Annotated in this window: 207 protein-coding genes, 10 tRNA genes, 1 other RNA gene, 1 pseudogene and 1 riboswitch (2 of these 220 only partly in view); of the genes and pseudogenes, 93 read left to right on the forward strand and 126 right to left on the reverse strand. The window is 65.1% G+C overall.

Annotated elements, in window-relative coordinates; genetic code table 11:
* Positions 1-320, forward strand: the end of a protein-coding gene (locus P5W98_RS09520) for a 23S rRNA (adenine(2030)-N(6))-methyltransferase RlmJ (protein ID WP_421024324.1). 526 nt of this gene lie to the left of the window's left edge; only the last 320 of its 846 coding nucleotides appear in the window; its start codon lies off the left edge, out of view; it ends in the stop codon at positions 318-320.
* Positions 321-376: 56 nt separating this feature from the next.
* Here the strand turns inward: P5W98_RS09520 and P5W98_RS09525 are convergent, their stop codons facing one another.
* The 3 genes from P5W98_RS09525 to cueR all read right to left on the reverse strand — a co-directional run bounded on the left by P5W98_RS09525 (position 377) and on the right by cueR (position 1842).
* On the reverse strand, positions 377-664 hold the full coding sequence (locus P5W98_RS09525) for a hypothetical protein (RefSeq protein ID WP_421024325.1): 288 nt from the start codon (positions 662-664) through the stop codon (positions 377-379).
* 240 nt (positions 665-904) lie between these two features.
* Positions 905-1051: a DUF3563 family protein gene (locus tag P5W98_RS09530; RefSeq protein ID WP_129562385.1), complete on the reverse strand. Its 147-nt coding sequence runs from the start codon at positions 1049-1051 to the stop codon at positions 905-907.
* A 374-nt stretch (positions 1052-1425) separates the two neighbouring features.
* Positions 1426-1842 (reverse strand): Cu(I)-responsive transcriptional regulator, encoded by a 417-nt coding sequence (cueR, locus tag P5W98_RS09535; protein ID WP_421024326.1) that lies wholly within the window; start codon positions 1840-1842, stop codon positions 1426-1428.
* A 159-nt stretch (positions 1843-2001) separates the two neighbouring features.
* Between cueR and P5W98_RS09540 the strand changes: the two genes are divergently transcribed.
* Both P5W98_RS09540 and P5W98_RS09545 read left to right on the forward strand, forming a co-directional pair.
* Positions 2002-2208 (forward strand): heavy-metal-associated domain-containing protein, encoded by a 207-nt coding sequence (locus tag P5W98_RS09540; protein ID WP_421024327.1) that lies wholly within the window; start codon positions 2002-2004, stop codon positions 2206-2208.
* A 13-nt stretch (positions 2209-2221) separates the two neighbouring features.
* On the forward strand, positions 2222-3166 hold the full coding sequence (locus P5W98_RS09545; protein WP_421024328.1) for a dTDP-4-dehydrorhamnose reductase family protein: 945 nt from the start codon (positions 2222-2224) through the stop codon (positions 3164-3166).
* A gap of 61 nt (positions 3167-3227) precedes the next feature.
* On the opposite strand, the gene P5W98_RS09550 is transcribed toward P5W98_RS09545, so the two are convergent.
* The 3 genes from P5W98_RS09550 to imuA are packed head-to-tail and all read right to left on the reverse strand — an operon-like array spanning position 3228 to position 9156.
* Positions 3228-6758 (reverse strand): error-prone DNA polymerase, encoded by a 3531-nt coding sequence (locus tag P5W98_RS09550; RefSeq protein ID WP_421024329.1) that lies wholly within the window; start codon positions 6756-6758, stop codon positions 3228-3230.
* A gap of 21 nt (positions 6759-6779) precedes the next feature.
* Positions 6780-8417, reverse strand: a complete 1638-nt coding sequence (locus tag P5W98_RS09555) for a Y-family DNA polymerase (protein WP_421024330.1) — start codon at positions 8415-8417, stop codon at positions 6780-6782.
* Positions 8302-9156: a translesion DNA synthesis-associated protein ImuA gene (gene imuA / locus P5W98_RS09560; RefSeq protein ID WP_421024331.1), complete on the reverse strand. Its 855-nt coding sequence runs from the start codon at positions 9154-9156 to the stop codon at positions 8302-8304. Before imuA ends, P5W98_RS09555 begins: the two co-directional genes overlap by 116 nt.
* Positions 9157-9734: 578 nt before the next feature.
* Between imuA and P5W98_RS09565 the strand changes: the two genes are divergently transcribed.
* Positions 9735-10124 carry a response regulator transcription factor gene (locus P5W98_RS09565; RefSeq protein WP_421024332.1) on the forward strand — a complete coding sequence of 130 codons (390 nt, stop codon included), beginning with the start codon at positions 9735-9737 and terminating at the stop codon, positions 10122-10124.
* Positions 10125-10193: 69 nt separating this feature from the next.
* On the opposite strand, the gene P5W98_RS09570 is transcribed toward P5W98_RS09565, so the two are convergent.
* A tRNA-Pro gene (locus P5W98_RS09570) sits at positions 10194-10270 on the reverse strand.
* A 155-nt stretch (positions 10271-10425) separates the two neighbouring features.
* On the opposite strand from P5W98_RS09570, the gene sixA reads away from it, so the two are divergent.
* Entirely contained in the window at positions 10426-10890 is a 465-nt protein-coding gene (gene sixA / locus P5W98_RS09575) for a phosphohistidine phosphatase SixA (protein WP_421024333.1), read from the forward strand.
* A 145-nt stretch (positions 10891-11035) separates the two neighbouring features.
* Positions 11036-11854 carry a GNAT family N-acetyltransferase gene (locus P5W98_RS09580; RefSeq protein WP_421024334.1) on the forward strand — a complete coding sequence of 273 codons (819 nt, stop codon included), beginning with the start codon at positions 11036-11038 and terminating at the stop codon, positions 11852-11854.
* Between the two features lie 129 nt (positions 11855-11983).
* Here the strand turns inward: P5W98_RS09580 and ppx are convergent, their stop codons facing one another.
* Positions 11984-13573 carry an exopolyphosphatase gene (gene ppx / locus P5W98_RS09585; protein ID WP_421024335.1) on the reverse strand — a complete coding sequence of 530 codons (1590 nt, stop codon included), beginning with the start codon at positions 13571-13573 and terminating at the stop codon, positions 11984-11986.
* Positions 13574-13801: 228 nt separating this feature from the next.
* Here ppx and ppk1 point away from each other — a divergent pair, with 228 nt between their 5' ends.
* Positions 13802-15865 (forward strand): polyphosphate kinase 1, encoded by a 2064-nt coding sequence (gene ppk1 / locus P5W98_RS09590; RefSeq protein ID WP_421024336.1) that lies wholly within the window; start codon positions 13802-13804, stop codon positions 15863-15865.
* 114 nt (positions 15866-15979) lie between these two features.
* Here the strand turns inward: ppk1 and phoR are convergent, their stop codons facing one another.
* From phoR to P5W98_RS09645, 11 genes are all read right to left on the reverse strand, one after another.
* Positions 15980-17293 (reverse strand): phosphate regulon sensor histidine kinase PhoR, encoded by a 1314-nt coding sequence (gene phoR / locus P5W98_RS09595; protein WP_421024337.1) that lies wholly within the window; start codon positions 17291-17293, stop codon positions 15980-15982.
* Between the two features lie 162 nt (positions 17294-17455).
* The gene (phoB, locus tag P5W98_RS09600) at positions 17456-18157 is read right to left on the reverse strand and encodes a phosphate regulon transcriptional regulator PhoB (protein WP_035522777.1); all 702 of its coding nucleotides are present in this window, start codon (positions 18155-18157) and stop codon (positions 17456-17458) included.
* Between the two features lie 72 nt (positions 18158-18229).
* Positions 18230-18934 (reverse strand): phosphate signaling complex protein PhoU, encoded by a 705-nt coding sequence (gene phoU / locus P5W98_RS09605; RefSeq protein ID WP_421024338.1) that lies wholly within the window; start codon positions 18932-18934, stop codon positions 18230-18232.
* Positions 18935-18960: 26 nt separating this feature from the next.
* Entirely contained in the window at positions 18961-19797 is an 837-nt protein-coding gene (gene pstB / locus P5W98_RS09610) for a phosphate ABC transporter ATP-binding protein PstB (protein WP_421024339.1), read from the reverse strand.
* Between the two features lie 15 nt (positions 19798-19812).
* Entirely contained in the window at positions 19813-20697 is an 885-nt protein-coding gene (gene pstA / locus P5W98_RS09615) for a phosphate ABC transporter permease PstA (protein ID WP_421025236.1), read from the reverse strand.
* A gap of 8 nt (positions 20698-20705) precedes the next feature.
* Positions 20706-21692: a phosphate ABC transporter permease PstC gene (pstC, locus tag P5W98_RS09620; RefSeq protein ID WP_421024340.1), complete on the reverse strand. Its 987-nt coding sequence runs from the start codon at positions 21690-21692 to the stop codon at positions 20706-20708.
* A gap of 267 nt (positions 21693-21959) precedes the next feature.
* Complete coding sequence (gene pstS, locus P5W98_RS09625; RefSeq protein ID WP_421024341.1) at positions 21960-22991, reverse strand: phosphate ABC transporter substrate-binding protein PstS; 1032 nt, start codon at positions 22989-22991, stop codon at positions 21960-21962.
* Positions 22992-23368: 377 nt separating this feature from the next.
* Positions 23369-24721: a phosphoglucosamine mutase gene (gene glmM, locus P5W98_RS09630; RefSeq protein WP_421024342.1), complete on the reverse strand. Its 1353-nt coding sequence runs from the start codon at positions 24719-24721 to the stop codon at positions 23369-23371.
* A gap of 62 nt (positions 24722-24783) precedes the next feature.
* A complete protein-coding gene (folP, locus tag P5W98_RS09635) occupies positions 24784-25605 on the reverse strand; it encodes a dihydropteroate synthase (RefSeq protein ID WP_421025237.1) in 822 nt (273 codons plus the stop codon).
* A 253-nt stretch (positions 25606-25858) separates the two neighbouring features.
* The gene (gene ftsH, locus P5W98_RS09640; RefSeq protein WP_421024343.1) at positions 25859-27748 is read right to left on the reverse strand and encodes an ATP-dependent zinc metalloprotease FtsH; all 1890 of its coding nucleotides are present in this window, start codon (positions 27746-27748) and stop codon (positions 25859-25861) included.
* A 228-nt stretch (positions 27749-27976) separates the two neighbouring features.
* Positions 27977-28639 carry an RlmE family RNA methyltransferase gene (locus P5W98_RS09645; protein ID WP_421025238.1) on the reverse strand — a complete coding sequence of 221 codons (663 nt, stop codon included), beginning with the start codon at positions 28637-28639 and terminating at the stop codon, positions 27977-27979.
* A 265-nt stretch (positions 28640-28904) separates the two neighbouring features.
* Here P5W98_RS09645 and yhbY point away from each other — a divergent pair, with 265 nt between their 5' ends.
* Positions 28905-29447, forward strand: a complete 543-nt coding sequence (gene yhbY, locus P5W98_RS09650; RefSeq protein WP_421024344.1) for a ribosome assembly RNA-binding protein YhbY — start codon at positions 28905-28907, stop codon at positions 29445-29447.
* An 86-nt stretch (positions 29448-29533) separates the two neighbouring features.
* Here the strand turns inward: yhbY and P5W98_RS09655 are convergent, their stop codons facing one another.
* From P5W98_RS09655 to gloB, 6 genes are all read right to left on the reverse strand, one after another.
* Positions 29534-30007 carry a DUF4149 domain-containing protein gene (locus P5W98_RS09655; protein WP_421025239.1) on the reverse strand — a complete coding sequence of 158 codons (474 nt, stop codon included), beginning with the start codon at positions 30005-30007 and terminating at the stop codon, positions 29534-29536.
* Between the two features lie 69 nt (positions 30008-30076).
* Positions 30077-30553, reverse strand: a complete 477-nt coding sequence (gene greA / locus P5W98_RS09660) for a transcription elongation factor GreA (protein WP_421024345.1) — start codon at positions 30551-30553, stop codon at positions 30077-30079.
* Positions 30554-30773: 220 nt separating this feature from the next.
* A complete protein-coding gene (gene carB / locus P5W98_RS09665) occupies positions 30774-34028 on the reverse strand; it encodes a carbamoyl-phosphate synthase large subunit (RefSeq protein WP_421024346.1) in 3255 nt (1084 codons plus the stop codon).
* A 140-nt stretch (positions 34029-34168) separates the two neighbouring features.
* Positions 34169-35305: a glutamine-hydrolyzing carbamoyl-phosphate synthase small subunit gene (gene carA / locus P5W98_RS09670; protein ID WP_421024347.1), complete on the reverse strand. Its 1137-nt coding sequence runs from the start codon at positions 35303-35305 to the stop codon at positions 34169-34171.
* 599 nt (positions 35306-35904) lie between these two features.
* Positions 35905-37548, reverse strand: a complete 1644-nt coding sequence (locus P5W98_RS09675; RefSeq protein ID WP_421024348.1) for a transglycosylase SLT domain-containing protein — start codon at positions 37546-37548, stop codon at positions 35905-35907.
* A 154-nt stretch (positions 37549-37702) separates the two neighbouring features.
* Positions 37703-38548, reverse strand: coding sequence for a hydroxyacylglutathione hydrolase (gloB, locus tag P5W98_RS09680; RefSeq protein ID WP_421024349.1), 846 nt, complete (start codon positions 38546-38548; stop codon positions 37703-37705).
* Between the two features lie 19 nt (positions 38549-38567).
* On the opposite strand from gloB, the gene P5W98_RS09685 reads away from it, so the two are divergent.
* From P5W98_RS09685 to P5W98_RS09700, 4 genes are all read left to right on the forward strand, one after another.
* Positions 38568-39401, forward strand: a complete 834-nt coding sequence (locus P5W98_RS09685; RefSeq protein ID WP_421024350.1) for a class I SAM-dependent methyltransferase — start codon at positions 38568-38570, stop codon at positions 39399-39401.
* Positions 39398-39847 carry a ribonuclease HI gene (rnhA, locus tag P5W98_RS09690; protein ID WP_129562423.1) on the forward strand — a complete coding sequence of 150 codons (450 nt, stop codon included), beginning with the start codon at positions 39398-39400 and terminating at the stop codon, positions 39845-39847. Before P5W98_RS09685 ends, rnhA begins: the two co-directional genes overlap by 4 nt.
* A 77-nt stretch (positions 39848-39924) precedes the next feature.
* Positions 39925-40671, forward strand: coding sequence for a DNA polymerase III subunit epsilon (gene dnaQ, locus P5W98_RS09695; RefSeq protein ID WP_421024351.1), 747 nt, complete (start codon positions 39925-39927; stop codon positions 40669-40671).
* 49 nt (positions 40672-40720) lie between these two features.
* Positions 40721-40795, forward strand: a tRNA-Val gene (locus tag P5W98_RS09700).
* 154 nt (positions 40796-40949) lie between these two features.
* On the opposite strand, the gene P5W98_RS09705 is transcribed toward P5W98_RS09700, so the two are convergent.
* The 3 genes from P5W98_RS09705 to P5W98_RS09715 form a co-directional block, all read right to left on the reverse strand.
* Positions 40950-41414 carry a DUF2214 family protein gene (locus P5W98_RS09705; protein WP_421024352.1) on the reverse strand — a complete coding sequence of 155 codons (465 nt, stop codon included), beginning with the start codon at positions 41412-41414 and terminating at the stop codon, positions 40950-40952.
* Positions 41415-41518: 104 nt separating this feature from the next.
* Complete coding sequence (locus tag P5W98_RS09710; protein WP_421024353.1) at positions 41519-42355, reverse strand: hypothetical protein; 837 nt, start codon at positions 42353-42355, stop codon at positions 41519-41521.
* 291 nt (positions 42356-42646) lie between these two features.
* Positions 42647-43711, reverse strand: coding sequence for a glycosyltransferase family 4 protein (locus tag P5W98_RS09715; protein ID WP_421024354.1), 1065 nt, complete (start codon positions 43709-43711; stop codon positions 42647-42649).
* A 743-nt stretch (positions 43712-44454) separates the two neighbouring features.
* Between P5W98_RS09715 and P5W98_RS09720 the strand changes: the two genes are divergently transcribed.
* The gene (locus P5W98_RS09720; RefSeq protein WP_421025240.1) at positions 44455-46302 is read left to right on the forward strand and encodes an ABC transporter ATP-binding protein; all 1848 of its coding nucleotides are present in this window, start codon (positions 44455-44457) and stop codon (positions 46300-46302) included.
* A 127-nt stretch (positions 46303-46429) separates the two neighbouring features.
* Here P5W98_RS09720 and otsA read toward each other — a convergent pair whose 3' ends face one another.
* On the reverse strand, positions 46430-47863 hold the full coding sequence (gene otsA, locus P5W98_RS09725; RefSeq protein ID WP_421024355.1) for an alpha,alpha-trehalose-phosphate synthase (UDP-forming): 1434 nt from the start codon (positions 47861-47863) through the stop codon (positions 46430-46432).
* 77 nt (positions 47864-47940) lie between these two features.
* Positions 47941-48690, reverse strand: coding sequence for a trehalose-phosphatase (otsB, locus tag P5W98_RS09730; protein ID WP_421024356.1), 750 nt, complete (start codon positions 48688-48690; stop codon positions 47941-47943).
* 455 nt (positions 48691-49145) lie between these two features.
* Here otsB and P5W98_RS09735 point away from each other — a divergent pair, with 455 nt between their 5' ends.
* The 3 genes from P5W98_RS09735 to P5W98_RS09745 all read left to right on the forward strand — a co-directional run bounded on the left by P5W98_RS09735 (position 49146) and on the right by P5W98_RS09745 (position 51229).
* Positions 49146-49766 carry an SCO family protein gene (locus tag P5W98_RS09735; protein ID WP_421025241.1) on the forward strand — a complete coding sequence of 207 codons (621 nt, stop codon included), beginning with the start codon at positions 49146-49148 and terminating at the stop codon, positions 49764-49766.
* 89 nt (positions 49767-49855) lie between these two features.
* Positions 49856-50314: a copper chaperone PCu(A)C gene (locus P5W98_RS09740; RefSeq protein ID WP_421025242.1), complete on the forward strand. Its 459-nt coding sequence runs from the start codon at positions 49856-49858 to the stop codon at positions 50312-50314.
* Between the two features lie 45 nt (positions 50315-50359).
* Positions 50360-51229 carry a cytochrome c oxidase assembly protein gene (locus P5W98_RS09745; protein WP_421024357.1) on the forward strand — a complete coding sequence of 290 codons (870 nt, stop codon included), beginning with the start codon at positions 50360-50362 and terminating at the stop codon, positions 51227-51229.
* 51 nt (positions 51230-51280) lie between these two features.
* Here the strand turns inward: P5W98_RS09745 and P5W98_RS09750 are convergent, their stop codons facing one another.
* From P5W98_RS09750 to uvrC, 7 genes are all read right to left on the reverse strand, one after another.
* The gene (locus P5W98_RS09750; protein WP_421024358.1) at positions 51281-51781 is read right to left on the reverse strand and encodes a GNAT family N-acetyltransferase; all 501 of its coding nucleotides are present in this window, start codon (positions 51779-51781) and stop codon (positions 51281-51283) included.
* A 93-nt stretch (positions 51782-51874) separates the two neighbouring features.
* On the reverse strand, positions 51875-52147 hold the full coding sequence (locus tag P5W98_RS09755) for a DUF2164 domain-containing protein (RefSeq protein WP_421024359.1): 273 nt from the start codon (positions 52145-52147) through the stop codon (positions 51875-51877).
* Between the two features lie 132 nt (positions 52148-52279).
* A tRNA-Cys gene (locus P5W98_RS09760) sits at positions 52280-52353 on the reverse strand.
* Between the two features lie 133 nt (positions 52354-52486).
* Positions 52487-52562, reverse strand: a tRNA-Gly gene (locus P5W98_RS09765).
* Positions 52563-52647: 85 nt separating this feature from the next.
* Positions 52648-52723: transfer RNA gene (locus P5W98_RS09770), tRNA-Gly, on the reverse strand.
* Positions 52724-52900: 177 nt separating this feature from the next.
* Positions 52901-53491 carry a CDP-diacylglycerol--glycerol-3-phosphate 3-phosphatidyltransferase gene (gene pgsA, locus P5W98_RS09775; protein WP_421024360.1) on the reverse strand — a complete coding sequence of 197 codons (591 nt, stop codon included), beginning with the start codon at positions 53489-53491 and terminating at the stop codon, positions 52901-52903.
* Between the two features lie 153 nt (positions 53492-53644).
* The gene (uvrC, locus tag P5W98_RS09780) at positions 53645-55912 is read right to left on the reverse strand and encodes an excinuclease ABC subunit UvrC (RefSeq protein WP_421024361.1); all 2268 of its coding nucleotides are present in this window, start codon (positions 55910-55912) and stop codon (positions 53645-53647) included.
* A gap of 193 nt (positions 55913-56105) precedes the next feature.
* On the opposite strand from uvrC, the gene earP reads away from it, so the two are divergent.
* The 3 genes from earP to P5W98_RS09795 all read left to right on the forward strand — a co-directional run bounded on the left by earP (position 56106) and on the right by P5W98_RS09795 (position 60249).
* Positions 56106-57410, forward strand: a complete 1305-nt coding sequence (gene earP, locus P5W98_RS09785; RefSeq protein ID WP_421024362.1) for an elongation factor P maturation arginine rhamnosyltransferase EarP — start codon at positions 56106-56108, stop codon at positions 57408-57410.
* Positions 57411-57552: 142 nt separating this feature from the next.
* The gene (efp, locus tag P5W98_RS09790; protein WP_421024363.1) at positions 57553-58110 is read left to right on the forward strand and encodes an elongation factor P; all 558 of its coding nucleotides are present in this window, start codon (positions 57553-57555) and stop codon (positions 58108-58110) included.
* 753 nt (positions 58111-58863) lie between these two features.
* Positions 58864-60249, forward strand: coding sequence for a sigma-54-dependent transcriptional regulator (locus P5W98_RS09795; protein WP_421024365.1), 1386 nt, complete (start codon positions 58864-58866; stop codon positions 60247-60249).
* A 146-nt stretch (positions 60250-60395) separates the two neighbouring features.
* Here P5W98_RS09795 and nagZ read toward each other — a convergent pair whose 3' ends face one another.
* The 22 genes from nagZ to P5W98_RS09905 form a co-directional block, all read right to left on the reverse strand.
* A complete protein-coding gene (gene nagZ, locus P5W98_RS09800; RefSeq protein WP_421024366.1) occupies positions 60396-61436 on the reverse strand; it encodes a beta-N-acetylhexosaminidase in 1041 nt (346 codons plus the stop codon).
* A 71-nt stretch (positions 61437-61507) separates the two neighbouring features.
* Positions 61508-61927: a holo-ACP synthase gene (acpS, locus tag P5W98_RS09805; protein WP_421024367.1), complete on the reverse strand. Its 420-nt coding sequence runs from the start codon at positions 61925-61927 to the stop codon at positions 61508-61510.
* A 49-nt stretch (positions 61928-61976) separates the two neighbouring features.
* The gene (gene pdxJ, locus P5W98_RS09810; RefSeq protein WP_421024368.1) at positions 61977-62744 is read right to left on the reverse strand and encodes a pyridoxine 5'-phosphate synthase; all 768 of its coding nucleotides are present in this window, start codon (positions 62742-62744) and stop codon (positions 61977-61979) included.
* Positions 62741-63727: a DNA repair protein RecO gene (gene recO / locus P5W98_RS09815; protein ID WP_421024369.1), complete on the reverse strand. Its 987-nt coding sequence runs from the start codon at positions 63725-63727 to the stop codon at positions 62741-62743. The genes pdxJ and recO overlap by 4 nt, the downstream gene beginning before the upstream one ends.
* A 31-nt stretch (positions 63728-63758) precedes the next feature.
* The gene (gene era / locus P5W98_RS09820) at positions 63759-64664 is read right to left on the reverse strand and encodes a GTPase Era (protein ID WP_035523058.1); all 906 of its coding nucleotides are present in this window, start codon (positions 64662-64664) and stop codon (positions 63759-63761) included.
* Positions 64665-64745: 81 nt separating this feature from the next.
* Positions 64746-65981, reverse strand: coding sequence for a ribonuclease III (rnc, locus tag P5W98_RS09825; RefSeq protein ID WP_421024370.1), 1236 nt, complete (start codon positions 65979-65981; stop codon positions 64746-64748).
* A gap of 170 nt (positions 65982-66151) precedes the next feature.
* Positions 66152-67045 (reverse strand): signal peptidase I, encoded by an 894-nt coding sequence (lepB, locus tag P5W98_RS09830; RefSeq protein ID WP_421024371.1) that lies wholly within the window; start codon positions 67043-67045, stop codon positions 66152-66154.
* 33 nt (positions 67046-67078) lie between these two features.
* Positions 67079-68872 (reverse strand): translation elongation factor 4, encoded by a 1794-nt coding sequence (gene lepA, locus P5W98_RS09835; protein ID WP_421024372.1) that lies wholly within the window; start codon positions 68870-68872, stop codon positions 67079-67081.
* 129 nt (positions 68873-69001) lie between these two features.
* Positions 69002-69328, reverse strand: a complete 327-nt coding sequence (locus P5W98_RS09840) for a glutaredoxin family protein (protein WP_421024373.1) — start codon at positions 69326-69328, stop codon at positions 69002-69004.
* A gap of 3 nt (positions 69329-69331) precedes the next feature.
* Entirely contained in the window at positions 69332-70843 is a 1512-nt protein-coding gene (locus P5W98_RS09845; RefSeq protein ID WP_421024374.1) for a DegQ family serine endoprotease, read from the reverse strand.
* A 20-nt stretch (positions 70844-70863) separates the two neighbouring features.
* Positions 70864-71934, reverse strand: coding sequence for a MucB/RseB C-terminal domain-containing protein (locus tag P5W98_RS09850; protein ID WP_421024375.1), 1071 nt, complete (start codon positions 71932-71934; stop codon positions 70864-70866).
* A gap of 6 nt (positions 71935-71940) precedes the next feature.
* Positions 71941-72594, reverse strand: a complete 654-nt coding sequence (locus P5W98_RS09855; RefSeq protein WP_421024376.1) for a sigma-E factor negative regulatory protein — start codon at positions 72592-72594, stop codon at positions 71941-71943.
* An 87-nt stretch (positions 72595-72681) separates the two neighbouring features.
* A complete protein-coding gene (gene rpoE / locus P5W98_RS09860; RefSeq protein WP_035522669.1) occupies positions 72682-73281 on the reverse strand; it encodes an RNA polymerase sigma factor RpoE in 600 nt (199 codons plus the stop codon).
* Positions 73282-73517: 236 nt separating this feature from the next.
* Positions 73518-74021: a protein YgfX gene (locus tag P5W98_RS09865; RefSeq protein WP_421024377.1), complete on the reverse strand. Its 504-nt coding sequence runs from the start codon at positions 74019-74021 to the stop codon at positions 73518-73520.
* A gap of 31 nt (positions 74022-74052) precedes the next feature.
* On the reverse strand, positions 74053-75294 hold the full coding sequence (fabF, locus tag P5W98_RS09870) for a beta-ketoacyl-ACP synthase II (RefSeq protein ID WP_421024378.1): 1242 nt from the start codon (positions 75292-75294) through the stop codon (positions 74053-74055).
* A 198-nt stretch (positions 75295-75492) separates the two neighbouring features.
* Positions 75493-75732 (reverse strand): acyl carrier protein, encoded by a 240-nt coding sequence (gene acpP, locus P5W98_RS09875; RefSeq protein WP_004197638.1) that lies wholly within the window; start codon positions 75730-75732, stop codon positions 75493-75495.
* Between the two features lie 168 nt (positions 75733-75900).
* Positions 75901-76650, reverse strand: coding sequence for a 3-oxoacyl-ACP reductase FabG (fabG, locus tag P5W98_RS09880; RefSeq protein ID WP_129562453.1), 750 nt, complete (start codon positions 76648-76650; stop codon positions 75901-75903).
* A gap of 41 nt (positions 76651-76691) precedes the next feature.
* Positions 76692-77630 carry an ACP S-malonyltransferase gene (gene fabD / locus P5W98_RS09885; protein ID WP_421024379.1) on the reverse strand — a complete coding sequence of 313 codons (939 nt, stop codon included), beginning with the start codon at positions 77628-77630 and terminating at the stop codon, positions 76692-76694.
* A 110-nt stretch (positions 77631-77740) separates the two neighbouring features.
* Positions 77741-78730 (reverse strand): beta-ketoacyl-ACP synthase III, encoded by a 990-nt coding sequence (locus P5W98_RS09890; RefSeq protein ID WP_421024380.1) that lies wholly within the window; start codon positions 78728-78730, stop codon positions 77741-77743.
* Positions 78730-79887: a phosphate acyltransferase PlsX gene (gene plsX, locus P5W98_RS09895; RefSeq protein WP_421024381.1), complete on the reverse strand. Its 1158-nt coding sequence runs from the start codon at positions 79885-79887 to the stop codon at positions 78730-78732. Before plsX ends, P5W98_RS09890 begins: the two co-directional genes overlap by 1 nt.
* Before the next feature lie 144 nt (positions 79888-80031).
* The gene (gene rpmF / locus P5W98_RS09900) at positions 80032-80211 is read right to left on the reverse strand and encodes a 50S ribosomal protein L32 (protein WP_018441573.1); all 180 of its coding nucleotides are present in this window, start codon (positions 80209-80211) and stop codon (positions 80032-80034) included.
* A 130-nt stretch (positions 80212-80341) separates the two neighbouring features.
* Positions 80342-81019 carry a DUF177 domain-containing protein gene (locus P5W98_RS09905; protein ID WP_421024382.1) on the reverse strand — a complete coding sequence of 226 codons (678 nt, stop codon included), beginning with the start codon at positions 81017-81019 and terminating at the stop codon, positions 80342-80344.
* A 361-nt stretch (positions 81020-81380) separates the two neighbouring features.
* On the opposite strand from P5W98_RS09905, the gene P5W98_RS09910 reads away from it, so the two are divergent.
* Both P5W98_RS09910 and P5W98_RS09915 read left to right on the forward strand, forming a co-directional pair.
* Positions 81381-82040 carry a Maf-like protein gene (locus P5W98_RS09910; RefSeq protein ID WP_421024383.1) on the forward strand — a complete coding sequence of 220 codons (660 nt, stop codon included), beginning with the start codon at positions 81381-81383 and terminating at the stop codon, positions 82038-82040.
* A complete protein-coding gene (locus P5W98_RS09915; RefSeq protein WP_421024384.1) occupies positions 82037-82759 on the forward strand; it encodes an SAM-dependent methyltransferase in 723 nt (240 codons plus the stop codon). The genes P5W98_RS09910 and P5W98_RS09915 overlap by 4 nt, the downstream gene beginning before the upstream one ends.
* 95 nt (positions 82760-82854) lie before the next feature.
* On the opposite strand, the gene P5W98_RS09920 is transcribed toward P5W98_RS09915, so the two are convergent.
* From P5W98_RS09920 to P5W98_RS09935, 4 genes are all read right to left on the reverse strand, one after another.
* Complete coding sequence (locus tag P5W98_RS09920; RefSeq protein ID WP_421024385.1) at positions 82855-83829, reverse strand: S49 family peptidase; 975 nt, start codon at positions 83827-83829, stop codon at positions 82855-82857.
* Positions 83830-83842: 13 nt separating this feature from the next.
* Positions 83843-84262: a Rieske (2Fe-2S) protein gene (locus P5W98_RS09925; protein WP_421024386.1), complete on the reverse strand. Its 420-nt coding sequence runs from the start codon at positions 84260-84262 to the stop codon at positions 83843-83845.
* The gene (locus P5W98_RS09930) at positions 84259-84918 is read right to left on the reverse strand and encodes an HAD-IIIA family hydrolase (protein ID WP_421024387.1); all 660 of its coding nucleotides are present in this window, start codon (positions 84916-84918) and stop codon (positions 84259-84261) included. The genes P5W98_RS09925 and P5W98_RS09930 overlap by 4 nt, the downstream gene beginning before the upstream one ends.
* Positions 84919-84998: 80 nt before the next feature.
* Positions 84999-86036 (reverse strand): RluA family pseudouridine synthase, encoded by a 1038-nt coding sequence (locus P5W98_RS09935; protein WP_421024388.1) that lies wholly within the window; start codon positions 86034-86036, stop codon positions 84999-85001.
* Between the two features lie 930 nt (positions 86037-86966).
* Between P5W98_RS09935 and P5W98_RS09940 the strand changes: the two genes are divergently transcribed.
* The 6 genes from P5W98_RS09940 to P5W98_RS09965 all read left to right on the forward strand — a co-directional run bounded on the left by P5W98_RS09940 (position 86967) and on the right by P5W98_RS09965 (position 94470).
* On the forward strand, positions 86967-90203 hold the full coding sequence (locus P5W98_RS09940; protein WP_421024389.1) for an Rne/Rng family ribonuclease: 3237 nt from the start codon (positions 86967-86969) through the stop codon (positions 90201-90203).
* 189 nt (positions 90204-90392) lie between these two features.
* A complete protein-coding gene (moaA, locus tag P5W98_RS09945; protein ID WP_421024390.1) occupies positions 90393-91505 on the forward strand; it encodes a GTP 3',8-cyclase MoaA in 1113 nt (370 codons plus the stop codon).
* 15 nt (positions 91506-91520) lie between these two features.
* Positions 91521-92150 (forward strand): molybdenum cofactor guanylyltransferase MobA, encoded by a 630-nt coding sequence (gene mobA / locus P5W98_RS09950; protein WP_421024391.1) that lies wholly within the window; start codon positions 91521-91523, stop codon positions 92148-92150.
* A gap of 103 nt (positions 92151-92253) precedes the next feature.
* Positions 92254-93612, forward strand: coding sequence for a molybdopterin molybdotransferase MoeA (moeA, locus tag P5W98_RS09955; protein WP_421024392.1), 1359 nt, complete (start codon positions 92254-92256; stop codon positions 93610-93612).
* Between the two features lie 85 nt (positions 93613-93697).
* A complete protein-coding gene (locus P5W98_RS09960; RefSeq protein ID WP_035522630.1) occupies positions 93698-93973 on the forward strand; it encodes a hypothetical protein in 276 nt (91 codons plus the stop codon).
* Positions 93973-94470, forward strand: a complete 498-nt coding sequence (locus tag P5W98_RS09965) for a GNAT family N-acetyltransferase (RefSeq protein WP_421024393.1) — start codon at positions 93973-93975, stop codon at positions 94468-94470. The genes P5W98_RS09960 and P5W98_RS09965 overlap by 1 nt, the downstream gene beginning before the upstream one ends.
* A gap of 95 nt (positions 94471-94565) precedes the next feature.
* On the opposite strand, the gene P5W98_RS09970 is transcribed toward P5W98_RS09965, so the two are convergent.
* The 5 genes from P5W98_RS09970 to pncB form a co-directional block, all read right to left on the reverse strand.
* On the reverse strand, positions 94566-96071 hold the full coding sequence (locus P5W98_RS09970; protein WP_421024394.1) for a DNA recombination protein RmuC: 1506 nt from the start codon (positions 96069-96071) through the stop codon (positions 94566-94568).
* Positions 96068-97057, reverse strand: a complete 990-nt coding sequence (locus tag P5W98_RS09975) for a 2-hydroxyacid dehydrogenase (RefSeq protein WP_421024395.1) — start codon at positions 97055-97057, stop codon at positions 96068-96070. Before P5W98_RS09975 ends, P5W98_RS09970 begins: the two co-directional genes overlap by 4 nt.
* Before the next feature lie 63 nt (positions 97058-97120).
* Positions 97121-98488 (reverse strand): sodium:proton antiporter, encoded by a 1368-nt coding sequence (locus tag P5W98_RS09980; protein ID WP_421024396.1) that lies wholly within the window; start codon positions 98486-98488, stop codon positions 97121-97123.
* Positions 98485-99159: a LutC/YkgG family protein gene (locus P5W98_RS09985; RefSeq protein ID WP_421024397.1), complete on the reverse strand. Its 675-nt coding sequence runs from the start codon at positions 99157-99159 to the stop codon at positions 98485-98487. Before P5W98_RS09985 ends, P5W98_RS09980 begins: the two co-directional genes overlap by 4 nt.
* Before the next feature lie 80 nt (positions 99160-99239).
* The gene (pncB, locus tag P5W98_RS09990; RefSeq protein ID WP_421025243.1) at positions 99240-100442 is read right to left on the reverse strand and encodes a nicotinate phosphoribosyltransferase; all 1203 of its coding nucleotides are present in this window, start codon (positions 100440-100442) and stop codon (positions 99240-99242) included.
* Positions 100443-100722: 280 nt separating this feature from the next.
* Between pncB and fdxA the strand changes: the two genes are divergently transcribed.
* The 8 genes from fdxA (at position 100723) to P5W98_RS10030 (ending at position 105151) form a co-directional block, all read left to right on the forward strand.
* Positions 100723-101046, forward strand: coding sequence for a ferredoxin FdxA (gene fdxA / locus P5W98_RS09995; RefSeq protein WP_035522616.1), 324 nt, complete (start codon positions 100723-100725; stop codon positions 101044-101046).
* Positions 101047-101180: 134 nt separating this feature from the next.
* Positions 101181-101256: transfer RNA gene (locus P5W98_RS10000), tRNA-Asn, on the forward strand.
* A gap of 69 nt (positions 101257-101325) precedes the next feature.
* Positions 101326-101401 (forward strand) — tRNA-Asn (locus P5W98_RS10005).
* Between the two features lie 188 nt (positions 101402-101589).
* Positions 101590-102081, forward strand: coding sequence for a CreA family protein (locus P5W98_RS10010; protein WP_421024398.1), 492 nt, complete (start codon positions 101590-101592; stop codon positions 102079-102081).
* A gap of 26 nt (positions 102082-102107) precedes the next feature.
* The gene (locus tag P5W98_RS10015) at positions 102108-103010 is read left to right on the forward strand and encodes an AraC family transcriptional regulator (RefSeq protein WP_421024399.1); all 903 of its coding nucleotides are present in this window, start codon (positions 102108-102110) and stop codon (positions 103008-103010) included.
* Between the two features lie 190 nt (positions 103011-103200).
* On the forward strand, positions 103201-103893 hold the full coding sequence (locus P5W98_RS10020) for an AzlC family ABC transporter permease (RefSeq protein ID WP_421025244.1): 693 nt from the start codon (positions 103201-103203) through the stop codon (positions 103891-103893).
* Positions 103890-104213: an AzlD domain-containing protein gene (locus tag P5W98_RS10025; protein ID WP_421024400.1), complete on the forward strand. Its 324-nt coding sequence runs from the start codon at positions 103890-103892 to the stop codon at positions 104211-104213. Before P5W98_RS10020 ends, P5W98_RS10025 begins: the two co-directional genes overlap by 4 nt.
* 185 nt (positions 104214-104398) lie before the next feature.
* Positions 104399-105151, forward strand: coding sequence for a DUF4088 family protein (locus tag P5W98_RS10030; RefSeq protein ID WP_421024401.1), 753 nt, complete (start codon positions 104399-104401; stop codon positions 105149-105151).
* 15 nt (positions 105152-105166) lie between these two features.
* Here P5W98_RS10030 and P5W98_RS10035 read toward each other — a convergent pair whose 3' ends face one another.
* Positions 105167-107407: an ATP-dependent helicase gene (locus P5W98_RS10035; protein WP_421024402.1), complete on the reverse strand. Its 2241-nt coding sequence runs from the start codon at positions 107405-107407 to the stop codon at positions 105167-105169.
* A 176-nt stretch (positions 107408-107583) separates the two neighbouring features.
* Here P5W98_RS10035 and P5W98_RS10040 point away from each other — a divergent pair, with 176 nt between their 5' ends.
* The 5 genes and pseudogenes from P5W98_RS10040 to fumC all read left to right on the forward strand — a co-directional run bounded on the left by P5W98_RS10040 (position 107584) and on the right by fumC (position 114010).
* Complete coding sequence (locus P5W98_RS10040; protein ID WP_028215955.1) at positions 107584-107805, forward strand: RNA-binding S4 domain-containing protein; 222 nt, start codon at positions 107584-107586, stop codon at positions 107803-107805.
* 170 nt (positions 107806-107975) lie between these two features.
* Positions 107976-109388: an MATE family efflux transporter gene (locus P5W98_RS10045; RefSeq protein WP_421024403.1), complete on the forward strand. Its 1413-nt coding sequence runs from the start codon at positions 107976-107978 to the stop codon at positions 109386-109388.
* Positions 109389-109587: 199 nt separating this feature from the next.
* Positions 109588-110566: pseudogene (gene panS / locus P5W98_RS10050) on the forward strand (ketopantoate/pantoate/pantothenate transporter PanS).
* 307 nt (positions 110567-110873) lie between these two features.
* On the forward strand, positions 110874-112511 hold the full coding sequence (locus P5W98_RS10055; RefSeq protein ID WP_421025245.1) for a phospholipase D family protein: 1638 nt from the start codon (positions 110874-110876) through the stop codon (positions 112509-112511).
* Positions 112512-112600: 89 nt separating this feature from the next.
* A complete protein-coding gene (gene fumC, locus P5W98_RS10060; protein ID WP_421024404.1) occupies positions 112601-114010 on the forward strand; it encodes a class II fumarate hydratase in 1410 nt (469 codons plus the stop codon).
* Between the two features lie 10 nt (positions 114011-114020).
* On the opposite strand, the gene P5W98_RS10065 is transcribed toward fumC, so the two are convergent.
* From P5W98_RS10065 to P5W98_RS10075, 3 genes are all read right to left on the reverse strand, one after another.
* Positions 114021-114524 (reverse strand): acyl-CoA thioesterase, encoded by a 504-nt coding sequence (locus P5W98_RS10065; protein WP_421024405.1) that lies wholly within the window; start codon positions 114522-114524, stop codon positions 114021-114023.
* A gap of 147 nt (positions 114525-114671) precedes the next feature.
* On the reverse strand, positions 114672-115712 hold the full coding sequence (locus P5W98_RS10070; protein WP_421024406.1) for a GlxA family transcriptional regulator: 1041 nt from the start codon (positions 115710-115712) through the stop codon (positions 114672-114674).
* Between the two features lie 130 nt (positions 115713-115842).
* Entirely contained in the window at positions 115843-115977 is a 135-nt protein-coding gene (locus P5W98_RS10075) for a hypothetical protein (RefSeq protein ID WP_421024407.1), read from the reverse strand.
* A gap of 241 nt (positions 115978-116218) precedes the next feature.
* On the opposite strand from P5W98_RS10075, the gene P5W98_RS10080 reads away from it, so the two are divergent.
* Together P5W98_RS10080 and P5W98_RS10085 are read left to right on the forward strand one after the other, a co-directional pair.
* Positions 116219-116932, forward strand: coding sequence for an ArsR/SmtB family transcription factor (locus P5W98_RS10080; protein ID WP_421024408.1), 714 nt, complete (start codon positions 116219-116221; stop codon positions 116930-116932).
* A gap of 195 nt (positions 116933-117127) precedes the next feature.
* Complete coding sequence (locus P5W98_RS10085; protein WP_421024409.1) at positions 117128-119896, forward strand: DUF6600 domain-containing protein; 2769 nt, start codon at positions 117128-117130, stop codon at positions 119894-119896.
* A 113-nt stretch (positions 119897-120009) separates the two neighbouring features.
* Here the strand turns inward: P5W98_RS10085 and P5W98_RS10090 are convergent, their stop codons facing one another.
* Positions 120010-120981, reverse strand: coding sequence for a thymidylate synthase (locus P5W98_RS10090; RefSeq protein ID WP_421024410.1), 972 nt, complete (start codon positions 120979-120981; stop codon positions 120010-120012).
* Between the two features lie 606 nt (positions 120982-121587).
* Entirely contained in the window at positions 121588-122979 is a 1392-nt protein-coding gene (locus P5W98_RS10095; protein ID WP_421024411.1) for a sigma-54 dependent transcriptional regulator, read from the reverse strand.
* Positions 122980-123553: 574 nt separating this feature from the next.
* Between P5W98_RS10095 and P5W98_RS10100 the strand changes: the two genes are divergently transcribed.
* From P5W98_RS10100 to P5W98_RS10140, 9 genes are all read left to right on the forward strand, one after another.
* Positions 123554-124081 (forward strand): hypothetical protein, encoded by a 528-nt coding sequence (locus P5W98_RS10100; protein WP_421024412.1) that lies wholly within the window; start codon positions 123554-123556, stop codon positions 124079-124081.
* Between the two features lie 116 nt (positions 124082-124197).
* Positions 124198-124707, forward strand: a complete 510-nt coding sequence (locus P5W98_RS10105) for a hypothetical protein (protein WP_421024413.1) — start codon at positions 124198-124200, stop codon at positions 124705-124707.
* A complete protein-coding gene (locus P5W98_RS10110) occupies positions 124704-125333 on the forward strand; it encodes a hypothetical protein (RefSeq protein ID WP_421024414.1) in 630 nt (209 codons plus the stop codon). The genes P5W98_RS10105 and P5W98_RS10110 overlap by 4 nt, the downstream gene beginning before the upstream one ends.
* A gap of 25 nt (positions 125334-125358) precedes the next feature.
* A complete protein-coding gene (locus tag P5W98_RS10115; protein ID WP_421024415.1) occupies positions 125359-126942 on the forward strand; it encodes a hypothetical protein in 1584 nt (527 codons plus the stop codon).
* A 116-nt stretch (positions 126943-127058) separates the two neighbouring features.
* Positions 127059-127778, forward strand: coding sequence for a C39 family peptidase (locus P5W98_RS10120; protein ID WP_421024416.1), 720 nt, complete (start codon positions 127059-127061; stop codon positions 127776-127778).
* Positions 127779-127792: 14 nt separating this feature from the next.
* Positions 127793-128635 (forward strand): peptidase C39, encoded by an 843-nt coding sequence (locus P5W98_RS10125; protein WP_421024417.1) that lies wholly within the window; start codon positions 127793-127795, stop codon positions 128633-128635.
* Between the two features lie 191 nt (positions 128636-128826).
* Complete coding sequence (locus P5W98_RS10130; protein WP_421024418.1) at positions 128827-130326, forward strand: hypothetical protein; 1500 nt, start codon at positions 128827-128829, stop codon at positions 130324-130326.
* An 83-nt stretch (positions 130327-130409) separates the two neighbouring features.
* Positions 130410-131939, forward strand: a complete 1530-nt coding sequence (locus tag P5W98_RS10135; protein WP_434662546.1) for a sigma 54-interacting transcriptional regulator — start codon at positions 130410-130412, stop codon at positions 131937-131939.
* Positions 131940-132022: 83 nt separating this feature from the next.
* On the forward strand, positions 132023-132526 hold the full coding sequence (locus tag P5W98_RS10140; RefSeq protein ID WP_421024420.1) for a dihydrofolate reductase: 504 nt from the start codon (positions 132023-132025) through the stop codon (positions 132524-132526).
* Between the two features lie 84 nt (positions 132527-132610).
* On the opposite strand, the gene pmbA is transcribed toward P5W98_RS10140, so the two are convergent.
* A complete protein-coding gene (pmbA, locus tag P5W98_RS10145) occupies positions 132611-133981 on the reverse strand; it encodes a metalloprotease PmbA (RefSeq protein ID WP_421024421.1) in 1371 nt (456 codons plus the stop codon).
* Positions 133982-134193: 212 nt separating this feature from the next.
* On the opposite strand from pmbA, the gene yjgA reads away from it, so the two are divergent.
* Positions 134194-134811, forward strand: coding sequence for a ribosome biogenesis factor YjgA (yjgA, locus tag P5W98_RS10150; protein WP_421024422.1), 618 nt, complete (start codon positions 134194-134196; stop codon positions 134809-134811).
* Entirely contained in the window at positions 134798-135433 is a 636-nt protein-coding gene (mog, locus tag P5W98_RS10155; protein WP_421024423.1) for a molybdopterin adenylyltransferase, read from the forward strand. Before yjgA ends, mog begins: the two co-directional genes overlap by 14 nt.
* Before the next feature lie 67 nt (positions 135434-135500).
* Here mog and orn read toward each other — a convergent pair whose 3' ends face one another.
* Positions 135501-136115 carry an oligoribonuclease gene (orn, locus tag P5W98_RS10160; RefSeq protein WP_421024424.1) on the reverse strand — a complete coding sequence of 205 codons (615 nt, stop codon included), beginning with the start codon at positions 136113-136115 and terminating at the stop codon, positions 135501-135503.
* Between the two features lie 167 nt (positions 136116-136282).
* Between orn and P5W98_RS10165 the strand changes: the two genes are divergently transcribed.
* Genes P5W98_RS10165 through P5W98_RS10175 form a run of 3 tightly spaced genes read left to right on the forward strand, consistent with a single transcriptional unit; the run spans position 136283 to position 138863 of the window.
* Complete coding sequence (locus P5W98_RS10165; RefSeq protein ID WP_421024425.1) at positions 136283-137566, forward strand: M48 family metallopeptidase; 1284 nt, start codon at positions 136283-136285, stop codon at positions 137564-137566.
* Positions 137563-138519: a ribosome small subunit-dependent GTPase A gene (rsgA, locus tag P5W98_RS10170; RefSeq protein ID WP_421024426.1), complete on the forward strand. Its 957-nt coding sequence runs from the start codon at positions 137563-137565 to the stop codon at positions 138517-138519. The genes P5W98_RS10165 and rsgA overlap by 4 nt, the downstream gene beginning before the upstream one ends.
* 23 nt (positions 138520-138542) lie before the next feature.
* Positions 138543-138863 carry a DUF2007 domain-containing protein gene (locus P5W98_RS10175; protein WP_421025246.1) on the forward strand — a complete coding sequence of 107 codons (321 nt, stop codon included), beginning with the start codon at positions 138543-138545 and terminating at the stop codon, positions 138861-138863.
* A gap of 81 nt (positions 138864-138944) precedes the next feature.
* Here the strand turns inward: P5W98_RS10175 and P5W98_RS10180 are convergent, their stop codons facing one another.
* From P5W98_RS10180 to rpsP, 6 genes are all read right to left on the reverse strand, one after another.
* Positions 138945-139883 carry a CobD/CbiB family protein gene (locus P5W98_RS10180; protein WP_421024427.1) on the reverse strand — a complete coding sequence of 313 codons (939 nt, stop codon included), beginning with the start codon at positions 139881-139883 and terminating at the stop codon, positions 138945-138947.
* A 192-nt stretch (positions 139884-140075) separates the two neighbouring features.
* On the reverse strand, positions 140076-140762 hold the full coding sequence (locus P5W98_RS10185; protein WP_421024428.1) for a CoA pyrophosphatase: 687 nt from the start codon (positions 140760-140762) through the stop codon (positions 140076-140078).
* An 85-nt stretch (positions 140763-140847) separates the two neighbouring features.
* Positions 140848-141243, reverse strand: a complete 396-nt coding sequence (gene rplS / locus P5W98_RS10190) for a 50S ribosomal protein L19 (RefSeq protein WP_035522529.1) — start codon at positions 141241-141243, stop codon at positions 140848-140850.
* 150 nt (positions 141244-141393) lie between these two features.
* Positions 141394-142161: a tRNA (guanosine(37)-N1)-methyltransferase TrmD gene (trmD, locus tag P5W98_RS10195; RefSeq protein ID WP_421024429.1), complete on the reverse strand. Its 768-nt coding sequence runs from the start codon at positions 142159-142161 to the stop codon at positions 141394-141396.
* A gap of 34 nt (positions 142162-142195) precedes the next feature.
* Positions 142196-142915, reverse strand: a complete 720-nt coding sequence (rimM, locus tag P5W98_RS10200; RefSeq protein ID WP_421024430.1) for a ribosome maturation factor RimM — start codon at positions 142913-142915, stop codon at positions 142196-142198.
* A gap of 76 nt (positions 142916-142991) precedes the next feature.
* Entirely contained in the window at positions 142992-143255 is a 264-nt protein-coding gene (gene rpsP, locus P5W98_RS10205; RefSeq protein ID WP_035522523.1) for a 30S ribosomal protein S16, read from the reverse strand.
* A 443-nt stretch (positions 143256-143698) separates the two neighbouring features.
* Between rpsP and P5W98_RS10210 the strand changes: the two genes are divergently transcribed.
* Positions 143699-144772 carry a PQQ-dependent sugar dehydrogenase gene (locus tag P5W98_RS10210; protein WP_421024431.1) on the forward strand — a complete coding sequence of 358 codons (1074 nt, stop codon included), beginning with the start codon at positions 143699-143701 and terminating at the stop codon, positions 144770-144772.
* Between the two features lie 188 nt (positions 144773-144960).
* Entirely contained in the window at positions 144961-145431 is a 471-nt protein-coding gene (locus P5W98_RS10215; protein ID WP_421024432.1) for an NINE protein, read from the forward strand.
* 30 nt (positions 145432-145461) lie between these two features.
* On the opposite strand, the gene P5W98_RS10220 is transcribed toward P5W98_RS10215, so the two are convergent.
* Together P5W98_RS10220 and P5W98_RS10225 are read right to left on the reverse strand one after the other, a co-directional pair.
* Positions 145462-146607 (reverse strand): PA0069 family radical SAM protein, encoded by a 1146-nt coding sequence (locus P5W98_RS10220; RefSeq protein ID WP_421025247.1) that lies wholly within the window; start codon positions 146605-146607, stop codon positions 145462-145464.
* 111 nt (positions 146608-146718) lie between these two features.
* On the reverse strand, positions 146719-147207 hold the full coding sequence (locus P5W98_RS10225) for an Lrp/AsnC ligand binding domain-containing protein (protein ID WP_028215922.1): 489 nt from the start codon (positions 147205-147207) through the stop codon (positions 146719-146721).
* 178 nt (positions 147208-147385) lie between these two features.
* Between P5W98_RS10225 and P5W98_RS10230 the strand changes: the two genes are divergently transcribed.
* Positions 147386-148672 carry a D-amino acid dehydrogenase gene (locus P5W98_RS10230; protein ID WP_421024433.1) on the forward strand — a complete coding sequence of 429 codons (1287 nt, stop codon included), beginning with the start codon at positions 147386-147388 and terminating at the stop codon, positions 148670-148672.
* 77 nt (positions 148673-148749) lie between these two features.
* Here P5W98_RS10230 and P5W98_RS10235 read toward each other — a convergent pair whose 3' ends face one another.
* The 5 genes from P5W98_RS10235 to P5W98_RS10255 form a co-directional block, all read right to left on the reverse strand.
* Complete coding sequence (locus tag P5W98_RS10235; RefSeq protein ID WP_421024434.1) at positions 148750-149685, reverse strand: electron transfer flavoprotein subunit alpha/FixB family protein; 936 nt, start codon at positions 149683-149685, stop codon at positions 148750-148752.
* Positions 149686-149699: 14 nt separating this feature from the next.
* Complete coding sequence (locus P5W98_RS10240; RefSeq protein WP_421024435.1) at positions 149700-150449, reverse strand: electron transfer flavoprotein subunit beta/FixA family protein; 750 nt, start codon at positions 150447-150449, stop codon at positions 149700-149702.
* A 290-nt stretch (positions 150450-150739) separates the two neighbouring features.
* Positions 150740-151549 carry a MetQ/NlpA family ABC transporter substrate-binding protein gene (locus P5W98_RS10245; RefSeq protein WP_421024436.1) on the reverse strand — a complete coding sequence of 270 codons (810 nt, stop codon included), beginning with the start codon at positions 151547-151549 and terminating at the stop codon, positions 150740-150742.
* A 41-nt stretch (positions 151550-151590) separates the two neighbouring features.
* The gene (locus tag P5W98_RS10250) at positions 151591-152244 is read right to left on the reverse strand and encodes a methionine ABC transporter permease (RefSeq protein ID WP_421024437.1); all 654 of its coding nucleotides are present in this window, start codon (positions 152242-152244) and stop codon (positions 151591-151593) included.
* Positions 152234-153268: a methionine ABC transporter ATP-binding protein gene (locus P5W98_RS10255; protein ID WP_421024438.1), complete on the reverse strand. Its 1035-nt coding sequence runs from the start codon at positions 153266-153268 to the stop codon at positions 152234-152236. Before P5W98_RS10255 ends, P5W98_RS10250 begins: the two co-directional genes overlap by 11 nt.
* Between P5W98_RS10255 and P5W98_RS10260 the strand changes: the two genes are divergently transcribed.
* Both P5W98_RS10260 and P5W98_RS10265 read left to right on the forward strand, forming a co-directional pair.
* The gene (locus P5W98_RS10260) at positions 153267-153464 is read left to right on the forward strand and encodes a hypothetical protein (protein ID WP_421024439.1); all 198 of its coding nucleotides are present in this window, start codon (positions 153267-153269) and stop codon (positions 153462-153464) included. The genes P5W98_RS10255 and P5W98_RS10260 overlap by 2 nt on opposite strands.
* 101 nt (positions 153465-153565) lie before the next feature.
* On the forward strand, positions 153566-154480 hold the full coding sequence (locus P5W98_RS10265) for an alpha/beta hydrolase (protein ID WP_421024440.1): 915 nt from the start codon (positions 153566-153568) through the stop codon (positions 154478-154480).
* A 43-nt stretch (positions 154481-154523) separates the two neighbouring features.
* On the opposite strand, the gene P5W98_RS10270 is transcribed toward P5W98_RS10265, so the two are convergent.
* Entirely contained in the window at positions 154524-155342 is an 819-nt protein-coding gene (locus tag P5W98_RS10270) for an enoyl-CoA hydratase (protein ID WP_421024441.1), read from the reverse strand.
* A 76-nt stretch (positions 155343-155418) separates the two neighbouring features.
* A complete protein-coding gene (locus tag P5W98_RS10275) occupies positions 155419-156345 on the reverse strand; it encodes a histone deacetylase family protein (protein ID WP_421025248.1) in 927 nt (308 codons plus the stop codon).
* 263 nt (positions 156346-156608) lie between these two features.
* Between P5W98_RS10275 and mltB the strand changes: the two genes are divergently transcribed.
* Positions 156609-157874: a lytic murein transglycosylase B gene (gene mltB / locus P5W98_RS10280; RefSeq protein WP_421024442.1), complete on the forward strand. Its 1266-nt coding sequence runs from the start codon at positions 156609-156611 to the stop codon at positions 157872-157874.
* Positions 157875-157985: 111 nt separating this feature from the next.
* Here the strand turns inward: mltB and cysM are convergent, their stop codons facing one another.
* The 17 genes from cysM to gyrA all read right to left on the reverse strand — a co-directional run bounded on the left by cysM (position 157986) and on the right by gyrA (position 177355).
* A complete protein-coding gene (gene cysM, locus P5W98_RS10285) occupies positions 157986-158888 on the reverse strand; it encodes a cysteine synthase CysM (protein ID WP_213293901.1) in 903 nt (300 codons plus the stop codon).
* 218 nt (positions 158889-159106) lie between these two features.
* On the reverse strand, positions 159107-159478 hold the full coding sequence (locus P5W98_RS10290; protein ID WP_421024443.1) for a ComEA family DNA-binding protein: 372 nt from the start codon (positions 159476-159478) through the stop codon (positions 159107-159109).
* A 77-nt stretch (positions 159479-159555) separates the two neighbouring features.
* A complete protein-coding gene (rfaD, locus tag P5W98_RS10295; RefSeq protein ID WP_421024444.1) occupies positions 159556-160548 on the reverse strand; it encodes an ADP-glyceromanno-heptose 6-epimerase in 993 nt (330 codons plus the stop codon).
* 119 nt (positions 160549-160667) lie between these two features.
* On the reverse strand, positions 160668-161654 hold the full coding sequence (rfaE1, locus tag P5W98_RS10300) for a D-glycero-beta-D-manno-heptose-7-phosphate kinase (RefSeq protein WP_421024445.1): 987 nt from the start codon (positions 161652-161654) through the stop codon (positions 160668-160670).
* On the reverse strand, positions 161623-163023 hold the full coding sequence (locus tag P5W98_RS10305; RefSeq protein ID WP_421024446.1) for a UDP-glucose dehydrogenase family protein: 1401 nt from the start codon (positions 163021-163023) through the stop codon (positions 161623-161625). The genes rfaE1 and P5W98_RS10305 overlap by 32 nt, the downstream gene beginning before the upstream one ends.
* Positions 163024-163078: 55 nt before the next feature.
* Positions 163079-164254 carry a lipopolysaccharide assembly protein LapB gene (lapB, locus tag P5W98_RS10310; protein WP_421024447.1) on the reverse strand — a complete coding sequence of 392 codons (1176 nt, stop codon included), beginning with the start codon at positions 164252-164254 and terminating at the stop codon, positions 163079-163081.
* A gap of 105 nt (positions 164255-164359) precedes the next feature.
* Positions 164360-164653 carry a lipopolysaccharide assembly protein LapA domain-containing protein gene (locus tag P5W98_RS10315; RefSeq protein ID WP_421024448.1) on the reverse strand — a complete coding sequence of 98 codons (294 nt, stop codon included), beginning with the start codon at positions 164651-164653 and terminating at the stop codon, positions 164360-164362.
* 262 nt (positions 164654-164915) lie between these two features.
* A complete protein-coding gene (locus P5W98_RS10320) occupies positions 164916-165239 on the reverse strand; it encodes an integration host factor subunit beta (RefSeq protein WP_035522478.1) in 324 nt (107 codons plus the stop codon).
* A gap of 25 nt (positions 165240-165264) precedes the next feature.
* Positions 165265-166995 (reverse strand): 30S ribosomal protein S1, encoded by a 1731-nt coding sequence (gene rpsA / locus P5W98_RS10325; protein WP_213293869.1) that lies wholly within the window; start codon positions 166993-166995, stop codon positions 165265-165267.
* A gap of 138 nt (positions 166996-167133) precedes the next feature.
* Positions 167134-167868, reverse strand: a complete 735-nt coding sequence (gene cmk / locus P5W98_RS10330) for a (d)CMP kinase (protein WP_421024449.1) — start codon at positions 167866-167868, stop codon at positions 167134-167136.
* 27 nt (positions 167869-167895) lie between these two features.
* The gene (gene aroA, locus P5W98_RS10335) at positions 167896-169200 is read right to left on the reverse strand and encodes a 3-phosphoshikimate 1-carboxyvinyltransferase (protein ID WP_421024450.1); all 1305 of its coding nucleotides are present in this window, start codon (positions 169198-169200) and stop codon (positions 167896-167898) included.
* 81 nt (positions 169201-169281) lie between these two features.
* The gene (locus P5W98_RS10340) at positions 169282-170286 is read right to left on the reverse strand and encodes a prephenate dehydrogenase (RefSeq protein ID WP_421024451.1); all 1005 of its coding nucleotides are present in this window, start codon (positions 170284-170286) and stop codon (positions 169282-169284) included.
* 36 nt (positions 170287-170322) lie between these two features.
* The gene (hisC, locus tag P5W98_RS10345) at positions 170323-171429 is read right to left on the reverse strand and encodes a histidinol-phosphate transaminase (protein ID WP_421024452.1); all 1107 of its coding nucleotides are present in this window, start codon (positions 171427-171429) and stop codon (positions 170323-170325) included.
* Positions 171430-171555: 126 nt separating this feature from the next.
* A complete protein-coding gene (gene pheA, locus P5W98_RS10350) occupies positions 171556-172638 on the reverse strand; it encodes a prephenate dehydratase (protein WP_421024453.1) in 1083 nt (360 codons plus the stop codon).
* Positions 172639-172700: 62 nt separating this feature from the next.
* Entirely contained in the window at positions 172701-173783 is a 1083-nt protein-coding gene (gene serC / locus P5W98_RS10355) for a 3-phosphoserine/phosphohydroxythreonine transaminase (protein ID WP_421024454.1), read from the reverse strand.
* 152 nt (positions 173784-173935) lie between these two features.
* Positions 173936-174544, reverse strand: coding sequence for a DUF2059 domain-containing protein (locus tag P5W98_RS10360; RefSeq protein ID WP_421025249.1), 609 nt, complete (start codon positions 174542-174544; stop codon positions 173936-173938).
* A 207-nt stretch (positions 174545-174751) separates the two neighbouring features.
* Complete coding sequence (gene gyrA, locus P5W98_RS10365; RefSeq protein ID WP_421024455.1) at positions 174752-177355, reverse strand: DNA gyrase subunit A; 2604 nt, start codon at positions 177353-177355, stop codon at positions 174752-174754.
* Between the two features lie 586 nt (positions 177356-177941).
* On the opposite strand from gyrA, the gene ompA reads away from it, so the two are divergent.
* The 4 genes from ompA (at position 177942) to ssrA (ending at position 180659) form a co-directional block, all read left to right on the forward strand.
* Positions 177942-178586 (forward strand): outer membrane protein OmpA, encoded by a 645-nt coding sequence (gene ompA, locus P5W98_RS10370; RefSeq protein ID WP_213293794.1) that lies wholly within the window; start codon positions 177942-177944, stop codon positions 178584-178586.
* A 181-nt stretch (positions 178587-178767) separates the two neighbouring features.
* Positions 178768-179466 (forward strand): bifunctional 2-polyprenyl-6-hydroxyphenol methylase/3-demethylubiquinol 3-O-methyltransferase UbiG, encoded by a 699-nt coding sequence (gene ubiG / locus P5W98_RS10375; RefSeq protein ID WP_238467477.1) that lies wholly within the window; start codon positions 178768-178770, stop codon positions 179464-179466.
* A 24-nt stretch (positions 179467-179490) separates the two neighbouring features.
* Complete coding sequence (locus tag P5W98_RS10380) at positions 179491-180213, forward strand: HAD-IA family hydrolase (protein ID WP_421024456.1); 723 nt, start codon at positions 179491-179493, stop codon at positions 180211-180213.
* Positions 180214-180289: 76 nt separating this feature from the next.
* Positions 180290-180659, forward strand: a transfer-messenger RNA (tmRNA) gene (gene ssrA / locus P5W98_RS10385).
* Positions 180660-180792: 133 nt separating this feature from the next.
* Here the strand turns inward: ssrA and P5W98_RS10390 are convergent.
* Together P5W98_RS10390 and P5W98_RS10395 are read right to left on the reverse strand one after the other, a co-directional pair.
* Positions 180793-181059 carry a hypothetical protein gene (locus P5W98_RS10390; protein ID WP_421024457.1) on the reverse strand — a complete coding sequence of 89 codons (267 nt, stop codon included), beginning with the start codon at positions 181057-181059 and terminating at the stop codon, positions 180793-180795.
* A gap of 125 nt (positions 181060-181184) precedes the next feature.
* A complete protein-coding gene (locus P5W98_RS10395; protein WP_421024458.1) occupies positions 181185-182264 on the reverse strand; it encodes a substrate-binding domain-containing protein in 1080 nt (359 codons plus the stop codon).
* Positions 182265-182395: 131 nt separating this feature from the next.
* On the opposite strand from P5W98_RS10395, the gene P5W98_RS10400 reads away from it, so the two are divergent.
* The 4 genes from P5W98_RS10400 to P5W98_RS10415 are packed head-to-tail and all read left to right on the forward strand — an operon-like array spanning position 182396 to position 187694.
* On the forward strand, positions 182396-182917 hold the full coding sequence (locus P5W98_RS10400) for an NAD(P)H-dependent oxidoreductase subunit E (protein ID WP_421024459.1): 522 nt from the start codon (positions 182396-182398) through the stop codon (positions 182915-182917).
* On the forward strand, positions 182914-184479 hold the full coding sequence (locus P5W98_RS10405; RefSeq protein WP_421024460.1) for a formate dehydrogenase beta subunit: 1566 nt from the start codon (positions 182914-182916) through the stop codon (positions 184477-184479). Before P5W98_RS10400 ends, P5W98_RS10405 begins: the two co-directional genes overlap by 4 nt.
* Positions 184480-184495: 16 nt before the next feature.
* Positions 184496-187432: a formate dehydrogenase subunit alpha gene (gene fdhF / locus P5W98_RS10410; RefSeq protein WP_421024461.1), complete on the forward strand. Its 2937-nt coding sequence runs from the start codon at positions 184496-184498 to the stop codon at positions 187430-187432.
* A gap of 4 nt (positions 187433-187436) precedes the next feature.
* Entirely contained in the window at positions 187437-187694 is a 258-nt protein-coding gene (locus P5W98_RS10415) for a formate dehydrogenase subunit delta (RefSeq protein WP_421024462.1), read from the forward strand.
* 93 nt (positions 187695-187787) lie between these two features.
* Here the strand turns inward: P5W98_RS10415 and P5W98_RS10420 are convergent, their stop codons facing one another.
* The 3 genes from P5W98_RS10420 to P5W98_RS10430 all read right to left on the reverse strand — a co-directional run bounded on the left by P5W98_RS10420 (position 187788) and on the right by P5W98_RS10430 (position 190999).
* Complete coding sequence (locus tag P5W98_RS10420; protein WP_421024463.1) at positions 187788-189530, reverse strand: FAD-dependent monooxygenase; 1743 nt, start codon at positions 189528-189530, stop codon at positions 187788-187790.
* Between the two features lie 114 nt (positions 189531-189644).
* The gene (locus P5W98_RS10425; protein WP_421024464.1) at positions 189645-190682 is read right to left on the reverse strand and encodes a cation diffusion facilitator family transporter; all 1038 of its coding nucleotides are present in this window, start codon (positions 190680-190682) and stop codon (positions 189645-189647) included.
* The gene (locus P5W98_RS10430; protein ID WP_421024465.1) at positions 190679-190999 is read right to left on the reverse strand and encodes an ArsR/SmtB family transcription factor; all 321 of its coding nucleotides are present in this window, start codon (positions 190997-190999) and stop codon (positions 190679-190681) included. Before P5W98_RS10430 ends, P5W98_RS10425 begins: the two co-directional genes overlap by 4 nt.
* 158 nt (positions 191000-191157) lie before the next feature.
* Between P5W98_RS10430 and P5W98_RS10435 the strand changes: the two genes are divergently transcribed.
* From P5W98_RS10435 to P5W98_RS10445, 3 genes are all read left to right on the forward strand, one after another.
* On the forward strand, positions 191158-193110 hold the full coding sequence (locus P5W98_RS10435; protein WP_421024466.1) for a tetratricopeptide repeat protein: 1953 nt from the start codon (positions 191158-191160) through the stop codon (positions 193108-193110).
* A gap of 29 nt (positions 193111-193139) precedes the next feature.
* Entirely contained in the window at positions 193140-193682 is a 543-nt protein-coding gene (locus P5W98_RS10440) for a GNAT family N-acetyltransferase (RefSeq protein WP_421025250.1), read from the forward strand.
* 315 nt (positions 193683-193997) lie between these two features.
* A complete protein-coding gene (locus P5W98_RS10445) occupies positions 193998-195104 on the forward strand; it encodes a hypothetical protein (RefSeq protein ID WP_421024467.1) in 1107 nt (368 codons plus the stop codon).
* Positions 195105-195251: 147 nt separating this feature from the next.
* Here the strand turns inward: P5W98_RS10445 and P5W98_RS10450 are convergent, their stop codons facing one another.
* The 3 genes from P5W98_RS10450 to P5W98_RS10460 all read right to left on the reverse strand — a co-directional run bounded on the left by P5W98_RS10450 (position 195252) and on the right by P5W98_RS10460 (position 199397).
* Complete coding sequence (locus P5W98_RS10450) at positions 195252-195992, reverse strand: DUF2968 domain-containing protein (RefSeq protein ID WP_421024468.1); 741 nt, start codon at positions 195990-195992, stop codon at positions 195252-195254.
* Between the two features lie 219 nt (positions 195993-196211).
* Entirely contained in the window at positions 196212-197492 is a 1281-nt protein-coding gene (locus P5W98_RS10455; protein WP_421024469.1) for a gamma-glutamyl-gamma-aminobutyrate hydrolase family protein, read from the reverse strand.
* A 138-nt stretch (positions 197493-197630) separates the two neighbouring features.
* On the reverse strand, positions 197631-199397 hold the full coding sequence (locus tag P5W98_RS10460; protein ID WP_421024470.1) for a cation:proton antiporter: 1767 nt from the start codon (positions 199395-199397) through the stop codon (positions 197631-197633).
* A gap of 193 nt (positions 199398-199590) precedes the next feature.
* Here P5W98_RS10460 and P5W98_RS10465 point away from each other — a divergent pair, with 193 nt between their 5' ends.
* The 8 genes from P5W98_RS10465 (at position 199591) to P5W98_RS10500 (ending at position 210616) form a co-directional block, all read left to right on the forward strand.
* Positions 199591-200979, forward strand: coding sequence for an amidase (locus P5W98_RS10465; protein WP_421024471.1), 1389 nt, complete (start codon positions 199591-199593; stop codon positions 200977-200979).
* Positions 200980-201167: 188 nt separating this feature from the next.
* A complete protein-coding gene (locus P5W98_RS10470) occupies positions 201168-201698 on the forward strand; it encodes a disulfide bond formation protein B (protein ID WP_213293727.1) in 531 nt (176 codons plus the stop codon).
* Between the two features lie 331 nt (positions 201699-202029).
* Complete coding sequence (xdhA, locus tag P5W98_RS10475) at positions 202030-203604, forward strand: xanthine dehydrogenase small subunit (RefSeq protein ID WP_421024472.1); 1575 nt, start codon at positions 202030-202032, stop codon at positions 203602-203604.
* Positions 203601-206018, forward strand: a complete 2418-nt coding sequence (gene xdhB / locus P5W98_RS10480; RefSeq protein WP_421024473.1) for a xanthine dehydrogenase molybdopterin binding subunit — start codon at positions 203601-203603, stop codon at positions 206016-206018. Before xdhA ends, xdhB begins: the two co-directional genes overlap by 4 nt.
* 12 nt (positions 206019-206030) lie before the next feature.
* Positions 206031-207188, forward strand: a complete 1158-nt coding sequence (xdhC, locus tag P5W98_RS10485; protein WP_421024474.1) for a xanthine dehydrogenase accessory protein XdhC — start codon at positions 206031-206033, stop codon at positions 207186-207188.
* Between the two features lie 34 nt (positions 207189-207222).
* Positions 207223-208275, forward strand: a complete 1053-nt coding sequence (locus P5W98_RS10490; protein WP_421024475.1) for an adenosine deaminase — start codon at positions 207223-207225, stop codon at positions 208273-208275.
* Positions 208276-208425: 150 nt separating this feature from the next.
* Positions 208426-209733, forward strand: a complete 1308-nt coding sequence (guaD, locus tag P5W98_RS10495) for a guanine deaminase (RefSeq protein WP_421024476.1) — start codon at positions 208426-208428, stop codon at positions 209731-209733.
* A 71-nt stretch (positions 209734-209804) separates the two neighbouring features.
* Positions 209805-209952: riboswitch (yybP-ykoY riboswitch) on the forward strand.
* A 91-nt stretch (positions 209953-210043) separates the two neighbouring features.
* Positions 210044-210616: a TMEM165/GDT1 family protein gene (locus P5W98_RS10500; protein WP_421024477.1), complete on the forward strand. Its 573-nt coding sequence runs from the start codon at positions 210044-210046 to the stop codon at positions 210614-210616.
* 40 nt (positions 210617-210656) lie between these two features.
* Here P5W98_RS10500 and P5W98_RS10505 read toward each other — a convergent pair whose 3' ends face one another.
* A complete protein-coding gene (locus tag P5W98_RS10505; protein WP_421024478.1) occupies positions 210657-211340 on the reverse strand; it encodes a DUF4136 domain-containing protein in 684 nt (227 codons plus the stop codon).
* 259 nt (positions 211341-211599) lie between these two features.
* Between P5W98_RS10505 and pepN the strand changes: the two genes are divergently transcribed.
* From pepN to P5W98_RS10520, 3 genes are all read left to right on the forward strand, one after another.
* Positions 211600-214299: an aminopeptidase N gene (pepN, locus tag P5W98_RS10510; RefSeq protein WP_421024479.1), complete on the forward strand. Its 2700-nt coding sequence runs from the start codon at positions 211600-211602 to the stop codon at positions 214297-214299.
* Positions 214300-214554: 255 nt separating this feature from the next.
* The gene (locus P5W98_RS10515) at positions 214555-215571 is read left to right on the forward strand and encodes a class 1 fructose-bisphosphatase (protein WP_421024480.1); all 1017 of its coding nucleotides are present in this window, start codon (positions 214555-214557) and stop codon (positions 215569-215571) included.
* Between the two features lie 67 nt (positions 215572-215638).
* Positions 215639-215714, forward strand: a tRNA-Thr gene (locus P5W98_RS10520).
* A gap of 73 nt (positions 215715-215787) precedes the next feature.
* On the opposite strand, the gene P5W98_RS10525 is transcribed toward P5W98_RS10520, so the two are convergent.
* A complete protein-coding gene (locus tag P5W98_RS10525) occupies positions 215788-217605 on the reverse strand; it encodes a hypothetical protein (protein ID WP_421024481.1) in 1818 nt (605 codons plus the stop codon).
* 690 nt (positions 217606-218295) lie between these two features.
* On the opposite strand from P5W98_RS10525, the gene P5W98_RS10530 reads away from it, so the two are divergent.
* Both P5W98_RS10530 and P5W98_RS10535 read left to right on the forward strand, forming a co-directional pair.
* Positions 218296-218445: a hypothetical protein gene (locus P5W98_RS10530; protein WP_027795377.1), complete on the forward strand. Its 150-nt coding sequence runs from the start codon at positions 218296-218298 to the stop codon at positions 218443-218445.
* A 333-nt stretch (positions 218446-218778) separates the two neighbouring features.
* Positions 218779-219369, forward strand: a complete 591-nt coding sequence (locus tag P5W98_RS10535; protein ID WP_421024482.1) for a chorismate mutase — start codon at positions 218779-218781, stop codon at positions 219367-219369.
* Between the two features lie 27 nt (positions 219370-219396).
* Here P5W98_RS10535 and P5W98_RS10540 read toward each other — a convergent pair whose 3' ends face one another.
* Complete coding sequence (locus P5W98_RS10540) at positions 219397-220560, reverse strand: exonuclease domain-containing protein (RefSeq protein WP_421024483.1); 1164 nt, start codon at positions 220558-220560, stop codon at positions 219397-219399.
* Here P5W98_RS10540 and P5W98_RS10545 point away from each other — a divergent pair.
* Positions 220559-220756: a hypothetical protein gene (locus P5W98_RS10545; protein WP_421024484.1), complete on the forward strand. Its 198-nt coding sequence runs from the start codon at positions 220559-220561 to the stop codon at positions 220754-220756. The genes P5W98_RS10540 and P5W98_RS10545 overlap by 2 nt on opposite strands.
* 69 nt (positions 220757-220825) lie before the next feature.
* Here P5W98_RS10545 and P5W98_RS10550 read toward each other — a convergent pair whose 3' ends face one another.
* Positions 220826-221029, reverse strand: a complete 204-nt coding sequence (locus tag P5W98_RS10550; protein ID WP_035522383.1) for a cold-shock protein — start codon at positions 221027-221029, stop codon at positions 220826-220828.
* Positions 221030-221428: 399 nt separating this feature from the next.
* Here P5W98_RS10550 and P5W98_RS10555 point away from each other — a divergent pair, with 399 nt between their 5' ends.
* Both P5W98_RS10555 and P5W98_RS10560 read left to right on the forward strand, forming a co-directional pair.
* On the forward strand, positions 221429-221638 hold the full coding sequence (locus P5W98_RS10555; RefSeq protein WP_421024485.1) for a hypothetical protein: 210 nt from the start codon (positions 221429-221431) through the stop codon (positions 221636-221638).
* Positions 221639-222183: 545 nt separating this feature from the next.
* Entirely contained in the window at positions 222184-223332 is a 1149-nt protein-coding gene (locus P5W98_RS10560) for a porin (protein WP_421024486.1), read from the forward strand.
* A gap of 84 nt (positions 223333-223416) precedes the next feature.
* Here the strand turns inward: P5W98_RS10560 and greB are convergent, their stop codons facing one another.
* Entirely contained in the window at positions 223417-223980 is a 564-nt protein-coding gene (gene greB / locus P5W98_RS10565; protein ID WP_421024487.1) for a transcription elongation factor GreB, read from the reverse strand.
* A gap of 175 nt (positions 223981-224155) precedes the next feature.
* On the opposite strand from greB, the gene P5W98_RS10570 reads away from it, so the two are divergent.
* Together P5W98_RS10570 and P5W98_RS10575 are read left to right on the forward strand one after the other, a co-directional pair.
* Positions 224156-224232 (forward strand) — tRNA-Arg (locus P5W98_RS10570).
* A gap of 78 nt (positions 224233-224310) precedes the next feature.
* Positions 224311-224387: transfer RNA gene (locus P5W98_RS10575), tRNA-Arg, on the forward strand.
* Between the two features lie 84 nt (positions 224388-224471).
* On the opposite strand, the gene P5W98_RS10580 is transcribed toward P5W98_RS10575, so the two are convergent.
* The 5 genes from P5W98_RS10580 to P5W98_RS10600 form a co-directional block, all read right to left on the reverse strand.
* Positions 224472-224975 carry a phage protein NinX family protein gene (locus tag P5W98_RS10580; protein WP_421024488.1) on the reverse strand — a complete coding sequence of 168 codons (504 nt, stop codon included), beginning with the start codon at positions 224973-224975 and terminating at the stop codon, positions 224472-224474.
* A 101-nt stretch (positions 224976-225076) separates the two neighbouring features.
* A complete protein-coding gene (locus P5W98_RS10585; protein ID WP_421024489.1) occupies positions 225077-227443 on the reverse strand; it encodes a RelA/SpoT family protein in 2367 nt (788 codons plus the stop codon).
* 121 nt (positions 227444-227564) lie between these two features.
* Entirely contained in the window at positions 227565-227768 is a 204-nt protein-coding gene (gene rpoZ / locus P5W98_RS10590) for a DNA-directed RNA polymerase subunit omega (protein ID WP_006400783.1), read from the reverse strand.
* 39 nt (positions 227769-227807) lie between these two features.
* Positions 227808-228521 carry a guanylate kinase gene (gmk, locus tag P5W98_RS10595; protein WP_421024490.1) on the reverse strand — a complete coding sequence of 238 codons (714 nt, stop codon included), beginning with the start codon at positions 228519-228521 and terminating at the stop codon, positions 227808-227810.
* An 82-nt stretch (positions 228522-228603) separates the two neighbouring features.
* Entirely contained in the window at positions 228604-229542 is a 939-nt protein-coding gene (locus tag P5W98_RS10600; RefSeq protein ID WP_035522364.1) for a YicC/YloC family endoribonuclease, read from the reverse strand.
* 274 nt (positions 229543-229816) lie between these two features.
* On the opposite strand from P5W98_RS10600, the gene rph reads away from it, so the two are divergent.
* Both rph and rdgB read left to right on the forward strand, forming a co-directional pair.
* On the forward strand, positions 229817-230557 hold the full coding sequence (rph, locus tag P5W98_RS10605; RefSeq protein ID WP_421024491.1) for a ribonuclease PH: 741 nt from the start codon (positions 229817-229819) through the stop codon (positions 230555-230557).
* Positions 230550-230686, forward strand: the 5' portion of a protein-coding gene (gene rdgB, locus P5W98_RS10610; RefSeq protein ID WP_421024492.1) for an RdgB/HAM1 family non-canonical purine NTP pyrophosphatase. 505 nt of this gene lie beyond the right edge of the window; the window shows 137 of its 642 coding nt (coding positions 1-137); its start codon is at positions 230550-230552; its stop codon lies off the right edge, out of view. The genes rph and rdgB overlap by 8 nt, the downstream gene beginning before the upstream one ends.

Here is a 230686-nt window from a genome sequence, read left to right on the forward strand (position 1 = left end):
GCACCATCGCGTGTGTGGAGGAAGGGCTTCAACGCTTTGCCACCGGCACTTACGCGGTCTGGTATCCACAGGTCACGCGGCCGGAGTCGCAGCGCTTTCCCGAGCAACTGAAGCGCATCCAGGAAAAGAACTGGCTGCACGTCACGCTGTCGGTCAGCCGTCCGCCTGAAGACGGTTTCGGCCTGTACGGCAGCGGCATGTTCATCCTGAATCCGCCCTACACGCTCGCGGCCACGCTCAAGGAAACCATGCCGTGGCTGGTCAAGGCGCTCGGCATGGACGAGGGTGCGCAATTCAAGATCGAATCGCGCGGCGACTGAAATTCACGCGCCCCGCACGGCACTGGCTGCGCGGCGCTGCCCGATGCGCGCCGGCATCATTGCGGCGCGGGTCTTGGCATAGGCCGAGGCGGCCGTCCTCTGCCACCCGGCACCTCCACATAGGGCGCGACGATGATCGGCACCTGCGAGCCGTCCGCCCCCGTCCCGTTCAGTGTGGGCAACGACGGGGTCTGCACCATCGGCTGAGACGAAAGCGGCGCGTTCTGCAGCACCACGCCCGACTGGCCATCGCTGATGCCTTGCTGCGTATCCAGAATCAATGGCTTGCCGGCTGCGAGCGCGCCGGCACTCATCAGCCCTGTCGCCAGAACGGCGCTCGCCATGAGCGCGTGGCTCGTCCACCTGCGACCAGAACGATTTGACTTCATGAACATCCCCCGATCAATGCGCGGCTGGTTCTATACAAGACGCTATATCGGCCCTTCGCAAAAAGACTTTACCTTGCCACTGCGGCAAGGTTCAGTCTGCATCGCGTGAGCACCGGGGGATACCGAAGCGGGTCCAGAAATGACAAAACCCCGCCAGATGCGGGGCTTGTGGCAGTGCGGAATTCTGCTGACTGCTTAGCGCGTGTAGCCGTGCATTTCGATCAAACGGATGCGCTGCTCGAGTTGCACGAGGTCGGCGGACGTCGAGAGATACGCTTCGCGGCGACGGCGCTCTGCAGTTTCAAACCAGTTGCTCAGCTTTTCAAGAAGGTATGCAAACATGATGTGTTCTCCAAGGATCGGTGTATCCCCGGTGGATTTGCATCAGGGATTACCCTCGTAAGGGATAACCCGCATTATAACGATTGCAACCGGCTTTGCTAGTGAATTGATCGAATACGGTGCATTCCATTCTGGAATGGTGCATCCGGGGAATTTGTGCAACATCCTGTTTTATCGACTAATTTCCCACAACCCCGGCAAACCCTCGCGCATCATGCGACGAAATGCACCCGAATTGTGCAATGCATCGCGAAAGTTGCGACAATTTGCCAACGAGGTTGCACCTTCGGGCCTCGATTCGGGCCTCGATTCGGGCCTCGATTCGGGCCTCGATTCGGGCCTCGATTCGCTCCCCGTTCGACTTGCCGGCAGGTTCAAGCCGTGGCGTCGGGCGCCACCGGTTCCGCGGCGGCAAGCCGCTCGATGATCGGGCAGTCCGGCCGCTCGTCGCCGTGGCAATGGGCCGCCAGATGCTTGAGCGTATCGCGCATCTGCGTGAGTTCGGCAATACGCTGGTCGAGTTCGGACACATGTTCGAGCGCGATTGCCTTGACCTCGGCGCTCGCGCGCGAGCGGTCATGCCAGAGCGCGAGCAGGCGGCGGATATCTTCGACGAGAAAACCCAGACGCCGCGCCTGGCGGATGAAGCGCAGGGCGTGCACCTCTTCCATGCCGTAGACGCGGTAGCCAGACTCAGTGCGCCCCTTCGGCGCGAGCAGCCCAACGCTCTCGTAGTAGCGGATCATTTTTGCCGTGACGCCCGATGCGCGCGCCGCTTCGCCGATGTTCATGCTGCGCCCCTGAATTTTCGATGATTCGATGCTACACCTTCCCACGATGGGAAGGTGTAGCATCCTCGCAGCCTTGTCACTAGCAAAGTCCGTCACTGGCAAAATCCGTCCATGGCCCTATTTGCTCCTCTATCCGTTCTCTTTAAGAAGGAAACCATCATGATCCAGTTCAACGTCGAAGGCATGAGCTGCCAACACTGCGTCGGCGCCGTCACGCGCGCGATCCACGAACACGATGCCGCCGCGAAGGTCGAGATCGATCTGGCCACGGGCCGTGTGAGCGTCGAGTCGAAGCAAAGCGCCGAGGTGCTCAAGGCCGCCATCGACGAGGCGGGCTACACCGTCACGGGCACGGCCGGCGCGTGATGCGAGGCGCGCCATGTTCAAGGTTGCCGTAGCAGGGGCTTCCGGGCTGCTCGGGCGCGCGCTCGTGCGCGAGCTTGCAGCGGGGACGGACTGGCAGGTCGTGTCCACCGCATTCAGCCGCGTGGGCGCGGGGCAAGTGGCGCTCGACGTGCGTGACGCTCGCGCGGTCGACGCATTCGTCGCCGAAGAGGCGCCCGACGCCATCGTGATTGCCGCCGCCGAGCGCCGCCCCGATGTGTGCGAGCACGATCCGGCGGCAGCGCGCGCACTCAATGTCGATGCCGTGCGCAGCATTGCGTCGGCCGCGCGGCGGCGCGGCGCGTGGGTGCTGTCGATCTCCACCGACTACGTGTTCGACGGGGCACACCCGCCCTATCGCCCCGATGCGGAGCCGAATCCGCTCAACGCCTATGGCCGCAGCAAGCTCGAAGGCGAGCGCGCGCTGCTCGACACCGCCGACGACGCGCTCGTGCTGCGTTTGCCGCTGCTGTACGGCCCGATCGTCGACTGGCAGGAATCGGCGGTCACGAGCCTCGTACCGGCGATTCGCGCTTCTGCGCAGGCTGGCGCCGCGCCCGCCGTGATGGACGCCTGGGCCACTCGCTATCCGACCTTCACGCCCGACGTCGCGTTCGTGATTCGCGAGTTGCTCACGCGCTGCGCGGACGGCAGCGCGGTGCGCGGCATCGCGCAATGGTCCGGCGACGAGCCGATGACCAAATACGACATCGCGCAGCGCATCGCGCGCGCGCTGGGCATCGAGGCGCAGCTCGTCGCGCAGACAGCGGCCATGGACGCGACGCCGCGTCCGCGCGACTGCCACCTCGACTCGGGGCGGCTCGAAGCGCTGGGGATCGGCCGGCGCACGCCCTTCGACGCGGGCATTCGCGCGGTGCTCGACGCTTTCGTGCGCAATCCGGTGCGCAATCCGGCGCGCGACCTTGGCCAAGCCCGGTAAGCGCCGGGCGGTCCGCAATCGTCGGGCGGGCACCCCGTGTCATGCCCGGCGCTCTTCCCCTTCAATGAAAATCGCGGCTCTGGGTGGCGAGCCGCCCGAGCAATCGGCTGTGATCCTCCAGCCGGTGCGCGACCAGATGCACGACCTCGCCCTCGCGCTGCACGACGCCCGCCACCGCCAGCAACGACGCCCCGAGCAGCTCCCTGCGCTGCGACTCCACGAGCGTCGCGTGCACGATCACGTTGACCGAGCCGGTTTCGTCCTCGAGCGAGACGAAGATCGTGCCGTTCGCCGTGCCGGGCCGCTGCCGCACCGTGACGATGCCACACACGCGCGCGAGCATGCCGTGACGGCACTGCGCCAGTTGCGCCGCGCTGCGAAAGCGCTGCTTAGCCAGCCCCGGCCGCAGCAGTTCGAGCGGATGACGGTTGAGCGTGAGGCGCAGGCTCGCGTAATCGGCGACGATCTCCGCACCCTCCGAAGCGCGCGGCAAGGCGAGCCGCGCTTCGGCCACGGGCGCATCGCGCAGTAGCGCGGGCACCGCGTGCTGCGCGGTCACGGCCCACCACGCCTCGCGCCGATGCCCCGCAATGCTCGCAAGCGCATTGGCCGCCGCGAGCGCCTCGAGCTCCCGACGCGTGAGCGCGGCGCGGCGCGCGAGATCGTCGACGTCGACGAACGGCGCACGCGCACGCGCGGCCATCACGCGCTGCGCGGCATCCTCCGAAAACCCCTTGATGAGGCTGAAGCCCAGGCGCACCGCCGGGCCTCTGCGCCCGTAATGCCGGGGTGGCAGCGCAAGATCCGCGCGCACGATGCGCCTGAGACCGTGCATGAACGGGCGGCGCCGTTTTCGCCTGCCATCACGGCCGTGCACACCGTCATGCTCCCGGCCACGCCCGCCTCCATTTCCCGCGCCTGCGCCTGCCGCGCCCATCGCGTCCTTGTGCACGAGCGCGGCGGCACTCAACAACGCGCGATAATGCGCCACCTCGACACAGCGGGCGGATGCACCATCGGCACCAAGCCGCACGCCCGGCTGGTCGCGCACCTCCAGCACGGACGCCCAGTCGCTCAGCGCAATATCGGGCGCGCGCACCTGCACGCCGTGACGCTTCGCATCCTGCACGAGCTGAGACGGCGAATAGAACCCAAGCGGCTGACTATTCAGCAGTCCGACCAGAAACGCGGCGGGCTCGTAGCGTTTGAGCCATGAACTCGTGTAGACGAGCAGTGCAAAGCTCGCCGCGTGGCTCTCCGGAAAACCGTAGTCGCCGAAGCCCTCAATCTGCTTGCAGATGCGCTCGGCAAATTCCTCCGTATAGCCCTTCGCCTTCATCCGGCGCTTGAGGTCGTCCTGATACGGCCGCAGATCGCCGTCGCGCCGCCACGCGGCCATCGCGCGGCGCAGCTTGTCGGCTTCCTCGCCGGTGTAGCCGGCGGCGACCATCGCGAGATGCATTACCTGCTCCTGGAAAATCGGCACGCCCAGCGTGCGCGCGAGCACCGGGCGCAGATCCTCCTTCGCGTACTCGACCTTTTCGTCGCCATGCCTGCGCTTCAGATACGGATGCACCATGTCGCCCTGTATCGGCCCGGGCCGCACGATCGCCACCTGGATCACGAGGTCGTAATACTCGCGCGGCCGCAAACGCGGCAGCATGCTCTGCTGCGCGCGCGACTCGATCTGAAACACGCCGACGGTGTCCGCGTGACAGCACATCTCGTAGACCGCCCGATCCTCGGACGGAATGTCTTGCACACGAAACTCCGGCAGCCCGCGCCGCAACGCGACGCATTCGAGCGAGCGCCGGATCGCCGAAAGCATGCCGAGCGCGAGCACGTCCACCTTCAGCAGACGCAGCGCATCGATATCGTCCTTGTCCCATTCGATCACATAGCGGTCCTTCATCGCCGCGTTCTCGATGGGCACGAGACGCGAGAGCTTGTCCTTCGCGATCACGAAGCCGCCCACGTGCTGCGAGAGATGGCGCGGAAAGCCGCGCAGCTCGCGCGTGAGACGAATCAGTTGCTGCGTGACGTGCGAGTCGGGCGAGAAGCCCGCTTCCTCCAGATGGCTCGCGATCGAATCGGGCCCGTCCCACCACTGATGCGCGCCCGAGAGCTTTTCGAGGAGCGCGTTGTCGAGACCGAGCGCCCTGCCCACGTCGCGCAGCGCGCTGCGCGAACGGTACGTGATGAGCGTTGCGGCCAGCGCGGCGCGGCGTGTGCCGTACTTGCGATAGATGTACTGAATGACCTCTTCGCGCCGCTGATGCTCGAAGTCGACGTCGATGTCGGGCGGCTCGTTGCGAGCTCGGGACAAAAAGCGCGCGACGAGCATGTTCATGCGCACCGGATCGATCTCCGTGATGCCGAGGCAGTAGCAGACCACCGAGTTCGCCGCCGAGCCGCGCCCCTGGCACAGAATGTTCTGCGAGCGTGCAAAGCGGACGATGTCGTGCACCGTGAGAAAGTATTTTTCGTACTTCAGCTCGGTAATCAGCTTGAGCTCTTCCCCGATCTGCTTGCTGCGCTTCTCGTTCAGACCGTCGGACCAGCGTTCGGCGGCGCCTTTCATCACGAGCTTTTCGAGCCATGAGGCGGGCGTCTCGCCCGCAGGCACGAGCTCCTCGGGATACTCGTAGGCCAGCTCGCTCAGGCAAAACGTGCAGCGGCGCGCGACTTCGAGCGTCGCATCGAGCGCATCGCGCGGATACAGCGCGCCGAGCCGCACGCGCGAGCGCAGATGACGTTCGGCATTCGGTTCCAGCGCGCGGCCGCACGACGCGAGCGGCTTGCCGATGCGCACCGCGCTCAGCGTGTCCTGCAATGGCTTGCGCGAGCGCGCGTGCATCAGCACACCGCCCGCCGCCACGAGCGGCAAGCCGCTTTCCTGCGAGACGTGGCGCAGCACTTCGATCTGCGTGTCGTCGCCCCCCGTTTGCCAGAGTTCGAGCGCGAGCCATGCGCGCTCGGCCGCGAAGCCCGCGAGCCAGTGCGCGGCGCGCAGCGTCTGCGCGAGCGTGGCCGCTCGCTGCGGCACGAGCAGCAACACGCAGTCGCGCAGATGCTTCAGATGCGCGAAGTCCGGCTCGGGATCGGTGAAGTCGGACGGATGCACGCGGTAGTGGCCTTTTTCCGCGCGCGAGCGCGCGAGCGTGATCAGCTCGCACAGGTTGCCGTAGCCCTCGCGATTCATCGCGATTGCAACGAGCGTGCAGAACGGCGCGCCGTTTTCATCGACGAGATTCAGCTCGCTGCCGATCAGCAGATGCAGCGACGGCACGAACGGGCCAGGCGCCGGCACGGCACCGGCCGCCGCGGCATTGTCATGCGCCTTTTTGCGCGCTTCGTCGTATTCGTTGAGCGCGCTATACGCACGCACGATGCCGGCGAACGAGCACTCGTCGGTAATCGCAAGCGCGCGATAGCCGTGACGGATAGCCTGCTCGACCAGTTCGCCCGGGCGCGACGCGCCGCGCAGGAACGTGAAGTTGCTCAGGCAGTGCAGCTCCGCATAATCGGGCAGCGCCGGCCCCTGCGAAGAAAGTTGTGCAGGCAACGATGCGCCCGCTCCACGGTTCGACATGATGCGGAAGATGAAACGGCGTTAGCCAAAAAGCCCTTGCAGATACCACTGCCCGCCAATGCGCTCGCGGTACAGCCAGAACATGCGCCCCTGGTCGTCGGCGGCGACGTAGTAGTCGCGCCCGACGCCCTCGCCGTTCCACCAGCCCGCCTCGATGCGCTCGGTGCGCGTGAGCGTCTTGAGCGGGCGCCGATAAACCGGCCGGTCTCCGCGCATCGCGAGCTTGAGCGGCTTTTCGAGCAGCCATGCCGGGCGTGGCTGCGACGGCAGCGGCACCTCGGGCAGATCGAAGGCCGTCTGCACGGGCACGGCTTCTTGCTGCGCGTCGGAGCGAGCCTCCGACTTGCGTGAATCGCGCGGCTTGCGCGCGGTCCGGCGCGCAGGCGCACCGCGGCTCGTCCGCCAGGTTCGCGCCGACATCGCCAGCTCGGGCCGATGATCGTCCTCGACGAACAACTGCAGCACGTTCTGCTCGCCGATGCGCGCGCCAATGCGCTCGAACAGTTGCGAGAGCGACGCGTCCGACGCCTCGGGTGAGGGAAACAGCGTGTCGGTGGGCGGTGCATAAGCGCTCACCTGATCGGCGACGAGCGCAAGGCCGATCACGGGCGCGGTCAGCGCGGTCTGATTGAGCTTCTCGCGCAACAGCCATAGCAGATGCTCGGCATCGCGCGAAGGCGCGGCCCACGATAGCGCAAGGCTCGACGTGCGCGGCGCGTGGCGCGACGCCAGCTCGTGCTCGAGACGCAGCTCGAAGCCGCTCAACGCGCCATGCTGGACGGCCAGCCAGCCGGCCAGCTGCATCACGAGACGACGCGCGGCAAACAGCAGCGCCTCGGCGCTCTCCACGCGCGCCTGCAATTCGAGCGAAGCATGAAACGAGGGCGGCGCCGCGAACCAGGCACGCGGATCGGGCGCCTCGCCGCGCGCCTGCGCGAGCCAGGCGAGCACGCCGTCGCCAAAGCGCCGCACGACGCCATCGCGCGGCAGCCGTCGCAAATCGCCGAGCGTCGCGCAGCCGATCTGCGTGAGCGCCTGCTCGTGCTGCGCGGCGAACGGCGCGAGCGCGACCGGCAACGCGTCGAGCGCGCGCACGAGCGTGGCCTCCTTGAGCACGCGAAAGCGCCGCGCCGCATGCGCCCCGGCGCTCGCGCGCGCCTGTGCGAGCACCCACGCGCCCCAGGCGGTGGGCGCGCAGGCGATGCGCGCGGCGTGGCCGCAACTGGCCACCGTGGCCGCCACCTTGGTCAGCAACGCGCGCACGCCACCAAAAAGACGCAATCCGGACCCGACTTCGAGCAGGAGCGTATGCGACTGCGCGAGCGACACCTTCGGCGTGTAGACGAGCAGCGCAAGCGCGAGCGCCTCGAACGCACGCGTCTCACGCGCCGCATCGGGCTCGAGCAGCACGAGCCCCGGCGCGAGCGCAAGCGCATGAGCGCGCGTGCTTCCCGGCTGCACGCCGAGGCGCAACGCATCGAGATCGGCCATCAGGATGCGCGCGTGATCGGCGAGCACACAGCAGCGCTGCCCCGTAGCCTCGTCAGGTCGACTGGCCCGCAGTGACTCCAGTGCTGGCGACGTGAGTGACATGAGCGGCACGGGCGGCCTCACGGCCTCCAGCGGCAACAACGGCAAGGTGACGGCGATCCACAACATGATTGATCCCGGGCCACGGCGCGGCCGGCCATGCGCCCGGCTGGGGCAGCACCGACTCCTGCAGCGGCAAAGTGATGACGAGTGGCTGGGCGGGCGGCGGCCCGCGGCGCTTGAAAATATCGACGGACACAGCGGTGAGCTGCATCCGTTCACGGCGGTTCAGGCGCGCATCCTCGGGCGGCGGCACCGGTGTGCAGACCATGCGCAGCGGCGCCGGCGAGGACTGGCTGCGCGCAGCGGGCGGACGCATCAGAAACGCCAGCGACTGCGAGTCCTGCGCGGCGACCTGCAAACGCCTCAGGGCATCGGCGCGCGCCTTCGGCTGCCAGAGCAGCACGGCGCCAATGCCATCCTGCTTGAGCGCCTGCTCGACGGCCCACGGCGCCTCGCTCTCGCTCGCGCGCACCCAGATCAGACGCTCGAGCGCGATTCCCCACGCCTTGAGTGCGCACGCGTAAGGCCGCCACGGCGGCGCGACGAGCAGCACGTACCGTCCCGCCCGAGCAGTGAGCGTGCGCAGCACGGGCGCGACGAGCCGCATCTCGCCGATGCCGCCCTGCTCGACGAGCAGCTCGGTCAGGCTGCCCGCAGGCCAACCCGCACCGGGCAACTGGGCGTCGAGCGCGGCATGACCGCTCGCCACCGTGCGCTCGCCCACGTGCGCGAGCTGATTGCCCTGCCAGACCCGGCTTTGCAGCCCGGGCGGCAGGTGCGTTGCCGCAAACTGGAGTGCTGCCATGATTGCGCTCTGGAAAAAGGGAATAGAACGCCCTGCCCAATCCGAAACGGGGCATCACAGGATTGCCGGCACGGCATGAAAGCCTCGTCGGAACCTGTATATTTATACAGTATTTGGCGGGGTTGGGGAAGCGGATGCGTTCCTCCCCTCAAACTTCGATCTGTCTTGCAGCAGCGCAGGTTGCGCACCGTTGGCTGGAGCCCCCTCGCAAAACCCGCATGATTAAATCCCTCCCGTTCGATGCCGCCTGCATCTCGCCCGGCATCGCCTCATGAAAGCGACGATATTTTCGAAAAATTCCTCCTCAAAAGTAATTACACAATCACAAGCAATGTTTACCAGGCATAAAAATAAATCCGCGTAGAAATAATCTTATTTATTGATTCCACGATATTTGACAGAGTCTCCATGGCCGCTTTCATTTAACGAAGAAATTTCGCTTTTTCAGGAAATCGATGTGATCAGAAGACAAAAAGAGATGCACAGATTTACGCGATCAAGTCGCAAATAACCCGAAATGTAAACATTAATGGAGTGCTAATTTTTAATCATCACGAAAATCCCGTTGATACTCCACGATGACAACAAGCATCAGCACAATCAGAGAACTAATACACGCACGCGTCGCCGGCATTGTCACCAAAGACGAGTCGCTGAGCGAACTCATCAAGGTCTGTCAGTATGCGCAGTCCGGCAGCAAAATCGCCGTCTCCGATATGGTCGCACGCAGGCTTTCGGTATCCGCCCCACCCGCAGAGATCAAGCACAAATTTGCGCTTTCGCGCAAGGAACGCGAAATCGTCCAGTTAATCGCACGCGGCATGTCACTCACCGAAATTGCCCGCCGCTCCGGCCGCACGACTTCCACAATCGGCACTCAGAAAATGGCGGCGATGCGCAAACTGCACCTGACTTCCAACGCGGAGCTGATTCAGTACGCAATGCTTCACGGGCTGACCAGTTCTTGAGACACCCGCGCCGCGCCCGCGCAAAAAGAAAAAGGGCTTAGCACATGCATGCTAAGCCCTTGAATATCGTGGTCGGAGCGATAGGATTCGAACCTACGACCCTCTGATCCCAAATCAGATGCGCTACCAGGCTGCGCTACGCTCCGACGAATCGCTGATTATATCGCCCTCTTCCAGAGATCGTCAAACCCACATCGCTCAAGGCAGATACCTTGCCGCCGCCTCACCCCGCGTGCACCATGCAGGAAACCCGCGTGGAAAACGACCTCTACACACGCCCCTCTTCCAAGGGAACCGCCAAATGAACCTCATCCTCTGGCGCCATGCCGAAGCCGAAGACATCGCCGCGAGCGATCTCGCCCGCCAGCTCACCACGCGCGGGCGCAAGCAGGCGCAGAACGTCGCGCGCTGGCTGCGCGCGCGCCTGCCCGATGACGCGGTGATCCTCGCGAGCCCCGCCGCGCGCACGATACAAACCGCCGAAGCGCTCACCGATCAGTACCGCGTCGTGCGCGAGATTGCACCGAACGCCAGCGTCGACGCCGTGCTCGCGGCCGCCGGCTGGCCGGAAGGCATCGCCTCCACGGTCGTCGTGATCGGCCATCAGCCGACGCTCGGCGAAGTGGCCGCACGCCTCTTGTCGAACGAAAACACCCGCCGCAGTTGGGCGATGAAAAAAGCCGGCGTCTTCTGGATCAAAAGCCGCGAGCGCAACGGCGACGGCGAAGCGGTCCTGTTCGCCGCCATCACGCCCGACCTCGTCTAGCGCCGTGCGGCACGGGCGTCATCCCCTGCCTTTCCCAGCGTGGCCTTACAGCGCGTCATCGAATCGTCATTGCGTCTTCATGGAAACGTAACCGCGTCTTACTAAATTGCCGGAAAAGTTCTCTTACTTCCGACCAGGACGCCCTATGCGAGATCTGCCGACGCCTTCCCTGCCGTTCGCTGCGAGCCTCTTCGAGTCGAATCGGCGCCTGCCGCGCGCCGAGGAAACGGTTACCGCGCAGCATCGCCTGCAGGTGGCCTGGGCGCGCAGCGACGAAGAGCTGCGCGAAGCGCAGCGCCTGCGCTACCGCGTGTTCGCCGAGGAAATGGGCGCGCGCCTCGCGGGCCCGGCGGGCCTCGACGTCGACGCCTTCGACAGCTGGTGCGATCACCTGCTCGTGCGCGATCTCGACACGCTCAAGGTCGTCGGCACCTACCGCGTGCTGCCGCCGCACCAGGCCGCGCGCATCGGGCGTCTCTACGCCGAGAGCGAATTCGATCTGTCGCGCCTCGCACACCTGCGCCCCAAGATGGTCGAGGTGGGCCGCTCGTGCGTGCATCCGGACTACCGCAGCGGCTCGGTCATCATGTCGTTGTGGGGCGGCCTTGGCGCCTACATGACGCACAACGGCTATGAGACGATGCTCGGCTGCGCGAGCGTCGCGATGGCCGACGGCGGCCACTACGCCGCCAATCTCTACACCTCGCTCGAAGCGAACGCGCTCACGGCGCCCGAGTACCGCGCGTTCCCGCACACGCCGCTGCCCGTCGAGGAACTGCGCACGGGCGCGTCCGCCATGCCGCCGCCGCTCATCAAGGGCTATCTGCGCCTTGGCGCGAAGATCTGCGGTGCGCCGGCATGGGACCCAGACTTCAACTGCGCCGACTTCCTCACGCTGTTCCGTCTCTCGGATATCAACGAGCGCTACGCGCGCCATTTCCTCGGCGACGCCGCCGCGCGCTGAGCGTCCATAACAGGCCAGCCCAGACAAGCGCCAGGCAGCGCCACAAAGCACAACGCCCGGCTCGCAGGCCGGGCGTTGTGCTTTGTGGCGCGACTCGCCGTCGCGCATCAGCGTCTGAATCGCCGTGCCTCAGTCGTCCGAGTACACCACGCGATACGGAATCCCGAGCTTGCCCCACTCGGCCGCTTCCTGAACGAGGTTGTAATCGGTGAGCGGATTGTTCTGCACCCACGTGTTCGGCAGCAGCACTTCGTAGCCGTTGCCCTCCTGGATCACCTTGATCTCCGGCAGGCCGACATCGGCGCGACGGCGGCTCAAGAGGCCCGCCAGGCGCAGGCAGAACAGCAGCGGCCATTCCACGTCGCGCGTTTGTGAGAGCTTGCCGAGCTTGCCCACGTGGCCGAGCACGAGCGTGGCGAGGCGCGCCTGGTCGGTGCGCGAGAAGCCGGGCATGTCGGCGTTGCTGGCGATATAGGCCGAGTGCTTGTGATACGCGCTGTGCGAAATCGACAGCCCGATCTCATGCAGCGACGCCGCCCAGCCTATGAACATGCGGTTTTCCTCGCGGCGCTCGTCGTCGGGCTCGTCGAACTGGTCGTAGAAGCTAACCGCCAGTTCGCCGATGCGAGCCGCCTGCGCGCGGTCCACGCCATAGCGGCGCATGAAGCCTTCCACGGTGACGGTGCGCATGTCCTCGTGCTGCGAGCGCCCGAGCAGGTCGTACAGCACGCCCAGGCGCAGCGCGCCGTCGGTGGTGTCGACGTAATCGATACCCAGTTCGTCGAACACGGCGATCATGATCGAGAGGCCGCCCGCGAGCACCGGAATGCGGTCGGGCTTGAGCGCGACGAGCTTCAGGCGGTTGACGTTCTCGGCCTTGATGAGCGCACGCTTGAGGCGCTCGAGGCCGCCGCGCGAGATGCCGTGCGTGATGCCCGGGTCGTTGAAGCCGTTGGCTTCCACAAGCTCGGCGAGCGCGCGCGCCGTGCCCGAGGAGCCGATCGCCTGGTCCCAGCCGGTCTTGCGATAGTCGGAGGAAATGATCTGGATCTCACGCGTGGCGGCCAGTTCGGCCTGGCGCATGGTGTATTCGTCGACGTTGCCGGCCGGGAAGAACTGGCGGCTATGGCTCACGCAGCCGATATAGAGGCTTTCCATGCGGATCGGCGTGTAGTGCGCGCCGATGATGAACTCGGTCGAGCCGCCGCCGATGTCCACCACGAAGCGCTTGCCCGCGCTCGCCGGCACCGAATGGGCCGCGCCCGCGTAGATGAGGCGCGCCTCTTCGCGGCCCGCGATTACCTCGATCGGGAAGCCCAGCGCTTTTTCCGCCTCGGCGAGAAATTCGCGCGCGTTTTTCGCCACGCGCAGCGTGTTGGTGGCCACCGCGCGCACGTGGTCCGGATGGAAGTCGCGCAGACGCTCGCCAAAACGCTTGAGTGCGTCCCAGCCGCGTACCTGCGAGGCGCGGTCGAGCATCTTTTCCTTCGAGAGGCCAGCGGCAAGACGCACCGGCTCGCGCAGGGCATCGACGGGATAGATCTGGCTGCCGGCGTCGGTTTCCTCGACCCGGCCGACGATCAGACGAAAGCTGTTCGAGCCGAGATCGACGGCGGCTAGCAGTTGCGGATTGGTGACCATCGAGGGGGCGAGCTCCATGCGTGAGAGCACGGCCATCCGGTCTCGCTGGGCGGCCGCCGCACTGTCCAAATATGCCATTTTAAGCGTACCCGACTTCCCCATGTCATCCCTCGCACCGGTTGCGGCCCGCAGCGCCCCGCGAGGGACGCCCTGACCCACCCTGCATCTTTGCCGCGAGACGTGTCGAATACGTGAAAATGGAGCGTAGAATTTATGACACACCAAATTTCATAATAACGTCACGAAACTGTGAGAATTTCCGAGCGTCCGTTCGAATCATCCCCTGGAATTCCGCTTTCGATACCAATGTCCATCCGCTATCCCTTACTCAATCGCGAACTGGGCATTCTGGGATTCAACGAGCGTGTCCTTGCACAGGCCGCCGACCCATCCGTTCCCTTGCTGGAGCGCCTGCGCTTCATCTGCATCACCAGCAGCAATCTCGACGAATTCTTCGAAGTCCGCATGGCCGGGCTTCAGGAGCAGATGCGCGACAATCCGGGCGCGCTCACGCCCGACGGCATGTCGCTGCAGCACGTCTATGAGCTCGTGGTGGAGCGCGCGCAGCGCCTCGTGCATCGTCAGTACCGCATGCTGCACGACACCGTGCTGCCGGCGCTCGAAGAAGAAGGCATCTACTTCCACGGCACCGATGCCTGGAACGAGGCGCAAACCACGTGGGCCCGCAAGTATTTCATCGACGAACTGCTGCCCGTGCTCACGCCGATCGGGCTCGACCCCGCGCACCCGTTCCCGCGCGTGCTCAACAAAAGCCTGAATTTCGTGGTCGAGCTCGAAGGCAAGGACGCCTTCGGCCGCCAGGCGGTCATGGGCATCGTGCAGGCGCCGCGTGCGCTGCCGCGCCTCGTGCGCATGCCGCAAGAGCTTTCGGGCTTCCAGCACGGCTTCGTGCTGCTCGGCTCGCTCTTGCAGCGCTTCGTGGGCGAGTTGTTCCCGAGCCTCGTCGTGCGCAGCTGCAATCAGTTCCGCATTACGCGCAACAGCGAGCTGTTCGTCGATGAGGACGAAATCACGAACCTGCGCGTGGCGTTGCAGGGCGAGTTGCCCGCGCGCCATCTGGGCAACGCGGTGCGGCTCGAGGTCTCGGCGGAGACGCCGGTGCATCTCGTGAAGCGTCTGCTCGATGAAAGCGGATTGAATGAGAAGGACTGCTATTACGTCGATGGCCCCGTCAATCTCGTGCGCCTGATGCAGTTGCCCGAGAAGGTCGATCGTCCCGATCTGAAGTTCGTGCCGCACGTACCCGCGATCCCGCAACGCATCGCCGCGAACACCAATCTGTTCGACGTGATCGATCAGGGCGACGTGCTGCTGCATCACCCGTACGAGAGCTTCCAGCCGGTGCTCGAGCTGCTGCTGCAGGCCGCCAACGATCCGAACGTGATGGCGATCAAGCAGACCATCTACCGCACCGGCACCGACTCGCCGCTCATGGATGCGCTCATGCAGGCCGCGCGCAACGGCAAGGAGGTGACGGTCGTGGTGGAGCTGCTCGCGCGCTTCGACGAGGAAACCAACATCAACTGGGCCGCGCAGCTCGAGGCCGTGGGCGCGCACGTGGTCTACGGCGTGGTCGGCCACAAGTGCCACGCCAAGATGATGCTGATCGTGCGCCGTGTGGCCGTGAATGGCCGCATGGCGCTGCGCCGCTACGTGCACCTCGGCACCGGCAACTACCATCCGCGCACGGCGCGCCTCTACACCGACTTCGGCCTCATGACCTCCGAGCCGAAAATATGCGAGGACGTCCACCACGTGTTCCAGCAGCTCACGGGCATCGGCGGCGAGCTGCAACTGCACGAGATGTGGCAGTCGCCGTTCACGCTGCATCCGCGCCTCGTCGAGTCGATCCGCGCCGAAGCCGACGCCGCGCGCGCCGGCAAGAAGGCTCGCATTGTCGCGAAGATGAACGCGCTGCTCGAACCCACGGTGATCGACGAGCTCTATGAAGCCTCGCAGGCCGGCGTGAAGATCGATCTGATCGTTCGCGGCGTGTGCTCGCTGCAGCCGGGCGTGCCGGGGCTTTCGGAAAACATCACGGTGCGCTCGATTGTCGGGCGCTTCCTCGAGCATCACCGCATCTACTACTTCTACGCGGGCGGCGCGGAGCACGTCTATCTGTCGAGCGCCGACTGGATGGACCGCAACCTGTTCCGCCGCGTCGAGGTGGCGTTCCCGATCCACGACCGGCGCATGAAGCGCCGCGTGATCGCCGAAGGCCTGTCGATGTTCCTCGGCGACAATCAGTGCGCGTGGCTCATGCAGAGCGATGGCCATTACCGGCGCCGCCGCGCCGGCAAGTCCGTGCGCAATGCGCAAATGAGCCTGCTGGCGAAGTTTTGTTCTTGACGCCTGTGCTGCAGTGACGGCACGCAAGCCACGATGCAAAAATGCCGCTTCGACGAAGCGGCATTTTTTATTCTGCAAGCCTGAGCCAGATGCCTGGCGCGCAGGGTGCGCGCCTCACACTGGCGCCGGCTGCCGGCGCGCCGTGCGCGCGGTCGGGAAGCGCACCGTGAAGGTGCTGCCCCGCCCTTCCTCGCTCTTCACTTCGAGCGCTGCATCATGGCGCTGCAGCACGTGCTTGACGATCGCGAGACCCAGTCCCGTACCGCCCGTGTCGCGCGAGCGGCTGCGGTCCACGCGATAGAAGCGCTCGGTCAGGCGCGGAATGTCGCTCGCGGGAATGCCATAGCCGCTATCGGTGACCGAGAACACCGCCTGCCCGCCTTCCGCCCGCCACGACAACTGCACCGAGCCTCCGTCCGGCGTGTAGCGCACCGCATTCGTGGCGAGATTGCCGAGCGCGCTCAATATTTCGGTCTCCGATCCAGTCAGGCTCAAGCTGTCGTCGAATTCAGCCGTGATCCGATGATGTCCGCCCGAGAGGCTTTCCGCGTCCTCGCGCACGTGGCCGAGCACCGCGCGCATGTCGATCATCTGCTCGCCGGGCTCGCGCCCCTCGCCTTCGAGCTTCGCCAGCACCAGCAGGTCGGTCACGATATGGCGCATGCGCGAGGCCTGCTGCTCCATCAGATCGAAATAGCGCTCGCGCTCTTCCTCCGAAAGCGGCAGTTCGCGCATCGTCTCCAGAAAGCCCGACAGCACGGTGAGCGGCGTTTTCAGTTCATGCGAAACGTTGGCGACGAAATCGCGCCGCATGGCATCGGTGCGTTCGAGCTCGGTGATGTCCTGCGACAGCACGAGCTTGCGATTCTCGCCGTACGGAAACACCTGCACCGAAATCACGTTCTGGCGCTTCGCGCCCATGCCGCGCATGATCAGCATGTCCTGGTACTCGTGCGAATTGAGATAGCGCACGAAGTCGGGCTGGCGCACGAGATGAGTGATGTGCTGGCGCAGATCGCGCTTCGCATCGAGGCCGAAATGCACCTCGGAGATGGCGTTGCACCATTCGATCTGGTCGTGGTCGTCGAGCATGGCCACGCCGTTGGGCGATGCCTGGATCGCCTGAATGAAGCGCGAATGCTGCTGTTCCACCTGGCGCACCTGGGCGTGCCAGCGCTTGGCGAGCTTGTGCAGGCGGTAATAGATTTCGCCCCAGACGCCGGGGGCGCTCGGCACTTCGCCGTAGACGGGCGCGTCGAGCAGGCGCCAAAGGCGCTGCTTGTGGAAGGTGCCGAAGAGCATCTGGCCGATCAGGACGACAACGGCCACCGCCAGCGCGACTTTGACGCCGAAGAGCGCACCGAGGCCCACGCACACGAGCGCAAGCAGCAGGATCGATACAAGGGCGCGCGCCCAGATGATGTTCATGTTCCTGCGTTCGAAGAGAATGACGGTCCGGACCGGGGCGCTGCGGATTCGGAGCACCGGCGCCGCGTGAAACGCCGCGCCAGCGTACGGCTGCCGTGATTCAGGCAGGCTTGATGCGAATCACCCGTCAACTACAGGTGAATTTCAGGCCAGGCGCAAACTTCAGGCGCCTTTCGCGAGACGGTAGCCGCTGCCGCGCACTGTTTCGATCATAGCATCGCACCCCGCCGGCTTGAGCGCCGCACGCAAACGCTTGATATGCACGTCCACGGTACGCTCTTCCACGAACACATGATCGCCCCACACCTGATCGAGCAATTGCGTGCGGCTGTGCACACGCTCGGGGTGCGTCATGAAGAAGTGCAGCAGGCGGAATTCGGTCGGGCCGAGATCAAGCTTGATCTCGGAGCCTTCCGCATGAGCGGCGACGCGGTGCGTGGCCGGATCGAGCTTCAGTCCGTTGATCGCGACCACGTCTTCGGTGAGCTGCGGCGCACGGCGGCGCAGAACTGCCTTGATGCGTGCCATCAACTCCTTCGGCGAGAACGGCTTCGTCACGTAGTCGTCGGCGCCGATCTCGAGCCCGAGCACCTTGTCCTGCTCGTCGCCGCGCGCGGTCAGCATGATGATCGGAATATGCTTCGTGCGCTCGTTGTTGCGCAGATCGCGCGCGAAATTCACACCCGACTTGCCCGGCAGCATCCAGTCGAGCAGGATGAGATCGGGCAGCACGTCGCTGATCAGGCTCTGCGCCTGCTCCGCGTTGTAAGCACGGATCGGGCAATGACCCGCGTGCTGCAGATTCACGGAAATCAGCTCGGAAATTGCGGGCTCATCTTCGATGACGAGAATGCTGCTGGGCATCGGCACCTCTTGACCTTAGGACCTGTTGAAACGGTTGAAACCGCGCGCTTGAGTACGCGCCAGAATGCGCTTTTAGCTGAGCGCTTCGCGTTCGAGCGCGTCGCGCGACTTGTGCCGCACGTCGGTGCCCTTCACGATGTAGATGATGAACTCGGCGATGTTCTTCGCGTGGTCACCAATGCGCTCGATCGCCTTGGCGATGAACAGATAGTCGAGGCCCACGGAAATCGTGCGCGGGTCTTCCATCATGTAGCTCACGAGCTTGCGCACGAAGGCGCGGAATTCCTCGTCGATGGCCTTGTCGTCGCGCACGATCTGCGCGGCGGCCACCGTGTCCAGACGCGCGAACGCATCGAGCGCGCGGCGCAGGATCGAGACGGCCATCTCGCCCGAGACCTTGATCTCGGCAATGTTGACCGTACGCGACGCGCCGTCTTCCATCAGGCGTCGAGTGCGCTTGGCGATCTTCTCGGCCTCGTCGCCGGCGCGCTCGAGGTTCGTGATGGTCTTCGAAATCGCGAGCACGAGGCGCAAGTCGCGCGCGGCCGGTTGACGGCGCGCGATGATGTTGCTGCACTCCTCGTCGATCTCGACTTCCATCGTGTTGAGACGGTCTTCGGCGGCGATCACGCGCGCGGCGGCTTCGCCGTCGAACTCGTTCAGGGCCTGCATCGCGGTGATGATCTGCGATTCCACGAGGCCGCCCATTTCGAGGACCTTCGATGAAATCAGGTTCAGGTCGGCATCGAACTGGCTGGACAGATGCTTGTCGGACATGTTGTTCTCCTTCCCGGCTCGCCGGATCAGCCGAAGCGGCCGGTGATGTAGTCTTCCGTTTCCTTGCGGACCGGCTTGATGAAGATCTTCTCGGTGTCGCCGAATTCGATCAGCTCGCCGAGGTACATGTAGGCAGTGTAGTCCGAGCAGCGCGCGGCCTGCTGCATGTTATGGGTCACGATCACCACCGTGTAATCGCTCTTCAGTTCCGCGATCAACTCTTCGATGCGGCCTGTCGAAATCGGGTCGAGCGCCGAGCACGGCTCGTCGAGGAGCAGCACTTCGGGACGGATCGCAATGCCGCGCGCGATGCACAGACGCTGCTGCTGGCCGCCCGAAAGACCATAGCCGCTCTGACCGAGCTTGTCCTTCACCTCGTTCCAGAGCGCGGCCTTGGTAAGCGCCCACTCGACGCGGTCGTCCATCTCGGGGCGCGAGAGCTTCTCGAACATCTTCACGCCGAACGCGATGTTGTCGTAAATCGACATCGGGAACGGCGTCGGCTTCTGGAACACCATGCCCACGCGCGCGCGCAGCAGCGAAATATCGCGGTTGTAGGTGAGCAGGTTCTCGCCGTCCATCAGGATCTCGCCCTCGGCGCGCTGCTCCGGATAGAGCGCGTACATCTTGTTGAACGTGCGCAAGAGCGTGGACTTGCCGCAGCCCGACGGGCCGATGAACGCGGTCACCTTGCCTTCGGGAATCTGCAGGTTGATGTTCTTGAGCGCGTGATACTTGCCGTAGAAGAAGTTCAGGTCCTTGACTTCGATCTTCGGCTTGGCCGACATGAGGCCGCGGTTGCCCTGGGCGGGGTCGAAGCCGGACGGCGCCGTAGTGTTGAGGTGACTCTCTGCCATATTCATCGGATGACTCCGCCCTTACTTTTTCGAAAAGATGGTGCGCGCGAGGATATTCAGACCCAGCACGCCCAGCGTGATCAGGAAAACGCCGGCCCAGGCAAGCGACTGCCATTGCGCGAACGGGCTCATCGCAAACTTGTAGATCGTGACCGGCAGGTTCGCCATCGGCTGATTCATGTCGGCGCTGAAGAACTGATTGGACAGCGCCGTGAAAAGCAGCGGCGCGGTCTCGCCGGCAATGCGCGCGATCGCGAGCAGCACGCCCGTCACGATGCCGGCGATCGACGCCTTGAGCGTGATCGAGAGCACCATCTTCCACTTCGGCGTGCCGAGCGCGAAAGCCGCTTCGCGCAGGTTGTTCGGCACCAGCTTGAGCATGTTTTCGGTGGTGCGGATCACGATCGGAATCTGCAGGAGTGCGAGCGAAATCGCCCCCGCCCAGCCGCTGAAATGGCCCATCTTCGCGACCACGAGCGCATAGACGAACAGGCCCACGACGATCGACGGCGCCGACAGCAAAATGTCGTTGATGAAGCGCGTCACGCTCGCGAGCCAGCTTTTCTGGCCGTACTCGGCGAGATACACGCCCGCGAGAATGCCGATCGGCGTGCCCACGAGCGTCGCAACGCCCACCAGCATCAGGCTGCCGATGATCGCGTTGGCAAGACCGCCGCCATCGGTGTTCGGCGGCGGCGTCGACTGCGTGAACAGTTGCACCGAAAGGCCGCCAACGCCGAGCGAGAGCGTCGTGTAGAGAATCCACACGAGCCAGATAATGCCGAAGGCCATCGCAGCGAGCGAAAGCGTCAGGGCAATCGCGTTGGTCACTTTGCGGCGGCTTTGCAGCCTCGAGCGCATGCGCTCCAGCTCAGGGCCGTAGGTCGCGCCGGGAATCTTCATCATCGGCTCGCTCATCGTGCGCCCTCCGACTTTTCGAGGCGCAGCAGCAGCAGCTTCGAGATCGCAAGCACGATGAACGTGATCACGAACAGAATGAGGCCGAGCTCCATTAGCGCGGCGGTATGCAGGCCGGGGCTCGCTTCGGCGAACTCGTTGGCGAGCGCCGAGGTAATGCTGTTGCCCGGAGAAAACAGCGACACGTTGTCGAGCAGGTTAGTATTGCCGATCACGAACGTGACGGCCATGGTCTCGCCGAGCGCGCGGCCAAGGCCGAGCATCACGCCGCCGATCACGCCGGTCTTGGTGAACGGCAGCACGATCTTCCACATGACTTCCCAGGTCGTGCAGCCGATGCCATAGGCCGACTCCTTGAGCAGCACGGGCGTGACTTCGAACACGTCGCGCATCACGGAGGCAATGTACGGGATGATCATGATCGCGAGAATCACGCCCGCACACAGCATGCCGATACCGATGGGCGCGCCCTGAAACAGCGCGCCGATGATCGGCATGCCGCCGAGCACCTTGCCGATCGGCTTCTCGAAGTACTGCGCGAAGATCGGCGCAAACACGAGCAGGCCCCACATACCGTAGACGATCGACGGGATCGCGGCGAGCAATTCAATGGCGATGCCGAGCGGGCGGCGCAGCCACGCGGGCGAGAGCTCGGTGAGAAAGAGCGCGATGCCGAAGCTCACGGGCACGGCAATGATGAGCGCGATCAGCGAGGTGGCGATCGTGCCATAAATGGGCACGAGCGCGCCGAACTGGTCGCTAGGGGGATCCCATTCGGCAGTCCAGAGGAATGAAAGACCGAACTTGTGGATCGTCGGCAGCGAAGCGACGATCAGAGAAACGATGATGCCGCCGAGCAGCAACAGCGTGACGATGGCGGCGCCGCGTGCGAGGCCGCCGAAAATGATGTCCCCTGCCGGGCTGGGCGCTTGCTGCTGCGCGGCGCTGCCAGGCGGGTTCGAGACGAGCGGGACGTCGGACATGATGAGCTGTTTCCAGTGGCCGCGAGCATCAGGCTCGCGACGTTGATGCGGTTCCGGAACCGCCGGCCGCCCGGTGACAGATCGGACGGCACATCGTAGCGGGTGTATTACGTGCTTTGCGTTTATTACGTGCGGTATGGCGTACCGCGTGGCTGCGATGACCACTTCGGCCTGCATGCATCACCGACCAGCAAGCAGAATGGGCCGCGCGCGGCGTGCGCGGCGGCCCTTGCTTTGGCCCTGCCATTTCAGCGAGGCCAGTCCGCCTTACTCGGCAATCGCCTTACCGCTGGCGTCCTTCACCTTCTCCTTCAACTGCGACTCGATTTCGCTCACGACCGACTGCGGCAGCGAGATGTAGTCGAGGCTGTCGGCAGCCGGCGTGCCGTTCTTGAAAGCCCACTGGAAGAACTTGAGCGTTTCCTTGCCCTGCTCCGGCTTGTCCTGCGCCGTGTGCAGCAGCACGAAGGTCGCGCCGACGACCGGCCATGCTTCCTTGCCCGGCTCGTTCGTGAGGATCTGGTAGAACGACTTCTTCCAGTCCGCGCCGGCCGCTGCGGCCTTGAACGTTTCGGTGGCCGGCTGAACGACCGCGCCCGATTCATTCTTCATGGCAGTGTAGACCATGTGATTTTGCTTGGCGTACGCCCACTCGACGTAGCCGATCGCGCCCGGCAGACGCTGCACGAAGGCCGCGACGCCGTCGTTGCCCTTGCCGCCCGTGCCGGTCGGCCAGTTCACGGTCGTGCCTTCGCCGACCTTGGTCTTCCACTCGGGGTTGACCTTCGAAAGGTAGTTCGTCCAGATGAAGCTGGTGCCCGAACCGTCGGCGCGGCGAACCACGGCGATGTCCAGATCAGGCAGCTTGACCTTCGGGTTCAGCGCAGCGATAGCCGGATCGTTCCACTTCTTGATCTTGCCGAGGTAGATGTCGCCGAGCACCAGGCCCGACAGCGTGATTTCGCCTGCCTTGATGCCCGGCACGTTGATCGCCGGCACGACGCCGCCCACCACCGTCGGGAACTGGAACAGGCCGTCCTTGGCAAGTTGATCGTCCTTCAGCGGGGCATCCGAGCCCGCGAAGTCAACGGTCTTTGCCTGAATCTGCTTGATGCCGCCCGACGAGCCAATGCCCTGGTAGTTGACCTTGCCGCCACCCGACTTCTGATAGGCGTCCGCCCACTTCGTGTAGATCGGTGCTGCGAAGGTGCTGCCCGCGCCGGTGATGTCAGCAGCTTGCGCTGCGATCGCGAAAAGCGCGCCAGCAACGCCAGCGAGCGCGGTTTGCATCAGTTTCATGTGGCCTCCAGGTGTGTGAGCGGATAAACGACACCGCGAAGCATAGGGGCTCTTTGTGACAGTAACGTGACGGTTCATGAAGCAGCCGTGACAGGACGATTACCGGCTGAAAGCCAGGCGCATCGCCCTGGATGCGCCGGCTGGAAAGGCGTGCGCGCCCCATCGACTGGGCGCTCGCGGGCGGCGGACATGCAGGAGGCATCGATCGTGCAGCCGGGGGTCGGATGCGAAAAATGCCTCAGGCATGGGCAAGAGCAGGCTGACGCAAAAGTGAAACGTTTGCGTCAGCCGAAATGCATGCAGAAAGCGGTGTCATGCCAGTTGCATGACACCGCTTTCGATCGGTGATAGTGCCGGGTCGCGCCGGCTTCGCTGCGTCAGGCGATGGTGCGCTTGACCGTTTCGGCGATCGATTCCGCGTACTGCACCGTATCGACCTCGTCGCGCGCTTCCACCATCACGCGCAGCACAGGCTCCGTGCCCGAAGCGCGGATCAGCACGCGGCCTTTGCCCTTGAGCTGGGTTTGCGCGTCGGCGATCGCCTTCTGGATCTCGGCGTTGCCTTTCCAGTCGGCGCCTTGCGCGATGCGCACGTTGATGAGCTTCTGCGGAAACAGCGTCACGCCGTCGAGCAGTTCTGCCAGGGTCTGGCCGCTGCGCTTCATCGCAGCGAGCACCAGCAGCGCCGAAACGATGCCATCGCCAGTCGTGTGGCGGTCGAGCGACAGAATATGCCCCGACCCCTCCGCGCCGATCAGCCAGCCACGTTCGCGCAGCTGCTCCAGCACATAGCGGTCGCCCACATTGGCGCGCACGAACGGCACGCCGATGCGCTCGAGCGCCTGCTCGACCGCGAGGTTCGTCATCAGGGTGCCAACGGCGCCATCAATCTTGCCATCGGTTGCCATGCGGTCTTTCACGAGCACATAGAGGAGCTCGTCCCCGTTGTAGAGGCGGCCCTGCGCATCCACGATCTGCAGCCGATCCGCGTCGCCATCGAGCGCGATGCCGAGGTCGGCATGATTCGCGCGCACTGCGCGCACGAGCGCGTCGGGCGCGGTGGCGCCCACGCCGTCGTTGATGTTGAAACCATTCGGCGAGACGCCGATGGGAATCACATCCGCGCCCAGCTCATGAAACACATGAGGCGCGATGTCGTAGGCCGCGCCGTTCGCGCAGTCGACCACGAGCTTAAGCCCGCGCAGGTTGAACGCCTGCGGGAAAGTGCTCTTGCAGAACTCGATATAGCGGCCGCCCGCGTCGTCCAGGCGGCGTGCGCGGCCGAGCTGCTCGGACGGCGCGCAATCGAGCGGCAATTCGAGTTGCGCCTCGATCTGCGCTTCGACTTCGTCGGGCAGCTTGTTGCCATCGGCGGAAAAGAACTTGATGCCGTTGTCGTAGTACGGATTGTGCGAAGCGCTGATCACCACACCCGCCGAAAGACGCAGCGCACGCGTGAGATAGGCGATGCCGGGCGTCGTCATTGGGCCCGCGAGCATCACGTCGATGCCGGCAGCCGAAAGCCCCGCCTCGAGCGACGCCTCCAGCATGTAGCCCGAAATGCGAGTGTCCTTGCCGATCAGCACGGACGGACGCGAATGCGACGCCCCCGCCACGCCAGCCAGCACCTTGCCCGCCGCGTAACCCAGACGCAGCACAAAATCAGGCGTGATCGGCACTTCGCCGACCTTGCCGCGAACCCCATCGGTTCCAAAATAGCGACGACCCATGATTCGAACCTCACGTTGGCATTGTTTTGCGGCGCATTCGTGCGCCATGTTCCTGGAACCCGTTATTCGCGTGAACAGGCCTGATGACGCGCGGCGTCGCGCATGGCGCCCCAGACCTTAAGCGCATCGACCGTCGGCGCGACGTCGTGCACGCGGATAATGGCCGCGCCCTGCTGGGCCGCGCACACCGCCGCCGCCACGCTGGCCGCCACGCGCTCCGGTGCGGGTCGGTTCACCAGCGCGCCGAGCATCGACTTGCGCGACATGCCCGCAAGAATCGGATACGGCGCGCCGCCAGCCGCAACGGGCGCCGTCTCGCGCAGATACGCGAGCAGGGTGTAATTGTGTTCGACCACCGATTTGCCGAAGCCAAAACCCGGGTCGACGCTAATACGCGCCTTGGCCACGCCCGCCGCCTCGAGTTTGGTGCAGCGCCCCTGCAGAAACTCGCGCACCTCGCGCACGACATCTACATAATCGGGCTCGCCGAGTTGCATGGTCCGCGGCTCGCCGAGCATATGCATCACGCACAGCCCGCAATTGCTCCCCCGCACCGCATCGATCGCGCCCGGCATGCGAAAGCCCCAGACGTCGTTGATCAGATCCGCGCCCGCCGCCAGCGCATGGCGCATCACTTCAGGCTTGTATGTGTCGATCGAAAGCGGCACGTTCGCGTCCTTCAGACGCTCGACCAGCGGAATCACCCGTTCGAGCTCTTCGTCGAGCGCAACGGGCGGCGCGCCCGGACGCGTCGACTCGCCGCCGATGTCGATCATGTCCACGCCGTCCGACAACATTTGTTCGGCGCGTCGCAATGCATCGTCGAAGGCAAGATACCGGCCACCGTCCGAAAACGAATCCGGCGTGGCGTTGAGTATTCCCATGACGAGCGGACGCTCGAAAGTCAGTGTGAAGCGGCCGCAGACAAGCGGTTCAGGCACAGCCGCGTTGGGGAGCGCATCAAGCAGCGCGTTAGGCAGATTACCCTGCGAGGTCAGATTGGGCACGTCAATAAACGTCAGATATGTAACTTAATGTGGCCGCTGAAAGCGGCAACAAACCACCCAGAAATGCAAGACGGGCCGATGTGAGCATCACACCGGCCCGCAACTTCAGTCGACTTGGCGCCGTGTCCGGTCAGGCCGGGGCGGTGGCGTTGCCGGGCTTGACCTCGCTGCCCGTGCTGCCGCCCGACGAAGGCGCATCACCCGGTGACGGGGTGTTCTTCGGCGAGCGCGGCGGACGGCCTGCCATGATGTCGTTGATCTGATCGGCGTCGATCGTTTCCCACTCCATCAACGCGGCGGTCATGGCTTCCACCTTGTCGCGGTTCTCATCGAGCAGGCGCTTCGCGAGGCCGTACTGCTCGTCGAGCACGCGGCGGATTTCCGCGTCGACCTTCTGCTGCGTGGCTTCCGAAATCGCGCGCGTGAAGCCCTTGCCGAACGCGCCGCCGTCGTTGTCGTCGTCGGCGTAGACCATCGGTCCGAGCGCGTCGGTCATGCCGAAGCGCGTGACCATCGCGCGGGCCGTCTGGGTGGCCTTGTTGAAGTCGTCGGAGGCACCTGTGCTGATCAGATTCATGAACAGCTCTTCCGCCACGCGGCCGCCGAACAGGATCGCCAGGCGGTCGAGCAGATAGTCCTTCGAATAGGTCTCGTTGTCGTGCTCCGGCAACTGCCACGTCACACCCAAGGCACGGCCACGCGGAATGATCGTGACCTTGTGCACCGGGTCGGCCTTCGGCAGCAGCTTCGCAATCACCGCGTGACCCGACTCGTGATACGCCGTTGCGCGCTTCGCCTCTTCGCGAATGACCGCCGACTTGCGCTCCGGACCCATGAAGATCTTGTCCTTGGCGTCCTCGAAGTCCTGCATCTCGACGATGCGCTTGCCACGGCGCGCAGCGAACAATGCCGCCTCGTTCACGAGGTTCGCGAGATCGGCGCCCGAGAAGCCCGGCGTGCCGCGCGCGATGACCGCTGCGTCGACGTCGTTGGCGATCGGCACCTTGCGCAGGTGCACCTTCATGATTTGCTCGCGGCCGCGAATGTCGGGCAGGCCGACATAAACCTGGCGGTCGAAGCGGCCCGGACGCAGCAGCGCCTTGTCGAGCACGTCCGAACGGTTGGTTGCCGCGATCACGATAACGCCCGAGTTCGCCTCGAAGCCGTCCATCTCGACCAGCATCTGGTTCAGCGTCTGCTCGCGCTCGTCGTTGCCGCCGCCCATGCCGGCGCCGCGATGGCGGCCGACCGCGTCGATTTCGTCGATGAACACGATACACGGCGCATGCTTCTTGGCCTGTTCGAACATGTCGCGCACGCGGGCCGCGCCCACGCCGACGAACATTTCAACGAAGTCCGAGCCCGAGATGCTGAAGAACGGCACCTTCGCCTCGCCGGCGATGGCGCGCGCGAGCAGCGTCTTACCGGTGCCCGGAGGGCCGACCAGCAGCACGCCACGCGGGATGCGCCCGCCCAGCTTCTGGAATTTTTGCGGATCGCGCAGGAAGTCGACGAGTTCGGACACTTCTTCCTTGGCTTCGTCGCAGCCCGCGACGTCGGAGAAGTTGACCGCGTTGTTGTTCTCGTCGATCAGACGGGCGCGCGATTTACCAAAGGAAAACGCCCCGCCTTTGCCGCCCCCCTGCATCTGTCTCATCATGTAGAACCAGAACACGATGATCAGAATCGTCGGTCCAAGGTAATACAACGCTGAAACAAGCGCATTGGGCTCTTCGTCAGCCTTGCCGCTCACCTGCACGCCGTATTTCATCAGGTCGCCGACCATCCAGATGTCTCCCGGGGAGACGATCTGATACTTCTGGCCGTCGGCCGGAGTGACCGTGAGGTTCCGCCCCTGCACCACGACGCTCTTGACCTTGCCGGCCTTCGCATCGTCCATGAACTGCGAGTACGAAACGCCTTCCTGGACACGGGGCTTGTCGAACTGCTTGAACACCGTAAACAGCACCAGTGCGATTACCAGCCACACCGCTGCCTTCGAAAACATGTTGTTGTTCAAAGCACCACTCCTTCACTCATAGACGGGCGCCTACATTTGCCTTGCGACACCACCAAAGCATTCTAATCCAGTACGCAGGGGCTCGCCATAACGTTTCGCTAAGACGGAAATAGCCTGAGCGCCTTGTCGGGACTGCGTCTCGAAGCCGATTCGAGGCGATCTGCACAGTTCCTGCAACACGCGTTGCGCACGGGAGCCGATCTTTGGCCTACCCTGCCGATCGAAAAATTAGCGGGGTCGCTTCAGATGTTTGCCCAATATAAACGTTTCGGACGATTTATCGCGCGAAGCCTTCGGTTTGCGCGCGGCCACGACCTTGAACTGATGCTTGAACTTCTCGACGATCTGGCTGTAACCACTACCGTGGAAGCATTTTACTAAAAGGGCACCATCAGATTTCAAATGATTCTGCGAAAACTCGAGCGCGAGATCGCAGACGTGTTCGATACGCGCGGCATCGGCTGACGCCACCCCTGACAGATTGGGCGCCATGTCGGAAATTACAAGGTCCACCGGCCGGCCACCCACCACTTCTTCCAATTGTGCGAGCACCGCGTCCTCGCGGAAGTCGCCCTGCAGAAATTGCACGTCGGCGATCGGCTCCATCGGCAGGATGTCGAGCGCAATGATCGTGCCGTCGATCCCGCCCTGGCGCTGGTCGTCGCGCTTCGAACTTTGCACCAGCTTGTTGCGCACATATTGGCTCCAGCTGCCCGGCGCCGCGCCGAGATCCACGATCACCATGCCAGGGCGGATCAGCTTGTCCTGCTCGTCGATTTCCTTGAGCTTGTACGCAGCGCGGGCGCGATAGCCCTCCCGTTGCGCCAGCTTCACGTACGGATCGTTAATATGGTCGTGCAGCCACGACGTGTTGAAGCGGTTTTTTGCCATTAAAGATGAACTCTTGGTGCGTGATGTCGCGCTTTTAGCGGATAATACGCGTTTAATTCGTGCGGTCGTCGCGGCCCGTCTGCTCGCAGGCGCGTGGTTCCCACCGCCTCGCTCGCTGGCATCTGCCCGCGCTACGCCGTTCTCCACGGTTTTTCATTGTTTCGACGCGCTCGCCGCCGGGCGGCCCCTCGTTGTGTGGCCTGTCCTGCCGGTGTTTCACGCTGACTGGCGGGCGCCGTCATTTTAGTCGAGTCTGCCACATCCCATGCCCGCCCTCACTCTTACTGCCGAACAGCGCTCCGAACTACGCTCCGCCGCTCACGCGCTCAAACCGGTCGTGCTCATCGGCGCCGAGGGACTAACCGACGCCGTCCTCAAGGAAATCGAGGTCCATCTGGACGCGCACCAGCTCATTAAGGTGCGCGTGTTCGGCGACGAGCGCGAGGAGCGCATCGCAATCTACGAAGAAATCTGCGACCGCCTGAACTCGGCGCCCATCCAGCACATCGGCAAGCTGCTCGTGATCTACAAGCCCGAGCAAAACAAGCCGAAAACAACCACGGCCCGCGCCGGCGCGCGCGGCACCGTCAAGCGCCCAGCCGGCGACGTGCCGAGTGCGCGCGAAGCGGGCAAGCACGGCGCACCTCGCACTGTGAAGGTCGTCAAGCCGTCGGACAACCCGATGCGCAAACCGAAGTCGCAAAAGGTCGTCGTCAAGGGCAATGAGCGCGTCACCCAGGGCGGCAACGTCAAGCGCGCCAAGAAGCGCCAGACCAGCTCGAAGCGAGCCCATCAAGGCTCGAAGTAAGTGAAGCGCGGCTAATGTGCCGCGCTTTTTTGCCTTCTTACCGGAGCGTGCTGAATAACACGCGAGCGGTGCCCGATTGAACGGTCTCAGCGCCGCGCCTGCGCACCGCGCGCGGACGGCAGCAGCCAGACGAGCCACGCGCCCAGCACACTCTGGACCAGATAGAACGCGCTCGAAACGCCGTGGAGCATGCCAAAGCGGCTCGCCCAGGCCGAATGCGCGATGTCGACACCCGCCTGCATCGCATTCATGCGCATGGCGTTCATGAACGGCTGCAGCGCGTAATAACCGATCAGCACGCACAGCAGCATGCCGATCAGCAGCCAGCGCAGCCGCCGATAGCCGGCCTCGCCCCGACGGATCAGCACGTTCGCAAGCCCGAGCAGCAACACGCCGTTCACGGCGCCCACCATGCCCTCGATGCGAAAAAGCTGCGCGGCCAGCGAGCCCGCCACGGTGCGATCGAGCGAAGTAAACAGCACGGGCGCAACCGCATAGCCGATCGTCACCTGGCTGCCCACCCACAACATGGCGAGCAGCGCGAACACACGGTGCGCCACGAGCGGCGAAGCCGGGCTGTTAGCCGAATTCGTCGATGTATTCACCGAGGCATTCACGTTCCTGTTGCGTCAGATATAGCGGACGTCGATGATTTCGTACTCGCGCACGCCACTGGGGGCCTGCACTTCCGCAACGTCGCCTTCGGACTTGCCGATCAGTGCGCGCGCAATGGGCGAGCTCACGGAAATCAGGCCGTGCTCGAGATCGGCTTCGTCGTCGCCGACGATTTGATAGGTGACCGTTTTGCCCGAGTCGAGGTCTTCGAGGTCGATGGTCGAGCCGAACACCACGCGGCCATCGGCTTCTAGCGACGTCGGGTCGATGATCTGCGCTGCCGCCAGCTTCGATTCGATTTCCGCGATGCGGCCCTCGATAAAGCCCTGCTTTTCCTTCGCGGCGTCGTATTCCGCGTTTTCCGACAGATCGCCTTGCGCGCGCGCTTCGGCAATCGCATTGATGACCGCCGGACGCTCGACGGATTTCAGGCGCTGCAGTTCTTCGCGAAGCTGGTCTGCGCCGCGCCGGGTCAAGGGAATCGTGCTCATAAAACAACTCGTTCAGCCATTTGGGGCCGTATTGATGCCGCACCAACAATCGTTGCGGCCATAAAAAAAATCACCGCGGTCAAGTGCATCCCGCGAGGGCGGCGGCGCGCACTGGCGCAGCCTGAAAAACCCTGTTGGGACGCCGCTTAACCGCGGCACATTCAGCCTTGTATTCAGCCTGTTGTCTGCCGTGTTCAATATTCGACAGACAATCGAAGCCTTAGTTTAGGCGAGCATGGAGGCCTTGTAAATCATAGACTTCCAGGTTCTTCAGGTAACGCAAACCCTCGACCGCAGCGCGTGCGCCCGACATCGTGGTGTAGTACGTGACCTTGTTCGCCTGGGCGCTCATGCGGATCGAACGCGAATCGGCAATCGCCGCTCGGGTCTCGTCGACGGTCGTGAAAACGAGCGAAATTTCGCCGTTCTTGATCATGTCGACCACGTGCGGACGGCCATCCTTCACCTTGTTCACGACCTTCACCGGCACGCCGGCCGCCTCGATCGCGGCAGCCGTGCCGCGCGTCGCGACCAGCGGGTAGCCGAGCTCATGCAGCATGCGCGCGACTTCGACGGCCTTGGGCTTGTCCGCATCCATCACGGTGATGAAAACCGTGCCCGATTCCGGCAGGCGCGAGCCGGCCGCGAGCTGCGACTTGAAAAGCGCCTCGCCGAAGGTCTTGCCCACGCCCATCACTTCGCCGGTCGAACGCATTTCGGGTCCGAGCACCGGATCGACGGTCGGGAACTTCACGAACGGGAACACCGCTTCCTTCACGCTGAAGTACGGCGGCACGACTTCCTTCGTCACGCCCTGCTGAGCGAGCTTCTGGCCGACCATCGCACGCGCCGCGATCTTCGCGAGCGGCAGGCTTGTGGCCTTCGACACGTACGGCACGGTCCGCGAAGCGCGCGGGTTCACTTCCAGCACGTAGATGATGTCCTTCTTCGAACCGTCATCCTGCGGCACTTGCTGGATCGCGAACTGCACGTTCATCAGGCCGACCACGTTGAGCGCCTTGGCCATCGCGGCCGTCTGGCGCTTGAGTTCGTTGACCGTTTCCTGCGACAGCGAGTACGGCGGCAGCGAGCACGCCGAGTCGCCCGAGTGCACGCCCGCCTGCTCGATGTGTTCCATCACGCCGCCAATGAACACGGCGTCGCCATCGGAGATGCAGTCCACGTCGCATTCGATTGCGTCGTTCAGGAAGCGGTCGAGCAGCACCGGCGAGTCATTCGACACCTTCACGGCCTCGCGCATGTAGCGCTCGAGGTCGCGCGGCTCATGGACGATTTCCATGGCGCGGCCGCCCAGCACGTACGACGGACGCACGACGAGCGGGTAACCGATTTCGTCGGCGAGCTTGAGCGCTTCGTCTTCGGCGCGCGCGGTGCGGTTCGGCGGCTGGCGCAGGTTCAGGTCCTGCAGCAGCTTCTGGAAGCGCTCGCGGTCTTCGGCCGCGTCGATCATGTCCGGCGAGGTGCCGACGATGGGCACGCCGTTCGCTTCGAGATCGAGCGCGAGCTTCAGCGGCGTCTGGCCGCCGTACTGCACGATCACGCCAACGGGCTTCTCCAGGTCCACGACCTCGAGCACGTCTTCGAGGGTGAGCGGCTCGAAGTACAGACGGTCAGATGTGTCGTAGTCGGTCGAAACGGTCTCGGGGTTGCAGTTGACCATGATCGTTTCGTAGCCGTCTTCGCGCATCGCGAGCGCGGCATGCACGCAACAGTAGTCGAACTCGATACCCTGGCCGATCCGGTTCGGGCCGCCGCCCAGCACCATGATCTTCTTGTTGGTGGTCGGATTGGCTTCGCACTCTTCCTCATAGGTCGAGTACATGTAGGCGGTCTTGGTGGCGAACTCGGCCGCGCAGGTGTCCACGCGCTTGTAGACCGGACGCACGTTCAGCTCGATACGGCGCTTGCGCACGTCGGCGGCAGTCGCGCCGAGCAGCTTCGCAAGACGGCGATCCGAGAAGCCGCTTTGCTTGAGGAAGCGCAGCTCGTCCTTCGAGAGGCTTGCGAGCGTGCGGCCCTTGACGGCCTCTTCCTTCCTGATGATTTCTTCGATCTGCGCGAGGAACCACGGGTCGATCGCGGTTTCTTCGAAGATCTCTTCACGCGTCATGCCCACGCGGAACGCGTCGCCCACGTACCAGATGCGGTCCGGGCCGGCTTCGCCGATCTCGCGGATGACTTCGTCGCGGCTGGTGGTCTTCTCGTCGAGACCGTCCACGCCCACTTCGAGGCCGCGCAGCGCCTTCTGGAACGACTCCTGGAACGTGCGGCCGATCGCCATCACTTCGCCCACCGACTTCATCTGGGTGGTCAGGCGCGGGTCGGCTTCGCGGAACTTCTCGAACGCGAAACGCGGAATCTTCGTGACGACGTAGTCGATGGTCGGCTCGAACGAGGCCGGCGTCTGGCCGCCCGTGATTTCGTTGCGCAGCTCGTCGAGCGTGTAGCCGACAGCCAGCTTCGCCGCAACCTTGGCGATCGGGAAGCCCGTGGCCTTCGAGGCCAGCGCCGACGAACGCGACACGCGCGGGTTCATTTCGATCACGATCATGCGGCCGTCGCGCGGGTTGATCGAGAACTGCACGTTCGAGCCGCCCGTGTCCACGCCGATCTCGCGCAGCACCGCGAGCGAGGCGTCGCGCAGGATCTGGTATTCCTTGTCGGTGAGCGTTTGCGCCGGCGCGACCGTGATCGAGTCGCCGGTGTGGATGCCCATCGGGTCGAGGTTTTCGATCGAGCAGACGATGATGCAGTTATCCGCCTTGTCGCGGACCACTTCCATCTCGTATTCCTTCCAGCCGAGCAGCGACTCTTCGATCAGCAGCTCGCGCGTGGGCGAAAGGTCGAGACCGCGCTTGCAGATCTCTTCGAACTCTTCGCGGTTGTAGGCGATGCCGCCGCCCGAGCCGCCGAGCGTGAAGGACGGGCGAATCACGATCGGGTAGCCGCTCGTGCCGGTGGACGCGGCGATCTCGGCGTGAACCTTGATTGCCTCTTCCATCGAGTGGGCCACGCCCGACTTCGCCGAGCCAAGGCCGATCTTCGTCATCGCGTCCTTGAACTTCTGGCGGTCTTCGGCCTTGTCGATCGCTTCGGGCGATGCACCGATCAGCTCGACGTTGTACTTCTTGAGCACGCCGTGGTGGTGCAAGTCAAGCGCGCAGTTCAGCGCGGTCTGGCCGCCCATCGTCGGCAGGATCGCGTCGGGGCGCTCCTTCTCGATGATGCGCTCCACCACTTCCCACGTGATCGGCTCGATGTAGGTGACGTCGGCCGTGTTCGGGTCCGTCATGATCGTCGCCGGATTGCTGTTGACGAGAATGACCTTGTAGCCTTCCTCACGCAGCGCCTTGCACGCCTGCGCGCCCGAGTAGTCGAACTCGCAGGCCTGGCCGATGATGATCGGCCCCGCGCCGATGATGAGAATGCTCTTGATGTCTGTCCGCTTGGGCATAACGCTCTCGCTAAATATTCCTGTGTCTTTTACGTCTTGCGGCTTGCTGTTCGCCGCTGGGTACGCGCGTGGGCCGTTTTGACTTCGGCTCGCTGCGCACCCCTGCTCTGCTCGTTCCTGCTGGCTCGCTCGATGAGCGCTTACGCCTTCGCCTTGTCCATCAGCGCGGTGAAGCGATCGAACAGATAGCCGATGTCGTGCGGCCCCGGCGATGCTTCAGGGTGGCCCTGGAAGCAGAACGCGGGCTTGTCGGTGAGTTCGAAGCCTTGCAGCGTGCCGTCGAAGAGCGAGACATGCGTGACGCGCGTGTTCGCCGGCAGCGAGTCGGCATCCACCGCAAAGCCGTGGTTCTGAGACGTGATGACGACGCGGCCGTCGCCAAGATCCTTCACCGGATGATTCGCACCATGGTGGCCCGTCTTCATCTTGATGGTCTTCGCGCCGAGCGCGAGACCCATGATCTGGTGGCCAAGGCAAATGCCGAAGGTCGGGATGCCGCGCGCGATGAATTCCTGCGTGGCCTCGATCGCGTAGTCGCACGGCTCCGGATCGCCAGGGCCGTTCGAGAGGAACACGCCGTCCGGGTTGAGCGCGAGCGCGTCGGCCGCGCTGGCCTGCGCCGGCAGCACCGTGACATGGCAGCCGCGCTCGGCCAGCATGCGCAGGATGTTCTGCTTCACGCCGAAGTCGAACGCCACGACCTTGTATTTCGGTGCGGACTGCGTGCGATAGCCTTCGCCCAGACGCCATTCGGTCGTCGTCCACTCATACGGCTTGTCGGTCGAGACGACCTTGGCGAGGTCCATGCCCGCGAGGCCCGGGAACGAGCGCGCGAGTTCGATGGCCTTGGCTTCGTCGTCGGAACCCGCGAGGATCGCGCCGTTCTGCGCGCCCTTTTCGCGCAGGATGCGCGTGAGCTTGCGCGTGTCGATGCCGGCGATCGCCACCACACCCTCGTCCTTCAGATAGTCGCCGAGCGTGCGCTCCATGCGGAAGTTCGAGGCAAGCGCAGGCAGGTCGCGAATGATCAGACCGGCGGCATGGACTTTCGTAGCTTCGACGTCTTCGGCGTTGACGCCGACGTTGCCGATATGCGGATACGTAAGGGTGACGATCTGGCGAGCGTAGCTCGGGTCGGTCAGGATTTCCTGATAACCGGTGATGGCCGTGTTGAACACGACTTCACCGATCGTATGGCCCGGCGCGCCGATCGAGTAACCACGAAAGACCGTGCCGTCGGCGAGCGCGAGCAGAGCGGGAGAGAATGACGGCAACACGGGAGACTCCTTGGGGGAGCACCCTGTGCCGACCTGTTATCCGACGTTGCGTGTCTTGCGACCCGGGAACGGCTGCGGCGTCGGCGCCCCGATCATGAGGATCAGGACGCGCGCGCGGCTCGCTCCGCAGTCTGCTTACGCGACTTATCCGTGTTTGACCGTGTGTCGGGCGCCGGGCCGCGAAGGTGCGTTTGTGACGCTCGATCGGGCGGCAGCCAGCCAGTAGAAACGGAAAAGCGCGGGCGGCGGATGAACGAATGGGGGAGGTAGGCGCTAGGGTGCGGGTTGATAAGCTCAAACCTTAAAATTATAGCGCGAAAACGCCCTTTCTTTCAAATTTCGGGATGACGCCCATCGGGCGGCGCGCCGCTGCAAGCTGGCACAGCGCCCTTTCCACTATAGGGGTCGAGAAGCACGCGGCAAGGACAGCGCCGCTTATTTGCAACCGGCCGAACCTACGGTCGCCCCCTTTTTGTCCCACAAATGAAAACGCCGTCACCCGGCAGGGTGACGGCGCGAGCACCAAGTGGCAAAAGTGATCGGAGCGAAACACCGTGCACTGCCCCCGCAGTGCACGGCTGAGCATCCTTCGCCAGCCGCTATTTGGATTTTTGCTTCTGCGCGTGGGTCCCGGCCTTCGGGCGGCTTGCCGTACCCTTCGACGCCTTGCTGGGCGCTGCGCTGGAGGCTTTCCCCTTGACCGGCTCGGAAACCTTGACGACCTCGGTGCGCGCGCGACCGTGTTTCTTATCGTAGCGCGACTTGGAACCCGTGTCTGCAACACGGGTCCCGATGCGCTGCACGCCACCGCCGGAAACATTCGTCGCCAGGCGCTCCGGCCCCGGCTCGCTCGGCATCGCCTTGCCGACCGGCACGTGCAGCACCAGCACTTGCCCGGGGCTCACTGCGTCGCGGCGCGTCTTGTTCCAGGCCTTGAGCTGACCGACCGAGACGCCATAGCGTCCCGCCACCGCTTCCATCGACTGCTTGCGACGCACGCGAATCAGCATCTTGCGCGTGTCGGGCACGTCCGGCTCCATGGCCAGCACAGCGCTTTCGGCCACGTCTGCACTGATGTCCTCGTCGTCGCCATCGTCGGTGCGCGGCACCACGAGCGTCGAACCGGCCTTCAGGCGCATGCCCGCCGGAATCTTGTTGACCGACATGAGCGTATCGGCGTCCACGCCGATCTTCTGCGCAATGGCCGCGGGCGTGGCGCGCGAATCGGTCGTGTAGGTGGTCCAGGACGAAAGCTGGCCCGAATACGACTTCAGGTTGCGCTCGAACGCACCGGCGTTATCGAACGGCAAGAGGATCTGCGGATCGCTTGATCCGAGAATGACCGGCTTCTTGAACGACGGATTGAGCGAGCGGAACTCGTCGGGCGTCATGTTTGCAAGCTTGGCCGCGACGTCCACGTCGATGTCGTGCGACGTGGTGACCGTGACGAAATACGGGTGATTGGGAATGGACTGCAGCACAAGCCCGTATTGCTGGGGGTTCATCACGATATTCTTGACTGCCTGCAGCTTGGGCACGTAGTTGCGCGTCTCATTGGGCATGCGCAGGCTTGCGTAGTCGGTCGGCAGGCCAGCCGCCTGGTTGCGCGCGATGGCGCGCTGCACGTTGCCCTCGCCCCAGTTGTAGGCGGCGAGCGCGAGATACCAGTCGCCGAACATGTCGTGCAGGCGCGTGAGGTAGTCGAGCGCCGCACTGGTGGAAGCGAGCACGTCGCGGCGCTCGTCCTGCCACATGTTCTGCTTCAGGTTGTAGGTGCGGCCCGTGCCGGGCACGAACTGCCACATGCCCGCCGCCTTCGCGACGGAAAGCGCCTGCGGGTTATACGCGGATTCGATGAACGGCAGCAGCGCGAGCTCGGTCGGCATGTGCCGGGCCTCGAGCTCCTCGACGATGTGGTAGAGATATTTCTGCGAACGCTCGGTCATGCGCGCGACGTAGTCGGGGCGCTGCGCATACCACTGCGCGTTCATGTCGACCAGGTCGCTCTGCAGGTCGGGCATCTGGAAGCCGCGGCGAATACGTGCCCACAGGTCGGCGTCGGGACTCGTGAGCTGGTCGACCGAACCCTTGTCGACATTGATCGTTTCTTTCGCTGCGGAGGTCTTGCGGATGGCGTCGGCACGCGCTTGGGGATCGGCTGGGGAAAGCGAATTCGCAGTCGGTCCCCCGCTCGCACAGGCTGCGAGCATGAGAACCAACAGCGCGCTTAGGATAAATCGCATGAACGTCTACTTGCTAATGGCGGGAATTTGCAGCCGATAGTACGGAACGCACACGTTTCCGTCAATCGGAATAATTGGAGAAATCCCAAGTAAATCCGCAGCTTGCACGATGTTCCATACTTTTGGGATGAGGATGCCCTCGCGCGCGGTCAGGTCAGCGGAACCGGTTCTTCCATTCCCGCATCAGCGTAAAGGCCGCCAGCCGGTCCGGCACCGCCTCGTGCAGCGACTCGGCAAGCGTCGCCTGCACGGCCGGATCGCCAGCGCGCAAGAATGGATTCACGGCACGCTCGTGTGCGATCGTGGTCGGCAAGGTCGGCTCGCCGCGCTCGCGCAGCGCCGCCGCTGCGCGGCTCCAGTCGCGCAAATCGGTGTTGTCCGGATCGCAGGCGAGCGCGAAACGGATATTCGAGAGCGTGTACTCGTGTGCGCAATGCACTTCCGTGCTGCCCGGCAGCGCCGCAAACGAATCGAGCGAAGCGAGCATCTGCGCGGGCGAGCCCTCGAAGAGGCGCCCGCAGCCACAGGCGAACAGCGTGTCTCCGCAGAACAGATGCGGCTTGCCCGACGGATCCGAAGCCTGGAAATAAGCGATATGGCCGCGCGTATGCCCCGGCACGTCCATCACCTTGAAGTCGAGCGCCGGCGCGCCCAGATGCACCGCGTTGCCGCCCTTCACGCGCGTGACGAACCTGTCGAGCGGGCCGAGCGCCTCGCCCGCCGGGCCGTACACGGGCACGCGCTCATCCGAAAGCAGGTCGGCCACCCCGCCGACGTGGTCGTTGTGGTGATGGGTGAGTAAAATAGCGGCAAGCTGCCAGCCTCGCTTCGCCAGATACGCGCGAACCGGCGCGGCGTCGCCCGGATCGACGACAACGGCATGACGGCCGTCCGACACGGCCCAGATGTAATTATCTTCAAAAGCCGGAACCGGTACGTATTCGAAGTTGGCGGCAAGCGTGGCGGCTGGCACGGATGCGTGCTCAAGCGGACTATTCATGGGGCGGCGAACTTTTCACATGTCTGACCGAACAATTATAGACTGGCCCGCCTGGACCGAATCGCCCGCAGGCCAGTACGTGCTGGGCTGGGAGCAAGAGCAGCTCGACCGCGTGGTGTCGAACATCTTCGGCTACCATGCGCTGCAGCTCGGCCTGCCGCAGCTCGACGCCCTGCGCGAGAACCGCATGTCGTGCCGGGGCCTCGTGCTCGATGCAGCCAGCGCCGCGAGCGCGCCATATATCGTGCCGGGCACGGAGCCGCGGCCCGCCCTGGCGACGTCCGGCGCACTCCATGCGCCGGACGGGCGCAGCACGGTCTGGTGCGACCATCTCGATCTGCCGTTCGAGGCTCAGAGCGTCGATCTCATCGTAATGCCGCACACGCTCGAATTCACGAGCAACCCGCACCGCCTGCTGCGCGAAGCCGAGCGCGTGCTGATGCCCGAAGGGCAGTTGCTGATCGTCGGCTTCAATTCGCTCTCGCTGTGGGGTGCGCGCCAGTCGGCGGCGAAGCTCACGGGGCATCCGTTCCTGCCCGCGCGCGAAGACCTGATCGCCTTCACGCGTCTGAAAGACTGGATCAAGCTGCTCGGCTTCGAGCTTGAACGCGGACGCTTCGGCTGCTATCGTCCGCCGCTCGCCACCGAGAAATGGCTCGGGCGCTACACCTTCATGGAGGCCGCCGGCGACCGCTGGTGGCCGATCTTCGGCGCCATCTACATGGTTTCGGCCATCAAGCGTGTGCGCGGCATGCGCCTCGTCGGCAAGGTGAAGGTCAAGAAGCCGGCGCTGGCTGCAAGCCTGGCGCCCGCGGCCACCACTCCCTCCCCTACTCGCAACAAGGACTCATGAGCTCACCCGACTTCGTCGAAATCTTCACGGACGGCGCCTGCAAGGGCAACCCCGGTCCCGGCGGCTGGGGCGCGCTGCTGCGCTTCGGCGCGCAGGAAAAAGAACTGTTCGGCGGCGAGCCCGGCACGACCAACAACCGGATGGAGCTAATGGCGGTGATCGCCGCGCTCGACGCCCTCAAGCGTCCGTGCAAGGTGATCGTGCACACCGACTCGCAGTATGTGCAAAAAGGCATCAGCGAGTGGATCCACGGCTGGAAGAAGAAGAACTGGATGACGGCTGCGAAAACACCCGTCAAGAACGACGACCTGTGGAAGCGCCTCGACGCGCTCGTCGCGCAACATGAGGTGGAGTGGCGTTGGGTCAAGGGCCACGCAGGGCATCCGGAAAACGAGCGCGCCGATGCGCTCGCGAACCGCGGCGTCGCTACGCTCGCAGAACTCTGAGCGGCCCACGCGCCACGTACGGCGCGCTTCGCCAGACGCGCCACCTCCGCCTCCTACGCCATCACGCTTCAAACGACATGCGACAGATCATTCTCGATACCGAAACCACCGGCCTGAACCCTCGCACAGGCGACCGCATCATCGAAATCGGCTGCGTCGAGCTGGTCAATCGCCGGCTGACGGGCAATAACCTCCACTTCTACGTCAACCCCGAACGCGACAGCGATCCGGGCGCACTGGCCGTGCACGGCCTCACGACCGAATTCCTCTCGGACAAGCCGAAGTTCGCCGAGGTCGCGAACGAGATTCTCGACTTCGTGCGCGACGCCGACATCATCATCCACAACGCGCCGTTCGATATCGGCTTTCTCGACGCAGAGCTCGCGCTGCTCGGCAAGCCAGCGTTCAGGGAACACTGCGGCGAGGTGATCGACACGCTGGTGCAGGCCAAGCAGATTTTCCCCGGCAAGCGCAATTCACTCGACGCGTTGTGCGACCGCTTCGGCATCAGCAACGCGCACCGCACGCTGCACGGCGCGCTGCTCGACTCGGAGCTGCTCGCCGAGGTTTATCTGGCGATGACGCGTGGCCAGGAAAGTCTCGTCATCGACATGGCCGGCACGACCGAAACGCCCGGCGTTGTGGCGACACCGCGCGTGAAGTTCGAGATGCTCGCGCTGCCCGTGATCGCTGCAAGCGAAGAGGAGCTCGCCGCGCACGAAGCGCTGCTCGATGGTCTCGACAAGGCGATGAAGGGAACCTCGGTATGGCGCACGCAACCGGCCACCGCCGACGAGAACGCAGGTGCTACGCAAAATACTTAAAAAAGGGCTTTACAAGATTAGAAACACCCGGCATAATCTCAATCTCTTCGGGTGGTTAGCTCAGCGGTAGAGCACTGCCTTCACACGGCAGGGGTCACTGGTTCGATCCCAGTACTACCCACCAGAATTCCTGGTGTTGGTAAAGACAAGCACCGAAGATCAAAACCCCGTTGCGTATGCAACGGGGTTTTTTCATTTCAGCCGCACAAATCCGGCAATGGTCAGGATCCCGATATAAACCGCTCGCCTCTTCTTCCACCGGGTCATGGCGAGTCGCGCTACTCGCCGAACATGCCAATACCAACCCCGCGCGCCATCCCCGTCGCGGCGATCACCATCACGACAAGCAACACCGTCTGCCATGCCCCGATGCGCGCGTACTTCTGCGCTCCCGTGAGATCCGGCACATCGCCGCGACGCACGGCGAGCCGCCAGCGCAGCAGCGCCATCATCGGTGCAATCTCGAGCAACAGGATCAGCACGAGCGCGCCCATCTTCACGTGAAAGAGCGGCTCATGCAGGTAATAGTCGGCGCCCTTCTCGAAGCCACCGAACGCGCGCATTGCCCCGGTCACGATCAGCAAAACCGCTGAGATATCCCAACCGTTGTCGGCGCTGAAGATCTGCGGAAGCGCCTCAGTGGAGGTGCAGCGGCGCAGTCCGCGCGTGCGCCGCAGAATCGACGCCAGCGCGAGGCCGAAGGCCAGCAGGTGAATGGCGGCAAGCAACCAGCGTATGAGCATCGCGACTCCTTCGAAACGACGACGGGATCGACAAGCTTGCGCGGATACCCTTCGCGCGGGGATTGCCTGAAGCGGCACTGCCGGGCGGTCCGCCCGGCGCGCCTTCACGCTGCCACGACGGGCCGGACCTGTTTCAGAACGGCGTCGAGTGCGCGCGCAGCGACGCGGTCGCCTTCCGTAGCGAGCCTCACGCGCAGAACGGTCTGGCGATTGTGACCCGCCGCTGCCGGCGAATCCCACAGCAATTCGATCTTCGGCCGGCGCCCGGGCGATGAGACCGGCGTCGTCAATGCACTCGGGGTGGCCGATTCAGCAACCGGTGCGAAGTGTGCCGCATCGGCTGCCGGCTGACTATCCGCCGGCCAGCGCACCGACAGCTCCCGGGCATCGTACTGCCCGACCTTGCGGCTCTCCAGCCACACAACCGTGGTGCGGGTGACCGCGTCGACCGATACGGCGTAGCGCCCGATCGCGAAGCGTCGCGCCGCCACGTTGGTGCGCCACAGTGCGCGCGGGCGGCAGATCCAGACCACAGCCGCATAAAGCGCCGGCGCCACGACGAGCCAACCGTTGGTGGCCTCGATCGCTTGCACCGCGCGCCGCCAGCCGTCGGCCCACACGAACATGCCAATCGACCACAACGCGAACAAACAGCCCAACACGCCGAAGACGCGCAACGCCTGGCGCAGCCATTGAGGCAGCGGATGAAACGGTCGTTCGGCGCGGGCCTTCCCGCCGGGCAGCACGATCAGCAGAAACAGGAAGATGAGATTCAGGCACGCGACCGGCGACGAAGCCATGCCCCGCAGCGCGACCAGGAAGTTCATGTCTCCCATCGAGTGGAGCCAGCGCGCAAGAATCACGACACCGATTGCGCGCAGCGCGAACAGCTTCCCGGCACCGGGAACGGCGGCGGCGCGCGTCGGTCGGGATCTCGCCAAGGCACTTCTCCTGAGGTCGCGTTTTTGTTGCGCTGTGGTCGTCATGCAACGTCGTCTTGCGCGGTTATCACGCGCGGCTATCGTCAATGAATTGCGAATTTCGCGGAACGGCCATTATAGGGACATTGCCGCTACCCCTCATGCTCGCAGATGCGTTTGCATTGTTCCGCACGCGGGTGCGGCGAAAATGCGACAACGCCCCGGTGCACAGCACCGGGGCGTTGGAGTGGCGGCTTGCCCGGGGTTGTCTGCGCGCCTGCCATGCAAACGCGCAGATCGGGCAGACGCCAGTTAGCCGGCGTTGACTTCGCGCAGCACCGTGCGGTGCTTTTGGCGCAGCAGATCTTCGTACACGGCAACGTAGTTGCGTGCCATCACCTTCGACGAGAAGCGTGCCTCGAACGCGCCACGCACTTTCTCGCGCGACAGCGTCGACAGACGCTTGACCGCCGCGACTGCGCTGATTTCGTCTTCGACGACGAAGCCCGACACACCATTCTCGATCACTTCCGGCACCGAGCCGCGCTTGAACGCGATGACCGGCGTACCGCAGGCCATGGCTTCGATCATGACGAGACCGAAGGGCTCCGGCCAGTCGATCGGGAACACCAGCGCATGCGCATTGCCGAGGAACTCACGCTTTTCGTGCTCGCCGATTTCACCGATGTACTCGACGTGCGGCAGCGCCATCAGCGGCTTGATGACTTCTTCATAATAGGCGCGGTCGGCCTTGTCGATCTTGGCGGCGACCTTTAGCTTCATGCCCGCCTGACCGGCGATACGAATCGCCTTGTCGAGACCCTTCTCCGGCGAGACACGGCCGAGGAAAGCGAGGTAGCCGGGCTCGACATTCGGAATCGGCTTGAGCACGTCTTCCGGCAGGCCGTGGTAGACGGTCTGCTGCCACGCGGCTTGCTGCAGCGGGAGGCGCTGATTATCCGAGATCGAGACCACCGGCACGTCGCTGAACGCGTTGAAGATCGGCTGCAGTTCGGGCAGGTCGAGACGACCGTGCATGGTCGTGACGAACGGCACTGGCTGACGCTGGAACAGCGAGAACGGGTAATAGTCGATGTGGAAGTGCAGCACGTCGAATTCGTCCGCGCGGCGGCGCACTTCTTCGAGCAGCAGCATGTGCGGAGCCATCACGTCGCGAATCGTCGGGTCGAGGCGCAGGGCCTGCGGCCAGAATGCTTCGAGCTTTGCCGAGGTAACCGAATCGCCGCTCGCGAAGAGCGTGACGTCGTGCCCTTGCTCGACCAGCGCTTCGGTCAGGTAGGAGACCACCCGTTCCGTGCCGCCGTAGAGCTTGGGAGGAACCGCCTCGTGCAACGGAGCAATTTGAGCGATTCGCATAGTGGTGAACTCCTTCCTCGAAATAATCGGGCTAAGTACTGCAATTTTGACAATCGACCTCGCGAGCCGCGGCTTCCTTGCCGCTCGCCCCACCAGGCGTTCCGTACCGCTAACCGCGCCGGCAGGCCGGCACACAGACCGACGCAGTTGTGAAGTGTCGTGTTGACACAAGCGGCGGTTCAGGCGGTAAACGCGCAGGGTTCGCGGTCGTTGACATTCATGCTGTCAAATTCCCTACGCTGTTCGAGTCGGCATTATCCGGGTTTGCACCCATAGCCGACTACGAGATTTCAAAATCTTTACGTTGTTACAAAGCGGAAACACTCCGCAACCCCTTGTTTTTTAAGCCCGTTCTAGATTTGGGATTCGTTTTCGAGCAGCGCAGCTTCGAAATCGGGGTTAAATTGCTGTTTTATCTGGCCCTGATTTTCTGGATAGTGAGGCTCGGGGCGGGTCGCGCCTACGCTACGGCGCGTCATGTGAGCACATTTGGCGTGCCACAACGGAATCTGTAATTGTATCTCGAAAAGTGCCATAAAAACCCGCCGAGCCTCCGGCGCGACACCATGTCCTCAAGGAGTCCTCGCTGCGGCATAGTCGCGATAAGATTCGCGTCCCTCGGGCACGAGCCGTGCGGCTCGCGCCCGGGGTGTTTACAATGTGGAAATTCCGCCAGGTTTGCCGTTGCGCGCCTTCTTGTCTCTTTTTCTACCTTGCACGGACAACGCTCCGCCAGACCGAACATCGATCAATTGGAACAACATCTGACCATCGCCCAGCGTAACGCCCACAACGCAAAGCTCGCGAGCTATGCGCGGCGGCCACTTGCGTTCCTGTTCCGCTATATCAAGCGCCATCCGTTCGCCCATGCCGTCGTGCTCACGAGCGTGTTCGCAGCCGTGGGCTGCGCCCTCGCCTCGCAGTATGCGATCAAGCATCTGATCGACGTGCTCGGCGCGGGCCGCCACCATCCCGGTCCGCTGTGGACGGCATTCGCGATCCTCGTCGGCCTGATTGCCGCCGACAACCTGCTCTGGCGGGTAGGCGGCTGGTTCGCCGCGCACACCTTCGTCACCGTCACGGGCGACTTGAGGCGCGACCTCTTTCAGTACCTGAGCGGCCACTCGAACACCTACTACGCGGAAAAGCAGCCCGGCACGCTTGCAAGCCGCATCACCGCCACCTCGAACGCCGTCTACACGGCCGAGAACACCACCGCCTGGAACGTGCTGCCGCCGTGCATCGCCGTGGCCGGCGCCATCGTCATGATCACTTCGGTCAATCCGTTGATGGCGGCGGGCCTGCTGCTGTGCTCGGCGATCCTTTCGATCATTCTCTTCAAACTTGCCGGGCGCGGCTCGGCGCGCCATCACACGTTCGCCGCCAGGGCGGCCGCCGTGGATGGCGAACTCGTCGACGTGATCGGCAACATGGCGCTCGTGCGCGCCTTCGGCATGACGCTGCGCGAGCAAAAACGCTTCGGCTCGACGGTGAAATCCGAACTGGACGCGCGCCGCTCGAGCCTGCTCTATCTGGAAAAGCTGCGCCTGCTGCACGCCGTCATCACGGCGATGCTCTCGGCCGGCCTGCTCGGCTGGGCGCTGTGGCTCTGGGACCAGGGCAAGGCCACGTCGGGCGACATTGTGCTGGTGAGTTCGCTCGGCTTCACGATCCTGCACGGCACGCGCGATCTGGCCGTAGCGCTCGTGGACGTCACGCAGCACGTCGCGCGTCTGGCCGAAGCCGTGCAGACGCTGCTCGAGCCGCACGGCATGCCCGACCGCGACGACGCCACCGAACTCGTGGCCCAAGGCGGGCGCGTGGACTTCGAAGGCGTCACCTTCGCGTACCCGCACCGCAAGCCGATCCTCGATCACTTCGACCTGCAAATCGAGGCAGGCCAGCGCGTGGGCCTGATCGGCAAGTCGGGCGCGGGCAAGACCACCGTGCTCGCGCTGCTGCAGCACTTCTACGACACCCAGAGCGGCTCGATCAAGATCGACGGCCAGGACATCGCCCATGTTACGCAGGACAGCCTGCGCCACGCCATCGCGCTCGTGCCGCAGGACATTTCCCTGCTGCACCGCTCGATCTACGAGAACATCGCCTATGGCCGCCCTGACGCCAGCCGCGAGGAAGTGCTCGCCGCTGCCCGCGAGGCGCGTTGCGCCGATTTCATCGAGGCCATGCCCGAAGGCTACGACACGATCGTGGGCGACCGCGGCGTGAAGCTCTCGGGCGGCCAGCGCCAGCGCATCGCGATCGCGCGCGCGATTCTCAAGAATTCGCCGATCCTGCTGCTCGACGAAGCCACCTCGGCACTCGACAGCGCCTCGGAAGAAGCCATCCAGCACGCGCTCGACCGGCTGATGGTGGGCCGCACCGTGATCGCCATTGCGCACCGGCTCTCCACGCTGCACAACTTCGACCGCATCATCGTGATGAGCTCGGGCAAGGTGATCGACGATGGCAGCCCCGAGGAACTGCGCAATCGCCCGGGCCTGTACCGCGACCTGCTCGCCAAGCAGTATGGCAAGCAGTCCACGCTCCATCTGGGCAGCAAAAAGGCCGACGAAAAACACGTGGCCTGATGTAAGCCGCCAGGCGCCTTGTGCGCGCCGTGCGCACGAAACAAAAAAGCCGCTTCCTGCAAGAAGCGGCTTTTTCGTTTTCGGCGGCGCCCGGTGTGCTTGGGACACATCGGGGCGTGCCTTGCCCCTACGGTTGTTGCGCGGGTTCCACGGACGGCAACGACACGCCAGCGCGCGCGCCCACGCCCGTCAAATCGCGCATGAAGCGATCGCGCCAGACCGAAACATTGTTCTCGCGCAATTGGACCATCATGTCGTTATAGCGTGCGAGGCGCTCGGCGAGCGGCATCGCGAGCGCCTTGCCTAGCGCATCGGCCATGCCGTCGATGTCGAGCGGATTCACGATCAGCGCTCCGCCCAATTCCTGTGCAGCGCCCGCGAAGCACGAGAGCACCAGCACGCCCGGATTCTCGGGATCCTGCGCGGAAACGTATTCCTTCGCGACGAGATTCATGCCATCGCGCAGCGGCGTCACGTAGCCCACGTGCGAAGCGCGAAAGAGCGCCGCGAGCACGGCGCGTTCGTACTGGCGGTGGATGTACCAGATCGGCGTCCAGTCGAGCTCGGCAAAGCGGCCGTTGATGCGCCCCGACTCGGCCTCGAGCCGCAGGCGGATGTCCTGATACGCGTGCAGGTCGGCGCGCGTGGGCGGCGCGATCTGCACGAACGACACCTTGTTGCGCTGCCCGGGAGCATGCTCGAGCAGCCGCTCGAACGCGCGAAAGCGCTCGACGAGACCCTTCGAGTAATCGAGCCGGTCCACGCTCATGATGACCTTGCGGCCATGCAGGGTGGCCTTGAGCGTGCGCACCGGCTTGCCACGCTCGCCGTCTTTTGCGAGCTCGGCGACTTCGTCGGGATAGACGCCGATCGGATAATCGTTCGCGCACAGCGTCTTGCCGAACGCCTCGATCTGCGTGAGGCCATCGGCGCGCTTCGCGATCGAGCCGCCCGCCTCGTTCACGATGTAATCGCAGAATGCGCGCAAGTCGGGCTTGGTCTGGAAACCGAGCAGGTCGAACGAGCACAGCGCCTGAGCCAGCTCACGGTGCGGCGGCACCGCCAGCAGCACCTGCGAAGCCGGAAACGGAATATGCAGGAAGAAGCCGATGCGGTTTTTCACGCCCGCCGCGCGCAACGCCCCCGCGAACGGAATCAGGTGATAGTCGTGGACCCAGATGACGTCGTCCTCGCGCAGAAGCGGCACGAGCTGCTGCGCGAGCCATGCGTTCACGCGGCAATAGCCTGCGTATTCGTTGCGGTCGTACTGCACGAGATCGGCGCGATAGTGGAACGCCGGCCAGAGCGTGGCGTTCGAGAAGCCGCGGTAGTACTGGTCGTAATCGCGGCGCAGCAGGCCGATGGTCGCGAAAGTCACCGGGCCGCGCTCCTCGAGCTGGATCTGCGGCTGGCCGGACGAGAGCACCTCGCCGCTCCAGCCGAACCACATGCCACCGGTTTCCTTGAGCGCGTCATAGACGCCGACCGCAAGACCGCCCGCAGCCGGGCCGCCTTCGGAAATCGGCGCGACCCGGTTCGACACGATGATCAATCGGCTCATGAGATGCAGGTTCCGTGCAGAAAAGAAATGAGGTACGGCCGCCTATGCGCCAAAGCAGGCGCCAAAGCAGGCACCGATCAGACGCCGCGGGCCGTCGCGACGAGTGCGTCGAGCCATGCGAGCAGCGCTTCGACCGACTCGACGCGCGTTTTCGCGATCGTGTCGCCGCCGCCGACCTTGATCGACAGGCCACCCTCGGCATTGACCACGGCGAAGCCCTTCTCGTCGGTCAAATCATCGCCGGCGAACACCGGCGTGCGGCCCGCGAACGGCGGCTCGTCGAGAAAAGCGCGCAGTGCGCGGCCCTTGTCGACGTCCTTCGGCTTGATCTCGTAGACCATCTTGCCGGGTTGCAGCACGTAGGCATCGGCAAATTCGGCCGCGAGCTTTTCAGTGGCCACACGCGCAACGTTCTCGTGCTCGGGCGCATTTCGGTAGTGGAGCGCCAGCGCCGCGCCTTTGATCTCGAGCAGCATGCCCACGTGCGTGCGCACCACTTCGGCGAGCACCTGCTCCATGTGCAGAAGACGTTGATCATTGAAGCCGACGCGCTGCGTATCGCCGTTCGCGTCGCGGCGCTCCGCGCCGTGCAGGCCCGCGACGGGCAAATCGGGCATGCCGAGGAAAGAATCGATGCTTTCGACGCCGCGCCCGGACACGACGGCCACCGCGCCGTGCGTCGCACGGCGCAGCACGGTGAGCAGCGCCAGCATGTCGGGGCGCACCAGCACGCCATCGGGCGTGGGCGCAAGGTCGACGAGCGTGCCGTCGAAATCGAAGAAAAACGCCGTCTTGTCGAACGGCAATTCAGCCGGAAGTACTTGCATTACGTTCGTTTCGTCCCTCGGCGCATGAGCCGGGCGGTGATCCGGCGAGCGTTCGCCCGCCGAAAGAAAGTGTGCGCATCTTACCGCGCATCGTCCTGATTTTCGAGAAAGGAAAGCCTGCGCGGCCGTTGCGACGGCCTTGTCACGCCAGCCTGACACTCGATGACGAATGCGCTGTCGACGCCGATGTGTTCCGACGCTTTTTACGCCGGAGCCTTGTTGCGGCAAGTTGCCTGCCCATGTAGATGGGCTTCGGCCGGCACAGTATGTGCGTCAAATTGACCCTGCCATGCCACCGCGCCGAGCCGCGCGCCGCAGCGAGCACCCAATTTTGCTACAGTCCAGCGACACGGCGCGGGCTGGTCACGCCCACGTCCTTGTAAATCGAGTTAACGAGAGAGCCTTTGTTCCCCGAGTTCGACGCTTCACATTCGTCGCATTTCGCCTCCCGCGCCCTGGCCCACCTTGCCCGCTGGCGCCGTACACGCCTCGCGGTACTGTTGACGCTCACCGCCGGCTCGGTACTCCTTGGCGCCTGCACGCGCGCAGCCGAGCCGTGGCAACTCACCGACGTAAGCGGCCATCTGCCCGATCTCACCTTCGCGCTCACCGAAGACAGCGGCAAGCCCATCAGAAGTGCCGATCTGCGCGGCAATACCACGCTGGTGTACTTCGGCTACACGCATTGTCCGGATGTCTGCCCGGAAACGATGGCACGTCTGATGCAGGTCATAGCGAAACTCGGACCCGACGCACAGCATGTGCGGATACTCTTCATCAGCGTCGATCCTGCACGCGACACGCCGCAAGCGCTGCACGCCTATGTGCACGCGTTCGATGCTCAGCATGCGCTCGGCCTCACCGGCACCGATGCGCAAATCGAGTCGCTGGCAAAACGCTATCGCGTGGCATATCAGATGGAACAGCGCGACACCGACGGCAGCTACGAAGTCACGCACAGCTCGGCCGTCTACGTGTTCGACGCGCAGGGCCGCGCGCGCCTGCTCGCCACCGACAAGGACTCGCCCGACGCCATCGCACACGACGTGCGCCGCGTCATCGGCCCGGCGGCGTAGGCGCCGGCGCGACCCTCAACCCGGTTTTCGGACCACCCGCAACAGGAACTGCCATGACGATGAAAATGAAGTCCCGCAGCGTGACTCGCATGAACCCCATGACCCGCTGGAGCGCCGCGCTCGGCTGCGCCCTCGCCTGCACGTTCGCTGCGTTCGCCCCTGCGGCGCATGCAGCCGACGCCGCGCTCACCGCGCAGAACCCATGGGTCCGCTGGCTGCCCAACGATCTGCCGGCAGCGGGTTACGTCACGCTGAAGAACGACAGCGACAAGCCGGTCGACCTCGTGAGCGTGACGAGCGACGACTACGGCATGGTGATGCTGCATCAGACCGTTTCGAACGGCTCGACGCAGAAGATGGTGATGGTGCACAAGGCCACGGTACCCGCGCACGGCACGCTCGCGATCGCACCAGGCGGCTATCACCTGATGCTGGAGCACGCGAAGCACAGGATCGCACCCGGCGACACCGTGCACGTGAAGCTGCAGTTCTCGGACGGCGCGACGCTCGACACGCCGTTCGCGGTGAAGCCGCCGTCGCAGCAGTAATACGGCGATGAAGACCCGCGCCACGAATCAGCGTAAAAAACCGCGATGAACCTGCTCTACTGGCTCGACCCGTGGGAGCCGTCGCCAACGGTGGTGATCGCCGTAACCCTGGCGGCGGCGCTGTTCATACGCGGCCAGCGTCATGCGAGGGTCTCGCTGCCGCGCCGGATCTCGTTCTGGTTCGGCCTGGGCGCGCTCTATGTCGCGCTGCATACACGGCTCGACTACTTCTTCGAGCATGAGTTCTTCATGCACCGCGCGCAGCATCTCGTGCTCCATCACCTCGGGCCGTTCTTCATCGCGCTCGCTTATCCGGGCGCGGCGCTGCGCGCCGGCATCCCGTTCGCGTGGCGGCAACGCTTCGTGCGGCCCGCGTTGAACGCGCGTCCGCTGCGAGCGATGCTCGACGTCGTCATGCATCCGGTGGTCGCGGTGACGCTGTTCGTCGGGCTCATCTACTTCTGGCTGCTCTCGCCGATCCACTTCGTCGCCATGCTCGACTGGCGGCTCTACCGCGTGATGAACTGGAGCATGGTGATCGACGGCCTGCTGTTCTGGTGGCTCGTGCTCGATCCGCGCCCCGCGCCGCCCGCGCGCCTCGCGCCCGGCAAGCGCGTGCTGGTCGTGATCGCGGCCATTCCGCCGCAAATCGTGCTCGGCGCGTTCATTTTCTTTACGCCGCACGAGCTCTATCCGATCTATTCGATTTGCGGACGCGCGTTCACATGGCTCTCGCCCATGCGCGACCAGCAGATCGGCGGCCTGCTGCTGTGGATCCCGGGATCGATGATGAGCGTGGTTGGCGCGTTGATCGCGCTGCGTCACTGGATGCGGCTTTCGGCGCGCGGACGGCTTAAGCGCACGCGAGGTGCGCGCGAACCCGAACGGCGTTCGCACAGCGCCCAGCACACCTGAGCGCGCGCAAAACGTCTATACGGAATACTACTCGGAGCACTACGCGGAGCACTACGCGGAGCACTGCTCTGAACGCATCCACACGTGCGGGATGCCGTCTTCGTCGTGGATCTCCGAAACCGGCTCGAAGCCGAACGCACCGTAGAACTTCTGCAAATGCGCCTGGGCGTGCAGCCGCATCGGCACGCCCGGCCATTGCCGCGCGATGTGCGCGATCGCGCGTTCGAGCAAGCCATTGCCGAGCTTGATGCCGCGAAAGTTCGGCGACGTCACCACGCGGCCGATGCGTATGTCCGGATCCTGCGCGTCGGGCAGCAGCACCCGCAGATAGCCCGCCAACTCGCGCGCCCCGCCCCGCTCGCCCCAGGCGAACAGATGCCAGGCATCGCCGTCGAGCCCATCGATATCGCCGTACACGCAGTTTTGCTCGACCACGAACACAGCCGAACGCAGCCGGAGCATTTCGTAGACATCGCGCGAAGAAAGCGCATCGAATGCGGTCCATTGCCAGTCGAGTTGTGCCGTCGGCAATGCGGGAGGCTGCGCAATCATGGGATTTCCGTCAGGACTTGCTGAAACGCCGATTATGCCTTGCGGCGCACGCACGGCACAAACTGCACATACGGCGGCCGGCTCCGCAGCGGCTCACTTGCGCCGGCGCGGCGAGTCGAACTTGCGCCAGTACTGAAACGGTTCTTCGTGGAGATCGATATCGAGTTCGACGATGCGCGCCTGCATGCGGTCCTGCGCATCGGCGATCGCACGGTTATAGACGGCAGGCGCGATCTCATCGGGAAAGAAGCCCAACAGGCCGCCCGCAGCGACATTGCCGATCGGCTCGTCCATGTTGGCGTCGAAGTAGCGCTGGATCGACGCAATCGCCGCAGCGCGCGCGTCTTCGGGAAGCTCGATGGGCATGGGAAAGTCCGGAGGAAGCGATGCATCGATTGTGCTCGAACTCGTGGGACGGCACATCATCCGTTTAACCAGGCATCGAATGCGCGGTAGAAAAAAGAAAAGCCACCCGAAGGTGGCTTTTCTTGTCTTACCTGGAGGCGCGAGCCGGAGTCGAACCGGCCTACACGGCTTTGCAGGCCGCTGCATAACCGCTTTGCTATCGCGCCAAAAGCGGACTGTTCGATGTTCCGCGCACACTGCACTGCTTGCGCACACAACTATCGGCCAGATTCTGTGCGGCAGCCGCCTCGTAAAAACGGCCTGCCAAACAAAAGGGGAAGCGCTGCTTCCCCGGAATTCTGGAGCGGGAGACGAGTCTCGAACTCGCGACCTCAACCTTGGCAAGGTTGCGCTCTACCAACTGAGCTACTCCCGCATTTTTACTGCCGAACACTTTTTACTGCTCCGGCGCCTCGTTTTACGTTACTGCCGCACTACCGTAAAACGCCGCCCCTAAAATCTGGAGCGGGAGACGAGTCTCGAACTCGCGACCTCAACCTTGGCAAGGTTGCGCTCTACCAACTGAGCTACTCCCGCATTTTCCTGCTTTGCCGCTGATTTCCTGCTTAACTTCAGCGATCTCCACCGCATCTGCTTCGTTTGCTGCTTGTCGTGCAGCGGAGAAGTGAGATTATGTATAAGCCGCTGAATCGTGTCAACCCCCCTCGGGTGATCTTTTTAAAAAAGATTCGCGGGAAGTCCAGGCTGCGCGGCTTACAGGCTCCCCCGTTCGCGTATCTGCGGCCACGCGAGCTTCATGTAATAGAGCATCGACCAGATCGTCAGCACGGCGGCCACGTAGACGAGCCACGTGCCCCACACGCGCGAGTCGAACAACGTGTGGCCGCCGACCGTCAGCGGCGCATAGAACAGCAGCATGGGGATCGCCACCATCTGGCAGGCCGTCTTGAACTTGCCGAGCTGGTTTACAGCAACACTTTTTGACGCGCCGATCTGCGCCATCCATTCGCGCAGCGCCGAAATGGCGATCTCGCGGCCCACAATCACGAGCGCAATGGCTGCGTCAAGACGTTGCAGGCGCACGAGCACCAGCAGTGCAGCCGTCACCATCAGCTTGTCGGCCACTGGGTCGAGGAACGCGCCGAACGACGAGGTTTGATTCCACTTCCGCGCGAGATAGCCGTCGAACCAGTCGGTGAGCGCCGCGAGCACGAAGATCACCATCGCCGCGATATTCTGGTGTATCGGGCTCAGCATCGTTTCCGGCAGATAAAACACGCCAACCACGAGCGGAATCAGCACAATCCGCAGCCATGTCAGAAGAATTGGAATATTGAACGGCATCGTGTGGCGCAGTCTGTCAGGGGGGAGATTGCAATGATGAGAGATGCAATTGTGCCGCGTCACCGGACCTGCCACAAGCAAACGTAAGGCAACGCGGCGGGTGACGCAGCCGCGAAGTCAACCGTGAAGTCAACTGTGAGCTCAATCGCGGGCTCAATGAAGCTGCTGATAGATCTGTTCGGCAAGCGCGTGCGAGATGCCCTCCACGCTCGCCAGATCCTCCACGCTCGCGGCCATCACGCCGCGCAGGCCGCCAAAGCGCGCGAGCAGGCGTTGACGGCGTTTCGCGCCCACCCCCTCGAGCTCTTCGAGCCGCGAGGTCTGGCGCGTCTTGCCGCGCTTCGCGCGCATGCCGGTAATTGCGAAGCGGTGTGCCTCGTCGCGGATCTGCGCGACCAGCATCAGCGCCGCGCTCTCCTTGCCGAGTTCGAGCGGCGCGCGGCCGTCGGCGAATACAAGGGTCTCGAGACCGACCTTGCGCCCCTCGCCCTTGGCCACGCCCACCAGCATCGCGGGGTCGAGCCCCAGCTCGTCAAACACCTGGCGCGCGATCTCGACCTGGCCTTTGCCGCCATCGATCAGCACGATGTTCGGCAGCGTGCCGCCGGGCGCGGGTGATTGCGCGCCTTCGGGCTGCGCCATGCTGACATCGGCATCCTCAGTACCATCGGTCGCGCCGGACATTGGCGAGACCTGCGCTTCATCACCCGCATCGGCCTCGTTGCGCGCCGATTGCGCAACCATCTTTTCGTAGCGCCGCGTGAGCACCTGGCGCATGGCCGCATAGTCGTCGCCGCCCGTGATGCCGGTGATGTTGTAGCGCCGGTACTCGCCCGACTGCATCTTGTGATGGTGATAGACGACGCACGACGCCTGGGTCGCCTCGCCCATCGTATGGCTGATGTCGAAGCACTCGATGCGCAGATGCGCGAGGTCGTCGAGTTCGAGCCCGAGCATCTGCGCGAGCGTGCGCGTGCGCGCCTGCTGCGATCCTTGCTCCGAAAGCAGGCGTGCGAGCGCAAGCCGGGCGTTCTGCTCGGCCATCGCGAGCCAGGCGCGCTTTTGCCCCTGCGGCTGGCGCAGCAGCGTGACCTTGTGGCCGGCCTGCTCGCTGAGTACGTCGACGAGTTCGCAGTTCGCCGGCGGATGGCTCACCACGAGCACCGGCGGCACGCGGTTGCCGAAGTAATGCTGGGCGATGAACGCGTCGAGCACTTCGGATTCGATGCCCGTCTCGCGCTTGCGGCGCGCGCTTGCACGAGTGGACGCCGTGGAATCGGCGCCCGCCTCGCCTTCCTGCGCCTCGTTCGCGAAATCCGCCGCGAACGCGAGCGGATCGGCCTCGGCGTCTTCGCAGGCAGGCTCGCGCACGTCGCGGCTTTCTTCACGGCTTTCCTCGCCATCCTCGCCAGCATGCGCGCCCGCAGCGGACACCATGGCCTTGCGCGCGAGCGACGGCAACGACTTCAGCGCCGATGCCGCCAGCACGGTCTCGCCGTCGATCTCCTCGGCGACGCCGCCTTCCTCGTCGGTCAGCGCACGTTCGACATGGGTCGGGAAATACGCCTTGTCACCCAGATGCCGGCCGCCGCGCACCATTGCGAGATTCACGCAGACCCGCCCGCCCAGCGCCACCACCGCAAGAATATCGACGTCGCTCTCGCCGCCGGTTTCGATGACTTGTTGATGCAGCACCGTAGCGAGCGAGCTCATCTGATTGCGCACCGCCGCCGCCTGCTCGAACTTCAGCTCGGCTGCGAACGCATGCATCTTGGTCTCCAGCTCCTTCATCACCTCGTTCTGACGGCCGAGCAGAAAGCGCGAAGCGTTGCTCACGTCGCGCGCGTAATCGTCGGCGCTGATCGCGCCCACGCACGGCGCGGTGCAACGCGCGATCTGATGCAGCAGGCACGGCCGGGTGCGGTTGTTGAAGACCGAGTCTTCACAGGTGCGCAGCTGAAACACGCGCTGCAGGATCTGAATGCTCTCGCGCACCGCCGAAGCACTCGGAAACGGCCCGAAGTACTGGTTATTACGATCGACCGCGCCACGGTAGTACGCCATGCGCGGAAACTTGTGACCCGTGAGCTTGAGAAACGGATACGACTTGTCGTCGCGAAAGAGGATGTTGTAGCGCGGCGTCAGCGCCTTGATGAGGTTGTTCTCGAGCAGCAACGCTTCGGCCTCCGAGCGCGTCACCGTGGTCTCGATGCGCGCAATGCGCGTGACCATCATGGCGATGCGCGGCGAAAGCTGCGTCTTCGTGAAGTAGCTCGACACGCGCTTTTTCAGGTCGCGCGCCTTGCCCACGTAGAGCACCGCGCCCTGCACGTCGTAATAGCGATACACGCCGGGCAAATGCGGGAGCTGTGCCAGGACCTCTTTCGGGTCGAAAACGTCGGGATCGGTGGAAGCGGTCATCCAGTCTGGGGGCGTGGGGGGCGTGGGGTGGCGTCGGCCGGCAGGCCGCGCCGCCTGCGCGACGCCATCATGCGGGTGTCTTAGAATCGCAAGTTTAGATCATTCCGCGCGCGGGCCGAGCCCGTCGGCTTCGGTGGCCGGTATGGCCTCGATGGCCGTGCTTGCGGCCCCCGCACCTGCCCCCACCTCCGTCATGCCACACAGCAAACGTCCCGCAGCAAGCAGCCAACGCGACGCGGCAGCAGATGCAGCCAAGTCAGCTACAGAATCAGCAGCCACAGCGCGCATCGCCTGCGACATCTTTTGCGCCGTGATCGACAATTTCGGCGACATCGGCGTGTGCTGGCGCCTCGCGCGCCAGCTTGCGCACGAGCACGGCTGGGAAGTGCGCATCTTCGTCGATGATCTGCATGCGTTCCAGAAGCTGTGTCCCGCGCTCGATCCCGGGCGGGCGACGCAGATCGTCGAAGATGTCGTGATCGAACACTGGCACGAGCCCGAGCACGCCGGCGAGACGCTCCAGATCGCCGACGTGGTGATCGAAGCGTTCGCCTGCGAACTGCCGGGCGTCTATATGGCCGCGATGGCGCAGCGCGAGCGCACGCCCGTGTGGCTGAATCTCGAATACCTGAGCGCCGAAGACTGGGTCGCCGATTTCCATCTGCGCCCCTCGCCGCATCCGCGCTACCCGCTGCTCAAGCACTTCTTTTTCCCGGGCCTCGGCCCCGGCACCGGCGGCGTGCTCAAGGAGCGCGACCTGGATGCGGCGCGCGCTGCGTTCGAACGCTCGGACGACGCGCGCGCCGCGTGGTGGCAAAACGCCACCGGCGGCCCGCCGCCCGGTCCGCAAGCCACGGTGATCTCGCTCTTCGCTTACGAAAACCCCGCCGTCGACGCACTGCTCGAGCAATGGTGCAATAGTCCGACGTCGATCGTGCTGCTCGTGCCGCAGGGCCGCATCTCCGGCGCGCTTGCGCGTTTTTTCGGCGTCGCGTCGTTCGACGCCCACGCACGCGCCGAGCGCGGGTCGCTGCGCGCGTATGGCCTCGCCTTCACAGAGCAGCGCGGCTACGACGCGCTGCTATGGGTCAGCGACCTCAATTTCGTGCGCGGCGAGGATTCGTTCGTGCGTGCGCAATGGGCCGCCCGGCCGTTCGTCTGGCAGATCTACCCGCAGGGGGACGACGCCCATCTGCCCAAGCTCGATGCGGCGCTCGAACACTATGCGCGCACGCTCGACGAAGCGCCGCGCAACGCGCTCGCGCGCTTCTGGCACGCCTGGAACGGCAACGACGCCCATGCGGTCGGTGGCGCGGACCGGACGCCCAACGCCGTCGACGCACCCCCGCAGATTCCACTGCCCTCACCCGACTGGCGCGATTTTGCGCAATATTTGCCCGAGTTCAAGGCCCGGGCGCAGGCATGGTCGAGCGAACTGGCGCAAGCCGGCGATCTCGGCGGAAATCTAGCCGAATTCGCAAAAACTCAGTTAAAATAAGCGGTTACCCGACGGCACCCGTCTCAAGCGCTTCGATTTTCGTTCCCCCAGTTATCAAGGGGACACACCATTCGAACCGCTTGCGACGTTTGCCGTCGCGCACACTCGAAGCTATTTAATCTGGACAGGACTGTTTTTTATTATGAAGACCGCACAGGAACTCCGCGTCGGTAACGTCGTGATGATTGGCAACGACGCCATGGTCGTGCAGAAGGCCGAGTACAACAAATCGGGCCGCAACGCCGCCGTCGTGAAGATGAAGTTCAAGAACCTGCTGACCGGCGCGGGCATGGAAACCGTGTACAAGGCTGACGACAAATTCGACGTCGTCGTGCTCGATCGCAAGGAAGTGACGTACTCGTATTTCGCCGACCCGATGTACGTGTTCATGGACGCCGACTACAACCAGTACGAAGTCGAAGGCGAGATGATGGGCGACGCCCTGCACTACCTCGAAGACGGCATGGCTTGCGAAGTCGTGTTCTACAACGAGAAGGCCATCTCGGTCGAACTGCCGACCGTGCTCGTGCGCGAAATCATCTATACGGAACCGGCCGTCAAGGGCGACACGTCGTCGGGCAAGGTCCTGAAGAACGCCAAGCTGAACACTGGTTTCGAACTGCAAGTGCCGCTCTTCTGCAACATCGGCGACAAGATCGAAATCGACACGCGTACGAACGAGTACCGCAGCCGCGCCTGACGCGTTCGCCTGCGACGTGCGAGTGTATCCGCAACGTTTTGGCTAGCGCACGCAACGCCATCTCGACGCATGGCGAATGCAAAAAATAAAAGCGCCCCGTGGGGCGCTTTTTCTTTTTTTCACGAACGTGTATGTTTGTGACTACATGGGAAATCCTTACCGGTTTATTCAGGGACGCAAATCACGCGCATCTCGCAGCGGTAAGGCACAGCACTCATGGCACGGTTTCTGCTGGTTCTTTTTGAGATGCTCTCGCGATGGCGCAGCCCGCGAACGTCGCCTCTCTCTGGACCGCGAAAAACACACAATGAATAACGACATTGCTGCATGCAAGCCGTGGCCAGGCAGGGCCTGGAACATCCGGAGCAAGCTCGTGGACGACGCGCTCATGAAGCTCGAACAGCGAAGCGCACGGACCACACCACGGATCGGCACGGATCGATTGACGGATGAAGCGGCTCGCGGCACGGTCGCTGCGGCGCTCGACGAGGCAGCTTGCTTGCAGCATGGGGGTAGTACGGCTTGAGCGTTGCACGTTGCAGCGGGCTCGCGCATCGCCGCGCGCCTGCCGTCAATCTGGGAGGACCGGAACTGAACAACATACTTCGAGACATCTCGGTGATCTCCGTGAAATCACCTGTATCGTGCCGCGCTGCAGTACGCCGCCACGTCGCGCCTGCTCGCCGCCAGCCGGGCATGCGCGCAAGCGTGCCCGCCCGGCACACCCGCGCTCATCCGTAAGCCGCTTCCACCATGCCACACGCCCTGATTGTCGAAGACGATCCCAACAGCCTGTCCGGCCTCTCGGCCATCCTGGCCGCCGACGGCTTTTCCGTCGATACCGCGGCCACGCTCGCCGATGCGCGCGCGGCTTTGGCACGCTTCATCCCCGACGTCGTGCTCGTCGACCTGAACCTACCCGACGGCGGCGGCCTCGAGCTGCTGCCTCACCTGCCCGCCCAGCCGCCCGGCGGCGCGTTGCCCGTGATCGTCATGACCGGCAATGCGACCGTCGAAAGCGCGATCGAAGGGCTGCGCCACGGCATCTGGGACTACCTGCTCAAGCCCGTCAATATTCCGCGCCTGCGTAGCCTGCTAGCACGCATTCCGCGCCCATACGAGCTAACCGAGGAAGTCCGCGCGCTGCGTGCAATGCTGCGCGAACTCGGCCGCTTCGGCCCGATGGTGGGCCGCAGCAACGCGATCCAGCACGTCTACGACGCGCTCGAACAACTCGCGCCCACCGAATCGGCGATCCTCGTGCACGGCGAAGCCGGTACCGGCAAGGAAGTGGCGGCGCGCACGCTGCATCAACTGAGCCGCCGCCGCAAGGGGCCGTTCATCGTCTGCGACGCACATGCGCGAGCGGCCGAAGCCGCCGCCGGGCGCCCGCTCGCGAGCCTGCTCTTCGGCCACGAGCGCGGTGCGTTCAACGGCGCGGAGCAGCGCGAGCCCGGTCTCGTCGATCAGGCGAGCGGCGGCACGCTCTTTATCGACGAACTTACCGCGTTGCCGCGCGCCGAACAGCAAGTGCTGCTGCGCGCGCTCGATTCGCAGACCTTCATGCGCGTGGGCGGCAACAGCGAAGTGGGCACCGATTTCCGCCTCATTGCCGCCACGCGCGCGGTGCCGCGCGACGCAGTCCGGCAGGGCCTGCTGCACGAGGATCTGTGGATGCGTCTCGATGCGGCGTCGGTGCAATTGCCACCGCTGCGCGAGCGTGAAGACGACGCGGCGCTGCTCGCCGCAGCGCGTATCGACGAACTCAATCTCGAAGCGCACGCACGCGGCCTTACCGGCACGACCCGGCTTGTCGCACCCACCTTCCTGCGCGAGTGCCTTACCTACGACTGGCCCGGCAATGTGCGCGAGTTACACGAGCGCGTGGAGCGCGCGTGGCATGCATCCGGCGACATCCTCGAAACCTTGCAAGCCGAGGAAACCAGCGGCGTCTCGCCGCGCGAAGTCAACGGCGGCCGCGTGCAGGTCACGGTCGGCACGCCGCTCGCCGACGTCGAGGAAATGCTGATCCGCGCCACGCTCGACGCCGTGGGCGGCACGCGCCATCGTGCAGCGTCGCTCCTCGGCATCAGCCCGAAAACGCTTTACAACAAGCTTCAGCGCATGCGGCTGAACTGACGCCCGCGACGTTTCTGACGCACGAAAAGAACGGCGGCCCTTTGAATTCACTTCGAATTCGAAGGGCCGCCGTTTCGTTTTTGGGAGCCGTGCGCGCGCGCCGTGTTACGTAACGCGTGACATGCGACCGCCCGCGCGAGCGACGCTCAAGGCAACACGGTACGCAACAACGCCTGTGCGGACAGATAGGCCGGATCGGCCACGAGCTTGTTCCAGCGCAGCGCCTTGCCGCGCGGACGCAGCCGCCTGATGCGTTTCGCCGACGCCTGCGCTTCGCGCGTAGGCTCGGCGGTGCGCAGCGCGTCGAGCACCTTCTCCGCCTCGTGCGGCTGGTTGCAGATCAGCACCATGTCGCAGCCCGCCTCGATCGCCGCCCGAGCGCCCTCGGTCAGCGTGCCGCCCTGGCGCGCGGCCTCCATCGAGAGATCGTCGCTGAAGATCGCACCCGTGAAGCGCAGGCGCTCGCGCAGAATCTCCTGCACCCAGATGCGCGAGAAGCCAGCCGGCTTCGAGTCGACCTTCGGATAGATCACGTGACCCGGCATGGCAGCCGCGAGCGAGAGGCCGAGCCAGTCATACGGCTGCGCGTCCTCGCCGAGAATCGACTCGAGCGGGCGGTCATCCACCGGCACCGCGACGTGCGAGTCCGCAGTCGCGAAGCCGTGACCCGGAAAATGCTTGCCGCAGTTCGCCATGCCCGCGAGCGCGAGACCGTGATTAAGGCTCTTGGCGAGCAGCGCGACGACACGCGGGTCGCGATGGAACGCGCGGTCGCCCACCACCTTCGACTGACCGTAGCCGAGATCGAGCACGGGCGTGAAGCTCAAGTCGATGCCGCAGGCGCGCAGCTCGCTCGCCAGGATATAGCCGACCGACGTGGCCAGCTTGGTGGCGAGCAGCACGTCCTTGTCCCACAGCGCGCCGATGCGCCCCATCGCGGGCAGCACCGTGAAGCCATCGGTGCGAAAACGCTGCACGCGGCCGCCCTCGTGGTCGACGGCGATCAGCAGGTCCTCGCGCACCGCGCGGATGGCGTCCGTGAGCGCGACGAGCTGCGCGCGGTTTTCGTAGTGGCGCGCGAACAGGATCACACCGCCGGTTGAGGGATGCGCGAGACGACGGATGTCGTCGTCATTGAGCGTCGTGCCGACCACGTCGAGCATGACCGGTCCGGGAATTCTCTTCATCGATCGATCTGGCGTTGAATGGGCATGAAATAACCGCGCGCGGCGTCTGCCGGGCGCGGCGTGATTGAAAATCAGCGCATCGGCTGATCGGCGGGGTGACCCGTTTCAGCGACCACGAATGAGACCGCGTAGTCCTGTTCGTCGGTAATCGAGACCTGCGTGGTGATGCCGCGCGCCTGAAGCCATTGCGCGAGCTCGCCCGAGGCCACCATGTACGGCTTGCCGCCGGGCGCGTTGAGCGTCTGCACGGCGCGCCAGGTCATCGGCATGTGGATGCCGAGGCCGATGGCTTTCGAGAATGCTTCCTTCGCGGAAAACCGCGTGCACAAATAGGCGAGCCCGCGCTTTTCCGAACGCGCCTTGCGCGCTTCATAAACCGCGAGTTCGTCGGGGCCGAGCACGCGCTGCGCAAAGCGCCCGTTGGTGCGCTCCATGACGGCCGCAACGCGGCTCACCTGGATGATGTCGGTACCGATGCCGTAAATCGCCATGCATTCCTCGTCGCCGGGAGGGCCAATGAGCGGGTCAATCAGATCGTGGTCACGCACGCGTCGCGGCAAGACGTGCCGCAACCATGATCGCCTTCATCTCGCGCACCGCGTTCTCCCAGCCCGCGAAGATCGCCTGCGCGACGATCGCGTGACCGATGTTGAGCTCGTGAATGCCGTCGATGGCGGCGATCTGCTGCACGTTCGTGTAGTGCAGCCCGTGACCCGCGTTCACCTTCAGCCCGAGGCCGATGCCGCAATTCACGCCCAGCACCACGCGCTCGAACTCGCGCTGCTGCTCGGCGGCCGCGTGCGCTTCGGCATAGCGGCCCGTGTGCAGCTCGATCACAGGCGCGCCGGTTTCGTGCGCTGCGCGAATCTGCGTCTCGTCCGGGTCGATGAAGAGCGACACGCGGATGCCCGCATCGGCCAGTTGCCGGCAAGCAGCGGCCACAGCATCGAATTGCCCTGCCACGTCGAGGCCGCCTTCAGTGGTCAATTCGGCGCGCTTCTCGGGCACGAGGCAGACATCTTGCGGCTTGATCTCGCACGCGATGTCGAGCATCTCGGCCGTGACCGCGCATTCGAGGTTCATGCGCGTCTTGAGCAGTGGACGCAGCTTGCGCACATCGGCATCAACGATATGCCGGCGATCCTCGCGCAGATGCAGCGTGATGACATCGGCGCCCGCTTCTTCGGCAAGCAGCGCCGCGCGGATCGGGTCAGGGTAAGCGGTGCCGCGAGCGTTGCGCAGCGTGGCGACGTGATCGATATTGACGCCGAGGTCGATCACATTAGGCGAAGTAAGGAAGAAGCTCATAGATTCTGCAGGTCGATCAGGATCTGGCGCGTCGCAAGCGGCGTGCCGCCAAGGTAAGTGTGCAACAGGAAACGCATCAGCGCCTTACTCTGCGCGACGGTCTGGGGTCGATGGTAATCGTCCTCTTCCATATCGAGCAACGTCTGGCCGGAAAGCACGGGCCATAGCGCCGGCCATTCGTCGGAGGCCTCGCGCACGCCGCGCTCGGGATCGAACACGTAGCGCCCCTCGGCCACCACGGCCTTGCGGTTCACCGTGCGGTTGAGCGCGAGCGCATAGCCAGTCTCGCGCAGCAGCACGCGCTCGAACGAGCGCAGGACCTGCACGGGCGGCTCGTCGTGCGCGAGGCGCGTCATCGTCACGACGTAGTGGCGAAACAGCGGCGGATGAGGATCTTCGCGCGCGCAGAACTTCACGAGCAGCTCGTTGACGTAGAAGCCGCACAGCAGCGCGTCGCCGGCCAGCGGCAGCATGCCGCCCACCCATTCGGCGCCGGTGAGCGTGCGCACTTCGCCCTTGCCGGTCCACGAAAGCGTGAGCGGCTGGAAGGTTTGCAGCACGCCGCGCAGCGCCGAGTGCGGACGCTTGGCGCCCTTCGCAACGAGCGCGACGCGGCCGTGATCGCGCGTGAGCACGTCGATGATGAGGCTAGTTTCGCGCCAGGGATAGCTGTGCAGCACGAATGCGGGTTGCTCGGCGACGCGGTAATCGGGCGTCGCGCTGCGCGGCGCGCGCGGCAAGGTGGAACGTGCGCTGGTCTTGCGCGAGGTGCGCGATGAAGGGCCGCGCTCGAGCGTGACATCAGCGCCTTCGGCCAGTTCGCCGTGCGCCGCGGACGACGACTTGCGCGCGCCACGCGCGGGCGGGCGCACCGCGCGCGCGCGATCGCCGTCGGACGACGCGAAGTCGGCGTCGTCGGCGTTCATGCCCGCCTCGGGTGCGGGCCAGTCGTCGTTCAGGGTTCGGGCTGCGCCGTCATTCATCCTGGCACCTGCGCCTCGCACTCGCAGCGGGTCACTCGTAACCGTAAGCGCGCAGGCCGGCCTCGTTGTCGGCCCAGCCGCTCTTTACCTTCACGAAGGTCTCGAGATAGACCGGACCGTCAAACAGCTTCTCCATGTCGAGACGCGCCTCGGTGCTGATCTGCTTGAGCTTGCTGCCCTTCTGGCCGATCACCATGGCCTTCTGGGTGTCACGCTCGACGAGGATTGTCGCAAAGATGCGGCGCAGGCGCCCTTCCTGCTCGAACTTGTCGATGAGCACGGTGCTTGTGTACGGCAGTTCGTCGCCAGTCCAGCGGAATACTTTTTCGCGCAGGATCTCGGCGGCGAGAAAGCGTTCGCTGCGATCGGTGAGATCGTCTTCGCCATAGATCGGCTCGCCTTCGGGCAGATACGGCTTGAGCGTTTCAAGCAGGCGCTTGATGTCGTCGGGATTCCTGGCCGAGAGCGGAACGATCTCGCGGAACTCGCGCAGCTTCTGCACGCCCTCGATGAACGGATAGAGCGTGGCCTTGTCGGTCACACGGTCGATCTTGTTGGCGATCAGGATCGTGGGCGCGTTCGGCGGAATCAGGTCGAGCACCTTTTGGTCGTCGGGGCCGAACTTGCCGGCTTCGATCACGAATAGCACCGCATCGACGGAGCTGAGCGTCGAGGTGACGGCGCGGTTGAGCGAACGGTTGAGCGCGGTGCTGTGGCGCGTCTGGAAACCCGGTGTGTCGACGAAAACGTACTGCGCGTCTTCGACCGTATTGATGCCGGTGATGCGATGGCGCGTGGTCTGCGCCTTGCGCGACGTGATGCTGATCTTCTGGCCGACCAGCGCGTTCATCAGCGTGGACTTGCCGACATTCGGACGGCCGACGATCGCGACCATGCCGCAGCGGAAACCGGCAGGAGTGGAAGTGGGTGCGTTCATGATCGGACCGGAGTAATGAAGCAAAGAAAGCGGAGCGGGAACAGGGCGCGCGCGGTTCAAACGCCGCGCGCCCGGGTTGAATCAGTGGCCGGCATCGGCGGCCCGCACGGGCACCGCTGCGCCGAGTTCGGCGGCGGAGCCCGCAGATGACCCGCCAGTCGAGCCTGCCGTTGATGAACCGTTCGATGTGCTGGACGGCGCGCCCGGTGACGGATCGTCTCCCGCGCCGGTCGTGCCGTTGCTGGGCTGTACGTCGCGGCTGCGCGCCGAGCGTGGCGCAATCGAACTAGCGGACGGCACAGCGTCGAATTTATCGGCAGGCTTGTCGGCCGACTTCTCCACGGAGGCGCGTTCGCCCTTCTCCGCACCGCGCTCCTGCACGTGCGCCGCGCGAATCACCGCGAGCGGCGCGGCCGGCGTCGCAGCGCTTGCAGCCGTGCGTTCGCCCGACTCCTCGCCCGCCGTGGCGGGATGGTGGGTGGCGGGATGGTGGGTGGCGGCGCCTGAACGCTCGCCGCGCGCACGACGCTCAGGCGTTCGCAGATCGAGCGCGCCCTGCACGCCCGTCACGCCGGGCACGACCTCGAGTTCGGCTTTGGGCGCGCGGGCGCCTTTCGAGCGGCGCGGCTTGGCGACCAGCGCGGGCGCGGCGGCCATCACCTCGTCGAGCGCCTTCTTCGCGGCGGCCTGCTCCGCCGCGCGGCGGCTTGCGCCCGAACCCGACACCTTCACGTCGAGCTTGGGCACCGTGCATTCGACTTCGAACTGCTGATTGTGCGCCGCACCATGCGTGGCGACCACGGTATAGGTCGGCAGCGCGATCTTATGACCCTGCAGATACTCCTGCAGCAGCGTCTTGGAATCCTTGCCGAGCGTACGCGGATCGATATGGTCGAGGATCGGGATATAGAGACGCTTGATGACCGTCTGGGCGGCGTCGAAGCCGCCGTCGAGAAAGATCGCGCCAAAGATGGCTTCAAGCGCATCGGCCAGAATCGAAGGCCGGCGGAAGCCGCCGCTGCGCAGTTCGCCCTCGCCGAGACGCAAGCCGTCGGCAATATTGAGGGCCTGAGCAATTTCGTAAAGCGATTGTTGCTTGACCAGATTCGCGCGCACGCGCGAGAGGTCGCCTTCGTCCAGCTTGCTAAAACGTTGGAACAATAGGGCCGCCACCGCGCAATTCAGAACCGAATCACCGAGGAATTCGAGGCGTTCGTTATGCGTGGCACTGTGACTGCGGTGGGTCAAAGCCTGGCGCAATAATTCCGCATTGCGAAATTCGTAGCGCAAACGGCTTTCCAACGGAGATAGGGGCATGGGGAGAGTATAACGCGCCCGCCGGCCCCGGCGAAAACGCCGGCCGGCGGGCGAAAAACCGTGATGAAGCGACGTTACCGGCGGTTCTTCAAGTAGCGCACGAAGATGCGCTGCGAATCAGGTGCAAGTCGCGTGCATTTTGCACGTACGCAGCGCACATCAAACGCGCATTACTCGAAAGAGCCGATGCGCTTCAAGCTGCTGAAGTTCATCCAGATAAAGAACGCGCGGCCAACGATGTTGGCGTCGGGCACGAAACCCCAGTAGCGGCTGTCCGCGCTGTTGTCGCGGTTATCGCCCATCATGAAGTAATGTCCCGGGGGCACCTTGCAGATCACGCCGCGTGCGTTGTACTGGCAATTGTCGCGATACGGATAATCTTCCGCACCGACGATGAACGGCGGCACAGCGGGATTATTGAGGATGTTGTTCTTGCGGCCGCCGAGGTCTTCGGTGAACTGCTTCGCGTAGCCGATGCGCTCTTCGTCGAAGTAATCGGCTTGCGGCGTTTCAGGCACCGGCTTGCCGTTGATCGTGAGCTGCTTGTCCTGATAGGCAACCACGTCGCCCGGCAGACCGATCACGCGCTTGATGTAGTCGACCGACTCGTCCTTCGGATAGCGGAACACCACCACGTCGCCGCGCTGGAGCGCGCGGCCCTGGGTGATCTTCGTGTTGGTGATCGGCAGACGCAGTCCGTAATCGAATTTGTTCACGAGGATGAAGTCGCCCACAAGCAGCGTGGGCACCATCGAACCCGACGGAATCTTGAACGGCTCGACGACGAACGAGCGCACGAAGAACACGATCAAAATTACGGGAAAGAAGCTCGCCGTGTATTCGAGCCACCACGGCTGGCGTAGCTTTTCGTTGCGCAGGTTCTGACGCGTCGCGGGCGCGTTCTCGTCGGCGAAGCGCTCGCCAATGCGTGCCTGCTGCCGGTCGAATTCGGCGATCGCCGCATCGGCGGCAAGGCGCCGGCGCGGCATGAACACCAGCTTGTCTGCAACCCACGCGATACCCGTCAAAACGACGAGCACAAAAAGAATCAGCGCAAAATTCATGGAAAGGTCCGTTGTTCTGCTTGTCTGCCCAGCTTATTTGTCTTCGACCCGGAGGATCGCGAGGAACGCCTCCTGCGGAATTTCCACAGAGCCAACCTGCTTCATCCGCTTCTTGCCTTCCTTCTGCTTTTCGAGCAGCTTCTTCTTGCGCGTGATGTCGCCGCCGTAGCACTTGGCCAGCACATTCTTGCGCAGCGCCTTGATGTTCTCGCGCGCGATGATGTGCGCGCCAATGGCCGCCTGAATCGCCACGTCGTACATCTGGCGCGGGATGATCTCGCGCATCTTCGCCGCCACTTCGCGGCCGCGATACTGCGACTGCGAGCGGTGCACGATGATCGACAATGCATCGACCTTGTCGCCGTTGATCAGCATGTCGACCTTCACGACATCCGAGCTGCGGTACTCCTTGAACTCGTAGTCCATCGACGCATAGCCGCGCGACACCGACTTCAGGCGATCGAAGAAGTCGAGCACAATTTCGGCCATCGGAATTTCGTAGGTGAGCTGCACCTGACGGCCGTGGTACTGCATGTTGATCTGGTTGCCGCGCTTTTGCGTACAGAGCGTGATGACCGAACCCACGTAGTCCTGCGGCATGTACAGATTCACGGTCACGATCGGCTCGCGGATTTCCGCGATCTTCGAAGGCTCCGGCATCTTCGCCGGGTTCTCGACCATGATCTGCGTGCCGTCGGCCTGCACGACCTCATACACCACGGTAGGCGCCGTGGTGATGAGGTCCATGTCGAACTCGCGCTCGAGACGCTCCTGCACGATCTCCATGTGCAACAGGCCAAGAAAGCCGCAGCGGAAACCGAAGCCCAGCGCCTGCGAGACTTCGGGCTCGTACTGGAGCGAGGCGTCGTTGAGCTTGAGCTTTTCGAGCGATTCGCGCAGCGCGTCGTACTGGTTCGCCTCGACCGGATAGAGGCCCGCGAACACCTGCGGCTTCACTTCCTTGAAGCCCGGCAGCGGCTCGGCGGCCGGCTTGGTCGCGTGCGTGACGGTGTCGCCCACCTTGGTGGCGGCGAGCTCCTTGATGCCCGCAATGATGAAGCCCACCTGCCCCGCCGAGAGCGATTCCAGGTTGCGCGACTTCGGCGAGAACACGCCCACGTGCTCGACCGGGTACTGCGCGCCGGTGGCCATGAGCTTGATCTTGTCCTTCGGCCGCAGCGTGCCGTTGACGATGCGCACGAGCATCACCACGCCCACGTAGTTGTCAAACCACGAGTCGATGATGAGCGCCTGCAGCGGCGCCTCGGGATCGCCCTTGGGCGGCGGCACCTTGGCGATGAGCGCTTCGAGCACATCGTCCACGCCGATGCCGGTCTTCGCGCTGCAACGCGTGGCGTCGGTAGCGTCGATGCCGATCACGTCCTCGATCTCTTCGATGGCGTTTTCGGGGTTGGCAGCGGGCAGGTCGATCTTGTTGAGCACCGGCACCACTTCCACGCCAAGCTCGATCGCCGTGTAGCAGTTCGCCACGGTCTGCGCTTCCACGCCCTGGCTTGCGTCCACGACGAGCAGCGCGCCTTCGCACGCCGAAAGCGAGCGGCTGACTTCGTACGAGAAGTCGACGTGCCCCGGAGTGTCGATCAGGTTCAGGTTGTAGACCTTGCCATCACGCGCCTTGTACGAGAGCGCGGCGGTCTGCGCCTTGATCGTGATGCCGCGCTCGCGCTCGAGATCCATCGAGTCGAGCACCTGCGATTCCATTTCGCGGTCGGACAAGCCGCCGCACAACTGGATGATGCGATCGGCGAGCGTCGACTTGCCATGGTCGATGTGCGCAATGATCGAGAAGTTACGAATATGATCCATTCAGTGCCGATCAAGCGAAAAAGGCGCGCCCCAACGAAAGCTGGACACGCCTTGTAAACAGATGAAAAAACGATCTATTTTAGCCGAAAAGGGGACCGCCCGGCGAACCGTGCGGTAAGTCACGATGTGTCACGGCGCAGCGACGCCCTGTGACGCGCCATCGGGCGCCGCGGCGCCCACGCCCAACGCGGCGCGCACGCGTGCCTCGTCGAGCCGGTAATGACACAGTTCGACGCCGTCACAGACCAGCACGGGCACGAGTTCGTCGTAACGCGACTGCAGTGCGGGGTCGGAATCGACATCGATCACCTCGATGTGCGCCCCCGCCGCTGCCGCCAGCGGCTCCAGTGCCGCACGCATGTCCTCGCATAGATGACACCACGCACGGCCATAAAGCACGAGATGCGCCCCCGTGCACGAACCTGTCACGGTCTGGTTCCGGAAAGGGGCGCTCATCGCTTACTTCTGCCCCGGATTGCGCGGGCGCAGCGGCACGAACTGCGTGTTGTCGCCGCGACGCACGAGGATTGCCACCAACTTCTGCGAGTCGAGCCGCGACGTGACTTCCAGGAACTGCTTCGCGCTCGTGATATCCGTGTCACCCACGCGCAGGATGATGTCGCCCTTCTGCAAGCCCGCACGCGCGGCCGGGCCATCCACCGAGTCCACCATCACGCCGCCCTTGATCTTGAGCTGGCTCATCTGGTCGGCGGTCAGGTCCGTCACGGAAAGACCGAGCGCATTCGCCGCGCGCGGCTTCGGCTCCGGCGTCTTGCGCTGATCAGCCTTCGTGCTCTTGTCCGGCTGCAACTCGGCCACGGTGATCGGCAAATCGCGCGTCGCGCCCTTGCGCCAGATCGTGATGGCCGAGCGCGTGCCCGGCTTGGTATCGCCGACCATGCGCGGCAGGTCGGTAGCCGCCTCGACGGTCTGGCCGTTGAACTTCTGGATGATGTCGCCCGGCTGGATACCAGCCTTGTCGGCCGGGCCGCCTGGCTCGACGCTCGACACCAGCGCACCCTGCGCCTTCGGCAGACCAAGCGAATCGGCCACGTCCTTGGTCACCTCGCCGATCGCTACCGCAATCCTGCCGCGTGTGACCTTGCCCGTGGCCTTGAGCTGATCGGCCACGCGCATCGCCTCATCGATCGGGATCGCGAACGAAATACCCATGAAGCCGCCGGTGCGGCTATAGATCTGCGAGTTGATGCCGATCACCTCGCCCTGCATGTTGATGAGCGGGCCGCCCGAGTTGCCGGGATTCACGGCCACGTCGGTCTGAATGAACGGCAGATAGTCGCCCGTATCGCGGCCTTTCGCGCTCACGATGCCCGCCGTCACGGTGTTTTCGAGCCCGAACGGCGAGCCGATCGCGAGCACCCACTCGCCCACGCGTACCTTGTTCGAATCGCCGATGGTAATGGCCGGCAGATTGCTGGCCTGGATCTTCACGACCGCCACGTCGGTGCGGTCGTCCACGCCGATCAGCCTGGCCTTGAACTCGCGCTTGTCGGTGAGCGTGACGTAGATGCTGTCCGCGTCGTCGACGACGTGCGCGTTGGTCATCACGTAGCCGTCGTTCGTCATGATGAAGCCCGAGCCCACGCCGCTGCTCTGCTCGGTATCGTTGCCGCTATCCGGTCCGGAGTCCTGCCCGCCGCCCTGGCCACCACCTTGACCGCCGCGCGGCGACTGGCCGCCCTGCGGCCCCTGGGGCACGGGAATGCCGAAGAAGCGCCGGAAAAATTCCGACATGTCGCCGTTGTCCATTCCCGGCGGCAGACCGCGCTGCGAGAGCGTCACGCGCGTGGTGGTGCGAATGTTGACGACGGAAGGCCCCACCTTGTCCACGAGATCGGTGAAGTCCGGCAGATTGGCGGCAGGCGCCGCCGATGCCGTAAGCGAGGCGAACGGCAGGCACGCCGCCAACACCGCGGCCGCGAAGAATTTGCGCAGCGGGAGGATCGTCATATCGAAATCGGCCGTAGCAGTTACTTGGGAGCCTTGTATTCTATGGCAGACGCGAATTGCTGCAACGTGGTCTGGGGCACCTCGCCAAGCAAAGTGATCCAGTAGTCCCCGCTGCGCTTCACGAGCACATGGGTCGCGCCGCTGCTACCCGAGCCTTCCTTGCGACTGTTGTGCTCGACCGGTTCGACAAACACGGAGACGGCCGAAAGCCCATCGGAAAACACGGCCTGATCGACGGGAATGGGCGGCTCGTTGGCGTCGCGGGCGGCCATCGGGCGACGCACTTCGCGAATCATGCGAAAGCCCGGCACGGTCTGCGCGAAGGTCCAGCCTTGCGCCTGCATGTCAACCGTTTGCAGCGGCGCACGTACGACCGTCCAGCCAGCGGTATTGCGCATACCGGACGCGATCGGCGCCTTGTCCACCGGCACACCGATGCTCACCTGCGTAAAGGAAAGCTGCTGGAGCACCTGGCCATTCGACGGGTCGAGCGTCTGCGCGCGCAGCAGCAGGCCCGTTTTCGCATCGACCCAAAGCTTGTAGGCAAAGCGCCAGGCGTCCTTCGGACTGAGCTCGATCACGCTGCTGTCGATGCCCGCCACACGGTCGCTGCCGAGCATTTTCGGCTCATAGACGGCGAGCACCTGCTCACCATTCGTAGCGAGCAATGCCGGGAAGGCTTCCTTGTTCTGGCGTTTTTCGACGACACACAGCTTGCGCTCGGGCACGAATGTGTAGAGATCGTCGTTGTGGCGCAGCATTTTGCGCGGCTTGCCGTCGAGGCTCTCGAGCTGCTCGTACTCGCCGTCACTCCTCGTGGCGTAGTGCGTGATGCGCGAGGACTGCACGTACGCGCCGCGCTGGTAGACGAAGGTGCCCGTGTAGTTCAGCTGCTGAGCAGCCCGCTGGATGCGGTCGAGCCACTGCACGGCGCTCTGGCGCGCGGCCGGATCTGCCGTGGAGGCAGCCGACGCGCCTTGCGCGTGTGCGTGCGTGGCGGCAGACAGTGCGGTGAACATTACGGCTGCACAGCACAGCAATGCCGGCAACCGCCCCGAGATCGTCGTTTTATTGAACCGCGCTATCTGCATCAGACTTTATTGGCCTTGCGTGGTAAGGGCGGCAGACCGGATGAACGGCATGGAATCCGACATGACCGGTTGCTGCGCGAACTGCTGGTGCGCTTCGAGATATTCGTCCAGACGCGCATCGCGGATGATGTTGCCGTCCTGCATGGCGGCGGCCGTCTGCACCGGCACGGTATTCATGGCCACGCGCTGCACATTGTCGCCAGCGGATTGCACAGAGGCGATCTGCGGCGCGCCGGCCATGCCGACGCCGCGCATCTGTGGCATGACGATCCACGTGAGCGTGGCGGCCGCGGCGGCCACGGCCAGCGAAGGCACGACGCGGCGGCGCAACGCGAGAATGCGCGAGACGCGACCGGCATGCGCGGCGGATTGTGCCGACGCCGGCAAAGCCGCCGGCGCGAGTACGTGCGGCTCGGCCTCGAAACGCGCGGCAAAGCCCGCCATGAACGACTGGCTCGCAGCCGGGCTCATCGCCAGGTCGTCGGAGCGCAGCACGTCGCCGATCAGGTGATAGCTCGACCAGGCCTTGCGGCCTTCTTCATCGAGCCCCGAAAGAATAGCGTTCAGATGCTGTTCATCGCCGGCCATTTCGCCGTCGACGAAGGCGGACAGTTGCTCGCCGCGCGAGCTAGACACCGATTGCATCGAAACCGACCCCATGATGCTCCCCATTTTCTTACAGAGCCCCGTAGTGACACACACCCACATCCAGTGTATTGCGTCCGTGCCCGGCGCAGTGCTGGCGTGCTACCAGCGCTTGCCTTCCGGTGTGTCCAGCAGCGGACGCAATTTTGCCGCAATGGCTTCGCGAGCCCGGAAAATTCTCGATCTGACGGTGCCGATCGGGCAGCCCATCATCTCGGCGATTTCCTCGTAGCTCAAACCCTCAATTTCCCGAAGAGTAATGGCGGTGCGCAGTTCTTCCGGTAAAACCGCCATGGCAGCGTTGACCGTCTCGGCGATCTGCTTGCTCATCAACATCGACTCGGGCGTGTTGATATCCCTTAGTTGATCGGCGTCCGAGAAAGTTTCCGCTTCTTCTGCATCTGCTTCGGTGGATGTGGGGGCGCGTCTTCCCTGGGTCGCAAGGTAGTTCTTCGCCGTGTTGACAGCAATTCGGTACAACCACGTATAGAAAGCCGATTCGCCACGAAACTGCGGCAGTGCCCGATACGCCTTGATAAAGGCGTCCTGTGCCACGTCTTCGACCTCGGCGGGATCCCGCACGAGGCGCGAGATCAGGCGGATGATCTTGCGGTGGTACTTGGAGACCAGCAGTTCGAACGCAGCCTTGTCGCCTTTTTGCACGCGCTCGACCAGCAACTGATCTATTTCTTTTTCGCTCACCTGAAAAATCCGTTAGCTCATTGAAGTGGACGCGGGGGCACCATTGTAGCGTTACCGCCACGCCGCCACGTTACACGCGTAACAGCCGTTACAGTCGTTACCGCGCTCTGGCAGACGCAGCACAAGACCGGCTGCGCTGGCGCAGCCAAAAACAATGCAGGCAATGCGGAAAAATGCGGGTACGCGAAACCGTCAAAACGCCGACCGCCGCGCAAGCGCGATGGCGCTTGAAGGCATTAACGGCCGGATGCGCCGCGCGCACTCACTGCGAGGATGCGGAAGATCTCGGCATCGAGAGAGTCGGCGGCCAGGAGCAGCGTCTTGCGGCGTCCGCCCTCTTCCACCACGAGCGCGAGGAGCGCTGCGCCCCATTGCGAAGCGCCGAGCAGGCGTCCATCGACGAGCTGCGCCCCGCTGCGCGCAAATGCAGCGAAACGATCGGCCCCGATTTCAACGAAGGCTGGCTGCGCACGGCGCCATGCCTGGAAAGCGAGCATCCCGGCCGCGCCCAGCGCGAACGCCGGCGGCAAAGCGCGCCACGCACCAAGCCAGGGCGCGAGCGTCGTGAAAAACGCGGTAGTTGCAATCAGCACGCCGGCAAGCAGCAGCGCTTGCAGTGCCCGGGACGGGCGCAAGGCGATGCGCGGCGCACGCGTGCGCCGCGCATCGAAAGAGGTGTTGCGGCCGGCCGGCGCATGCAACTGCACCAGCGCGGCCGCCGTGTCGCGCGAGGCGATCACATCGGGCTCACATGCCGCTTTTGGCAGCAGTTCAAGCGAAGCGCTTGAAAACGAGCGTGCCGTTCGTGCCGCCGAAGCCGAACGAGTTCTTCAGCGCGACGTCGATCTTCATGTCCCGCGCGGTGTTCGCACAGTAGTCCAGGTCGCATGCCGGATCCTGGTTGAAGATGTTGATCGTCGGCGGCGACACCTGGTGGTGCACGGCCAGCACCGAGAACACCGACTCCAGGCCGCCCGCGCCGCCCAGCAGGTGGCCGGTCATCGACTTGGTCGAGTTGACGACGATGTCTTTCGCGTGATCACCGAACGCGCGCTTGATCGCGGTGGTTTCCGCAATGTCGCCGAGCGGAGTCGAGGTGCCGTGCGCGTTCACCCAGTTCACTTCGTTCGGGTTCACGCCTGCGTTACGCATCGCGTACTGCATGCAGCGGCGCGCGCCGTCACCGTCTTCGAGCGGAGCGGTCATGTGATACGCATCGCCGCTCATCCCGTAGCCGCCGACTTCTGCATAGATCTTCGCGCCGCGCTTCTTCGCGTGCTCGTACTCTTCGAGGATCATCACGCCGGCGCCTTCGCCCAGCACGAAGCCGTCGCGGTCCTTGTCCCACGGGCGGCTCGCCGTTGCCGGATCGTCGTTGCGCTGCGAGAGCGCGCGCGCCGCCGCGAAGCCGCCGATGCCGAGCGGCGAGACGGTCGATTCCGCACCGCCCGCGATCATCACGTCGGCGTCGCCGTACTCGATCAGACGCGAGGCCTCGCCGATGCAATGCAGGCCGGTCGTGCAGGCCGTGACCATTGCAAGGTTCGGGCCTTTGATGCCGTACCTGATCGACAGATGGCCGGAGATCATGTTGATGATCGAGGCCGGCACGAAGAACGGCGAAATACGGCGCGGGCCGCGGTTGAGCAGCTCCGTTTGCGTCACTTCGATCATGGGCAGGCCACCGATGCCCGAGCCCACCACCACGCCTACGCGCTCGGCATTCTCTTCGGTGATCTCGAAGCCGCTGTCCTGCATCGCCTGGACGCCCGCAGCAATGCCGTAATGGATAAACGTATCCATGTGACGTGCTTCTTTCGCCGGCATGTAATCTTCGACGTTGAAGCCTTTCACTTCGCCGGCAAAACGGGTCGAGAAGTTCGTAGCGTCGAACTTCGTGATGTTGGCGATGCCGGACTTCCCGGCGACCAGATTGGCCCACCCGTCGGCAACATTATTGCCAACAGGCGAAATCAGCCCCAGGCCTGTAACAACAACTCGACGACGGCTCACGGTAACCCCTTTTCCATAGATGACAAAACAAAAGCCACAGAGGCCACAGGAAATGCTCCTGTGAGCCCTGTGGCTAGTTGACCGGCCGATGCCCCGCAGCAGGTGCGACGGGCGTTCGCGGTTTCACGCGCAAGCATCCTCGCGGACCGCTAGCGTGCAACTCGCGTGCGCGCGCCGGCCCGGGCAAGGAACAGGCGCTTAGGCCTTGACGTTCGCGCGAGCGTAGTCGATCGCTTGCTGAACCGTCGTGATCTTCTCGGCTTCCTCGTCGGGGATTTCCATGCCGAATTCGTCTTCGAGAGCCATCACCAGTTCCACGGTGTCGAGCGAGTCTGCACCCAGATCGTTCACGAACGAAGCTTCGTTCTTGATTTCAGCTTCGGCGACGCCCAGTTGCTCGGCGACGATCTTCTTGACGCGCTGTTCGATGTTGTCCATTACCCCTCCAAGGGAAAAAAGTGAGCTCATAAATGCGAGTGCGCGCATTTTATCAGGTTTGACCTGGCTGAAAAGCGGCGCTCGCGGTTCCGGAACGGCTATTCGCGCACGCGCTCAGGCGAGTTATTCGCCGAAGCGCATCAAGGCGCGGATAGTACCCGAATCCGGTTAAGACATATACATCCCGCCATTTACGTGCAATGTAGTGCCCGTGATATAGCCCGCCTGCGGCGATGCGAGAAAGACCACCGCATGTGCGATGTCTTCCGGGCTGCCCAGACGGCCCAGCGGGATCTGCTGCTGGAGCGCGGCCTGCTGCTCGGCAGGCAGATCCTTGGTCATGTCGGTGTCGATGAAGCCCGGCGCCACGCAGTTCACCGTGATGCCGCGGCTGCCGATCTCGCGCGCGAGCGCGCGCGTCATGCCCGCGACGCCGGCCTTGGCCGCCGCGTAGTTGGCCTGGCCCGGGTTGCCCGACGAGCCGACCACCGACGTAATGTTGATGATGCGGCCGGCGCGCGCCTTCATCATCGGGCGCAGCACGGCGCGCGAGAGGCGGAACACCGACTTCAGGTTGGTGTCGAGCACCGCGTCCCACTCGTCGTCCTTCATGCGCATCGCCAGGTTGTCCTGCGTGATGCCGGCATTGTTGACGAGAATCGCGAGGCCGCCGAACTCCTTGACCGTCGCGTCGATGAGCGCTTCGGCCGCCGCCGCGTCGTTGACGTTGAGCACCACGCCGCGGCCCTTCACGCCCGCAGCTTCGAAAGCGGCGGTAATGGCCTGCGCGCCGGCTTCGCTCGTTGCGGTGCCGATCACCGTCGCGCCCTGGCGCGCCAGTCCCAGCGCAATGGCCCGGCCGATGCCGCGCGAAGCGCCGGTCACGATCGCGGCCTGATTGTCGAGAGTTTTTTCCATCGTTCGAATCCGTTGCGTTTGATACTTTTCGATGCGGCGGCTTAAGCCTTGAGGAGCGCGAGCGCTTCGTCGAGCGACTTCGGATCGGCCACCGAGGCGCCGGCCAGATTGCCGTCGATACGCTTGGTGAGGCCCGCCAGCACCTTGCCGGGACCGCACTCGATCACATGCGTCGCACCCTGGGCGGCGATCGCCTTGACGCACTCGACCCAGCGCACCGGACCGGCGGCCTGGCGCACGAGCGCCTCGCGAATCTTCGCGGGATCGGTTTCGAAGGCCACGTCAACGTTGTTCACGACCGGGATGGCCGGCGCATTGAGCGTGACGTTCGCGAGATATTCGCGCAGCTGGTCCGAAGCGGGCTTGAGCAGCGACGAATGGAACGGCGCCGAAACCGGCAGCGGCAATGCACGCTTGGCGCCCCTGGCCTTGGCGATTTCGCAGGCCTTTTCGACCGCGCCCTTGTGGCCGGCGATCACGACCTGCGCCGGCGCATTGAAGTTGACCGCCTCGACCACGCCGCCGCTTACCGCTGCGGCTTCCGTGCAAACCGCGCGCACGGTGTCGTCGTCGAGACCGAGCACGGCGGCCATGCCGCCCTCGCCCACCGGCACTGCGCTTTGCATCGCCTGTGCGCGAAAGCGCACGAGCGGCACGGCGTCGCGGAACGCAAGCACGCCCGCAGCCACGAGCGCCGTGTATTCGCCCAGGCTATGGCCCGCGACGATCGCCGGCGCCGGGCCACCCGCCGCTTGCCACGCGCGATAAACGGCGTAAGCGGCGGTGAGCATAACCGGCTGCGTGTTGGTGGTGAGATTGAGTTCGTCGGCAGGGCCTTCGGCGATCAGCTTGCCGAGATCCTGATCGAGTGCATCGGACGCTTCCTTGAGCGTCTCGCGCACGATGGCGTTGTCACCGAAGGCGTCGAGCATGCCAACGGCCTGCGAGCCTTGTCCTGGAAAAACGAACGCAAATTTCATAACGTCCCCAAAATTCGATCAAAACAGATGGGCGATGCGCTCCGATGAACCGCATGCGGGGCCGCACGTGTCGCAGGCCCGGCCAAGCGGGAGCGCCCGCTTCGGACTGGTCAGAAGCGGATGACCGAAGCGCCCCAGGTAAAGCCGCCGCCGACGCCTTCGATCAGCACGTTCTGGCCACGCTTGATGCGGCCGTCGCGCACCGCGACGTCGAATGCAAGCGGAATCGAAGCCGCCGAGGTATTGCCGTGCTCACCCACGGTGACCACCATGCGCTCGGCGGGCAGACCGAGCTTGCGGCAGGTGCCCTGCATGATGCGGATGTTGGCCTGATGGGGGATCAGCCAGTCGATCTGGTCGGCTGTGAGTTGCGCTTTTTCGAGCGCCTCGATCGCGACCTTCTCGAGCACGTTGACGGCGAGCTTGAACACGGCCTGTCCATCCATATGGAGGAACGCGTTGCCGGCAACCACGCCGCCGTTCACGTTGCCCGGCGTGCAGAGAATGTGCGCATAGCTGCCGTCGGCGTGGAGCGCGCTCGAGAGCACGCCCGGCTCGCTGGACGCCTGCAGCACGATCGCGCCTGCGCCATCGCCGAACAGCACGCAGGTCGTGCGGTCTTTGAAGTCGAGAATGCGCGAGAACGTTTCCGCGCCCACGATGAGCGCCGTCTTGTGCTGGCCGCTGCGGATCAGGCTGTCGGCGACCGATACCGCGTAAGCAAAGCCCGAGCACACGGCCTGCACGTCGAACGCCGCGCCGTGATTGCGGATGCCGAGTTTGTTCTGCAGCAGGCAGGCGGTGCTCGGAAACACGAAATCGGGCGTTGAGGTGGCGACGATGATGAGGTCGATCGATTGCGGGTCGACATCGGCGGCCTCGATCGCGCGCTGCGAAGCGGCCAGGGCGAGATCGCTGGTCGTGACATCGGGCGCCGCAAAGTGGCGCGCGTGGATGCCGGTGCGCGCGACGATCCACTCGTCGCTCGTCTCGACGCCCTGGGCGGCGAGACGTTCGGCCAGATCCTGATTGGTGACGCGCTCAGGCGGAAGAAAACTGCCCGTGCCGAGCACGCGGGAATAGAGAGTCGATTGAGCCATTATGCCTTCGAGGATGATGCGGCGCCGGGCGGCAGTTCGCCCGCCGTCTGAGCGGGTAAGCTCGCTGATGGACTCGCGGAAGGCTCCTCGGGAGCCTTTGGGGCGGCGCTGTTCTGGCCGCCCGTGGACGAACCGGCAGCCTGTTCGAGTGAACTGGCGTTTTCTTCCATGGCGCGCGCGAGACGCTCCAGCACGCCATTTTTGACGGCATCATACCCGCGTTTGATCGCCCACTCAAACGCATAAGCGTCTGCGGAGCCATGGCTCTTGAATACGAGGCTTTTCAGGCCGAGCAGCGCCGCGCCGTTGTACTGGCGGTGATCGACGCGTTTCTTGAAACGCATGAGCACCGGCAGCGCAGCCAGCGCCATGAGCTTTGTGAGCCACGAGCGACCAAACTCTTCCTTGATCATGTCGTTGAGCATCTGCGCGAGGCCTTCCGACGTCTTGAGCGCGACATTCCCCACGAAACCGTCACAGACGACAACGTCGACGGTGCCCTTGTAAATGTCGTTACCTTCCACGTTGCCGCGGAAATTCAGCGTGCTCGCGCGCAGCAACTCGCCTGCGCGCTTGATCGTGTCGTTGCCCTTGATGACTTCTTCACCGATGTTCAGGAGCCCGATGGTCGGGCGCTCCTTGCCCTCGAGCGCGGCGACGAGCGCGTGCCCCATCTCGGCGAATTGCAGCAGATGCTGCGGTTCGCAGTCGACGTTCGCGCCGAGGTCGAGCATCGTCGTGTAACCGCGCTCGCTGGGCAGCGCGAACGCGATGGCCGGCCGTTCGATGCCAGGCAGCGTCTTGAGCACATAGCGCGAGACGGCCATCAGCGCGCCGGTGTTGCCTGCGGAGACGCAAGCCTGCGCCTCGCCCTCTTTGACGCGGTTGAGCGCGACGCGCATCGACGAGTCTTTCTTTTTGCGCAAGGCGACTTCGACCGGATCGTCCATTTCGACGACCTCGGTGGCGGGAACGACGGAAAGTGCGGAGAGGTTCAGCGCTTTCAGCTTCTTGAGCTGGGCGCGGATCGCCGTCTCGATGCCCACCAGTTGCAGTCGCGCATCGGGATGCGTGCGGACGAAATTGACTGCGGCAGGCACTGTCACGGACGGACCGTGGTCGCCTCCCATGCAATCTATCGTGAGCGTAACGGTCATGGAGTGCGACGGATTTCAGGCACAAAAAAGCGGCAGTTGAATGCCGCCTTTTTTGCCGAGCCGAAAAACTGTCAAGCGAACGGAATCGCCATGTGCAGCGCCGTGCAAGCCCAGAATCGGGCCGTCGCGCCGCACACTGGACGATTAGTCGTTCTTGGTCTTGACGACTTTCTTGCCGCGATAGTAGCCGTTCGGGCTGATGTGGTGACGCAGATGCACTTCACCCGTGCTCGGCTCGACAGCCAGCGGCGCGCCCGTGAGGAAATCGTGCGAGCGGTGCATGCCGCGCTTCGACGGCGACTTCTTGTTTTGTTGAACTGCCATGATAACTCCTGAAAATTTTCCAAATTCTAACACAGCCCGATCCGGCCGCCGCCACCCTGGGGGATGACCGGACTCCGGGACTGGGCCACGAATTGATACTGCACGCCACCCGCAGCCACCCGGTAAAACCTTAGTGCTTGCTGCCGGGACCGTCCTTCTTGAGCGATTCGAGCGCCGCAAACGGGTTGACGCGCTCTTCCGGCTCGATTTCCTGCTCCGGCACGTCGTCGACGGAATCCACGCCATCCGCGCCGTCGGCACCCGAGGCGAGGCTTTCGTGAACTTCCGGACAAACTTCGTGCTTCGGCACGAGCGGCAGCGAGAGCAACAACTCCTCTTCGATCAAGTCGACGAGATCGAAATGGCGCGAGCCTACAATCACATCGAATTCATCGTCGTCGAGCGAAAACTCGTCCGCCTCATCTTCCGTCTGGACGATCCGGAAGACCGGGTCCGCGTTGAACGCCTGCTCGTAGGGAGCGAGGCAACGCTGACACGTAAGCCATGCGGCACCGTGAATCGCGAGCCGCAGATACGGCTGCGGCCCCTCGGTGCCGTTGTCCTGCAATTCCTGTTGCGTGAAGCCCTCGGCCTGCCATGTGAACGCGGCATCGCGGCCAGGCGCATCGGCCGGGACTTCGCTTAGCATGCGCGGCAGTTGCGGGAGACGCACCGCACCCGATGCACTGCGCCCGCTACGCGCAAATTCGAAAATGTCGAAATCGCGCGGATTGAGCGCGCCCTGCGTGCCTTTATCCGCACCTGCACCCGATGCGGTGCCCGCAGGCTTGCCAGAATGTTCGGTCATGTGCGCTCTCCTGCTCCAGACGCGCGGCCCGCAGGCGGCGCAAAGCCCTACACTGCTGCCGATCCGCGATCCGTATTCTTGTCCGCCCGCTTCCCTCGCGCTTTTCTTAATGCGCGCCAGCCCGCCGGACACACCGCCGGACACACATTAGCCAGACGCACGAGGTGAGCGTACCGATGAAAAGCCCAAAATCATAACGTCTTTATCTTTGCGAGTCAAACACTTAAGCTCACGCTCGCAAGCCTCTGCGCGGCTTGGGTATTTTGGCAAATTCGCCGGCAAATGCGACAGTTGAATGCGACTGCCGCATGCCTTACTCGCCCTGCACCGCTCCACGACCATTATTCACGAACCGACCATCATGCAGGATACCGCTGCACCCGCCCGGCAACCGGGCCGACCCACGCTGATTCTCGCCTCCAGCTCACGCTACCGCCGCGAGTTGCTCGAGCGCCTGCACATCCCTTTCGAGACCGCTGTGCCGGCCATCGACGAAACGCCGCAACCCGGCGAAACGCCCGCCGCCACGGCACTGCGCCTGGCCGAGGCCAAGGCCCGCGCCGTAGCCGCCGCCTTGCCGGCCGGCGCCGGGCGTGCGCTCGTGATTGGCTCCGACCAGGTGGCGACCTTCGACGGGCACCAGATCGGCAAACCGGGCACTCACGAGCGTGCACTCGAGCAACTGCGCGCCATGCGCGGACGTGAAGTGTTGTTCCATAGTGCACTCAGTCTGCTCGACACCGCGACTGGCCAAACGGATACCGTCGATGTCGTGACCACGGTGCGCTTTCGCGACCTGCCCGACGCCGCGCTCGACGCCTACCTGCGCGCCGAGCAGCCCTACGACTGCGCGGGCAGCGCGAAATCGGAAGGGCTTGGCATCGCGCTGCTGGAAGCAATCCAGTCCGACGATCCCACCGCGCTGATCGGCCTGCCGCTCATCGCGCTCACGCGCATGCTGCTCGCCGTCGGCTATCCATTGCTGAATCCGCTACTTGCGCCGCAGGACGCTCGCCAATGACCACGGGCACGCTCTATCTGATCCCCAACACCCTCGGTGACGGCGACGACGCCGCGCTCGCCGCCGTCCTGCCCACGCCGGTGCGCGAACGCGCGGGCACGCTGTCCAGCTACATCGGCGAGAACGCCAAGACCACGCGCGCGTTCCTGAAGCGCGTCGGAACCACGCAGCCGATCCAGGAGATCGAAATTCGCGAGCTCAACGTCAACACGCCCGCAAGCGAGATCGACAAGCTGCTCGCGCCGCTTCTGGCCGGCATCGACACGGGGCTGGTGTCCGAAGCGGGCGTGCCCGCCGTGGCCGATCCGGGCGCCCTGCTGGTGCGACGCGCGCACGAGCGCGGCATCAAGGTCGTGCCGCTCGTCGGGCCGAGCTCGATCCTGCTTGCGCTGATGGCGTCGGGCCTGAACGGCCAGAGCTTTGCGTTCCATGGCTATCTGCCCGTGGACGCGAACGAGCGCACCAAAAAGCTGCGCGAACTCGAGCAGACCTCCCGCAAGGCGAAGCAAACGCAGATCTTCATCGAGACACCCTATCGCAACCGCGCGCTGCTCGACGCGCTGCTCGCAACCTGCGCACCCTCCACGCTCGTGTGCGTGGCCGCCGACCTCACGCTGCCAGGGGAGACGATCGTGAGCCGCGCCGTGTCCGAGTGGAAAAAGAAGCCGGCGCCCGAGTTGCATAAGCGGCCCGCGATCTTCCTGCTGCTGGCAAACTGAGCGCCGTTCGCACAGGCGCCACCGCTAAATGAAACGGCCGCCATGCATCGCACAGCGGCCGTTTCACGTGGGATCGGAGCCCCGTTTGCGCAGAATCAGCGCACTGAAACCTTCCCGCCCGAAATCAGCGAATGCACGGCCGCCGAACCAACGCTTGCGCCAAAGCGCTTCGCGACGCGGTCGGTGATGCCCTGCTTGACCGTGTAGTCAACGATGTCCGGCGCCTTGATGACTTCGCGCGCCACATAGTCGCTGTCGCCGAAGCCGTCAGCAAGACCGAGCTCGATGCTCTTCTGGCCGGTCCAGAAAAGGCCCGAGAAGAGGTCCGGCTCATCCTTCAGGCGCTTGCCGCGGCCCGCCTTCACGGCGTCGATGAACTGCTGGTGAATCTGGTCGAGCATCTCCTGCGCGTGCGCGTCCATCTTCGGCGTATTCGGCGAGAACGGATCGTAAAAACCCTTATTCTCCCCCGACGTGCGCAGCCGGCGCTGGACGCCGAGCTTGTCCATCAGGCCCGTGAAGCCGAAGCCGTCCATCAGCACGCCAATCGAGCCGACGATGCTGGCCTTGTTCACATAAATCTTGTCCGCAGCGGCGGCAACGTAATAGCCGCCCGAAGCGCACATGTCCCCCACCACCACGTAGAGCGGAATGGCCGGATATTTCGCGCGCAGCCTGCGGATCTCGTCGTTGATGATGCCGGCCTGCACCGGCGAGCCGCCGGGGCTGTCGATATGCAGAATCACGCCGGCGGTGCCGTCGTCGTCAAACGCGCTATCGAGTGCGCTATTGATGTCGTCGGCGTTGGCGGACGTGTCCGCCGAAATCTCGCCACTGAGCGTGACGAGCGCCGTGTGGCGGCCGCCGCTGTCCACGCGCGTGCCGGAAAGGTCGAGGATGCTCCATGCGACCAGCACCAGCACCGCAAGAAACGCGAAGCGGAAAAAGATCTTCCAGCGGCGCGCCGAGCGTTGCTCGGTGATCGCGGCCATGGCGATGCGTTCGAGCGCCTCGCGCTCCCAACCGGGCTTGCCGCCGCTGGCGTCATCAGGGTTCAGGTTATCGGACATGCGTGGTAACGAATCAGGATGGGGTCGGACTCAAATCGTCGTCCGGAAGCCAGAATACCGCACGGCCTTCGGGTGTGTCGCGTTCTTCGACGCGCACCGCGCGCAACCGCGCGCCGCGGCACGGTCCGCCCACGCATTTGCCGGTGTCGGGCTGGTAGATCGCGCCATGCGTCGCGCACATGATATAGAGCCCCGAAGACTCGAAGAACTGCCCCTCGACCCAGTCGAGCTCCATCGGCACGTGGGCGCAGCGGTTCAGGTAGCCGTACACTTCGCCGCCATAGCGCACGAAGAACACGACGGCCTCGCCGCCCGCATAGGTCGCGCTCATGCGCTGGCCTGCGCCACCCTCGACGAGGTCCTCGGCGGCGCACACGCGCACGGGCGCGTGGCCCGTCTCGCGGGCTTCGCCCGCACCGGGCTGCGCGTTCATGCGTGCTCCCGCAGCCAGCCGGCCAGCGCTGCCACGTCCGGCGCGATAAACCGCGGCGCAAGCCCGGCCAGCGCGCCCGACGAATGCGCGCCGTAAGCCACGCCCACGCCCGCCGCGCCCGCGTTAGCGGCCATCTGCAAGTCGTGCGTCGTGTCGCCGATCATCACCGTTCGGCCCAGATCCTGCCCCAGTTCGCGCGTGAGCTCCTGGAGCATGGCCGGATGCGGCTTCGAGAAGGTTTCGTCGGCGCAGCGCGTGCCGTCGAACAAGCTCGTGAGGCTGGCCTCGGCCAGCGCGCGGTTCAGCCCCACCCGGCTCTTGCCGGTCGCCACCGCGAGCAGGTAGCCCGTGTCGCGCAGCTCGGTGAGCATCTCGCGCACGCCCGCAAACAGCTCGATTTGCTGATCTTTCAACAGGTAATGGACGCGGTAGCGCTCCACGAGGCGCGGATAGTCGGCGGGATCGAGCGTGGGCGCGGCAATCTGCAATGCCTCGCGCAAGCCAAGGCCGATCACGTAGCTCGCGGCTTCGTCGCCGGGCACCGGCAGGCCCAGGTCGCGGCACGCGGCCTGGATGCTGCGCGTGATGTGGGCGGTCGAGTCCATCAGCGTACCGTCCCAGTCGAACACAATCAGGTCAAATTGCTCTCGGGCCATGCGGTCCTTCTCCAAACACTGTAATTCTTGAATCCGGCTTGCTCCCCGGTTCGTCGCGGCGTCATGCGCATTCGGCGCCCCTATTCGGGCCGCGCAGCGGCGTGGCGCTCGCCCTCGCCCTCTGCTTCGCGCTGCGCGCGCAACTCGCCGACAAAGCTGCGCAGCTCGGGCGGCAGCGGCGCCTCGAATTGCAGCGGCGCGCCCGTGATCGGGTGCGTGAGCTTCAACCGGTGCGCATGCAGGAACATGCGCTTGACGCCTGGCTTCGCGCCGGTGCGCGCGAGCGCCTTGTTGAGCGCGAAGTCGCCGTATTTGGCGTCGCCGACGATCGGCAAGCCCAGATGCGCGAGATGCACGCGGATCTGGTGAGTGCGGCCAGTCTTGAGCTCGGCCTCGACGAGCGCGTAGCCAGGCCAGCGCTCGACGAGATTGAAGACCGTATGCGACGGCTGGCCGTCGGGCTGCACGCGCACACGCCGCTCGCCTTCGGGGGTCAGGTACTTGTGTAGCGGCTCCTTCACGGCGCGCCGGCGCCCCCAGTCGCTCGCCCACTCGCCGTGGACACACGCGTAATAGCGCTTGTCCGTTTTGTTGTCGCGCATCTGCTCGTGCAGCCCGACTAGCGCCGCGCGCTTCTTCGCGAGCATCAGCACGCCGGAGGTCTCGCGGTCGAGCCGGTGCACGAGTTCGAGGAATTTGCCGTGCGGCCGCGCCTCGCGCAACTGCTCGATCACGCCGAAAGCCACACCGCTGCCGCCATGCACAGCCACGCCGGCGGGCTTGTCGATCACGAGCAGCGCCTCGTCCTCGTACAACACGCTGAAGTGCGCCGCCGGCACGGGCACCGCGCCTGCCTGCTCGCTCGGCTGGGCGACGCGCATGGGCGGCACGCGCACAACGTCGCCCATCTCGAGCCGGTACTGCGCGTCGATTCGCCCCTTATTCACACGCACTTCCCCGCTGCGCAAAATCCTGTAGATATGGCTCTTCGGCACGCCTTTGCACACGCGCAGCAAGAAATTGTCGATCCGCTGACCAGCAGCGTCTTCGTCGATCTCGACGAACGAAACCTGGTCGCTCGCGACCTGATTCTGGGATATTTTGCCTAACCCTTTCATTCTGAATATAATTTGCCCAGCGCTGACGCGACGGCAGGCCAAAAGGCCAAAAAGTTCCTGATTCGCCCCAAGGTTGTCTACTGAATACCCAAGGGCGCTTCTCCGGGATCTTGAACCGCGCGGCATGCGCAGGCGGCAAGCGATAAACCGATATTTTACTTGCGCCCGGGGCCGGTTGCTCACCCCGTTTTAGAGATGCAACGAGTTGCACGCACGGAAGTCCGCGCGGCAGGGACGGCGCCCACAGGCACGTTCGGTCGAGGCAGGCTCCGACGGTAACGGAAGGTTGGTATAAAGAATTCATCCGGCGAGTCATGCCGCGCGGTCGCAACGTTTTCGAGCGACTGCCGCCCGACGCGCTGGTGGCGAAAATACGGCGAGCGCCTGATGCGTCCCGGCAATGTGCGGGATATGGCGACGTCAAAAGTGGCGAGACACCCCGAGGGGGAAGACGGGCGTTTCTGAAAGCTTCCCGTGCGCGGCCCTGGGCTCGATGCCCGAAGCCGCAAAGCAGATCCAGCCAGCAGCGCGCGCAGTTCGCGGCTGCGGCCCATGTCCTGTCGCGATCGTGCGTGGCGCCTTTTGCCGCCAACACACGCAAGCACCGCCACAAGCCGGCAATCAGCGGCTATGAGCGGGCAACAAGCGGCGACAGGCGGATCGGAAGCGCAGGAAAACCGTGCCCCCGCGCGTCTGGCTGCTCTTGAAGACGTATTTCGCATGTGCCCACGCGGCCCGTCCATGGCAACGCAACGCCGGACCGGCTGCCCGCAAGGCAATTCTCCCCGCCATCCTTCCTGCTCCAGCGTGCTTGTGAAAACACAATAAGGCGCGGCTTGCCGCGACCCTCTCCCCCCATGCAGCCCGGCGAAGCGCCGGGCGCCGTCGAGGGACCGAGGGCCGTGCATGAAGCCGCACTGGAGCCGTTCAATGAAACGAATGCTGTTCAACGCGACGCAGCAGGAAGAACTGCGCGTCGCCATTGTCGATGGACAGAAGCTGATCGACATCGACATCGAAACTGCCGGCCGCGAACAGCGCAAAGGCAATATCTACAAGGGCATCGTCACCCGCATCGAGCCGTCGCTCGAAGCGTGTTTCGTCAACTACGGCGAAGATCGCCATGGCTTCCTGCCGTTCAAGGAAGTCGCCCGCCAGTACTTCCGCGACGGCGTCGACATGCGCGGCGCGCGCATCCAGGACGCCCTCAAGGAAGGCCAGGAACTGATCGTCCAGGTCGAGAAGGAAGAGCGCGGCAACAAGGGCGCCGCCCTCACCACTTTCATCTCGCTCGCCGGCCGCTACCTCGTCCTCATGCCGAACAACCCGCGCGGCGGCGGCGTGTCGCGCCGCATCGAGGGCGACGACCGTCAGGAACTGCGCGAAACCATGGCGCAGCTGCAACTGCCGGACGGCATGAGCATTATCGCGCGCACGGCCGGCATCGGCCGCTCCGCCGAAGAGCTCCAGTGGGACCTGAACTACCTGCTGCAACTGTGGCGCGCCATCGAAGCCGCGTCGCAAGCCGGCCAGTCCGGCCAGCCGATGCTGATCTATCTGGAATCGAGCCTCGTGATCCGCGCGATCCGCGACTACTTCCAGCCCGATATCGGCGAAATTCTCATCGACACCACCGAGATCTATGACCAGGCACGCGCCTTCATGGATATCGTGATGCCGGATAATGTCAACAAGGTGAAGCGGTATCACGACGACGTGCCGCTGTTCTCGCGCTTCCAGATCGAGCACCAGATCGAGACCGCGTACTCGCGCACGGTGCCGCTGCCCTCGGGCGGCGCGATCGTGATCGACCACACCGAGGCGCTGGTCGCCATCGACGTGAACTCGGCGCGCGCCACCAAGGGCGCCGACATCGAGGAAACCGCCGCGCGCACCAACCTCGAAGCCGCCGACGAAGTGGCGCGCCAGCTGCGTCTGCGCGACCTGGGCGGCCTGATCGTGATCGACTTCATCGACATGGAGTCGGCCAAGAGCCAGCGCGAAGTCGAGCAGCGCCTGAAAGACGCGCTGCGCCACGACCGCGCCCGCGTGCAGATGGGCAAGATCTCGCGCTTCGGCCTGATGGAGCTGTCGCGCCAGCGCCTGCGCCCGGCCCTCTCGGAAGGCAGCCACGTCACCTGCCCGCGCTGCAATGGCACGGGTCATATCCGCGATACGGAATCGTCGGCGCTTCAGGTCCTGCGCATCATCCAGGAAGAGGCGATGAAGGAAAATACCGCGGCAATTCACTGCCAGGTGCCGGTCGAAGTGACCGCCTTCCTGCTCAACGAGAAGCGCGCGGAAATCAACAAGATCGAGTCGCGCTTCAAGGTCGGCGTCGTGCTGATCCCGAACAAGCACCTCGAAACGCCGCACTACAAGCTCGAGCGCCTGCGTCACGACGATGCGCGTCTCGACGACCCGCGCGCCTCGTGGAAGATGGCCGAGGAAGCTGCGCGCGAGCTCGAGTCGGAGACCGGCTACAGCAAGCGCACGGCCGACACCAAGCCGAAGCAGGAAGCCGCGGTGAAGGGCATCACGCCCGAGCGCCCTGCCCCCACGGCACAGGCCAGGCCCGTGGCCGAGCCGATGCCCGTTGGCGCACCGGTTGCCGCCGCTCCCGCGAGCGGCGGCGGCTTCTTCGCCTTCATCAAGCGCCTCTTCGGCGGCGCGCCGGCACCGGCTCCCGTGCCGGCACCGGTCGAGCAGCAGGAAAAGGCCAGCCGTCCGGCGCGCGAAGCCCGCACCGAGCGTGGCGAGAAGGCTGGCACAGGCTCCGGCGACCGCAATCGCAACCGCCGTGGCGGTAGCCGCGACGCAGCAGGCCGTGGCGAAGCGGCAGGCGGCGCACGCGCCGGCCAGCCCTCGGGCCGTCGTGAGGAGCGCGAACCGCGTGAATCGCGTGAGCCGCGCGAAGGACGTGAAGGCCGCGCCCCCCGTGAACAGCGCGAGCCGCGCGAGCAACGCGAACCGCGTGAAGCACGCGAGGGCCGTGAGCCCCGCGCCGAACGCGAGCAGCGCATCGAACGCGTCGAACGTGGCCAGGACCGCAACGAAGCAGCCGAAGCCGCCCCGCGCGGCGAACGTCAGGAACGTGGCGAGCGCCGTGAACGCGGTGAACGCACGGAGCGTGGTGACCGCGCCGAACGTGGCGAACGGCGCCGTCAGCAGCAGCCCGAAGCCGGCGAGGCACAAGAGGCGCGCCTCGACGCCGCTAACATCGAAGCCGAGGTCGCCGAAGCAGCCCAGGCCGCCCTCACCGACGGCGTGCCCCACGCCGGCACCGACGAAGACGGCGCACCGCAAGGTGAGGAGCGCCGCCGCCGCCGCCGTGGCCGCCGTGGTGGTCGCCGCGAGCGCGATGCGGAAGGCACGCAAGGGCTCGAAGGCGCAACCGGCGCCGACGAGGGCACCGACGAATTGGCCGCTGCGTTCCCCGCTGTCGAGCAGCCCGCTGTCGAGCAGGCTGAGCGCGTCGAGACTGTCGTTCACACTTCAGTTACCGAAGCGGTGGTCGTGACGGCCTTGCCGGTCGCAGCAGCTGCTGCCGCTGAGGCCGCCCATTCGGCGCAAGCCACCGAAGCACCGGCTGTTGAAGCACCGGCAGTCGTTCCGGCCGCCCCGGCCGAAACCGTAGTTGCTGCTGCACCCGAAGCGCCGGTTGCCGCACCCGCTGAACCGGTCGCGCCCGCCGTCGAACAGGTCGCGGCCGCCACGCCGGTTCAGGCCGTTGTGAAACTGGCTGCTGTTGCTGCAACACCGGCCGTGCAGGCCGAAGAAGCCGCAGCAGCCGCAGCGCCGGTGGTCCGCGAGGATCGCGTCGAAGCTCCGCCCGCGCCGATCGAACCGGCTGCCGTCGCCCAACCCGCGCCGGTCGAGACGCGTGCCGAAGCTGTCGTGGCACAAGCCGAAGCCGCGGCGCCGGTCGCCGAGCCCGCGACTCAGCGTCACACGCCAGCGAGCGTTGCGGCCGCGGCCGACACGCTGCGTCCGATGCTGGAATCGGCAGGCCTCGAGTGGGTCAACACCGACGCCGCCAAGCTGCGTGCCGCGCAGGACGCCGCCGCCCAGGTGGTGAAGCCCGCACGCGTGCCGCGCGAGCGCAAACCCCTGCCGCCGGCCGACAGCGCACCGATGCAGCAGGTGGAGACGACCCGCCAGCCCTAACCGGCACGCGCGAGTCAGCCGGACCGGAAGTCGACCTCAGGGCCGCTTCCGACCGCGGCGGTAATGCCGCATCGCAACACGAAGCCCGCCGCTATCGGCGGGCTTTTTTTTGATATATCAGCGTTCATCCTTGTCGGTGCGCAAGGTGAGGTTCGGCTAGAATCGAACCAACGAGAGAATGAAGCCACCATGTCCCGACGCATCATCCCTGTTGCAGACATCCGCTCGCTGCCGCCCAGCCCGGCAGCGCAGACCGTGCGCGCGCCGTCTGGCGAGCTGTTCGACGCTTTCGCGCGGCCGTTGCGCGACTTGCGCATCTCGGTCACGGACCGTTGCAACTTCCGCTGCGTCTACTGCATGCCGCGTGCGGTTTTCAACAAGGACTACCCGTTCCTGCCGCATTCGTCGCTTCTTTCACTCGAAGAAATCGAACGTATCGCGCGGCTTTTCGTCGCACACGGTGTTACCAAGATCCGCCTGACCGGCGGCGAGCCGCTGCTGCGCAAGAACATCGAATTCCTGATCGAGCGCCTCGCGAAGCTGCGCACGCCCGACGGCGAGCCGCTCGACCTCACGCTCACAACGAATGGATCGCTGCTCGCACGCAAGTCGCGCGCATTGCGCGACGCGGGCCTCACGCGCGTCACGGTGAGCCTCGACGCACTCGACGACGCGCTCTTTCGCCGCATGAACGACGCCGATTTCTCGGTCGCCGACGTGCTCGACGGCATCGCGGCCGCGCAGTCGGTCGGTCTCGACCCGATCAAGGTCAACATGGTCGTCAAGCGCGACACCAACGACAGCGAGATCGTGCCGCTCGCGCGCCACTTCCGCGGCTCGGGCGTGACCCTGCGTTTCATCGAATACATGGATGTGGGCACTTCGAACGGCTGGAACATGGCCGAGGTGCTGCCGTCCGCCGACGTGGTCGCCCGCATCGCCGAGCACTTTCCGCTCGTCGCGCTCGAACCGCACAGCGCCGCCGAAACGGCGCAGCGCTGGGGCTACGCGGACGGCGCCGGCGAAATCGGCGTGATCTCCAGCGTCACGCGCGCATTCTGCGGCGATTGCACGCGCGCGCGGCTCTCGACCGAAGGCAAGCTGTATCTGTGCCTGTTCGCCTCGATGGGCTACGACCTGCGCGCGCTGCTGCGAGGCGACGCGAGCGACGAAGCCATTTCCGCCACGATTGCCCAGATCTGGGAACAGCGCGCCGACCGCTATTCGCAATTGCGTGGCAGCGACGCCGCGCCGGCCGAGGGCGAAGAGCGCCGTATCGAAATGTCCTATATCGGCGGCTGATACAGCGATACGCCGATGCTCTCCGCTTCGCCCGCCATCCCCACCGCTGCGCTTACCGGCCTCGTGCTCGCGGGCGGCCGCGGCCAGCGCATGGGCGGCGTCGACAAAGGCCTCCAGCGCCTGCACGGCAAGCCGCTCGCCGCGCATGTGCTGGCGCGTCTCGCGCCGCAAGCAGGCGCACTCGCAATTAGCGCGAACCGCAACCACGATGTCTACGCCGAGCTCGGCGCGCCGTGGCACGCGCAGGTTATCGCCGATACGCTGCCCGACTACCCCGGCCCGCTCGCGGGACTGCTTGCCGGCCTGCGCGCCGCCGGCACCGAATGGCTGCTGAGCGCGCCGTGCGATTCGCCATGGCTGCCAGCCGATCTCGGCGCCCGGCTGGCCGAAGCGGTGCGCGCGCAAGACACGCTCATCGCCACCGCAACAACGGTGAACGCCGCCAGTGAAGTCAGCCTGCACCCCGTCTTCGCGCTCGTCCACACCTCGCTCGCCGACGACCTCGCCGCGTTTCTGGATGCAGGCGAGCGCAAGGTCCGTGCGTGGTACGCGCGCCACACGGCGGCCGAAGTGGTCTTTGCCGACGAGCGTGCGTTTTACAATGTCAATTCCTTACAGGAACTTGCCGAGCTCGACCGTGCCTGACGAGCGCGTCCGGCTCGACCGCCGCCGCCCGCCACCGGCCTGATGCACGCCCCCCTGGACGATCGCCACACCCATCCGCGCGGATGCGACGCTTCTCCACTCCATGACCACGCTTAACAGTATTTCCGGCCGCGCAGGAAGCCTTGGCCAGTTCGATCCACAAGCCTTGCCCGTCAGTGCCGCCCAGGCCATCGTGCTCCAGTGGGTCACGCCGCTCGCGCAAAGCGAGCGCGTGCCGTTGCGCGACGCGCTGGCACGCGTGCTCGCAAAAGACGTGATCTCGCCGATCGACGTGCCCGCTCACGACAACTCGGCCATGGACGGCTATGCCTTCGACGGCGCGTCGCTGCTCGCGCAAGCCGCGCCAGCGGGCGCGACGCTCACGCTGAAGGTGGCGGGCAAGGCGTTCGCCGGCCATCCCTACACGGGCGCCATCGCGCCGGGTGCGTGCGTGCACATCATGACGGGCGCGCCGATGCCCGCCGGCTGCGACACCGTCGTGCCGCAGGAGCGCGTGGAACATGGCGTGGGCGCGGAAGCCGCCGCCGGCCCAGTTTCCAGCACCGTTTCCGAAGCCGTCACCTTCCGCGCCGACGCCGTGACACCCGGCGCAAACCGCCGCCGCAAGGGCGAAGATCTCGCGCGCGGCAGCGCGGCGCTGCGCGCAGGCCGCGTGCTGCGCGCGAGCGACATCGGCTTGATGGCCTCGCTCGGCATTGTCGACGTGGCCGTGAAGCGGCGTCTGCGCGTGGCGTTCTTCTCGACCGGCGACGAGTTGCGCTCGCCCGGCGAGCCGCTCGACGCCGGCTGCATCTACGACAGCAACCGCTACACGCTCGGCGCGATGCTGCAGCGCCTGAACGCCGAGCCGATCGATCTCGGCCGCGTGCACGACGACCCCGAATCGCTGGCAGCCACGCTCAAGGCCGCCGCCGAAAGCGCCGACGTCGTGCTGACCTCGGGCGGCGTCTCGGTCGGCGAAGCCGACTTCACGCGCACCCAGTTGCAGACGCTCGGCGATGTGTCCTTCTGGGGCCTCGCGATGCGTCCGGGCCGCCCGCTCGCGTTCGGCCGCATCTGGTCGGGCGGCCGTCCCGGCGCCGGGCGCGCGGCCCTCCTGTTCGGGTTGCCAGGCAATCCGGTCGCCACAATGGTCGCGTTCTACCAGATCGTGCGCCCCGCGCTGATCGCGATGTCGGGCGCCACGCCTCAGCCGATGCCGCTCATTCCGGCGCGCTGCGACGCGCCCATCAAAAAGCGCCCGGGCCGCACCGAATTCCAGCGCGGCGTCGCCGAGCGCGATGCGCAGGGCCAGTGGCGCGTAGCGCCCACGGGCTCGCAAAGCTCAGGCGCGCTCAGCACGATGAGCGAGGCGAACTGCTTCATCGTGCTCGCCCACGAAAGCGCCGACCTCGATGCTGGCAACACCGTCGACATCATGCTCTTCGACGGCCTCGTCTAGCACGGCGCCCATGACCCGTCACTGCATCGTTCAACATGATTCGGCGTCCCTCAGAGACGTCCCCTCGACCTACGGACCGATTCACATGAAAAAACAGATTTCGTTCATCGCCGCCGGGCAGACTGCGAAGGCCCTCATCCTCGTGTACCTGACCTTCAGCGTGCCGGTCGTGCTGCTCGTCGCGGTGGTCGCGTTTTTCCGCTACGGCACCTTCGAGCTCGGCACCGTGTTCAGCGCGCTGATCCTCAATGCCATCGTCGGCTTCGTGCTGCTGTGGATCGCCTGCCATCTGTACAACTGGGTTGCCGCGCGCTTCGGCGGCATCGAGATCCATCTCTCCGATGTGCCCGAGGAGGCGTGATGACCGCTACGATCCGCGCCGCGGCGCCCGCCGACGTCAGCGCCATGCATGCGCTGATGTACGAGCTCGCCGAGTTCGAAAAGCTCACGCACCTCTTCACGGGCACGCCCGAAGGACTCGCCGATGCGCTGTTCGGCGCGCACCCGGCGGCTGAGGCGCTGGTGGCCGAGGACGCGGGCCGCATCGTCGGCTATGCGCTGTTCTTCCACAACTACTCGACCTTCCTCGGGCGTCGCGGGCTCTATCTCGAAGACCTTTACGTGCAGCCGTCGCAGCGTGGCACGGGCCTCGGCACGGCGCTGCTACGCGCGCTCGCCGCCATTGCCGTGGAGCGCAAGTGCGGCCGCTTCGAGTGGACCGTGCTCGACTGGAACACGCCGGCCATCCGCTTCTACGAGAAGATGGGCGCAACCATCTTGCCCGACTGGCGCGTGGTGCGCGTGACGGGCGATGCGCTCGACCAGCTCGCGGCGCCTGCCGAGCCGGTCGCGAGCTAGGGCATGCAGCATGAACATCGGGCCGTCCGCAGATCGCTGCGGACGGCCCGATGTTTTTTGGGACGCTTCGTTGCGTGGCTCGCGCGATGCGTGCGTCACTCGTCGCCGCTTTCTCCGTTCTCGCCGCTACCGCCGTTGCGCAGCGCATCGCCGAGCAGATTCGACGCGGCCTCGCCAGGCAAGGCCTCGACTGCGCGCAGCTTGCGGTTCATCACGCGCGTGCGCGCTTCAGCGGCTTCGATCGAGCGCGTCACCGTCTCCAGCTGCGACTTGGTGCGCGCGAGCACTTCGCCGAACTTGCCGAACTCCGTCTTCACCGCGCCCAGCACCTGCCAGACCTCGCTCGAACGCTTCTCGATCGCGAGCGTGCGAAACCCCATCTGCAGGCTGTTGAGCAGCGCCGTCAACGTGGTCGGGCCCGCGATGCTCACGCGATAATCGCGCTGCAACACATCGGTGAGGCCCGGGCGGCGCAGAATCTCGGCGTAAAGCCCTTCGGTGGGCAGGAACAGCAGCGCGAAGTCGGTCGTGTGGGGCGGCGCGACGTATTTCTCGGCGATGGTGCGAGCCTCGGCGCGCACGCGCGCTTCCAGCGCGCGGCCGGCCTCCTCGATGCCGGCCGCGTCGGCGCGCTCCTGCGCGTCGATGAGCCGCTCATAGTCCTCGCGCGGAAACTTGGCATCGACCGGCAGCCAGACCGGCGCGTTGTCCGGCGCACCAGCGGCGGTATCGCCCGACACGCCGCGCCCCGGCAACCGGATCGCGAACTCCACGCGCTCGCTGCTGCCCGGCACCGTCGCCACGTTTTTTGCGAACTGCTCGGGCGTGAGCATCTGCTCGAGCAGCGCTTCGAGCTGCACTTCGCCCCACGTGCCGCGCGTCTTCACGTTCGTGAGCACTTTCTTCAGGTCGCCGACGCCCGCCGCGAGCGTCTGCATTTCGCCCAGCCCGCGATGCACCTGCTCCAGCCGGTCCGAGACAAGCTTGAACGATTCGCCCAGGCGCTGCTCGAGCGTCGCGTGCAGTTTCTCGTCGACGGTGCGGCGCATCTCTTCGAGCTTGGCCGCGTTGTTGGCTTCGATGTCCTTCAGGCGCTGCTCCAGCGTCGCGCGCACCTCGGCGAAGCGGCGATCGTTCGCCTCGGTCAGCTGCGCAAGCTGCTGACCCAACACGTTGCCGAAATGGCGCAGCGCCTGGCCTTGCTCGTCGCGCGCCTGTTGCGCCTGCAAATGCTGGCTCTGGCGCACCGCTTCGAGCTGCTGCGCGAAGCTTTCGAGCTGGCCGTTCTGCACGGTCGCGATGCTGGTGAGATGCGCGGCAAGTCCCTGCTGCACCTGCGCGAAGCCGCCGCCGAATTCGCTGCGCGAGGCCTGCGCGGTGCGCGCGATCTCATTGCGCAACTCGCGCTCGATGCGTTCGGCCGCGCGCGCCTGGGTGTCGGTCGAGCCCGCGATGCGGTCGCTCAACTGGTCGAGCGCGTCGAGTGTGGCTTGCGCGTCGTCCTGCGTGCCGCCGCGCGCGCGCAAGAGCGCGAACACCGCGATCGCCAGCGCGACCGCAAGCACGAGCATCGCCACCGCCATCAGCGGCTCCGCGTTCATGAACGCGCCTTCCCCAACACGTCCGGGTTGATCGGGTTGGGCGGCTGACCCGCGCGCGGACCAACGCCCAGCGCGGCGATCAGGTTGTCGGCGGCCAGGTTGGCCATGGCGCGGCGCGTGCCTTCGCTCGCGCTCGCGATGTGCGGCGTGAGCACCACGTTGTCCACGGTGAGCAAGGCCGGATGCACGCTCGGCTCGCCCTCGAACACATCGAGTCCCGCAGCGGCGATCTGGCGCGTGCGCAGCGCCTCGGCGAGCGCCGCGTCGTCGACGATGCCGCCGCGCGCGATATTCGTGAGCGTGGCCGTGGGCTTCATCAGCGCGAGTTCCGCCGCGCCGATCGTGTGGTGATTTGCCGGCACATACGGCAGCACGAGCACCACGTGATCGGCTTCCTTGAGCAGCGCTTCCTTCGAGCGATATTCCGCGTTGAGTTCGGCCTCGATCTCGGGCGCGACGCGCGAGCGGTTGTGATAAATCACGCGCATGTTGAAGCCGCGCGCGCGGCGCGCGAGCGCCTGGCCGATGCGGCCCATGCCGACCACGCCGAGCGTCGAGCCGTGAATGTCCGCGCCGAGAAACATGTCGAAGGACCACTTCTGCCACTTGCCCGCACGCAGAAAGTGCTCCGATTCGCTCACGCGCCGCGCGGCTGCCATCATCAGCGCCCAGCCGAAATCGGCCGTGGTTTCGTTGAGCACGTCGGGCGTGTTGGTGCCCAGCACGTTCGCCGCGTTGAAGGCCGGCATGTCGAAGTTGTTATAGCCCACCGCCATGTTCGAGACCACGCGCAGGCGCGACGCGGCAGCCAGCACTGCCGCGTCGATCGGCTCGCCCATGGTGAGCGCGCCATCCTTGTCGGCGAGCCGCGCCTTGAGGGCGTCAGCGGACAGCGTCTCGCCGTTGTTCCAGTCGACGTCGAAATACTGCTTGAGACGATCGATCACGTCCGGAAAAATCGGGCGCGCCACGAGAATTTTTTGCATGGGTGCTCTCCGCACTACAGATCAAATAAAGGTCAACTCATCGAGCCGGGCAGAACGCGCTCGTTAGACGAAAAAAAGCCAGGTCGCCACGGCGAACACCGGCAGCAATACCGCGCAGGACCAGCCAAAATAGCCGAAGAACCCCGGCATGCGCACGCCGCGCTGCTGCGCGATGGCCTTCACCATGAAATTCGGCGCGTTGCCGATATAGGTCATCGCACCCATCCAGACGGCGCCGGCCGAGATGGCCGCGAGCGTTTTCGCCCCGCCCGTCATGAGCGCCTGCGCGTCGCCGCCCGCGAGATTGAAGAACACGAGATAGGTGGGTGCATTGTCGAGGAACGACGAAAGCAGGCCCGTGGCCCAGAAGTACAGCGCGTCGTTGGGCTGGCCGGGCGCGTCGTTCACGAACTGGATCAACGCAGCGAACACGCCCGCCTCGCCCGCGCGCAGCATCGCGATCACCGGCGCGATCGTCACGAAGATGCCCGCGAACAGCTTCGCCACCTCGACGATGGGCGCCCAGTCGAAGTCGTTGTCGGCGCGCGCCTTGCGGGCCACGAACAGGAGCGACACGCACGCCAGCACCACCAGCCCCACGTCGCGCACGAGGTTCTGCAACTCGAGATGCACGCCCGGCAACGCAATGTCGATGCCGGGCTTCCAGATGCCGCTCATCAGCACGAGCGCGATCGCGAGCGCGAGCAGCACGAAGTTGAGCTTGCCACCGACGTAAAGCTCCGGCGTGTCCGGCGTCGGATCGAGAAACGCCGCGCGCGCCTCGCCCGAACGATGGAAGTACCACGAATCGAGCGCATGAAACGCAGCAAGCAACACGCCGCACACGAACAGCATCGGCAGCGCAAGATGCTGCGTAGTCCAGAAGAAACCCACGCCGTTGAGAAAGCCTAGGAACAGCGGCGGATCGCCGAGCGGCGTGAGCGAGCCGCCCGCATTGGCCGCGAGAAAGATGAAAAACACCACGACGTGAACATTGTGGCGCCGGTTGTCGTTCGCGCGCAGGAGCGGCCTGATCAGCAGCATCGCGGCGCCCGTCGTGCCCATCAGGCTCGCCAGCACGGTGCCGAGCGCGAGTATCGCCGTGTTCGTGCGCGGCGAACCGCGCAGGTTGCCGTACACGCAGATGCCGCCCGATATCGTATAGAGCGCGCCGAGCAGGACGATGAACGGCACGTACTCGTCGAAGAACGCGTGCAGCATGAGCGGCCAGGTGGCCGCGAAACCGTGCGACGCCGCGAACGGCAGCACGAACGCGAGCGCCCAGGCCGCCGAGATCTTGCCGAAGTGGCGATGCCAGAACGTGGCCGCGAACATCGGAAAGAGCGCGATCGACAGCAGCATGCACGCGAACGGCAAACCCCACGCGGCCGAAAGCGTTGCGCCGTCGACGACGCCCGCCTCAACCGTCATGCGCCCTTCACGACGATGACATGCACGCGATACGGCCCGTGCGCGCCGAGGACGATGGTCTGTTCGATGTCGCCGGTGCGCGACGGTCCCGAAACGAAGTTGACCGCGCGCGGGAGTTCGCCGCGTTCGGCACGCACGAGCGCGAAAGCGTCCTCGTGGCCGGCCACGATGCGCGAAGCAGGCACGATGGCAATGTGCGTCTCGGGCAGCAGCGCGCCCGAGGCCCAGGTCTGCGGGCTGGACAGCAGGACGAGCGTGCCCGTTTCGGCGGTCGCGCAAAAACATCCGGTCAGGCCGACGAGATCGCGGTCTTCCGGCTTGCGAAATTCCACGCTCAATCCCGCGCCGGCCCAGTCGAACGATTCGAGCACCTTCCAGGCAACGGCCTCGGTCGGAAGCCCGAGCGAGGCGAGATAGCGGGCGGCGGCGGCAGGCACGTCGGCAAGCTGCGCGACTTCATCGACGCTCGACGCCATTTTTTTTGCCTCGCCGACGAAACGCGCGACGAGATCGCCTTCAAGCGGCGGACGCGGCCCTTGCGGATGACGCGCGAGATAGTCGGCGACGGCTTCGCGCTCGTGCGCGGCGGGCGTCGCGTCGCGGCCCTGCGCCGCGCGGATGCGCGCGAGTATGCTGCGGCGGGCGGCCGTGGTGTCGACCTTGGAGTCCATACGCGACCTCGAACAGATGAAGAAAAGCGACGGCCGATTATACCGGGGCGTCGCTTTTCTTCTGACCTGCAACACAGGGCTTATTGGCCCGCGCACTCTTCTTCCGTGGGCTGCTCAATGCCGAACACCTGACGCAGATAGGCGAGATAAGCCTTGTCGTCGCACATGTTCTTGCCCGGCGAATCGGAGAGCTTGGCGACTGGCTGACCATTGCAGCGGACCATCTTGATGACGATCTGCAGCGGCTGATAGCCGAGGTCGTTGGTGAGATTGGTGCCCACGCCGAAGGCGAGGCGGCAGCGCCCGCGAAAACGCTCGTAAAGCCGCAGCACCTTGGGAATGTCGAGCGCGTCCGAGAAGATCATGGTCTTCGTGCGCGTGTCGCAGCGGTTGTCCTCGTAATGCTTGAGCAGGCGCTCGCCCCACTCGAACGGGTCGCCCGAGTCGTGGCGCGCGCCGTCGAAGAGCTTGCAGAAGTACATGTCGAAGTCGCGCAGGAAAGCCTGCATGCCGTAGACGTCCGAGAGCGCGATGCCGAGGTCGCCGCGATACTCCTTCGCCCACATCTCGAAGCCGTAGATCTGCGAGTCGCGCAAGCGCGGGCCGAGCGCCTGGCACGCCTGCAGATACTCGTGCGCCATGGTGCCGAGCGGCGTGAGGTTGTGCTTCATCGCGTAGTAGACGTTGCTCGTGCCCGCGAACTGCTCGCCGAGATCGGCCTTGAGCGTGAGGATCACCTCCTCGTGCCAGCGCTTCGAGAAGCGGCGGCGCGTGCCGTAATCGGCGATCTTGCAGTCGGCGAATTCGGGCTTCGCGCCGAGCAATTCGATCTTGTGGCGCAGGCGCTCGCGGCCCTCCTCGTACTGCGGATGCTGCTGCGTGTTGCGGAAGTAAACCTCGTTGACGATGGCAAGCACCGGAATCTCGAAGAGAATCGTGTGCAGCCACGGTCCCTTGATTTCGATGTCGATTTCGCCGTTGCCCCTGGGCGAGGGCGTGACCGAAATGTACTTCTCGTTCAGATGGAAGAGCGCGAGAAAATCGATGAAGTCGCCCTTGATGAAGCGCATCTTGCGCAGATACTCGAGCTCGGGCTCGGCAAAGCGCAGCCTGCAAAGCTTCTGAATCTCGCTGCGGATTTCGTCGACGTAAGGGACGAGATCGATGTCGGGCGTGCGGCAGCGAAAGCGATATTCCACATGGGCCGCAGGAAAATGATGCAACACCACCTGCATCATCGTGAATTTGTACAGGTCGGTATCGAGCAGCGAAGTAATGATCATGATGAGCGAGGCGGCTGTGCCGCAAACGGCATACGCCGAAGATGCCTGCATGTTACCCGAATGCGCCCTCACCCCGCCGGCAGCCCCACAGGCCGCATCGGTCCGCACGCGCAGATGAGTCGCGCTTACCCGGCATGACGCATAAACTAATCACGAAACGATCTAAGAACTGCAACGGACGTCTGGCTGAGAAAAATCGGCATCAGTTACAATATTGGTTTTCGCGCGCCGCCGATTTCGCGCGCGCGTCCCCCGATACAAGCATGCAGGAGCTGCCTGAATGACCCACGTTGTGACCGAAAGCTGCATCAAGTGCCGCTATACCGACTGCGTCGATGTGTGCCCGGTGGACTGCTTTCGCGAAGGTCCCAACTTCCTCGCGATTGACCCGGACGAGTGCATCGACTGCGCCGTGTGCGTTGCCGAATGCCCGGTGAATGCCATCTACGCCGAAGAGGACGTGCCTGGCGACCAGCAACACTTCACTGAGCTGAACGCCGAACTGGCAAAGGGCTGGCCGAGCATCACCAAGACCAAGGCGCCGCTGCCCGAAGCCGACGAATTCAAGGACGTTAAGGACAAGCTCGCGCTGCTTGCGCGCTAAGCATCGTTCTGCCCCTGGGGTGTCGTCATCCTGGATTCCTGCCGTCTTTTTTGCAGGAATGGATAACAAGATGACGACAAGGTATTGACAGCCTACGCCAGACCCCATAGAATCTCGTTCTCTGCTTTTGTTGATCCCCGATAGCTCAGTCGGTAGAGCGCCGGACTGTTAATCCGTAGGTCCCTGGTTCGAGCCCAGGTCGGGGAGCCAAGATTCGCAAAAGCCCGTTAACCAGAACGGGCTTTTTCATGAAGTAAAAGGTTGTAGCTGTACTGCTGTTCCCCGATAGCTCAGTCGGTAGAGCGCCGGACTGTTAATCCGTAGGTCCCTGGTTCGAGCCCAGGTCGGGGAGCCAAAATATCGAAGCCGTTGCGTGTCCTGCGCAACGGCTTTTTTCTTTTCTGCAGCCTCCTCTTGCGTACTCTTCGCGATGCGATGGATTTGCCCCAGCATCTGTAACCGCCGAGGGTTGCCAACGATCATCGCCCCCTCCTCCCCGCCCTGTCCGATAATGTCGTCGCTTCGCCATTTTCGGAACTCCGCATGAACTCGACTCGCTTTGCCGCCCGACTGCGTCCGGCGCTCGCCTTCTGCGCCGGCGCGCTCGCGCTGGGCGCCGCCCATGCCGAGCAGATCGGCAGCGTGAACACCAATTTCCGCTTGACCGGCTCCGACAAGGTGGTCGTCGAGGCCTACGACGATCCCGCCGTGAGCGGCGTCACGTGCTACGTCTCCCGCGCGCGCACCGGCGGCGTGAAAGGCACGCTCGGCATCGCCGAAGACCCGACCGAAGCGTCAATCGCCTGCCGCCAGATCGGCCCGATCAGCTTCGCCGCCCCGCTCAAGCAGCAGGCCGATGTCTTCAGCGAGCGCATGTCGCTGATCTTCAAGACGCTGCACGTGGTCCGCGTAGTCGACACGAAGCGCAACGCGCTCGTCTACCTGACGTACAGCGACCGCGTGGTGAGCGGCAGCGCGAAGAACAGCGTCACCGCCGTTCCGATGCCGGCGGGCACGACCATTCCCGTGCGCTAAACTTAGGGCCTGGTCGGCCCCTTCCCATGACGCACTCCCGTTTTCGCGATTCCGCCCGTTATTGGCGCACGCCGCTTTTGCCCGGCGCGGACCTGCTCACGGCCGAATATCACGATCACACCTTCACGCCGCACTGGCACGAGGCCTACACGATCCCCGTGATCGAGGACGGCGCCGAGTGCTACCGTTACCGCGGTGCGCAGCATGTCGCGGAAGCGGGCAGCGTGCCGGTCATCAATCCGGGCGAGGTCCACACGGGCTCGCGCGCTGTGGACGAAGGCTGGCGTTATCGCGTCATGTATGTGCCGGTCGCCTATCTGCACACGCTCGCGGGGGAAATTGCGGGCCGCGCGCAGCCGCTGCCGTGGTTCGACGCCGAGGTGATCCGCGACGCCGATCTCGCGCGCCGACTCTCTTTCGCGCACCAATTGCTGGAGGCGGATGCCGACCGCCGCCGTACCGAACTCGCACTGGTGCCGGCCGCACCGGGCACTCAAAGCGCACCGGACGCACCGCAGCCCGACCTTCTTGCCGTGGAAGGCGCGCTGCTCGACGCGCTTTCCACGCTCCTGACCCGCCACGCGCACGCGCGCGAGGCGCGGCTCGAGTCCGCCGCGAACGAGCCGCGCGTCGAAATCATGAAGGCGCTGCTGGCCGCCGATCTCACCGAACCGCTGCGCGTCGCCGATCTCGCACAGGCGGTCGGTCTCTCTGCGTTTCACGCGACGCGCCTGTTCACCCAGGCCACGGGGCTGCCGCCGCACGCGTGGCGCACCCAGTTGCGGCTGCAGCGCGCGCTCGGGCCGTTGCGCGCGGGCGCCTCGGTTGCCGAGGTCGCCGCCGCGAGCGGCTTCACGGACCAGAGCCATTTCACGCGGCATTTCCGTCGCATGTTCGGCGTGCCGCCCGGCCGCTGGCAGGCGAATTAGTCCCCAATCACTCGCGCACGAGGCCGCCCACCGGCAATGGCATGGGCGGCCTGAAGCGGGCGCGCCGCAAGAACGTACAAGCCGCGCACGTCGCTTGCCGCTATGCTGGCCTCCCCATCTGGAGACTCGCTTGACCCGTCACCCCCATCGCTTCAAGGAATTCGTCGCCGGCGCGCGCGACACGATCCCCATGATGATCGGCTCCGCGCCCTTCGGCGTCATTTTCGGCACGCTCGTCACCTCGGGCCCGCTGTCGCTCTGGCACGGCCAGCTAATGTCGCTCGCCGTGTTCGCCGGCTCCGCGCAATTCATCGCGCTCGGGCTGATCGCCTCGCACGCGAGCTTCGCCGTGATCTGGGCCACCACGCTCATCGTGAACCTGCGTCACGTGCTCTACAGCGCCACGCTCGCGCCCTATGTCTCGCATCTGCCGATGCGCTGGCGCCTCGTGCTGGGCGGCCTGCTCACCGACGAGGTGTTCGCCGTCGCCTGGGCGTATTTCCGCCGCCATGCGCCCGGCGATGTCTCGCCGTGGCATTTCCTCGGCTCGGGCCTGTCGATGTACCTGAACTGGCAGTTGTGGACCGCGGCAGGCCTGCTGTTCGGCGCGGCGTTCCCGGGGCTGCAGTCGCTCGGGCTCGACTTCGCGATGGTCGCCACGTTCATCGCCATCGTCGTGCCGCAGCTCGTGGCCGTGCGCTATCTGGCCGCCGCCGCCACGGCAGGCACGCTCGCCTTCTTCTGGCAAGGCTGGCCGTACAAGCTCGGCTTGCTCGGCGCCGTGTTCGCGGGCGTGGCGGTGGGCGTCGCGCTCTCGCTGCCGCGCAAGCCGCGCACGAACGCGGCAAGCGCGGATGCACACACCGCTGGAGGCCGCCCATGAACTACGTCATCCTGATTCTCGGCATGGCCGTCATTACCGTGGCGGTGCGCACCGCCGTCTTCGTGCTGGGCGATCGGCTCGTGTTCCCGCCGATCGTGCGCACCGCGCTCGGCTTCGTGCCCGTCACGGTGCTCACCGCGATCATCGTGCCGATGGCCGTGTCGCCCCACGGTCAGCACGCCGAGCTCACGTGGCGCAATCCGCAGCTCGTCGGCGCGCTCGCGGCCATTGCCGTGAGCGCGCTCACCAAACGGCCGCTCCTCACCATTGCCGTGGGGCTGGGCGTGTTCTTCCTCTGGCAGGGCGTGGTGCTGCGCTGAGGCTGCCAGCCCCTGTCCATCCCTGTCCATCCCTGTCCATCCCTGTCCATCCCTGTCCATCCCTGTCCATCCCTGTCCATCCCTGTCTGCCCCGCCTCAAGTTTCGCCCCGCTGCGCCGATAAACCGTCGAGGCCTGCATTGGCGCGACAGACAGGTATCGCGAGGAACACACGGGGCAACCACCATGGGGCAGATCACCCTCAATATCAAGGATGAAACGCTTGCGTCGCTGCGCAAGGATTTCGATGCGTTCCTGCGCGTCTCGCTCAAGCTCGACCCGCAGTTCCTCACGCCGTCGTTCGAGGACTTCCTGCGCGCGAAGCTGCTCGACAACATGACGCCGCTCACCGAGCAGGCCGTGCAGCGGCTCTTGCAGGGCGGGCAGTACGCGTGGGCCAAGCGCACGCTCGACAAGGAGTTTCCCGAGGTCGTGTCGATCCTGCTGCGCCAGGCGGGCGAATTCGGCTTTGGCTTTGCGTCGCGGCCCGAATGGACGCCCGACGAGCGCGCGAAGCAGTGCCGCGAGTGGGCCGCCGCGATCGTCCGCGAGGCGGACGCCGGGGAGGCGCTGATCGACCCGCTCGCCGCACAGATCCAGTCCGGCGTGCAGGATATCCAGAGACTCGAAGAGGCCATGCAGACGCCTGCGTGGCGGCTCGCAGAGTCGGTGCGCCAGCGCGTCTACGAAGCGAAGATCGGCTGCGAGCAGGCAAGCGGGAGCCTCGCGCGCGAGCGTCTGGGCGAGTTGCGCGGCCTGCTGCGTCTGGCCATCGCGCACGGCACGTTCCAGAAGCAGGAAGCGCAGCAGATCATGGAATACCTGCGTCTTTTGAAGCCTGAAATTTTCGTCGAGGAACCCGACGACGTATTCACGCGCCTGGCCGCCTGGCTGCGCAACTTTTTCGTGCCGCCGCCGAAGAACCAGCCGCGCAGCTGAAAACGCAACCCCGCCCTACTCCCACATCTTGCGCAGCTTCGCGCCGATCTCGACCTTCGCGCGCGCGGCGGCGGCCAGCCCCGCCGCGCTCGGCGCGCTTGCCACTGGCGCGGGCGGCCAGGCGCGCGACTCGAAGAGCGGCAGCATCCCTGCAGCGATGAAGCGCGTGCGCGACGCCCACACATGGCGGTCGCCGCTCGCGGCCTGGTTGTGCACATAAAAGCGCTGCGGCACGACGATGTGCAGATCCTCTTTCGCGCGCGTCATCGCCACGTAGAGCAGACGCCGCTCCTCTTCCAGTTCCTCGTCGCTGCCCGCGCCGAGATCGGACGGAATGCAGCCGTCCACGCCATTGAGCACGAACACGTTGCGCCACTCCTGGCCTTTGGCCGAATGGATCGTCGAGAGGATCAGGTAGTCCTCGTCGAGAAGCGGATCGGCCGACTCGGCGCTGGTGGCGTCGGGCGGGTCGAGCGTGAGCTCGGTCAAGAAGCGCTCGCGCGACACGTAGGTGCTCGCGATGCTCTCCATCTGCAACAAATCGGCGAGACGCACCTGGGCATCTTCGTGATTGCGCTCCAGATGCGGCTCGTACCAGCGCCGCACGCGCTCGAACTCGGCGGGCCAGGGCGTTGCGCGCATACCGAGCTGATCGACGAGCGCCGCGAACGCGGGCCAGTCCTCGGCTGCACGCGGCGGCGGCGCGAATGCGGCGAGCGCCTGCGCGGCGCGGTACGCGCCCGTGCAGGCCGCGACCTGATCGAGCAGACGCGCCGCCGTCGCGGGCCCGACGCCCGGCAGCAGTTGCGTCACGCGAAAGCCCGCCACGCGGTCGAGCGGATTCTCGGCCCAGCGCAGCACGGCGAGCACGTCCTTCACGTGCGCGGCGTCGAGGAAGCGCAGGCCGCCGAATTTCACGAACGGGATGTTGCGGCGCGCGAGTTCGATTTCGAGCGTCGCGCTGTGGTGCGCGGCGCGAAACAGGACCGCCTGCTGCTTGAGCGTCATGCCGCCCTCGCGCGCCTCCAGGATCTGCTCGACGACGTAGCGCGCCTGAGTGGCCTCGTCGGCGACCGTCACCAGGCGCGGACGCTGCTGCGACGCGCGGTCGGTCCACAGGTTCTTGGTGAAGCGCTCGGCGGCGGCGTCCATCACCGCGTTCGAAGCGGCGAGAATCGGCTCGGTCGAGCGGTAGTTGCGCTCGAGCGTGACCTGGCGCGCAGGCGGATCGAACTGAGCGGGGAAATCGAGAATATTGCGCACCGTCGCGCCGCGAAACGAATAGATCGCCTGAGCGTCATCGCCGACCACGGTGAGGCCTCGCCCGTCGGGCTTGAGCGCGAGCAGGATCGACGCCTGCAGGCGATTGGTGTCCTGATACTCGTCGACGAGGATATGGTCGAAGCGTCCCGCCAGATCGGCCGCGATGGCCGGCTCCGCCGCCATGTGCGCCCAGTAGAGCAGCAAGTCGTCGTAGTCGAGCACGTTCTGCTTCTGCTTGGCATCCACGTAGGCCGCGAATAGCGCGCGCAGTTGCGGCTCCCATTCGAGGCACCACGAGAACGAGCGTGCGAGCACGTTCGCGAGCGAATCGCCGGTGTTGACAACGCGCGAGTAGATCGCGAGGCACGTCGACTTCGCGGGAAAGCGCTTGTCCTTCGCCGATAACCCCAGTTCGTGGCGCACGAGGTTCATCAGATCGGCGGAGTCCTCGCGGTCGTTGATCGTGAACGCGGGCGAGAGGCTGATCTGCTCGGCGTATTCGCGCAGCAGGCGCGCGCCGATGCCGTGGAAGGTGCCTGCCCAGGTGAGCCCCTGAGCCAGGGCCGCCGCCGCGCCCGACACCCCGGCCGCGATGCGCGAGACGCGCCGCGTCATCTCCTGCGCCGCGCGGCGCGAGAAGGTCAGCAGCAGGATGCGGTGCGGATCGGCGCCGTTTGCGACCAGATGCGCGACGCGGTGCGCCAGCGTGTTGGTCTTGCCCGAACCCGCGCCGGCGATCACCAGCAGCGGCGCGGGGAGCGCCGCGCCCGGCGCGAACGCCTGCGGCCCGCCGTGCTCGACGGCGGCGCGCTGGGCGTCGTTGAGCTTCGCGAGATACGGCGCCGCCTCGGGCGCAATATCGCTCGTGCAGGGGGAATCGGCGAGAGAGGCAGTGGAGACGGTGGACAAGGCAGGCGCGGCAGTATCCGGTGAAAATGAGCAGTGTGCGGGCCGGGTCGGGCATCGACACGGCGACGCATACTGTATATTCATACACCTCTCGTCCGCAAGCGCCGATCTTGCCTTGATCTGGCGCCATTCAGCGTCCAACTTGGGCGCGACGGCAACGCGGCTGAATCAAAGGCGTCACGCCCGCGCTCGGCTGCAATCGCTTATGATGCTCACCCTTCGCGCGCCCTGCCCGGCACGCCCCTGATTTCCTTTGCGCCATGCCCAATCTCGATTTCACCCTCACCGGCGACTACGTCGAACTCCACAATCTCCTGAAGATCACCGGTCTCGCCGACAGCGGCGGCTCGGCCAAGCAGATCGTCGCCTCCGGCGCCGTGAAGGTGGACGGCGAGGTCGAGCTGCGCAAGACGTGCAAGATCCGCGCGGGCCAGTCGGTGCTGCTCGGCGACACGCGCATTGCCGTGCGCGAAGCGGAGTAAGGCAAACAGCGCAGCGGCTGCATGGCCCAAATGAAATAGATTCGAAAGCGAATGCACCATCCAGGTGCTTTTTGTCCGAAAGAAGCGTAATCTCGCATTGAGCTTCCCAACTCGATACGAACGCACTTTCTGAACGCGCGGCGCGATTTATCGCGCCGCGCTTGCTTTTCATGACCCGACCCATTGCCCCCGCCGACCGGGCGAGCCGCGCCATCGCCCCGCCCTCGCTCAAACGCCACGCCGCCGACACCGCACGCCTCGCCGCGCCGCTCGCCATCGCCCAGCTTTCGCAGATGGCCATGAGCGTGACCGATACCGTGCTGCTCGGGTCGCTGGGCGCGGGCGCGCTCGCGGCGGGCGGGCTCGGCGCGAACCTGTTCTTCGTGGTGGTGACGGTGCTGCAAGGCGTGCTGACCTCGGTGAGCGTGAGCGTTGCGCAGGCGCGCGGCGCCGACGACCTGCACCGGGTGCCGCACATCTACTGGACCGGCTTTGCGCTGTCCTTGCTGCTGGCCGTGCCGGCGTTCGCGCTGCTGTCGTTCGCGGGGCCGCTGCTGGTTGCGCTCGGCGAGCCGCCCGTGCTCGCGCGCCAGGTGGGCGAGTACGCGGCCGTGCTGCGCTGGGGCGCGCCCGCCAGCCTGATCGGCGTGGGGCTGATGCGCTCGTTCCTGCCCGCCATCGGCGCGGCGAAGCGCCTGCTGTGGGTGTCGATCATCAGCGTGTTTTTCAACGGCTTCCTGAACTACGGGCTGATTCACGGCGCTTGGGGTCTGCCGCGCCTCGGCTTCCTGGGCTCCGCGGTCGCTACCGCGATCACCGTCTGGCTGACCACCCTCGTGCTGATGGCGCTGCTGCATCTGCGGCCCTCGCATCAGCACTTCGTGGTCGCGCGGCGGCCCACTGCGCCGCTGATGGGCGAGCTTTTTGCCATCGGCTGGCCCGTGGCGATCACCTACGCCGTTGAATCGATGCTCTTTCTCGCCACCGGCCTGCTGGCCGGCCTGCTCGGCGCAACGCCGCTCGCCGCGCACCAGATCGCGCTGAACGTGGCTTCGGTGATGTTCATGGTGCCGCTCTCGATCGGCCAGGCGGCGAATGTGCGGGTGGGCTACTGGATCGGCGCGGGCGTGCCGCGCGCGGCGCGCCATGCGGGCTTCGTCGCGCTGGCGCTGGGCGTGGGCTTCATGTCGATGTCGGCGCTCGTGATGGTGCTCGCGCCGCACTGGATCGTCGGGCTCTACCTGCACCTCGACGATCCGGCCAACGCGCAGACCGTCGCGCTCGCGGCGTCGCTGCTCGGCGTGGCCGCGCTGTTCCAGATCGTCGACGGCATGCAAACCGTGGGCTCCGGCTGCCTGCGCGGCCTGAAGGACACCCGTATACCGATGGTGGCGGCTACGCTCGGCTACTGGGGCATCGGCTTTCCGGTCGGCTATGTGCTCGCGTTCCACTTCGGAATGGGTGCGCTCGGGCTCTGGTGGGGGCTCGCGGCCGGGCTCGCGAGCGTGGCCGCGCTCATGACATGGCGCTTTCATCGCATGAGCCGCCGGTCGCAAATCGAGGCGGCGGCGCGCGCGGGCTGAGGCAGCACGCGCCCGCTCGGGCGGGTTGCCAGCGCGCCGCCGAAGAGCCCCGCGCGATTCGTTAAACGCATGGTTAAAATAGCGGGCCCGGCACACCCCGCCGTTCGCCCGCCGTTCGCCCGCCGGTCCGCCCTATAACGCCCCATAGCGCCCTATAACACCCCATAACGCCCCATAGCGCCCGATAAACACCCCGCTCATGCTTGCCCCGATTACCCGACTGTTCCCACTCTGGGCCGTCCTCGTCTCGCTTTTCGCCTACTTCAACCCGGGCGTCGTCGCGCCCGTCACGCCCCACGTCACGACGCTCCTGACGATCATCATGCTCGCCATGGGCGTGACGCTCTCGTTCGCCGACTTCCAGCGCGTCTTCACGCGGCCCGCGCCCGTGCTCGCCGGCATCGTCCTGCACTATCTGGTGATGCCGCTGGCCGCATGGGTCATCGCCCACGCGCTGCACATGCCGCCCGACCTCACCGCGGGCATGGCGCTGGTGGGCAGCGTCGCGAGCGGCACGGCCTCGAACGTGATGATCTATCTCGCGCGCGGCGACGTCGCGCTTTCAGTGACGATCAGCGCGCTCTCGACGCTCGTGGGCGTGTTCGCGACGCCGCTCCTCACGCGCTTTTATGTCGACGCTTCGATCGTCGTGGACGTGCACGGCATGCTCATGAGCATCCTGCAGATCGTGGCGCTGCCGATTGCCGTCGGCCCTCGTCGTGAACCGTCTCGCGGGCAGCCTTGTGCGGCGCGTGGAGCCCGTTCTGCCGCTCGTCTCGATGGTCTCGATCCTCGCGATCATCGCGGCCGTGGTGGGCGGCACGCACGCAAGCATCGCCACGGTGGGCCCGCTCGTGGCGCTCGGCGTGGTGCTGCACAACGGTATTGGTCTGCTCGGCGGCTATTGGGGCGGACGTCTGCTCGGCTTCGACGAATCGGTGTGCCGCACGCTCGCGATCGAAGTGGGCATGCAAAACTCGGGCCTCGCCGCGACGCTCGGCAAGCTCTACTTCTCCCCGCTCGCCGCCCTGCCCGGCGCGCTGTTCTCGGTGTGGCACAACCTCTCCGGGTCGCTGCTCGCGGGCTACTGGGCCGGCAAGCCGGCGCGCGGCAGCGAGCGCGATACCGACGAAGCGCGCAGCGCGAGCGTCGGCGCATCGGCCAGCCGGCGCAGCTAAGCGCGGTGCCGCATACGCGTCGCGCTTGGTGCGCGCCGTGCAACTTGGCTTCCCGATAAAATCGGCGGCAAAAGGCAAAGGGCAAAAGGCGCACGACGCAAGCGAACCAAAGTAAGCGAACCCTTGGGACCGCCGCAGCGCCAACCAATTCGCACGCCGCCGGAGCCACGCGCATTGCGCCAACGCCGGTCGCCAGGAGAGGAGAATCCGCTTGTCCGCGCATACCGTTCAGAGCTTGGCCGCCGATACCCTGCCCGCTGCCCCGCCCGCAGCCCGTGCGGCGCCGCCGCGCCGCGCCCGGCCCCGCGTGCTCGCGCCGTTCTCTTCGCTCTCGTCGCGCGCTTCGTTCCGGCTGGTTGCGCTCCTGAGCGTCACGTTGCTCGCGGCCTGCGCGACGCGCCCGCCCGCCACGGCGTTCCAGCGCACTACCTCGGCGGCGCTGTCCGCGCCGGAGGCGCGCGCTACGCCGCTGGGCGAAGCGCTTGCCGCGCCGGTGGCGTCCCATCCGGACGAATCGGGCTTCCGCCTGCTCGCCACCGGCACCGACTCGCTGCAGATGCGCATCGCGCTCGCGCACGCGGCGACGAAAACGCTCGACATGCAGTACTACATCGCCAACGAGGACACCACCGGCAAGCTGCTGCTGGGCTCGGCGTTGTACGCGGCCGATCATGGCGTGCGCGTGCGCATGCTCGTCGACGACCTGAACTTCCACGACATCGGCCGCCTGATGGCGGCGCTCAACAGCCATCCGAACATTCAGATCCGCGTGTTCAATCCGTACGGCAGCCCGAACGAGAGCATGTTCAGGCGCACGCGCAACTTCTTCACGAACGTCGACCAGTTCACGCGCCGCATGCACAACAAGGCGACGATCGTCGATAACGAACTCGCGATCGTGGGCGGGCGCAATCTCGGCGACGAGTACTTCAGCGCGAGCGAAACGCTGCAGTTCCGCGATCTGGACATACTCACTGCCGGCCCCGTGGCGGCGAGCGTCTCGGCAAGCTTCGACGACTACTGGAACAGCACCGTGTCGTACCCCTTGAGCGTGCTCAATCATCAGAAGTTCGAGCAGAAGGATCTCGACGCGGCGCGCGACGAGCTGCGCGCGCACTGGCGCGAGACCGCCGACCCGTACAACGCGAAGCCGCTCAACGCCACGCCGCTCGCGCAGCAGATCGCGCGCGACGAGCTCGGGCTCACCTGGGCGAAGTGGGAATTCGTGGCCGACGCACCGGAAAAAATCTCGGGCGCCGAGCGCGGCCAGATGGGCGACGCGATGCGCTCCCTGCTCGATCGCGTCAATCAGGCGCACAGCAGCGTGCTGATCATCTCGCCGTATTTCGTGCCGCACGACGCCGGTGTGCAAGCCATCCGCGCGCTCACCGCGCGCGGCGTGCGCGTGGCGATCCTCACCAATTCGCTCGCGGCCACCGACGCCATCGCCGTGCAAGCCGGCTACAGCCCCTATCGTGTGCCGCTGCTGAAAGCCAACGCCGAGCTATACGAGTTCAAGTCCACGCAGCCCGAGACCGAGCGGGCACGGCGCCTGCCCATGATCGGCTCGCGTTCGCGCGCGAGCCTGCACGCGAAAGCCTATGTGATCGACGAGAGCACGCTGGTGATCGGCTCGCTCAATCTCGATCCGCGCTCGGCCAACCTGAATACGGAGCTCGCGCTCGCCGTGGAAAGCCCCACACTCGCGCACGAAGCGGCCCAGCTCTTCCAGTTCGCGACCTCCCCGAAAGTGAGCTATCGCGTCTCGCTCGCGACGCCAGCCCAGCTCGCGGCGCTGCGCGGCAGCGCGATTTCGTCGCCGCTCGTGTGGACCGACGAGGAGGACGGCATGATCCGCACCTACAACCTCGATCCCGGTGCGGGTTTCTACAGAAATGTGCTAACCGGACTATTCTTGCTGTTGCCGGTCGACAGCCAGCTGTGAGTCCCCAGTGGTGAGCCCCCCGCAGTGAGCCCCCTGCAGCGAGCCCCGTTCTGGCTTCCCGCGCGCCACATTCACCTTGGAGTGTCACCATGACCGCGAGTACCGGGAACGTCAGAATGGAGCGCGACACGTTCGGCGAGATCGCCGTGCCCGCCGCGCAGCTCTGGGGCGCGCAGACGCAGCGCTCCTTGCAGAACTTCCGCATCTCGAGCGAGAAGCAGTCGCCCGAACTCATCACCGCGCTCGCCACGATCAAGCGCGCCGCCGCTGAAGTGAATCTGTCGCTCGGCATGCTCGACGAGACAAAGGCGCGCGCGATCATCGCGGCCGCCGACGAGATCATCGAAGGCAAGCACCCCGGCGAATTCCCGCTCGCGGTCTGGCAAACCGGCTCCGGCACGCAAACCAACATGAACCTCAACGAGGTGATTGCGAACCGCGCGAGCGAGATTCTCGGCGGCGAGCGCGGCGAGGCGCGCAAGGTGCATCCGAACGACGACGTCAATCGCGGCCAGTCGTCGAACGACGTATTCCCCACCGCGATGCACGTGGCCGCCGCGTACGGCATCGTCAAGCATCTGCTGCCCGCGCTGAAGACGCTGCGCGACACGCTACAGGCGAAGTCGAAACAGTTCGCCGACATCGTCAAGATCGGCCGCACGCATCTGCAGGACGCCACGCCGCTCACGCTCGGCCAGGAGTTCTCGGGCTACGTCGCGCAACTCGACCAGGGCATCCGGCACGTGGAGTCGACGCTGCCCCATCTGTACGAGCTCGCGCAAGGCGGCACCGCCGTGGGCACGGGTTTGAACGCGCATCCGCAATTCGCGCAGAAAGTGGCCGAGACCATCGCGAAGCTCACGGGCGTGCCGTTTGTGACCGCGCCCAACAAGTTCGAGGTGATGGCCGCCGCCGACGCGCTCGTGTTCGCGCACGGTGCGCTCAAGACCGTGGCGGCGAGCCTCATGAAAATCGCCAACGACATCCGCTGGCTCGCGAGCGGCCCGCGCTGCGGACTCGGCGAACTCGCGATCCCCGAAAACGAGCCGGGCAGCTCGATCATGCCGGGCAAGGTGAATCCTACGCAATCCGAAGCATTGACGATGCTGTGCTGCCAGGTGTTCGGCAACGACGTGGCCGTGAATGTGGGCGGCGCGAGCGGCAACTTCGAACTGAACGTGTTTCGCCCGATGATCGCGCACAACGTGCTGCAGTCGATCCGGCTACTCGCGGACGGTGCACTCTCCTTCAACGATCATTGCGCGGTGGGCATCGAGCCCAACCGCGCGCGCATCGACACGCTGCTCAACGAGTCGCTGATGCTGGTGACGGCGCTCAATCCGCACATCGGCTACGACAAGGCCGCGCAGATCGCCAAGAAGGCGCACAAGGAAGGCACGACGCTCAAGGCTGCCGCGCTCGCGCTAGGCCACGTGAGCAGCGAGCAGTTCGACGCGTGGGTCAAGCCCGCCGACATGGTGGGCACGCTCAAGCCATGAGCCCGGCCGATCAGACCCGGCCTTTCGCCACTTCCTCGGGTTTCAGGTCGACGATCGCGTCGAGCGCGTCCTTCACGTCGAGCGCATATTTCGCGAGACGTTTTTGCTCCTCCGTTTCCGGCACGAAGGTCGGCACGGGAATCGGGTTGCCGTTTTCGTCGACGGCCACGAACACGATCAGACAATCGGTCGTGAGGCGCAGCTGGCCGCTCTTCGGGTCGCCCGCGTGCACGGTGATGTGGATGTGCATCGAGGTGCGGCCCGTGGCCACCACGCGCGCGCGCAACTCGACCATGTTGCCGACCAGAATCGGCCGGCGAAAGCGGATGTTGCCGACGCTCACCGTCACGCAATAGCGGCCCGACCAGACGGCGGCGCATGCATAGGCGGTTTCGTCGATCCACTTCATCAGGGCGCCGCCGTGGACTTTGCCGCCGAAGTTCACCGAGGTCGGCTCGGCAAGAAAGCGGAACGTCGTTTCCGAACGGTCCAGCGGCTGGGAAGGCGTACTCATGGGGGCTCCGCTCGTGAGGATTGCGCCTTGCTGACAAGGCGTCGTTATAGAGTTGCGCCGATTATACGAGCGCCGCATGTCATTCTGTCATACGGTCATTCCTTCATCCGGTCGTCCGCCGGTGCGTCATCCGCCGGCGCCCGGTGCTCAGGCCGACGAAAACCGCGCCCGGTAGTCGAGCGGCAGCACGCCATAGCGACGCTCGAATGCGCGCCGCAGGTTCTGCTCGGTGCCGAAGCCGCAGTCCGCGGCAATGCGCTTGACCGGAAGTCGCGACTGCGCGAGCGCGTGCGCGGCGGCCTCCACGCGCATGGCCGAAACCGTGCGCGCAGGCGTGCGCCCCACCGACTCGACATAGCGCCGCGCGAAGGTGCGCGGGCTCATGCGCGCCGCTTCGGCGAGACGCTCGACGCTCAGCTCCCTGTGCAGGTTCGCGGCCATCCAGCCATGCAGCGCATCGAACGCGCCGCCCGCCGCGCTTTGCGCCTCCAGCGCCTCGCTGAACTGCGCCTGGCCGCCCGGGCGCTTCATGAACACCACGAGCCGCCGCGCGGCATGCATGGCGACCGCGTGGCCGCAGTCTTCCTCGATCAGCGCGAGCGCGAGATCGATGCCGGCCGTCACGCCCGCCGAGGTCCAGACCACGCGGCCGTCGCGCTCGTCGCGCACGAAGATCGGCTCGGGGTCGACCTTCACACGCGGGAAACGGCGCGCAAGCTGCGCCGCGTTGCGCCAGTGCGTAGTGGCGCGGCGGCCATCGAGCAGGCCCGCGGCGGCAAGATAGAACGCGCCGGTGCAAACCGAGGCGACACGCCGCGCATGCGGCGCGGCGGCGGCGATCCATGCGACGAGTTCGGGCTGCAGCACGGCCGAATCGTCGATGGGGACGCCCGGAACGATCAGCGTATCGATGGTGGCGGTGTCGAGCGCGGCGAGCCGCTCGGTGACGACCGGCATGCCCGCGAACGTGGGCAGCACGCCGCCCGCCATGGAGGCGAGCGTGACGCGCCAGGCGCAGGGATCGGCGGCATGCGTGAAATCAGCCGGCGCGGCACGAGCAGGCGCTGCAGCGGCGCGCATCGCCAGTTCGGCCCGCCAGAAAGCCTCGATCGGCCCGCAGGCGTCGAGCAGCACGAGATCGGGTGCAACCGCGAAAACCACATGGCGCACGCAAGAAGACGCGGACATAGGCATGTAAAAACAAAGGGCGATGAAGACGCGAAGCGGCCATCATCGCAAGCGCGCGATTGACAGACATGTCGATCTTGCGTCAATTTCTGCCATGCCAGGCCGTGCCCAACTCGCCTCTTCCGGCCGGTTAGTTGTGAATGGTGATGCCCTGATCGATCGTGCCGTACATCGTGATGCCGCTCGCGCTGCTCGACGGCGCGGTGCCGCCGGCGCAAGCCGTACAGAGCAGTGCAACCACTACAAGGGCAAGAATCCGTTTCATGACTGACTGTTTGCTTCCAGAAAGAAATCCATTCTAGCGCGCAGCAGCCGGCGCTCCCCGGCGAGCCGGCAACACCGCGCTTCAGTCGCTCGCCCGCGCGCCTCAATTGCACGCCATATTTCATGGCAGCCTGAAACGTCGAATCACGGATGTCGCTAGAGTAAGCCCATGAGTAAGCACATGAGCGAACAGCCAGCGCAAACTGCGCCGTTCGAGCCGCCAGTTCCGCACGGGAGCCATCATGCCTCTTCCCCCCACCGATGAAACCCGCCACTTCCCCGGTCTCGCGCGCGTCGCGGCACTGCTCGCCGACCCCGGCCGCGCCGCCATGCTATGGGCGCTCATGGACGGCAGCGCACGTCCGGCGGGCGAGCTCACGATGATCGCGGGCCTCTCGCCGTCCGCCGCAAGCGCGCATCTCGCCCGGCTTGCCGAAGGCGGCTTGCTCGAGCCCGAAGTGCGCGGGCGGCATCGCTACTATCGGATCGCCAGCGCGGAAGTCGCCGCCGCCATCGAAGCGCTGATGAACGTCGCGCACGCCGCCGCGCCGGCCCAGCCCGTGACGCGCCCTGCGCGCACCGTGCCCGTGGAAATGCGTCACGCGCGCACCTGCTATGACCACATGGCCGGCGAGGTCGCGGTGCGCGTGTTCGACCGGCTCGTCGAAGGCGGATGGCTCGTGCGCAACGACGACGATCTCGAAGTGACGGAGCAAGGCGTCGCGCGGCTTTCGAACTGGGGCGTCGACGTGAAGGCACTGCACGCGCGCCGGCGGCGCTTCGCCTGCACCTGCCTCGACTGGAGCGAACGGCGCCCGCACCTGGGCGGCGCGCTCGGCGCGGCGCTGCTCGAACGCTTTACCGCGAATGGCTGGATCGAGCGTGCCAGCCGCCCGCGCGTGCTGCGCGTCACGCCACTCGGCCAACGCGAATTCGACGCCTTCGTGAGAACCTGAGCGCATCCATCAAGCTGACAAATATCCGACAACGCCACCTAACGCGCATCAAAAGCGCCCTTTCCGGGGACAGGCACACGTTCTGTTACATCTGGTGCATAAGCCCTAACAATTGAGCGCGCATGGAAACAGGCGCGGCGGATAGAGTTCCCCACATAGCTTCCTGATACTCGCTCCAGGGGCCGGAGAACCAACATGACAACGCGCACCCCATCGCTCACCACGCACGAAGACCCGAATTCGCACGCGGCTGCATATCGCACCCACGGCCGCCCGCTCTGCCGCACGCTGATCGCCGGCGCCGTGCTCGCCGCATTCGCACTCAGCCTGAGCGGCGCCAATGCGTGGGCGCAGGCCGCGCCCGCCGCAGGCGACCCGCCCGGACGCGTCGCGCGCCTCGACTACATGGCGGGCGACGTGACCACCGAACCGGCCGGCGCGACCGACTGGTCCTATGCGCAATTGAATCGCCCGCTCACGACCGGCGACCAGATCTGGAACGACGCCAATGCGCGCTCGCAGATGCACATCGGCTCGACGGCAGTGCGCATGGGCCCGCAAACGAGCGTCGACGTGCTCAATCTCGACGACTCGAACGCCCAGCTCAAGGTCGCACAAGGCACGCTCTCGACGCGCGTGCGGCAATTGCCCCCCGGTAGCGCGTATGAAATCGACACGCCCAATCTCGCGCTCGGCGTGACCAGCCCTGGCGACTATCGCGTAGATGTCGCGCCCGATGGCAGCGCCACGACCGTCACGGTGCGCAGCGGCAATGTTACGGTGTACGGCGAGAACGGCCAGATGCCGATGTCGGCGGGCCAGCAGATCCGCTTTGCCGGCACCGACCTGCAGCAGGTGGCGAGCGAGGCCGCGCCGCCGCCCGACGCTTTTGACCAGTGGGCGCTCGCGCGCGACGCCGCAGAGGACCGCTCGGTCTCGGCGCGCTATGTTTCGCGCGACATCCCCGGCTATCAGGACCTCGACGCCAATGGTTCGTGGCGCGAAAGCCCGCAGTACGGCGAAGTCTGGACGCCGAACGACGTGCCCTCGGGCTGGGCGCCGTATCACGACGGCCACTGGGTCTGGCAAGCGCCATGGGGCTGGACGTGGGTGGACGACGCTCCATGGGGCTTCGCGCCTTATCACTACGGCCGCTGGGCCTATGTCGACGATTCGTGGGCGTGGGTGCCGGGCCCGATTGTCGAGACCGCGCCGCCGGTCTACGCGCCCGCGCTCGTCGCCTTCGTGGGCGGTGGGGGCGGCGGCCCCGACTGGGGCGTGAACCTCGCCGTTGGCGGCGCGGCGGCGGCGGGCGTCGCGTGGTTCGCGCTCGGGCCGGGCGAACCGTGGCATCCGCACTGGGGCGACTGGAGCCCGCGTTACTACGACCGCGTGAATCAGACCGTGATCGTCAATAACTACCGACACGACGTGAACATCACGAATATCACGAACGTCAATGTGCACAACAATACCTTCGTGAACTACCGCGTACCGGGCGCCGTGACCGCCGTGCCCGCCACGGCCTTCGTGCACGGCCAGCCGACCTCGCGCTTTGCACAGCGCGTCGACCCGCGCCAGTGGCAGAACGCGCGCATCCAGTCGGGCACGCCGGGCATCGCGCCGGTCAAGGGCAGCTTCGGCCCGAACATGCGCCGCGCCGATTACCGCCCGCCAGCGTCGCTCAATCAGCGGCAAGTGGTGGCGACGCGCGCGCCGGTTGCGCCGCCCGCTTTCCATGACAACCTCGCGCAGCGCTTCGCCCGCGGCGGCGGCGCCGTGCCGGGCGCGGGCGCGCCCGTCGTGCGCGTTTCCGCGCCGGCGCACGCCCCGTTCTCATCCTTCTCGCCCGCTTCGCGCGGAGGATGGCCGCAGCAGAACGTGCGCGTCGTGCCGCCGCACTCGCCGGTGATCGGCGCAACGGGCCGAGGTAACGGCCGGCCCGGCGGCCAACTCAGTGGTCAGCCCATCGGCCAGCCCGGGCGGACCAACGGCACGCCCGGGCTGGCGTCCGATCAGATGCACGGTCAAATGCCGGCTCAAATGCGCGGTCAAATGCCAAGCCAAACGCCAGGCCAGCCGCCGCGTCCGGGCGCCTTCGCCCAAGGCGGCCCGCATAGCCCGAGCGCGTCCATGACCATGCGCGGGCAGCAACCCGGCCAGCCTGGCATGGCGCCGGCAATGACGAACGGCCATGGTCCGGCCGGGCAGCCGAGCGAAGCGCATGGCGTGCCGCGTCCGCCGCAGTTCGCCGGACGGCCGGAAGGTGCGCAGCCGCAGGGTGCCCTGCCCGGCGGCCAGCCGCACGCACCAGGCACGCCGGGCGCTGCCGGCAACATGAATGGCCGTGCGATGGCAGGCGCGCCGGGCGAGACGCATCAGCCGTCGTGGATGCAGCCGCACGCGCCGATTGCCCAGCGTGGACAGCCCGGCGGCGGCGCAGCGCCGCGTCAGGAGAGCCGCCAGCAAGCTTTCGCATCGATGCAGCAGCCGCGTGACGGCGCGCCTGCTCGCATACCGCAACCCTCCGCAGGCGACGCGCCGCACGGGCCGCAACCGGGCGCGCAAGCCCGCCCGCAGCCCCAGGCGCAACCGGCGCAACCGGCGCAACCGGCGCAACGCGCCGATTTTCATCCGCCACCGCAGCCACAACCGCGCGAGCAACCGCGCCCGCAGCCCCAGCCCCAACCCCAACCGCGGGCTGAATTCCATCCGCAACCGCAGCAACAGCCGCGTGAAGCGCCGCGTCCGCAACCTCAGCCGCGCGCGGAATACCATCCGCAACCCCAGCCGCAGCCGCGTCCGGAATTCCATCCGCAACCGCAGCCGCAACCGCGCGCCGAGTTCCATCCGCAACCGCAGCCCCAGCCGCGTCCCGAGCCCCGTCCGCAGCCTCAGCCTCAGCCTCAGCCCCAGCCGCATCCGCAAGCCGGCGGCGGCCATGACGATCGCCATCGCGGCTAAACCCACCGCCCCGGCGCGCGCCGAACAGCGCGCGCCATCAACGCAAAAGCCCGCGAACGTCACCGTTCGCGGGCTTTGTTTATGGTGCGGCGCGTTGGCACTACAGCGGCACGCTACACCGCCATTGGCGCGGTAAGCGGATCGTGGTGCCGGTAGCCGGCCAGCGAGAAGTCCGACGGCTCGACTTTTTCGAGCCACTCGGGCTCGTAGAGGCCGGTTTTTGCGTACTCGGGCACGCGTGCGGCGATCTCGAGGCGCGGGCTCTCATAGGGCTCGCGGCGCAACTGCTCGTTGAGCATGCCGAGCTGATTTTCGTAGATGTGCGCGTCGCCGATGAAGTACGTGAACCAGCGCGGCGTGTAGCCGGTCAGGCGGCCGACGAGATGCAGCAGCACCGCGCCTTCGGTCAGATTGAACGGCGTGCCGAGCCCGACGTCGTTGCTGCGGATGTACAGGCACAGCGAGATCTCGCGCTTCGCGACGTTCGGCAGGAATTGGTAGAGCAGATGGCACGCGGGTAGCGCGATCTCGTCGAGCACCGCCGGGTTCCAGCCATGAAACAGAATCCGGCGATCGGCGGGATTATTCATGATCGTGTCGAGACACTGGCGCAGTTGGTCGACCGCCTTGTAGAGCAGCACCTTCGGGCGGCCGTCCTCGCTGAATTCGCTCACGCGCGCAAAGCCGCGGGACTGCGCGTCGGCAAGCTGCGCGCTCGCGTCGGCGTCGAGCACCTTGTAGGCGGGCCACTGGCGCCACTGCACCCCGTAGACGTCGCCCAGATCGTCGGTGCCGCGGCGATACGGATTGGCCAGCCACTGCGCGTTCTCGTTCGCATTGGCGTCCCAGACCTTGCAGCCGAGCGCGCGGAAATCCGCCGCGCTGCGCGAGGCGCGCAAGAAGCCGATCAGCTCGCCCACCGCGGACTTGAACGCCAGCTTTTTCGTCGTGACAGCGGGGAAGCCCTGTTGCAGGTCGAAGCGCAGCATTGCGCCCGGCATGCTGATCGTGCGGATGCCGGTACGGTTTTCCTGCCAGGTGCCGGTGTCGAGGATCGAGCGGACGAGCTCGAGATACTGTTTCATGCGCGCTTCCCTGAGCGGGCGCGCGAGCGCACCCGATGCGGATTCAAAAGCGAGATTCTATAGCAAGCGGGCAAACGGCAGATCGGGCCCAATGGCTCAGCAGCGCAGAACAACCGGGGAACGAGCAGGAAGGCGCGCAACGACACGGCCGTATTGGCATAACATGTTTATGCAATTCGCATTATTTCTTCAAAGCGGGAAATAAAAAATTAATGCGCCGCACAGAAGACGTTATTGTGGCAAAAGCAACGGAGAAAAATCGACACGCAGAATAGCGTGGCAGCGGTGTGGAAAATTCGTTAGCAAATGATGCATAAATAATCCACCATTTCGTCATCGGCGAACCCGGGCCGCACGAATCAACGCATGCTGGCGCAAGCCACGCGGACAAGGCGGCCCACGCACGCGAGCCGCCTGCCGCACGAACCCGCGCCCCCGCGCGAACCCGTCTTGCACCCCTGCACCCTTCTGAACCGTCCAGCACCCTCATGGCCGTATCCGGCTCTTGGTCGCCTGCTTCGTCAGCGCTTGTCCGGCTGCTTTTTGCGCAGCCGTTTTATGGTCCCCTCAGCGAGGCCTGCTGCAGATCACCACCTTCGGTCACCTTCAAGCCCCGCCCCCCGAAATCAGCCCGCCAGAATGCGGCGCGAGCGGATCGCTCTCCATATGCCGCATGCCGTGCGCGCACAACAGCCGGTACAGCGTCACGCGCGAAATACCCAGTTCCTGCGCGGCGTCGCCAAGACGCCCGCGATGGCGCAGCAACGCGAGTTCGATGGCCTGGCGCTCGGCGGCCTCGCGCGCCTGCGCGAGCGAGACCGGCACCACCTCGACGTAATCGCCGAGTTCCAGGTCACGCGCCGTGATCGCACGCCCTTCCGACATGACGATCGCGCGCCGCACGCGGTTGATGAGCTCGCGCACGTTGCCCGGCCAGCTGTAGTTATGCAGCGCCGCAATCGCATCGGGAGAAAAGCCTCGCAGGCGCCGCCCGCCGTCTTTCTTGAAGCGCTCGAGCATGTGCCGCGCGAGCAGTTCGATGTCCTTGCCGCGCGCGCGCAGCGGCGGCTCGTCGATCTGCAGCACGCACAGGCGATGATACAAATCCTGGCGGAAGCGCCCGTCGACCATAGCCGCGCGCATGTCCACGTGCGTGGCGGAGATGATGCGCACATCCACCGGCATCGACTGATGGCCGCCCAGCCGCTCGATCTTGCCTTCCTGAAGAAAGCGCAACAGGCTCGCCTGGCTTTCCATCGGCAGGTCGCCGATTTCATCGAGAAAAAGCGTGCCGCCGTTGGCAGCTTCCACGCGCCCGGTCTTGCGCTGGCTCGCACCCGTGAATGCGCCGCGCTCGTAGCCGAATAGCTCCGACTGCAGCAGATGCGGCGGAATGGCGCCGCAATTGATGGGCACGAACGGCGCATTGCACCGGGACGAACGTTCGTGAATGGCAACCGCGGTGAGTTCCTTGCCGGTGCCCGACTCGCCCGAAATGAACACCGGCGCGTCGGTCATCGCGACCTTGCGGATCGAGCGGAAGAGCGCGAGCATGGCCTCGCACGAGCCCACCATTTCGCCTTCCGCGCCACCCGAATGGTCGTTCGAGGCACGCTCGCAAAGCGTGACCATGCCATAGGCATGGCCCACGGAATCGACGATGCGCTCGCCGCTCCACGGCACCGTTACGTAATCGAAACAGTAATCGCGCACGAGACGACGCAAATTGGCGTCCTGCAACTGACCGGTGGTGGTCGCCGCCACCCAGCCGACGTTAGGCAACGTCAGGCACGGCTCGAAGGCACCGATCTCATGCAGATGGAATTCGCTGGATAAATCGAGCAACCCGCCCGCGGGCGAACCCGCGCGCAGCGCGCGCCGCGCGTCCCGCGCGTTGCCGACGATCTCCACCTGCCAGCCGCGCTCGTGGAACCGCTCGTTCAGCGCTTCATTCGGACTGCGCGTCACGTAAACCAATTGCCGCGTTGCGGATTCCATTATTCAGATCCTCTTGCCAACACATCGTTGCGAAATGACGGCACGCACCTGATGTACAGACACGCCGCAAAAGAAACCATTCGCCAGGCGCAATTAAACGCGGGCGAGCATAGGGGCTTTTGCGGACAGTGAATCCCCGAACTGCGGCGTGTGGTCAACTTGGCCCTTACAGGGCCTTTGTTATCTGTATTACTTGTTTTTCTGAAGCTTACTATATGCACCGGGGTGTTGGATAGAAAATATGCGGCGCGAATTGATAAGGGCGCAATGGAAAGGTTTCCATTGCGCGGCCACCGAATTGTCACAGAACATCAATTGCGGATGTTTCCATTCTCTTGCTCCCGCACTGTTTTCCGAGCACCCCGGATTACGAAAAAAAGGTCGCGCAAACGTTTTCTTTGAAACGTTCCAGCGAATTCCGGGCGTTTAAACCAGCCCGACGTTTCAGCACTGAAACGTTTTTGCGAAAATCCACTATTCAAAATCCGTAGAAAATATTCCAACCCGCGACGTATCAACGGATTGCGTGGCATGGCACACGTTTCGCTAAATGTCTCGCACCAGGAGATACGCCATGCGACTCATTTCTTCAAACATCAGGCGCAGTGTGGCCGGCCCGTGCGGCATGCTGGCCGCCGTGCTGATTCCCGCCGTGCTCTTCGCCTTCGCGCCGTCGGCGCGCGCACAAACCGCTGCGGATGTGGCGAGGGCGAGTGTGGTCGCGGCGAACTCCAATGTCGTTCCTGCAACAGACGCGGCCTTGGTGAGCGCAACGCTCGATATGAGCATGGCCCCTGACTCCTATTACGGCGCCAGCGGCAAGAACTTGAGCGCCGACATGAGCACGCGCACGCTCGCCGCCGATCCCGGCCCCGCTGGGGACGATCCGGCGCTCGCGGGCGTGGGCGCCATCGACGACCAGACGCTCGCGCGCCAGCACGGAGGCGCCGTGGGCATGGTGATGGTCGCCGCCACGCCGCAGCTCATGCGCGGCAATGGCGTGACGCTGTGGGACGAAATCGCCCCGCCCGCTCCGCTGCCGATTCCGGTGGACGCCGGCCAGGTGGCACAGGGAAACACCGCCAGCTACATCCGGAAGTAACGGAAAGAACGCGGCAGACAACGCGCTTTTCGCCGAACCGGCCCCGTGCCGGCCACAACGTGGTTCGAAGGTGGCGCCCAATGCGCGCCGCGCCGGAAACAGAGACGGAGACAGTCATGATCGTTCGCTTGAAGACGCCAGCTGCGCGCCGGCACTCCGCCCGGCTCGCCGCCGTCCTGAGCGCCGCGTTCGCTGCGGCGCTGGCGGCAGGCGTCAGCGCACAGCAGGTAACTAATCCCGGCGACATCATCGTCGAGCGCGACATCACCCCGCGCAGCGCCTTCGCCGCCGTGCCGAAGAGCCAGGACCCCGTGCGGGTGCGTGCCACCACCTTCCCGAAGAACACCTTCGACCCGACCATGGCGACGCTCGTGAACGATACCGACCTCACCAACGCGCATGGCAATTCCGGCGTGAACACGAGCGGCGCGCTAGCCGGCGAAGCCGCGGGCGTGCAGGCCATCACCCGCGTTCTCGTGGGCAACCCGGCAGGCTCGAACTCGGCGCTCGGCGCGGGCGGCAGCGCCCAGGCCGTCGGCGGGCTGGGCGGCACGATCTCCTCCACGGTCACCGGTGCCATCGCGCCGATCACGAGCGCACTGGGCGCGATCGGGAGCATGAAATGAGCCGCCGCACACCCGCCCGGAACATTCCGCGAGCATTGGAAGCCGTCGCGCTCGCCGCCTCTCTCGCGGCGCTCGCAACGACCGCGCAAGCCCAGGTCGACGTAGGCGCGACCGCCGTGATCGCGCCGAACGCGGCGACCTCGACCACCGGCGCGCTCGCCGTGAACGAAGCGGCCGGGCTCGACAACGCCCAGGCCAACCAGTTGACCATCACCAGCGGCGGCTCGGTCGCCAATGTGAATCTCGATGAACAAGGCGCCTCGACGCGCGCGCGGCTCGGCAACGCCACCGCGCTGATCGGCTCGGGCGCTTTCTCCAACACGTCCGGCGCCATGATGGTGAATCAGTCGGCGGGCGTGGGCAACATCCAGCGCAACAGTGCGCAGATCGCCACTGGTGTGCTCGGAGTCGCGATGGTATCGGACGGCGAACTGTCCGCCGCCAGCGCGACGAACGGCGGTATGGGCAACCAGACAGGCGAGACGCGCGGCATTCGTGAGGTACGCATCGACGGTGCGGCCTTCAGGAATGCAACGGGCCTCGTACAGGTGAACCAGACAGCCGGCGCCGGTAACGTCACGGCAAACAGTTTTGTGCTCCGTCCCCCGGCGGGCACTCTTTTTTAACTGACCACTAGTATCGGAGCGAAACATGAAGCGCACCCTCATCGCAGCAGCAGTCCTCGCGACGGCGGCTGGTTCCGCTTTCGCAGGCCCCAAGACCGCTTTCCTCTTCAACGCCACCGGCGTGACCGAATATGTGGGCATCGAAGGCTTTGTCGGACTGTTCGGATGCGTCGCCGTCTCGAGCACGGCAGGCGCGGTCATCAACAACACGCAGAACACGGGTGGCGGCACGCTGCTTCCGCAAGCCCAGAGCTACCAGTTCGGCAACGTGACGACCCACTACAACGACACCAACTGGAGCAAGGTCGGCACGGGCACCAATTCGAGCTACCGCACCTCGTACTTCGCCGAAGGATCCGCTTCGCAGTCGATGAGCGCATCGTCGAAGACGCACGACGTGAGCGCATGGACCGCGACGACCTCGTCGCGCAACTCGAGCTTCAGCAAGACCTTCAACGCCGGCATCGCGGCCAACTATCACGTCGCCACCGACAGCGGCAACACGAGCAATTCGACGACCGCAAGCACCTATAGCGACACGGGCCACAGCAATCACAGCCACTCGTACGACAGCGTCGGCAGCAACACCTCGACGCATTCGCAAAACGGCAGTGCGGGCGTCCAGGTCGGCGCCTCGTGGACGCGCACCGGCAACTTCTTGAACGGCTCGGCCACTTTCGCCGCGAGCGGGTCCGAAGGCTCGTCGCACACGAGGAGCAACTCGCATAACAACAGCGACTCGACCGCAACGGCGAGCACGTGGTCGACGGCCAACAACCGCAACACGAGCAACAGCTCGACCAACGCGAACACGGCCTACGCCGACGGCACGGGCAGCGCCGCGGTCTCCGCCTATGCGAACGGCACGAGCGGCAAGTCGAGCAACTCCAGCAATACGTACAATCACCACTTCAGCGAATCGAGCAGCAGCTCGCACTCGCACTCGCAGGCTTACGCGAGAGCCACGGAAGAAAGGCATACGTCAGGCTACAGCGTGAACGACACGATGAAGACGGTCGACGATACGACGACCGGCTGGGTGACGAATCACATCGACACCCGCAAGGCCGCCACGCTCGACGCCAACACCGGCAACAACGCAGCAACCGGAGTGACGGGCAACCTGGGCGTGAACATCGCCGAAGGCATCAACAACGCGCAAAGCAATGACGTCGCGCTCGCTTCGGTCGATGTGGGCAATGTGTTCGGTAACGCTCAGATTTTCAATAATCAAGCGTCCGCTGGCACAGCCAATGTGAAAAACTTCAACCTCAACGCTTCGGTGGGTGACGGCTCGCTCGCCAGCGTCTCGGGCAATGTCGGTGTGAACGTCGCTTCGGGTATCGGCAACGCGCAGAACAACAGCCTCGCCGGCTCCGTAACGACGGCCAAGAACGCCGGTTCCGCCCAGACCACGGCGATGGTCGCGACTGACAACAACGTGCAGAACGCAGGCATGACGGCAACAGGCCAGTTCCAGGGTACGGCTAGCCTCGGCGCCGGCACGCTCGCCAATGCCAGCGGCAACATCGGCGTGAACATTGCCGGCGGCATCGGCAACCTGCAGCACAACGGCATGGCCATCGCGGCAATGAGCAACGGCCACTAGGCAAGGCCCGAGCATCAATACGCAGTCCTGATATCCAGGTAGTTGCAAGCTGTACCCCGACGCGCCGGCCGCCGTCACACAGCGGCTGGCGCGCAAACCCGATGCAGGAGACCACCATGTCCGGGTCCGTTTCGTCCCCGGCGTCAAGAACATGTGCCGTCGCGCTGGCGCTCGCCGCCACTGCGGCGTGGATGCCTTGCCAGGCGCAGACCAGCATCGACGCGACCCACCTGATCGGCGTGCCGATCAAGTTGCCGGTCCGCTCGATGCGCGAGATTCGCTACAACAGCGTCGTCACGCAGCAATACGACTACAGCTGCGGCGCGGCCGCGCTCGCGACGCTGCTCAAGTACGGCTACGGCATCGACATTCCCGAACCGGAACTGATCCGGCGCATGATGGTGTTCTCCACCCCCGAGGTGGTCGTGAAGAACGGCTTCTCCATGCTCGACATGAAGAAGTTCGTCGAAACGATCGGCCTGCGCGGCCGGGGCTTTCGCGTCAATACCGACGCGCTCTATCACTTGCAGATTCCCGTGCTCGTCCTCATGAACATCGGGGGCTACGAGCACTTCGTGATCGTCAAGCATGCCGAGAACAACCGCATCTTCATTGCGGACCCCGCGCTCGGCAACCGCATCGTCGCCGAGGATGACTTCGCGAAGACGTGGAACGGCCTCGTCTTCGCCGTGCTCGGCAAACCGTTTCGGGAGGATTCTCCGCTGTTGCAGAACAACGAGTCGATCGCCTTGAAGCTGCGCGAGAACGCCCTGCTCAACGGCACGGCGCCGACTCCTTTCTTCGAATACGGCCTCGACAAGGCCCTGATGTTCTGAAGTCCTGAATAGCCATGAAACGCAACCTCTCACAGTGTGGCATCGCGGCAGGTGTCTGCGCGCTCGCCTGCGCTTGTACGGGCAATGCGTGCGCAGCAGAAAGCCTCGCCGCCACCCAGGCGGCCGTGCCTGCATTTCTTTCAGCGGGCGGCCCCGACGCGCAGCCCGTGCGCTGCGAGCTCGTCGACGACGAGGTGCTCGCGCATCAAACCGGCAAGTTCGCCGGCAGCGACATGATTTCCGGCTTCGTGCTCAGCGTGCTGTCGCAATGGCAGTTGCCCAATGGCGCCAGCGCCGTCGCGCAAGGCGCGCTCGCCGTCTCGCAGAACACGGCCAACCATCTGAGCGCGAGCGTGCAAACCAGCGCACGCGTCACCGACCCGATGCCGGGCGGCACGAACCCGGGCAATAGCGGTGCCACGCCGAACGCCTCGGCCTCGGGCGGCCAGAACGTGTCGGTCAACGGCGTATCGCAGATCACCCAGGTCGCGGGCAACAACAACGTCGGCTCCAACGCCGCGACCATCGATTACAGCCACGCGCTGCAGATCGCCGGCATGGCGGGAGGCAACCAGACGAGCGCAGCGGCTTCGAACGCGAACGGCACCATCAAGGCCGGCATCGCATTCGGCGGCAACGGCATCAACGTCACGCTGCAAACGCCCGCCGGCATGGCGACGCAGAACATCATGCCCGGCAGCGCGCAGCAGGCGGGCGCCATTGCCCAGTTGCTCCAGGTCGCGGGCAACAACCAGCAAGTCGCAAACCAGTTGCAGCTCAGTTTGCAGACGCAGCAGTTGAGCGCGCAAATGATCCGGCAGGCCGGCGTATTACAGGCTCTACGCAACACCCGCTAAAAAAGCGCCGCCTGATTTCAGCAACAAGATGCCGCCGACCGCCATCGACGGCCGCCACAGGGAGACACCGGCAGGAGACCAGCACGCGAACCGCCAGAACGCGTGAAGCAATATCGAGCAAGCGTATCGACGATGCGGGCGCAGAACTTCGTGCTCTGTCGTGCATCGACTTTCGATCCGGGGGGAAAAGAATGAGCACGTCGTACCCGACGGCGGCGCCGCGTTTGACGCTGGCCGCCATTCCAGCAGCAGTCCTGCTTTTCGCGCTCGCGCAAACCGCCCACGCGCAGGCGCTGCAAAGCCAGTCTGTCGAAGAACGTCTCAACACGCTGATGCGCGTGGTGGACGAGCAGCAGCGACAAATCCAGTCTCTCGAGCGCCAGGTCACGAACCTCGAAATGGCGCAGCGCGGGCGCGGCATGCCGGGCGCGGGTGCGCCGGCCGCCGGCGACAGCGCGAGCGTCGCCGACCAGCCCGGCGCGGACGGCTTGCCCGTGCCGCTGCCGCCGCTCGCGCAAGCGCTGCCCGGCGCCACCGCCCCAGGCTCCCTCACCGGCACCGCCACCGGTGTGCCGGTGAACCCGCCCTCGCCCGAGAGCGGCCCGGCCACGGGCGCCACCGGTTCGTCCGCCGCGAGCGGGCCACAGCAAGGCGCGCCGGTCGGCGTCAATGCGGGGGACAACACGGGCGCGAACCCGACCGTGGGCCAGACGCAAAAGAGCGCCGCGCCCACCCGCACCGAGGCCGAGCAAGCAGTCGTGCAGCGCGAACATGCCCCGCTCTTCGATCACAAGCTCACGCTCGACTGGGGCATCAGCGACACCTATTACGACCGGCGCCAGTTGCAGCTCTCAGGCTTCCTCGCGCTCGATGCGATCTTCCTCGGCAATATCAATCTGGGCCAGACGAAGTCGCACCAGCTCATGGCCGATCTCGACACGCGGTACGGCATCACCGACCGCATGAGCATCGACGTCGACGTCCCGTACATTTACCGCCATAGCAGCTTCATCGTGGGCGGCGCGGGCGGCGCGGCGAACACGCTCTCCGATGCGTCCGTGAGCTCGCACGCGATCGGCGACGTGAACTTCGGGATCTACTACCAATTCCTGAAGGAGACCAATAGCCTGCCCGACGTGGTCGGCAGCCTGCGCGTGAAGACGGACACCGGAACCTCGCCGTTCGGCATCAAAGTGGTGCAGCTCACGCCCGACAACACCAACCTCGTCGCGCCCAGCAAGCTGCCTACGGGCACCGGCTTCTGGAACGTCACGGCCGGCGTCTCGGTGCTGAAGACCTACGACCCGGTCGTGCTGTTCGGCAGCTTCTCGTACACGTACAACATCGCGCGCTCGTTCTCCGATATCTCGTCGGTCGTCGGGCAAACGCAGCCGGCCGAGGTGAAGCTCGGCGACATCATCCAGTTCGGGGGCGGCGTCGCGCTCGCCTTCTCCGACAAGGACTCGGCCAGCATCTCCTACACGATGGCCATCGAGCCGCAGTCGAAGACCAAGGCGCCCGGCGGCAGCTGGACCGGCGTGCCGGGCAGCGAGACCACGGCGTCGGTGCTCAACTTCGGCCTGAATCACGTGGTCAACAAGCACCTGACGATCAACGGCGTGGTGTCGGTCGGCCTCACGCCGGATGCGCCGAACTTCGTCGTCGGCCTGCGGTTCCCCTACACCTTCTGATGAAGACGAGGCCGATCGTGCGTGATTCTTCCCCTCTGGGCGCTACCGTGACACCTCTAGCCGGGGCCGGCCCGCGGCTACCCATGGCGGGCGCGCCGCCGCATCCGGCCACAGCGAAGGCAACGGCCGAGGGCGCGACGGCAACCGGGCAACGCGGACTCGACGCCGCCGCGCGCACGCCTGAATGCACGCCCGGCCCCGATGGCGGGCCGCTTGCCGACATCGACCGCATGCTGCTGTACGTCGCCCGAATGCCGGACGCGCAACTCGGCGCGTATCTGAAGAGCCGCGGCTGGGACGTCGCGACGGCGAGAAGCGCGCCCGAAGCCACGCGGCTCGTGAAAACGGAGCCGACCTGCGCGGGCATCGTCGATCTGACCAGCTTCACCGCGCGCGACCTGGCCGCGCTCGAAGCGGTGCTGCGGCTGCAACAGGTCGGCTGGATCGCCCTCACCGACGCCAAGCGTCTCACCGACCCCGAAGTGCGCCGCCTGATCCGCCACTACTGCTTCGACTACGTGCATCTGCCGGTCGCGCCGGCTACGCTCGACTACCTCGTGAGCCACGCGTTCGGCATGGTCACGCTGTGCGATCTCGACAATGCGCCGGCGTCGGCCGCAAGCGCGGACGAAGACGAAATGGTGGGCACCTGCGAAGCGATGCAGCAGCTCTTTCGCACCATCCGCAAGGTGGCGAACACCGACGCAACGGTATTCATCTCGGGCGAATCGGGCACCGGCAAGGAGCTCACCGCGCTCGCGATCCACGAGCGCTCGGCGCGGCGCAAGGCGCCGTTCGTGCCGATCAATTGCGGCGCGATCCCGCATCATCTTCTGCAATCCGAACTATTTGGCTACGAGCGCGGCGCGTTCACGGGCGCGCATCAGCGCAAGATCGGGCGCGTGGAGGCGGCCAACGGCGGCACGCTCTTTCTCGACGAAATCGGCGACCTGCCGATGGAAAGCCAGGCAAGCCTGCTGCGCTTTCTCCAGGAAGGCAAGATCGAGCGCCTGGGCGGCCATGAGCAGATTCCCGTGGACGTGCGCATCATTTCGGCCACCCACGTCGATCTCGAAGCGGCGATGCGCGACTCGCGCTTCAGGGCCGACCTCTTTCACCGGCTGTGCGTGCTGCGCGTGGACGAGCCACCGCTGCGCGCGCGCGGCAAGGACATCGAAATTCTCGCGCACCACGTGCTGCACAAGTTCAAGCAGGACAGCGCGCGCAGGATCCGCGGCTTCACGCCGGATGCCATCGAGGCGATGTACAACTACAACTGGCCCGGCAACGTGCGCGAGCTTATCAACCGCGTGCGGCGCGCGATCGTGATGGCGGAAAGCAAGCTGATCTCGGCCGGGGATCTCGATCTCGATCAGTTCACCGCGCAGCAGACCGTGACGCTCGCCGAGGCGCGCGAGTCGGCGGAAAAACGCGCGATCGAGGCGGCGCTGCTGCGCCATCGCCATCGCCTGACCGAAGCGGCCACCGACCTCGGCATCTCGCGCGTGACGCTCTACCGGCTCATGGGCACGCACGGCCTGCGCGACGAGAAAACGATCTTCGACGGCGAGGCGGAGAATCAGCCGGACCGGCCAATCGGGCCTTCGGCATGACGCCACGGGTACGGAGGCGATGAGGCCGTCGGGTAAAATCGGTGCAACTGGCTTTTCCATTCCAACGCACTTCGACTGACTCGATGACGACGCTCACCCTGATCGTCGCTCGCGCCCGCAACGGCGTGATCGGCCGCGACAACGAGCTGCCCTGGCGGCTGCCCGAGGACCTTGCCTTCTTCAAGCGCACCACCATGGGCGCGCCCATCGTGATGGGCCGCAAAACGCATGAATCGATTGGCCGCGCGCTGCCCGGCCGCCGCAACATCGTCGTCACGCGCGACGCTGCCAGGCGCTTTCCCGGCTGCGACACGGTCACGAGCCTCGAAGCCGCGCTCGCGCTCGCGGCGCAAGACCAGGCGCCCGAAGCGTTCCTGATCGGCGGCGCGCAACTTTACGCCGAGGGCATCGCGCTCGCGCACAAGCTGATCGTCACGGAGATCGCCACCGACTTCGAAGGCGATGCCACCCTCCCCGCGCCCGATCCCGCACACTGGCGCGAAACGGCGCGCGAGACGCTGCACGCGAATCCGCCCAACGACTTCGATTTCGCGTTCGTCACTTACGAGCGGCGCGACTGGGCGTAGTGTTGAGCGTCGAAAACACGCACGCAAAAACACAAACGGCACGCCAAGGCGTGCCGTTGTGCATTGAGCCTGCGGAAAAGCCGCTTACTGCCCCGCCACCGTCATACGCTCGATCAGCACCGAGCCGGTCTGGCGCGTGCCGCGCGCGAGCGTATCGGCGCCCACCGCGACGATGTGGCGGAACATCTCCTGCATCGTCGACGCCACCGTGATCTCCTCGACCGGATACTGGATCTTGCCGTTCTCGACCCAGAAACCCGAGGCGCCGCGCGAATAGTCGCCCGTCACGAAATTCACGCCCTGCCCCATCAGCTCGGTGAGCAGCAGGCCCGTGCCGAGCTTTTTGAGCATTTCTTCGAAGTCGTCCTCGGGGTTCGTGAGCGAGCTTTCCAGCCGCAGGTTGTGCGAGCCACCCGCGTTGCCAGTCGTCTGCATGCCGAGCTTGCGCGCCGAATACGACGACAGGAAGTAGCCCTGCACCACGCCGTCCTTCACGACTTCGCGCCGTTGCGTGCGCACGCCCTCCTCGTCGAACGGCGCGCTGCCCGCGGCGCGCGCCACGTGCGGGTCTTCGACCACCTGGATATGCGGCGCGAACACCGGCTTGCCGAGGCTGTCGACGAGAAACGAGGTCTTGCGGTAGAGCGCGCCGCCGCTGGTGGCCTGCACGAACGCGCCGAGCAGGCCTGCCGCGATCGGCGCCTCGAACAGCACCGGCACCTTGCGCGTGTCGAGACCGCGCGCGTACAGGCGCGACAGCGCGCGCTCGGCGGCATAGCGGCCGACCGCCTCCGGCGAGGCCAGCTCGCTCGCGCTGCGCCGCGAGGTGTACCAGTCGTCGCGCTGCATGCTGCGGCCGGTGCCCGCGATGGGCGCGCACGCGATGTAATGGCGCGAGTAGGGGTAGCCGTGCATGAAGCCGCCCGAGGTGGCGAGCACGAACTGCGAATGCTGCGCCGAAACGCTCGCGCCCTCCGAATTGGTCACGCGGCGGTCGGTGGCGAACGCGGCGTCTTCGGCGCGGCGCGCGATCTCGACGGCCTCGTCGGCCGTGAGGCTCCACGGGTGATAGAGATCGAGGTCGCGCGGCGCGGTTTCCAGCAGGTCGGTTTCGGCGAGGCCGGCGCAGTCGTCGTCCGCGGTAAAACGCGCGATGTTGTAGGCCGCCGCCACGGTGTCCTTGAGCGCCTGCGCGGAAAAGTCCGAGGTGCTCGCATTGCCGCGCTTGTTGCCGACGTAGACGGTCACGCCGACCGATTTGTCGCGGTTGTGCTCGATGGTCTCGACTTCGCCGCGCCGCACGGAAACCGACAGGCCATCGCCTTCGGAGATTTCCGTCGCGGCGTCGCTCGCGCCGAGCGCCTTCGCGTGACGGAGAATGTCCGACGCGATCTCTTTCAGCTCGTCCTGGGTATGCGGGAAAAATCGTTGCCGGGCTTCGATGTCTGCAGCCATTGTCGTTACGGTCCGGTTTCGGGCCGGAGCGGCCCGCTTGTCGTGTGTCGGGGGTATCGGATCATGCGCCTCGCCAAAGCTCTGTAAAGAAGCGCGTTTCGCGATCATAGCAAGGTATGCGAACGCGTACCGCAGCCGCATGGCCCACGACTGCCCGAGGCGCGCCGAACCCTGCGCCGATCCGACAGCGCGCGCACGCTACAATACGCGTCATGAAACGCAAAACCCGCATTCAACCCATGAACGACGTTGCCGCCCAACAGGGCAACGACGACGACAACGGCTACGATCGCCCGAGCAAGTCGCAGCTCAAGCGCGAGATGACCGCGCTCCAGGAGCTGGGCACGGCGCTCGTCGAGCTGCCCAAGGACGCGCTCAAGCGCATGCCCATGACGGAAGACCTCGCCGACGCCGTCCACGAGGCGCGCCGCATCACCGACCACGAAGGCAAGCGCCGCCAGCTCCAGTACGTGGGCCGCATGATGCGCGGCCTGCGCGAGGACGAAGTCGCCGCGCTGCGCACCGCGCTCGACGAGCACCGCGGCGTGAACAAGGCCGCCACGGCGCGCCTGCACTGGATCGAGCGCACGCGCGAGAAGCTGCTCGCCAGCGACGACGCCCTCACCGAATTCATCCGCCAGCACCCGGCCGCCGACCCGCAGGAAGGCCGCACGCTGATTCGCAACGCGCGGCGCGAGCAGGAGCAGGCACGCCCGCCGAAGTATTTCCGCGAGCTGTTCCAGTGGATCAAGGACGTGAGCGCCCAGGGCGCCGACGATGCCGATGAGCACGCGAGCGATGAAGAGGACCGCGAAAATGACGAAGCCTGAGCGCAGCCACCCGGACGAACTGGTGATCGGCCTCGTGTCGGTCAGCGACCGCGCCACCAGCGGCGTCTACGAGGACAAAGGCATTCCGGCGCTGAAGGAGTGGCTCGGCCACGCGCTGAAGTCGCCGTGGCGCGCCGAAACGCGCCTGATCCACGACGACGCGGCCACCATTTCCGCCACGCTCACGGCGCTGGTGGACGGCCTCGGCTGCGACCTCGTGCTGACCACGGGCGGCACCGGCCCCGCGCGCCGCGACGTGACGCCCGAAGCGACGCTCGCGGTCGCCACGAAAGAAATGCCCGGTTTCGGCGAGCAGATGCGCCAGATCAGCCTGAATTTCGTGCCCACGGCGATTCTTTCGCGCCAGGTGGCGGTGATCCGCGAAACGGGCAGCGGCGCGGACGATCACGCGGCGCTCATCATCAACTTGCCGGGTCAGCCGAAATCGATCAAGGAAACACTGGAAGGCCTGCGCGACGAGCAAGGCGCGACGAAGGTGCCGGGCATCTTCGCGGCGGTGCCGTACTGCATCGACCTGATTGGCGGGCCGTATATCGAAACCGATCCGAACGTCGTCGCGGCGTTCCGGCCCAAGAACGCACAGCGAGCGCCGCGCGCGTAATCTGCCCTGCTTGCTGTCCGGGGTACTGTCTGCTCGTGCGGCGCCCGCGCCTGCGGGCGCCTCTTCCTTACTGCGCCGCCACGCCCGCCGACGGAATCAGGAAATGCTCGCGGTAGTACTTGAGCTCGTCGATGGACTCGTGGATATCGGCCAGCGCCGTATGCATCGCGCGCTTCTGGAAGCCCTTGTAGATAGTCGGCTGCCAGCGGCGGCACAACTCCTTGAGCGTGCTCACGTCGAGATTGCGGTAGTGGAAAAAGCGCTCGAGCGCAGGCATCCAGCGCGCCATGAAGCGGCGGTCCTGGCAGATCGAGTTGCCGCACATCGGCGACTTGCCCGGCGGCACGTACTGTGAGAGAAACGCGAGAATCTGCTCCGTTGCGCTTTCCTCGGTCACGGTGGAGGCGCGCACGCGCTCGGTCAGGCCCGAGCGGCCGTGCGTGTTGCGATTCCACTCGTCCATGCGGTCGAGCACGGCTTCGGGCTGATGGATCGCCAGCACGGGCCCCTCGACGATCTTGTCGAGCGTGGAATTGGTCACCACCACGGCGATTTCGATGATCCGGTCGTTGTCGGGATCGAGCCCCGTCATCTCCATGTCGAGCCAGATCAAGTTCATGTCGGTGCGCTCCATCGCCGGAGTCGCCTGGCCCGCCGGGTCGGCAGAAGTGATATCAGTCATGTGAAGCAGCCTGGAGCGGTTGAATGCGGGTTGAATGCGGGTTGAGAAGCGGCGCTCATGCGCCATACAGGCGCGGCCCGCACGCCGGAAGCAAGCCCTTGGCGGGGATGCCATGGCCGGGCCGCCGAGAACATATAATTGTCGCATAGATACCACGGACTCCCCGGATGCCGACCTCATCAACTGCGTTGTCCCCCGCGCTGACTTTCAGCGTGATTTTCGTTGTCGCCGTGCTGGCCATGGTGGTGACCAAGCTCTGGCTCGCCTCGCGCCAGGTCCGCTTCGTGGCCGCTCACCGCGGCGCAGTCCCCACCCAGTTCGCGGCGACGATTCCGCTTGCCGCGCACCAGCGCGCCGCCGACTACACGGTCGCGCGCACGCGCCTCGGCATGATCGAAATCGTGCTTTCCGCGGTCGTGCTGATCGCGCTCACGCTGCTCGGCGGCGTGCAGGCGATCGACCTCGGCATTTCAGACCTGATCGGACGCGACTACGTTGGGCAGATCGCGCTGGTCGCCGCCGTGCTCGCGGTGAGCGGCATCGTCGAATTGCCGCTCGATTACTACCGCCAGTTCGTGATCGAGGAGCGCTTCGGCTTTAACCGCATGTCGCGGCGCATCTTCTTCGCCGATCGCATCAAGGGCCTGCTGATCGGCGCGCTGTTCGGCATTCCGCTGCTCTTCGTGGTGCTGTGGCTCATGAAGCAGGCCGGCAGCCTCTGGTGGCTCTGGACGTGGGTGGTCTGGGTCGCGTTCCAGATGCTCGTGCTGGTGCTCTACCCGACCTTCATCGCGCCGCTCTTCAACAAGTTCGAGCCGCTGCGCGACGAGGCGCTGCGTTCGCGCATCGAAGCGCTCATGCAGCGCTGCGGCTTCGCGGCCAAGGGCCTGTTCGTGATGGACGGCAGCCGCCGCTCCGCGCACGGCAACGCCTATTTCACGGGCTTCGGCGCCGCCAAGCGCATCGTCTTCTTCGACACCTTGCTCGCGCGCCTCTCGGGCAGCGAGATCGAGGCCGTGCTCGCGCACGAGCTCGGCCATTTCAAGCGCCGCCACGTGATCAAGCGCATGGTAGTCACGTTCGCGATCAGCCTCGTGCTGCTCGGCGTGCTCGGCTGGCTCACCCAGCGCGTGTGGTTCTACGAGGGCCTCGGCGTGCGGCCGTCGCTGCTCGGCGGCAACGACGGGCTCGCGCTCGTGCTGTTCTTCCTCGCCGTGCCGGTGTTCCTGTTCTTCGTCACACCGCTCAGCAGCCTCAGCTCGCGCAAGCACGAGTTCGAGGCCGACGCCTTCGCCGCCACGCAGACCGACGCGCAGAACCTCGTGAACGCGCTCGTCAAGCTGTATGAGGACAACGCGTCCACGCTCACGCCGGACCCGCTCTACACCGCGTTCTACTACTCGCATCCGCCGGCTTCGCAGCGGATCGATCGACTGCTCTCGCACGCATGAACCGGCGCGCGACGAAAGCCGCCGGCAGCATGGCACAAGCAGCACAGGCAGGCACGGGGGCGACGCTGCACGGCGTCGTGATTGCGGCGCACGGGCGCCACTACCTGGTCGCGCCCGACGGCGGCGGCGCAGCGCTGCAGTGCTTCCCGCGCGGCAAGAAAAGCGAGGTCGCGGTGGGCGACCGCGTCGAGTATCAATCGACTTCGGCGGACCAGGGCGTGATCGTCGCGATCGGCGAGCGGCGCAACCTGCTGTACCGCTCGGACCAGTTCAAGTCGAAGCTGTTCGCGGCCAACCTCGACCAGTTGCTGATCGTGCTCGCCACCGAGCCGCACTTCAGCGAAGACCTGCTCGGCCGCGCATTGGTGGCCGCCGAGGCCAACGACCTGACGCCGATCATCCTGCTCAACAAGATCGACCTGGAAGCGGCGCTGCCGCTCGCGCGCCAGCGGCTCGAGCGTTATCGGGCGCTAGGCTACACGGTGCTGGAAGTGTCGGAGAAGCAGCATCCCGAAGAGGCGCACGCGATTCTCTCCAGGCATCTGCACGGCCATCAGACGATCCTGCTCGGGCAATCGGGCATGGGTAAATCGACGCTCGTGAACCTGCTGATTCCCGACGCCGAGGCCGCCACGCGCGAGATCTCGACGGCGCTCAACAGCGGCCGCCACACCACGACGTTCACGCGTCTCTACACACTTCCCGAAGGAGGCGCGCTGATCGACTCGCCGGGTTTCCAGGAATTCGGGCTCTACCACCTCACCGAAGGCACGCTCGAGCGCGCCTTCCCCGAGTTCCGCCCGCTGCTCGCGCATTGCCGCTTCTACAACTGCCATCATCTGCACGAGCCGGGCTGCGCGGTGCTCGACGCGGTGGAGGACGGCCGCGTCGCGCCGGAGCGCCACGCGCTCTATGCGCAACTCGTGCACGAGATCAGCCAGATCGTGCGCTGACGCTCTCTCCCCATACCACTATGATCAGGCTCGCGCGCGCGCCGAATGGGGTCATCGCCCAGCACTGGATGAATATCCTCGAAGCTGCCGGCGTGCCATGCGAGTTGCACAACCGCTATCTGAGCGGCGCGATGGGCGAGATTCCCGCCGATCAATGCGCGCCGGAAATCTGGCTCGCCGACGAACGCGACGAAACCCTTGCGCGCAAGCTGATCGCCGACGCCACCAAAGGCCCGCCACCCGGCGCGCCATCGTGGCGCTGCCCACAGTGCGGCGAAACACTGGAAGCGCAATTCACGGTGTGCTGGCAATGCGGCCGCGAACGTGATCCGCGCGATGAATGAAACCGCTCTGGCGCACGCAGAAACAAACACGGCTCGCTGATCGCGAGCCGTTGTACCTTGTGCGCCAGGCGCCAGGACCGTTCAGATCCAGACGGCAATGGTCAGCATGAGCAGCAGGATCATCCACAGGATCACCGCGCGCCACACGAGGCCCACCGCCGATTGCAGCGTGCGCGGCGTGCAGTCGTCGCCAACCGTGTACGGATCGCCCTCGCCGGGCTGGGCCAGTGCGTCGACGCTCGACTGCTCCGCGAGCGGCCCCGAGAGACGCGCGCCCAGCGCGCCGCTGCCGGTCGCGAGCAGCACGCCTTCGTTGGTGTCGGGCCACTGGTTCGTATGGTTACGCCACGAGTAGATCGCGTCCTCGAAATTGCCGACGATCGAAAAGCCCAGCGACGTCAGTCGCGCCGGCACCCAATCGATCACGAAGAACACATGCTGTGCGAAGTCCGAGAAGGCCTCGGTGCGGTCGTCGGCGGGACGCGACCATGCGCGCGCCAGATATTCGGCAATCCGGTACAACACCGCGCCCGCCGGCCCGATCGGCACGAGAAACCAGAAGAACACGCCGAATACGTGGCGGTGCGAGGCCACCACGGCGTGAATGAGCGTATGACGCACGATCTCGCTCACGGGCATGTCCACGGCGTCGATGCCGGTCCATTCGGTGAGGATCTCTCGCGCGCGCGGCACGTCGTCGTTGTTCAGCGCAAGGTGAATGTCGGTGAAATAGTGGCTGAACTGCCGGAAGCCCAGCGTGAAGTACACCACCACCACGTTCCAGAGAAACGCCAGCACGAAGCTGATGCGATAAAGCACGTAGTAGATCAGCGCAGTGGCCACCGTCCAGGGCACCACCACCACGAGCCAGGCAATCACGCCGTGCTTTTTCTTGCCCGCGTCGAAGCCATGCGCGGCCCAGTCCGCATTGAGGCGCAGGAGCGCCGTCACCGGATTATTGGGCGAAAGCGCCCGCACCTGTTCGATGACGAGAGCCAGCAATACGGAGAAGAAAGTCATGCCACGCGCCGTGCAAGTGGGATTGCAAAAGGGGTTTTCAGAAATTGTTGCAACGATATCACAGGGCCAGATGTGCCTGAGCAAGTGGCTGCAAAGACACAACAGCGGAACGCGGTCGAGCAGGATCTTGCGAGGCGAAACCGCGCCGCGCGCCACGACGCGGCGCCTGCCGCATCGCAAAAACGCTCTGCGTCAGGCGAGCAGAAAACGATAAAAGTTGCGCAGCATGCCCGCCGTCGCGCCCCAGATGAAGTGCGTGCCGCTCACGCCATCACCTGCCTGCGGATACGGCATGGCGAAGAAGCGGCGCTCGCCGCCTTCCCAGCGCAGCACGCGCACCTGGTGATGCGCGGGGTTCATCAAAAAGTCGAGCGGCACTTCGAAGATGCTCGCCACTTCGAGCGAATCGGCGATCACCGTGAACGGCTCGTGCACGAGGCCCACCACGGGTGTCACCTTGAAACCCGTGCCCGTGAGGTAGTCCGGCAGCGCACCCAGCACCTCGACGCGCGCGGGATCGAGATCCACCTCCTCTTGCGCCTCGCGCAGCGCGGCGGCGATCGGCGTGGCGTCAGCGGGTTCGCGGCTGCCGCCCGGGAAGCTCACCTGGCCGGCGTGGTTGCTGAGGTTGTCGGCGCGCTGCGTGAGCAGCACGGTGAGGCCGCCGGGCCGCATCGCGATCGGCATGAGCACGGCCGCTTCGCGCGGATCGCGAATCTCGGCCACGCGCGCCTCCTGGGGCTCCGGATCCCACGGCAAGCGCTGCTCGAAACGCGCGCGCAGGCCGTCGGGCGTGAGTCGGCCGGCGGCGACAGGAGGCAGGTCGATGCCCGTCGATTCGATCGGCAGGCTTTCGGGTTCAAATACTGGACGGATCAACGGCTGACTCTGGATTCAGGCACATCTACGTATTTTGCGACCAAAAACAAAAAAGCACCCCGAGGGGTGCTTTTTCTTACAGCTTTTACGCCTGCTCGGCCGGAGCAGCTGCGCGGTCTTTCGACACCAGCTTTTCCTTGATGCGAGCCTTCTTGCCCGACAGGTTGCGCAGGTAGTACAGCTTCGCGCGACGCACGTCGCCGCGACGCTTCACCACGATGCTTGCCAGCAGCGGCGAGTACGTCTGGAACGTACGCTCGACGCCTTCGCCCGACGAGATCTTGCGAACGATGAACGACGAGTTCAGACCGCGGTTACGCTTTGCGATCACGACGCCTTCGTATGCCTGAACGCGCTTGCGGTTGCCTTCAACCACGTTCACGTTGACGATCACCGTATCGCCGGGAGCGAATTCGGGGATGGTCTTCTCGCCCAGCACGCGCTGGATTTCTTCCTGCTCGAGTTTTTCAATCAGATTCATGACTGACTCCGTAAGCCATCTTGTCGGCGTTCGTACCTGTGCAGGATTGCCTGCAACTACGGCCCCGATAGAGGATGGATTCACAACTGGCGCCGTTCACGCATGAAGCGGCACCGCCTTTGACGCCCCGCGCCACGCCCGTCCGAAGCCTTACGCTTCGTTCGCGCCCTTCGCGAGACTGGCGAGCCATGCCTCGTCGGCACGGCTCAACGTTTTGTTCTTCCTGGCCCGCGCGATCAGATCGGGCCGCTTTTGCCACGTGTTGCGCAACGCTTCGCGGCGGCGCCATTGCTCGATTTCCGCATGATGGCCGCCTAGCAGCACATCGGGCACACGCACGCCGTCGTATTCCTCGGGCCGCGTGTAGTGCGGACAGTCGAGCAGACCGTCCACGAAACTGTCCTGCACCGCCGATTGCGCATCGTTGAGCACGCCTGGCAGAAGCCGCACCACGGCATCCATCAGCGCCATCGCCGGCAATTCGCCGCCCGACAGCACGAAGTCGCCAAGGCTGACTTCCTCGTCCACGCAACGGTCGACCAGACGCTGGTCGATCGCCTCGTAACGCCCGCACAGCAACACGAAACCGGGCTCCTGCGCGAACTGCACGACGCGCTCGTGCGTGAGCGGCTTGCCTTGCGGCGACATCAGCAGCACGCGCGGACTCGCGACGCCCTGCTCCGCCTGTGCGGCCTTCGCCGCGCCGATCGCCGCTTCGAGCGGCTTGGCCAGCATGACCATGCCGGGGCCGCCGCCGTAAGGCCGATCGTCGATGGTGCGGTAGTTGTCGGTCGTGAAATCGCGCGGATTCCACGTGCGCAACGTATAACGCTGCTGCTTCGCCGCCCGGCTGGTGATGCCCCAGTCGGTGAGCGCGCCGAACATTTCGGGAAAGAGCGTCACGACATCAAACTGCATCGCTCTCTCCGTTCAGCGAATCAGCACAGCAGGTTCAGTAATCGGCTTCCCAGTCGACGACGATGCGCCTCGCCGCCAGGTCCACCGTCTTGACAAACACGCCGACGAACGGGATCAGCCGCTCGCCGGTAATGGGCTTGCCGTTCTTGTCCGTCGAGGGATACTCGACGCGCAACACCGACTGCGCGCCGTTGTCGATCAGGTCGGCGACCTTGCCGAGCTCGACGCCTGCCTCGTTGGCGACGTCGAGACCCATCAGGTCGACCCAGTAATACTCGTCGGCTTCGGTCGCGGGGAAATCCGCGCGGCTCACATAGACACGCGCACCACGCAGCCGCAGTGCGGCGTCGCGATCGGCGACACCGGTCAGTTGCCCGACCACGCTGTCGCCATGCACCTTGGCGCTCACGCGCACCGCGGAATGACGCTCCGGGTGCTCGCGGCCCTTCCGGAGCCACCAGCGCTTCGCTGCGATGAGCGCCTTGCCGCCCTGCGCGTGCGGGGCGATCTTCAGCCCGCCCTTCAGCCCATAGGCGTCGAGCACGGCGCCCACTTCGACTGCGTCGGCAGGCCAGCTCGCCGGCGTTTCGGCGCGCAGGCCTTCAGCCGCGCCGAGCGCTTCAGACACGCCATCGCGCGCCTGCCGGCGCTCCACGGGCTTGCGCACAAACGCGCCGAACGACGGCGCCTTGCGTGCCACTTCGCCCGTTGCGGCAGCGCCCTTGTCCGCCTTTACATCGTCATGCACGGGCATGGGCAAACCTCGCAGCCAGCCTGGACTCGCACACGCGGCTCACGCTGCGCGCACGGGTGTAAAACATGAACAAGACTTAAGCAGCCGGTTGAGCGGCAGCAGCCTTTTGCGCTTCCTTCACGAGACGCTCGACGGCCGGCGACATTTGCGCGCCGTTTTCCTTCCAGTACGTCACGCGATCTTGCGCGATACGGAGGGTTTCACCCTTGGTGGCGACCGGGTTGTAGAAGCCCACGCGCTCGATGAAACGGCCGTCGCGACGGTTGCGCGAATCGGTTGCGACGATGTTGTAGAACGGGCGCTTCTTCGAGCCGCCGCGTGCCAGACGGATGATGACCATTACTAGAATCCTTGAAAACCGGGGGTTCGGGACTACTGAAACATGCGATTATAGCCCGAAACCAATGGCATAACAAACACTTAACGGGAATCTGGACGGAAACCGCGTGGAAACGGCGTGACAATCGTGAGGAAACGGCGATGAACGGCGATCGATCGGCGTCTGACGGACATCACGGACAGTGCTTCGCGCCAGCGTCGCAGCGGCGGCGGGCGTGGATTTGCGCCAAAGTGTTTCGGGCGAAAACCGCGCTCGCTTCGCCCATTGCGAACCTTTCACGCTTGTGGCGGCGCGACAACGCGCCTTCCCCAGCGCACCGCATTGATCGGGCCCCTCATCGACCTGGCGACGGCCATCATCAATCGCCAGCGCCGCTCCCGCGCCCAGCGCCTCGCATTTCACGGCCAAGCCGCGCACGGTTCGCGCTCGCCGCCCTCCTGGTCATGGGCGCATCGCTCGCGCGGGCCGCGCTGCCCATCGAGCGCATCCGCTTGCCGGCCGGCTTCCACATCGAAGTGCTCGCCGACGATATCCCCGGCGCGCGCGAAATGACGCTTTCGCCTGCGGGCACGCTTTACGTGGGCAGCATGGAAGGCCGCGTCCATGCGCTCGAATTGCTCAACGCGAGGGTCGTCAGGCACCACGTGGTCGCCTCCGGGCTCACGATGCCGGTGGGCGTCGCCTGGCACGGCGGCGCGCTCTATGTTTCGGCGGTCTCGAAGATCGTGAGGCTGGACGCCATCGATACGCATCTCGACGATCCGCCCAAGCCCGCCGTCGTCACCGACGCGCTCCCCGCCGAGCGCCACCACGGCTGGAAGTTCATCGCCTTCGGCCCGGACGGCAAGCTCTACGTCCCTCAAGGCGCGCCCTGCAACGTCTGCCTGCCCGCGGGCGACCCGCAGCGCGACCACTACGCGATGATCGGCAGGATGAATCCGGACGGCTCGCACTATGAGAGCATCGCGCGCGGCGTGCGCAATACGGTGGGCTTCGCGTGGCATCCGCGGACGCACGAACTATGGTTCACCGACAACGGCCGCGACATGATGGGCGACGACACCCCCGACGACAAGCTCAACCGGCTTGCACGCGCAGGTCTAGATTTCGGCTTTCCGTATTGCCACGGCGGCAACGTCGCCGACCCGGAATTCGGCGCGGGCCATCCGTGCAGCGGCTTCACGCCACCCGTCATGGGGCTGGGTGCGCACGTCGCGGCGCTCGGCATGCGCTTCTATACAGGGACGATGTTCCCGGCCGGGTATCGTGACAGCATCTTCATCGCCGAGCACGGTTCGTGGAATCGCAGCAGCAAGGTCGGCTATCGCGTGGTGCGCGTGACGGCGGACGCCAACGGCGCGAACGCCCATCAGGAGGTATTCGCGCAGGGCTGGCTCAATCCCGATAAAACCGTGTGGGGCCGCCCCGTGGACGTGCTGCCGCTGCCCGACGGTTCGCTGCTCATCAGCGACGACTATGCAGGCGCGATTTATCGCGTGACTTACGCGAAGCCCTAGCCATACACGCGGCCGTCATGCGCCCTTCCGCACGCCTGCAGCCATTTCCCGGCATAAGCGGCAACATCTGCTGACGCAGGCGCGCGCCACGTACAATGGGCCGCGGCCCGCGGCCGCGCCGTTGTTGCACACGCAGTTGTTGAGCTGCCATCGCGCAATCAGCGCGCAGTCATCCAATCCGTCTGCCCATGTCCAATCAAAAAAATCCTGCACGCTTTCGCTCCAAGACCCTTACCGCCACCCTCGCCTTCCTGTTCGGCAGCCTGGGGGCGCACCGCTTTTATCTCTACGGAAGGCGCGACGTGTGGGGCTGGGCGCATATCGCCGGCACGCTGCTCGGCATTCCCGGCGTGCTCCTGCTCGTGGCAACCCAGCGTGAGTCGATACCCGGCTGGGCACTCGCCGTGATCGGCGCCGTGTCCGTGCTCTCGGCATTTCTGGCCGCCATCGTCTACGGGCTGCGCCCGGACGCCAGGTGGGACGCGCAGTTCAACGCGGCCTTCGCGGGCAGCCGCGCAAGCCGCTCGGGCTGGGCCGTGATCTTCGTGGTGATCTTCTCGCTGCTGATCGGTGCATTCTTGCTGATGACGGGCCTGGCCCTGACTTTCCAGACGTATTTCGAATCGCAGGTCGAAGCGGCCAAGGCCATTTCTCAATAGCGACGACTGCCCGACAACTGCAGCGCGGCGCTAGAACAGATCGAGTTGCGGTTTCTCGCGCACCGTCTTCGCGCGCATGAACGCCGACATATCCAGAATGCCGTAACGCCGCTCGTTCAAGCCGAGCCGCTTCACGGCCTGGTGAAAGCGCTGCTTGAGCAGGTCGGCCCAAAGCCCGGTGCCCTTCATGCGCTGCGAGAACGCCGAGTCGTAGTCCTTGCCGCCGCGCATGTCGCGCACGCGACTCATCACGCGCGCCGCGCGTCGCGGAAAATGCGCTTCGAGCCAGCCTTCGAAGAGCGGCGCCACCTCCCACGGCAGACGCAGCACGATATAGCTCGCGCTGCTCGCACCCGCCTCGGCGCAGGCTTCCAGCACGCGCTCCATGTCCGGTTCGGTAACGAACGGAATCACGGGCGCGATGCTCACCCCAACCGGAATGCCCGCCTGCGCAAGCGTGCGGATCGTGCGCAGCCGCCGCGCCGGCGTGGCCGCGCGCGGCTCCAGAGTGCGCGCGAGTTCGGCGTCGAGCGTGGTGATCGTGATGGCCGCCATGAATTGCTGGCGCTGCGCCATGGGCGCTAGCAGATCGAGATCGCGCTCGATCAGCGAGGACTTCGTGATGGCCGCGAACGGATGCTGGCGCTCGCTCAGCACCTCGATCACGCGACGCGTAATGCGCATATCGCGCTCGACCGGCTGCCAGGCATCGGTGTTCACGCCCAGCGCGATGGGCTCCGGCTCATAAGCGGGCTTCGCGATTTCGCGCGCGAGCAACTCGGGCGCATTGATCTTTGCGTAAATGCGGCTCTCGAAATCGAGTCCCGGCGAGAGCCCCAGATAGCTGTGGGTGGGTCGCGCGAAGCAGTAAATGCAGCCGTGCTCGCAACCGCGATACGGATTGAGCGAAACATTGAACGGAATATCGGGCGACTGGTTGCGCGTAAGGATGCTCTTCGCGCGCTCCTCGAAGACCTCGGTGCGCAATGCCGGGGCTTCTTCGGCGGCAAGATCGCCGGGGCTCTCATCCGGCTGCGCATGCTGCCAGCCGTCGTCAAAGACTTCGCGCCGATCAACCTCGTAGCGCCCCTGCAGGTTCGTGACGGCACCACGCCCCTTGCGCGGCGCAGGCGGCGCGACAGGGTACCAGGTCTCGGCGGGATGGTCAGGGTCCAGTTCTTTCACGGCACAATGCAGCAAGGCGTCTCGATACTGTATAAATATACAGTATCGAGACGCCTTGTCGAGCGCTAAAAACGGGGCGCTTTCGAGCGCGGCTTCGCGCGACTACTCGCCCACCGCGATCGTCAAAGTTTCCTTGATTTCCTCCATCACCACATAGCTCTTCGACTGCACCGCACCCGGCAGTTGCAGCAGGATGTCGCCGAGCAGTTTGCGGTAGTCGGCCATCTCGCCGATGCGCGCCTTGATCAGGTAATCGAAGTCGCCCGAAACCAGGTGGCATTCGAGCACTTCCGGGATCTTCTTCACCTCGCGGCGGAACTGGTCGAACATGTTGCCGCTCTTGTGGTCGAGCGTGATCTCCACGAACACCAGCAGCGCCGCGCCCAGCACGTTCGGATTCACGCGCGCGTAGTAGCCCGTGATGACGCCGTCGCGCTCCATGCGCTTGACCCGTTCGATGCACGGCGTGACGGAGAGCCCGACCTGCTCTGCGAGGTCCTTCATGGCCATGCGGCCGTCCTCCTGGAGCAGCTTAAGGATGCGGTGATCGAGCCGGTCCAGCGCGCGGACCGGCTGACGCTGCGTTCTCATGTGTTTTTCCTGAAAATTTGACAAATACGATAACAAAATCTAGTCGTAGAACAATAGCATAGTCGATATTACTGGCTACTCCTGATTTTTCATGCCTTCGGCGCTGAATCCCCCGAGACGGATGCGGCAAGCCCTCGGCAGCGCGGCGTAGCCCCAACAAATCTATCTGGAGCAGACTATGCGAGTCGTCGTGTTGGGCAGTGGTGTTGTCGGGGTCGCCAGCGCCTGGTATCTTGCCCGCGCGGGCCATGAGGTAACGGTGATCGACCGCGAGTCCGGTCCCGCGCTCGAAACGAGCTTTGCGAACGCCGGCCAGATCTCGCCCGGCTACGCCGCGCCGTGGGCCGCGCCGGGCGTGCCGCTCAAGGCGATCAAGTGGATGTTCGAGAAGCACGCGCCGCTCGCCATCCGCCTCGACGGCACGAAATTCCAGTTGCAGTGGATGTGGCAGATGCTGCAGAACTGCACGCCCGAGCGCTATGCACTCAACAAGGGCCGGATGGTGCGCCTCGCCGAATACAGCCGCGATTGCCTGCAGGCGCTGCGCGCCGAAACCGGCATCCAGTACGAAGGCCGCACCGGCGGCACGCTGCAGGTGTTCCGCACGCAGCAGCAGTTCGACGGCGCGGCAAAGGACATCGCCGTGCTGAAGGATGCGAACGTTCCGTACGAACTGCTCACGTCCGCCGAGCTCGGCCGTGCCGAGCCCGCGCTTGCCGCGGTCTCGCACAAGCTCACCGGCGGCCTGCGCCTGCCCGGCGACGAAACCGGCGACTGCCAGCTCTTCACCACGCGCCTCGCCAAAATGGCCGAGGAACTGGGTGTCAAGTTCCGCTACAACACGCCGATCGACGGCCTCGCCGTGCAAGGCGAGCGCATCGCGGGCGTGCAGTGCGGTGGCGAACTCGTGCGCGCGGACTCATTCGTGGTCGCGCTCGGCTCGTTCTCCACGAAGATGCTGGTCGGCCTCGTGAAGATTCCGGTTTACCCGCTCAAGGGCTACTCGATCACAGCGCCTATCGTGAACGCGGGCGCGGCGCCGGTCTCCACCGTGCTCGACGAGACCTACAAGATTGCAATCACGCGTTTCGACGACCGCATCCGCGTGGGCGGCATGGCCGAAATCGTGGGCTACGACACGGCGCTCAAGCAAGCGCGCCGCGAGACGCTCGAAATGTGCGTGAACGACCTGTTCCCGGGCGGCGGCGATACCTCGCAGGCCACCTTCTGGACCGGCCTGCGCCCGATGACGCCGGACGGCACGCCGGTGGTGGGCCGCACGCCGTTCTCGAACCTGTTCCTGAACACGGGGCACGGCACGCTCGGCTGGACCATGTCGTGCGGATCGGGCCAGTTGCTCGCCGACCTCATCTCGGGCAAGCAGCCCGCGATCCGCGCCGACGATCTCTCAGTCTATCGTTATCTCGGAGAGACGGCCGCCGCGCATCGCCCAGCATACGCGTAATAAAAAACCCAGGCGCAAGGCCTGGGTTTTGTCGGCAATCCAAGGGGCGCTCGAAGCGCCCCTTTTTGTTGCAGCGCTTAGCCGAGTTCTTTGACGAGTTCCGGCACAACCGTGAACAGATCGCCGACGAGGCCGTAATCGGCCACGCTGAAGATCGGCGCCTCTTCGTCCTTGTTGATCGCCACGATCACCTTCGAGTCCTTCATGCCTGCAAGGTGCTGGATCGCGCCCGAGATGCCCACCGCGACGTACAACTGCGGCGCGACGATCTTGCCGGTCTGGCCGACCTGGTAATCGTTCGGCACGTAGCCCGCGTCCACTGCCGCGCGCGAAGCGCCGAGCGCTGCGTTCAGCTTGTCAGCGAGCGGCTCCAGCACCTTCGTGTAGTTCTCGCCACTGCCCAGACCCCGGCCGCCCGAGACGATGATCTTCGCGCTCGTGAGTTCCGGACGGTCGAGCTTCGTGACTTCACGGCCGATGAATTGCGTGAGGCCGCTGTCTGCTGCCGCGTCGAGCTTCTCCACCGCTGCGCTGCCGCCTTCGGCTGCAACCGCATCGAATGCCGTCGTGCGGACCGTGATCACCTTGACCGGATCAGCCGATTGAACCGTCGCAATCGCGTTACCCGCGTAAATGGGACGCTCGAACGTGTCGGGCGAGTCCACTGCGGTGATGTCGCTGATCTGCGCGACGTCCAGCTTCGCGGCGATGCGCGGCGTGACGTTCTTGCCCGCAGCCGTCGCCGGCGCGAGGATGTGCGAGTAGTGCTTCGCGATGGAAAGAACCGTCGCTTCGACGTTTTCGGCAAGACCTGCTTCGAGTTGCGGCGCGTCGGCCAGCAGTACCTTCGCCACGCCGGCGATCTTCGCGGCTGCGTCAGCAGCAGCTTGCGCGTTGTGACCCGCGACCAGCACGTGCACGTCGCCGCCGATCTTCTGTGCGGCAGCCACGGTGTTCAGCGTCGCAGCCTTGATGGTTGCGTTGTCGTGTTCGGCAATAACCAGATTCGTCATTTCTCTTTCGCTCCTCACAGCACCTTGGCTTCGGTCTTCAGCTTCTCGACCAGCGTCTTCACGTCGGCAACCTTCACGCCCGCGCTACGCTTGGGCGGCTCGGCAACCTTCAGGGTCTTCAGACGCGGCGTGACATCGACGCCCAGGTCTTCCGGCTTGACCGTTTCCAGCGGCTTCTTCTTCGCCTTCATGATGTTCGGCAGCGTGACGTAGCGCGGCTCGTTCAGGCGCAGGTCCGTCGTGACCACGGCGGGCAGCTTCAGCGACAGCGTTTCCGCCCCGCCATCGACTTCGCGCGCGACCGTGGCCTTGCCGTCGGCGACCGTGATCTTCGAAGCGAAGGTCGCTTGCGGCAGGTTCGCCAGCGCGGCGAGCATCTGGCCGGTCTGGTTCGAATCGTCGTCGATCGCCTGCTTGCCGAGAATCACGAGTTGCGGCTGCTCCTTGTCGACGAGCGCCTTGAGCAGCTTCGCGACTGCGAGCGGCTGCAGGTCTTCATTCGATTCGATGAGGATCGCGCGGTCCGCGCCGATCGCCAGCGCCGTGCGCAGCGTTTCCTGCGCTTGCGCGACACCAGCGGACACGGCGATGACTTCCGTCGCCACACCGGCTTCCTTCAGACGAACCGCTTCTTCCACGGCGATTTCGTCGAACGGGTTCATCGACATCTTCACGTTGGCGATGTCGACGCCCGTGCCATCCGACTTCACACGAACCTTGACGTTGTAATCGACTACGCGCTTGACTGGCACAAGGACTTTCATTCACATGCTCCGAAGTTACGAATACGTCAACCTGGCGGACATTATAGCGATAGCGTTCCCGCTCGCACCCACCCGCCAGCACATTTCCCGCACAACCCGCTTCTGGCCCCGCTTACCTTTTTTCAGGTCCGATGGCCATGGATTGCGAACGATCGTGCGATTTTATGTCGGAAAAAACCCGGGCTCAAGCCCGGGTTTCTCCGACCGAATTCTCTACCGGGCCCGACACCCTGGCGGCGACTATCCCACCGCGCAAACCAGGCCTGCGACGCAGGCCTTATCTGGCCCATTTACCATGCGGCGATTACCGCCCCGCCGAACTTCTGCTCGACGTACTGCTTGACTTCCGGCGAGTGGTACGCCGCCACCAGCTTGGCGGCCCACGGCTTGTTGCGATCCACCGCGCGGATCGCGACGATGTTCACGTAAGGCCCCTTCGGGTCCTCGATCGCGATCGCGTCCTGCTTCGGCTTGAGCCCCGCCTCCATTGCGAAGTTCGTGTTGATCGCTGCGGCGTCCACGTCGTCGAGCGAGCGCGGAATCTGCGCAGCGTCGAGTTCGACGATCTTCAGCTTCCGGGGATTTTCTACGATATCACGCGGCGTGGCCTTCAACCCAGCATCGGCGCGCAGCTTGATGAGGCCCTGCTTCTGCAGCAACAGCAACGCGCGGCCGCCATTGGTCGGATCATTGGGGACCGCAATGCGCGCACCGGGCTTGAGTTCGGTGAGCGTCTTGATCTTCTTCGAGTAGATGCCCATCGGGAACGTGACCGTGCCGGTTAGCTTGATGAGCTTGTAGCCGCGATCCTTCACCTGCGCGTCGAGATACGGCTCGTGCTGATAACTGTTCGCATCGAGGTCGCCGCTCGCGAGCGCCGCGTTAGGCTGCACGTAGTCGGAGAACTCGACGATCTTGATGGTGAGGCCGCTTTTCGCTGCGACCTGCTTCACCACTTCCATCACCTGCTCGTGCGGGCCGCCCGTCACGCCCACCTTGATGGTCTCGTCGGCGTGCGCCGTGAGCGGCGCAAACAGCGGCGCGGCGATCGAGGCCGCACCAAGCGCAGCCGCCAGCCGGATCATGAAACGACGTTGCATACCCCCACCCCTTGTCCTGTGTGAAGTTCTCGAAGGACTGCTTATTTATGGCTCAAGCGCCGCACGAGCCAGTCGCCGAACGACTGCACGAGCTGCACGAACACGATCAGGATCACGACGACGATCAGCATGACTTCGGGCTCGAAGCGCTGATAGCCATAGCGGATGCCCAGGTCGCCGAGGCCGCCGCCGCCGATTGCGCCAGCCATCGCCGAATAGCCGACGAGCGAAATGAACGTGATGGTCAAGCCGGCCACCACGCCCGGCAGCGATTCGGGCAGCAGCACTTTGAAGACGATCTGGCGCGTGCTCGCACCCATGGCCTGCGCGGCTTCGATAAGGCCGCGATCCACTTCGCGCAGCGCGGTTTCCACGAGACGCGCGATGAACGGCGCGGCGGAGATCGTGAGCGGCACGACGGCGGCCGCAGTGCCAATCGACGAGCCCACCACGACGCGCGTGAACGGAATCACGGCAACCAGCAGAATGATGAACGGCGTCGAGCGCACGGCGTTGACGATGCCGCCCATCACGCGATTGACGGCGAGGTTCTGCAACACGCCCTCGCGGTCGGTCAGATAAAGCAGCACGCCGAGCGGCAGGCCGATGGCCGCGCCCACCACGCCGGAAATGCCCACCATGATGAGCGTCTCCCAGAACGACTGGACGAACATATCGAACATTTCAGTCCACATGAGACAACTCCTCCACCACCACGCCCTGCTCGCGCAGCCAGGCAATGGCCTGCGCAACCTTCACCGGATCGCCGCCCGCGAGCACCGCGAGCGAGCCGAACGCCTGGCCCTGGATCTCGTCGATCTGGCCATGCAAGATGTTGAAATCGAGCTCGAAGCGGCGGATCGTCTCCGAGAGCACCGGCTGATCGACGCCCGTGCCCGTGAAGGCCAGTCGCAGCAAGTGCCCGCTGCCCTTCGCGAGACGCTCGGCCACGCGCGCCTTGAGCGCGGGCGGCAGCTCCTGCGCGATCACGTCGCCTAGCAGCGCGCGCGTGACTTCGTGGCGCGGCTGCAAGAACACGTCGATCACGGGACCGGTTTCCACGACGCGGCCCGCGTCGAGCACGGCCACGCGATCGCAGACCTGTTTGATCACTTCCATCTGGTGCGTGATCATCACAATTGTCAGATTCAGCTCGCGATTAATCTTGCGCAACAAGTCGAGAATCGCACGCGTGGTCTCCGGATCGAGCGCGGACGTCGCTTCGTCGGAGAGCAGCACCTTGGGCCTGCTCGCGAGCGCGCGCGCAATGCCCACGCGCTGCTTCTGGCCGCCGCTGATCTGCGACGGATAGCGGTCCTTCTGCGCGGAGAGGCCGACGAGTTCGAGCAGCGGCAGCACCGCCTCCTCGATCTGCGGACGCTTCATGCCCGCGAGCTCGAGCGGCAGCGCGACGTTGTCGAACACGGTGCGCGACGAGAGCAGATTGAAATGCTGGAAGATCATGCCGATCTCGCGGCGCGCCTCGCGCAAGTCGGCGCTGGAGAGCGACGTGAGCGTGCGCCCATTGACGACGATGTCGCCTTCGGTGGGCCGCGTGAGCAGATTGATGGTGCGCACGAGCGTGCTCTTGCCCGCCCCGCTGCGCCCGATGATGCCGAACACTTCCCCCGGCGGAACCGTCAGATTGACGTTGTGCAGCGCTTCGATCCAGCCTTGTGGGCCGGCAAAGCGCTGGGAAACGTTTCGAATTTCGATCATGAAAAAAACGAAACGGCGGATGTGCCGCGCGCCGCGTTGCATGTGCCGCGATCTTTCGATCGCACAAGATCACAAGACGCGTCGCGCCGGCAGACAGCCGCCGCTTGCTGGACTGGAATTGATCCGGCATTTTACCCTGGCGGGCAAATTCCTATTAATAATCATTTCCGATAATTTAATAACCTTGGGGCATTAGAGCGGGATTGCGGCGTCGATGTCCCGAAACTCCGGAAACGGGTGCTACTCTCTGCCGACCGTTCAGCACGACATCAATAAATAGTCGGGAGAGCAGCGACGATGGAGACGACCCAACCCAGGGACGCGGCATGCGCGGCAGCGGCATCGACGGCCAGTGCCCCGCCGCAGCGCAAGACGCTGCGCTCCCGCGACGGCACCGAGTTGCCGCTCTATGCCTGGTACGCCCCTGGCGCCGAGCCCCGCGCGGCCATTGCGCTCGTGCACGGCCTCGCCGAGCATGCGGGCCGCTACGCGCCGCTCGCGGCGCGCCTGAACGCGGCGGGCATCGATGTTTATGCGATCGATCTGCGGGGACATGGTCACGCCGGCGGACGCCGCGCATGGGTCACCCGCTTCGACGATTATCTCGACGATGCCCAGGCGCTAGTCGAGCACGCCGCCGAGCAATGCCGCGCGCGCAAGACGCCGCTCTTCCTGATGGGCCACAGCATGGGCGGCGCGATCGCCGCGCTCTATGCGATCGAGCGCGCCCCACGCGCGGACGTCGCGTTCGCGGGCCTGCTGCTTTCGAGCGCCGCGCTCGCGCCTGGCCGCGATGTGCCGAACTGGATGATCGCGGCGAGCCGCGTAATGAGCGCGGTCTGGCCGGGCTTTCCCGCCATGAAGATCGACGCAGCCCTGCTCGCGCGCGACGCCGCCGTGGTCGCGGCGAACCGCGCCGATCCGCTGGTTCACCACGGCGCGATTCCCGCGCGCACGGGCGCCGAGTTGCTCGAAGCAATGAAGCGCATCGAAGCGGGCCGCGCACGCTTGCGCATGCCGGTGCTGATCTGGCATGGCACCGAGGACAAGCTCACCGAGCCCGAAGGCAGCCGCGCGTTCGGCGCGCAGGTGGGGTCGCCCGACCGGACCCTCACGCTCTACGAAGGCAGTTATCACGAGACGCTCAACGATCTCGACCGCCAGCGCGTGATTGATTCAATGGTGGATTGGATCGGCCGCCACCTGCCTTGAGGCCGGCGCGCGGTTGCGGCTGCTTGTGCTGCTGCTAGTGCGTCTATTTACCCGACCGCTTCTCGATGAACGCCTGCACGCCGTCGAGCGCCGGATCGGTCATCATGTTGCAGGCCATGGTCTGCCCGGCCAGTTGATACGCGGCTTCGATGCCCATCTCCAGTTGACGGTAGAACAGCCCCTTGCCCGCCGCCACCGCCTCGCGCGGCTTCGCGCAGATACTCGCGGCAAGCGCGCTCACCGCGGCATCGAGTTCGTCCGCCGCGACGACGCGATTCACGAGCCCTTCGCGCAAGGCCTTCTGTGCATCGATGAATTCGCCTGTCATCAGCATCTCGAACGCGGCCTTGCGCGAGACGTTGCGCGTGAGCGGGACCGCCGGCGTCGAGCAGAACAACCCGAGGTTGATGCCCGACACCGCGAAACGGGCCGACTCGGCGGCCACGGCGAGATCGCACATCGCGACGAGCTGGCAGCCGGCCGCTGTCGCCACGCCCTGCACGCACGCGATCACGGGCTGCGGCATCGTCTGGACCGTGAGCATCATCTTCGAGCAGCGCGCGAACAGCCGCTTGTAGTAATCGAGCGAAGGCGCCGCACGCATTTCCCGGAGGTCGTGACCGGCGCAGAACGCGCGGCCCGCCGCTGCGATCACCACGACACGCGCATCCGATTTCGCGATGCCGGTCAATTGCGCCTGTAACGCGTCGATGAGCGCTTCGGAGAGCGCGTTGAACGCATCCGGCCGGTTCAGCGTAAGACGCACGACGCCGGACACGCCATGCGCGTCATGCTCGACCTCGACGAGCGGCGCGTCATCGGCCGATGATGCGGATGAAAGCGGAACGCCTGCGGCACTCATGATGCACGGCTCCTTCTAAGGTAGGCGCGCCCGATGCGGCCGCGCGGGATTCGGGGAACGGCGGCGGCCGCCTCGATCAGATATCGGCCAGCGCGCGCAGATGCGCCACCACGCTGCGCCCCAGCGCCGACAGGTTGTAGCCGCCTTCGAGACAGCTCACGATGCGCCCCTTCGCGTGACGCTTCGCGACCTCGCGGATCTGCTCGGTGATCCACGCGTAGTCGTCCTCGACGAGGCCCAGATTGCCGAGATCGTCCTCGCGATGCGCATCGAACCCTGCCGAGACGAACACCATCTCCGGCTTGAACTCGTGCAGTCGCGGCAGCCACATGATGTCGACCGCCTCGCGCACGTCCATGCCCTTGCTGCGCGCCGGCATCGGCACGTTGACCATGTTCGGCGCCTGGTTGTCCGCGCCCGAGAACGGATAGAACGGGTGCTGGAAAATGCTGCACATGAGCACGCGCGAATCGCCCGCAAACGCGGCCTCCGTGCCGTTTCCATGATGCACATCAAAGTCGATGATCGCGACGCGCGACAGACCGTGCACATCGAGCGCATGGCGCGCCGCAACCGCGACGTTGTTGAAAAAGCAAAAGCCCATGGCGCGCGCGGGCTCGGCGTGGTGTCCGGGTGGGCGCACGCTGCAAAACGCGTTTTCGTAGCGGCCCTCGATCACCGCATCGGTCGCCGCGACGGCCACGCCCGCGGCACGCAACGCGGCCTGCAACGTGTGCGGATTCATCGACGTGTCGGGGTCGATTGCCGCGTAGCCTTCCTGCGGCGAGAGCTCGCGCAGATAGTCGATATGCGCCTGGGTGTGCACGCGCAGAAGCGCGCCTTCGCCGGCAAGCGGCGCGGAATCGTCGCGCTCGATCAGCACGTCGATGCGGCTCGCAATGAGTTGGTCTTCGATCGCCTGCAGGCGTGCGGGGCATTCGGGATGCCACTCGCCCATTTCATGCAGCAGGCAATCGGGATGCGAGAAAAAGCCGGTCGTCATGTCTCGTACTGGCCGCACCGTGCGCTCGAGTCTGCACTCGGGCACGCTGCGGGTCTCCATCAGGTCTTTCGTCGGGTTTGCCGCGCAAGCGTTTGCAACAGTCGCACGGGCCGCGTTCGAGCGCGAACAGTTGCCACGTTACCACAGCGCCCCCGCACATCAACCACGAGCCCGTATCAGCGCACGTCCAGGGGCTTTCTGCGCCAAGGGCTCGGGTATACTGCGCCGGATCACGTCCTCTCGTTCAAACCCGCCCGCCTGCCATGACGCAAAAGCCCGCGCACCTGTGCGCTTCACCCGCCCTCAGCCAACCGCGCTTCAAGTCTTTCGCCGTCGCGCTTTGCGCTGTGGCGGCACTGTCGGCATGCGCCGAGCAAGCGCAATCGACGAAACCCGCGAAGGCGACTCAACCGGCGCAATCCGCAGGACAGGCCGCGCCGGGCGCGAACCAGAAGCCCTCTGCGCCCGTCCCGGCGCCGCAGCAAGGCACCACGCAAAACGGCCAGACGTTTGAAGAGGAAATCGTCCCTCAGCGCTATGCGAACAATGCCAATGTCGACACCTTCATCAACGGCATGGTCGCGCGCTACGACTTCAACGCCGACGCGCTGCACGCGCTCTTCTCGACCGTGAGCTATTCGGCCACGGCGGTGAAGCTCGTCACGCCCTCGCCCACGCCGAGCGCGAAGAACTGGCGCGCGTATCAGGCGCGTTTTCTCGACACGGTGCGCATCAACGCGGGCGTGCGCTTCTGGCGCGCGAACGAGGCCACGCTGCAGCGCGCGGCCGACCAGTTCGGCGTACCGCCGGAGGTGATCGTCGGCATCATCGGCGTGGAGACGATCTACGGGCGCTACATGGGCAACTTCCGCGTGCTCGACGCACTCACCACGCTCGCCTTCGACTATCCGGACACGCCCAATCGCACCGACCGCATGGCGACGTTCCGCAAGAATCTCGAAGACTATCTCGTATGGACGCGCGACCAGCAGCTCGATCCGAGTTCGGTGCTCGGCTCGTACACAGGCGCAATCGGCATTCCGCAGTTCCTGCCGAGCAGCATCGTGCAATACGCCGTCGATTACGAAGGCGATCATCACATCGACCTGCGCAACAGCCCAGCCGATGCGATCGGCAGCGTCGCCAACTATCTGAAGCAGAACGGCTGGGAGCCAGGCCGCCCCGTGGTATGGAAGATCGCAAGCGACGCGGGCAGCCAGGGCATCGCGCAGGCCGCCGCCGACGGCAAGCCCGAGCCCCGCATGCCGCTCGCGCAATTGATGCGCTCGGGCCTCGCCCTGAACGAGCCGGGCGTGGACCTCGCCGCCGAGGGCAACACGCCGATCACGGTCATCGACCTGCCTACCCCGGGCCGCGCGACCGAGTACATGCTCGGGCTGAAAAACTTCTATGTGCTCACGCGCTATAACCGCAGCTTCTTTTACGCGCTCGCGGTCTATCAACTGGGCCAACGCGTGAAGGCGCAGATGCTCGCGACCGGCGGCGCACAATCGGCGCAGCGTCAGTAAGAAACATTAAGCGCCGGATACCACAACGGGCGGGTTGTCTTTCGAGAGACAACCCGCCCGTTTTTCAATTCAGGCGCACAATGCGCCCCTTTTACCGCGCCACGGCGGCCATCACGCCGGAAATACCCCAGTCGACAGATAGCGGTCGCCACGGTCGCAGACGATGAACACGATGGTCGCATTCTCGACCTGGCGCGCGATGCGCAAGGCCACCTCGCACGCGCCACCCGACGAAATCCCCGCAAAAATGCCTTCCACCGAGGCAAGGCGGCGCGCCATTGCTTCGGCGGCGGCCTGGCTCACGTTTTCGGTGCGGTCCACGCGGCTGCGGTCGAAGATCTTCGGCATGTAGGCTTCCGGCCACTTGCGGATGCCGGGAATGCGCGACCCCTCTTCGGGCTGCGCACCGACGATCTCGATCGCCGGGTTCTGCTCCTTGAGGTAATGCGACGTACCCATGATCGTGCCCGTCGTACCCATCGACGAAACAAAGTGCGTGATGCGCCCCTCGGTCTCCCGCCAGATTTCCGGGCCGGTGCCCTCGTAGTGCGCAAGCGGATTGTCGGGATTCGCGAACTGGTCGAGGATGATGCCCTTGCCGTCGCGCTGCATCTGCTCGGCGAGGTCGCGTGCATATTCCATGCCGCCCTTTACGGGCGTGAGCATGATCTCGGCGCCATAGGCGGCCATGCTCTGGCGACGCTCGATGGACAGGTCCTCGGGCATGATCAGCACCATCTTGTAGCCGCGAATGGCCGCGGCCATGGCCAGCGCGATGCCCGTGTTGCCGCTGGTGGCTTCGATGAGCGTGTCGCCCGGCTTGATGCGACCACGCTCTTCAGCCTTGCGGATCATTGAAAGCGCCGGCCGGTCCTTCACCGAGCCCGCCGGGTTGTTGCCTTCCAGCTTGGCCAGCACGATGTTGTTGCGGGCGCGAATCTCGTCGTCGAGCACGCGGACGAGTTGCACGAGAGGCGTGTTGCCGATCGTGTCTTCAATGGTCTTGTATGGCATAGGTAATGGCGGTCGGGCGCCGGTCTGGCGTGATGGGTGATTTTTGGATTCTAAACCACGCGGCTATCCCGCGCTGAGGGAGCCCTGCAGGCGTAAGGGATGTCGGCGGCGTAAAAAGCCCGCGGCCCGGGCCGCGGGTCGACCTCGCCGGTACGGTGCCTGAAGGAGACGAGCCTCGTGAGACACAGGTAGGCCTCCTGAATAAAAAGTCAAAAAAGCTACTTCTTGACAGCCACCGTTGCGGCTTGCGGTTGCACTGCCGTGGTCTTCGCTGGGGCGGCCTTCGCACCCGCCTGCGCGGTCTGCGTGCCTTGCGCGGCCTGCGCATTGGCTGGCCCGACCGCCAGCCCTTCGGACTGCAAACGTTCGACGGTATGACCACCGAGGCCCTTCACACGCTTGCCGAGATCGGATGCATCCTTGAACGGACCGTGCGCGCTGCGCTCATCGAGAATGGCCTTGGCGCGCGCGGGCCCGATGCCCTTGATGCCGCGCAGCGCGTCTTCGTTGGCCGTGTTGACGTCCACGGCCGCGAACACCTGGCCGAATGCGGCAACGAGCGCTGCCGCAGCGAGCAACTTCTTGATCATGCTGGATCTCCTTTGATGCCAACGCCAGCGACCATCGCCGGCGAGGAGAGTCCAGTTTAGGCAGACGCGGCCTTCGCTTACACCTGGCCGGACAGCCAGCGCACATAGCGATCGACGCCCTCTTGCACCGTCAGGAACGGGGCGTCGTAGCCCGCTGCGCGCAGCTTCGCGAGATCGGCCTGCGTGAAGCACTGGTACTTGCCGCGCAGCGCATCGGGGAACGCAATGTATTCGATGAGGCCTTGCTGCACCTGCTCTTCGAGCGTGAGCGCACTCTTGCCGTCCATCACGCGCAGCGTGTTGACCACCGTGCTCGCGATGTCGTTGAACGGTTGTGCACGGCCGCTGCCAAGGTTGAAGATGCCGCTTTTCTCGGGATGATCGAAGAAGAACAGGTTGACCTTCACGACGTCTTCGACGGACACGAAGTCGCGCGTCTGCTCGCCCTGTGCGTAGCCGTTGTATTCGCCGAACAGCTTCACTTTGCCTTCGGCGCGGAACTGATTGAAGTTGTGGAACGCCACCGAGGCCATGCGGCCCTTGTGCGTCTCGCGCGGCCCATACACGTTGAAGTAGCGAAAGCCTGCGATCTGGCTTTGCGCGGTGGGCAGCACACGCCGGATCACCTGGTCGAACAGGAATTTCGAATAGCCATAGACGTTCAGCGGCGCTTCCACTTCGCGATCTTCGACAAAGCGGCTCGACCCGCCATAGATGGCCGCCGACGACGCATACAAAAACTGCGTGCCGTGAGCGAGGCAAGTGTCGAGCACCGTGCGGCTATAACGGAAGTTGTTGTCCATCATGTAGCGGCCGTCGGTTTCCATGGTGTCCGAACAGGCGCCTTCATGAAACACCGCGCGCACCTTGCCGAAATCGCCGCGCGCAAAGCGTTCGACGAACTCGGTCTTGTCGAGGTAATCGTCGATCTCGCAGTCGACGAGATTCTTGAACTTGTCCGCGCGAGTGAGATTGTCGACGGCGATGATGCGGTCTTCGCCGCGTTCGTTCAGCGCCTTGACGATGTTGCTGCCGATGAAGCCGGCCGCGCCGGTCACAATGAGGGTCATGGTAATTCTGCGGTGAAGAGGTTCACGCGAGGCCGGGAAAACTCTCCTGAAATCCCTGCCTCACCGCGCCCGTCGAGCAGCCGCGCCCGCTGTGTTACAAGCGGGCCGCCCGCGGAACGTCATTGAAAGAGTTCGTCGTAGTCGACGGTGGCGGTACCGAGCTTGCCGACCACGATGCCGGCGGCGCGGTTCGCGAGCGCGACGGCCTCGACGAGCGAGAGGCCCGCGCCCAGTGAGGCCGCGACGGTCGCGATCACGGTGTCGCCCGCACCCGAGACATCATACACTTCGCGTGCGACAGCCGGCGCGTGCAGCACGCCGGCATTGGAAAAGAGCGTCATACCCTCTTCCGAGCGCGTGAGCAGCAGCGCGTCGAACTGCAGCTCCTGGCGCAGCTTCGTCACGCGCGCGAGCAGATCCGCTTCGGACTTCCAGGAACCCACCACCTCGCGCAATTCCGCACGGTTCGGCGTGATGATGCTCGCGCCGCGATAGCGCTCCCAATCGTCGCCCTTCGGATCGACCAGCACGGATTTGCCCGCGGCGCGCGCCTTCGCGATCATCTGCGTGACGTGCGTGAGGCCGCCCTTCGCGTAGTCGGACATCAGGATCACGTCGTGAGAGGGCAGAAGCGCATCGAAGCGCGCGAGGCCCGCGAGCAGCGCCTCGTGCGCGGGCGATTTTTCGAAGTCCACCCGCAGCAGCTGCTGCTGACGCGACAGCACGCGCAGCTTGATCGTGGTGGGCAGCGCGGGATCGCGCTCGAGATACGCTCTCACGTGGCTCTCGCCGAGCAGCTCGACGATGCGCTCGCCGGGCTCGTCGTGCCCCACCACGCACAAAAGGCCCGCGCTCGCACCGAGCGCCGCCGCGTTGCGCGCCACGTTGGCTGCGCCGCCGAGGCGGTCCTCCTGGCGCTGCACATGAACCACCGGCACCGGTGCTTCCGGCGAAATGCGGTTGACGTCGCCGAACCAGTAGCGGTCGAGCATGACGTCGCCCACTACCAGCACGCGCGACGCCGCAAATCTCTCGCGCGGCACGACCGTAACCTCGGGAGCGAGCGCCGCGTTCTCAGGCTGCTGGGGCTGTTGCGTGCTTGACATGAGGCCGTCCAATCGAGTGGTAGTCAAAACCGAGCTCCGCCATTGTGTCGGGTTCATAGAGGTTGCGCCCGTCGAAAATGCGCGGCGCCTTCAGCGTCTCTTTCAGATACTCGAAGTCTGGAGCCTTGAACGCCGTCCATTCGGTGACGATCACGAGTGCATCGGCACCCTTGAGCGTCTCGTCCTGGCTCGCCGCGAACGTGAGGCGCGCGTGCTGATCCGGCGCGCCAGCGAGATCGAGCGCGAACACACGCCGTGCCTCGTCGGTCGCGACCGGATCGTAGGCCGACACTGTCGCGCCGCGCGTGAGCAGCTCGGCGATCAGGCGGCGGCTCGGCGCCTCGCGCATGTCGTCGGTGTTCGGCTTGAACGCGAGGCCCCAGACCGCGAAGCGCCTGCCCGTGAGGTCCTCGCCAAGCGACTTGACGATCTTTTGCACGAGCACGTCCTTCTGGTCATCGTTCACGTTCTCGACCGCTTCCAGGATGCGCAGATTCTGCCCCGACTCGGCAGCCGTGCGGATCAGCGCCTGCACGTCCTTCGGGAAGCACGAGCCGCCATAGCCGCAGCCCGCGTAAAGGAAGTGATAGCCGATGCGCGGATCGGAGCCGATGCCGCGGCGCACCGACTCGATGTCGGCGCCCACGCGGTCGGCGAGATTCGCCATCTCGTTCATGAATGAGATGCGCGTGGCGAGCATGGCGTTGGCCGCGTACTTCGTGAACTCGGCTGAGCGCACGTCCATGTAGATCGTGCGTTCGTGGTTGCGGTTGAACGGAGCATAGAGGCGCTTGATCTTCTCGCGCGCGACCTCGCCGTTCGCGTCGTCGTCGATGCCGACGATGATGCGGTCGGGGCGCATGAAGTCATCGACCGCTGCGCCCTCTTTCAGGAACTCGGGGTTCGAGACCACCGAGAAGCGGTGCTGGCCGCTGCCGTCGAGGCCGCGCTTCGAAAGCTCTTCGGCGATCACAGCCTGCACGCGCTGGGCGGTGCCTACCGGCACCGTCGACTTGTCGACGATCACCTTGAAGCCGTTCATGTAGCGGCCGATGCTGCGCGCAGCTTCGAGCACGTACTGCAGGTCCGCCGAGCCGTCTTCGTCGGGCGGCGTGCCCACGGCGATGAACTGGACCTCGCCGTGCGCGACGCTTGCAGCAACGTCGGTGGAAAACGTGATGCGGCGGGCCTTGCGGTTGCGCTCGATGAGTTCGAGCAAACCCGGCTCATGGATCGGCACGCCGCCGCCGTTCAGGATATCGATCTTGCGCGGATCGACGTCGAGGCAGAACACGTCGTGACCGATTTCGGCAAGGCACGCCCCGGTGACGAGACCGACATAGCCGGTACCGATAATGGTGATTTTCATACGCGCTCCGGTGACAAATTCGGAAATGGATGTGGCTTATGCGCCGATGCGCGCATCAACCTGGTGCGGGGATGGGCTCGACGCGGCGCGGCGCATACGTTTCCCAGCCGCTGCAACCAGGACACTGCCAGTAGAAAAGGCGCGCCCGGAAGCCGCAATTCTGGCACGTGTAACGCGGCAGGTTCTTGGTGCGCTGCTGGATCAGCTTGCTCATGAGTTCGAGCTCGCCGCGCCGCGGCTCTTCGGCGTTCGCCTGCTGAGCTTCGAGCAGGCGCGTCATGCCGGCGAGATTCGGCGACTTCTGCATTTGCGCGCGGGCGAGCGCGTGGGCCGCGTCGGGGCCGCTCAGCTCGGCCACGTATCTATAGGCGACATCGAGTAGATCGTTCGATGAATAGCGATCGACCCACCCGGTGAGCAGTTGCGCCCCTTCTTGCGTGCGGCCCAGCGCCTCGTAGCCTTTCATGATCTTCTCGGCCACCAGCGGCAGATAGGCGGGGTTCTGGGCTTCGACGCGCTTCCACTGCGCGAGCGCAGCCTGCCAGTCACCGCTCGCAGCGTCGACGTCGCCGCCGAGAATCGTCGCGCGCACGCTCTGCTCATTGGCCTTGAGCGCGAGCACAAGCTGGCGCCGCGCCTCGTCCGGGTTTTTGCGCTGCAGCGCTTCCTGCGAAAGCTCGCAGTGGAACTGGGCGATTTCGAGGCCGAGCGGCTCCGCTCCCATGGTTTCGAGCAACCGCGCCGTCTCGATCGAGCGGTTCCAGTCCTTTTCGATCTCATAGATCGTGAGCAGCGCGCGCTGCGCGCCCTGCGCATAGTCGCCCGACTTGAGCATGCTGAACGTCTCTTCCGCGCGATCGAGCATGCCGGCTTTCAGGAAGTCCTGGCCGAGTTCATAGAGCGCGTGATCGCGCTCGTTCACGGGCAGGTCCGAGCGCGACAGCAGATTCTGGTGCACACGGATCGCGCGATCGGTTTCACCGCGGCGGCGAAACAGGTTGCCAAGCGCGAAGTGCAGTTCGACTGTTTCGGGATCGAGCTTGGCAACCTCGATGAACGCGTCGATGGCCTTGTCGGGCTGCTCGTTGAGCAGGAAATTCAGACCGCGGAAATACGAACGCGGCAGATTGGCGCTTTCGGACAGCAACGCCTTCAGGTCGTAGCGCGACGCCATCCAGCCGAACGCAAATGCGACGGGAATGACGAGCAGCCACCAAAAATCGAGATCCATGCGAGCGATGGTAGGAACGGTAATCAGGCCGCGTGCTGCGGACACCCTTCAAGCACCCGTAAAGCACCTTTGTGGCATCGGCGGCGCGCGGCACGGCAAGTCAAATCAGATAAGCGGCGGCAGCGGCGGCTCCGCAGGCGTTGCGGGCGCTTCCTTCGCGCTGCGAAGGTCGCGCTTCAGGCGTCCGTTCTCCATGCGCAGCCGGAACATCGCGGGCAGCGCCGAAAGCAGACCGGCCAGCAGCCCCACAACGAAGAACGCCAGCCCGATCAGAATCAGCGGAGCCTGCCACGAATAGCCGGCCAGGACGTGCAGTGTCGCAGGATCCGTGTTTTCCAGTGCAAGCACGAGCAATAACACGAACACCAGTACACGGATCACCCAGGCGATAAATCTCATGAAGGATTCTCTTGGCAGTTGCGGGAATGCGCCGGCACCGCCCCTTTGCTGCGCCGCAGCATCGGGGGCGCCGAAGTGTCCCGTATTGTAATGGAACGGCTCGCGAGCCGGCACGTGCGCAAAGCCGCAAGCCGCACCGGCAAAAACGTGGACGAAAAAAAAGCGCCGGGTTTCGAAAAACCCTGCGCTTTTTTCGGTCCATGCACTGGCCATCTGGCATTGACCGCCAACGGCTGCAACCGCTGCGAATACCCTGCGGCGCTTACAGATCGTCGTCCGGCTCGTCTGCCTTCAGCGGCTCGCCCGAATGACGGTCGACGCGCTCGCGCAACTCTTTGCCAGGCTTGAAATGCGGCACGAACTTCTCAGGCACCAGCACCTTCTCACCCGACTTGGGATTGCGTCCGACGCGCGACGGCCGGCGATTCAGGCCGAAACTGCCAAAGCCACGAATTTCGATGCGATGACCCTTGGCAAGCGCCTCGGACATCGCATCGAGCATCGTCTTGACCGCGAAATCCGCATCCTTCAGAACAAGTTGCGGAAATCGCGTAGCCAGCTGCGCGACCAATTCAGATTTGGTCATACTTCAGCTTGCCCCCGTTTGAGGCTTACTGGTTCTGGCCGTCGAGCTTGGCCTTGAGCAGCGCGCCGAGGTTGGTCGTGCCGGTGGCAGCCTGACCCGAATCAGCCGACATGCTGCGCAGCGCTTCCTGCGTCTCGGCCGAATCCTTCGCCTTGATCGACAGGTTGATGCCACGCGACTTGCGATCGATGTTGATGATCATCGCGTTGACCTTGTCGCCTTCCTTCAGCACGTTGCGAGCATCTTCCACGCGGTCTTGCGCGATTTCCGAAGCACGCAGGTAGCCTTCGACGTCTGCGTTCAGCGTCACGACAGCGCCCTTGGCGTCGACCGACTTGACCACGCCGTCGACGATCGAGCCCTTGTCGTTGACAGCAACGAAGTTGCTGAACGGGTCGCCTTCGAGCTGCTTGATGCCGAGCGAGATGCGTTCCTTCTCGACGTCGATGCCCAGAACCACGGCCTCGACTTCGTCGCCCTTCTTGTACTTGCGGACAGCTTCTTCGCCGGTTTCGCTCCACGACAGGTCGGAGAGGTGAACCAGGCCGTCGATGCCGCCGGGCAGGCCGATAAACACGCCGAAGTCGGTGATCGACTTGATCGCGCCTTGCAGCTTGTCGCCCTTCTTGAAGTTGCGGCTGAAGTCATCCCACGGGTTGGCCTTGCACTGCTTCATGCCGAGGCTGATACGGCGGCGGTCTTCGTCGATCTCGAGGACCATGACTTCGACTTCGTCGCCCAGCTGGACAACCTTCGACGGAGCAACGTTCTTGTTGGTCCAGTCCATTTCCGACACGTGAACCAGGCCTTCGATGCCCGATTCGACTTCGACGAACGCGCCGTAGTCGGTGATGTTCGTGACCTTGCCGAACAGGCGCGTGCCCGACGGGTAGCGGCGCGAGATGCCTTCCCACGGATCGTCGCCCAGTTGCTTGATACCGAGCGAAACGCGGTTCTTTTCCTGGTCGAACTTGAGGATCTTGGCGGTGACTTCCTGGCCAACCGACAGGACTTCCGACGGGTGACGCACGCGGCGCCATGCGATGTCGGTGATGTGCAGCAGGCCGTCGATGCCGCCGAGGTCCACGAACGCGCCGTAGTCGGTGATGTTCTTGACCACGCCGTTGACGATCGCGCCTTCCTTGAGCGTTTCGAGCAGCTTTGCGCGCTCTTCGCCCTGCGTGGCTTCGATCACTGCGCGGCGCGACAGCACGACGTTGTTACGCTTGCGGTCGAGTTTGATGACGCGGAATTCGAGCGTCTTGCCTTCGTACGGCGTCGTGTCCTTGACCGGACGCGTGTCGACGAGCGAACCCGGCAGGAACGCGCGGATGCCGTTGACCATCACGGTCATGCCGCCCTTGACCTTGCCCGTGATCGTGCCGGTCACGAGTTCGTTGTTGTCGAGAGCCTTTTCCAGCGACAGCCACGAAGCGAGACGCTTCGCCTTGTCGCGCGACAGGATGGTGTCGCCGTAGCCGTTTTCCAGCGCGTCGATCGCGACGGAAACGAAATCGCCCGCCTGAACCTCCACTTCGCCCTGGTCGTTCAGGAATTCCTCGATGGGAATGTAAGCCTCGGACTTCAGGCCAGCGTTGACGACCACGAAGTTGTGGTCGACGCGCACGACTTCAGCGGAGATGACTTCGCCGGCGCGCATGTCCTGGCGGGTCAGCGACTCTTCGAACAGAGCCGCGAAAGATTCGGTATTCGGGGTGGAGGTTTGCAGGTCGGACATAAAAATCTGGATTTGCATGGTTTTTGCTGCACGTCAGTCAGTTTTGACTGTCGGCGTTGAGGCCGGAGCGCTTACGTTCGCGGCGCAGATGCAAAAGCCATACGGGGTTAAAGGGTTTAACAAACGCCCTGCTTCCCAGCAGGGCACCACTACTTGCTACGACTGCTCTTTACTCTGCGACTTGCCGTGGCCATCGGGATGGCGCACGGATCGCTGGCTCGACTCCTGGTACCACTGCACGACCTGTTCGACCGCCTGGTCGATGGACAGCGCCGAGGTATCCAACAGCTTCGCATCCGCTGCGGGCTTGAGCGGCGCGGCCGCGCGATTGCTGTCGCGCGCGTCGCGTTCACGCAAATCCCGGAGCAAGTCATCCATATTAGCAGAAAAACCTTTTTGGATCAATTGCTTATACCGGCGGGCCGCGCGAGCCTCCACGCTGGCCGTCAGGAACACCTTCAGGTCGGCGTCCGGGAAGATTACCGTGCCCATATCGCGGCCATCGGCGACGAGGCCCGGAAGCTTGCGGAACGCCCGTTGGCGGGCCACCAGCGCGGCGCGCACGGACGGATGCGCGGCAATCACGGAGGCCCGGTTGCCGACTTCCTCCGCGCGGATTTCGTTCGAAACGTCAACGCCATCGAGTTGCGCGAGCCCTTCGCGGAACGTGATGTGGAGATCGTCGATCAGCCTTGCAAGCCCGTCGGCGTCATCGGCCGCAATCGCGTAGCGCATGCTCGCGAGCGCGGCGAGCCGGTACAACGCCCCGCTGTCGAGCAAGTGAAAGCCGAGGTGCGCGGCAACCAGCGTGGCCACCGTGCCCTTGCCGGAGGCAGTCGGGCCGTCGATCGCGATCAGGGGCGTCGGATAAAAGGGACGAATCTGTTTCATGCGGCGGGGGGGGCGGCTGCGGTGGAATCAGGATTGCGCGAGCGCCAGAAAGCGCTCGAAATAATCGGGGAACGTCTTGCCGACGCACTTCGGGTCGTTGATGCGCACCGGCACGCCGCCGAGGCTCACGAGCGAGAAGCACATCGCCATGCGGTGATCGTCGTAGGTGTCGATCGCGGCGTTCGGCACGAGCTTTTCGGGCGGACGCACGATCAGGTAGTCGGGGCCCTCTTCCACGTCGGCGCCGACCTTGCGCAATTCGGTCGCCATCGCCGCGATGCGGTCGGTCTCCTTCACGCGCCAGCTCGCGATATTGCGCAGCGTAGTCGCGCCATCGGCAAAGAGCGCCGCCACGGCGATCGTCATCGCCGCGTCCGGAATCAGGTTGAAATCCATGTCGATGGGATCGAGCTTGCCATGATCGTTGCCGATGCCGCGCACTTCGATCCAGTCGTCGGCCACCGTCACGTTCGCGCCCATGCGCATGAGCGCGGCGGCGAAGTCGACGTCGCCCTGAATGCTCGCGCGGCCCACGCCCTCCACGCGCAGCGGGCCGCCGCCGATGGCACCCGCCGCGAGAAAGTACGACGCCGACGAAGCGTCGCCCTCGACCATGATCTTGCCCGGCGACTGATAGCGCACGCCCGCCGGCACCTCGAAGCGCTGCCAGCCGTGACGCTCGACCTTCACGCCGAAACGCTCCATCAGCTTGATGGTGATATCGATGTAGGGCTTCGAGATCAACTCACCGTCCACTTCCACGATCGTCACGCCGCCTTGGGCGCGCACGAGCGGCAGCGTCATGAGCAGCGCGGTGAGGAACTGGCTCGACACGTCGCCGCGCACGCGGATGGGCGCGTCGACGCTAATGTGCGCCGGGCGGATGCGCAGCGGCGGGTAGCCGTCGTTCTGTTCGTAGTCGATCTTCGCGCCGATCTGGCGCAGGCCGTCGACGAGGTCGCCGATGGGCCGCTCGTGCATGCGCGGCACGCCGTGGATGCGATAGTCGCCGCCATTCACGGCGAGCGCCGCCGTAAGGGGACGCACCGCCGTGCCCGCGTTGCCGAGGAACAGGTCCGCCTGCTTCGCCGTGAACGCGCCGCGCGTACCCTGCACGACGCAGGTGTCGCCTTCGCGCGTGAGCTTCACGCCGAGCTTCGCGAGCGCATCGAGCATCACGCGGGTGTCGTCGGAATCGAGCAGGTTCGTGATCGTCGTTTCACCTTCGGCGAGCGCCGCAAGCAGCAGCACGCGATTCGAGATGCTCTTCGAGCCAGGCAGGCGTACCGTGCCGGATGCACGGGTGAACGGTCCGAGATTGAGGTGTTCCATGAGCTTGTCCTGATATTGCCGTGGCGGGCTTCAAAACGATGCGCCGCGCCGCATGACTGTTGCCTGATTGCCGGGGACCGCCTATTTGGCAGCGGCGTCGGTAGCGCCGGGCGCGGCTTGGGAGCCCTCCGCCGCTGCGCCGCCTTCGCCATTCGCGCGCTTGCCGCCGCGTTCCTGCCATGCCTCGCGCGCCGCGCGCGAGCGCGCGAACACGGCTTCGAGCGCTGCGCCGTCGCCCGCGTCGATGGCCGCGCGCAGCCTCGCCAGCACATTAGTGTAGGCGTCGAGTTCCGCGAGCAGCGCAGTGCGGTTCGCGAGACAGACGTCACGCCACATTTCGGGGCTCGACGCGGCAATGCGTGTGAAGTCGCGGAACCCGCCCGCGGCGAACGAGAATTTCAACTCGGCGTCGGGCGTGGCCAGAATCTGGTCGACGAGCGCGAAGGAAAGCACGTGCGGCAAATGGCTCACCGAAGCGAATACGCGGTCGTGCTGCGCAGCCGGCATCTGGCCGATGACCGCGCCCGTTGCACGCCACATCGCGGCGATGCGCTCGACTGCCTCGGGCGAGTTTTCCTCGAGCGGACACAGCACGACGTTGCGGCCGACGTACAAATCCGGCAACGCCGCTTCGACGCCGCTCGATTCGCGGCCCGCGATCGGATGCCCCGGCACGAACTGGCCGATGCGTTCGCCGAGCGCAGCGCGCGCGGCGGCGATCACGTCGCCCTTGGTGCTGCCAGCGTCGGTGACAATGGTGTGCGACTGCAGATGCGGCGCGACGCGTTCGAGCAGCGCCTGCGTCTGTGCCACAGGCGCCGCGATCAGCACGAGGTCCGCGCCGTCGAGCGCGGCGGCCAGCGCCGCTTCGTCATCGAGCGTCACAGCCGCGTCGATCACGCCCAATTCGAGCGCGCGCGCGACCGAATGGGCACGGCGGCCCACGCCAATCACCTGGCCCGTGGCGTCGCCACGCCGGGCGTCGCCACGCCGGGCGTCGCCACGCTCGCGCAAAGCGCGCGCGAGCGACCCGCCGATCAGGCCGACACCGAAAATCACCAGTTTGTTGAAGGAAAACGCGCTCACGCCATCACCGGAATAAAGAAAAATTGCGCGCGCATGCTATGCGAGCGCGCGTTCGAGCGCCGCGAGGAATGCCGCGTTCTCCTCGGGCAAGCCGATCGTCACGCGCAACCACTGCGGCAGGCCATAGCCGCCGACCGGGCGCACGATCACGCCCTGCTTGAGCAGCGCGAGATTGACGCGATCGCCGGCCTGATCGTCGTTGCCCACGCGCACGAGCACGAAGTTACCGTCCGACGGCACGTACTCGAGCCCCATGCGCTCGAACGCGGCGGTCAGCGTGCGATAGCCTTCGGCGTTCAATGCAGCGCTCTTGTCGAGGAACGCCGCGTCGCCGAGCGCCGCAATAGCCGCAGCCTGCGCGAGCGTGTTCACGTTGAACGGCTGGCGCAGCCGGTTGAGCAGTTCGGTGAGCTCGGGCTGCGCGATCGCGAAGCCGATGCGCAGGCCCGCGAGCCCGTAAGCCTTCGAGAACGTACGCGAAACCAGCAGGTTCGGATAGCGGCGCGCCCACGCGATCGAGTCGTAGCGCTTGTCCGCCGCGAGATACTCGGTGTAGGCCTCGTCGAGCACCACGGCAATGTGGCCCGGCACCCTGGCGATGAACGCTTCGAGCGTGGCGCCGTCGATGAACGTGCCCGTTGGATTGTTCGGGTTCGCAACGAAAAGCAGACGCGTATCGTCGGCAATGGCCGCGAGCATCGCATCCAGATCGTGGCCGTACTGTACGGCGGGCGCCACGAGATGGCGCGCGCCGAGCCCTTGGGTCGCAAGTGCATAGACCGCGAACGAATATTGCGAATAGACGATCGACTGGCCGCGCTCGACGCATGCGTGCGCGGCCATTTCGAGGATGTCGTTGCTGCCGTTGCCTAGCGTGATCCACTCGGGCGGCACGTCGTAGCGCGCGGCCAGCGCGGCCTTCAGTTCGAAGGCGTTCGAATCCGGATACCGGCCCAACTCGCTCGCAGCCAGTGAAATCGCGCGCTGCGCCGACTCGGGCATGCCGAGCGGATTCTCATTCGACGCGAGCTTCACGATGCGCGCCTCGTCGAGGCCGAACTCGCGGGCAACTTCGGAAATCGGCTTGCCGGCAACATACGGCGCGATCGCGCGCACGTATGTTGGGCCGAATTGCGTGGTCATGCGTGTTTCTCCAGTATCGGCGAAGGTCCGCGTGAAGTCGTCGCTTCGCCCCATGCAGGATCGCTGGCGGCTTCGGCCGCCGCGCCGCGGAGGCACAACTGCGGCGAAACCGGGGCAAAAACGAACTTAGCGCGAACGCGGATACGAGCCGAGAATCTTCAGGAATGCGGCTTTCTTGCCCAACTCTTCGAGCGCGGCAGCCACGGCCGGCTCGTCGCGATGGCCTTCGAAGTCGATGTAGAAGTAGTACTCCCACGTACCGACGCGCGCCGGGCGCGACTCGAAGCGCGTCATCGACACGCCGTGGCGCGCAAGCGGTTCGAGCAGCTTGTAGACGGCGCCCGGCTCGTTCTTCACCGAGACGATCATCGAGGTCTGGTCGTGGCCCGACACGCCCGCCGGCTGCTTGCCGATCATCACGAAGCGCGTGCGGTTATGCGGGTCGTCCTGGATCAGCGCATTGGCGATCGCGAGGCCATAGTGCGTGGCCGCGCGTTCGCCGGCGATGGCCGCGATGGTCGGATCCTGCGCCGCGAGGCGCGCGGCCTCGGCGTTGCTCGATACGGCCTGGCGCTCCAGCTGCGGCGCGTTGACCGTGAGCCAGCGCTGGCACTGCGCCAGCGCCTGCGGGTGCGCGCACACGCGCGTCACGCCGTCGAGCGTGCCGCTTTGCGTCATCAGGTTGTGCTGGATCGGCAGCGCGATTTCCCCGCCGATCACGAGTTGCGTCTGCAGAAGCAGATCGAGCGTGCGCGACACCGCGCCTTCGGTCGAATTCTCGACCGGCGCGACGCCGAATTCCGCGGCGCCCGACTCGACCGAGCGAAAGACTTCGTCGATGGACGGGCACGGCATGCCCTCGATCGACTGACCGAAGTACGCGAACGTCGCCTGCTCGGAATAGGTGCCGACCGGGCCGAGATACGCCACCGAGATGGTCTTTTCGAGCGAGCGGCTCGCGGCCATGATCTCGCGCCAGATCGCGCTGATGTGATCGTTGCCGAGCGGACCTTCGCTCATGCTCTGCAGGCGCTCGATCACCTGGAGCTCGCGCTCCGGGCGGAATACGGGCGCATTGAAGTGCTTCTTGACCTCGCCCACTTCGAGCGCCACCGCCGCGCGTTGGTTCAGGAGCGCGATGAGCTGGGCATCGATCGCATCGATGCGCTCGCGCAGCGGCTTGAGTTGTGTGTTGAGTTCGTCGTCCATGCGTGAAACCGGCAATCTGAAAGGAGATGCGCGAGCGCGCGCTTGCGGGGCGTGAAACCCCGTCAGGCGTGCTTCGCCTCGAATTCCTTCATGTACTCGACCAGTGCCTTCACTGCTTCAAGGGGCACTGCGTTGTAAATCGACGCCCGCATGCCGCCGACGGACTTGTGGCCCTTCAGCTGCAGAAGCCCGCGCGCCTTCGCGCCGGCCAGGAAATCATCGTTACGTGTTTCATCGGCGAGGAAGAACGGGACGTTCATCCGCGAGCGCGCGCGTCGCTCCACCTTGTTGATGTAGAAGCTGCTCGCGTCGATCGTGTCGTAGAGCAGCTGCGCTTTTTCGATATTGCGCGCCTCGATGGCCGTGAGGCCGCCCTGGCGCTTGAGCCACTTGAATACGAGGCCCGCGATGTAAATCGCGTAAGTGGGGGGCGTGTTGAACATGGAGTTGTTCGCAGCAACGGTCTTCCACTCGAACGCCGACGGGCAAATGGGCATTGCGCGGTCCAGCAGGTCTTCGCGCACGATCACGACCGTCACGCCCGCCATGCCGATGTTCTTCTGCGCACCGCCGTAGAGCACGCCGTATTTGGCGAGGTCCATCGGGCGCGAAAGGATATGCGACGAGGCGTCGGCCACGAGCGGAATATCGCCCAGATCGGGAATCTCGAAGGTCTCCACGCCGTCGATCGTCTCGTTCGTGCACAGATGCACGTAGGCGGGATCGTTGGAGAGCTTCCACTCGCTCATCGCCGGCGCGTGCGTGAAGCCCGCTTCGGTGCGGCCCGTTGCTGCGATGTGCGCCGCGCCATACTTGAGCGCTTCCTTCTGCGACTTCTGCGACCACGAGCCCGTGATCACGAAGTCGGCGCGCGGCTTCGCGCCGAACAGGTTCAGCGGAACGATCGCGTTCTCGCCGATGCCGCCGCCTTGCAGAAACAGGATCTGGTGGCTTGCCGGCACCTGCATCAGTTCGCGCAGGTCGAGCAGCGCCTCGCCGTGAATTTGCATGAATTCCGGGCCGCGATGGCTCATTTCCATCACGCTCATGCCACTGCCGTGCCAATCGAGCATTTCGTCGGCGGCCTGGCGGAGCACCTCTTCGGGCAATGCAGCCGGTCCGGCGGAGAAGTTGAAGACGCGCATCGTATGGGGATCCCCGAGGCAGACGCCACGGCCCCAGGCCGGTGCGCCAAAAAAATAATGGCCGCTTGTGCTTATCGCACAAACGGCCATTATCGCATTGTCGCCGGGAACCCGCCAACGCGGGCCTCCCGGGCAAGTGCGACAGGCGATGCTTACTTGGCCGGCTTGACCGAAGCGACTTCCTTGTCAGCCTGGTCGCGCGTGGCCTTGATCGACTGCGGCATGTACTTCTGCATCAGACCGTTGACGACGTCGCGGCCCACCTGGTCTTGAACCTGGATGAACTTGCGGCCGGTCGGGCTCTTGTAGAACGTGGTCAGGTCCTTGATTTCCGACGTGCTGTAGTACTTGGCATAAGCGTCGTACTGAGCTTGCATCGCGTCCTGCTTGAACGACTCCGTGGCGAAGACCTGGCCTGCCGAGTCAACCAGCTTCGGCACTGCGTTCTTCTGCAGCGTCGGGACGGAAGCTTGCTTCTGCTTGTCCGTCATCGTCTTGTTTTCCGACAGCGCGTCCGACAGGATTGCCGGGACGAGCTGCTTTGCCTGCATTTGCGCGCTGTTGCCGATTGCGCCGACGAGCTTCTGCGCATCGATCGCGTCCAGCAGGTCCTTGATCGCGGCTTGCTTGGCCGGATCGATCGGTGCTGCGGCAGCAGCCGGCGCCGCCGGAGCGGGCGCCTGGTTCTGAAGCGCTTGCGCCATGGCGAACGTCGGCACGAGAGCGGCCAGCAACATTACCTGCTTGAATCGTTTTTGCATCATTACTCCCTCTGAGAAAATAATCGAACTGCCTGCCGCGCAAACTGCGGGGGGCGCTCCGGAGCGTGCTTTGCGCGCCCGCCGCCCGATCCTGCGATTCACCCGGCACCATTCAGCACCGTTGGCCACTCAAAACACCGACGGCATCCTGATATGAAGAGGCCCGCTCGCGCGGGCCGCCTGGCCACATCAACCTGCACGCAAAACTTACTCTTCGCCTTCATCCTCGCCGTCAGCGATGTCGCCTTCGGCATCGGCCTCCGCGATCTGCTGCAGGCCAGAAAGCTTCGTGCCTTCGTCAAGGCTGATGAGTGTAACACCTTGCGTCGCACGGCCCATTTCACGGATCTCCGAGACGCGCGTGCGGATCAACACACCCGTGGTCGTGATCAGCATGATCTGGGCTTCCGGGTCCACGAGCGTAGCCGCCACCACCTTGCCGTTGCGCTCCGACGTCTGGATCGCGATCATGCCCTTCGTGCCGCGGCCGTGGCGCGTGTATTCGGTGATCGGCGTGCGTTTGCCGTAGCCGTTCTCGGTTGCCGTGAGCACCGACTGGTGCTCGTCTTCCGCCACGAGGAGCGCGATGACCTGCTGAGACTCCTCGAGCTGCATGCCGCGCACGCCGCGCGCTTCGCGGCCCATCGGGCGCACGTCGTTTTCGTCGAAGCGCACTGCCTTGCCGGCGTCCGAGAACAGCATCACGTCGTGCGCGCCATCGGTGATGGCTGCGCCGATCAGGTAGTCGCCCTCGTCCAGACCGACCGCAATAATACCCTTGCGCAGCGGGCGGCTGAATGCCTCGAGCGGCGTCTTCTTGACCGTACCGAGTGCAGTCGCCATAAACACGAACTTGTCCGCCGAGAACTCCTTCACCGGCAACACGACCGTGATCTTCTCGCCGTCCTGAAGCGGGAACATGTTGACAATCGGACGGCCGCGCGAGTTGCGCGAGCCCTGCGGCACTTCGTACACCTTGACCCAGTACACGCGACCCCGATTCGAGAAGCACAGGATGTGGTCGTGCGTATTGGCGATGAAGAGCGTGTCGATCCAGTCGTCTTCCTTCATCGACGTGGCCTGCTTGCCGCGACCTCCGCGCTTTTGGGCGCGATATTCGGACAACGGCTGCGATTTCACGTAGCCCGCATGCGACATGGTCACCACCATGTCCTGGGGCGTGATCAGGTCCTCGGTGTTCAGCTCGGTCGCATTCATCTCGATCTTCGAGCGGCGGGCGTCGCCGAATTCGCTCTTGATCGCGGTGAGCTCGTCGGAGATCATGACCGTTACGCGCTCGGGACGCGCGAGGATGTCGAGCAGGTCGGCGATTTGCGCCATCACTTCGCGGTACTCGCCGATGATCTTGTCCTGCTCCAGACCCGTGAGGCGCTGCAGCCGCATTTGCAGGATTTCCTGCGCCTGCGTATCGGACAGACGATAGAGGCCGTCGGTCTGCATGCCGTACTGCGGGTTCAGACCTTCGGGGCGATATGCGTCGCGGCCGCCCGCCGAGGCGTTCTCCTGCTCCGCGCGCGTGAGCATCTCGCGCACGAGCGACGAGTCCCACGGACGGTTCATCAACTCCTGCTTCGCGATCGGCGGCGTGGGCGCAGCCTTGATGATGGCGATGAATTCGTCGATGTTCGCAAGCGCAACTGCGAGGCCTTCGAGCACGTGGCCGCGTTCGCGCGCCTTGCGCAGTTCGTATACCGTGCGCCGCGTGAGCACTTCGCGGCGGTGCGACAGGAAATGCTCGAGCATTTCTTTCAGGTTCAGCAGCTTCGGCTGGTTGTCCACCAGCGCGACCATGTTCATGCCGAACGTGTCCTGCAGCTGCGTCGCCTTATACAGATTGTTGAGGATGACCTCGGGTACTTCGCCGCGCTTGAGCTCGATCACGACGCGCATGCCGCTCTTGTCCGACTCGTCGCGGATGTCGGAAATGCCTTCGAGCTTCTTTTCGTTGACGAGCTCGGCAATGCGCTCCAGCAACGAACGCTTGTTCACCTGATACGGCAGCTCGTCGACGATGATCGCCATGCGCTGGCCGCGGTCGATCTCTTCGAAGTGCGTGGCCGCGCGCATCACGACGCGCCCGCGCCCGGTGCGATAGCCGTCGCGCACGCCGGCGACGCCGTAGATGATGCCGGCGGTCGGGAAATCCGGTGCCGGAATGATTTCGATCAACTCATCGATCGTGGTCTGCGGATTCCTCAGCAGATGCTGGCAGGCATCGACCACTTCGTTGAGATTGTGCGGCGGAATATTCGTGGCCATGCCAACCGCGATGCCCGACGAACCGTTGATGAGCAGGTTCGGGATGCGCGCGGGCAGAATCTGCGGCTCGTTTTCGCTGCCGTCGTAGTTCGGCCCGAAATCGACGGTTTCCTTGTCGATGTCGGCGAGCAGTTCGTGGCCGATCTTCGCCATGCGGATTTCGGTGTAACGCATGGCCGCGGCGTTATCGCCGTCGATCGAGCCGAAGTTGCCCTGGCCGTCGACCAACATGTAGCGCAGCGAGAAGTCCTGCGCCATCCGGACGATGGTGTCATAGACAGCCGTGTCGCCGTGCGGGTGGTATTTACCGATCACGTCGCCGACGATACGCGCCGACTTCTTGTAAGCGCGGTTCCAGTCGTTGTTCAACTCGTGCATCGCGTACAGCACGCGCCGGTGCACGGGCTTCAGGCCATCACGCACATCCGGCAGCGCCCGCCCGACGATCACGCTCATCGCGTAGTCGAGATACGAGCGGCGCATTTCCTCCTCGAGGGAGATAGGCAGAGTCTCTTTGGCGAATTGATCCATTATCGATGTCGTTATCGGGCGCACGGGGCTGCCGGCAAGCCTGCCTGCCAGACAAACCGCGCAACGCGCCCTGCTGTCGCATGGACGCCGCAGACGCAGCGCAATCTTATGATTCTATCATGCGCGAGCCCCCTGCCCGCCGCCCCGGGGCTATCTACGTATACCTATTAGTGGGGCGAGCCCGAGCGGCTCAAAACGGCGCACAGCGATTCAAACGCGTCGTGTCGCGCTGGCAAATATCATGCGCGAATGAGATTCGCCCCCTGTTCGTGTGATAAAGCGCAGCGCCCTGAATCAGGCACCTTGCACTCCTCCACCAACCAGGCACACTACCAGGAGATCGAGCGGGAACTTTTTGTTGCGGGTGTACCACATTCGACAAGCCCTGATGAAGGGGGCGGATTTTTTTTATCGTCGGACGGGAACGATATGGCAAAATGCGAACGCACAAAGTTAGACACCGCTCGAAGTCTACACAAGACGTGTCTCACAACTCGCCAATGTTATACTTCGAGCAATGTATGACTAGTCTTCGTCATATGGCTCGCAGTAAACCTGCGGTAATCTCAATTTCGAGAGGAGAAATATGAATAAACTTTCAAAGCTCGCGTTCATTGCAGCTACCGCAGTTATGGCTGCATCCGCCCAAGCACAATCGGTGCCGGCGTCGCGACAAGCCGTCAATGACAACTGGGTGAATGGCACCGGCGAATACGTGTGGATGAACGGCACGAACGAGCTTTGCTGGCGCGATGCATTCTGGACGCCGGCCACCGCCAACGCAAAGTGCGATGGCGCCCTGGTCGCCCAGGCACCGCAGCCGCCGGTCGCTCCGCCGCCGGCCATCACGAGCCAGAAAATCACGTACCAAGCTGACGCCCTGTTCGACTTCGACAAGGCTGTCCTGAAGCCGGCTGGCAAGGAAAAGCTGGACGATCTGGCAAGCAAGACCCAGGCCCTGAACCTCGAAGTCATCGTTGCAACGGGTTACACCGACCGCATCGGCTCGGCTGCTTACAACGACCGTCTGTCGCTGCGCCGTGCGCAAGCCGTCAAGTCGTACCTGGTCAGCAAGGGCGTTCCGGCCGACCGTATCTACACGGAAGGCAAGGGCAAGCGCAACCCGGTTACGACTGGTTGCAACCAGAAGAACCACAAGCAACTCGTCGCCTGCCTCGCACCGGATCGCCGCGTGGAAGTCGAAGTTGTCGGCACGCAGAAGCAACAGTAATCTGCGAGCTGCGACAAGCAAGTCTCAAAGCCCCGCTTCGGCGGGGCTTTTTTATTTTCACCGTCTTTCCGGATATGAGCGGCCCAGGCATGGCAGCCCGTTTTGCCGCCACAGCCCCCCGCCTATATACTCGGGGCTTACTTATTCTCCCCCGCCCTGGCGCACCAGCGGCCTCTCCGACATGACCAATGCCGATCCCCACGAGTTGCAGAAGTTCAGCGATCTTGCTCATCGCTGGTGGGACCCGAACGCCGAATTCAAGCCGCTGCACGAGCTGAACCCTATCCGCCTTGGCTGGATCGACAGCCATGCGCATTTGCCTGCAAAGCGCGTCCTCGATATCGGCTGCGGCGGCGGCATTCTGTCAGAGTCGATGGCGGGTCTCGGCGCAAATGTAAAGGGCATCGACCTCTCCAGCGAAGCGCTGGGCGTGGCGGACCTGCACAGCCTGGAAAGCGGCATCACAGTGGAATACGAGGAAATCGCGGCGGAAGCGATTGCGGCGCGCGAACCCGCTTCGTTCGACGTGGTCACCTGCATGGAGATGCTCGAGCACGTGCCAGAGCCCCTGAGCGTGGTCAAGGCCTGCGCGACGCTCGTGAAGCCGGGCGGCTGGGTGTTCTTCTCGACGCTCAACCGCAACGTGAAGTCGTATCTGCTTGCCGTGATCGGCGCAGAATACATCGCGCAGATGCTGCCCAAGGGCACGCACGACTACGCGCGCTTCATTCGCCCGTCGGAGCTCGCGGGCTTCGTGCGCGAAGCCGGCCTGCGCCCGGCCGAGATCAAGGGCATCACCTACAACCCGCTCACGCGACGTTTCGCGCTGTCAAACGACTCGAGCGTCAACTATATGATTGCCTGCCGGCGCGACGCCTGAAGCCATTGCCCGCCTCCTTCCGACATGACTCAGACTAAGCTTGAAAGAACGCCTGCGCCGGACTCCCGTGCGATGCTGGACACATGCGACGCCGTGCTGTTCGACTTCGACGGCACGCTAGCCGACACAGCGCCCGACCTCGCCGCCGCCATCAACCAGATGCGCCACGCGCGCGGCCTGGCGAGCGCACCCTACGAGAAACTGCGGCCGCTCGCCTCGGCGGGCGCGCGTGGCCTGATTGGCGGAGCGTTCGGCATCGGCCCCGACGACCGCGAGTTCGCGGCAATGCGCGAAGAGTTCCTCGCCAACTACGCGGCCAATTTGCGCGTCGAGACGGCGCTCTTTGCGGGCATCGACGCAGTGCTCGACGACCTCGACGCGCGTGGCGTGCGGTGGGGCATCGTCACCAACAAGGTCGCGCGGCTCACCGACCCGCTCGTCAAGCTGATGCATCTCGACACGCGCGCAGCCTGCGTAGTGAGCGGCGACACCACCCCCTACTCGAAGCCTCACCCCGCCCCGCTGCTGCATGCGGCGCAGGCGCTAGGCGTCGATGCAAGGCGGGTGGTCTATGTCGGCGACGACCTGCGCGACGTGCAGGCGGGCCACGCGGCCGGCATGGCGACGATCGCGGCGGCCTACGGCTACTGCGGCAACGTCGAACCACCGGCGCAATGGAATGCCGACTACCTGGCCGACACCGCTGCGGCGCTCCTCTCACTACTTCAGAACGTGGGCCGAGTATAAGAAGATTGACGCACGCGCCCTTGATTCAGGGGCGGTTAGCCTCATCTTCCGAACTATGTGATAATTGTAGTTCCCCGGGGCCGACCTGGTTTCGACAGGGGTTATGAAGTAATCAGGGCATGCCGAGGACCCGTCACCTCGTTAATCAATGGGAAAAACGTAACTGCAAACGACGATACGTTCGCACTGGCAGCCTAAGGGCCGCCGTCCTCTGCCTGGCTCACTGACGGGCTAGCGTCGCAAGACCGGTAGCAATACCGCCAGAGGTCATATACGTCAGTTAAGCTCTGTCGGCGTCACGACGCCAGAGTCGAAAATCCAGTGAATCGCCGTAGCGCAGCGTGTTCGTCCGCGTCGCTGCGGTTAAATCAAATGACAGAACTACGCATGTAGAACTGGTTATGGACTGCTTCTGGACGCGGGTTCGATTCCCGCCGGCTCCACCAGATATCAAACAAAAACTCGCGGCAGCCCAAAAGCTTCGCGAGTTTTTGTTTTCAACGCCCGCTTTTTAACGGCGCGGCACCGGCTACGGCAACCGCCGTTGCGGCGCCTTCGCGCCGCCAGCCATCCCGCCGCTTAATTATCCTGAGGGCACTGCAGGTTACAGCCGCTCGGGTCACCCATATCGCCCTTTCTGCGCGCCGCCGAGGGCTTGCCGTGCTGATACTTGTCCGAAGGTGCCGATGCCGCGAACGGCATTTGCGGATGCTCGTTGAGCTTGAATCCGTCAGATAGGATGCCGCCCGGCACGCCCGGCGAATTCTGCGCGAAAGCGATATCGGCGGTTGCAAATAGCGCTCCCGCTGCTGCGGCAACGATACAAACATTAAGCAGGAATTTCATGGTCGATCAGTACGGACAAAGCGCATCAAAAACGGCGCGTTAAAAACAGTGGTGCAATAGCGGTCCAAAGTATCACAAAAAGCGGCGGACTCTGCAGCGCCAATCGACCGCGATGTTGCTTCGTATTACAAAACCCGCCCCGACCAGCCCACCCCAAGTGGCACGATCGCTCCACATTCTCCCGGATCGTAGCCCTCCAGCTGCGCCACGGACTGGCGAAACGGCGCGCTGCGCAACAACTGCAGCACGCTCCCCAGTGGCTCACGCTCCAGTTGGGCGCGCTCGCACGCGAAATAGTAGTCTTCGTCGGCGATCGGGATGAAATCGAGGCCGAAGTGGTGCGCCGCCGGCTCCACGCCGAAACCCACGTCGGCCATGCCGCTCGCGACAAACGCCGCAATCGCCGAATGGGTGAGTTCCGCTGACGCATAGCCGTTCACGCGCTCCGGGTCGACGCCCACGCGCGTGAGCAGCAGATCGATCAACAAACGCGTGCCCGAGCCCGGCTGCCGGTTCACGAAGCGAATGTCGCCACGCGACAGGTCGGCGAGGCCGGCGATCCCGCGCGGGTTGCCGCGACCGACGAAGAGGCCTTGCTTGCGGCGCGTGAGGTGGATCAGCACGTGGCGCTGCGGATCGAGCCAGTTGCGGTAGGCGTCGGCGCAGGCTTCGCGAAAATCGCTGCGCGGAAGATGAAAGCCGGCCAGATCGCATTCGCCGCGCGCGAGCGCCGTGATGGCGTCGACGCTGTCGCGATATTTGATCTCCACGGGCACCTGGTCGGCGACGAGCGCCGTGACCAGCGCCGCCACCGCGTAGCCATGCGAGGCGTGGATACGCAGGTCCTGCGCGTCGGGCGCGAGCCAGCGGTTCAGATCGCTCGCCACTTCGCTCGCGAGCGCCTGAAGGTTGCCGGACAGGCGCTCCGTGCACAGACGCTGCGAGCGCAGCACCGCTTCGCCCAGTTCCGAAAGCACGGAGCCGCGCCCGCGCGCCTTGGCGATCAGCGCGCCGCCCAGGCGCTCCTCCAGATCGCGCAGCAGTCCCCACGCGTGACGATAGGACAAACCCTTACGCTGCGCGGCCTGCGCAATGCTGCCCTCTTCAGCGACGAGCGCGAGGAGCGGCACCACGTCCGTCAGACTGGCCTCCCGGCCCTGTACGTCGCGCACTACCAGTTGCGCCTGACATTCGACCTTGATCATTATGAAATCTCGTTTCCTATTGCGCCGCCCTTCTTACGGGCCTATTGTTCGTCCATACAAGAAAACAACCCCAGCATAGATGCGCACTTTATGAATAGCAAGCGCATATATGCCTCCACAGGAGCTCTACAGTGGACGAGACAACCGCAAGCGCGCCCGACGCCCTCGTGCAGCGCCATGCCCAACCGGGCCGCACCCTGCTCGCAATCCTCCATGCGATCCAGGACGAAGCCGGCTTCGTGCCGTCCGCCACGGTCGCCCCGCTCGCGAAGGCGCTGAACCTTTCGCGCGCCGAAGTGCACGGCGTCATCACCTATTACCACCACTTCCGCACCGCGCCGCCCGCGCCCGTGGTTGTGCAGCTGTGTCGTGCCGAGGCATGCCGCAGCATGGGCAGCGAAGCGCTCGCGCAGCATGCCGAGTCGCATACCGGCTGCCGCTTCAAGCAGCACGGCCACACCAGCGAGCACGCGCACGACCATACGCCCGCCGGCGAAGTGGAATTGGAGTCGGTCTATTGCCTCGGCCAGTGCGCGCTCTCGCCCGCCATGATGATCAACGGCACGCTGCATGCACGCGTGACCCCGCAGAAGTTCGACGCGTTGCTGGCAAAAGCGGTGGCCGCCGTCGCCCATACCGAGGAGGCCGTATGACGCGCATCTATGTTCCCCGCGATTCGTCGGCGCTCGCGCTCGGCGCCGATGAGATCGCCGCCGCCATCCAGCGCGAAGCCGCTGCACGCGGCGCGGCCATCGAGCTCGTTCGCAACGGCTCGCGCGGCCTGCTGTATCTCGAACCGCTCGTCGAGGTCGAAACGCCCGATGGGCGCGTCGGCTATGCGAACGTCGAAGAAGACGACGTCGCAAGCCTCTTCGACGCGGGCTTCCTGCAAGGCGCGCAACATGCGCGCTCGGTCGGCCTCGTCGAGCAGATTCCGTATCTGCGCAAGCAGCAGCGCCTCACCTTCGCCCGCATCGGCATCACCGATCCGCTCTCGACCGACGATTACGTCGCGCATGGCGGGCTCGAAGGCCTGCGCCAGGCGCTCACGATGAGCGGCGCCGACGTCTGCGCAGCACTGATCGAATCGGGTCTGCGCGGACGTGGCGGCGCGGCATTCCCCGCCGGCATCAAGTGGCGCACCGTCGCCCAGGCCCAGGCGGACCAGAAGTACATCGTCTGCAATGCAGACGAAGGCGACTCGGGCACGTTCTCCGACCGCCTCGTGATGGAAAGCGACCCGTACGTGCTGATCGAAGGCATGACGATCGCCGGGATCGCCGTGGGCGCCACCGTCGGCCATATCTACGTGCGCAGCGAGTATCCGCATTCGATCGCCGCGCTCGAAGAAGCGATCGCCCGCGCACGCGCCAAGGGCTGGCTCGGCGACGACGTGCTCGGCAGCGGCAAGCGCTTCGACCTGTTCGTCGCGAAGGGCGCGGGCGCCTACGTCTGCGGCGAGGAAACCGCGCTGCTCGAATCGCTCGAAGGCAAGCGCGGCATCGTGCGCGCGAAGCCGCCGCTGCCCGCGCTCGCCGGCCTCTACGGCAAGCCGACGGTCATCAACAACGTCATCACGCTCGCCACGGTGCCGATCATCTTCGCGAAGGGCGCGGCGTACTACAAGGACTTCGGCATGGGCCGCTCGCGCGGCACCCTGCCGTTCCAGCTCGCGGGCAATATCGCGCGCGGCGGGCTCGTGGAGCTCGCGTTCGGCGTGACGCTGCGCGAGCTGATGGTTGACTACGGCGGCGGCACCGCCAGCGGCCGCCCCGCGCGCGCCGTGCAGGTGGGCGGCCCGCTCGGCACCTATTTGCCCGAGAGCCAATGGGATATTCCCATGGACTACGAAGCGTATGCGGCAGTTGGCGCGGTGGTCGGTCACGGCGGGCTCGTCGTGCACGACGACACCGCGAACCTCGCCGGGCTCGCCCAGTACGCGATGGAGTTCTGCGCGCTCGAATCGTGCGGAAAGTGCACGCCGTGCCGCATCGGCTCGACGCGCGGCGTCGAGGTAATCGCGAAGATCCGCAATGGCGACACCTCCGGTAAGCAAGTCACGCTGCTGCGCGATCTGTGCGACACGATGGTGTCCGGGTCGCTTTGCGCGATGGGCGGCATGACGCCCTACCCCGTGATTTCCGCGCTCAACTTTTTCCCCGAAGATTTCGGTCTTGAACCTGTCCAGCCAGCCGCCAGCGCGGCGGCCGCCTGAACGAGGAGCCACCACCATGTCCGACACGCTCATGCCCCAAGCCGGCGGCTGCGGCTCCGGCAACTGCGCCTGCAAATCGGCAGCGATGAAGCAACGCTCGCCCTTCGACGACACCGATTTCGGCACGCCGCTGCGCCACGCCGATGTGGACGTCACGCTCGAAATCGACGGCCAGTCCGTGACGGTGCCCGCAGGCACCTCCGTCATGCGCGCCGCGGTAGAAGCGGGCATCAACGTGCCCAAGCTATGCGCTACCGACTCGCTCGAACCGTTCGGCTCGTGCCGCCTGTGCCTCGTCGAAATCGAAGGCCGGCGCGGCTATCCCGCTTCGTGCACGACACCGGTGGAAGCCGGCATGAAGGTGCGCACGCAAAGCGACCCGCTGCACAAGCTGCGCCGCAACGTAATGGAGCTTTACATCTCCGATCACCCGCTCGACTGTCTCACCTGCCCTGCCAACGGCAATTGCGAACTGCAGGACATGGCGGGCGTCACGGGCCTGCGCGAAGTGCGCTACGGCTTTGACGGCGCGAACCACCTCAAGGACAAGAAGGACGAGTCGAATCCGTACTTCACCTACGATCCGTCGAAGTGCATCGTCTGCAATCGCTGTGTTCGCGCGTGCGAGGAAACGCAAGGCACGTTCGCGCTGACGATTTCCGGACGCGGCTTCGAATCGCGCGTCGCCGCGGGTGCGAGCGAATCGTTCATGGATTCGGAGTGCGTTTCGTGCGGCGCCTGCGTGGCCGCCTGCCCGACCGCGACGCTGCAGGAAAAGTCCATTGCCATGCTCGGCCAGGCCGAGCACTCGGTCGTGACAACCTGCGCGTATTGCGGCGTGGGCTGCTCGTTCAAGGCCGAAATGAAGGGCAACGAAGTGGTGCGCATGGTGCCGCACAAGAACGGCCAGGCGAACGAAGGCCACGCCTGCGTGAAGGGCCGCTTCGCGTGGGGCTATGCCACCCACAAGGACCGCATCAAGAAGCCGATGATTCGCGCGAAGATCACCGATCCGTGGCGCGAAGTGAGCTGGGACGAAGCGATCAAATACGCCGCGAGCGAGTTCCGCCGCATCCAGGACAAGTACGGGCGCGATTCGATCGGCGGCATCACGTCGTCGCGCTGCACGAATGAAGAAACCTATCTCGTGCAGAAACTCGTGCGCGCCGCGTTCGGCAACAACAACGTCGACACCTGCGCACGCGTGTGCCACTCGCCCACCGGCTACGGCCTGAAGACCACGCTTGGCGAGTCGGCGGGCACGCAGACTTTCGCGTCGGTCGATTACTCGGACGTGATCATGGTGATCGGCGCGAACCCGACCGACGGCCACCCGGTGTTCGGCTCGCGCCTGAAGCGCCGCGTGCGCGAGGGCGCGAAGCTGATCGTCGTCGATCCGCGCCAGATCGACATCGTCGATACCGCGCACGTGAGGGCCGAGCATCATCTGCAACTGCGCCCGGGCACCAATGTCGCGATCGTCAATGCGCTCGCGCACGTGATCGTCACCGAAGGCCTCGTGGACGAGGCGTTCGTGGCCGAGCGCTGCGAGACGCGCGCGTTCGAGCAGTGGCGCGATTTCGTCGCGCTGCCCGAGAACTCGCCGGAAGCCATGGCCGAAGTCACCGGCGTGCCGGCCGAGCAAGTGCGCGCCGCCGCCCGCCTCTACGCACGCAAAGGCAACTCTGCGATCTACTACGGCCTCGGCGTGACCGAACATGCGCAGGGCTCGACCATGGTGATGGGCATCGCGAACCTCGCGATGGCGACGGGCAACATCGGCCGCGAAGGCGTGGGCGTGAATCCGCTGCGCGGCCAGAACAACGTGCAGGGTTCGTGCGATATGGGTTCGTTCCCGCACGAGCTGCCGGGCTACCGCCACGTGAGCGACACGGTAGTGCGCAACGAGTTCGAGAGCGCCTGGAACGTCGCGCTGCAAAGCGAGCCGGGCCTGCGCATTCCGAACATGTTCGACGCGGCGATGGACGGCACCTTCATGGGCCTCTACTGCCAGGGCGAGGACATCGTCCAGTCGGATCCGAACACCCAGCACGTGGTGGCGGCGCTGTCGTCGATGGAATGCATCGTCGTGCAGGACATCTTCCTGAACGAAACCGCAAAATACGCGCACGTGCTGCTGCCGGGCTCGTCGTTCCTCGAAAAGGACGGCACCTTCACCAACGCCGAGCGCCGCATCTCGCGCGTGCGCAAGGTGATGCCGCCGGTGGCCGGCTACGCGGACTGGGAAGTGACGATCCTGCTCTCCCGCGCGCTCGGCTACGAGATGGACTACACGCACCCGTCGCAGATCATGGACGAGATCGCGCGTCTCACGCCGACCTTCCACGGCGTCTCGTACAAGAAGCTCGACGAAATGGGCAGCATCCAGTGGCCCTGCAATGAAGAAGCGCCCGAAGGCACGCCGATCATGCACATCGACGAGTTCGTGCGCGGCAAGGGCAAGTTCGTGATCACGAAGTTCATCGCCTCGCCGGAAAAGGTCACGCGGCGCTTCCCGCTGCTGCTCACGACGGGCCGCATCCTCTCGCAGTACAACGTGGGCGCGCAGACGCGCCGTACCGAGAACTCGCGCTGGCACGAGGAGGACCGGCTGGAGATTCATCCGGTCGATGCCGACGACCGCGGCATTCGCGACGGCGACTGGGTGGGCATCGAATCGCGCGCGGGGCATACCGTGCTGCGCGCGAAGGTGAGCACGCGCATGCAGCCGGGTGTGGTCTACACGACGTTCCACTTCCCCGAATCGGGCGCGAACGTGATCACCACGGACGCATCGGACTGGGCCACGAACTGTCCCGAGTACAAGGTGACCGCCGTGCAGGTGAGCCACGTGCAGCAGCCGTCGGAATGGCAGCGCGAGTACTCGCGCTTCAACACGACCCAGCTCGAGTTGCTGAGCAAGCGCGAACCGCTGGCCACTTCAGGGAAATAAGGCGATGAAAGCAGACCACCTGATCGAAATGGCGAACCAGATCGGCAGTTTCTTCGACTCGCTGCCCGATCGCGATGAAGCGCTCACGGGCATCGCCGAGCACATCCGCAAGTTCTGGGAGCCGCGCATGCGCCGCACGCTGCTGGCGGCGCTCGACGGCACGGCGGCCGATGCAGGGGCCCGGGAAGCCGGCTTCACCGAGATCGTGGCCGCCGCGCTCACGCGGCACCGCGACTCGCTCACGCCCGCAGCGGCGGCTTGATCGCAGCGCTGTATGAAGAGCGGGGCGAAGCGCGCACACCGTGCGCCTTAGCCCCGCTTCGCACGAGCACTGTCCTGCCTCAACGCAATCGACCTACTGCGCCTCGGGCCGGGGCGCGGACGCAGGCGTAAACCACGTCTCGCAATGGCGCAGCAAGCCGTGCAGGTCCGATCCCGTTCGGCCGCGCGCGCAGATGTAGCCATCCGGTCTCACGAAATAGAACGCAGGCCGCGTGCGCCCATAGGCATCGCTGAGCGAGGGCGCGCCCTCGCCCGCCAACGGCGCCTCGCTGTCCGGCAGATCCGCCACCCACCAGACCCGCACCGCCTGCGGCAACACCCGTTCGACCGCCTCGGCAAACGGCCTGAGCGCGGCAACCGCGTTTGCTGTGCCGGTCGCGCCCAGAACGCTCGCGACGCTCGCCGGGCCATCCGGCTGCGCATGTTCGGCGGCTTCCACGGCGCGCACCGCGTCGTCGTCCACCAGCAGGAACAGCGAGAAGCTCGCCGGATCGTGCAGATCGAAGATGCGGCCCTTGCCTGGCGCCTTGCCAAGCGGCCCATCGACCACCCGCACGAGGGCGTCGGGCGCGCGCTCGCCCGCGCGCGGTCCGCCGTCGAGCACGCGCTCGAGCGTGAGCGCGCTACGCCGGTATTGGATCGACAACTCGCTCAACGCCTCGCGCGCCGCATCGCGCAGCGGACCGAGCGCGACCAGCGCCGGCATCACGCGCTCGCGCAATAGCTTGAGCGGTCCGTGATCGGCTTCGACCAGTTGCGTCATGAAGCTCGTCTGCCGCAGCACGATGCGCTCGATCGGATAACGCTCGGCGTGGTACGTATCGAGCAGCCGGTCCGGCGCGCCGCCCAATGCGCGCGCGAGCTTCCAGCCCAGATTGAACGCCTCCTGAATGCCCGTGTTCATGCCTTGCGCGCCTGCGGGGCTGTGCACGTGCGCGGCATCTCCGGCGAGAAAGACGCGCTCCGCGCGCAGAAAGCGCACCATGCGGCTATTCACGTGAAAATACGACGCCCAGGTCATGTCGGCGACCGAGACGAGATGGTGGATGCGGCGCTCGACGATCGAGCGGCATTCTTCAAGCGTCGGCACGGGCGGCGCGCCTTCGGGTGGTGCCGGCAGCATCGCCTTGTGATCGGCCATCAGACGATAGCGCCCGCGCCCATACGGAAAGATCGCGGCAAGCCCGTCGCCCGATGCGAACACATGGAACTCGTCTTCGGGCCACGGCGTGCTCGCGGCGATATCGGCGAGCAAGAACGATTGCTCGCTCGACTCGCCATCGAACTTCATGCCCAGGTGGTGACGCACCGTGCTGTGCGCGCCATCGGCGGCGATCATCCAGGCGCAGCGCAACGCTTCGGTGCGACCGTTGGCAAGACGCACGTCGGCGCTCACGCTCGCGGAACCTTGATTGAATTCGATCAGCTCGACGCCGCGCTCGACCTCGACGCCAAGCGTCGCGAGCTGCGCCGCGAGAATGCGCTCGGTCTCGCTCTGATCGATGAACAGCAAGTACGGATAGCGCGTGAACAATGGATCGAAGTCGAGGCGCGCGCGGCGCTGGCCGTTCGAATAGAGATTGGCGACGTGCGCGCGATGACCACGCTCGAGAAAGGGCTCGATAATCCGATGCTGCTCGAAGAGTTCGAGCGTGCGCGCCTGAATGCCAATCGCGCGCGTGTGACGCCCGGGCTCTCGCGCGCGATCGATCAGGCGGACCGGAATGCGCGCGCGGGCAAGACTCAAGGCGGCGGCGAGACCGGTCGGCCCCGCGCCGACGATGAGCACGGACGGCTGGGAAAAAGCCACGGTCATGCAGACCTCCATGCGATCGACTTGAGACGTAGTGTACGCCCGCTCCTGGCCCCGTTGAGCGCCCCGATGCGGCCAGCGGAGTCCCGGCAACGCTCGCGCACGCTCAGGAATGGCTCAGGGATGAAGATGCGGCGCGCCGTCGAGCGAGCAGCGATGCGCGCTCGTGCCCAAATCCACCTGCAAGGTCACATGCTTCACGCGGAATTGCGTACCGAGCGCGCTCACGATAGCGTCGAGCACGGCATCGCCAGGATGGCCGGCCGGCATCACGAGATGCGCGGAAAGCGCGTTACCCGTGGTGGAGAGCGCCCAGACGTGCAGATCGTGCACATCGGTCACGCCCTGCTGCTGAGCAAGAAAGCCGCGGATGCGCTCGATATCGACACCTTCGGGCACCGCTGCGAGCGCAAGCCGCACCGACTCGCGCAACAGCCCCCACGTGCCGTGCACGATCACGAGCACGACGACGATGCTCATCGCCGGATCGACCCAGCTCCAGCCCGTCGCCAGGATCACGAGGCCGCTCACGGCAACCGCCGCCGAGACGCCCGCGTCGGCGGCCATGTGCAGGAAGGCGCCGCGAATGTTGAGATCGTCCTTCTGGCCGCGCATGAAGAGCCACGCCGAGAAGCCGTTGATCACGAGGCCAAGCGTGGCGACGATGAACACGTCGAGTCCGGCCACGGGCGCGGGGTACAGCAGACGGCCGATCGCCTCGGCAAGAATCGCACCGCAGGCGACGAGCAGCAGCGCCGCGTTCGCGAGCGAAGCAAGGATCGACGAACTGCCGAAGCCGAACGTATAGCGCGCCGAAGGCCGGCGCGTGGCGAGCCATGCGGCGCCCCAGGCGAGCAGCAGACCGAGAACGTCGGAGAAGTTGTGGCCGGCGTCGGCGAGCAGCGCGGTGGAATGTGCGATCACGCCATACACCGTCTGCGCCACCACGATCACGATGTTCAGCGCGACAGCCAACGCGAACGCACGGCCATGGCCCGAGGCCGGCGCGTGATGGTGATGATGGTGGCCGTGTGCGCCGTGGTCGTGGTGGTCGGCGTGTGCGTGGCCGGGATGGTCGTAGCCGTGGTCGTGAGCGCCATGCCCATGCCGTGGCGCGGCGCCCTCGCCTGCATGCCCGGAATCCGCGCGCGTCACGTGAGCTCCTGCCAGGTGGAGACCGGCTCGGCCACGTGCTCCAGCATCCCCGCGAGCATCGCGCTGATATGCGCGTCAGCGCCGGCGTAAAACACCTGTTTGCCTTCGCGCTCGGCCCGCACGATGCGCGCGGCGCGCAGCAGGCGCAGATGATGGCTCACGAGCGACGACGACAAACCCAGCGCATCGGCAATCGCGCCCACCGCGCGACGGCTCTGCACGCAGGCCAGCACGATGCGCAGGCGGGTGGGATCGCCGAGCAGGCGGAACAGGTCGGCGAGCGGCGCGACGCGCTCGTCTTCGGGATACGACAACATGGCGACGGCCCAAACATATGAACAGATGTTCAAATGTTAGTTGCGGTACGGCAACAGGTCAAGCCGCGCTGGAAGGCCGCGCACGCGAGGTTCGGGGAGCACCCATCCGAGTGTGGGAAAATGCCGCCTTCGTCACTCCCCGTATTTGTCTTTCAGTCATGGAACAGGTTTTTGTCCGCGCGTACGCCGCACATCGCGACGGCCGGCTGGACGACGCCGAGCGCGGCTACCGCGCGACGCTCGCCGCCGATCCCGTGCACGTCGATGCGCTGCACATGCTCGGCGTGCTGCGGCATCAGCAGGGCCAGCACGCCGAAGCCGCGGACCTCGTGCGCCGCGCGGTCTCGCTGCGGCCCGACGACGCCGCGCTCCAGCTGAATCTCGGCAATGCGTTGAAGGCGCTCGGCGAACTCGAGGGCGCGATCGAGCGCTTTCGCAATGCGCTCACGCTGGCGCCCGCGTTCGCGCTCGCGCACTATAACCTCGGCAACGCCTACGCGGCGGTCGGCCGCCACGAGGACGCGATGTACGCGTTCGGCCACGCGGTGCGCCTGCAGCCCGGCGACGCCTCGTCGCATAACAATCTCGGCAACGCCCTGCACGCGCTCGGCCGCCATGCCGACGCCGCCGAGGCGTTCCGCCGCGCGCTCAAGATCCGTCCGGGCCATGCCGGCGCGCACAACAATCTCGGCATGGCGCTCAACGCGCTCGGCGACTGCGCGGGCGCCGTCGAGCAGTTCCAGAAGGCACTGCGCTTCCAGCCGCGTTTCGTCGCCGCGCATTTCAACCTGGCCAACACGCTCGACGCCACCGGCTATCACGCGCAAGCCGTCGCGGGCTTCGAAACCGCCCTCGCGCTGCAGCCGCAATTCCCGCCCGCGCTGTTCGGACTCGGCAATGCGCTGGCGGCGCTCGGGCGGCACGAAGAGGCGCTCGGCCCGTACGAGCGCGCGATCGGCCTCGATCCGAAGTTCGCGCTCGCGTGGCTCGCGCTCGGCTCGGCGCAGCACGCGCTCGGGCGCCACGCCGCCGCGCTGCGCGCCTTCGACGAGGCGCTGCGCGTACGGCCCGATCTCGCGGCCGCGCATCTGAACCGCGCACTGATATTGCTGACGCTCGGCGATTTCCAGCGCGGCCTTGCCGCCTACGAGTGGCGGCTCGACCCGGCCGCACGCGAAAGCGTCGGTGGCGTCACGGGCGTCGCGAATGGCGCGCACGCCGCCGACATCATGATGATCACCGCGCCGCCCGTGAATCGCGATGCCGCGGCAACCGCGCTCACCGCCGTGCCCCGCTGGCGCGGCGAGCCGCTTGTCGGCCGCACACTACTCATTCACGCTGAGCAAGGCTTCGGCGACACGCTCCAGTTCGTGCGCTTCGTGCCGAACGTCGTGGCACTCGCACACAGCGGCGCGCGCATCGTGCTCGAAGTCCAGGCGCCGCTAGTGCCGCTCATCGCGCCGGCTGCCCACGTCGCGCGCATTACGTTGATCGAACAAGGCGCGCCGCGACCAACCGTCGACCTGCACTGCCCCCTGCTCTCGCTGCCGCTTGCGCTCGGCACGACTTACGAAACCGTGCCTGCGCCCATACCCTATCTTGCGACCCCGCCCGCCTATCGGCGCAAATGGCGCGGCTCGCTCGGCGGGCAAGCCAAGCGCAAAATCGGCCTTGCCTGGTCGGGCCGCATCATGAAGCACGAAAACCGCTCGCTGCCGCTCGCCGCGCTAGAGCCGCTGTTCGCGCTCGAAGGCATCGACTGGATCGTGCTCCAGCCGAACCTGAGCGAGGCTGAGCACGCGGCGCTCGATGCGCATCCGCGTGCGCGCACCATCCACCGGCTGGATGGCAGGCTGGAGGATTTCGCGGACACCGCTGCCGTCATCGAACGCCTCGACGCCGTGGTCTCCATCGACACGTCGATTGCCCACCTCGCGGGCGCGCTCGGCGCCAAGCTCTGGCTGATGCTGCCGTTCGCCGCCGACTGGCGCTGGTTCACCGGCACCGACGCGAGCCCCTGGTATCCACGCGCGCACCTCGTGCGCCAGCTGCGGCCCGGCGCATGGGACGAGGTGGTCGCACGCGTCGCCGCTGCGCTACGCGAGGCCTGAGGCCCGACAGCAGATATCCAATGCCCAGCATGCCCACCGCCCCTGCCCTCACACTGCGCCCGGCCACGACTGCCGACGCCCCGCTGCTCGCCGCCATGCATGCCGCGAGTTGGCAAGCCGCGTATCGCGATCTGCTGCCCGCCGCATTCCTCGAACGGGAAGTCGATACCGAACGCGCCGCATACTGGCGCGCGCGCATGGAGGCGCCCGGCGAGGACCGCCGCCTCGTGCTGATCGCCGAACTCGGGGAACAACCGGAAAGCCGCACGCCGGTCGGCTTCGTCTGCGCCGAGCGTCAGCCCGGCTCGCCCTGGGGCGCGTTGCTCGACAATCTGCACGCCCTGCCGGGGCATCAGGGCATCGGCGTGGGCAAGCGGCTCATGCAGGCCGCCCAGGCGTGGGCGCGCGCCCAAGGCGAATCCCGGCTCTATCTCTACGTGCTCGAAGGCAATACGCCCGCAATCGAATTCTATGAGCGGCAAGGCTGGCAATATTCGGGGGCGGAGCCCGACCATATGGGCGGCATCGACATTACCGCGCTGCGTTACGTCTATCGGCTCGACGCCGCATAACAAAAATGAGATAGCGATTGGCACAGCCCGGAACACGTATCGACGGCAGTTTTCGTCCGGTTTTCAGACGTTTCCGATAGATTGCCCTAAGTCTCGCTTGCATCATTCGGATCCAAACGATTGACCCGTACAGACGTACAAAGCACGACAGCGCTGGCAAACCGCGCGTCTTTCGGGTTCCACCGTGTTCTGGTGCCCATCCCGCCAAGGCAGCGAGAAATCCATGTCAACTTATCCGTTAGTTCAGGTGGAAGGCGCACTCGCGATGCCGCGCATGCGTCCACTCAACCGCGTCCCGCCGCCATTTGGTCGCGAGTGGGCGCTCATGCCCCCCACTTCAGCCTGCGCACCGAACTTCAGGCGTTCTATGCGGCCCTCCTGCGCACGGTGTGCCTGAGCGCGGAAGCGTTTCGCAAAGTCTGTCGCTGGGACCTGCAGCGCCGCTTCACGCCTGAACCGCCGCGTCCCGCTGCGGCACCCGTAGGCAGCCCGCTCAACGCCGCGCAGGCCCAGCAGGCCGCCGCCGAGACCTTGCAGCGCACGGCAGCCGGCGCACGACCTGCCCGGCGCGTCGAGCGCATTCCGCCGCCATCACACAAACTGACAGCCACAGCGGTTGCCATTGGTGGCGCAGTGCTGCTCACATGGATCGTGGCAAGCCATGCGCCATTCGGCGACGGCAAAAACAATGCGGTTCTGCACACGCCGGCGCCCCCCGCTTCGAACCGCGACGAAAGCGCATCGGCACGCCTTTCCGACGAACGTGCGCGACACGACCTCGCCACGTCCGCCGCCCCCCGTGCCGATCAGTACGCACCGGCGAGCACACCTGCCACGGCGGCACGAAGCACGGCCATGCAAACGGCAGCGGCCAACGCCACGCGGCGTCAAAGCCCGGCATCGTCGCCCATCATCGTCACGCCCGGTACAGCGCCTGCCCCGGCAGTCGCCCGTGGCCCCGCAACCTCCACGGCCTCAGGTCCGGCAAAGGCCGAGCGGCCGGTTTTCGCGGCACGCACGAACCCAGGCGCCCCGCTACGCGGCACATTGACCTCCAAGGCAACGCGCACGAATGGCGCAACGGCCAGCGCCACGAAGGCCCGCCAGGCCGTCGAAACCGGAACGCGCTCCGCGCACGGTGAAAGCCGTCGCCATCCGGCACACGACTTCACACCGCATCGCAGCGCGCCGCTCGTAACCACCCAGCGCACCCAGGGCGCGTATTCGGAAGCCTCCGGCTACTCGCCCTTCCAGCCAGGTGGCATGTCAAGTAGCGACTACTCATCGCTGTCGACATACGCAGGCAAGCGCGCGGCACCGCGTCCGACAAGCAGCGCAACCGTGAACGTCGACAACACGGATTGGGTGAATCACGTTTCGCAACGCCGCGTGACCGAAGTGCCCGACCACTTCGCGAAGTAGACCTCTGGGCAAGTCCCGAAGCAGAAACAGCAACACAGCAAAAAGCCCGGCGCAGTCACTGCGTCGGGCTTTTTGTACGTTCTGCTTCTCTGCCAGTCCTGGCATGTCGTGCCGCCGCCACATTGCAACGGCACGACACGATCCAGGCTAGTTCCTGACAGCATCCTGGCGCCGGGAGCCAGGCAAACCCGCCTCCGTCGCGCGCTGCAATTGCTCCACCTGATTCTGGAGATCGCGCAACTGGGCCTGCGCCTGGATCTTCTCGGCATTGAGCGCCCGCGTATTGCCCTGCATCTGGCGTTGGTAGTCGTCGACGCGGGCCTGTTGCGTGCGCGCGACGTCGAGATCCGCCTGCAGCCGGCGTGCGCGATCCTCATTGAGCGCGATTACCCGATCGATGAACGCCTTTTGCGCCTCGATCTGGGTCCGGCGAATTTCGACCTCGGCGAGACGCTGGGTCTGCTGCACGAAATTCGCGTAGATGGCTTCCGCGCGCGCGTCTTCCTGCGAGCGAATCACTCTCCAAAAATGCTTGTCCTGGAATAACACGACGTAGTAGGTCATTTCAGGCGGATAGAAGAACAGGCTCGCGCCATAGCTGGCGTTGTACGTCGTGCGCAACTCGACCAGCTGCGAATCATGGATGAGCTGCATGAGCGTGCCGACGTCACCCTGCGTGGCCCCCGCAGTCGCCTGATCGTCCACGATGTCTGCGAGCGGCGGCGTATTCGCCGGCTGCGGCGTCAAGCTGCCGAGCGACGGCCGGTTGCCCGCCACCGGAGCGATATCGCTGGCGGGTGCGCCGGCCCATGCGGCTGCGCCGTGCTGCAAGAGCGTAAAAACCGCGGCGCCCAGCAAGGCGCGACGCAGCGGGGTTGATTGCTTCATGACTGCCTGTCCGTTCAGGATTCCGAGTAACCGCTTATTATCGCCGCCAGAAAATCTCATAAACGTCGATTAATTTCGGATAACCGAAGGAATGACCAATTGCTTGTCCGAAATCACCTACTCATCCATCGGAATATTGGACGCATACCAGGCGATGCCGGTAAACGTCAGAAGGGAGGCTCTCGCCTCCCTTCTTGCCCTCGTTCCGCCCCCTTTCCGTCAGAAGCGCGTCTCGCGCGCGGCGCGCAGAAACGTGTCGAGAAGCGGGGTGCAGTCGAGCAGTTCCGGGCCGCCCGCGCGGTGAAACTCCGGGTGCCATTGCACGCCGACGACGAACGGCGAGCGCCGGTAGCGCACCGCTTCGATCAGGCCGTCACCCGATGAAACGGCCTCGACCGTCAGATCGCGGCCGAGGCTCTTGACCGCCTGATGGTGGATCGAGTTGACGATGGCCTCGCGCCGGCCCGGGAACATGCTGGCCAGCGAGGAGCCTTCGGGAAAGGTGACCGCGTGACGGTGCTGATCGTAATGCTCGCTCACGTGCACGCCCGCCGTGGGAACGTCGGTGGCGATGTCCTGATAAAGCGAGCCGCCGAACGCGACGTTGATAAGCTGACAACCGCGGCATACGCCCAGCACCGGCTTGCCCGACTCGATGAATTCGTGCAGCAGTTCCAGTTCGTACATGTCCCGCACGCGGTCGCCGGGCCATTCGGGACGTGGCGCGGTCTCCGCATAGGTTTGCGGCGAGACGTCGGCGCCGCCTTGCAGCAGGAGGCCGTCGAGATGCTTCGCATAGTCTCGCAGCCGGATGTTGCTCGGGTGCAGCATGCCCTGATGACCGACCGTCGGAATCATGAAGACGATCACGTCGCGCGACATGACCCAATGCGCAATCGACTCTTCGAGATATTGCAGCGTCTTGCCGCGCAGGCCCTGGGCGCCAGGCTCCGGGTGAAAGATGCGCGCCGACACGCCGATGCGCAACGTCCGCTGCGTGATGCGCTGACCGGCGCGGTCGAACAGTTGCCGGGCGCGCGCGGCGACGATGCGGCCGAACACCGACCACGCCGAGTCGCTCGGCCGCAAATAGCGTGGCGGATCGGACGGAATGGAGCCCGGCGGTGGCGGATGCTGCGCGGTGAAGTCGGGCGCCTGGCCGAATCCCGCCGGCGCGGCGCCCGGCCGTGTGCCGGCCGCGGCCTGCGGCGGCGCGGGATGGGCGGCGGCCTGCGCCGTGGTCCCAGTGGGTGCGGGCGCCTCTTTACCCGCTTCGCCCACCACCTCGATCGGAATGCGCGGCGCGCCGGCTGCTTCCGGCGTTACCGCCGATGCGCTCGCGGGCGAGTCGGTCGACGCGCGCTGCGCGGCCTCGCCAGACGGTGTTGCGCCAGAAGGAGTGGACGCGCTGGAGGCGCCTGGAGCACCGGGCGCACCAGTATTGACAGGACGGTCAGCGCCGTCAGGAACCTCGGAGTGTTCGGATTTGTTTTCGCTCATGACGTAGGGTCAGGCGCGCCGGACGCGCGAACGAATGAACAGGGTTCCGATTATGCGTCGCACGGCCTGTTGCCGCCACCTCCGTGCACAATCGCTCGCACTCTGTTGCAATCCGTTGCGATTGAGCGCGCCCCAACCTTACGGATCCGGCTGCTCGTCGAAAGTTTCGCGCAGCGCAATCTGCATGCTCGCGTGAATCTTCACGCACCAGCGCCACAGCAGCATCGTGAGCACCGCCGCGCATACCAGCACGCCAACCAGAAAACCCGTAGGCGGCAGGATCGTCCCCGACAGCGCAGCGACCAGCACGAACACGCCGATCATCGAAACCGCCGGCACGAGTTCGGCAATCGCATGCCGCAACGCTCGCGTGAAGCGCCCCGCCTTTTCGGGCTGCACGCTCACTTCGGCAAGCAGGAGCGCCAGCGTCTTGGTCTTGCGCCACACCGCCACCAGAAACGGAATCGCGAGCAGCAGCGCGGCGCTCCATAGCACCACGCGCTGGATGCGCTCGTCCGGCACCCAGTTCGCGAGCAGCGGCAGCGCGTAGCGCGCGCCATACGAGGCGCCGATGAAAATCGCCGACACCAGCGCGAGATTCACCGCGACCTGCACGACGATGCGCTTCGTGAGCGAGAACAGCGTCGGACCTTGCGCTCCCGTCGGGCGCGGCATCAGGCAACGCAGCCATTGGCTATACATGCCGAAGACATTCGACATCGCGGGCGGCATCGCGCGCGCGAGCCGCTTCGAGAGCGGATCGGCGAAGCGGATCAGATACGGCGTGGTGAGCGTCGTGATCGCCGAGACGGTCACCACGATCGGATAGAGAAAACCGCTCGTCACCTTCAGCGTGAGGCCGAGCGAGGCGATGATGAACGAGAACTCGCCGATCTGCGAGACGGTCATGCCAACGCGCATCGCCGTGCGGCCGTCGTGACCGGCGAGGAAGGTGCCGAGCCCGCACGAGACGAGCTTGCCGAACACCACCGCGAACGAAATCACCGCGATCGGCCACGCGTAATCGACCAGCACGAGCGGATTGAGCATCAGGCCGATCGTTACGAAGAAGATGGCCGAGAACGCATCGCGCAGCGGCGCGACCAGATGCTCGATGCGCGGCAGATGGCGCGATTCGGCCATGATCGCGCCGATCAGAAAGGCACCGAGCGCAATCGAGTAATCGAGCTTCACGACCAGCAGGCAAAAGCCGAAGCAAAAGCCCAGCACCGAGATGAGCAGCATCTCGTCGCTGCCCACGCGCGCCACGTAGCCGAGCACGCGCGGCACGACGAGGATGCCCGCGAGCAGCGAAACCGTCATGAACAGCAGCAGCTTGCCGAGCGTGACGAACGCGATGCCCGGCGAGAGCTCACCTGTCTGCGCAATGCCGCCGAGCAGCACGAGCATGGCGATGCCGAGAATGTCCTCGACGATCAGGATGCCGAACACGAGCTGCGCGAACCGCTCGCGCTTCACGCCGAGGTCGGCGAGCGCCTTGACGATGATGGTGGTCGACGAAATCGCGAGGATCGCGCCGAGAAATAGCGAGTCCATCGGGGCCCAGCCGAACACGCGGCCGATCTGGTAGCCGATCCACAGCATCACCACGATTTCGGAGAGCGCCGCGACGATCGCGGTCGCGCCCACCTGAAACAGCTTGCGCAAACTAAATTCGAGGCCGAGTGAAAACATCAGGAACACCACGCCGAGCTCGCCCATCGTCTGGATGGTCTGCTCATCGTGAATCAGCTGGAACGGCGGCGTGTACGGCCCGATGATCACGCCCGCCGCGATATAGCCGAGCACCACCGGCTGCTTCAGGCGATGAAACAGCACGGTGACGATCCCCGCGATCGCCATCACGACTGCCAGATCCTGAATGAAGCCGATTCCCTGATGCATGCGCGGATTATCCTTACAAAATCCTGTCGAAAAGTGCATGTTACCTGATGAGCGCGGCGCGCCAAATCGGCCCTCGGGAAAAATTCGCGATCTACAATGATGTGTCCCTTGCCGCAGCGCATGGCCGCAATGTCCAGGCGCCATCCGTCCGCGGCGCCTCCGTCCAATGTTGCCATCGATGCTCCCCGCCGCCATGCCTTCCATCTCATCCCCCTTCGCGCCGTTCCCGCCGCTCGCCCAACTGGCCGCCGACCTCGCCGCGGGCCGCACCACGAGCCGCGCGCTCGCCGAAGCCGCGCTCGAGCGCATCGCCGCGCCGGGCGGCCAGGGCGCCGCCGTATTCACGCACGTCGACGCCCAGCGCGTGCGCGCCGCAGCCGATGCGCACGACCGACTGCGCGCGGCGGGCACCGTGCTGTCGCCGCTCGCCGGCATTCCCGTCTCGGTGAAGGACCTGTTCGACGTGCAAGGCGAAGTCACGCGCGCCGGCTCCACGGCGCTCGCGAACGCGGCGCCCGCGAGCGCCGATGCCGCAGCGGTCGAGCGCCTGCGCCACGCGGGTGCGGTGCTCGTCGGCCGCACCAACATGAGCGAATTCGCGTTCTCGGGGCTGGGTCTGAACCCGCACTACGGCACGCCGCTCTCGCCTTACCAGCGCGGCGTGGCGGGCGGCGAGCGCGTCGCGGGCGGCTCGTCGTCGGGCGCGGCGGCCTCGGTCGCCGATGGCATGGCCGCCGTCGCGCTCGGCACCGATACGGGCGGCTCGATCCGCATTCCGGCGGCGTTCTGCGGCCTCACCGGCTTCAAGCCCACGGCTGCACGCATCCCGAAAGCGGGCGGCGTGCCGCTCTCGCCCACGCTCGACTCGTTCGGCCCGGTCGGCAATACGGTGGCGTGCTGCGCGCTCGTGGACCGCATCCTCGCCGGACTGCCGCCGCACGTGAGCGCGGCACGCCACCTCGACGGCGTGCGCATCGGCGTGCTCACGAACTATGTGACGGACGGCATCGAGCCCCACGTGGCGCAAGCGCTCGACACCGCGCTCAAGCACCTCGACGCAGCGGGCGCGATCGTGAACGAAGTGCGTTTTTCGGCATTCGAGCGCATGGCCGAAATCAACCGCTTCGGCTTCTCGCCGATCGAGGCTTACGCGTGGCACCGGCCGCTGCTCGCCCAGCACAGCGATCAGTACGACCCGCGCGTGCTCGTGCGCATCCTCAAGGGCAAGCCCGCTAGCGCCGCCGACTATCTCGATCTGATCGCCGCGCGCGCCGCCATGATGGACGAGGCGCAAGCGACGCTCTGGTCGCGCTTCGACGCCGTGATCGCTCCGACCGTGCCGATCGCGCCGCCTGCGCTCGCCCCGCTCGTCGCCGACGACGAAGCGTTCACGCGCACCAACGCACTCGTGCTGCGCAACCCGAGCGCATTCAACTTCCTCGACGCCTGCGCGCTCTCGCTGCCGATCCACCATCCCGATGAGGCGCCGGTGGGACTGATGCTGGCCGGCGCGCCCTACGCCGATGATGCAATCCTCGCGATCGGCCGCGGCGTGGAAGCGGTGCTCGCACCACTGCGGTAACGACATGGGGCGAGGCCGTAGTTCGGCGGACACGCGGACGCAGCCTGCGCGCGGTCAAAAGCGCCCGCTCGCGCTGCATCCCCTTCGCGCTAGAATCCCGAAACGCCGTTGCAGGCGCACCGGTCTGGATTTGCTTGACACCGGCTGCGCGATCCAACCCGAATAAACGAGCCGAACAAACGAGCTACATGAACGACGATAACGCGCTGCTGCGCCGCGAGCGCGGCCTGCTGGTCCTCCTCGGCCTGATCTGTCTCGCGCTGCTGGGCGGCGCCCTGTATTTCCAGTACGCCGAGCATCAGGACCCGTGCCCGCTGTGCATCCTCACGCGCTACTTTTTCATCCTGATTGCGATCTTCGCATTCCTCGGCGCCCGCTTCGCCAGTTGGCGCGCCGTGCGCACCCTCGAGGCGCTCGTCGCGCTTTCGGCGGCGGGCGGCATTGTCGCCTCCGCGCGACTCGCCTGGGTGCAGGCGGTCCCGAACTTCAGTTGCGGCTTCGACACGCTCCAGCCCATCGTCGACGCCCTGCCGCCCGCGCACTGGCTGCCCGGCGTCTTCAAGGTCCAGGGCCTGTGCGAGACCACCTACCCGCCCATCCTCGGCCTCACGTTGCCGCTCTGGTCGGTGCTCGCATTCGCGGTCATGTTCCTCGCGGTGGTCGCAAGCCTGTGGCGCAACCGCCGCCGCCAGGTGGCATGGCCCGGCATCCGCCGTTAAGCTCCCAGCCTCCGGGTTTCCGGCCTCCTCGCGCGCCGCGCCCGGCCTCATGTCCTGGGCGCCGGCGGCGCCCTCTCCCTCCCCACCGCGGCTGGCCCGGCTGCCTCTCCCTCCTCCGTTTGACCGCCCCGAAGGGCCGGACCATGTCGCGCACGCTCATTGCCGCCGTCGCATAACCCCCATCTTCCAGAAAGGATACTTTCCGGCCCCTGTCGGTGCTAAATTCGGGATTGGATGGCGATCTACGTGCGCGAGGCCGGACTGACAGTCGAGGCGCCCCGGTTCCCTGCGTAACGCGCGCCTGATCCGCAATGTCTCCCGGGTTTTTCAGATGACAACGCAAACCATCCGCTTCGTCCATCGTGGCGCCGTGCACGAAGTGCATGACGCGCCCATCACGCGCACCGTGCTGCAACACCTGCGCGAGGACTTGCATGCCTGCGGCACCAAGGAAGGTTGCGCGGAAGGCGATTGCGGCGCCTGCACGGTGGTGCTCGGCGAACTCGACGAGGAAGGTCGTCTCGCGCTCAAGGCGGTCAACGCCTGCATTCAGTTTCTTCCAACACTCGATGGCCGCGCGCTCTTCACGGTCGAAGACCTGCGCGCGCCCGACGGCACGCTGCACCCCGTCCAGCAAGCGATGGTCGACTGCCACGGTTCGCAGTGCGGCTTCTGCACGCCCGGCTTCGTCATGTCGATGTGGGCGCTCTACGAGCGCCAGGGCGCCGATGCCGGCCTGCCCGCGCGCGACGAAATCGATCAGGCGCTCTCCGGCAATCTGTGCCGCTGCACCGGCTACCGGCCGATCATCGACGCAGCACAGCGCATGTTCGACACGACGAGCTATCCGCGCGTCGCACTCGCGCGCGAGCCGCTCGAAGCTGCGCTGCGCTCGATCGCGCGCAGCGACACCTTCGACTATCGGGGCCCCGACGCCCGCGGCGCCGCGCACGGCCACGCCACGTTTTTTGCACCGCGCACGCTCGAAGCATTCGCCACGCTGCGCGCCGAGCATCCGCAGGCGCGCGTGCTCGCGGGCGGCACCGACGTCGGCCTGTGGGTCACCAAGCAGCTTCGCGATCTGGGCGACGTGCTCTATACCGGGCAGGTCGCCGAGCTGAAGCGTGTCGAGCGCGACGCGCAGACGCTCACGATCGGCGCGGCTGTGCCGCTCGAAGAGGCCTACGCGGCGCTCGCCGTCGACTACCCCGAACTCGCGGAACTGTGGGCGCGCTTTGCCTCGCTGCCTATCCGCAACGCGGGTACGCTGGGCGGCAACGTGGCGAACGGCTCGCCGATTGGCGACTCGATGCCGGCGCTGCTCGCGCTCGACGCCGGGGTGATCCTGCGCCGCGCTGCGCGTGTGCGCACGCTGCCGCTCGCGGCGTTCTACACGGGCTATCAGAAGAACGTGCTCGAAGCGGGCGAGTTCGTTGAAGCGATCCGCGTGCCGCGCCCCGCGCCGACACTGCGGTTTCGCACCTACAAGGTGTCGAAGCGCTACGACCAGGATATCTCGGCGGTTTGCGCGGCGTTTGCGCTCGAGACCGGCGAGGATGGCGCAATCGCGAACGCGCGCATCGCGTATGGCGGCATGGCCGCGATACCGCAGCGCGCCGCCCACGCCGAAGCAGCGCTCGCGGGCGCACAGTGGAACGAAGCGGCCGCGCAGCGCGCCATGGCCGTGCTCGACGCCGACTATCAGCCGCTCACCGACATGCGCGCGAGCGCCGCGTATCGCCTGAAGGTCGCGCGCAATCTGCTCTGGCGCTGCTGGCTGGAAACGCGCGACGACGCGCCGCTCGCACTGTGTGACGTGAACGCCTTCGTGTTTGCCTCCGAGGCGGAAGTCGTCGACGAAACCGGCGTAGGCCCGGGCGCAACGCTTGCGGGAGACGCATCATGAACCGCCAGTCCGATCCGCTTATCGTGCAACCCGCCGCACAAACCGCTGCGCAGTCAACGCAAGCGGCGCTCGGCGCGCCATTGCCACACGAGTCCGCAGACCTGCACGTGAGCGGTGAGGCGCGCTACACCGACGACATCCCCGAACTGCACGGCACGCTCCACGCCGCGCTCGGCCTGTCGCGCCACGCACATGCGCGCATCGTGGCGCTCGATCTCGCGCGCGTGCGCGCCATGCCCGGCGTCGTCGTGGTCCTGAGCGCCGCCGATATTCCCGGCGAGAACAACTGCGGCCCGGTCCTGCACGACGACCCGGTGCTGGCGCAAGATGAAGTGCAGTATCTCGGTCAGCCCGTTTTCGCCGTAATCGCGACGAGCCATCAACTCGCCCGCCGCGCGGCCGCGCTCGCCGCCAGCGACGACGTCGTGCGCTACGCGCCGCTCGAAGCGGTGCTCGACATCGCCGAAGCGAAAGCGCGCCAGCAGTACGTCCTGCCGCCGCTGCGCCTCACGCGCGGTGAGCCGGCGGCGCGCATCGCGGCAGCGCCCCACCGCATCGCCGGCACGTTTGCCGTAGGCGGCCAGGAGCAGTTCTATCTCGAAGGTCAGGTCGCCTATGCGCTGCCCGAGGAACAGGACGGCATGCTCGTCTACAGCTCGACGCAGCACCCGAGCGAGATGCAGCAGTTGATCGCGCATCTGATCGGCTGGCCCGCGCACCGCGTAATGTGCGAATGCCGGCGCATGGGCGGCGGCTTCGGCGGCAAGGAATCGCAATCGGCGCTGTTCGCCTGCGTGGCGGCGCTGGCCGCGTACAAGCTGCGCCGCCCCGTGAAGCTGCGCGCCGACCGCGACGACGATTTCCTCATCACCGGCAAGCGCCACGACGCGCTCTACGAATATGAAGCCGGCTACGATGACGCAGGACGCCTGCTCGGCGCGCGCGTGGAAATCGCGCTGCGCGCGGGCTATTCCGCCGATCTCTCGGGCGCGGTCGCCACGCGCGCGGTCTGCCATTTCGACAACGCCTACTATCTTTCGGACGTCGAAATCGTCGCGCTCTGCTGCAAGACCAACACGCAGTCGAACACGGCTTTCCGCGGCTTCGGCGGCCCGCAGGGCGCACTCGTGATGGAGGTGATGCTCGACGGCATCGCCCGCGCGCTCGGCCGCGATCCGCTCGACGTGCGCCGCGCGAACTACTACGGCATCGGCGAACGGGACGTCACGCCCTACGGGCAACGCGTCGCGGACAACGTGCTCGCGCCGCTCACCGAGCAGTTGCTCGCGTCGAGCCAGTACGCCGCGCGCCGCGCCGCGCTCGCCGCGTTCAACCGCACGAGCCCAGTGCTCAAGCGCGGCATCGCGCTCACGCCGGTGAAGTTCGGCATCTCGTTCAACGTCCCGCATCTGAACCAGGCGGGCGCGCTCGTGCACGTCTATCGCGACGGCTCCGTGCTCGTGAACCACGGCGGCACCGAAATGGGCCAGGGGCTCAACACGAAGGTCGCGCAGGTGGTCGCGGGCGTATTCGGACTGCCGCTCGCGCAGTTGCGCGTGAGCGCCACCGACACGTCGAAGGTGGCGAACACGTCCGCCACCGCCGCCTCGACCGGCAGCGACCTGAACGGCAAGGCCGCCGAAGACGCGGCGCTCGCGATCCGCACGCGCCTCGCCACGCTCGCCGCCACGCAGTACGGCGGCGCGCCCGAAAACGTCGCGTTCGAAGATGGCCTGGTGCGAGTGAACGGCAAGGCGATCGCCTTCGCCGAGTTCGTAGAAACCGCGTATCTGAAGCGCGTGCAACTGTGGTCCGACGGCTTTTACGCCACGCCCACGGTCCATTGGGACGCGCGCACGCTCACCGGCCATCCGTTCTATTACTTTGCCTATGGCGCGGCGGTGTCGGAAGTGGTCGTCGACACGCTCACGGGCGAATGGAAGCTCGTGCGCGCCGACCTGCTGCACGACGCCGGCCAGTCGATCAACCCGGCCATCGACATCGGCCAGGTGGAAGGCGGGTTCATCCAGGGCATGGGCTGGCTCACGAGCGAGGAGCTGTGGTGGAACCGCGACGGCAAGCTCATGACGCACGCGCCCTCCACCTATAAGATTCCGGCGATCAGCGATACGCCCGCGGCGTTTCACGTCCAGCTCTATCGCAACGAAAACGCCGAGCCCACTGTGTTCCGTTCGAAGGCCGTGGGCGAGCCGCCCTTGCTGCTGCCGTTCTCGGTGCTGCTCGCGATCCGCGAGGCAATCGGCGCGGCCGTGCCCGAGGCCCGCGAAGCCGCGCCGCTCAATGCGCCCGCCACGCCCGAGGCGATCCTTCATGCAATCGGGGCGCTCGACGCCCTGCGCGAGCACGCGGCAAGCGTGCCGGCCGCCGCCCCAACAGAAGCTGTCGTCAAGTAGGAGAACCGCCCGATGCAAGCCTGGGTCACCGACCTTCAACACCTGCTAGCGCACGGCGATGCCGCCGTGCTCGTGACCGTCGCGCGCGCCGAAGGCTCGGTGCCGCGCGAAGCCGGCACGAAGATGATCGTCACGCGCGAAGCGGCCCGTCATACGATCGGCGGCGGCCATCTCGAATGGAAGGCCATCGAGACCGCGCGCCAGGTATTGCGCGACGGCATGCGCACGCCGCATGCGCGCCGCCTCGAGCGATTCGCGCTCGGGCCGAGCCTCGGCCAGTGCTGCGGCGGAGCAGTCGTCCTTGCGTTCGAGCGGCTCGACGTCTCCGACCTCGGCTGGCTCGCCACGCTGGCCCGCCGGCTCGCGGCGGGCGCCTCGACGGTTCGTAGCGTATCATTCCGCTCCTCGCGGAATGGAGCGCCTTCCGGCACAGAAACCGACCTGACGGATGCCTCGGCGGCCGATACAGTTTTGCTTTCGGAACCCGAGCCCGGCGTGGAATCGCCCGATTGCCTGCTGTGGGACACGGGCGCGCCGGGCGATGGTAACCATCACGACGACGGCACGATGCTGCTCACCGAAACGATCGCGCCCAACGAGCGGCCCGTCGTGCTGTTCGGCGCGGGCCATGTGGGCGCGGCGCTCGTGCGCGTGCTCGGCACGCTGCCCTGCCGGGTGCGCTGGGTGGACGAGCGCGACGCCGCGTTTCCCTCGCCGGAAGCGTTCGCGGCGCTCAATGCGCCCAACGTCACGATCGATGCCAACGACGCACCTGACGAAGCCATTGACGCTGCCCCGCCGGGCACGAGCTTCATCGTGATGACGCACGATCATTCGCGTGACCTCGATCTTGCCGAGCGCATCCTGCGTCGCGGCGACTTCCTGTTCTTCGGCATGATCGGCTCGCACACGAAGCGCAAGCAGTTCGAGCACCGGCTCGCCGCGCGCGGCATCGATCCGCTGCAGATCGCGCGCATGCACTGCCCGCTCGGCGTGGACGGCATCGTCGACAAGTCGCCCGAAGTCATCGCGATCTCGGCCGCCGCGCAATTGCTGCAGGCGATCGAGGCGTCGGCGGCGGCCGCCGGCACGCCTGGGCATGCAGCCGTTGCGGTTACCGGCACGTCCGCTACCGGAACGTCCGCTACCGGCACGATCCATTCCGCGTGATGTCAACCACTGAACGCAACCGATCGATCCAACCATGACCATCACGCCCACCGTCAACCCGTTCGCAGCGCTCGTACAAAAAGCGGCGCGCGCGCCGAAGGCCGAGCTGCACATCCACATCGAAGGCTCGCTCGAACCCGAGCTGATCTTCGCGCTCGCGCAGCGCAATCACGTCGAGCTCGCTTACGAGTCGATCGAAGCGCTGCGCGCGGCCTACGCGTTCACCGACCTGCAGTCGTTCCTCGACATCTATTACGCAGGCGCGAGCGTGCTGCTCAACGAGCAGGACTTCTACGACATGACGATGGCCTACTGCGAGCGCGCGCTCGCGGACAACGTCGTGCACACCGAAATATTCTTCGATCCGCAAACGCACACCGAACGCGGCGTGCCGATCGAAACGGTGGTCGCGGGCGTCGACCGCGCACTCGCCGACGCCGAAAAACGCGGCCTCACGAGCAAGCTGATCCTCTGCTTCCTGCGCCATCTGAGCGAAGCCGACGCGCTCGCCACCTTCGATGCCGCGCTGCCGCTGTTCGCGCGCTATCCGCGCATGATCGGCGTGGGTCTCGATTCGTCGGAGCGCGGCCATCCGCCCTCGAAATTCGAGCGCGTGTTCGCGAAGGCGCGCGCGCAAGGGCTGAAGCTCGTCGCGCATGCCGGAGAGGAAGGCCCGCCCGCCTATATCTACGAGGCGCTCGATCTGCTCAAGGTCGACCGCGTCGACCACGGCGTACGCAGCATCGAGGACAAGGCGCTCGTCACGCGCCTCGCCGACACGCGCGTCGCGCTCACCGTCTGCCCGCTTTCGAACCTGAAGCTCTGCGTGTTCGACGACATGACGAAGCACACGCTCAAAAAGCTGCTCGACGAAGGCGTCGCGGTGACCGTCAATTCCGACGATCCCGCGTACTTCGGCGGCTACGTGAACGAGAACTTCAGCGCCATCATCACGGCGCTGCAGCTCGACGACCAAGAGGTGTACACGATCCTGCGCAACAGCTTCGAGGCGTCTTTCGTGACGCCCGAGGAACGCGCCGCGCTGATCGCGCAGCTCGATCGGTACTGGAGCGGCGCCGTGGCCTGATCCCGCGCAGCTCCCCAAGCTTAAGGCTTCACCCTTGATGAGGACCGGCGCGCCAGCGCCGGCCCCAGGGCTTTTGCGCGCCGCGTTTTCAGGAGCGGTGCGCATACATACGGCTCATGAACACCTGAATTTTTCGGAGACGAAGTTCCCATGACTCAATCGGCTTATCGCGCAAAACTGTTGACGTTCACCGGCGACCCCGCGCAATCGCCCGACGCTGCCGTCTTCCACGAAGACGGCGTGGTGATCGTCGAGAACGGCCGCGTGGTCGCATCGGGCGCATGGTCCGAGCTCAGCGCTCGCGTGGCTGAAGGCGCGACGGTGCACAACCTGCGCGACAAGCTGATCGTGCCGGGCTTCATCGACACGCACATTCACTACCCGCAGACCGACATGATCGCCTCGCCGGCGCCGGGCCTGCTGCCGTGGCTCGAGACCTACACGTTCCCGACCGAGCGCGGCTTCGCCAATGAAAACGTGGCGTTCGAGACGGCGCGCTTTTTCGTCGACGAACTGCTCTCGTGCGGCACGACCACGGCGCTCGTCTACTGCTCGGTGCACAAGCAATCGGCCGATGCGCTGTTCACGGCGAGCGAGTCCCGGAACATGCGCATGATCGCGGGCAAGGTCCTGATGGACCGCAACTGCCCCGAGTTCCTGCGCGACACGCCCCAGACCGGCTACGACGACAGCGCCGAACTCATCTCGCGCTGGCATAACAACGGCCGCCAGATGTACGCGCTCACGCCGCGCTTCGCGCCCACCTCGACCGAGGCGCAGCTCGAAGCGTGCGAGGCGCTCGCGAAGGCGCACGGCGACATCTTCATTCAGAGCCACGTCGCCGAAAATCTCGACGAAGTGAAGTGGGTGAAGGAACTGTTCCCGCGCCAGCGCAGCTATCTCGATGTCTACGATCATTACGGACTCCTGCGCCGCCGCGCCGTGTACGGCCACTGCATCTGGCTCGACGACGAAGACCGCCGCCGCATGGCGCAAACCGGCACGGTCGCGGCGCACTGCCCGACCTCGAACCTGTTCCTCGGCAGCGGCCTGTTCGACTTCGACAAGGCCCAGGCCACCGAGTTGCCCGTCACACTCGCGACAGACGTGGGCGGCGGCACGTCGTTCTCGATGCTGCAAACCATGAACGAAGCGCACAAGGTCGCGCGCATGGGCGGCCATCACCTGACGGCCACGCGCATGTTCTGGCTCGCCACGGCCGGCGCGGCAGCCGCGCTCGATCTCGCCGACAAGATCGGCACGCTCGCGCCGCAAAGCGAAGCCGACTTCGTCGTGCTCGACCCGCAGGCCACCCCGCTGCTCAAGCGCCGCACCGCGCGCGCCGAATCGCTCGAAGAACTGCTGTTCGCGTTCGCGCTGCTCGGCGACGACCGCGCCGTATTCGAGACCTACGCAGCCGGTACGCGCGTGCACAGCCGCGACACGGCAAAGCGTTAAAATCCCACGGCAAATCCCCATTCCAACGGCCCCGGCGAAGCCGGGTGTCGGAAAAACCCCAATGCTATAATTCGCCGTCCATTGGGGAGTAGCCGCCCCGCTCCGTGCCGCCCGGCTAGCCTTCGGGTCTTGGCGCGCGCCGCGCATGCGCAGCGGGAGCATCCGTCAACAGACTTGGCCCGCGCGGCCATGGCGAACGCAGCCTTAGTACTCAGGCCTGGCGAGACCGATGACTCATGCCCGCCGCAACAGGGCCCGGCGGGCCGTGAGTCGTCGCCCGCATTTATCTCGGCCCGAGGATCACCAACACGTGAATCACGCCTTTCTCGTCTCGACCGGCGCAGTCGCGCTCGCCGAAATCGGCGACAAGACGCAACTGCTTTCGCTCGTGCTCGCAGCGCGCTATCGCAAGCCCATGCCGATCATTCTCGGCGTACTGGCCGCCACGCTCGTCAATCACTCGGGCGCGGGCGCGCTCGGCGCGTGGCTCGGCTCGCTCGTCACGCCCTCGGTGATGCGCTGGGCGCTCGCCGTCTCCTTCGTCGCCATGGGATTGTGGATACTCGTGCCCGACAAGCTCGACGAGGGCGAAGCCACCGTCAATCGCACGCGCCTCGGCGTGTTCGGCGCCACCGTCGTCACCTTCTTTCTCGCCGAGATGGGCGACAAGACGCAGATCGCAACCGTCGCGCTCGCCGCGCGCTTTCACGACTTCTTCGGGGTGGTGGCCGGCACGACGCTCGGCATGATGATTGCCAATGTGCCTGCGATCCTGCTGGGCGACCGCTTCGCCCACAAGCTGCCGACGGGCCTGGTGCACGGCATCGCCGCCGTGCTGTTCGTGGTGCTTGGCGTGCTCGCCATCATGGGCGTGGGCGTTTGATCGTCTGTAACGCTTGAGCCGCCACTGACGCTGGCTCCGTCTACTTTGCCGGAGCGGCCGCTGCCGGTGCGGTTCCTGGCGCCGCCGCCGGGACTTCGGCCGGCGCCCCCGTGGTCTTGTCCACGGGCAGTTTCACCTGCTGCACCGAGCCGTTCTGCAGCGGGAAGTTCGACAGTGCGCTGCGCACCAGAAACGGCATGATGTGCACGAGCGAGGGATCGTCGCCCGAGGTGCGCGCGGTGACGTTATAGACTTCCTTCCCGCCCGCCTGCTCCGTGATGCGGATGCCGAGTGCATGCGAGTACACCGGATAGCTCTGGTTCACATAAGCGGGGCCCCAGGGACCCCAAGGCCCCCACGGATTGAACGGTCCCCAGTACGGAGCCGGCCACGGGTTGTAGAACACGGGCTGCGCCACCGTGACCGTGTCCATGCGGCTGCCGTAGGCGAGGCCCACGAGATAGCGCGCCTGCCGCTCGGGCACCTGGCGGAATGCGTACGAGGAGAGCCCGTCGGCAACGAGGCTCTCGTAGGTCGATTGCTCGATGCTGTGCTGCTGGTCGGGATTGCGCGTGAACGCGTAAGTGCGCGTGGCATCGCTGCCGCCTCCCCACGCGGAGAACGCGGTCACCTGGCTCGTCACATAGGTCGTGCAGCCGGACAGCGTCACGGCAAGCGCCGCCAGCAACAGCAGCGCGCGGCGGGTCCATCGGTCGGGCATCATGGTCTTCTCGTTGCAGTCGTGGCAGTGACGACAGTTCGTCGGCGCGCGGCAAGCTTGCGGTGGTCGACACCGCAGGCCCCGATCATACTGACTCGCGCCCCAGCGGGAAAGTTCGGGCCCGCTGCGCGGCGCACGCCTGCGGGCCATCTCGGACAAGCTGCGCGAGCCTTTGTACAATGGGGCGAGCGGCCGCGTCATCGTACGCAAGGCGCGGCCTCCCTATACCGCTATCCGACCCGAAGCTTCCCCGCACGAGACCATGTCCGATACCGCCACGCCTACTGTGATCCGCCGCGAAGACTACGCGCCGCCCGCCTTCCTGATCGACACCGTCGACCTCGAATTCGACCTCGCGCCCGGACACACCGTCGTCAAGAGCACGCTGCGCGTGCGCCGCAATCCCGCTGCCAAGTCCGCGCCGCACCTCGAATTGATGGGTGAACAGCTCGAATTCATCGGCGCGCAAATCGACGGCAATGCCTGCGAAAACGTGCGTGCGCACGAACATGGCCTGACGATCGAGAACGTGCCCGACGCGTTCACGCTCACGCTCACGGGCGCCAACGACCCGGAAGCCAACACCACGCTCTCGGGGCTCTACGTATCGAGCGGCAACTTCTTCACGCAATGCGAAGCTGAAGGCTTTCGCCGCATCACCTGGTTCCTCGACCGCCCCGATGTCATGTCGACCTACACCGTCACGCTGCGCGCCGACAAGACCGCGTGCCCGGTGCTGCTCTCGAACGGCAATCTCATCGAAGCAGGCGAACTGCCCGACGGCCGCCATTATGCGAAGTGGGAAGACCCGTTCCGCAAGCCGAGCTACCTGTTCGCGCTGGTGGCCGGCAAGCTCGTGGCGCTCGAAGAGCGCATCAAGACCGGCTCGGGCAAGGAGAAGCTGCTGCAGGTGTGGGTCGAGCCGCACGATCTCGACAAGACGCGCCATGCGATGGACTCGCTGATCCACTCGATCCGCTGGGACGAGCGGCGCTTCGGCCTCGAACTGGATCTCGACCGCTTCATGATCGTCGCCGTGAGCGACTTCAACATGGGCGCGATGGAGAACAAGGGGCTCAACATCTTCAATACGAAGTACGTGCTGGCGAATCCGGAAACGGCCACCGACGTCGATTTCGCCAACATCGAGGCCGTGGTCGGCCACGAATACTTCCACAACTGGACCGGCAACCGCGTGACCTGCCGCGACTGGTTCCAGCTGAGCCTCAAGGAAGGCCTCACTGTGTTCCGCGACCAGGAATTCTCGGCGGCAATGTCGGGAGGCGACGAGAACGAAGCCGCCCGCGCGACCAAGCGCATCGAGGACGTGCGCGTGCTGCGCCAGATGCAGTTCGCCGAGGATGCAGGCCCGATGGCGCATCCGGTGCGTCCTGAAAGCTACGTCGAGATCAACAACTTCTACACGATGACGGTCTACGAGAAAGGCGCGGAAGTCGTGCGGATGTATCAGACGCTGTTCGGCCGCGACGGCTTTCGCAAGGGCATGGACCTCTACTTCCAGCGCCACGACGGCCAGGCGGTGACCTGCGACGACTTCCGCCGCGCCATGGCCGACGCCAATGGCCGCGACCTCGCGCAGTTCGAGCGCTGGTACAGCCAGGCGGGCACGCCGCGCGTCACGGTCACGACGCGTTACGACGAAGCCGCGAAGCGCTATAGCGTCACGCTCGCGCAGGGCTATGCGAACGGCTCGCCGGCCGCGCGCGACACGCAGAAGGGACCGCTCCTGATCCCGTTCGCGATCGGCCTGATCGGCCCCGATGGCGCCGACCTGCCGCTCAAGCTCGAAGGCGAATCCAGCTCCAGCATGACAGCAAGCACGACGCGCGTACTCGAACTCACCGAGGCGCAGCAGACCTTCACCTTCGTCGACATCGCCCACAAGCCCCTGCCCTCGCTGCTGCGCAACTTCTCGGCGCCGGTGATCGTGGAATACGACTATGGCAACGACGAACTCGCGTTCCTGCTCGCGCACGACAGCGATCCGTTCAACCGCTGGGAAGCGGGCCAGCGCCTTGCCACGCGCGAGTTGCTCGCGCTGGCCGCACGCGCCGCCACGCGTCAGCCGCTCGCGATGAACGATGCGCTCATCGACGCGTTTGGCCGCGTGCTCAACGACGCTTCGCTGTCGCCGTCGTTCCGCGAACTCGTGCTGATGCTGCCCTCGGAGACCTATCTCGCGGAGCAGATGGCGGAGTCGAATCCCGCCGCCGTGCACGCCGCGCGCCAGTTCGTGCGCAAGGGCCTGGCCGCGGCGCTCAAGAACGCATGGCTTGCGGCCTACGACGCCAACCTCACGCCGGGCGCCTATGAGCCCACGCCGCAAGCCGCTGGCCACCGGGGCCTGAAGAATCTCGCGCTTTCGTATCTCTCGGAACTCGACGACCCCGCCGACGCCGTGCGACTCGCCACCGCGCAAATCCACGCCGCGAACAACATGACCGACCGCGCAGCCGCGCTGTCGGCGCTGATGAACGCGGCGGCAGGCACAGGCGGCGACCAGGCGAAGCAGGCGCTCGAGGACTTCTACGCACGCTTCGAGAAGGAACCGCTCGTCATCGACAAGTGGTTCTCCCTGCAGGCGACGCAACGCGGCACGGCCCAGCGCCCGACGATCGAGACCGTGCGTGCGCTGATGCGCCACCCGGCCTTCAATCTGAAGAATCCGAACCGCGCACGCTCGCTGATCTTCAGCTTCTGCGCGGCGAATCCCGCTCAGTTCCACGCGGCGGACGGCTCGGGCTACGCGTTCTGGGCCGAACAAGTCCTCGCGCTCGACGCCATCAACCCACAGGTTGCCGCACGCCTCGCACGCAATCTCGAACTGTGGCGCCGCTTCACCCCGGCGCTGCGCGACGCGATGCGCGCCGCGCTCGAACAGGTCGCCACGCAGGCGAAATCGCGCGACGTCCGTGAGATCGTGGAAAAGGCGCTGGCGTAGGCCTCGCGCGCGGCGCCGTTGCACAGCGCCGCGCACAGCCTCGTCCTCACACCGGTCATGCACGCTGCCGGCCCTCGCGGCCGGCATTTTTGTGCGCATTTTTTCTGCATTATTTTTCCGCTCGATTTCCCGGCCGAATTTCCGTCCGACGCGTGCCCCGAGCCGATCGCGCTTATTTTCAGGATTGACCAAACGGGCCGAGCCTCGTCCAGCAGGTAGAATTGCGCTATTCCCAAGCGCATCTGGAGTCCTGCAATGGCTTTGCACCGTCGTACCACCCTCACGAAATACCTGATCGAGCAGCAGCGCGAGCATCGCAACCTGCCGGCCGATCTGCGTCTGCTGATCGAAGTTGTCGCGCGCGCGTGCAAGGCGATCAGCTACAACGTCAGCAAGGGCGCCCTCGGCGACGCGCTCGGCACCGCAGGCAGCGAAAATGTTCAGGGCGAAGTGCAGAAGAACCTCGACATTTTGTCGAACGAAATCCTGCTCGACGCCAACGAATGGGGCGGCAACCTCGCGGCCATGGCGTCCGAGGAAATGGAAACCTTCTTCCCGATCCCGGCCAATTATCCGAAGGGCGAATATCTGCTCGTGTTCGACCCGCTCGACGGCTCGTCAAACATCGACGTGAACGTCTCGATCGGCACGATCTTCTCGGTGCTGCGCTGCCCGGACGGCCAACAGGCCACCGAAGCCTCGTTCCTGCAGCCCGGCGTGCAGCAAGTCGCGGCGGGCTACGCCGTCTACGGCCCGCAAACCGTGCTCGTGCTCACGACCGGCAATGGCGTGAACTGCTTCACGCTTGACCGCGAACTCGGCTCGTGGGTGCTCACGCAGAGCAACATGCGCATTCCCGAGGACACGCGCGAATACGCGATCAACGCATCTAACGCGCGCCACTGGTATGAGCCGGTGCAGCAGTACGTTGGCGAGCTGAACGCGGGCAAGGACGGTCCGCGCGGCGAGAACTTCAACATGCGCTGGATCGCCTCGATGGTCGCCGACGTGCACCGTATCCTGAGCCGCGGCGGCATCTTCATGTATCCGGCCGACCGCCGCGATCCCTCGAAGCCCGGCAAGCTGCGCCTGATGTACGAAGCGAACCCGATGTCGTTCATCGTCGAGCAGGCGGGCGGCATGGCGACCAACGGCGCGCAGCGCATCCTCGACATTCAGCCGAAGAGCCTGCACGAGCGCGTGGCCGTGTTCCTCGGCTCGAAAAACGAGGTCGAGCGCGTGACCCGATACCATCAGGAAGCGAAGAAATAAAAAGGTTGGGGAAAAGGGCTTGCATAGCCCGAGATTCTCTCCTATAATCTTCCTTCTCTGATGTGCGGCCGGAATAGCTCAGACGGTAGAGCAGCGCATTCGTAATGCGAAGGTCGGGGGTTCGATTCCTCTTTCCGGCACCAAAAGCTTCAAACAAAAAGCCCAGCCTTAACCGGCTGGGCTTTTTGTTTTGCGCCGCCGCCCTCTTCTACTGCACTACGGCAGTCGCACCTCATCTAGTGCCTCGCCCACCTCCTCGATCACATCATCCCAGCGCCCCAGTTCGCGCTGTCTGAAAAGCCGCGCCGATGGATACCAGGGCGTATCGCTGCGGCCCGTCATCCAGCGCCAGTCGGTGCAGGTCGGCAGCAAGATCCACACCGGCACGCCCGCCGCCCCCGCGAGGTGCGCAACCGACGTATCCACGGTAATCACGAGGTCGAGCGACTGCACGATCGCCAGCGTGTCGGTGAAGTTCGCGATCTCAGGTCCAAGCGGCGTCATATCGATGCCGGACGGCAAGGTCTCGATGTCGGTTTGCGCAGCGCCCTTTTGCAGCGCAAACCACGCCACTTCGCTGCGCGCGAGCAGCGGATGCAACGCGCTCAAGGCAATGGAGCGATAGCGGTCGAATTCGTAATCGGGATTGCCGGCCCACACCAGACCCACGCAGCGCTTGCGCGAGTTCGCACCTGTCAAGCCGACGATCCGCTCGCGCCAACGCTCAATGACCTGGGAAGGCGCGCCGAGGTACGGCATCGCAAGCGGCAACATGCTCGTTGCCAGCCGCATATGATCAGGAAAACGAAACATGCGACACCAATAGTCGTAGGGACCAGGCGGCAGCGTAGTCCAGACCCGGACTACCCCGCTCGCGCACGCGGCCACACCGGCCAGCGCCTCGCCGACCCAGACATCGACCGCCGCACCCTGACACTGCAACCAGTCGGCGTAGCGCAGAGACTGGATCTGATCGCCGAGCCCCTGCTCGCCGAGCAGCAGAAAGCGTTGTCCGGCTACAGGCTCGCCGGACCACTCCGGAAAGCCGGGCTGCGCCAGCGTGCTGTTCTGCGGCAGACGCTCGTGCCAACGGTAGTGCCGCCAACCGTCCTCGAACTCGCCATCGCGCAGCAGCGACACCGCGACATTGAATTGCAGATGGGCGTCGTCGGGCTTCAGGCGCGCAGCCTCAAAGCTGTGCTGCCGCATGCGCACATGATCGCCAAGCATGTTCGATGCGTAAGCGGCGTTGTGATGCAAACCGGCACTCCCGGCGTCCACCGCCAGCCCCTGCATGGCCACTTCGCGGGCTTTTTCGTAGCGATGCAGTTCGTTCAGACAGAATGCGAGCGCGTCGAGCGCACGAGGATCCGCCGCGAAGGTCGTGCGCATGAGCGCGATCTGGGCATCCGCTTCTTCGATGTGCCCACGTTGCGACAGCACGTTGATCAATGCGATGCCATCGACAAGACGTGCGGCGCCCAGCGTCCAGGCGCGGCGCAGATAGTTCACGGCCTCTTCGCGGCGGCCGTCTTCGAGACTCAGCGTGCCGAGACGCTGCACGGCATGATGAAGCGCCGGATCGAATCCAAGCGCCTTTTCATAATGCGCGCACGCCTCGCCCCGACGCCCGGCAAGTTTCAGCACGTCGCCGAGGTTGCGATGCAGACTGGCTGCGCCGCCGCTTAGGGCAATGGCCCGGTGATAACAGGCCTCGGCCATGACATGCTCGCCCGCCAGCGCGGCGATCAACCCGCGATGCTCCCACAACTCGGCGCGTTCCGGCGCGACGTTCAAGGCGCGCTCGAGAAAGTCGCGCGCGAGCGAGCGCTCATCACCTCGAAAATGCGCGAGGGCGGTGCGATGCAATGCATGCACATGGCGCGGTTGCACAGCGAGCACGTCCTGATAGGCGCGCAGCGCGTCGGCCGTTCGGCCGTTGTCGAAATGGTGATCGGCAAGCGCAAGCGCTGCTTGCTGGCCCGATGCGTCGGCCGCAACATGAGCCGACTCGGGGCGGTTTTGATGGGTCATGGTTTTGAAGATAGCGGAGGTCGTCCGAGGGTCGAATCAGACGATGCTGAAAACCCCGGCGTATCTCAGGCAATCCCGCGTTTCTCGCGCAGAAACGTTCGCGCTGCGCCGGCGAACCACGCCCACGTAAAACAGGTTCCGGCGCCGGTGCAATCCTGACGGCACGCCAGCGACCCTGGTAACGGTGAATTTTGACAATAACCCGCCGCAAAAATCCCAATGAGACCGGATGCACTCGCCAGAAACGAACGCTTACACCGTTTTAATTCTGTTTAACGCTCAGGGGTCAAGCTCGGCCGATAATCAGCCGATATAGACAGGAAACGGACTCGATCGAACACACGGATACAAGGGGGCGGCAACGCACACGAATGCTTGCCGCTCTCCCATGGCAGAACGCCGTCGCTTGTACAGCCGGGGCCAGGGGAGTTCAGGGAAAGATCACGCAAGGAGAACGCGTCGCGCGCCGGGGCAGCAGCGACTGGATGGACACGCTCGTGAGCCTCCTAATTCAGACGGCGCTCGAACATCGATGGCGCGTATCGAAATAATTATATTCCTGAGTAGTTAATAAGTTGTCCCGATGTGCGAATAAAGCAACACGCACGCCGGAAAAGCTCCTTTGCGTTGGCTGGCACTAGCGCGATTGAAGGGCGGAGCCAGATAATTGCCTTACATAGGAGAAAGATCATGGACGCCAAACCACCAAGGATTCCGACCCCGGACCAAGTATTCAGCCCGGATCCGGAACCGGTGGCCGTTGAGTTTCTCGGCGATGAATTGCCCGCTCATGTGCGCGCATTTCTCGACGAGCAACGCAAGGCACACGAACAGAAGTGACGGGGCAGCGCATTGGCGCTAGACGTGCAAAGCAAACGGCGGGCCGGTGCAGGCATTGCCGCGGGTTTTTGCGCACTCTCGATCGCACCATCGAAATGATGGTGCGCGTGGTTGCTTGGGCGCAAAACCGTGAGCCTCGACTCGCTTGACGCGCGCGTTCGATGCAACGCGCGCGTGATCCATATTGCGCGCCGTTTGTGCGCTATCGCACCGACAATCGAGATTGTTTTCTGCCGCATTGAAAACGGTTTGCGGCAACGGCGGCCAACAGGCACCTCATAACCGGCTATCCTTCGTTTTTTCCTCTTCGTCCGGCCGGACCGCCCTCTTGCAATGAACTCCGCTTTTCGCGCATTCGCGTCCTGTATCGCCGCAGTTCTCATCATGTTGCCGGCTGCCTCGGCACGCGCCGACGGCGACGATACGGCGCTCACCAACCTCGTCGCGCTCGTCTCGCAGCGCCTCTCGCTGGCCGAGCCCGTCGCACACTGGAAATGGCTCAACCATAAGCCGATCACGGATACGCCGCGCGAGAACGCGCTGCTTGCTGACGTCCAGAAACGCGCTGCGGCCGCAGGCGTCGATCCGGCGTTCGCCCGTGCGTTCTTCCGCGACCAGATCGATGCAAGCACGCAGGTACAGCAAGCACTTTTCACGAGTTGGCAATCGTCGCAAGCGCCCGCCGGTCCGGCACCGGATCTCGCGACCGTCACACGTCCGCAACTCGATCGCCTTACGGCGCAGCTCATCGGCGCGCTCGCGCGCATGCAGCCCACACGCGCCGCGGACGACTGCCCTGCACGCGTCGCGCGCGCAGTCGCACACTGGAAGGAATTGACGCGTTACGACTCTACGCGCGCCGCAGCCATGACACGGGCGCTCGGCCATGTCTGCGAGAGCGGTGGCATAGGCGGCATGGCTTAAGGCTTCCGACGCCCGCGCTCAAGCCACTCAGACTGCGTTCGTCATCCCATCGGCCACCGAGTCCTGCAAAGGCAACACGCGCAAGCCCTTCTCGAGACGGCTCTGCAAAATGCGCCACGTCGAAAGTTCGAATGGCGCATCGGCAGCGGCCGACGTCGCCACGAGACTTGTCGCCTGCGTCGCGCTCGCCACCGCACCGAGATAGCACCAGCGATCGATGACCTGCAAAACGGGCTGGCCATGCGTGGCATCGCGCTCCTCGATCAGCACGGCACCGTCGAACGGCCAGGGCACCCCCTCCGGATCTTGCTTCGAGATACGCGGCATGCGGTTGAACGACGGCCGCAACTGTGCGATCCATCGCGCTTCGACAAAGAGCGCGCCCAGTTCCCCGCCAGTCGCGTGCCATTCCACCCGACGGATCTGCTGAGCCATGCGCTGCTCGCGCGCCGAGCGCCGTTCGCCCGACAAATGCGAGCGCACCCGCTGCCGCACACGAACACTGCGGCCGACATAAAGCGGCACGTCGTTGTCGCCAAAAAATGCGTAGACGCCATGGCCCGCCGGCGCAGTATCGAGGAGATCGTCGGTGATATCGCCCGCGAGACGATGCCGGCGCGTCAGCCGCTCCACCTGGGCAGCGAGCATCTCAGCGGGCACGAGCCCCGGCAACCGCTGCCAGAACTGCCAGAGCAGATCGGCGTCGGCGAGCGCGCGATGGCGGTCGGCCGGCACGAGCGCATGGCGCTCCACTAGCGCATCGAGGCCGTGGCGCTTCTCGGCCGGAAACAGCGCACGCGACAGGCGCACAGTACACAGCACATCAGGATTGAACGTAAAGCCGGCGCGCTCGAACTCCGCACGCAGAAAGCCACGATCGAAACTCGCGTTGTGCGCGACAAAAAGCCGGCCTGAGAGCCGCTCGAACAGCGCGGGCGCAAGTTCGGCGAACGTCGGCGCTCCGCAGACCATGGCGTCCGTGATGCCAGTAAGCTGCTGAATAAAGGGGGGGATCGCTTGCTGGGGATCGACCAGCGAACTCCATCGCGTGATCTGCCCATCCCTCACCTCAACGACCCCGATTTCGGTGATGCGGTGTTCTCCCACCGAACCGCCTGTCGTTTCAAGATCCACGAAAACCAGCGGGACATTGCCAGACGGGAGATCGGCGCTCAAAAGGGTGACGGACATGGCGAAGCAGCAGGACGAGATGGGAAAATCGCCCAAGTATGCACTGTTTAGGCAAAGCGCGCAGGGAGTTTACGGCGCGGCGGCATGCGTTAATTCCACTGTTGGCGGAATTTTTGAATTGGGGTTTTCCCGCCAAATTCATGAGCGCCATAAAGCACACGCTATTTATTGCGTGCTCTTTACCCGCCAAAAATAAAAAAGCCCCGGGAGCACCAGGGCTGTCTGTCGCGGGGAGCAGGCGCGCAGTCCCGCTCGCGTGCCGCGCTTACAGAGGCTGGATGTTTGCCGCCTGCTTGCCCTTCGGGCCGACCTTGACTTCAAAGGAGACGCGCTGGTTCTCCTTCAGCGACTTGAAGCCGTCCGCACGGATCTCCGAGAAGTGTGCGAACAGGTCGTCGCCGCCGGCGTCGGACGTGATGAAGCCAAAGCCCTTCGCATCATTGAACCATTTGACAATACCGGTTTCCATCTTTCAGTTTCCCTAAAAATAAAATGACGCGGACAATATCCACGCGCCGAACGTCAACTGACTCGCCTCTCTGCATTCCGCAATGGATTTGAAGCTGAAAGGAAATTCAGAATGGTCGTTATACGGGGAACGTCAATCGACCGTCAAGCGAATTTTTTATAACAGCAATTCCATTTCAGCGATAAACCAGCAAGCATCAAAAAGCCTGCAGATATATATGCATAAGAAATGAATTACCTTGAGCACTGACTTTTTACTTCTTAATGGAAGACCAGCACCGAATCGGGAAAAGCTACCTCGGATGTAACAATTCGTGTCAAACGTAAGTGTTTTTACCGGTTGTTCGAGTAATACATTCAATCCATGATGAGTATAGTTAGCGTGCAACGGGAGGCGACCATGCTGACGGTACTGCATCGGTGGTTTCATTGGCTCGTACAGATCGACGGCGCCGATCCGGAAAACGGGGCGACGGGCGAGTTCGAGGCGTACGGTTCGTGGCACGGCGACCATTGGCACAACCTGCTGTGTTCCCCTATGGACGCCCGGCACTATGTAATGGAAGACTGGAGCTTGCAGTCAGACCCGACTGAAGAACCCACCAGATAGGGATTCAACGGGGCCACATGCAAAATGACGCTCGGAGAGTGGCGCAAAAAAAGAGCGCGGCAATGAGCCGCGCCGACAAAGGTTTGGAGATCTTTTTCGTCAACGAAAAAGGCTGCTTCGAAAAGCAGCCATTAGAGTATAGCCACTCTACTGTGGGGTCGTTAACGCTGCGGCACACAATCATCTGTTACGCAGGTAGCAATAATCGCGACTGACCGGATTTGCGTTGTTTTTCGCGATCAATTGGTGTAGCGATCGCACAACGCCGCTTGGTTGACACTCCACCCCCGCCAACCTGAATCCCGCTGAAAGCCCCAACCAGCAAGGCTTAACGCGATCCCTAATATCATTTCAGATTTCGCAATACTTTATTGCGCGAATCGGAATGCCCCCTTTCCGAACACCCTCTCTACACTCTGCCTGTCCGGAAACCGACTTCGACGGATTAACGCGCCACGCGAGTATTGCCTCTCGCTGCTCATCGCGTGGACGGTTTCCCAAACAGGGTTCAACGAAACCCATCTCTGTTCTCGGAGTTTACAAAGATGAAAAAGACTCTCATGGTCGCTGCCCTCACGGGCGTTTTTGCAACGGCTGCGCACGCGCAAAGCAGCGTTACGCTGTACGGCCTGATCGACGCCGGCATCACCTACACGAACAACCAGGGTGGCCACAGCGCCTGGCAAGCAACGAGCGGCACGGTCAACGGCAGCCGTTGGGGCCTGCGCGGTGCTGAAGACCTCGGTGGCGGTCTGAAGGCTATCTTTACGTTGGAAAACGGCTTCAGCATCATGAACGGCACGGCTGCTCAGTCGGGCCGCATGTTCGGTCGTCAAGCGTTCGTCGGTCTGGCAAGCGACCAGTTCGGCGCGGTCACCCTGGGTCGCCAGTACGACTCCGTGGTCGACTACCTTGCTCCGCTGTCGAACACCGGCACGCAATACGGCGGCACGATCGCAGCGCACCCGTATGACAACGACAACCTGAACAACTCGGTTCGTCTGAACAACACGATCAAGTACTCGAGCGTGAACTACGCTGGCTTCAAGTTCGGCGGCACGTACTCGTTCTCGAACAGCAGCGAATTCGCAAACAACCGCGCATACAGCGTTGGTGCATCGTACAACTGGGCAGGCCTGAACGTTGCGGCTGGCTACCTGCACATGAACAACGACATCAACAACCTGCAACTGGGTGTTGGTAACTCGGGCGCGCAAACGGGTGAATGGACGTTCGCAGCAGGCCGTCAAAGCACGTTCGGCGGCGGCGTGAACTACACGTTCGGCCCGGCAACGGCTGGCTTCGTCTACACGCAGACGCAACTGGGCAACGCACTCGGCATCTCGGGTTCGAAGTCGGGCGTCAACGGCGGCCTCGCCTTCAACTCGGGCAGCGCACGCTTCCAGAACTTCGAAGGCAACATCCGTTACGCTCTGACCCCGGCCCTGAGCCTGGCTGGCGCGTACACGTACACCCGCGCGAACTTCGGCGGCGGCGTGAACCCGAACTACAACACGGTCGCACTGCAGTCGGACTACGCACTGTCGAAGCGCACCGACGTCTACCTGCAAGGCGACTGGCAGCACGTGTCGTCGAACCAGGACCACATCGGCGCTTACCTGAACGGTCTGGGTTCGGCTTCGACCCGTCAAGACCAGGTCGCTGTGACGGTTGGTATGCGTCACCGCTTCTAAGCAGCACCGCGCAGGCCTCACCGGCCTGCTGTGCAGCTGAAAAGGCGCCGCTTGCGGCGCCTTTTTTCATTTCTGCGCGAGGCTTTACGATCCCGGCGCGGGATAGCGCACGTCCAGCACGTCGACCGGCTCAGGCCCGGCAGGTGTGTGCAGCGTCACCTGGTCGCCAATCCGCGCCTTCAGGAGCGCGCGCGCAATCGGCGAAACCCAGCTCACGTGGCCATGGTCGAGATTGACCTCGTCGATGCCCACGATCGTGACCGTATGAGATTCGCCATCCTCGGTGCCGTAATCGACGGTCGCACCAAAGAACACCTGATCCACGCTTTCCTGGCGGCTGCTGTCCACGACCTCGGCCAGATCGAGCCGCTTTGTCAAAAAGCGAATGCGCCGGTCGATTTCGCGCAGCCTGCGCTTGCCGTAGATGTAATCGCCATTCTCGGAGCGGTCGCCGTTCGAAGCAGCCCACGACACGAGCTTGACCACTTCGGGCCGTGCCTCGTCGATTAGATGCAGCAGTTCGCTGCGCATGCGCTCATAGCCGGCGGGCGTGATGTAGTTCTTGGTCCCGGCAGGAATTTCGGGATGGCCGGCTTCGAGATCGTCGTCGTCGTTGTCAGTCGATTCTTTGACAAATGCCTTGTTCATGATGGTTCGGTTCACTACACGTTGCTAGCGGCTTCGGGCCCAACCGCGAACTTAAACGAGGACCCCACTTCGGACCTGCGCCCTTCCTCTCAGGTTACACGAAGCGCGCCCACTGACAAATCGCGATAAGGGCCTTCCCTTTTTTGAAAAGGTTGCTATAATCTCACTTCTGCGTGCGGCTGTAGCTCAGTTGGATAGAGTACTTGGCTACGAACCAAGGGGTCGTGGGTTCGAATCCTGCCAGCCGCGCCACTTTTTCCGAGTTTGCCCAAGTCTGACCGGTGCAAATCTCAAGCAGTACACTGCAGTAAGTAGTATCGTTTTTAGCGTGCGGCTGTAGCTCAGTTGGATAGAGTACTTGGCTACGAACCAAGGGGTCGTGGGTTCGAATCCTGCCAGCCGCGCCACCTCTCGAAGGGCCTTCCTGATTCAGGAAGGCCCTTTGTTTTTACGCGTTGCCCTTTGCCTTTAGGTGCCTTTACGGCGTTCGTTCAGCGCGGGGCCGTGCCAATATCGCCTATCTGCGCATCCGGGCGCGGCAAGTCCTCCACGTCGCCAATCGCACTCGGCGCCCCCACTGGCGCCATACCCGTGCCCAGCATAGCCTGTGGCCGTCGCAGCACCTCCTCCACCGTGTCGCCAAAACGGCTCTTCACGAATGCGCGCAGCAGGGCCTCACGCGTCGTGGCGCCGCGCGCTTCGACTTTGCCTTTGCGATGACTGCCCTCGAACTGCGCCACGCAGCGCGCCGGCTCATCGGTCTGGGGTTCGCTCGATTCGCTCAACTCGAAGCACCTGGCGCGATCAAGCACCACGCCAGCGGCCTCCCACGACGTGGATGGCTCAAAGCGCCCGTCCCATGGCCGGCCTCGGTCGCTGCCGCGCACCGCGACGGTCTCGCCGCTATCCGTGAAGTAGATCTCCCGCACGAAGTCCGGCAGGCTGCGCGCCACCCAGTAATCGAGCGCGAGGCCAGTCAAATCAGCTACGTTCATTGCTTTGCCTCGTTTCCGGTTGAAACAGCGCCCGCGGCGCGGGCCGCGTCAGGCACGAGGTGTGATGCAGGCAGCGACCCGCTCGAGGGCCGCCAGCGCCGTCAATAATCGGCGCGCTCGCGCTCGATGCGCATGCCACCCTCGTGGCGATGGTGCCCTTCATCGCTGGGACGCTCGCGCGTGATGCGCATGACGTCCGGATTCGTGCGCACGCGGCGCATGACGTTCGCGAGATGCACGCGATCGCTCACCTGGATCACGAAACGCAGCAAGTTCGACTCCTGCGCGAGATCGTCGTCCATGGCGATATGCACGATATTGGCGTCGGCGGACGTGATGTCGGCGGCCACGCGTGCGAATACGCCCTTCGTGTTCTTCACGAGCACCTTCACGGCGACATCGAACAGACGGCCCGGCTGCGGCGCCCACGCCACGTCGATCCAGCGGCCCGGATCGCGCCGGTGAATGCGCTGCGCCACGCGGCAATCGGTGGTGTGAATCGCCATGCCGAGGCCGATGCCGATATAGCCCATGATGTCATCGCCCGGAATCGGGCGGCAACAAGCCGAAAGCTGCACCGACATGCCCTCGGTGCCGGTGATGACCACGGGCGGCGCCTGCGGAGCACTGGCGTCGCGCTGCGGATGCTGGTGATCGTCGTCGTCGGCGTCCTGGCCGCTGATCAGCACTTCGATGCGCTTGGCCATGACCGCCGCCACGCGCCGGCCGAGGCCGATGTCGGCGAAGATCTCCTGGCGATTCTTGTTGCCGGTCCACAGGACCAGCCTTTCCCACACTTCCGGCGTGACATCCGCGAGCTGGTAGCCATAGCCCTTGAGCGCCTGATCGACGAGACGCTCGCCAAGCTGCACCGACTCCGTGAGCCGCATCGTCTTCAGATAGTGACGAATGGCCGAGCGCGCCTTGCCGGTGCGCACGAAACCGAGCCATGCGGGATTCGGCTTCGAATAGGGCGCGGTGATCACCTCGACGATGTCGCCGCTCTTCAATTCCGTGCGCAGCGGCAGCAGTTCGTTGTTGATCTTCACGGCGACGCACTGGTTGCCCAGGTCGCTGTGGATCGAATACGCGAAGTCGAGCGCCGTGGCGCCGCGCGGCAGCGCCATGATCTTCGACTTCGGCGTGAAGACGTAGACGGCATCCGGGAACAGGTCGATCTTGACGTGTTCGAGAAACTCGCTGGAGTCGCCCACCTCGCTCTGGATATCGAGCAGCGACTTGAGCCACTGGTGCGCGCGCTTCTGGACGTCGTTGAGATCGGCGCTGCCGTTCTTGTAAAGCCAGTGCGCCGCCACGCCTGCTTCGGCGACCTCGTGCATCTTGCGCGTGCGCACCTGGAACTCGATGGGCGCGCCAAACGGGCCCACCAGCGTGGTGTGCAGGGACTGGTAGCCGTTCACTTTCGGAATGGCGATGTAGTCCTTGAACTTGCCCGGCACCGGCTTGTAGAGCGCATGCAGCGCGCCGATGCAGGTGTAGCACTCGAGCGGCGACTCCACCACCACGCGAAAACCGTACACGTCGAGCACCTGGGAAAACGACAACTGCTTGTCGCGCATCTTCTTGTAGATGCTGAAGATGGTCTTCTCGCGGCCGGTGACTTCGGCGTCGATCTTCGCATCGGCGATCGCGCGCTGCACCGATTCCAGAATCTTGCTCACCACCTCGCGGCGATTGCCGCGCGCGGCCTTCACCGCTTTCTCGAGCGTGGCGTAGCGATTCGGATTGAAGTTCGCGAAGCTCAGGTCCTGCAGCTCGCGATAGGTGTTGTTCAGACCGAGGCGGTGCGCGATGGGCGCGTAAATGTCGATGGTCTCGCGCGCCACGCGGCGGCGCTTCTCGGGCGGCACCGCACCGAGCGTGCGCATATTGTGCAGGCGGTCGGCGAGCTTAACGAGAATCACGCGCACGTCGCGCGCCATCGCGAGCAGCATCTTGCGGAAGTTCTCGGCCTGCGCTTCCTCGCGATTGCGAAACTCCATCTTGTCGAGTTTCGACAGACCGTCGACCAGTTCCGCGACCTTCGGACCGAAACGCTCGGCGAGCTCGGCCTTGGTCACGCCCTGGTCTTCCATCACATCGTGCAGCAGCGCTGCCTGGATCGACTGGGCGTCGAGCTTCCAGCCGGCGCAGATTTCCGCAACGGCAACGGGATGGGTGATATAGGGTTCGCCACTCTGACGATATTGCCCGAGGTGGGCTTCATCGCTGAAGTGAAACGCCGATTTGACTTCCTTGATTTCCTCGGGCGTGAGGTAACCGGAAAGCGCTGCGGTCAGATTGGCGATGGAAACGACACCGTGCTTGCGAGGCTGCTCCGGTGTGGCGGTCGGCCCGAACAGATGACGAAACGACTGTTCGAGGACCGCGTCGATGTAATTGCGCGCAGGGCTGGCAGTCTCGGCTTCCTGGTCCACCTCGGTGGCCGGCGAGGGCGTGGTGCTCATGTTCCCCTCCGTATCAGGTCTGGCGTTGACGATTTGTGCGCGGTGCCCGACGTGCGACGCCCGGCGCGAATTACATGACGAATGGGTACTGCAAGGTACAGCGTAGTACTACGGCGCGCCGTTAGACGGGCACCTTCTTCAGCATTTCCAGACCGACCTGGCCAGCCGCGATCTCGCGCAGCGCGACGACGGTAGGCTTGTCGCGGCTTTCGATCTTCGGCGTGTGGCCTTGGGCGAGCTGGCGTGCGCGATACGTTGCAGCGAGCGCCAGTTCGAAGCGATTCGGAATTTGTTTCAGACAGTCTTCGACGGTGATGCGGGCCATGTCGGGTTCCTTCCCATTTCAGCAGGTTCTTATTCTACCTTATGTGCCCGACGCGCCGGGCTGCGGCTGGTGGATACCGAGCTGCACGAAGAGCTCGGTATGCCGCGCGTATTGCGACGTGAAGCGCAGACGCGTTGCGCTCACGATATTGCGCAACTCCTGCAGCGCACGATCGAAGTTCTCGTTGATCACGACATACTCTGCTTCGCTCGCGTGCGCCATCTCGCTACCCGCTGCAAGCAGGCGTCGCGTGATGACATTGGGCTCGTCTTCGCCACGCTTTCTCAGGCGCTCGGCAAGCGCGTCGAGCGACGGCGGCAGGATGAAAATTTCCACTGCATTGCGGAACCGCTTCTTCACCTGTTGCGCGCCTTGCCAGTCGATTTCGAGCAGCACGTCATGGCCGATTTTCATCTGCTCTTCGATCCACACGCGCGACGTGGCGTAGTAGTTGCCATGCACTTCCGCGCTTTCGAGAAATTCGTCTTCGGCATGACGCGAGAGAAAATCGTCGACGGTCGTGAAGTGATAGTGCTCGCCGTCGCGCTCCTTCGAGCGCGGTGCGCGCGTGGTGTACGAGATCGACAAACGGATCGCGCTGTCTTCGGCGAGCAGTGCGTTCACGAGCGTGGACTTGCCCGCGCCCGACGGCGCCACCACCATGAAAAGATTGCCCGGATAAACGCCCGCGTACGGATTGCGCGGTTTCGTTTCGGCCTTGCCGCCGCTATGGCTGCTGGACTGGTCGGTCATGTTCGTTGCTTCCTGAATGGCTGTTGAGTTGCTACCTTTGCCGCGTTGCCTTGAGTGTCTATAAACGCGCGGCGCGCCATGTTTATTCGAGGTTCTGCACCTGCTCGCGCATCTGCTCGATGAGGAGCTTGAGCGTCATCGAGGCATCGGCGAGTTCCTTCGCAGCCGCCTTCGAGCCGAGCGTATTCGCTTCGCGATTGAGCTCCTGCATCATGAAGTCCAGACGCTTGCCCACGCGGCCGCCCTTCTCGATCACATGACGCGTTTCGCCCAGATGCGCGGTGAGGCGCGAGAGCTCTTCGGCGATGTCGATGCGGATGCCGTACATCGTCACTTCCTGGCGGATGCGCTCGGAGATTTCCTCGCGCGTGACATTGCCGATTGTGCCGTTGCCGTTCGCGCTTTCCGGCGCGGCAATGCCGAGCGCTTCCTGCAAGCGCTCGACGATCTTCTGCTGATGCTTGACGATCAAGTCCGGGACGAGCGGCGTGATCTTCGCCACAATCGACTCCATTTCCGTGACGTTCGCGAGCAGCATGTTGGCGAGTTGCGCGCCTTCGCGCGCACGCACATCGATCAAATCGGCGATGGCCTGCTTGCCGCAGCCGAGCACCGCATCGCGCAGCACCTCGGGCGCCACGCCGCTTTCTGCGAGCACGCCCGGCCAGCGCAGGATCTCACCGGTGCGCAGGCGGCCCGACTCGGGAAACGCTTCGAGCACGGCGCGCTCGAGCGTTGCGAGTTGTTCGAGCGCGTCGCGGTTGAGCGCACCCGCGCTGGCGGCCTGCTCGCTGCGCTGGATGTTGATGCGGATATCGACCTTGCCGCGCGAGAGCTTCGTCATCAGCATTTCGCGCAGCGTGGGCTCGCACACGCGCACATCTTCGGGCATGCGAAAGTTCAGGTCGAGAAACCGCGAATTCACGGTGCGCAGTTCGACGGAAACACTGGCGCCGCCCGTGCCCGATGCCGCTACGAGTTCGCGCGTGGCGCTGGCATAGCCGGTCATGCTGTAAATCATGGTTCGTCTCGCGATAAAGCCATGGCCGCGCGCCTCATGAAAAGCGCGGGTCACGACAAGAGGAATCGATGCGCCCGGCGTGGTTTCGTGCTGGCTGTCGTGCTGGCAATAACGCGCGGGGCGGAGAACCCCTATTATCCCATTTTTGACAACGCCGCCGCCGCACGCAGCAGGCACCACGCCCGGCCGCTGGTGTGCGCCCATCGCCCACCGTGCGAAGGCGGTAAAATTGCGCTTTCCCCTTCCTGTTTCGTGCCCTCGCGCACGCCCGACGATGACCCAATCCATCCAGCGCCCCTCCGGCCGCACCGCCGACCAGCTTCGCAACGTCCGCATCACCCGCCATTACACGAAGCACGCCGAAGGTTCGGTGCTGGTCGAGTTCGGCGACACCAAGGTGCTGTGCACCGCGAGCGTCTCCGAAAGCGTGCCGCCGTTCCTGCGCGACAAGGGCCAGGGCTGGCTCACCGCCGAATACGGCATGCTGCCGCGCGCCACGCATACGCGCAGCGATCGCGAAGCCGCGCGCGGCAAGCAGACTGGCCGCACCCAGGAAATCCAGCGCCTGATCGGCCGTGCGATGCGCGCCGTGTTCGACCTCGAATTGCTCGGCGCGCGCACCATCAATCTCGACTGCGACGTCCTGCAAGCCGATGGCGGCACGCGCACGGCCAGCATCACGGGCGCGTTCGTGGCGGCGCATGACGCCGTCACGAAACTGCTCGCGACGGGCCGCATCGAGCGTTCGCCGATCACCGACTACGTGGCGGCTATTTCCGTGGGCATGTACGAAGGCGTGCCGGTGCTCGACCTCGACTATGACGAAGACTCCCAGTGCGACACCGACATGAACGTCGTGATGACGGGCTCCGGCGGGATGGTCGAAGTGCAAGGCACCGCCGAGGGCGCAGCGTTCTCGCGCGCCGAATTGAACGCGCTGCTGGATCTCGCGCAAAGCGGCATTGCCTCGCTGATCGACAAGCAGAAAGCCGCGCTGGAGATTGCGCATGGCTAATTCGCCGGATACGGCTGCGCCGGACGTCACGCGCTTTTCGCGCGTCGTGCTCGCCTCGAACAACGCGGGCAAGCTGCGCGAGTTCGCGGCGCTGCTGGGCGCCGCGGGCATCGAACTCGTGCCGCAAGG

Origin of the sequence: Paraburkholderia sp. A1BS-2L (assembly GCF_051125205.1) — a bacterium.
In the GTDB taxonomy this organism is placed as follows: Bacteria; Pseudomonadota; Gammaproteobacteria; order Burkholderiales; family Burkholderiaceae; genus Paraburkholderia.

Coding starts and splice junctions, on each gene's coding strand:
- moeA (WP_421024392.1), top strand. CDS start 92,254: ATGACCACGCTTAACAGTATTTCCGGCCGCGCAGGAAGCCTTGGCCAG.
- hisC (WP_421024452.1), bottom strand. CDS start 171,429: ATGACCACGCAATTCGGCCCAACATACGTGCGCGCGATCGCGCCGTAT.
- P5W98_RS10515 (WP_421024480.1), top strand. CDS start 214,555: ATGGCTTTGCACCGTCGTACCACCCTCACGAAATACCTGATCGAGCAG.
- uvrC (WP_421024361.1), bottom strand. CDS start 55,912: ATGACCGCTTCCACCGATCCCGACGTTTTCGACCCGAAAGAGGTCCTG.
- P5W98_RS10045 (WP_421024403.1), top strand. CDS start 107,976: ATGACCCGACCCATTGCCCCCGCCGACCGGGCGAGCCGCGCCATCGCC.
- guaD (WP_421024476.1), top strand. CDS start 208,426: ATGACTCAATCGGCTTATCGCGCAAAACTGTTGACGTTCACCGGCGAC.
- earP (WP_421024362.1), top strand. CDS start 56,106: ATGCCACACAGCAAACGTCCCGCAGCAAGCAGCCAACGCGACGCGGCA.
- P5W98_RS10380 (WP_421024456.1), top strand. CDS start 179,491: ATGACTCAGACTAAGCTTGAAAGAACGCCTGCGCCGGACTCCCGTGCG.
- P5W98_RS10320 (WP_035522478.1), bottom strand. CDS start 165,239: ATGACCAAATCTGAATTGGTCGCGCAGCTGGCTACGCGATTTCCGCAA.
- cmk (WP_421024449.1), bottom strand. CDS start 167,868: ATGAAACAGATTCGTCCCTTTTATCCGACGCCCCTGATCGCGATCGAC.
- P5W98_RS10305 (WP_421024446.1), bottom strand. CDS start 163,023: ATGAAAATCACCATTATCGGTACCGGCTATGTCGGTCTCGTCACCGGG.
- efp (WP_421024363.1), top strand. CDS start 57,553: ATGAAGACCGCACAGGAACTCCGCGTCGGTAACGTCGTGATGATTGGC.
- gmk (WP_421024490.1), bottom strand. CDS start 228,521: ATGACCGACCAGTCCAGCAGCCATAGCGGCGGCAAGGCCGAAACGAAA.
- pstA (WP_421025236.1), bottom strand. CDS start 20,697: ATGATGAAGATTCCCGGCGCGACCTACGGCCCTGAGCTGGAGCGCATG.
- rpsP (WP_035522523.1), bottom strand. CDS start 143,255: ATGGTCATCATCCGTCTGGCACGCGGCGGCTCGAAGAAGCGCCCGTTC.
- P5W98_RS09910 (WP_421024383.1), top strand. CDS start 81,381: ATGCAGGATACCGCTGCACCCGCCCGGCAACCGGGCCGACCCACGCTG.
- P5W98_RS10130 (WP_421024418.1), top strand. CDS start 128,827: ATGAGCACGTCGTACCCGACGGCGGCGCCGCGTTTGACGCTGGCCGCC.
- P5W98_RS10440 (WP_421025250.1), top strand. CDS start 193,140: ATGCCCACCGCCCCTGCCCTCACACTGCGCCCGGCCACGACTGCCGAC.
- moaA (WP_421024390.1), top strand. CDS start 90,393: ATGTCCCGACGCATCATCCCTGTTGCAGACATCCGCTCGCTGCCGCCC.
- P5W98_RS09530 (WP_129562385.1), bottom strand. CDS start 1,051: ATGTTTGCATACCTTCTTGAAAAGCTGAGCAACTGGTTTGAAACTGCA.
- P5W98_RS10085 (WP_421024409.1), top strand. CDS start 117,128: ATGACAACGCGCACCCCATCGCTCACCACGCACGAAGACCCGAATTCG.
- P5W98_RS10490 (WP_421024475.1), top strand. CDS start 207,223: ATGACCATCACGCCCACCGTCAACCCGTTCGCAGCGCTCGTACAAAAA.
- P5W98_RS10040 (WP_028215955.1), top strand. CDS start 107,584: ATGCCCAATCTCGATTTCACCCTCACCGGCGACTACGTCGAACTCCAC.
- lepA (WP_421024372.1), bottom strand. CDS start 68,872: ATGGATCATATTCGTAACTTCTCGATCATTGCGCACATCGACCATGGC.
- xdhA (WP_421024472.1), top strand. CDS start 202,030: ATGACAACGCAAACCATCCGCTTCGTCCATCGTGGCGCCGTGCACGAA.
- P5W98_RS09705 (WP_421024352.1), bottom strand. CDS start 41,414: ATGCTCATACGCTGGTTGCTTGCCGCCATTCACCTGCTGGCCTTCGGC.
- yhbY (WP_421024344.1), top strand. CDS start 28,905: ATGCCCGCCCTCACTCTTACTGCCGAACAGCGCTCCGAACTACGCTCC.
- P5W98_RS09915 (WP_421024384.1), top strand. CDS start 82,037: ATGACCACGGGCACGCTCTATCTGATCCCCAACACCCTCGGTGACGGC.
- orn (WP_421024424.1), bottom strand. CDS start 136,115: ATGACTGATATCACTTCTGCCGACCCGGCGGGCCAGGCGACTCCGGCG.
- P5W98_RS09935 (WP_421024388.1), bottom strand. CDS start 86,036: ATGAAAGGGTTAGGCAAAATATCCCAGAATCAGGTCGCGAGCGACCAG.
- ubiG (WP_238467477.1), top strand. CDS start 178,768: ATGACCAATGCCGATCCCCACGAGTTGCAGAAGTTCAGCGATCTTGCT.
- P5W98_RS10390 (WP_421024457.1), bottom strand. CDS start 181,059: ATGAAATTCCTGCTTAATGTTTGTATCGTTGCCGCAGCAGCGGGAGCG.
- pheA (WP_421024453.1), bottom strand. CDS start 172,638: ATGGACGACGAACTCAACACACAACTCAAGCCGCTGCGCGAGCGCATC.
- P5W98_RS10090 (WP_421024410.1), bottom strand. CDS start 120,981: ATGAAACAGTATCTCGAGCTCGTCCGCTCGATCCTCGACACCGGCACC.
- sixA (WP_421024333.1), top strand. CDS start 10,426: ATGAACCTCATCCTCTGGCGCCATGCCGAAGCCGAAGACATCGCCGCG.
- P5W98_RS10455 (WP_421024469.1), bottom strand. CDS start 197,492: ATGAGCGAAAACAAATCCGAACACTCCGAGGTTCCTGACGGCGCTGAC.
- P5W98_RS10110 (WP_421024414.1), top strand. CDS start 124,704: ATGAGCCGCCGCACACCCGCCCGGAACATTCCGCGAGCATTGGAAGCC.
- P5W98_RS09675 (WP_421024348.1), bottom strand. CDS start 37,548: ATGCGATTTATCCTAAGCGCGCTGTTGGTTCTCATGCTCGCAGCCTGT.
- glmM (WP_421024342.1), bottom strand. CDS start 24,721: ATGGGTCGTCGCTATTTTGGAACCGATGGGGTTCGCGGCAAGGTCGGC.
- P5W98_RS10240 (WP_421024435.1), bottom strand. CDS start 150,449: ATGAAAGTCCTTGTGCCAGTCAAGCGCGTAGTCGATTACAACGTCAAG.
- P5W98_RS09855 (WP_421024376.1), bottom strand. CDS start 72,594: ATGGGGTCGGTTTCGATGCAATCGGTGTCTAGCTCGCGCGGCGAGCAA.
- P5W98_RS09745 (WP_421024357.1), top strand. CDS start 50,360: ATGAACCTGCTCTACTGGCTCGACCCGTGGGAGCCGTCGCCAACGGTG.
- xdhC (WP_421024474.1), top strand. CDS start 206,031: ATGCAAGCCTGGGTCACCGACCTTCAACACCTGCTAGCGCACGGCGAT.
- cysM (WP_213293901.1), bottom strand. CDS start 158,888: ATGCCATACAAGACCATTGAAGACACGATCGGCAACACGCCTCTCGTG.
- P5W98_RS09840 (WP_421024373.1), bottom strand. CDS start 69,328: ATGAGCGCCCCTTTCCGGAACCAGACCGTGACAGGTTCGTGCACGGGG.
- P5W98_RS09750 (WP_421024358.1), bottom strand. CDS start 51,781: ATGATTGCGCAGCCTCCCGCATTGCCGACGGCACAACTCGACTGGCAA.
- P5W98_RS09975 (WP_421024395.1), bottom strand. CDS start 97,057: ATGCAAAAAATTCTCGTGGCGCGCCCGATTTTTCCGGACGTGATCGAT.
- P5W98_RS10025 (WP_421024400.1), top strand. CDS start 103,890: ATGAACTACGTCATCCTGATTCTCGGCATGGCCGTCATTACCGTGGCG.
- carB (WP_421024346.1), bottom strand. CDS start 34,028: ATGCCCAAGCGGACAGACATCAAGAGCATTCTCATCATCGGCGCGGGG.
- rpsA (WP_213293869.1), bottom strand. CDS start 166,995: ATGCAAATCCAGATTTTTATGTCCGACCTGCAAACCTCCACCCCGAAT.
- otsB (WP_421024356.1), bottom strand. CDS start 48,690: ATGCAAGTACTTCCGGCTGAATTGCCGTTCGACAAGACGGCGTTTTTC.
- P5W98_RS10405 (WP_421024460.1), top strand. CDS start 182,914: ATGACGCGCATCTATGTTCCCCGCGATTCGTCGGCGCTCGCGCTCGGC.
- pstS (WP_421024341.1), bottom strand. CDS start 22,991: ATGAAACTGATGCAAACCGCGCTCGCTGGCGTTGCTGGCGCGCTTTTC.
- P5W98_RS10395 (WP_421024458.1), bottom strand. CDS start 182,264: ATGATCAAGGTCGAATGTCAGGCGCAACTGGTAGTGCGCGACGTACAG.
- rnhA (WP_129562423.1), top strand. CDS start 39,398: ATGAGCTCACCCGACTTCGTCGAAATCTTCACGGACGGCGCCTGCAAG.
- dnaQ (WP_421024351.1), top strand. CDS start 39,925: ATGCGACAGATCATTCTCGATACCGAAACCACCGGCCTGAACCCTCGC.
- fdhF (WP_421024461.1), top strand. CDS start 184,496: ATGTCCGACACGCTCATGCCCCAAGCCGGCGGCTGCGGCTCCGGCAAC.
- phoU (WP_421024338.1), bottom strand. CDS start 18,934: ATGTCCGACAAGCATCTGTCCAGCCAGTTCGATGCCGACCTGAACCTG.
- P5W98_RS09930 (WP_421024387.1), bottom strand. CDS start 84,918: ATGGCCCGAGAGCAATTTGACCTGATTGTGTTCGACTGGGACGGTACG.
- trmD (WP_421024429.1), bottom strand. CDS start 142,161: ATGCAGTTTGATGTCGTGACGCTCTTTCCCGAAATGTTCGGCGCGCTC.
- P5W98_RS09985 (WP_421024397.1), bottom strand. CDS start 99,159: ATGGACTCCAAGGTCGACACCACGGCCGCCCGCCGCAGCATACTCGCG.
- P5W98_RS10235 (WP_421024434.1), bottom strand. CDS start 149,685: ATGACGAATCTGGTTATTGCCGAACACGACAACGCAACCATCAAGGCT.
- P5W98_RS09645 (WP_421025238.1), bottom strand. CDS start 28,639: ATGGCAAAAAACCGCTTCAACACGTCGTGGCTGCACGACCATATTAAC.
- ppx (WP_421024335.1), bottom strand. CDS start 13,573: ATGGCATATTTGGACAGTGCGGCGGCCGCCCAGCGAGACCGGATGGCC.
- pdxJ (WP_421024368.1), bottom strand. CDS start 62,744: ATGAGCTTCTTCCTTACTTCGCCTAATGTGATCGACCTCGGCGTCAAT.
- rfaD (WP_421024444.1), bottom strand. CDS start 160,548: ATGACCCTCATTGTGACCGGCGCGGCCGGCTTCATCGGCAGCAACATC.
- era (WP_035523058.1), bottom strand. CDS start 64,664: ATGAACGCACCCACTTCCACTCCTGCCGGTTTCCGCTGCGGCATGGTC.
- phoB (WP_035522777.1), bottom strand. CDS start 18,157: ATGCCCAGCAGCATTCTCGTCATCGAAGATGAGCCCGCAATTTCCGAG.
- rnc (WP_421024370.1), bottom strand. CDS start 65,981: ATGCCCCTATCTCCGTTGGAAAGCCGTTTGCGCTACGAATTTCGCAAT.
- plsX (WP_421024381.1), bottom strand. CDS start 79,887: ATGACCGTTACGCTCACGATAGATTGCATGGGAGGCGACCACGGTCCG.
- serC (WP_421024454.1), bottom strand. CDS start 173,783: ATGCGCGTCTTCAACTTCTCCGCCGGACCGGCTGCATTGCCCGAAGAG.
- pstB (WP_421024339.1), bottom strand. CDS start 19,797: ATGAATATGGCAGAGAGTCACCTCAACACTACGGCGCCGTCCGGCTTC.
- P5W98_RS10215 (WP_421024432.1), top strand. CDS start 144,961: ATGTCCAATCAAAAAAATCCTGCACGCTTTCGCTCCAAGACCCTTACC.
- P5W98_RS09970 (WP_421024394.1), bottom strand. CDS start 96,071: ATGAACGCGGAGCCGCTGATGGCGGTGGCGATGCTCGTGCTTGCGGTC.
- rpmF (WP_018441573.1), bottom strand. CDS start 80,211: ATGGCAGTTCAACAAAACAAGAAGTCGCCGTCGAAGCGCGGCATGCAC.
- P5W98_RS10545 (WP_421024484.1), top strand. CDS start 220,559: ATGGCGAAGCAGCAGGACGAGATGGGAAAATCGCCCAAGTATGCACTG.
- P5W98_RS09890 (WP_421024380.1), bottom strand. CDS start 78,730: ATGGCTCAATCGACTCTCTATTCCCGCGTGCTCGGCACGGGCAGTTTT.
- P5W98_RS10075 (WP_421024407.1), bottom strand. CDS start 115,977: ATGAAACGGATTCTTGCCCTTGTAGTGGTTGCACTGCTCTGTACGGCT.
- P5W98_RS10015 (WP_421024399.1), top strand. CDS start 102,108: ATGACGCACTCCCGTTTTCGCGATTCCGCCCGTTATTGGCGCACGCCG.
- P5W98_RS10360 (WP_421025249.1), bottom strand. CDS start 174,544: ATGCAAAAACGATTCAAGCAGGTAATGTTGCTGGCCGCTCTCGTGCCG.
- P5W98_RS10540 (WP_421024483.1), bottom strand. CDS start 220,560: ATGTCCGTCACCCTTTTGAGCGCCGATCTCCCGTCTGGCAATGTCCCG.
- P5W98_RS09795 (WP_421024365.1), top strand. CDS start 58,864: ATGCCACACGCCCTGATTGTCGAAGACGATCCCAACAGCCTGTCCGGC.
- greB (WP_421024487.1), bottom strand. CDS start 223,980: ATGAACAAGGCATTTGTCAAAGAATCGACTGACAACGACGACGACGAT.
- P5W98_RS09555 (WP_421024330.1), bottom strand. CDS start 8,417: ATGTTGTGGATCGCCGTCACCTTGCCGTTGTTGCCGCTGGAGGCCGTG.
- pncB (WP_421025243.1), bottom strand. CDS start 100,442: ATGATCATTACTTCGCTGCTCGATACCGACCTGTACAAATTCACGATG.
- P5W98_RS10265 (WP_421024440.1), top strand. CDS start 153,566: ATGGAGACGACCCAACCCAGGGACGCGGCATGCGCGGCAGCGGCATCG.
- P5W98_RS10435 (WP_421024466.1), top strand. CDS start 191,158: ATGGAACAGGTTTTTGTCCGCGCGTACGCCGCACATCGCGACGGCCGG.
- P5W98_RS09525 (WP_421024325.1), bottom strand. CDS start 664: ATGGCGAGCGCCGTTCTGGCGACAGGGCTGATGAGTGCCGGCGCGCTC.
- fabD (WP_421024379.1), bottom strand. CDS start 77,630: ATGAAATTTGCGTTCGTTTTTCCAGGACAAGGCTCGCAGGCCGTTGGC.
- P5W98_RS10560 (WP_421024486.1), top strand. CDS start 222,184: ATGAAAAAGACTCTCATGGTCGCTGCCCTCACGGGCGTTTTTGCAACG.
- P5W98_RS10010 (WP_421024398.1), top strand. CDS start 101,590: ATGAACTCGACTCGCTTTGCCGCCCGACTGCGTCCGGCGCTCGCCTTC.
- P5W98_RS10465 (WP_421024471.1), top strand. CDS start 199,591: ATGCCTTCCATCTCATCCCCCTTCGCGCCGTTCCCGCCGCTCGCCCAA.
- aroA (WP_421024450.1), bottom strand. CDS start 169,200: ATGGAACACCTCAATCTCGGACCGTTCACCCGTGCATCCGGCACGGTA.
- P5W98_RS10270 (WP_421024441.1), bottom strand. CDS start 155,342: ATGAGTGCCGCAGGCGTTCCGCTTTCATCCGCATCATCGGCCGATGAC.
- P5W98_RS10180 (WP_421024427.1), bottom strand. CDS start 139,883: ATGACTTTCTTCTCCGTATTGCTGGCTCTCGTCATCGAACAGGTGCGG.
- P5W98_RS10095 (WP_421024411.1), bottom strand. CDS start 122,979: ATGGAATCCGCAACGCGGCAATTGGTTTACGTGACGCGCAGTCCGAAT.
- P5W98_RS10275 (WP_421025248.1), bottom strand. CDS start 156,345: ATGACGACCGGCTTTTTCTCGCATCCCGATTGCCTGCTGCATGAAATG.
- P5W98_RS10450 (WP_421024468.1), bottom strand. CDS start 195,992: ATGAAGCAATCAACCCCGCTGCGTCGCGCCTTGCTGGGCGCCGCGGTT.
- P5W98_RS10230 (WP_421024433.1), top strand. CDS start 147,386: ATGCGAGTCGTCGTGTTGGGCAGTGGTGTTGTCGGGGTCGCCAGCGCC.
- P5W98_RS09845 (WP_421024374.1), bottom strand. CDS start 70,843: ATGACGATCCTCCCGCTGCGCAAATTCTTCGCGGCCGCGGTGTTGGCG.
- P5W98_RS09550 (WP_421024329.1), bottom strand. CDS start 6,758: ATGTCGAACCGTGGAGCGGGCGCATCGTTGCCTGCACAACTTTCTTCG.
- P5W98_RS09755 (WP_421024359.1), bottom strand. CDS start 52,147: ATGCCCATCGAGCTTCCCGAAGACGCGCGCGCTGCGGCGATTGCGTCG.
- nagZ (WP_421024366.1), bottom strand. CDS start 61,436: ATGAAGAGAATTCCCGGACCGGTCATGCTCGACGTGGTCGGCACGACG.
- fabG (WP_129562453.1), bottom strand. CDS start 76,650: ATGGAAAAAACTCTCGACAATCAGGCCGCGATCGTGACCGGCGCTTCG.
- rimM (WP_421024430.1), bottom strand. CDS start 142,915: ATGCCCGTGCATGACGATGTAAAGGCGGACAAGGGCGCTGCCGCAACG.
- P5W98_RS10140 (WP_421024420.1), top strand. CDS start 132,023: ATGACGACGCTCACCCTGATCGTCGCTCGCGCCCGCAACGGCGTGATC.
- P5W98_RS10250 (WP_421024437.1), bottom strand. CDS start 152,244: ATGTGGACTGAAATGTTCGATATGTTCGTCCAGTCGTTCTGGGAGACG.
- phoR (WP_421024337.1), bottom strand. CDS start 17,293: ATGAACATCATCTGGGCGCGCGCCCTTGTATCGATCCTGCTGCTTGCG.
- mog (WP_421024423.1), top strand. CDS start 134,798: ATGACGAAGCCTGAGCGCAGCCACCCGGACGAACTGGTGATCGGCCTC.
- P5W98_RS10210 (WP_421024431.1), top strand. CDS start 143,699: ATGGGCGCATCGCTCGCGCGGGCCGCGCTGCCCATCGAGCGCATCCGC.
- xdhB (WP_421024473.1), top strand. CDS start 203,601: ATGAACCGCCAGTCCGATCCGCTTATCGTGCAACCCGCCGCACAAACC.
- P5W98_RS09965 (WP_421024393.1), top strand. CDS start 93,973: ATGACCGCTACGATCCGCGCCGCGGCGCCCGCCGACGTCAGCGCCATG.
- P5W98_RS10460 (WP_421024470.1), bottom strand. CDS start 199,397: ATGCATCAGGGAATCGGCTTCATTCAGGATCTGGCAGTCGTGATGGCG.
- mltB (WP_421024442.1), top strand. CDS start 156,609: ATGACGCAAAAGCCCGCGCACCTGTGCGCTTCACCCGCCCTCAGCCAA.
- recO (WP_421024369.1), bottom strand. CDS start 63,727: ATGAATGACGGCGCAGCCCGAACCCTGAACGACGACTGGCCCGCACCC.
- P5W98_RS10430 (WP_421024465.1), bottom strand. CDS start 190,999: ATGTTGTCGTATCCCGAAGACGAGCGCGTCGCGCCGCTCGCCGACCTG.
- P5W98_RS09565 (WP_421024332.1), top strand. CDS start 9,735: ATGACAACAAGCATCAGCACAATCAGAGAACTAATACACGCACGCGTC.
- P5W98_RS10415 (WP_421024462.1), top strand. CDS start 187,437: ATGAAAGCAGACCACCTGATCGAAATGGCGAACCAGATCGGCAGTTTC.
- P5W98_RS10225 (WP_028215922.1), bottom strand. CDS start 147,207: ATGAGAACGCAGCGTCAGCCGGTCCGCGCGCTGGACCGGCTCGATCAC.
- P5W98_RS10580 (WP_421024488.1), bottom strand. CDS start 224,975: ATGAACGTAGCTGATTTGACTGGCCTCGCGCTCGATTACTGGGTGGCG.
- rph (WP_421024491.1), top strand. CDS start 229,817: ATGACCCAATCCATCCAGCGCCCCTCCGGCCGCACCGCCGACCAGCTT.
- P5W98_RS10035 (WP_421024402.1), bottom strand. CDS start 107,407: ATGAATATACAGTATGCGTCGCCGTGTCGATGCCCGACCCGGCCCGCA.
- P5W98_RS10290 (WP_421024443.1), bottom strand. CDS start 159,478: ATGATCAAGAAGTTGCTCGCTGCGGCAGCGCTCGTTGCCGCATTCGGC.
- acpS (WP_421024367.1), bottom strand. CDS start 61,927: ATGGCGATTTACGGCATCGGTACCGACATCATCCAGGTGAGCCGCGTT.
- P5W98_RS10030 (WP_421024401.1), top strand. CDS start 104,399: ATGGGGCAGATCACCCTCAATATCAAGGATGAAACGCTTGCGTCGCTG.
- P5W98_RS10600 (WP_035522364.1), bottom strand. CDS start 229,542: ATGATTTACAGCATGACCGGCTATGCCAGCGCCACGCGCGAACTCGTA.
- rsgA (WP_421024426.1), top strand. CDS start 137,563: ATGAACCGGCGCGCGACGAAAGCCGCCGGCAGCATGGCACAAGCAGCA.
- P5W98_RS10530 (WP_027795377.1), top strand. CDS start 218,296: ATGGACGCCAAACCACCAAGGATTCCGACCCCGGACCAAGTATTCAGC.
- P5W98_RS10135 (WP_434662546.1), top strand. CDS start 130,410: ATGGCGGGCGCGCCGCCGCATCCGGCCACAGCGAAGGCAACGGCCGAG.
- P5W98_RS09715 (WP_421024354.1), bottom strand. CDS start 43,711: ATGCGAATCGCTCAAATTGCTCCGTTGCACGAGGCGGTTCCTCCCAAG.
- P5W98_RS10165 (WP_421024425.1), top strand. CDS start 136,283: ATGCCGACCTCATCAACTGCGTTGTCCCCCGCGCTGACTTTCAGCGTG.
- P5W98_RS09925 (WP_421024386.1), bottom strand. CDS start 84,262: ATGAACGCGCAGCCCGGTGCGGGCGAAGCCCGCGAGACGGGCCACGCG.
- P5W98_RS10245 (WP_421024436.1), bottom strand. CDS start 151,549: ATGCAACGTCGTTTCATGATCCGGCTGGCGGCTGCGCTTGGTGCGGCC.
- P5W98_RS09580 (WP_421024334.1), top strand. CDS start 11,036: ATGCGAGATCTGCCGACGCCTTCCCTGCCGTTCGCTGCGAGCCTCTTC.
- rpoZ (WP_006400783.1), bottom strand. CDS start 227,768: ATGGCCCGCATCACCGTCGAAGACTGTCTGAAACAAATTCCGAATCGC.
- folP (WP_421025237.1), bottom strand. CDS start 25,605: ATGGGAATACTCAACGCCACGCCGGATTCGTTTTCGGACGGTGGCCGG.
- P5W98_RS09940 (WP_421024389.1), top strand. CDS start 86,967: ATGAAACGAATGCTGTTCAACGCGACGCAGCAGGAAGAACTGCGCGTC.
- P5W98_RS09740 (WP_421025242.1), top strand. CDS start 49,856: ATGAACCCCATGACCCGCTGGAGCGCCGCGCTCGGCTGCGCCCTCGCC.
- P5W98_RS10470 (WP_213293727.1), top strand. CDS start 201,168: ATGAACGACGATAACGCGCTGCTGCGCCGCGAGCGCGGCCTGCTGGTC.
- P5W98_RS09850 (WP_421024375.1), bottom strand. CDS start 71,934: ATGCAGATAGCGCGGTTCAATAAAACGACGATCTCGGGGCGGTTGCCG.
- P5W98_RS10100 (WP_421024412.1), top strand. CDS start 123,554: ATGCGACTCATTTCTTCAAACATCAGGCGCAGTGTGGCCGGCCCGTGC.
- P5W98_RS10105 (WP_421024413.1), top strand. CDS start 124,198: ATGATCGTTCGCTTGAAGACGCCAGCTGCGCGCCGGCACTCCGCCCGG.
- pmbA (WP_421024421.1), bottom strand. CDS start 133,981: ATGGCTGCAGACATCGAAGCCCGGCAACGATTTTTCCCGCATACCCAG.
- pepN (WP_421024479.1), top strand. CDS start 211,600: ATGTCCGATACCGCCACGCCTACTGTGATCCGCCGCGAAGACTACGCG.
- P5W98_RS10070 (WP_421024406.1), bottom strand. CDS start 115,712: ATGTCCGCGTCTTCTTGCGTGCGCCATGTGGTTTTCGCGGTTGCACCC.
- cueR (WP_421024326.1), bottom strand. CDS start 1,842: ATGAACATCGGCGAAGCGGCGCGCGCATCGGGCGTCACGGCAAAAATG.
- P5W98_RS10065 (WP_421024405.1), bottom strand. CDS start 114,524: ATGAGTACGCCTTCCCAGCCGCTGGACCGTTCGGAAACGACGTTCCGC.
- P5W98_RS10550 (WP_035522383.1), bottom strand. CDS start 221,029: ATGGAAACCGGTATTGTCAAATGGTTCAATGATGCGAAGGGCTTTGGC.
- P5W98_RS10260 (WP_421024439.1), top strand. CDS start 153,267: ATGAAAAAAACGAAACGGCGGATGTGCCGCGCGCCGCGTTGCATGTGC.
- greA (WP_421024345.1), bottom strand. CDS start 30,553: ATGAGCACGATTCCCTTGACCCGGCGCGGCGCAGACCAGCTTCGCGAA.
- P5W98_RS09545 (WP_421024328.1), top strand. CDS start 2,222: ATGTTCAAGGTTGCCGTAGCAGGGGCTTCCGGGCTGCTCGGGCGCGCG.
- rfaE1 (WP_421024445.1), bottom strand. CDS start 161,654: ATGTCAAGCACGCAACAGCCCCAGCAGCCTGAGAACGCGGCGCTCGCT.
- P5W98_RS10420 (WP_421024463.1), bottom strand. CDS start 189,530: ATGACCGTGGCTTTTTCCCAGCCGTCCGTGCTCATCGTCGGCGCGGGG.
- P5W98_RS10315 (WP_421024448.1), bottom strand. CDS start 164,653: ATGAGATTTATCGCCTGGGTGATCCGTGTACTGGTGTTCGTGTTATTG.
- otsA (WP_421024355.1), bottom strand. CDS start 47,863: ATGAGCCGATTGATCATCGTGTCGAACCGGGTCGCGCCGATTTCCGAA.
- P5W98_RS10535 (WP_421024482.1), top strand. CDS start 218,779: ATGAACTCCGCTTTTCGCGCATTCGCGTCCTGTATCGCCGCAGTTCTC.
- rplS (WP_035522529.1), bottom strand. CDS start 141,243: ATGAATCTGATTGAAAAACTCGAGCAGGAAGAAATCCAGCGCGTGCTG.
- P5W98_RS09905 (WP_421024382.1), bottom strand. CDS start 81,019: ATGACCGAACATTCTGGCAAGCCTGCGGGCACCGCATCGGGTGCAGGT.
- P5W98_RS09685 (WP_421024350.1), top strand. CDS start 38,568: ATGTCTGACCGAACAATTATAGACTGGCCCGCCTGGACCGAATCGCCC.
- fdxA (WP_035522616.1), top strand. CDS start 100,723: ATGACCCACGTTGTGACCGAAAGCTGCATCAAGTGCCGCTATACCGAC.
- P5W98_RS10255 (WP_421024438.1), bottom strand. CDS start 153,268: ATGATCGAAATTCGAAACGTTTCCCAGCGCTTTGCCGGCCCACAAGGC.
- P5W98_RS10585 (WP_421024489.1), bottom strand. CDS start 227,443: ATGAGCACCACGCCCTCGCCGGCCACCGAGGTGGACCAGGAAGCCGAG.
- imuA (WP_421024331.1), bottom strand. CDS start 9,156: ATGGCAGCACTCCAGTTTGCGGCAACGCACCTGCCGCCCGGGCTGCAA.
- acpP (WP_004197638.1), bottom strand. CDS start 75,732: ATGGACAACATCGAACAGCGCGTCAAGAAGATCGTCGCCGAGCAACTG.
- lapB (WP_421024447.1), bottom strand. CDS start 164,254: ATGGATCTCGATTTTTGGTGGCTGCTCGTCATTCCCGTCGCATTTGCG.
- yjgA (WP_421024422.1), top strand. CDS start 134,194: ATGAAACGCAAAACCCGCATTCAACCCATGAACGACGTTGCCGCCCAA.
- P5W98_RS09540 (WP_421024327.1), top strand. CDS start 2,002: ATGATCCAGTTCAACGTCGAAGGCATGAGCTGCCAACACTGCGTCGGC.
- gloB (WP_421024349.1), bottom strand. CDS start 38,548: ATGAATAGTCCGCTTGAGCACGCATCCGTGCCAGCCGCCACGCTTGCC.
- P5W98_RS09960 (WP_035522630.1), top strand. CDS start 93,698: ATGAAAAAACAGATTTCGTTCATCGCCGCCGGGCAGACTGCGAAGGCC.
- P5W98_RS10555 (WP_421024485.1), top strand. CDS start 221,429: ATGCTGACGGTACTGCATCGGTGGTTTCATTGGCTCGTACAGATCGAC.
- P5W98_RS10020 (WP_421025244.1), top strand. CDS start 103,201: ATGATGATCGGCTCCGCGCCCTTCGGCGTCATTTTCGGCACGCTCGTC.
- ppk1 (WP_421024336.1), top strand. CDS start 13,802: ATGTCCATCCGCTATCCCTTACTCAATCGCGAACTGGGCATTCTGGGA.
- P5W98_RS10080 (WP_421024408.1), top strand. CDS start 116,219: ATGCCTCTTCCCCCCACCGATGAAACCCGCCACTTCCCCGGTCTCGCG.
- P5W98_RS10120 (WP_421024416.1), top strand. CDS start 127,059: ATGTCCGGGTCCGTTTCGTCCCCGGCGTCAAGAACATGTGCCGTCGCG.
- mobA (WP_421024391.1), top strand. CDS start 91,521: ATGCTCTCCGCTTCGCCCGCCATCCCCACCGCTGCGCTTACCGGCCTC.
- pstC (WP_421024340.1), bottom strand. CDS start 21,692: ATGTCCGACGTCCCGCTCGTCTCGAACCCGCCTGGCAGCGCCGCGCAG.
- P5W98_RS10505 (WP_421024478.1), bottom strand. CDS start 211,340: ATGATGCCCGACCGATGGACCCGCCGCGCGCTGCTGTTGCTGGCGGCG.
- P5W98_RS09980 (WP_421024396.1), bottom strand. CDS start 98,488: ATGACGGTTGAGGCGGGCGTCGTCGACGGCGCAACGCTTTCGGCCGCG.
- fumC (WP_421024404.1), top strand. CDS start 112,601: ATGACCGCGAGTACCGGGAACGTCAGAATGGAGCGCGACACGTTCGGC.
- lepB (WP_421024371.1), bottom strand. CDS start 67,045: ATGAATTTTGCGCTGATTCTTTTTGTGCTCGTCGTTTTGACGGGTATC.
- gyrA (WP_421024455.1), bottom strand. CDS start 177,355: ATGGATCAATTCGCCAAAGAGACTCTGCCTATCTCCCTCGAGGAGGAA.
- P5W98_RS10115 (WP_421024415.1), top strand. CDS start 125,359: ATGAAGCGCACCCTCATCGCAGCAGCAGTCCTCGCGACGGCGGCTGGT.
- P5W98_RS10125 (WP_421024417.1), top strand. CDS start 127,793: ATGAAACGCAACCTCTCACAGTGTGGCATCGCGGCAGGTGTCTGCGCG.
- pgsA (WP_421024360.1), bottom strand. CDS start 53,491: ATGCCGTTCAATATTCCAATTCTTCTGACATGGCTGCGGATTGTGCTG.
- ompA (WP_213293794.1), top strand. CDS start 177,942: ATGAATAAACTTTCAAAGCTCGCGTTCATTGCAGCTACCGCAGTTATG.
- P5W98_RS09920 (WP_421024385.1), bottom strand. CDS start 83,829: ATGTCCGATAACCTGAACCCTGATGACGCCAGCGGCGGCAAGCCCGGT.
- P5W98_RS10525 (WP_421024481.1), bottom strand. CDS start 217,605: ATGACCCATCAAAACCGCCCCGAGTCGGCTCATGTTGCGGCCGACGCA.